This is a genomic window from Mesorhizobium sp. WSM4849, assembly GCF_055811385.1.
In genome coordinates this window covers 129,574-325,978 of the sequence record NZ_JBVVPW010000003.1, presented here as the reverse complement: position 1 = coordinate 325,978, position 196,405 = coordinate 129,574, and the positions used below count along the sequence as shown (strand labels likewise).

General features: G+C 62.8%; 191 protein-coding genes, 2 tRNA genes, 2 other RNA genes, 1 pseudogene and 2 riboswitches. Of the genes and pseudogenes, 72 read left to right on the top strand and 124 right to left on the bottom strand.

Annotation, left to right across the window (positions count from 1 at the left end):
* Positions 1-241: 241 nt before the first annotated feature.
* Genes cobO through AC0L3L_RS05005 form a run of 4 tightly spaced genes read right to left on the bottom strand, consistent with a single transcriptional unit; the run spans position 242 to position 2,364 of the window.
* Positions 242-880 carry a cob(I)yrinic acid a,c-diamide adenosyltransferase gene (cobO, locus tag AC0L3L_RS05020; protein WP_473636775.1) on the bottom strand — a complete coding sequence of 213 codons (639 nt, stop codon included), beginning with the start codon at positions 878-880 and terminating at the stop codon, positions 242-244.
* 1 nt (position 881) lies between these two features.
* The gene (cobU, locus tag AC0L3L_RS05015) at positions 882-1,379 is read right to left on the bottom strand and encodes a bifunctional adenosylcobinamide kinase/adenosylcobinamide-phosphate guanylyltransferase (RefSeq protein WP_473485397.1); all 498 of its coding nucleotides are present in this window, start codon (positions 1,377-1,379) and stop codon (positions 882-884) included.
* 22 nt (positions 1,380-1,401) lie between these two features.
* Positions 1,402-2,169, bottom strand: coding sequence for a CbtA family protein (locus AC0L3L_RS05010; protein WP_473636774.1), 768 nt, complete (start codon positions 2,167-2,169; stop codon positions 1,402-1,404).
* A gap of 15 nt (positions 2,170-2,184) precedes the next feature.
* Entirely contained in the window at positions 2,185-2,364 is a 180-nt protein-coding gene (locus tag AC0L3L_RS05005; protein WP_473485375.1) for a CbtB domain-containing protein, read from the bottom strand.
* Between the two features lie 37 nt (positions 2,365-2,401).
* Positions 2,402-2,612: riboswitch (cobalamin riboswitch) on the bottom strand.
* A 260-nt stretch (positions 2,613-2,872) separates the two neighbouring features.
* Here AC0L3L_RS05005 and AC0L3L_RS05000 point away from each other — a divergent pair.
* On the top strand, positions 2,873-3,865 hold the full coding sequence (locus AC0L3L_RS05000) for an acetyltransferase domain-containing protein (protein ID WP_473636773.1): 993 nt from the start codon (positions 2,873-2,875) through the stop codon (positions 3,863-3,865).
* Positions 3,862-4,368, top strand: a complete 507-nt coding sequence (locus tag AC0L3L_RS04995; RefSeq protein ID WP_473526666.1) for a methyltransferase family protein — start codon at positions 3,862-3,864, stop codon at positions 4,366-4,368. The genes AC0L3L_RS05000 and AC0L3L_RS04995 overlap by 4 nt, the downstream gene beginning before the upstream one ends.
* Before the next feature lie 87 nt (positions 4,369-4,455).
* Here the strand turns inward: AC0L3L_RS04995 and AC0L3L_RS04990 are convergent, their stop codons facing one another.
* Together AC0L3L_RS04990 and mgtE are read right to left on the bottom strand one after the other, a co-directional pair.
* Positions 4,456-4,842 carry a MerR family transcriptional regulator gene (locus AC0L3L_RS04990; RefSeq protein ID WP_023685221.1) on the bottom strand — a complete coding sequence of 129 codons (387 nt, stop codon included), beginning with the start codon at positions 4,840-4,842 and terminating at the stop codon, positions 4,456-4,458.
* A gap of 149 nt (positions 4,843-4,991) precedes the next feature.
* Positions 4,992-6,422: a magnesium transporter gene (gene mgtE, locus AC0L3L_RS04985; protein WP_473636772.1), complete on the bottom strand. Its 1,431-nt coding sequence runs from the start codon at positions 6,420-6,422 to the stop codon at positions 4,992-4,994.
* Positions 6,423-6,974: 552 nt separating this feature from the next.
* Here mgtE and AC0L3L_RS04980 point away from each other — a divergent pair.
* Both AC0L3L_RS04980 and AC0L3L_RS04975 read left to right on the top strand, forming a co-directional pair.
* Positions 6,975-8,312, top strand: a complete 1,338-nt coding sequence (locus AC0L3L_RS04980; protein WP_473636771.1) for a glycosyltransferase family 4 protein — start codon at positions 6,975-6,977, stop codon at positions 8,310-8,312.
* Entirely contained in the window at positions 8,309-9,082 is a 774-nt protein-coding gene (locus tag AC0L3L_RS04975; RefSeq protein WP_473636770.1) for an HAD-IIB family hydrolase, read from the top strand. The genes AC0L3L_RS04980 and AC0L3L_RS04975 overlap by 4 nt, the downstream gene beginning before the upstream one ends.
* 22 nt (positions 9,083-9,104) lie before the next feature.
* Here AC0L3L_RS04975 and AC0L3L_RS04970 read toward each other — a convergent pair whose 3' ends face one another.
* Complete coding sequence (locus AC0L3L_RS04970) at positions 9,105-10,820, bottom strand: GH32 C-terminal domain-containing protein (RefSeq protein WP_473636769.1); 1,716 nt, start codon at positions 10,818-10,820, stop codon at positions 9,105-9,107.
* Between the two features lie 329 nt (positions 10,821-11,149).
* A complete protein-coding gene (locus tag AC0L3L_RS04965) occupies positions 11,150-12,169 on the bottom strand; it encodes a phosphatase PAP2 family protein (RefSeq protein ID WP_473636768.1) in 1,020 nt (339 codons plus the stop codon).
* Here AC0L3L_RS04965 and AC0L3L_RS04960 point away from each other — a divergent pair.
* Complete coding sequence (locus AC0L3L_RS04960) at positions 12,168-12,521, top strand: cupin domain-containing protein (RefSeq protein ID WP_473636767.1); 354 nt, start codon at positions 12,168-12,170, stop codon at positions 12,519-12,521. The genes AC0L3L_RS04965 and AC0L3L_RS04960 overlap by 2 nt on opposite strands.
* 22 nt (positions 12,522-12,543) lie before the next feature.
* On the top strand, positions 12,544-13,455 hold the full coding sequence (locus tag AC0L3L_RS04955) for a dihydrodipicolinate synthase family protein (protein WP_473636766.1): 912 nt from the start codon (positions 12,544-12,546) through the stop codon (positions 13,453-13,455).
* Positions 13,456-13,869: 414 nt separating this feature from the next.
* On the opposite strand, the gene AC0L3L_RS04950 is transcribed toward AC0L3L_RS04955, so the two are convergent.
* Both AC0L3L_RS04950 and AC0L3L_RS04945 read right to left on the bottom strand, forming a co-directional pair.
* The gene (locus tag AC0L3L_RS04950) at positions 13,870-14,115 is read right to left on the bottom strand and encodes a hypothetical protein (RefSeq protein WP_473485365.1); all 246 of its coding nucleotides are present in this window, start codon (positions 14,113-14,115) and stop codon (positions 13,870-13,872) included.
* Positions 14,116-14,463: 348 nt separating this feature from the next.
* Positions 14,464-14,548: transfer RNA gene (locus AC0L3L_RS04945), tRNA-Leu, on the bottom strand.
* A gap of 179 nt (positions 14,549-14,727) precedes the next feature.
* Here AC0L3L_RS04945 and lipB point away from each other — a divergent pair.
* On the top strand, positions 14,728-15,471 hold the full coding sequence (gene lipB / locus AC0L3L_RS04940; protein ID WP_473636765.1) for a lipoyl(octanoyl) transferase LipB: 744 nt from the start codon (positions 14,728-14,730) through the stop codon (positions 15,469-15,471).
* Positions 15,472-15,843: 372 nt separating this feature from the next.
* On the opposite strand, the gene AC0L3L_RS04935 is transcribed toward lipB, so the two are convergent.
* The 27 genes from AC0L3L_RS04935 to AC0L3L_RS04805 all read right to left on the bottom strand — a co-directional run bounded on the left by AC0L3L_RS04935 (position 15,844) and on the right by AC0L3L_RS04805 (position 42,229).
* Complete coding sequence (locus AC0L3L_RS04935; protein ID WP_473636764.1) at positions 15,844-16,878, bottom strand: RNA polymerase subunit sigma-70; 1,035 nt, start codon at positions 16,876-16,878, stop codon at positions 15,844-15,846.
* Between the two features lie 41 nt (positions 16,879-16,919).
* On the bottom strand, positions 16,920-17,258 hold the full coding sequence (locus tag AC0L3L_RS04930; protein ID WP_473636763.1) for a hypothetical protein: 339 nt from the start codon (positions 17,256-17,258) through the stop codon (positions 16,920-16,922).
* A gap of 120 nt (positions 17,259-17,378) precedes the next feature.
* Entirely contained in the window at positions 17,379-17,666 is a 288-nt protein-coding gene (locus AC0L3L_RS04925; protein ID WP_473636762.1) for an SDR family NAD(P)-dependent oxidoreductase, read from the bottom strand.
* A 240-nt stretch (positions 17,667-17,906) separates the two neighbouring features.
* Positions 17,907-18,590: an ABC transporter ATP-binding protein gene (locus AC0L3L_RS04920; protein ID WP_473526659.1), complete on the bottom strand. Its 684-nt coding sequence runs from the start codon at positions 18,588-18,590 to the stop codon at positions 17,907-17,909.
* Positions 18,587-19,870: a lipoprotein-releasing ABC transporter permease subunit gene (locus AC0L3L_RS04915; protein WP_473636761.1), complete on the bottom strand. Its 1,284-nt coding sequence runs from the start codon at positions 19,868-19,870 to the stop codon at positions 18,587-18,589. The genes AC0L3L_RS04920 and AC0L3L_RS04915 overlap by 4 nt, the downstream gene beginning before the upstream one ends.
* On the bottom strand, positions 19,867-21,195 hold the full coding sequence (proS, locus tag AC0L3L_RS04910) for a proline--tRNA ligase (protein ID WP_473636760.1): 1,329 nt from the start codon (positions 21,193-21,195) through the stop codon (positions 19,867-19,869). Before proS ends, AC0L3L_RS04915 begins: the two co-directional genes overlap by 4 nt.
* A gap of 648 nt (positions 21,196-21,843) precedes the next feature.
* Complete coding sequence (locus AC0L3L_RS04905) at positions 21,844-22,128, bottom strand: DUF1467 family protein (RefSeq protein ID WP_473636759.1); 285 nt, start codon at positions 22,126-22,128, stop codon at positions 21,844-21,846.
* On the bottom strand, positions 22,125-22,529 hold the full coding sequence (mce, locus tag AC0L3L_RS04900) for a methylmalonyl-CoA epimerase (RefSeq protein WP_473526655.1): 405 nt from the start codon (positions 22,527-22,529) through the stop codon (positions 22,125-22,127). The genes AC0L3L_RS04905 and mce overlap by 4 nt, the downstream gene beginning before the upstream one ends.
* 133 nt (positions 22,530-22,662) lie before the next feature.
* A complete protein-coding gene (locus tag AC0L3L_RS04895) occupies positions 22,663-24,333 on the bottom strand; it encodes a ribonuclease J (protein WP_473636758.1) in 1,671 nt (556 codons plus the stop codon).
* A 79-nt stretch (positions 24,334-24,412) separates the two neighbouring features.
* A complete protein-coding gene (locus AC0L3L_RS04890) occupies positions 24,413-25,234 on the bottom strand; it encodes a biotin--[acetyl-CoA-carboxylase] ligase (RefSeq protein WP_473636757.1) in 822 nt (273 codons plus the stop codon).
* Between the two features lie 4 nt (positions 25,235-25,238).
* Positions 25,239-26,675 (bottom strand): NADH-quinone oxidoreductase subunit NuoN, encoded by a 1,437-nt coding sequence (nuoN, locus tag AC0L3L_RS04885; protein WP_473526652.1) that lies wholly within the window; start codon positions 26,673-26,675, stop codon positions 25,239-25,241.
* A 19-nt stretch (positions 26,676-26,694) separates the two neighbouring features.
* On the bottom strand, positions 26,695-28,200 hold the full coding sequence (locus tag AC0L3L_RS04880) for an NADH-quinone oxidoreductase subunit M (RefSeq protein WP_473636756.1): 1,506 nt from the start codon (positions 28,198-28,200) through the stop codon (positions 26,695-26,697).
* Complete coding sequence (gene nuoL / locus AC0L3L_RS04875; RefSeq protein WP_473636755.1) at positions 28,200-30,173, bottom strand: NADH-quinone oxidoreductase subunit L; 1,974 nt, start codon at positions 30,171-30,173, stop codon at positions 28,200-28,202. Before nuoL ends, AC0L3L_RS04880 begins: the two co-directional genes overlap by 1 nt.
* Before the next feature lie 11 nt (positions 30,174-30,184).
* On the bottom strand, positions 30,185-30,493 hold the full coding sequence (nuoK, locus tag AC0L3L_RS04870) for an NADH-quinone oxidoreductase subunit NuoK (protein WP_006335669.1): 309 nt from the start codon (positions 30,491-30,493) through the stop codon (positions 30,185-30,187).
* A gap of 1 nt (position 30,494) precedes the next feature.
* Positions 30,495-31,115 (bottom strand): NADH-quinone oxidoreductase subunit J, encoded by a 621-nt coding sequence (locus tag AC0L3L_RS04865; RefSeq protein ID WP_473636754.1) that lies wholly within the window; start codon positions 31,113-31,115, stop codon positions 30,495-30,497.
* A 232-nt stretch (positions 31,116-31,347) separates the two neighbouring features.
* On the bottom strand, positions 31,348-31,839 hold the full coding sequence (gene nuoI / locus AC0L3L_RS04860; protein WP_023798861.1) for an NADH-quinone oxidoreductase subunit NuoI: 492 nt from the start codon (positions 31,837-31,839) through the stop codon (positions 31,348-31,350).
* On the bottom strand, positions 31,839-32,882 hold the full coding sequence (nuoH, locus tag AC0L3L_RS04855; RefSeq protein ID WP_473636753.1) for an NADH-quinone oxidoreductase subunit NuoH: 1,044 nt from the start codon (positions 32,880-32,882) through the stop codon (positions 31,839-31,841). The genes nuoI and nuoH overlap by 1 nt, the downstream gene beginning before the upstream one ends.
* A 2-nt stretch (positions 32,883-32,884) precedes the next feature.
* Positions 32,885-34,966, bottom strand: a complete 2,082-nt coding sequence (nuoG, locus tag AC0L3L_RS04850; protein ID WP_473636752.1) for an NADH-quinone oxidoreductase subunit NuoG — start codon at positions 34,964-34,966, stop codon at positions 32,885-32,887.
* A gap of 74 nt (positions 34,967-35,040) precedes the next feature.
* Positions 35,041-35,736: an NADH-ubiquinone dehydrogenase gene (locus AC0L3L_RS04845; RefSeq protein ID WP_473636751.1), complete on the bottom strand. Its 696-nt coding sequence runs from the start codon at positions 35,734-35,736 to the stop codon at positions 35,041-35,043.
* Positions 35,737-35,864: 128 nt separating this feature from the next.
* The gene (gene nuoF, locus AC0L3L_RS04840; protein ID WP_473636750.1) at positions 35,865-37,169 is read right to left on the bottom strand and encodes an NADH-quinone oxidoreductase subunit NuoF; all 1,305 of its coding nucleotides are present in this window, start codon (positions 37,167-37,169) and stop codon (positions 35,865-35,867) included.
* Between the two features lie 10 nt (positions 37,170-37,179).
* Positions 37,180-38,511 carry an NADH-quinone oxidoreductase subunit E gene (locus tag AC0L3L_RS04835; RefSeq protein ID WP_473636749.1) on the bottom strand — a complete coding sequence of 444 codons (1,332 nt, stop codon included), beginning with the start codon at positions 38,509-38,511 and terminating at the stop codon, positions 37,180-37,182.
* Between the two features lie 19 nt (positions 38,512-38,530).
* Entirely contained in the window at positions 38,531-38,944 is a 414-nt protein-coding gene (locus AC0L3L_RS04830; protein ID WP_473636748.1) for a hypothetical protein, read from the bottom strand.
* Positions 38,944-40,134, bottom strand: coding sequence for an NADH-quinone oxidoreductase subunit D (locus AC0L3L_RS04825; RefSeq protein ID WP_473636747.1), 1,191 nt, complete (start codon positions 40,132-40,134; stop codon positions 38,944-38,946). Before AC0L3L_RS04825 ends, AC0L3L_RS04830 begins: the two co-directional genes overlap by 1 nt.
* 9 nt (positions 40,135-40,143) lie before the next feature.
* Entirely contained in the window at positions 40,144-40,749 is a 606-nt protein-coding gene (locus AC0L3L_RS04820) for an NADH-quinone oxidoreductase subunit C (RefSeq protein ID WP_473636746.1), read from the bottom strand.
* Positions 40,746-41,285 carry a hypothetical protein gene (locus tag AC0L3L_RS04815; RefSeq protein ID WP_473636745.1) on the bottom strand — a complete coding sequence of 180 codons (540 nt, stop codon included), beginning with the start codon at positions 41,283-41,285 and terminating at the stop codon, positions 40,746-40,748. Before AC0L3L_RS04815 ends, AC0L3L_RS04820 begins: the two co-directional genes overlap by 4 nt.
* 6 nt (positions 41,286-41,291) lie before the next feature.
* The gene (locus AC0L3L_RS04810) at positions 41,292-41,873 is read right to left on the bottom strand and encodes a NuoB/complex I 20 kDa subunit family protein (RefSeq protein ID WP_023798851.1); all 582 of its coding nucleotides are present in this window, start codon (positions 41,871-41,873) and stop codon (positions 41,292-41,294) included.
* Positions 41,864-42,229: an NADH-quinone oxidoreductase subunit A gene (locus AC0L3L_RS04805; RefSeq protein ID WP_023798850.1), complete on the bottom strand. Its 366-nt coding sequence runs from the start codon at positions 42,227-42,229 to the stop codon at positions 41,864-41,866. Before AC0L3L_RS04805 ends, AC0L3L_RS04810 begins: the two co-directional genes overlap by 10 nt.
* Positions 42,230-42,564: 335 nt before the next feature.
* Between AC0L3L_RS04805 and AC0L3L_RS04800 the strand changes: the two genes are divergently transcribed.
* The 8 genes from AC0L3L_RS04800 (at position 42,565) to AC0L3L_RS04765 (ending at position 52,796) form a co-directional block, all read left to right on the top strand.
* The gene (locus AC0L3L_RS04800; RefSeq protein ID WP_473636744.1) at positions 42,565-43,764 is read left to right on the top strand and encodes a winged helix-turn-helix domain-containing protein; all 1,200 of its coding nucleotides are present in this window, start codon (positions 42,565-42,567) and stop codon (positions 43,762-43,764) included.
* 29 nt (positions 43,765-43,793) lie between these two features.
* Positions 43,794-43,997: riboswitch (cobalamin riboswitch) on the top strand.
* A 38-nt stretch (positions 43,998-44,035) separates the two neighbouring features.
* Positions 44,036-44,470 (top strand): DUF1636 family protein, encoded by a 435-nt coding sequence (locus tag AC0L3L_RS04795; RefSeq protein WP_473636743.1) that lies wholly within the window; start codon positions 44,036-44,038, stop codon positions 44,468-44,470.
* Positions 44,467-45,504, top strand: coding sequence for a cobalamin biosynthesis protein CobW (gene cobW / locus AC0L3L_RS04790; protein WP_473636742.1), 1,038 nt, complete (start codon positions 44,467-44,469; stop codon positions 45,502-45,504). The genes AC0L3L_RS04795 and cobW overlap by 4 nt, the downstream gene beginning before the upstream one ends.
* An 18-nt stretch (positions 45,505-45,522) precedes the next feature.
* Entirely contained in the window at positions 45,523-49,158 is a 3,636-nt protein-coding gene (locus AC0L3L_RS04785) for a cobaltochelatase subunit CobN (RefSeq protein WP_473636741.1), read from the top strand.
* On the top strand, positions 49,155-50,636 hold the full coding sequence (cobG, locus tag AC0L3L_RS04780; protein ID WP_473636740.1) for a precorrin-3B synthase: 1,482 nt from the start codon (positions 49,155-49,157) through the stop codon (positions 50,634-50,636). The genes AC0L3L_RS04785 and cobG overlap by 4 nt, the downstream gene beginning before the upstream one ends.
* A 2-nt stretch (positions 50,637-50,638) precedes the next feature.
* Complete coding sequence (locus tag AC0L3L_RS04775) at positions 50,639-51,280, top strand: precorrin-8X methylmutase (protein WP_473636739.1); 642 nt, start codon at positions 50,639-50,641, stop codon at positions 51,278-51,280.
* Positions 51,277-52,035 (top strand): precorrin-2 C(20)-methyltransferase, encoded by a 759-nt coding sequence (locus AC0L3L_RS04770; protein ID WP_473636738.1) that lies wholly within the window; start codon positions 51,277-51,279, stop codon positions 52,033-52,035. Before AC0L3L_RS04775 ends, AC0L3L_RS04770 begins: the two co-directional genes overlap by 4 nt.
* Positions 52,032-52,796, top strand: coding sequence for a precorrin-3B C(17)-methyltransferase (locus AC0L3L_RS04765; RefSeq protein ID WP_473636737.1), 765 nt, complete (start codon positions 52,032-52,034; stop codon positions 52,794-52,796). The genes AC0L3L_RS04770 and AC0L3L_RS04765 overlap by 4 nt, the downstream gene beginning before the upstream one ends.
* On the opposite strand, the gene AC0L3L_RS04760 is transcribed toward AC0L3L_RS04765, so the two are convergent.
* Complete coding sequence (locus AC0L3L_RS04760; protein WP_473636736.1) at positions 52,760-53,542, bottom strand: cobalt-precorrin-6A reductase; 783 nt, start codon at positions 53,540-53,542, stop codon at positions 52,760-52,762. The genes AC0L3L_RS04765 and AC0L3L_RS04760 overlap by 37 nt on opposite strands.
* A gap of 1 nt (position 53,543) precedes the next feature.
* Here AC0L3L_RS04760 and cbiE point away from each other — a divergent pair, with 1 nt between their 5' ends.
* The 8 genes from cbiE to AC0L3L_RS04720 are packed head-to-tail and all read left to right on the top strand — an operon-like array spanning position 53,544 to position 60,736.
* Complete coding sequence (gene cbiE, locus AC0L3L_RS04755; protein ID WP_473636735.1) at positions 53,544-54,785, top strand: precorrin-6y C5,15-methyltransferase (decarboxylating) subunit CbiE; 1,242 nt, start codon at positions 53,544-53,546, stop codon at positions 54,783-54,785.
* Entirely contained in the window at positions 54,782-55,291 is a 510-nt protein-coding gene (locus tag AC0L3L_RS04750; RefSeq protein ID WP_473636734.1) for a cobalamin biosynthesis protein, read from the top strand. Before cbiE ends, AC0L3L_RS04750 begins: the two co-directional genes overlap by 4 nt.
* The gene (cobM, locus tag AC0L3L_RS04745; protein WP_473636733.1) at positions 55,288-56,052 is read left to right on the top strand and encodes a precorrin-4 C(11)-methyltransferase; all 765 of its coding nucleotides are present in this window, start codon (positions 55,288-55,290) and stop codon (positions 56,050-56,052) included. The genes AC0L3L_RS04750 and cobM overlap by 4 nt, the downstream gene beginning before the upstream one ends.
* A complete protein-coding gene (cobA, locus tag AC0L3L_RS04740) occupies positions 56,049-56,867 on the top strand; it encodes a uroporphyrinogen-III C-methyltransferase (protein WP_473636732.1) in 819 nt (272 codons plus the stop codon). Before cobM ends, cobA begins: the two co-directional genes overlap by 4 nt.
* The gene (locus AC0L3L_RS04735; protein WP_473636731.1) at positions 56,864-58,177 is read left to right on the top strand and encodes a cobyrinate a,c-diamide synthase; all 1,314 of its coding nucleotides are present in this window, start codon (positions 56,864-56,866) and stop codon (positions 58,175-58,177) included. The genes cobA and AC0L3L_RS04735 overlap by 4 nt, the downstream gene beginning before the upstream one ends.
* Positions 58,174-58,935, top strand: coding sequence for an adenosylcobinamide-GDP ribazoletransferase (locus tag AC0L3L_RS04730; RefSeq protein ID WP_473636730.1), 762 nt, complete (start codon positions 58,174-58,176; stop codon positions 58,933-58,935). The genes AC0L3L_RS04735 and AC0L3L_RS04730 overlap by 4 nt, the downstream gene beginning before the upstream one ends.
* Before the next feature lie 24 nt (positions 58,936-58,959).
* Positions 58,960-59,970 carry a nicotinate-nucleotide--dimethylbenzimidazole phosphoribosyltransferase gene (cobT, locus tag AC0L3L_RS04725; RefSeq protein WP_473636729.1) on the top strand — a complete coding sequence of 337 codons (1,011 nt, stop codon included), beginning with the start codon at positions 58,960-58,962 and terminating at the stop codon, positions 59,968-59,970.
* A 25-nt stretch (positions 59,971-59,995) separates the two neighbouring features.
* A complete protein-coding gene (locus AC0L3L_RS04720) occupies positions 59,996-60,736 on the top strand; it encodes a hypothetical protein (RefSeq protein WP_473636728.1) in 741 nt (246 codons plus the stop codon).
* 98 nt (positions 60,737-60,834) lie between these two features.
* On the opposite strand, the gene AC0L3L_RS04715 is transcribed toward AC0L3L_RS04720, so the two are convergent.
* Both AC0L3L_RS04715 and AC0L3L_RS04710 read right to left on the bottom strand, forming a co-directional pair.
* Positions 60,835-60,910: transfer RNA gene (locus AC0L3L_RS04715), tRNA-Lys, on the bottom strand.
* Between the two features lie 104 nt (positions 60,911-61,014).
* Positions 61,015-61,926, bottom strand: a complete 912-nt coding sequence (locus tag AC0L3L_RS04710; RefSeq protein ID WP_473636727.1) for a PhzF family phenazine biosynthesis protein — start codon at positions 61,924-61,926, stop codon at positions 61,015-61,017.
* Between the two features lie 112 nt (positions 61,927-62,038).
* Here AC0L3L_RS04710 and AC0L3L_RS04705 point away from each other — a divergent pair, with 112 nt between their 5' ends.
* The 4 genes from AC0L3L_RS04705 (at position 62,039) to AC0L3L_RS04690 (ending at position 65,711) form a co-directional block, all read left to right on the top strand.
* The gene (locus tag AC0L3L_RS04705; RefSeq protein ID WP_473636726.1) at positions 62,039-63,331 is read left to right on the top strand and encodes an efflux RND transporter periplasmic adaptor subunit; all 1,293 of its coding nucleotides are present in this window, start codon (positions 62,039-62,041) and stop codon (positions 63,329-63,331) included.
* Positions 63,332-63,335: 4 nt separating this feature from the next.
* Complete coding sequence (locus tag AC0L3L_RS04700) at positions 63,336-64,040, top strand: ABC transporter ATP-binding protein (RefSeq protein WP_473636725.1); 705 nt, start codon at positions 63,336-63,338, stop codon at positions 64,038-64,040.
* Positions 64,041-64,131: 91 nt separating this feature from the next.
* Entirely contained in the window at positions 64,132-65,349 is a 1,218-nt protein-coding gene (locus tag AC0L3L_RS04695) for an ABC transporter permease (protein ID WP_473636724.1), read from the top strand.
* A gap of 119 nt (positions 65,350-65,468) precedes the next feature.
* Entirely contained in the window at positions 65,469-65,711 is a 243-nt protein-coding gene (locus AC0L3L_RS04690; RefSeq protein WP_473636723.1) for a hypothetical protein, read from the top strand.
* A 99-nt stretch (positions 65,712-65,810) separates the two neighbouring features.
* Here the strand turns inward: AC0L3L_RS04690 and AC0L3L_RS04685 are convergent, their stop codons facing one another.
* Together AC0L3L_RS04685 and AC0L3L_RS04680 are read right to left on the bottom strand one after the other, a co-directional pair.
* Entirely contained in the window at positions 65,811-66,527 is a 717-nt protein-coding gene (locus tag AC0L3L_RS04685; protein ID WP_473636722.1) for a hypothetical protein, read from the bottom strand.
* Positions 66,528-66,539: 12 nt separating this feature from the next.
* Complete coding sequence (locus tag AC0L3L_RS04680) at positions 66,540-67,652, bottom strand: endonuclease/exonuclease/phosphatase family protein (RefSeq protein WP_473636721.1); 1,113 nt, start codon at positions 67,650-67,652, stop codon at positions 66,540-66,542.
* A 157-nt stretch (positions 67,653-67,809) separates the two neighbouring features.
* Between AC0L3L_RS04680 and AC0L3L_RS04675 the strand changes: the two genes are divergently transcribed.
* Together AC0L3L_RS04675 and AC0L3L_RS04670 are read left to right on the top strand one after the other, a co-directional pair.
* Positions 67,810-68,436, top strand: coding sequence for a BA14K family protein (locus AC0L3L_RS04675; protein ID WP_473636720.1), 627 nt, complete (start codon positions 67,810-67,812; stop codon positions 68,434-68,436).
* Between the two features lie 198 nt (positions 68,437-68,634).
* Complete coding sequence (locus AC0L3L_RS04670; protein WP_123151893.1) at positions 68,635-68,919, top strand: PilZ domain-containing protein; 285 nt, start codon at positions 68,635-68,637, stop codon at positions 68,917-68,919.
* 53 nt (positions 68,920-68,972) lie between these two features.
* Here the strand turns inward: AC0L3L_RS04670 and AC0L3L_RS04665 are convergent, their stop codons facing one another.
* The 3 genes from AC0L3L_RS04665 to AC0L3L_RS04655 all read right to left on the bottom strand — a co-directional run bounded on the left by AC0L3L_RS04665 (position 68,973) and on the right by AC0L3L_RS04655 (position 72,018).
* On the bottom strand, positions 68,973-69,956 hold the full coding sequence (locus AC0L3L_RS04665; RefSeq protein ID WP_473636719.1) for a DUF3592 domain-containing protein: 984 nt from the start codon (positions 69,954-69,956) through the stop codon (positions 68,973-68,975).
* Between the two features lie 252 nt (positions 69,957-70,208).
* Positions 70,209-71,228: a ketol-acid reductoisomerase gene (gene ilvC, locus AC0L3L_RS04660; protein WP_258123577.1), complete on the bottom strand. Its 1,020-nt coding sequence runs from the start codon at positions 71,226-71,228 to the stop codon at positions 70,209-70,211.
* Between the two features lie 100 nt (positions 71,229-71,328).
* The gene (locus AC0L3L_RS04655) at positions 71,329-72,018 is read right to left on the bottom strand and encodes a TetR/AcrR family transcriptional regulator (protein ID WP_473636718.1); all 690 of its coding nucleotides are present in this window, start codon (positions 72,016-72,018) and stop codon (positions 71,329-71,331) included.
* Positions 72,019-72,185: 167 nt separating this feature from the next.
* On the opposite strand from AC0L3L_RS04655, the gene AC0L3L_RS04650 reads away from it, so the two are divergent.
* Positions 72,186-72,614: an anthrone oxygenase family protein gene (locus AC0L3L_RS04650; protein ID WP_473636717.1), complete on the top strand. Its 429-nt coding sequence runs from the start codon at positions 72,186-72,188 to the stop codon at positions 72,612-72,614.
* Positions 72,615-72,643: 29 nt separating this feature from the next.
* Here AC0L3L_RS04650 and AC0L3L_RS04645 read toward each other — a convergent pair whose 3' ends face one another.
* A complete protein-coding gene (locus tag AC0L3L_RS04645) occupies positions 72,644-73,102 on the bottom strand; it encodes a MarR family winged helix-turn-helix transcriptional regulator (RefSeq protein WP_192360964.1) in 459 nt (152 codons plus the stop codon).
* Positions 73,103-73,201: 99 nt separating this feature from the next.
* On the opposite strand from AC0L3L_RS04645, the gene AC0L3L_RS04640 reads away from it, so the two are divergent.
* Both AC0L3L_RS04640 and AC0L3L_RS04635 read left to right on the top strand, forming a co-directional pair.
* Complete coding sequence (locus tag AC0L3L_RS04640) at positions 73,202-73,507, top strand: Rieske (2Fe-2S) protein (RefSeq protein ID WP_473485314.1); 306 nt, start codon at positions 73,202-73,204, stop codon at positions 73,505-73,507.
* Position 73,508: 1 nt separating this feature from the next.
* Positions 73,509-74,234: a glutathione S-transferase family protein gene (locus AC0L3L_RS04635; protein ID WP_473636716.1), complete on the top strand. Its 726-nt coding sequence runs from the start codon at positions 73,509-73,511 to the stop codon at positions 74,232-74,234.
* Between the two features lie 77 nt (positions 74,235-74,311).
* On the opposite strand, the gene AC0L3L_RS04630 is transcribed toward AC0L3L_RS04635, so the two are convergent.
* Positions 74,312-74,722, bottom strand: coding sequence for a winged helix-turn-helix transcriptional regulator (locus AC0L3L_RS04630; protein WP_473636715.1), 411 nt, complete (start codon positions 74,720-74,722; stop codon positions 74,312-74,314).
* Between the two features lie 136 nt (positions 74,723-74,858).
* Here AC0L3L_RS04630 and AC0L3L_RS04625 point away from each other — a divergent pair, with 136 nt between their 5' ends.
* A complete protein-coding gene (locus tag AC0L3L_RS04625) occupies positions 74,859-75,749 on the top strand; it encodes an SDR family oxidoreductase (protein ID WP_473636714.1) in 891 nt (296 codons plus the stop codon).
* A gap of 157 nt (positions 75,750-75,906) precedes the next feature.
* On the opposite strand, the gene AC0L3L_RS04620 is transcribed toward AC0L3L_RS04625, so the two are convergent.
* Both AC0L3L_RS04620 and AC0L3L_RS04615 read right to left on the bottom strand, forming a co-directional pair.
* A complete protein-coding gene (locus AC0L3L_RS04620) occupies positions 75,907-77,820 on the bottom strand; it encodes a potassium transporter Kup (protein WP_473636713.1) in 1,914 nt (637 codons plus the stop codon).
* 103 nt (positions 77,821-77,923) lie between these two features.
* Positions 77,924-78,664, bottom strand: a complete 741-nt coding sequence (locus tag AC0L3L_RS04615; protein ID WP_473636712.1) for a pyridoxine 5'-phosphate synthase — start codon at positions 78,662-78,664, stop codon at positions 77,924-77,926.
* A gap of 112 nt (positions 78,665-78,776) precedes the next feature.
* On the opposite strand from AC0L3L_RS04615, the gene AC0L3L_RS04610 reads away from it, so the two are divergent.
* Positions 78,777-79,181 carry a SpoIIAA family protein gene (locus tag AC0L3L_RS04610; RefSeq protein WP_473636711.1) on the top strand — a complete coding sequence of 135 codons (405 nt, stop codon included), beginning with the start codon at positions 78,777-78,779 and terminating at the stop codon, positions 79,179-79,181.
* Between the two features lie 25 nt (positions 79,182-79,206).
* Here AC0L3L_RS04610 and AC0L3L_RS04605 read toward each other — a convergent pair whose 3' ends face one another.
* The 7 genes from AC0L3L_RS04605 to AC0L3L_RS04575 form a co-directional block, all read right to left on the bottom strand.
* Positions 79,207-80,334, bottom strand: coding sequence for an ATP-dependent DNA helicase (locus AC0L3L_RS04605; RefSeq protein ID WP_292187936.1), 1,128 nt, complete (start codon positions 80,332-80,334; stop codon positions 79,207-79,209).
* Positions 80,335-80,477: 143 nt separating this feature from the next.
* Entirely contained in the window at positions 80,478-80,864 is a 387-nt protein-coding gene (locus AC0L3L_RS04600; protein WP_473636710.1) for a nitrile hydratase accessory protein, read from the bottom strand.
* Positions 80,851-81,510 (bottom strand): nitrile hydratase subunit beta, encoded by a 660-nt coding sequence (gene nthB / locus AC0L3L_RS04595; RefSeq protein WP_473636709.1) that lies wholly within the window; start codon positions 81,508-81,510, stop codon positions 80,851-80,853. Before nthB ends, AC0L3L_RS04600 begins: the two co-directional genes overlap by 14 nt.
* Positions 81,507-82,106, bottom strand: coding sequence for a nitrile hydratase subunit alpha (nthA, locus tag AC0L3L_RS04590; protein ID WP_473636708.1), 600 nt, complete (start codon positions 82,104-82,106; stop codon positions 81,507-81,509). Before nthA ends, nthB begins: the two co-directional genes overlap by 4 nt.
* Positions 82,107-82,351: 245 nt before the next feature.
* On the bottom strand, positions 82,352-82,948 hold the full coding sequence (locus AC0L3L_RS04585) for a LysE family translocator (RefSeq protein WP_473485304.1): 597 nt from the start codon (positions 82,946-82,948) through the stop codon (positions 82,352-82,354).
* 150 nt (positions 82,949-83,098) lie between these two features.
* Positions 83,099-83,671, bottom strand: a complete 573-nt coding sequence (gene ilvN / locus AC0L3L_RS04580; RefSeq protein ID WP_123151908.1) for an acetolactate synthase small subunit — start codon at positions 83,669-83,671, stop codon at positions 83,099-83,101.
* Between the two features lie 90 nt (positions 83,672-83,761).
* Complete coding sequence (locus AC0L3L_RS04575; protein WP_473636707.1) at positions 83,762-85,558, bottom strand: acetolactate synthase 3 large subunit; 1,797 nt, start codon at positions 85,556-85,558, stop codon at positions 83,762-83,764.
* Positions 85,559-86,049: 491 nt separating this feature from the next.
* On the opposite strand from AC0L3L_RS04575, the gene AC0L3L_RS04570 reads away from it, so the two are divergent.
* On the top strand, positions 86,050-87,852 hold the full coding sequence (locus AC0L3L_RS04570) for an NAD(P)-binding domain-containing protein (RefSeq protein WP_473636706.1): 1,803 nt from the start codon (positions 86,050-86,052) through the stop codon (positions 87,850-87,852).
* 12 nt (positions 87,853-87,864) lie between these two features.
* Here the strand turns inward: AC0L3L_RS04570 and AC0L3L_RS04565 are convergent, their stop codons facing one another.
* The 3 genes from AC0L3L_RS04565 to AC0L3L_RS04555 are packed head-to-tail and all read right to left on the bottom strand — an operon-like array spanning position 87,865 to position 89,330.
* Complete coding sequence (locus AC0L3L_RS04565) at positions 87,865-88,392, bottom strand: GNAT family N-acetyltransferase (protein WP_123151911.1); 528 nt, start codon at positions 88,390-88,392, stop codon at positions 87,865-87,867.
* A 58-nt stretch (positions 88,393-88,450) separates the two neighbouring features.
* Positions 88,451-88,759 (bottom strand): hypothetical protein, encoded by a 309-nt coding sequence (locus AC0L3L_RS04560; protein WP_473636705.1) that lies wholly within the window; start codon positions 88,757-88,759, stop codon positions 88,451-88,453.
* Between the two features lie 4 nt (positions 88,760-88,763).
* Positions 88,764-89,330 carry a helix-turn-helix domain-containing protein gene (locus AC0L3L_RS04555; RefSeq protein WP_123151913.1) on the bottom strand — a complete coding sequence of 189 codons (567 nt, stop codon included), beginning with the start codon at positions 89,328-89,330 and terminating at the stop codon, positions 88,764-88,766.
* A 154-nt stretch (positions 89,331-89,484) separates the two neighbouring features.
* Here AC0L3L_RS04555 and AC0L3L_RS04550 point away from each other — a divergent pair, with 154 nt between their 5' ends.
* A complete protein-coding gene (locus AC0L3L_RS04550) occupies positions 89,485-91,314 on the top strand; it encodes an ATP-binding protein (protein WP_473636704.1) in 1,830 nt (609 codons plus the stop codon).
* Positions 91,315-91,506: 192 nt separating this feature from the next.
* On the opposite strand, the gene AC0L3L_RS04545 is transcribed toward AC0L3L_RS04550, so the two are convergent.
* Both AC0L3L_RS04545 and miaA read right to left on the bottom strand, forming a co-directional pair.
* Positions 91,507-92,298: a GGDEF domain-containing protein gene (locus tag AC0L3L_RS04545; protein WP_095494699.1), complete on the bottom strand. Its 792-nt coding sequence runs from the start codon at positions 92,296-92,298 to the stop codon at positions 91,507-91,509.
* A gap of 104 nt (positions 92,299-92,402) precedes the next feature.
* On the bottom strand, positions 92,403-93,371 hold the full coding sequence (gene miaA, locus AC0L3L_RS04540) for a tRNA (adenosine(37)-N6)-dimethylallyltransferase MiaA (protein ID WP_473636786.1): 969 nt from the start codon (positions 93,369-93,371) through the stop codon (positions 92,403-92,405).
* On the opposite strand from miaA, the gene serB reads away from it, so the two are divergent.
* Complete coding sequence (serB, locus tag AC0L3L_RS04535; protein WP_473636703.1) at positions 93,361-94,248, top strand: phosphoserine phosphatase SerB; 888 nt, start codon at positions 93,361-93,363, stop codon at positions 94,246-94,248. The genes miaA and serB overlap by 11 nt on opposite strands.
* Positions 94,245-94,817, top strand: coding sequence for a GNAT family N-acetyltransferase (locus AC0L3L_RS04530; RefSeq protein ID WP_473636702.1), 573 nt, complete (start codon positions 94,245-94,247; stop codon positions 94,815-94,817). Before serB ends, AC0L3L_RS04530 begins: the two co-directional genes overlap by 4 nt.
* Positions 94,818-94,858: 41 nt before the next feature.
* Here AC0L3L_RS04530 and AC0L3L_RS04525 read toward each other — a convergent pair whose 3' ends face one another.
* From AC0L3L_RS04525 to AC0L3L_RS04500, 6 genes are all read right to left on the bottom strand, one after another.
* The gene (locus tag AC0L3L_RS04525; RefSeq protein WP_473636701.1) at positions 94,859-96,373 is read right to left on the bottom strand and encodes a DegQ family serine endoprotease; all 1,515 of its coding nucleotides are present in this window, start codon (positions 96,371-96,373) and stop codon (positions 94,859-94,861) included.
* 142 nt (positions 96,374-96,515) lie between these two features.
* Entirely contained in the window at positions 96,516-96,704 is a 189-nt protein-coding gene (locus tag AC0L3L_RS04520; protein WP_095494703.1) for a DUF2065 domain-containing protein, read from the bottom strand.
* Between the two features lie 6 nt (positions 96,705-96,710).
* Positions 96,711-97,652, bottom strand: a complete 942-nt coding sequence (hflC, locus tag AC0L3L_RS04515; RefSeq protein ID WP_473636700.1) for a protease modulator HflC — start codon at positions 97,650-97,652, stop codon at positions 96,711-96,713.
* On the bottom strand, positions 97,652-98,752 hold the full coding sequence (gene hflK / locus AC0L3L_RS04510; protein ID WP_473636699.1) for an FtsH protease activity modulator HflK: 1,101 nt from the start codon (positions 98,750-98,752) through the stop codon (positions 97,652-97,654). The genes hflC and hflK overlap by 1 nt, the downstream gene beginning before the upstream one ends.
* 147 nt (positions 98,753-98,899) lie before the next feature.
* A complete protein-coding gene (locus AC0L3L_RS04505) occupies positions 98,900-99,418 on the bottom strand; it encodes a dihydrofolate reductase (protein WP_473526608.1) in 519 nt (172 codons plus the stop codon).
* On the bottom strand, positions 99,418-100,431 hold the full coding sequence (locus tag AC0L3L_RS04500) for a DUF4424 domain-containing protein (RefSeq protein ID WP_473485292.1): 1,014 nt from the start codon (positions 100,429-100,431) through the stop codon (positions 99,418-99,420). Before AC0L3L_RS04500 ends, AC0L3L_RS04505 begins: the two co-directional genes overlap by 1 nt.
* Before the next feature lie 269 nt (positions 100,432-100,700).
* Here AC0L3L_RS04500 and cobF point away from each other — a divergent pair, with 269 nt between their 5' ends.
* Positions 100,701-101,474 carry a precorrin-6A synthase (deacetylating) gene (gene cobF, locus AC0L3L_RS04495; RefSeq protein WP_473485291.1) on the top strand — a complete coding sequence of 258 codons (774 nt, stop codon included), beginning with the start codon at positions 100,701-100,703 and terminating at the stop codon, positions 101,472-101,474.
* A gap of 129 nt (positions 101,475-101,603) precedes the next feature.
* Here cobF and AC0L3L_RS04490 read toward each other — a convergent pair whose 3' ends face one another.
* The 6 genes from AC0L3L_RS04490 to AC0L3L_RS04465 form a co-directional block, all read right to left on the bottom strand.
* Entirely contained in the window at positions 101,604-101,945 is a 342-nt protein-coding gene (locus AC0L3L_RS04490; RefSeq protein WP_095494709.1) for a winged helix-turn-helix domain-containing protein, read from the bottom strand.
* 89 nt (positions 101,946-102,034) lie between these two features.
* Positions 102,035-103,147 carry a molybdenum ABC transporter ATP-binding protein gene (gene modC / locus AC0L3L_RS04485; RefSeq protein ID WP_473526606.1) on the bottom strand — a complete coding sequence of 371 codons (1,113 nt, stop codon included), beginning with the start codon at positions 103,145-103,147 and terminating at the stop codon, positions 102,035-102,037.
* Positions 103,144-103,848: a molybdate ABC transporter permease subunit gene (gene modB / locus AC0L3L_RS04480; RefSeq protein WP_123151922.1), complete on the bottom strand. Its 705-nt coding sequence runs from the start codon at positions 103,846-103,848 to the stop codon at positions 103,144-103,146. The genes modC and modB overlap by 4 nt, the downstream gene beginning before the upstream one ends.
* 13 nt (positions 103,849-103,861) lie before the next feature.
* Positions 103,862-104,659 carry a molybdate ABC transporter substrate-binding protein gene (modA, locus tag AC0L3L_RS04475; protein ID WP_473485289.1) on the bottom strand — a complete coding sequence of 266 codons (798 nt, stop codon included), beginning with the start codon at positions 104,657-104,659 and terminating at the stop codon, positions 103,862-103,864.
* 295 nt (positions 104,660-104,954) lie between these two features.
* On the bottom strand, positions 104,955-105,749 hold the full coding sequence (locus AC0L3L_RS04470) for a thymidylate synthase (protein WP_128246442.1): 795 nt from the start codon (positions 105,747-105,749) through the stop codon (positions 104,955-104,957).
* Positions 105,750-105,921: 172 nt separating this feature from the next.
* The gene (locus tag AC0L3L_RS04465) at positions 105,922-106,233 is read right to left on the bottom strand and encodes a DUF2853 family protein (RefSeq protein ID WP_473485288.1); all 312 of its coding nucleotides are present in this window, start codon (positions 106,231-106,233) and stop codon (positions 105,922-105,924) included.
* Between the two features lie 169 nt (positions 106,234-106,402).
* Here AC0L3L_RS04465 and ssrA point away from each other — a divergent pair.
* Positions 106,403-106,760: a transfer-messenger RNA gene (ssrA, locus tag AC0L3L_RS04460) on the top strand.
* Between the two features lie 155 nt (positions 106,761-106,915).
* Positions 106,916-107,483, top strand: a pseudogene (locus AC0L3L_RS04455) (AAA family ATPase).
* A gap of 47 nt (positions 107,484-107,530) precedes the next feature.
* Here AC0L3L_RS04455 and AC0L3L_RS04450 read toward each other — a convergent pair.
* A complete protein-coding gene (locus AC0L3L_RS04450) occupies positions 107,531-108,736 on the bottom strand; it encodes a multidrug effflux MFS transporter (RefSeq protein ID WP_473636698.1) in 1,206 nt (401 codons plus the stop codon).
* Positions 108,737-108,899: 163 nt separating this feature from the next.
* On the opposite strand from AC0L3L_RS04450, the gene AC0L3L_RS04445 reads away from it, so the two are divergent.
* The 4 genes from AC0L3L_RS04445 (at position 108,900) to AC0L3L_RS04430 (ending at position 110,753) form a co-directional block, all read left to right on the top strand.
* Entirely contained in the window at positions 108,900-109,589 is a 690-nt protein-coding gene (locus tag AC0L3L_RS04445; protein WP_123151926.1) for a TetR/AcrR family transcriptional regulator, read from the top strand.
* 118 nt (positions 109,590-109,707) lie between these two features.
* Entirely contained in the window at positions 109,708-110,241 is a 534-nt protein-coding gene (locus AC0L3L_RS04440) for an SspB family protein (RefSeq protein WP_473636697.1), read from the top strand.
* Positions 110,242-110,259: 18 nt separating this feature from the next.
* The gene (locus tag AC0L3L_RS04435; protein ID WP_473485285.1) at positions 110,260-110,505 is read left to right on the top strand and encodes a DUF4169 family protein; all 246 of its coding nucleotides are present in this window, start codon (positions 110,260-110,262) and stop codon (positions 110,503-110,505) included.
* Positions 110,506-110,525: 20 nt separating this feature from the next.
* Positions 110,526-110,753 carry a ribbon-helix-helix domain-containing protein gene (locus AC0L3L_RS04430; RefSeq protein ID WP_473636696.1) on the top strand — a complete coding sequence of 76 codons (228 nt, stop codon included), beginning with the start codon at positions 110,526-110,528 and terminating at the stop codon, positions 110,751-110,753.
* Between the two features lie 6 nt (positions 110,754-110,759).
* Here the strand turns inward: AC0L3L_RS04430 and AC0L3L_RS04425 are convergent, their stop codons facing one another.
* Together AC0L3L_RS04425 and AC0L3L_RS04420 are read right to left on the bottom strand one after the other, a co-directional pair.
* Positions 110,760-114,794, bottom strand: coding sequence for an AsmA family protein (locus AC0L3L_RS04425; protein WP_473636695.1), 4,035 nt, complete (start codon positions 114,792-114,794; stop codon positions 110,760-110,762).
* Positions 114,795-114,888: 94 nt separating this feature from the next.
* On the bottom strand, positions 114,889-116,301 hold the full coding sequence (locus AC0L3L_RS04420; RefSeq protein ID WP_473636694.1) for an FAD-binding oxidoreductase: 1,413 nt from the start codon (positions 116,299-116,301) through the stop codon (positions 114,889-114,891).
* A gap of 98 nt (positions 116,302-116,399) precedes the next feature.
* On the opposite strand from AC0L3L_RS04420, the gene AC0L3L_RS04415 reads away from it, so the two are divergent.
* Together AC0L3L_RS04415 and AC0L3L_RS04410 are read left to right on the top strand one after the other, a co-directional pair.
* Positions 116,400-116,900, top strand: coding sequence for a thioesterase family protein (locus tag AC0L3L_RS04415; protein WP_473636693.1), 501 nt, complete (start codon positions 116,400-116,402; stop codon positions 116,898-116,900).
* A 112-nt stretch (positions 116,901-117,012) separates the two neighbouring features.
* Entirely contained in the window at positions 117,013-117,210 is a 198-nt protein-coding gene (locus AC0L3L_RS04410) for a hypothetical protein (RefSeq protein WP_023676715.1), read from the top strand.
* A gap of 25 nt (positions 117,211-117,235) precedes the next feature.
* Here the strand turns inward: AC0L3L_RS04410 and AC0L3L_RS04405 are convergent, their stop codons facing one another.
* Positions 117,236-117,715 carry an Lrp/AsnC family transcriptional regulator gene (locus AC0L3L_RS04405; RefSeq protein WP_473636785.1) on the bottom strand — a complete coding sequence of 160 codons (480 nt, stop codon included), beginning with the start codon at positions 117,713-117,715 and terminating at the stop codon, positions 117,236-117,238.
* Positions 117,716-117,804: 89 nt separating this feature from the next.
* Here AC0L3L_RS04405 and AC0L3L_RS04400 point away from each other — a divergent pair, with 89 nt between their 5' ends.
* The gene (locus AC0L3L_RS04400; protein WP_473636692.1) at positions 117,805-118,710 is read left to right on the top strand and encodes an EamA family transporter; all 906 of its coding nucleotides are present in this window, start codon (positions 117,805-117,807) and stop codon (positions 118,708-118,710) included.
* A gap of 97 nt (positions 118,711-118,807) precedes the next feature.
* On the opposite strand, the gene AC0L3L_RS04395 is transcribed toward AC0L3L_RS04400, so the two are convergent.
* On the bottom strand, positions 118,808-119,713 hold the full coding sequence (locus AC0L3L_RS04395; protein ID WP_473636691.1) for a dienelactone hydrolase family protein: 906 nt from the start codon (positions 119,711-119,713) through the stop codon (positions 118,808-118,810).
* A 364-nt stretch (positions 119,714-120,077) separates the two neighbouring features.
* On the opposite strand from AC0L3L_RS04395, the gene AC0L3L_RS04390 reads away from it, so the two are divergent.
* Positions 120,078-120,236 carry a hypothetical protein gene (locus AC0L3L_RS04390; protein WP_473636690.1) on the top strand — a complete coding sequence of 53 codons (159 nt, stop codon included), beginning with the start codon at positions 120,078-120,080 and terminating at the stop codon, positions 120,234-120,236.
* A gap of 5 nt (positions 120,237-120,241) precedes the next feature.
* On the opposite strand, the gene AC0L3L_RS04385 is transcribed toward AC0L3L_RS04390, so the two are convergent.
* The gene (locus AC0L3L_RS04385) at positions 120,242-122,554 is read right to left on the bottom strand and encodes a glucose/quinate/shikimate family membrane-bound PQQ-dependent dehydrogenase (protein WP_473636689.1); all 2,313 of its coding nucleotides are present in this window, start codon (positions 122,552-122,554) and stop codon (positions 120,242-120,244) included.
* Between the two features lie 251 nt (positions 122,555-122,805).
* Here AC0L3L_RS04385 and AC0L3L_RS04380 point away from each other — a divergent pair, with 251 nt between their 5' ends.
* Both AC0L3L_RS04380 and AC0L3L_RS04375 read left to right on the top strand, forming a co-directional pair.
* On the top strand, positions 122,806-125,487 hold the full coding sequence (locus AC0L3L_RS04380; protein ID WP_473636688.1) for an ATP-dependent helicase: 2,682 nt from the start codon (positions 122,806-122,808) through the stop codon (positions 125,485-125,487).
* 15 nt (positions 125,488-125,502) lie between these two features.
* On the top strand, positions 125,503-126,894 hold the full coding sequence (locus AC0L3L_RS04375) for a hypothetical protein (RefSeq protein ID WP_473636687.1): 1,392 nt from the start codon (positions 125,503-125,505) through the stop codon (positions 126,892-126,894).
* A 39-nt stretch (positions 126,895-126,933) separates the two neighbouring features.
* Here AC0L3L_RS04375 and AC0L3L_RS04370 read toward each other — a convergent pair whose 3' ends face one another.
* The 5 genes from AC0L3L_RS04370 to AC0L3L_RS04350 all read right to left on the bottom strand — a co-directional run bounded on the left by AC0L3L_RS04370 (position 126,934) and on the right by AC0L3L_RS04350 (position 131,889).
* Entirely contained in the window at positions 126,934-127,986 is a 1,053-nt protein-coding gene (locus tag AC0L3L_RS04370) for an ABC transporter permease (RefSeq protein WP_473636686.1), read from the bottom strand.
* The gene (locus AC0L3L_RS04365) at positions 127,983-128,780 is read right to left on the bottom strand and encodes an ATP-binding cassette domain-containing protein (RefSeq protein ID WP_473636685.1); all 798 of its coding nucleotides are present in this window, start codon (positions 128,778-128,780) and stop codon (positions 127,983-127,985) included. The genes AC0L3L_RS04370 and AC0L3L_RS04365 overlap by 4 nt, the downstream gene beginning before the upstream one ends.
* A gap of 63 nt (positions 128,781-128,843) precedes the next feature.
* A complete protein-coding gene (locus AC0L3L_RS04360; RefSeq protein WP_473636684.1) occupies positions 128,844-129,857 on the bottom strand; it encodes a substrate-binding domain-containing protein in 1,014 nt (337 codons plus the stop codon).
* A 92-nt stretch (positions 129,858-129,949) separates the two neighbouring features.
* A complete protein-coding gene (locus AC0L3L_RS04355) occupies positions 129,950-130,855 on the bottom strand; it encodes a sugar phosphate isomerase/epimerase family protein (protein WP_473636683.1) in 906 nt (301 codons plus the stop codon).
* A 2-nt stretch (positions 130,856-130,857) separates the two neighbouring features.
* Complete coding sequence (locus AC0L3L_RS04350) at positions 130,858-131,889, bottom strand: Gfo/Idh/MocA family protein (RefSeq protein ID WP_473636682.1); 1,032 nt, start codon at positions 131,887-131,889, stop codon at positions 130,858-130,860.
* Positions 131,890-132,086: 197 nt separating this feature from the next.
* On the opposite strand from AC0L3L_RS04350, the gene AC0L3L_RS04345 reads away from it, so the two are divergent.
* Both AC0L3L_RS04345 and AC0L3L_RS04340 read left to right on the top strand, forming a co-directional pair.
* A complete protein-coding gene (locus AC0L3L_RS04345) occupies positions 132,087-133,112 on the top strand; it encodes a LacI family DNA-binding transcriptional regulator (protein ID WP_473636681.1) in 1,026 nt (341 codons plus the stop codon).
* 272 nt (positions 133,113-133,384) lie between these two features.
* Positions 133,385-133,960: a TMEM175 family protein gene (locus AC0L3L_RS04340; protein ID WP_473636680.1), complete on the top strand. Its 576-nt coding sequence runs from the start codon at positions 133,385-133,387 to the stop codon at positions 133,958-133,960.
* A 6-nt stretch (positions 133,961-133,966) separates the two neighbouring features.
* Here the strand turns inward: AC0L3L_RS04340 and AC0L3L_RS04335 are convergent, their stop codons facing one another.
* Positions 133,967-134,248: a hypothetical protein gene (locus AC0L3L_RS04335; RefSeq protein WP_023798763.1), complete on the bottom strand. Its 282-nt coding sequence runs from the start codon at positions 134,246-134,248 to the stop codon at positions 133,967-133,969.
* 135 nt (positions 134,249-134,383) lie between these two features.
* Between AC0L3L_RS04335 and AC0L3L_RS04330 the strand changes: the two genes are divergently transcribed.
* The gene (locus tag AC0L3L_RS04330) at positions 134,384-135,250 is read left to right on the top strand and encodes an SDR family NAD(P)-dependent oxidoreductase (protein WP_473636679.1); all 867 of its coding nucleotides are present in this window, start codon (positions 134,384-134,386) and stop codon (positions 135,248-135,250) included.
* A 3-nt stretch (positions 135,251-135,253) separates the two neighbouring features.
* Here AC0L3L_RS04330 and AC0L3L_RS04325 read toward each other — a convergent pair whose 3' ends face one another.
* The 3 genes from AC0L3L_RS04325 to AC0L3L_RS04315 form a co-directional block, all read right to left on the bottom strand.
* The gene (locus tag AC0L3L_RS04325; RefSeq protein WP_473636784.1) at positions 135,254-135,682 is read right to left on the bottom strand and encodes a low affinity iron permease family protein; all 429 of its coding nucleotides are present in this window, start codon (positions 135,680-135,682) and stop codon (positions 135,254-135,256) included.
* 84 nt (positions 135,683-135,766) lie between these two features.
* A complete protein-coding gene (locus AC0L3L_RS04320) occupies positions 135,767-136,408 on the bottom strand; it encodes a DapH/DapD/GlmU-related protein (RefSeq protein WP_473636678.1) in 642 nt (213 codons plus the stop codon).
* Between the two features lie 70 nt (positions 136,409-136,478).
* The gene (locus AC0L3L_RS04315) at positions 136,479-136,973 is read right to left on the bottom strand and encodes a CreA family protein (RefSeq protein ID WP_473636783.1); all 495 of its coding nucleotides are present in this window, start codon (positions 136,971-136,973) and stop codon (positions 136,479-136,481) included.
* Positions 136,974-137,185: 212 nt separating this feature from the next.
* Here AC0L3L_RS04315 and AC0L3L_RS04310 point away from each other — a divergent pair, with 212 nt between their 5' ends.
* Both AC0L3L_RS04310 and AC0L3L_RS04305 read left to right on the top strand, forming a co-directional pair.
* Positions 137,186-137,761, top strand: coding sequence for an SCO family protein (locus AC0L3L_RS04310; RefSeq protein WP_473636677.1), 576 nt, complete (start codon positions 137,186-137,188; stop codon positions 137,759-137,761).
* Between the two features lie 85 nt (positions 137,762-137,846).
* A complete protein-coding gene (locus tag AC0L3L_RS04305; protein ID WP_473636676.1) occupies positions 137,847-138,719 on the top strand; it encodes a 50S ribosomal protein L11 methyltransferase in 873 nt (290 codons plus the stop codon).
* Between the two features lie 35 nt (positions 138,720-138,754).
* Here AC0L3L_RS04305 and AC0L3L_RS04300 read toward each other — a convergent pair whose 3' ends face one another.
* Positions 138,755-138,940 (bottom strand): hypothetical protein, encoded by a 186-nt coding sequence (locus AC0L3L_RS04300; RefSeq protein ID WP_029351430.1) that lies wholly within the window; start codon positions 138,938-138,940, stop codon positions 138,755-138,757.
* Between the two features lie 271 nt (positions 138,941-139,211).
* Between AC0L3L_RS04300 and AC0L3L_RS04295 the strand changes: the two genes are divergently transcribed.
* A complete protein-coding gene (locus AC0L3L_RS04295; RefSeq protein ID WP_473636675.1) occupies positions 139,212-141,056 on the top strand; it encodes an aminopeptidase P family protein in 1,845 nt (614 codons plus the stop codon).
* 31 nt (positions 141,057-141,087) lie between these two features.
* On the opposite strand, the gene AC0L3L_RS04290 is transcribed toward AC0L3L_RS04295, so the two are convergent.
* Positions 141,088-142,602, bottom strand: a complete 1,515-nt coding sequence (locus AC0L3L_RS04290) for a winged helix-turn-helix domain-containing tetratricopeptide repeat protein (protein ID WP_473636782.1) — start codon at positions 142,600-142,602, stop codon at positions 141,088-141,090.
* Positions 142,603-142,765: 163 nt separating this feature from the next.
* On the opposite strand from AC0L3L_RS04290, the gene AC0L3L_RS04285 reads away from it, so the two are divergent.
* From AC0L3L_RS04285 to AC0L3L_RS04260, 6 genes are all read left to right on the top strand, one after another.
* Positions 142,766-143,212, top strand: a complete 447-nt coding sequence (locus AC0L3L_RS04285; RefSeq protein ID WP_473526593.1) for a cupin domain-containing protein — start codon at positions 142,766-142,768, stop codon at positions 143,210-143,212.
* A 205-nt stretch (positions 143,213-143,417) separates the two neighbouring features.
* A complete protein-coding gene (locus AC0L3L_RS04280; protein WP_473636674.1) occupies positions 143,418-143,966 on the top strand; it encodes an RNA polymerase sigma factor in 549 nt (182 codons plus the stop codon).
* Positions 143,963-144,367: a hypothetical protein gene (locus tag AC0L3L_RS04275; RefSeq protein ID WP_473636673.1), complete on the top strand. Its 405-nt coding sequence runs from the start codon at positions 143,963-143,965 to the stop codon at positions 144,365-144,367. The genes AC0L3L_RS04280 and AC0L3L_RS04275 overlap by 4 nt, the downstream gene beginning before the upstream one ends.
* On the top strand, positions 144,364-144,831 hold the full coding sequence (locus tag AC0L3L_RS04270) for a periplasmic heavy metal sensor (RefSeq protein ID WP_473485260.1): 468 nt from the start codon (positions 144,364-144,366) through the stop codon (positions 144,829-144,831). The genes AC0L3L_RS04275 and AC0L3L_RS04270 overlap by 4 nt, the downstream gene beginning before the upstream one ends.
* Before the next feature lie 71 nt (positions 144,832-144,902).
* Positions 144,903-146,273: a DUF1800 domain-containing protein gene (locus tag AC0L3L_RS04265; protein ID WP_473636672.1), complete on the top strand. Its 1,371-nt coding sequence runs from the start codon at positions 144,903-144,905 to the stop codon at positions 146,271-146,273.
* A 5-nt stretch (positions 146,274-146,278) separates the two neighbouring features.
* Entirely contained in the window at positions 146,279-147,418 is a 1,140-nt protein-coding gene (locus AC0L3L_RS04260) for a DUF1501 domain-containing protein (protein ID WP_473636671.1), read from the top strand.
* Positions 147,419-147,442: 24 nt separating this feature from the next.
* On the opposite strand, the gene AC0L3L_RS04255 is transcribed toward AC0L3L_RS04260, so the two are convergent.
* From AC0L3L_RS04255 to mraZ, 23 genes are all read right to left on the bottom strand, one after another.
* Positions 147,443-147,739, bottom strand: a complete 297-nt coding sequence (locus tag AC0L3L_RS04255) for an AzlD family protein (protein ID WP_077383210.1) — start codon at positions 147,737-147,739, stop codon at positions 147,443-147,445.
* On the bottom strand, positions 147,736-148,464 hold the full coding sequence (locus tag AC0L3L_RS04250; RefSeq protein WP_473636670.1) for an AzlC family ABC transporter permease: 729 nt from the start codon (positions 148,462-148,464) through the stop codon (positions 147,736-147,738). Before AC0L3L_RS04250 ends, AC0L3L_RS04255 begins: the two co-directional genes overlap by 4 nt.
* Before the next feature lie 107 nt (positions 148,465-148,571).
* Positions 148,572-149,258 carry a DUF2461 domain-containing protein gene (locus tag AC0L3L_RS04245; RefSeq protein ID WP_473636669.1) on the bottom strand — a complete coding sequence of 229 codons (687 nt, stop codon included), beginning with the start codon at positions 149,256-149,258 and terminating at the stop codon, positions 148,572-148,574.
* A complete protein-coding gene (gene ligA / locus AC0L3L_RS04240; RefSeq protein WP_473485255.1) occupies positions 149,255-151,405 on the bottom strand; it encodes an NAD-dependent DNA ligase LigA in 2,151 nt (716 codons plus the stop codon). Before ligA ends, AC0L3L_RS04245 begins: the two co-directional genes overlap by 4 nt.
* A gap of 214 nt (positions 151,406-151,619) precedes the next feature.
* Positions 151,620-153,290: a DNA repair protein RecN gene (recN, locus tag AC0L3L_RS04235; protein WP_473636668.1), complete on the bottom strand. Its 1,671-nt coding sequence runs from the start codon at positions 153,288-153,290 to the stop codon at positions 151,620-151,622.
* Positions 153,291-153,303: 13 nt separating this feature from the next.
* A complete protein-coding gene (locus tag AC0L3L_RS04230; protein WP_123152109.1) occupies positions 153,304-154,173 on the bottom strand; it encodes an outer membrane protein assembly factor BamD in 870 nt (289 codons plus the stop codon).
* Between the two features lie 196 nt (positions 154,174-154,369).
* Complete coding sequence (lpxC, locus tag AC0L3L_RS04225; protein WP_473636667.1) at positions 154,370-155,317, bottom strand: UDP-3-O-acyl-N-acetylglucosamine deacetylase; 948 nt, start codon at positions 155,315-155,317, stop codon at positions 154,370-154,372.
* A 273-nt stretch (positions 155,318-155,590) separates the two neighbouring features.
* The gene (gene ftsZ, locus AC0L3L_RS04220; protein ID WP_473636666.1) at positions 155,591-157,243 is read right to left on the bottom strand and encodes a cell division protein FtsZ; all 1,653 of its coding nucleotides are present in this window, start codon (positions 157,241-157,243) and stop codon (positions 155,591-155,593) included.
* A 67-nt stretch (positions 157,244-157,310) separates the two neighbouring features.
* The gene (ftsA, locus tag AC0L3L_RS04215) at positions 157,311-158,618 is read right to left on the bottom strand and encodes a cell division protein FtsA (protein ID WP_473636665.1); all 1,308 of its coding nucleotides are present in this window, start codon (positions 158,616-158,618) and stop codon (positions 157,311-157,313) included.
* Positions 158,615-159,556, bottom strand: coding sequence for a cell division protein FtsQ/DivIB (locus AC0L3L_RS04210; RefSeq protein WP_473636664.1), 942 nt, complete (start codon positions 159,554-159,556; stop codon positions 158,615-158,617). Before AC0L3L_RS04210 ends, ftsA begins: the two co-directional genes overlap by 4 nt.
* Positions 159,544-160,470, bottom strand: coding sequence for a D-alanine--D-alanine ligase (locus AC0L3L_RS04205; RefSeq protein WP_473636663.1), 927 nt, complete (start codon positions 160,468-160,470; stop codon positions 159,544-159,546). The genes AC0L3L_RS04210 and AC0L3L_RS04205 overlap by 13 nt, the downstream gene beginning before the upstream one ends.
* A gap of 301 nt (positions 160,471-160,771) precedes the next feature.
* A complete protein-coding gene (gene murB, locus AC0L3L_RS04200) occupies positions 160,772-161,737 on the bottom strand; it encodes a UDP-N-acetylmuramate dehydrogenase (RefSeq protein ID WP_473636662.1) in 966 nt (321 codons plus the stop codon).
* A complete protein-coding gene (gene murC, locus AC0L3L_RS04195) occupies positions 161,734-163,140 on the bottom strand; it encodes a UDP-N-acetylmuramate--L-alanine ligase (protein ID WP_473526583.1) in 1,407 nt (468 codons plus the stop codon). The genes murB and murC overlap by 4 nt, the downstream gene beginning before the upstream one ends.
* On the bottom strand, positions 163,137-164,264 hold the full coding sequence (gene murG / locus AC0L3L_RS04190) for an undecaprenyldiphospho-muramoylpentapeptide beta-N-acetylglucosaminyltransferase (RefSeq protein WP_473636661.1): 1,128 nt from the start codon (positions 164,262-164,264) through the stop codon (positions 163,137-163,139). The genes murC and murG overlap by 4 nt, the downstream gene beginning before the upstream one ends.
* 1 nt (position 164,265) lies before the next feature.
* Positions 164,266-165,417, bottom strand: a complete 1,152-nt coding sequence (gene ftsW, locus AC0L3L_RS04185; protein ID WP_473636660.1) for a putative lipid II flippase FtsW — start codon at positions 165,415-165,417, stop codon at positions 164,266-164,268.
* Positions 165,417-166,820, bottom strand: coding sequence for a UDP-N-acetylmuramoyl-L-alanine--D-glutamate ligase (gene murD / locus AC0L3L_RS04180; protein ID WP_473636659.1), 1,404 nt, complete (start codon positions 166,818-166,820; stop codon positions 165,417-165,419). The genes ftsW and murD overlap by 1 nt, the downstream gene beginning before the upstream one ends.
* Before the next feature lie 8 nt (positions 166,821-166,828).
* Positions 166,829-167,911 carry a phospho-N-acetylmuramoyl-pentapeptide-transferase gene (mraY, locus tag AC0L3L_RS04175; RefSeq protein ID WP_473485246.1) on the bottom strand — a complete coding sequence of 361 codons (1,083 nt, stop codon included), beginning with the start codon at positions 167,909-167,911 and terminating at the stop codon, positions 166,829-166,831.
* A 24-nt stretch (positions 167,912-167,935) separates the two neighbouring features.
* A complete protein-coding gene (locus AC0L3L_RS04170) occupies positions 167,936-169,369 on the bottom strand; it encodes a UDP-N-acetylmuramoylalanyl-D-glutamyl-2,6-diaminopimelate--D-alanyl-D-alanine ligase (RefSeq protein ID WP_473636658.1) in 1,434 nt (477 codons plus the stop codon).
* Entirely contained in the window at positions 169,366-170,823 is a 1,458-nt protein-coding gene (locus tag AC0L3L_RS04165) for a UDP-N-acetylmuramoyl-L-alanyl-D-glutamate--2,6-diaminopimelate ligase (RefSeq protein WP_473636657.1), read from the bottom strand. The genes AC0L3L_RS04170 and AC0L3L_RS04165 overlap by 4 nt, the downstream gene beginning before the upstream one ends.
* Before the next feature lie 54 nt (positions 170,824-170,877).
* Positions 170,878-172,602, bottom strand: a complete 1,725-nt coding sequence (locus AC0L3L_RS04160; RefSeq protein ID WP_473485243.1) for a peptidoglycan D,D-transpeptidase FtsI family protein — start codon at positions 172,600-172,602, stop codon at positions 170,878-170,880.
* Positions 172,599-172,994 (bottom strand): cell division protein FtsL, encoded by a 396-nt coding sequence (gene ftsL, locus AC0L3L_RS04155; RefSeq protein ID WP_192365389.1) that lies wholly within the window; start codon positions 172,992-172,994, stop codon positions 172,599-172,601. Before ftsL ends, AC0L3L_RS04160 begins: the two co-directional genes overlap by 4 nt.
* A gap of 4 nt (positions 172,995-172,998) precedes the next feature.
* On the bottom strand, positions 172,999-174,030 hold the full coding sequence (gene rsmH / locus AC0L3L_RS04150) for a 16S rRNA (cytosine(1402)-N(4))-methyltransferase RsmH (protein WP_473485242.1): 1,032 nt from the start codon (positions 174,028-174,030) through the stop codon (positions 172,999-173,001).
* Positions 174,027-174,485: a division/cell wall cluster transcriptional repressor MraZ gene (gene mraZ / locus AC0L3L_RS04145; protein WP_123151963.1), complete on the bottom strand. Its 459-nt coding sequence runs from the start codon at positions 174,483-174,485 to the stop codon at positions 174,027-174,029. The genes rsmH and mraZ overlap by 4 nt, the downstream gene beginning before the upstream one ends.
* Before the next feature lie 403 nt (positions 174,486-174,888).
* Between mraZ and AC0L3L_RS04140 the strand changes: the two genes are divergently transcribed.
* The gene (locus AC0L3L_RS04140; protein WP_473485241.1) at positions 174,889-176,004 is read left to right on the top strand and encodes a cystathionine gamma-lyase; all 1,116 of its coding nucleotides are present in this window, start codon (positions 174,889-174,891) and stop codon (positions 176,002-176,004) included.
* Between the two features lie 9 nt (positions 176,005-176,013).
* On the opposite strand, the gene AC0L3L_RS04135 is transcribed toward AC0L3L_RS04140, so the two are convergent.
* From AC0L3L_RS04135 to AC0L3L_RS04110, 6 genes are all read right to left on the bottom strand, one after another.
* Positions 176,014-176,280 carry a type II toxin-antitoxin system RelE/ParE family toxin gene (locus AC0L3L_RS04135; RefSeq protein ID WP_473526576.1) on the bottom strand — a complete coding sequence of 89 codons (267 nt, stop codon included), beginning with the start codon at positions 176,278-176,280 and terminating at the stop codon, positions 176,014-176,016.
* Between the two features lie 2 nt (positions 176,281-176,282).
* Positions 176,283-176,558, bottom strand: coding sequence for a type II toxin-antitoxin system ParD family antitoxin (locus AC0L3L_RS04130; RefSeq protein ID WP_123151966.1), 276 nt, complete (start codon positions 176,556-176,558; stop codon positions 176,283-176,285).
* Positions 176,559-176,738: 180 nt separating this feature from the next.
* Positions 176,739-177,136: RNase P RNA component class A (rnpB, locus tag AC0L3L_RS04125), an RNA gene on the bottom strand.
* 60 nt (positions 177,137-177,196) lie between these two features.
* Positions 177,197-177,976: a lytic transglycosylase domain-containing protein gene (locus AC0L3L_RS04120; protein ID WP_473636656.1), complete on the bottom strand. Its 780-nt coding sequence runs from the start codon at positions 177,974-177,976 to the stop codon at positions 177,197-177,199.
* A 184-nt stretch (positions 177,977-178,160) separates the two neighbouring features.
* Positions 178,161-178,922, bottom strand: coding sequence for an N-acetylmuramoyl-L-alanine amidase (locus tag AC0L3L_RS04115; protein ID WP_473485238.1), 762 nt, complete (start codon positions 178,920-178,922; stop codon positions 178,161-178,163).
* Complete coding sequence (locus AC0L3L_RS04110) at positions 178,919-179,638, bottom strand: TerB family tellurite resistance protein (protein WP_473636781.1); 720 nt, start codon at positions 179,636-179,638, stop codon at positions 178,919-178,921. Before AC0L3L_RS04110 ends, AC0L3L_RS04115 begins: the two co-directional genes overlap by 4 nt.
* Before the next feature lie 91 nt (positions 179,639-179,729).
* Here AC0L3L_RS04110 and AC0L3L_RS04105 point away from each other — a divergent pair, with 91 nt between their 5' ends.
* Complete coding sequence (locus AC0L3L_RS04105; RefSeq protein WP_473526573.1) at positions 179,730-180,059, top strand: hypothetical protein; 330 nt, start codon at positions 179,730-179,732, stop codon at positions 180,057-180,059.
* A 59-nt stretch (positions 180,060-180,118) separates the two neighbouring features.
* On the opposite strand, the gene AC0L3L_RS04100 is transcribed toward AC0L3L_RS04105, so the two are convergent.
* Positions 180,119-180,322: a hypothetical protein gene (locus AC0L3L_RS04100; RefSeq protein ID WP_123151969.1), complete on the bottom strand. Its 204-nt coding sequence runs from the start codon at positions 180,320-180,322 to the stop codon at positions 180,119-180,121.
* Positions 180,323-180,501: 179 nt separating this feature from the next.
* Between AC0L3L_RS04100 and AC0L3L_RS04095 the strand changes: the two genes are divergently transcribed.
* The 5 genes from AC0L3L_RS04095 to AC0L3L_RS04075 all read left to right on the top strand — a co-directional run bounded on the left by AC0L3L_RS04095 (position 180,502) and on the right by AC0L3L_RS04075 (position 189,775).
* Positions 180,502-184,395, top strand: a complete 3,894-nt coding sequence (locus AC0L3L_RS04095) for a hydantoinase B/oxoprolinase family protein (RefSeq protein WP_473636655.1) — start codon at positions 180,502-180,504, stop codon at positions 184,393-184,395.
* Positions 184,396-184,426: 31 nt separating this feature from the next.
* Entirely contained in the window at positions 184,427-185,725 is a 1,299-nt protein-coding gene (locus AC0L3L_RS04090; RefSeq protein WP_473636654.1) for a BtaA family protein, read from the top strand.
* Entirely contained in the window at positions 185,722-186,387 is a 666-nt protein-coding gene (locus AC0L3L_RS04085; protein ID WP_473636653.1) for a class I SAM-dependent methyltransferase, read from the top strand. The genes AC0L3L_RS04090 and AC0L3L_RS04085 overlap by 4 nt, the downstream gene beginning before the upstream one ends.
* A 423-nt stretch (positions 186,388-186,810) precedes the next feature.
* Entirely contained in the window at positions 186,811-188,466 is a 1,656-nt protein-coding gene (locus AC0L3L_RS04080) for an alpha/beta hydrolase (RefSeq protein WP_473636652.1), read from the top strand.
* A gap of 103 nt (positions 188,467-188,569) precedes the next feature.
* Complete coding sequence (locus tag AC0L3L_RS04075) at positions 188,570-189,775, top strand: M14 family metallopeptidase (protein WP_473636651.1); 1,206 nt, start codon at positions 188,570-188,572, stop codon at positions 189,773-189,775.
* Between the two features lie 271 nt (positions 189,776-190,046).
* Here AC0L3L_RS04075 and AC0L3L_RS04070 read toward each other — a convergent pair whose 3' ends face one another.
* The gene (locus tag AC0L3L_RS04070; protein ID WP_473636650.1) at positions 190,047-191,426 is read right to left on the bottom strand and encodes a serine hydrolase domain-containing protein; all 1,380 of its coding nucleotides are present in this window, start codon (positions 191,424-191,426) and stop codon (positions 190,047-190,049) included.
* A 330-nt stretch (positions 191,427-191,756) separates the two neighbouring features.
* On the opposite strand from AC0L3L_RS04070, the gene AC0L3L_RS04065 reads away from it, so the two are divergent.
* Both AC0L3L_RS04065 and AC0L3L_RS04060 read left to right on the top strand, forming a co-directional pair.
* Entirely contained in the window at positions 191,757-192,548 is a 792-nt protein-coding gene (locus tag AC0L3L_RS04065) for a glycoside hydrolase family 25 protein (protein WP_473485229.1), read from the top strand.
* Between the two features lie 80 nt (positions 192,549-192,628).
* Complete coding sequence (locus AC0L3L_RS04060; RefSeq protein WP_473636649.1) at positions 192,629-193,819, top strand: lytic murein transglycosylase; 1,191 nt, start codon at positions 192,629-192,631, stop codon at positions 193,817-193,819.
* Positions 193,820-193,987: 168 nt separating this feature from the next.
* On the opposite strand, the gene AC0L3L_RS04055 is transcribed toward AC0L3L_RS04060, so the two are convergent.
* The 3 genes from AC0L3L_RS04055 to AC0L3L_RS04045 all read right to left on the bottom strand — a co-directional run bounded on the left by AC0L3L_RS04055 (position 193,988) and on the right by AC0L3L_RS04045 (position 196,323).
* On the bottom strand, positions 193,988-195,031 hold the full coding sequence (locus AC0L3L_RS04055; protein ID WP_473636648.1) for a tetratricopeptide repeat protein: 1,044 nt from the start codon (positions 195,029-195,031) through the stop codon (positions 193,988-193,990).
* Between the two features lie 60 nt (positions 195,032-195,091).
* Positions 195,092-195,730 carry an adenylate/guanylate cyclase domain-containing protein gene (locus AC0L3L_RS04050; protein ID WP_473636647.1) on the bottom strand — a complete coding sequence of 213 codons (639 nt, stop codon included), beginning with the start codon at positions 195,728-195,730 and terminating at the stop codon, positions 195,092-195,094.
* Positions 195,731-196,119: 389 nt separating this feature from the next.
* The gene (locus AC0L3L_RS04045; RefSeq protein WP_473636780.1) at positions 196,120-196,323 is read right to left on the bottom strand and encodes a LysR substrate-binding domain-containing protein; all 204 of its coding nucleotides are present in this window, start codon (positions 196,321-196,323) and stop codon (positions 196,120-196,122) included.
* Between the last annotated feature and the right edge of the window lie 82 nt (positions 196,324-196,405).

Sequence of the window (196,405 nt, the reverse complement as noted above, 5' to 3'; positions counted from 1 at the left end):
CCTCTCAACCCCCGTGGGGCCCCCCCCCCCCCCCCGGGGGGGTGGGGGGGGCGCCCCCCCCCCCCCCCGGAGCGGGCACCCGCACTGCACGCCGGACCCCTCCCGGCCGCTTCGCGGCCACCTCTCCCCCCGCTTCGCGGTGGGCGAGGAACCCAGGTCTTGAGACCCCCTCTGCCCTGCCGGCCATCTCCCCGCAAGGAGGAGATCGGCCGCTTCGCCGATGAAGCCTCCTTCGGAGTGTTCAAAACTCTATCCCTAGCTGCGCCTTCACGCCGGCGGAAAAGTGATGTTTGGTCACGCCCATCTCGGTGACCAGATCGGCGGCATCGACCAGCGCCGGCTTGGCATTGCGGCCGGTGACGACGACATGCAGGTTTTCGCGCCGCCCTTTCAGCGCCGCCACCACTTTGTCGAGATCGAGATAATTGTAGCGCAGCGCGATGTTCAGTTCGTCGAGCACCACAAGGCTGATCGACGGATCGGCCATCAGCTCGAGCGCCTTGGCCCAGGCAGCCTCGGCGGCGGCGATGTCGCGCTTCAGATCCTGCGTCTCCCAGGTGAAACCCTCGCCCATCGTGTGCCAGACGACCCGATCGCCGAAAGCGGCAAAGGCATCCTTCTCGCCGGTATGCCATTTGCCCTTGATGAACTGGACGACGCCGACGCGCTTGCCGTAGCCGAGCATCCTCAGCGCCAACCCGAAAGCAGCGGTGGTCTTGCCTTTGCCGGGCCCGGTGTTGACGATCAGCAGCGCCTTCTCGACCGTCTTTCCGGCGACCTCGGCGTCCTGCACCGCCTTGCGCTTGGCCATCTTGGCGCGGTGACGTTCCTCGTCCCTGTCGTTAATCGGCTTGTCTTCGATGTGTTTGTTATCAGCCATGTCATTTCACCTCGAGCGGCAATCCCGCCACCATCAGCAGCACGGTGCCGGCGACTGCCGCGACCTGCTGGTTGAGCCGGCCGGCGGCATCGCGAAACCGGCGAGCCAGCGCATTGTCGGGCACGATGCCCTGGCCAACCTCGTTGGAAACCACGAACCATGGCCCGCGCGGCCGCGACAGCACATCGGCCAGCCCTCGGCATTCGGCCTCAATGTCGCGTTCGGCCAGCATATGGTTGGTCAGCCACAGCGTCAGGCAATCGACGAGGACAGGCCGGCCGTCAGGCAACGCCTCAATCGCGCCGACGAGATCGAGTGGCGCGTCGATGGTCGTCCAACCCTCGCCGCGCCGCGACCGATGCAGCGCGATACGCTCGCGCATCTCGTCGTCATAGGCTTGCGCCGTAGCGATATAGGCCCACGGCGCCGGACAGGCCGTCACCAGTCTTTCGGCATGCGCGCTCTTGCCGGAGCGCGCACCGCCGATGACCAGGGTCAGCTTGCCGCCGGGAGCAGCGCGATCAGGCAAAGCTGTCGCGCAGGCCGGTCGTGCTGCCGGTCAAGCGGCCGCGCACCACGCCGACGACGGCGCCGAGCACCAGCCAGAACACCAGATTGGTCAGTGTCACCGCCACCACGAACTGGTGGTGCAGGGCTTCCGGGATCGGCGATTCAAAACTGTCGGGCTGCGGCGCGCCGACGATATGCGGCGCCACGATCCACGCCACGGCAAGCAGCGCCAGCGGCAGGGATTTGCGAAAGGCGAGCAGCCCAAGACCGGCCGCTGTCGCTACCACAGTTGCCGTCCACCAGATCTGGCGCTGGGCGAGATCGGCAGCCGGCATAGCCGGCAGTTCGGGAGGCAGGCCAAGGTTCGGAGCCAGCGTGAACACAGCAAAGCCGGCAAGGCCCCAGAACAGGCCCTGACGCCAATTGCCGATGCCGCCGGCGAACTCCGAAGCGGCGACCAGGATCAGCGCAAAGCCGATGCCGGTGACGACGTTGGCAACGACGTTGAAGGCGAAGCGCTCGAAACCGTCGGCCGGCGCCCAGCCTTCGTCTTCCGCAGCCGGAGCGGCCGGTTCGGCGCTACTCATGGCATTGGCGTCCGTGGCGTTCGCGGCCGGCGCCGCGGCGTGGTCATGCGTGTGGCCACCGCCGGCCTGCTCGTAGACTTCCGCCTTGAGAATGAGCGGCACGGTGGCGTAGGCCTGCATGCAGGCGAGAACGACGCCAGCCACAAGCCCTGCGATCGCCGCGATGAACACGACGTTGCGAAACAGTGTCATGATGTCGGCCCCTCGTCAGTGGCAGGGAAACGCCATCGAATGGCGATAGTCGTGGGCGGCATTGTGGACCGCATCGATATGCGAGAAGCCGACAAAGCCCATGACGAAAATGCCGAGAAATGCAGCAAGCGCCAGCTGCACGAAGCGCGACTGCGAGGAGACGGAAGCGACGAGCGAGACGGAAGCGGTATTCATGTCTTGTCCTTTCGCCCTCCACCCGAGGGCATAGAAATCAGTTCTCCTGTCGCCGGCAGGTCTCCTGGCTCGCGGATCAGCGCCCTTCCCCACCTTCCCGAAGAAGCTCTTCCCGAAAGAAACTCTTCAGTGGCATATGGAGAGGACTACCGCACACAGTTGCGGGGGCAGCCACGGCATTGGGCAAAGAATCGCCCTTACCGCATTCCCTCTTGGTTCCAAACGGAACCGACGACGGGTGCGACTATAGGCAGAATCGCCGTGCCCGGCAAACCAAATTCCGCCAGCTACCAGCGCGAATGCGCCGTCTCTGGAACCAGCCGGCCGGCGCCACGAGGCCGGAGTGCTGATGCCCGAGGAATATGGCCCGCATCGCTTCTAATGGGTGCGTCAGCGGCATACGGCGCTTTCACCGACGCCCTGAGCATCAACGGGATTTGGCCCTGTCTTCTTTTGTCTGGGGCAACCATGATAGTCGTCTTGCAGTGCTGAATCAGATTGCGAGACCATGAGCATTTCTACGCCGACCGTTCAGGACCGATCCAAGCGCATCATCGCCATCGACGTCGCCCGCGGCGTCGCTTTGCTTGCCATGGCGAGTTACCATTTCACCTGGGATCTCGAATTCTTTGGCTACACCGATCCCGGCCTGACCGCCTTCGGCTGGTGGAAATTCTACGCGCGCTGCATCGCTTCGACCTTTCTGTTCCTGGTCGGCGTCAGCCTGTTCCTCGCCCATGGCAAACTGATCCGCTGGGACGGCTTCTGGAAACGCTTCGCCATGGTCGCCGGGGCGGCGCTCGCCATATCGGCTGCCACGAGGCTTGCCACGCCGGACAGTTTCATCTTTTTCGGTATCCTGCATGAGATCGCGCTCGCCAGCCTGCTCGGCCTGGCGTTCCTGCGGCTGCCGGCGCTGCTGACGCTGGTTATGGCAGCTTTCGTCATAACCGCGCCGCTCTACCTCAGGTCCGAGACCTTTGACCATCCGGCCCTGTGGTGGGTCGGCCTGTCGGCAACCAACCCGCGCTCCAACGATTATGTCCCGCTGTTGCCATGGTTCGGCGCTGTGCTTGCGGGCATCGCGACGGCAAAACTCGCCTCCGCCTCCGGCCTGCTGACGCGGTTGGCAGGCCTGACGCCCGGCAGCTGGACAAATCCGCTGGTCTTTATCGGCCGGCACAGCCTCGCCTTCTATCTGATCCACCAGCCGGTGCTGATCGGCTCGATCTGGCTTTTTTCGCAAGTCATGCCGGCACCGGTCGAGACCAGGCAGGTCACCTTCCTGAAAGAATGCCAGACTTCGTGCGAGCAATCGCGCGACACGGAGTTCTGCTCCAGCTATTGTGTGTGCATGCTCGATACACTCGAGGGCGAGGCCACGCTTGATCAGCTCTACCGCAACGACCAGGCTGCGGAATGGAAGGCACATCTCGACGAGCTCGCCGGCGCCTGCACTGCCAAAGCCGACAGCACTTTGATGGAGGGAGGAGCACAATGACCGACCATCAACAGAAACCTGGGCAACAGAAACCGGGGCAGCCGAAACCGGGGTTTATACCGTGGCCGCCGCTGATCTATGTCGCGGCCATCGCCGTCAGCATCGCGCTTGGCTTGCTCTATCCGCTGCCATGGATCGGCGGCCTTCTGGGCGACATCCTGTTCGCGGCCGGCTGGGTGGCATTGTTCGGCGTCGTCGCACTCTGGTTCACGGCAATCCGCACCATGATCCGGGCAAAGACGACGCTCCACCCAAACGCCGTGCCGGATCACCTGGTCACATCTGGCCCCTTCGCCGTCAGCCGCAACCCGATATATCTGGCCAACACGCTGCTGATGATCGGCGTCGCCCTTATCTCGGGGATCGTATGGTTCCTGCCGCTGGCGATCATCGCCGCCTTCGCAACGCAGAAGATGGCGATCGAGGGCGAGGAAAGAGTTCTGACGGCGAAATTCGGCAAGAAATACCGGGATTACGCTAAAAAGGTGCGGCGCTGGATTTGAGGCGTGCGGCAAGGTCTTTTTAAGAATTCGCTCTGGCAGAAAACCACACTAGCTGGCCGCCAGAGTAGAATTGTCAAAAAAGGCCGCTCACGTGTTGACGCCGAGCTCCACCAATCGCTCGACGCAGGATTCCTCGGCCTGATCGAGTTCCGCCAGCGTCTCTTCGAGGTCGCGGCGCTTCTGGCGCAGATCCTCGCGCTTTTCCTCGATGCGTTTGATCATCAGGTTGAGCTGACCGACCTCCCCGGGCGGCTCCTTGTACATCTGGATGATTTCGCGGATTTCGTTGATCGAAAAGCCGAGCCTCTTGCCGCGCATGATCTGGCGGATGAGATGCCGGTCCGACGGGCGAAACAGCCGCGTGCGGCCGCGCCGCACCGGCTGCACCAGCCCTTCGTCCTCGTAGAAGCGCAGCGTCCGCGTCGAAACATCGAATTCGCGGGTCAGTTCGGTTATCGAATAATATTCCCGCATCGTCACTCCAAAAGCCCGGATAGCGGCGCGATCGCCCATTATGCGGCGATGCCCTTCATTCACAAAAGGGCTCGTCCCGCACCGGAATCGACCGGTAGCTCTCCATCGAAACCTCGCACGCAACTTACGTAAAAGTCAATTGAAGGGCCTTATCCGGCTCCCGCGCCCAGATGCAGCCACCAGGTGGCAAGGCTAAGGAAGGCGAGGAAACCGATAACGTCGGTAATCATCGTCGTGAAGATTGATGATGAAATCGCCGGATCGGCGCCGAGCCTGTCGAGGAACAGCGGAAGCAGAATGCCACCGAGTGCCGCAGCCAGCATGTTGACGATCATCGCCGCGGCAATGACGAAACCGAGATCGGGATTGTGAAACCAGAAGCCGGCGACCAGCCCGAGGATCGTTGCAATGACCATGCCATTCAGCAGGCCGACCACAACCTCGCGGCGAATGACGCGACCGGCATTGTAGATATCGAGGTCGCGTGTGGCGAGGGCGCGCACGGTCACTGTCATCGTCTGCGTACCGGCGTTGCCGCCCAGCGAGGCGACGATCGGCATCAGTGCGGCAAGTGCGACCATTTCCTCGATCGTTGCACCAAACATACTGATCACCGAGGCCGAGATGAAGGCCGTACCGAGATTGACGAGCAGCCACGGAACGCGCGAGCGCGAAGTCGAAAGAATGCTGTCCGACAGTTCTTCGTCGCCGACACCGCCCATGCGCAGCAGATCCTCCTCGGCCTCCTGCTGGATGACGTCGACCACGTCGTCGATGGTCAGCACGCCGACCAGCCGCTCGTTCTCGTCGACGACGGCGGCGGAGAGAAGGTCGTATTGTTCGAATTCGCGCGCTGCCTCTTCCTGGTCCATCGTGGCCGGAATGGCGTGCCTGGTCTCATGCATGACCTCTTCGACCTTGATCGAGCGCTTAGTGCGCAGGATCTGGTCGAGATCGATGGCGCCGAGCAGCTTGAAGCTCGGATCGATGACGAAAATCTGGCTGAAGCGGTCGGGAAGGTTATTGTCCTCGCGCATATAGTCGATGGTCTGGCCGATCGTCCAGAACGGCGGCACCGCGACGAACTCCGTCTGCATGCGGCGGCCGGCGGTCTCTTCGGGATAGTCGAGCGAGCGGCGCAGCCTGATCCGCTCGGTGAACGGCAGTTGCGACAGGATCTCGTCCTGGTCTTCCTTTTCGAGATCCTCAAGAATGTAGACCGCGTCGTCGGAATCGAGATCCTGCACCCCCTGGGCAATCTGCGCGTTGGGCAGACTGTCGACGATGTCGCGGCGGATCGCCTCGTCGACCTCGGTCAGCGCGGAAAAGTCGAAATCGGCGCCCAACAAGTCGACCAGCGCGCGGCGTTGTTCGGGATGAAGCGCCTCGAGCAGATCGCCGAGTTCCGATTGGTGCAGGTCGTCGACTTCACGCTTCAGCGTCAGCGTGTCGCGATCGGCGATCGCTGCGCCGATCTGGGCCAAGAACGACGACAGAATGGCGCCGTCCTCGCCATAAATGTCGGCATGGCTGCCCTCAGCGGCCCTGGCGCCGGTCGTCTGTTCGTCCTGGCTTTCCACCAGCGCCTCCCGCCATCAGAATTCCGGAAAAGGTGCCTGTCACGTCTAGAACATTGGACCCAGAAGTGGAAACCGGTTTTGGGAAAAATCCGATGCTCAAACACAAAGATAGTGCGGCGGCACGATTCGACCTGAGAGTCCGCCTCTATGGCGCAACGCGTGGGAATATCAAACGAAATACGCCCTTCCCCACCGTGGAGCGAAGGCTGGTGCAACCGGATCGCCCGACAGACGTTGATGCCGCACTCGGCCCTCTCCGCAAGGACGCGAAGGCTCAGGCGATGAGGTCAGAGACCAACGGGCGCAAGGGATGACAGACTGATCGAATTGGCAGCCGTTGGACACCGCAAATCCTCGAAGAACCGTCGAACGTCGATTCCAGGCAACTCGGTGACCGAAATATGCGACAGAGCCGGTTTGCCTTACCATCACGTCAAATGCGTTGACCTGAGCGCATGCTCGGAATTTGCGAATGGAGGGTGGAATCCTTATAGTTGTGAATTGGCGCACGCTTTCGACTGCGGGCGTGCAGAATCGTAGAGAAGGATACAGATGCCGGACGTCAACTCGGATGCGGCGACACCTCGAATTGCACTCATTTCAACCCACGGCTACGTAGCTGCCAACCCACCACTCGGCGCGGCCGATACCGGCGGACAGGTGGTCTACGTCCTGGAACTTGCAAAAAAGCTGGCCCAGTTGGGCTATGCCGTCGATATCTGGACGCGGCGATTTGAAGACCAGCCTCCTGTCGATGAAGTGGCAGACGGGGTTCGTGTCCTGCGTGTCGCCTGTGGCGGACGCGATTTTATTCCGAAGGAATATCTTCACCGCCACCTTCTCGAGTGGTGTGAAAACGCGCTGCGCCTGATTCGCAGGGAAAACCTCTCCTACGACTTCATCAACAGCCACTACTGGGATGCGGGCGTGGCGGGGCAGCGACTGTCGGAAGCGCTCACTATCCCGCACATCCATACGCCGCATTCCCTCGGCATATGGAAGCAGCGCCAGATGAAGACGGATTACCCGGACAAGGCCGATACATTCGAGGCCGAGTTCAATTTCACCGAGCGTATAAAGCACGAGACGATCATCTATCGAAGCTGCGCCATGGTGATTGCAACAACGCCGCCGCAGGTGGATATGCTGATCGAGGACTACAGTCTCGAGCGCGACCGCGTGCATATGATCCCGCCCGGTTACGACGACAACCGGTTCTTTCCCGTCAGCGAGGCGTCTCGCCGGCTGATCCGCCATCGGCTCGGCTTCGAGGGGCGAACGATCCTGGCGCTCGGCCGGCTCGCCACCAACAAGGGCTACGACCTGCTGATCGATGCGTTTTCCGTGGTGGCGCCGCGTGTGCCGGATGCGGTCCTGAGGCTCGCTGTCGGCGGCGAGAACATGGACGAGCAGGAACAGAAGATCCTGAACCAGCTCAAGGAACAGGTTGAACAGCTAGGCTTGCAGGATCGTGTCGTCTTTTCAGGCTATGTTGCCGACGAGGATCTGGCCGACACCTATCGGGCGGCGGACATGTTTGTCCTGTCGAGCCGCTACGAGCCGTTCGGCATGACCGCGATCGAGGCGATGGCCTGCGGAACGCCCACCGTGGTTACGATCCATGGCGGCCTCTATCGCGGGATCAGCTATGGCCGACATGCGCTCTTCGGTGATCCGTTCGACAAGGAGGATCTCGGCATCACGATCGTCAAGCCTATGAAGCACTCGCGCCTCTACGGTCGCCTGGGCCGCATGGGTGCGCACAAGGCGCGCAGCCTGTTCACCTGGACAGGTATCGCGCAGCAGTTGGTCAGCCTTGTCGAAGGACGTCCGGTGTTGAAGGCGGTCGACGACCATGATTGGGACGAACCTTGGAACGACGGCGATTGAAACCGATCGCGCTTCTATCGAGTGATCTCGACGGAACTCTGGCGGGCGATCCGCCGGCGACGTCACGCTTTCGGTCAAAATGGGAAGCGCTCGACCCCGAGCACCGACCGGTTCTCGTCTACAACAGCGGTCGTCTGGCCGACGATATTTTGAACTTCGTCGACGAAGTCTCCCTGCCAGCGCCGGACTATGTGATCGGCGGTGTCGGTACGATGCTCGCCGGTCCGCGGCACGCCTCGCGCCTCGCACATTTTACTGACTTGAGCCACTTTACGCAGAGGTTTTCGGAAGGTTGGTCTCTTGAAAAGATCGATGCCGTGCTCGGATCGCTCAAAGACACCGTCCGCCAACCCGACGGCTATCAACACGCCTTCAAATCGAGCTGGTACCTGCTCGACGCAAGTCCGGAAGCCCTTGCCAGCATCGAGCGTGCTCTGGCCGAGGCCGGCCTGTCGGTGACGATGGTTTATTCGAGCGGACGCGATCTCGACATCCTGCCGCGTTCAGCAGACAAGGGGCAGGCACTGGCCTGGCTCTGCAATGAACTCGGCATCGGTCTGGATGAGGTGGTGGTCGCCGGCGATACCAACAACGATCGCAGTATGTTCGACCTGCCGGGTGCGCGTGGGATTGTCGTTGCCAATGCCCTTCCCGAACTGCTTGACATGGCGCGGGACAACCCGCTGATCTACAGCGCGAAGAAACAGTTCGCCCTTGGCGTCGTCGAAGGCCTCGCTCATTGGTCGGTGTTTGCGGACGCCCAATCCTGAACCGGAAATATTGATCTCCTTGTCACGGTTTAAGCGCCCATACCGTCGCGTGTAGAACGGCGCCCGCTTCGGCGATGAGACGTGCGGATTGTACCGGCTCAAATCCGCTGATCCGCTTCGTGCCAGCCCAACGGCCGCGATCCGCGAAAACCTCGATCGATCCGTAGTCGAGGAATATCCGCAGCCGTTTTGGACGGGCTCCCTTGGCGATATAGTGAGGGGATTCCGCTGCGCCGCCGTCTTCATGACAAATGGCAAGTCCCTCGTCGTCAACCACAACTTCAAGTCGGACAGTTGGATGTTGGAGTTTCAGGCGGAAATGGGCACCCGGCCTTTCCAACTCGAACAGGATTTCGACCGCGCCATTGATAAAGCTTACCTGTTCTCCGGCTGCAAGGCGTGTTCGGTCCAGAATATGGCTCCGCAGGCTCTCGGCAGCACCGATGGGCGGGGTATGCAACTCGCCTGCAGACAGATGGATATTGCGAGGCAACGTCATGGCTGTGGGGAAATCGATCGCCGGTCCGGTATCGGCCCAGTTGGCAAGCCATCCTATACCGACAATGGCATCACCGTCGACGAAGGCCTGGAAGGCGTAATTATCCGTCCCGAAGTCCAGTTCCTGTTCGAATTCCTTGGCAAAGGTCTGACCATCGAACCAGCCGACAATGGCCATGGTCAGGTTCTTGCGCCGGGTGGACTGGTCCTCACTATTCATCAGCCCGAGAATTAGAACCCAGCGCGTCGCGGGATCGGTCGCGGGCCCGTCGAGCGGCAGCAAACAGGGACATTCGATCGCCGTCGTCCGATAGTGTTTCTCGACCAGAAGCTTGCCGATATATGTCCAGCCGGTTGCGGCCGTGTGGTCACGGGTTTCGTAGAGCAGGACAACGCCGCCTTCATCGCTCTGGCTGCCCAGCAGCATCTTCCAAAGGCCATCCGGTCCCCTGAAGACGTATGGGTCGCGAAAATCCGCTGTCAATCCCTCGTCAAGCGGGCGGAACGGCAGGATGACGTCGGCATTTCCCGCCATGATGAGGTCGCTGGAAGTGGCAGTGAGCTGGATTTGCTGTTCCGGGCTACGGTCCTGTACCTGCTCGGTGAAAAAGACGCGAATGCCCGGGCCATCGGCAAGCGGGACGGCTGAGCCGGAATATGCACCGCCCCGTTTGTCGGGCCTTGCGGTAAGATCTTCCGACGGGAACAGGAAGATGGGCATGTGACGCCACCGCAAATAGTCGGAAGAGACGGCGTGGCCCCAATGCATCGTATTCCACCGAAGTCCATGTGAATAATGCTGGTAAAAGAGATGTGGGCGACCTCCAAACCGACCGAATCCGTTTGGATCGTTCATCCAGCCGAACGGCGGGCGAAAATGATAGCTGTCAGGGATGTTCGGCGGCGCATTTCCGGGATTGGTGTGGAGAACTGTAATGCCTGTCTCCAGCACGTCGGCCAATGCGAACCAGTAGGCAACCGACACCGATGTTTGACCCGTGTCGTAGTCCAGTTCGACACTGCCGCCGCCGAAGACGTGAAAAATTCTGAATTCATACTCTTCGGCGTTGGTAACGCTCACTTCGCCGAACTTGCCACGGACATTGGAAAAAGATAGCGAGCCCGGAGCGTCCGGCTTGGTCGCCTTAATCCAGATATGGAACGTGGCGTTGACTGGCAGGTCGGCATGCAGGCTTCGAATGGTGTCCCCTCCTGCAATCCTCACCTGGATGTCATTCATAAGGATGGCTCCGTTCCATGCGGCTTTCCCGGACAGATCGAGTATCAAACCGGGTTCTCGACCTCGAAATGCGTTGCAGAAGGTTAAGGCTGGATTTTGACTTTGGCAAAGTCATTCCCCGGATCGACAGTTTCTTGACTTCAATCGCTGCGCGGATCACGCCTGATCTCGCGGCAGAAGAAGGATGATAGCCCGGAAAGCATGATATTGTCCGACAGCGCAAGACTTCTCTTTTCCGCGAGTTTCGACCTCGCGGATTTGTCGTCCCTTATGCAGAGGGCGACGCCCAGCTAACCAGCGCTGTTGCCTTGGCTGACATTGCCAGGCACCTAACCTTCTATGGGTTGGCGTATCGCAAACTGTGTCTCGATCTGCGCTGGCTGGCGTCCGGTAGCCCACCAGATCACCGACACCACGATAATGGAGACGTAGCCGTCAACAGCGTAGTGCCATCCGGTATATACCGAACCGTACATTATCAGGGCTGCGAACATCCAACCGAGAATACCGAGCCAGAGATTGAGGGAAGAAAGCAGATAGGCATTCAGTGTGGCAAAGGCGACGTGCATGCTTGGCATGGCCGAGATGCCACCGCCAAGGTCTGGCCGGCCGCTCTGGTAAGCCGTCAGAAGATATGCAGCGGGCTCCCGCACCATGTGGCTATAGTCGAGACCGTCCATGGCGGCTTTGAGTCCGCTGAAGCGGTCCTCGCCAACAAACTGGTGGTAGTAGATCGGCCCGACCGATGCCAGCGCCAAGGCCAGGATAGTGCCGAGGATGGATAACGTCAGCGCGGCTGCCCAGAGGTAGCGGACGCGGCCAATCTTGTCCGACCAGAGAGACACGAAAAGCATGGTGCCGAACCACTGGAAAAACCAAATGACCTCATAGCTGTTGAAGACGACGATCGACCAAATGTTGCTGTCGAGCTTGTGCGTGAGTTCCCACGGCGCTGCCCCGTGCAACCATTCATCTAGATCGGCTAACCAGTTGTCCGCATAGAAGGGAACGACGGACGGGATGGCCATCTTGTAGGTCGAGAACGCGGTCAAGCTGGCGAAGAAGAACAGCAGCACCAGCAAACAGCGACGCCAGCGCGCTCGGACCAAATCGACGGCGTAGCGAGTTGGTTTTCCTCGACCATAAATAAGCGCAGCGGAACAGACACCAGCAACAAACAAGATCGGAATACCGGCGGCGAACTTCTGGGCATAAACCAGCGTTAGGTGGAAGAAAGACTGTGGACTTATTGCAGACGCGCACATCACGTAGATTGCTAGAAAGAACGCAAGGCGCAATGACCATTTTGTCGATGGACTGTAGTCCCCTGCCTCCGCAATTGAGATCATGCTAATTTACCAAGGTTCAAACGCCGACATCGGTGGCATTATGAATGTGATAGCGAAGCAAGCTTACCATGCGGTTACTTCAATGCCTGGCTGTCACTCAAAAGATGGCTCCGTTCCGCACTGGCACAACAACGAGCAGATCCTTGTCACGGTATCGGGCATGTGTAAGCTCACCATTAACGGCAACATCTTCGACGCACATCCGGGCGACCTTCTTTTCTTTCCCGCCGGCCCGCGCCATGGCGCGATCGGCACGGGACCGGAAGGCTGCGTCCATTACAAAATCTTCGCGCCCGCCCGTCCGGACCAACGGCCGGGTTGGATCGGACCATCGGTCCTGCGCTACGACTGAAAGCTGAATTTAGGAGGATCTCATGGCCATTGGTCCTGACACCAAAGGTGTCTACACCATTGCCCCGACGCCGTTCGAGGCGGATGGCAAGATCGACTGGGAATCACTTGATTCGATGGTCGATTTCTACGAGCGCTGCGGCGTCGATGGGATGACAATCCTCGGCATTATGGGTGAGGCCCCGAAGCTCGACGCCGGCGAATCGCTCGAGATCGTCAAACGTATCGTGGCGCGCACTAAGCTGCCGGTCATCGTCGGCGTCTCTGCCCCTGGCTTCGCCGCCATGCGCAGCCTTGCGCGCGCCTCGATGGAGGTTGGCGCGCAGGGCGTGATGATTGCGCCGCCGCCGGCGCTGCGCACCGACGACCAGATCGTCACCTATTTCCGCAACGCATCCGAAGCGGTCGGCGAGGATGTTCCTTTCGTCCTGCAGGACTATCCGCTGACCCTCTCGGTCGTCATGACGCCGGCCGTCATCCGCCGCATCGTCACCGACAATCCGGCCTGCTTCATGCTCAAGCACGAGGACTGGCCGGGCCTGGAGAAGATCAGCGCGCTGCGCGGCTTTCAGAAGGACGGCTTGCTGCGGCCGCTGTCCATCCTCACCGGTAATGGCGGCCTCTTCCTCGACTTCGAGATGGAGCGCGGCGCCGATGGCGCGATGACCGGCTACGCCTTCCCCGATATGCTGGTCGACGTGGTGAAACTGTCTGCCGCCGGCGAGCGCGACAAAGCGCACGATCTTTTCGACGCCCACCTGCCCTATCTGCGCTATGAACAGCAACCCGGCGTGGGACTTGCGGTACGCAAATATGTGATGATGAAGCGGGGTGCCATCGCGTCCGACGCCCAGCGCAAGCCGGGCAGTGCGTTGTCGGCGGCGGCCAGACAAGAGGTCGACTACCTGCTCTCGCGGCTGGAAAGCCGCGTCTAGAGCGTTTGCGTCTCGATGGAACCAAAACCGCGCTCTAACTCTTTGTTTCAACGCATTTTGTCGAACGCCAGACGAAGACATTTTGGCTGCCTAATGCTCTAGCTTTCGTCTTCAGCTTTTTGACTTTTGGTCGCGGGCGTGAGCCTCGACCGAGGGCGCATTGACGCCAGGTCCGGTCGGCGAACGGGCCAAGGGGAGCGAATGGCACCACCGGACTGCGCTACGGGCCAGGATCCGCAGAGTGTCGGCTCGTGCCTGGCGCGCCCTATGCTCCAGCGCCAGCAGATCCAAAGGACCCTGCCGCTGCCGCCAGGTGAACAGAAGATCATCGGTTTCTCGGGTTTGCCGATCCTTGTTCGGACACATCGGTGTTGTCCCTCCCGGCTCGTTGGGAAAAAGCGATACCGAACCGAGTCAGCGGATGGATCGCTGATAGCCGGTGTGTTTTCGGCGCGAGCCGTAGCGCTTCTCGTAAAGCGGTCGCAGCAGCGACTGAATGTCAGGATCTGACACGCGCCTGTCTGCGGTTCTTGCCGAGCTCTTGATTCCCTTGATCTGTCCATCGAGGGTCCGGCGTACGTCGTGCGGAAAGATGCCGTTTCGATACATCGCGCTCTCCTGATTGACGAAAGTGTTGGGGCGATAGTCGGAGGGCAGCACTACGGAATGATTTCAAGGAGGAGGAATTTGATTACAGTTGTAGAACGAGGGCGGCCCGCACTACTGCGAGAAGGCATCCGCACGGCGCCAGCACCAATGCCGCGTGACCGCTTGCGTGAAAAGCGCACTTTTGCCTGAGGATTCCCGAGGACCCGCTTCGCGGCACAGTTCGGTCTTTGAAGCAGCTGGCATTTGATGACGGGGCAAACCACGCGGTCAGTGCGCGGCATTCCGCGCCCAAACCATCCGCAGATACGCACAGTGTTTCAGCTTGCACAAACAGGTCCAGGAGGGACTGCAGGGAAACGGAAATTTGCGCAACAAAAGTAGCGGCTTATCGGATAAAACTGGTGCGGTCGAGAAGACTCGAACTTCCACGGGTTGCCCCACAGCGACCTCAACGCTGCGCGTCTACCAATTCCGCCACGACCGCACGTGGTAGGAGCCGGAACGAACCGGCTCGCGGCGTGTAGCAAATCGTTTCCGGCGAAACAAGGGCGCGTCGCGCAATAATTGTCCGGGATTCGGCATAACCCTCCAAAGGTTGGAACGCGCTCGGAACTGGACGTTTCAACCGATTGCCGCCATATGAAGGGCGACACGAGATACACCATGACAGAACGCAGCCAGATCGCCACGTCGTTCCTGCCCCTGCCCGGTTCGGCGCCGGTCGAATGGCGAATCGAACCCGGCCTCACCGCCTATCCGGATGCGCTTGCCGTGATGGAGGCGCGTGCCGAAGCGATCCGAAGCGGCGCCGCCGGCGAGATGGTCTGGCTGGTCGAGCACCCGCCGCTCTACACCGCCGGCACCAGCGCCCGCATCGAGGATCTGATCGAGCCTGACCGTTTCCCGGTGTTCGCGGCCGGGCGCGGCGGCGAATACACCTATCATGGGCCAGGCCAGCGGGTCGCTTATGTGATGCTCGACCTGAAGCGTCGGCGCGAGGATGTCCGCGCCTTCGTCGCCGCGCTTGAACAATGGATCATCGGCACGCTCGCCGCCTTCAACGTGCGCGGCGAACGGCGCGAGGACCGCGTCGGCGTCTGGGTGGCGCGGGCGGATCGCCCGCCCCTGGCCGACGGATCGCTCGCCGAGGACAAGATCGCCGCCATCGGCATCAGGCTGAGGCGCTGGGTGAGCTTTCACGGTATCGCCATCAATGTCGAGCCGGATCTCGCCCACTTCAGCGGCATCGTGCCGTGCGGCGTACAGGATCACGGCATCACCAGTCTCGTCGATCTCGGTCTTCCCATAACGATGGCCGATCTCGACCTCGCGCTAAAATCCGCCTTCGAGGATGTCTTCGGACCCGCGGCACCTTTGCTTGTCGAGTTGGCCCGCAAGGCCGGCTGACAAAGCGGCGCTGAACCACCGAGCTCCGACGCAGCCCCTCACCCCGTGAAGAACAGGGCGCGCTGCCTCACATCGCTCCGATCCAGATCGCCATGGAAATGAGAAACGTGCTCATGCATACCAGTGACACGACATCCTGAACAAGACCGGTCATAACGCTCTCCTGTTTTCAGTATGTTCGTATTTTGTTCTAATTTTGTTCGAATGTCAACGACCGCAATCCGAGCGCGCCGCGAATTCCGGGCGCTCAGTTCGGCAGGGTTAAGAAAAGGTTGAGAGCCCGCCGTTCTCGCACTGACCGCCTCCCTGAAATGCAGCTCGCGGTCGGCCCGTTGGGGAATGTGAGGTCCAAGCCTTCTCAACATATAGACACTAGGCCGGCGGCAGGCCGAAGGCCGGAAACAATTTCGGGCCGAGCGGCGGCACATAGATCGTCAGAGCCGCGATTCCGCCGTCAGCGGGCTCGATCACATGCAGGGAATGGGCTCGCCACGCAGGGTCATTGTGGCTGCGGGAATAGACGCCGACTGCCGGCTGGGCATTGGCACCGGTTGCCATGGTGCGGAAGCCCGCAAAGTTACCCCAGATGGTCTCGAGGAACCCGCGGATCGCCGCGCGTCCTTGATACCATTCCCGCCAGGGCGGCATGCGATAGGTGGCTTCCTCCCGCAGCAACTCGATCAGGCTGTCGAGATTGGCGGCCTGCCAGGCCTGCATGTAACGTTCGAGCAGCAGGCCTTCTTCCCCGCCGGGCTTCGATCGCTGCATGGGACGTCCTTCAGGATATCGCGCCGCGAGGGTTGCGCGGGCCCGCTGCAATGCGCTGTTGATCGAAGCTGTCGATCCACCCAGCAATCCCGCCGTCTCGACAGCCGACCATCCCAGCACGTCGGAAAGCAGCAGGGCGGCGCGTTGCCTGGGTGGCAGGTCCTGGATCGCGGCGACGAAGGCGAGCTGGACGGCTTCGCGGGTCTCGTACCGCGCTTCCGGACCCGGCTCACCATCAGCGAGGCCTGGCAGTTCCGCATCCGGGTAAGGCTCCAACCAGGTGACCTCGGCTGCAGGCCCGTCTGTGGCCCGCCCGTGGGAGGCCGGCCGTCTGGGCTGCTGGAGAATGCGACGCGTCCTCGACCTGGCCTTGAGGGCGGTGAGGCAAGAGTTGGTCGCGATCGTGTAGAGCCAACCGCGAATCGAACCCCGCCTGTCGAACTCCGACCTTGCACGCCAGGCGCGCAGAAACGTGTCCTGGACGAGGTCGTCCGCCTCGTGCAGCAAACCCATCATGCGATAGCAATGGAGTTTGAGCTCCGCGCGATGGGCCGACGTGAACTGCTCGAAGGCCAGCCGATCGAGGATCGGCTGGCCCGGCTGGCGTATCGGCTTGAGAGGTGCCTGGGCGTCTGTCATGCGGATTGTGTAGTTCCGGTCTGGTTTGTATTACGCGCGCCTCACGCGGCCGGCGCAAGCCCGCTCCCGCTCACCATGAAGGAACTGCCTTGCGATTTTTCGGTGGCGAGTGCCACCACCGCCCGTCCCACGTCGGCTGGCGTCTGCATGTCGGTCAAACCGGCGATGAACTCCGCGGGCCGGATGCCCATATAGGCCGAAATGCTCTCGATGCCGGCGTTGCCCACGCCGGTCCCTGGCATGATGCGCATAGGCGCAAGCGCCACGAAGCGCAGGTCCAGGCCAAGCCGATCGGATTCCTTCTGGCTATGAGCGGCCAGGAACATCTGCATGCGTTTTGCGCCGGCATAGCCGCCGGAATTCGGTGGCCCCCCGGTCAAGGCTGCGCCACTGGAGATCAGAACAATCCGGGCGCCCGGTTTGAGCGGACGTCGGAGCGCGGCCTTGCAAAACAGGAACGATACCTTGACGTCCGTTTCCCAGTTTGCGGAGAACGCCTTCTAGTTCTGTTCATGTAGGGGCGCGGAGGGGGCAAGGGCGCCCGCGCAGATCACCAGGACGTCCGGCTCCAGCGCCGCGAAGACCTCGTCAGGGGCGGACTCCACAGTTGCATCGACCGCGAACGTCTTCACGCCCGAAGTTTCCCAGGCAAATTGCGCCAGCGCCGGCTCGCCGCGGGCGACAGCCATGACCGTCGCTGTCTCGCGCAGGGCGGCTTCTACGATTGAGCGGCCGACACCACGGCTGCCTCCAACGACGACGACATTCCGACCTTGTAACGATCCCATGGGGTCACCTCGCTATCCGGGCCGCTGGACCATCCAGGCGCGCCCATTGATCAGGACAACACAGACGGGCGGAAATCATCGGTCCGACGTCAGAAATCTTCTACGGCGATCGGCAGGGCCGGCGCTAAGCCCCGGTCGAGCACGGGCGGCGGACAGCGACGCGTCAGGCCCTGCCGCCAGCGCGGCGCACATTTGCGACCGCAGCGAAGCTGTCGACAAGTGGATCGCTGTGCGAGCTCCCTAAAGCGGAACAACCTTGCCGTCGGCGAGCGTGACTCGACGGTCCATGCGCGAGGCAAGCTCGTGATTGTGGGTGGCGATCAGCGCCGCCAGCCCCGATTGCCGGACCAGCGCTCCCAATGCCTCGAACACATAGGAGGCGGTGACCGGGTCGAGGTTGCCGGTCGGCTCATCGGCAAACAGCACCAGCGGCGCATTGGCGACGGCGCGCGCGATGGCGACGCGCTGCTGCTCGCCGCCGGACAATTCGGACGGCCGGTGCTGTGCGCGCTTGCCGATCTGCATGTAGTCGAGCAGTTGCGCCGACCGCTCGGCAGCCTCCTTGCGCGTCAGCCCTTTTATCAGTTGCGGCATCATGATGTTTTCCAGCGCCGTGAACTCCGGCAGCAGGTGATGGAACTGATAGACGAAGCCGATATCGTTGCGGCGGATCGCCGTGCGCTCGTCGTCGGAAAGCCGCCCGCAGGCGCGGCCTGCCAGAATCACGTCGCCGGCGTCGGGCCGCTCCAGCAGTCCGGCGGTGTGCAACAGCGTCGATTTGCCGGTACCCGAAGGCGCCACCAGCGCCACGATCTCGCCGCGCTTCAGCGAAAAATCGGCGCCGTTGAGGATGGTCAGCTTGCGCGGCCCCTGGACATAGTGCCGCTCGACGCTCTTCAGCTCGATAATGGCCTCGGCCATCATTCGTACCTCAGCGCTTCGACCGGATCGAGCCTGGCCGCGCGCCATGCCGGAAACAGCGTCGCCAGGAACGACAGCACCAGCGCCATCAGGATCACCGAGATCGTCTCGCTGGCGTCCATGCGGGCAGGCAGCTGGCTCAGGAAATAGAGCTCGGGATTGAACAGCCTCTCGCCGGCCAGCCAAGAGAAGAACTGGCGGATTCGCTCGACGTTCAGGCAGATGACAACGCCGAGCAGCACCCCGGCGATGGTGCCCACCACGCCGATCGCCGCGCCCGTCATCAGGAAGATGCGCAGGATTGCGCCGCGCGTGGCGCCCATGGTGCGCAGGATGGCGATGTCGTGGCCCTTGTCCTTCACCAGCATGATCAGGCCCGAGATGATGTTGAGCGCCGCCACCAGCACGATCAGCGTCAGGATCATGAACATGACGTTGCGCTCCACTTGCAGCGCATCGAAGAAAGTCCTGTTGCGTTCTCGCCAGTCGACCATGGTGATCGGCCGCTGCGACGCCTCCTCGACCTTCGCTTTCAGCGCATCGACATTGTCGGGATTGTCGACATAGATCTCGATCGCCTGAGCCCGGCCATCCATGTTGAAATAGAGCTGCGCTTCCGAGAACGGCATGTAGACGATGGAGCTGTCATATTCTGACATGCCGACCTCGAAGATCGCCGTGACCGGATAGCCTTTCATGCGCGGTGTCGTGCCGAGCGGCGTCACATCGCCGTCGGGCGCGATAAGCGTGATGGTGTCGCCGAGCACAAGACCGAGATTGTCGGCCATGCGGCTGCCGATGGCGACGCCCTCGCCTGTGTCGAAGCCGGCGATCGAGCCCTGCTTGATATTGCTGGCGACGATCGAAATCTTGCCCAGATCCTCCCCGCGTATGCCGCGCACCAGCGCCCCTGATCCGCCGCCGATATTGCCTTGCGCCAGGACCTGCCCGTCGATCAGCGGAATGGCGTATTGGACGCCGGGCACGCCGTTAATGCGGCCGGCAACCTGCGCATAGTCCTCTAGCGGCATGTCGAGCGGCTGCACGATCAGATGGCCGTTGACGCCGAGGATGCGCGTCAGGAGCTCGGCGCGAAACCCGTTCATGACAGCCATCACGACGATCAGCGTGGCGACGCCCAGCATGATGCCGAGGAAGGAGATCGACGCGATGACGGAGATCACCGTCTCCTTGCGGCGCGAGCGCAGATAGCGCCACGCGACCATGCGTTCGAACACGGAAAAAGCTCCGGCGGCCGGGGGTTTCGCTGCGGCTTCGCTCATCCGGCAAAACCGAAGCGTTTCTTCATCTCCACGATCGGCAGCGTCTCACGCTCGCCGGTCCTGCGATTCTTGATCTCGACCTCGCCGGCCGCCACGCCGCGTGGCCCGACGATGACCTGCCACGGCAGGCCGATCAGGTCGGCGGTGGCGAACTTGCCGCCTGGCCGCTGGTCGGTGTCGTCGTAGAGCACGTCCTTGCCGACGGCGACAAACGCCGCATGGAGTTCGTCGCAGACGCGGTCGCAGTCGGCGTCGCCGGCCTTCATGTTGATCAGGCCGATGTCGAAAGGCGCCACCGCCTCCGGCCAGATGATGCCGTTGTCGTCATGACTGGCCTCGATGATCGCCGCGACCAGCCGCGTCGGACCGATGCCGTAGGACCCCCCGGAGGCAAAATGATCCTTGCCGTCGGGCCCGGTCACCTTGGCGCCCATCGGCTTCGAATATTTGTCGCCGAAATGGAAGATGTGGCCGACCTCGATGCCGCGCGCCGAGACCCGGTCGCTTGTCGCAACCTTCTCCCACGCCGCCTCGTCGTGCATCTCGTCGGTCGCGGCATAGGGCGTCGTCCATATCTTGACGATATCGCCGATCGCGGCATCGTTGGAGAAGTCCGTGTCCGCCCCCGGCACATCAAGCGCGAGATAGTCGCGATGGCAATAGACCTGGCTCTCGCCGGTGTCGGCCAGGATGATGAATTCGTGGCTGAGGTCGCCGCCGATCGGCCCGGTGTCGGCACGCATCGGGATTGCCTGCAGCCCCATGCGCGTGAACGTCCTGAGATAGGACAAGAACATCCTGTTATAGGCCGCCTTGGCGCCTTCGAAATCGAGATCGAAGGAATAGGCGTCCTTCATCAGGAACTCGCGCGAACGCATGACGCCGAAGCGCGGCCGCACCTCGTCGCGGAATTTCCACTGGATGTGATAGAGATTGAGCGGCAGATCCTTATAGGACTTCACATAGGCGCGGAAAATCTCGGTGACCATCTCCTCGTTGGTCGGTCCATAGAGCATGTCCCGCTCCTGCCGGTCCTTGATGCGCAGCATCTCCTTGCCGTAGTCGTCATAGCGGCCGCTTTCGCGCCACAGCTCGGCGGACTGGATGGTCGGCATCAGGATCTCGAGCGCGCCGGCGCGGTCCTGCTCCTCGCGAATGATCCGGCAGACCTTGTCCAGCACCCTTTTGCCGAGCGGCAGCCAGGAAAAACTGCCTTGCCCCTGCTGGCGGATCATGCCGGCGCGCAGCATCAGCCGGTGCGAGACGATTTCGGCCTCGCGCGGATTTTCTTTGAGGATAGGCAGGAAATAGCGCGACAAACGCATGGACTGGTCCGTGAGAGAGAGGATTGCCGCACCGGAATCGGCGCAGCGCAGGCTTGCTTGCCCCGGCTTCATAGCCATTTCATGACGGAATGGAAACCCGCCCCTCGGGACGCCGCAAAGGGTCCGCAGTGCCTCATCCGCCTTGCTGGTCGTTTCGCAAGCAACGCCTGCCATACTATTGTGCACTGCAGCACGAGATTGCTTATTTCCGGGCAAAATTCTGCGTGACATTTTCACCCGCCTTGGTCTAATGTGCCCCGATAACCGAGAGGGCGGAAAGAAATCTGCCCTCCTACGCGGTCAAAGTCTTGGGAGGATGCGATCTAGGCGCGGTTACTCGCTGCCGCCGGACACCGGAAACAGATCGGACGCGTTTAAATTGCAAGGCCTCGTGCCTTGCATTTTTTTTGTGCAATCATTTGGTTAGCACGACGTATTGCCAAATCGCTTTACCCAGACATGTCGCTCGAAGGTGCGCGGCCGCTTTTGAGATAACGCCATGCATAAAACAAGAAATTGACGCGCGTAAATGTAAATCCCTTGGGGTGCGCGGCGCTCTCGCGGCAGCTGACAAATCCGGAAGCCGGCTTTGTTTTGCCCCCATCGGCGCTCGCGTTTAGGGCGACGAATAGTGCGTTGCCGGCTATGCTAACGCCTAGGGCTCTGGCTAAAATCCGGCACGATGTGCGGGATGTCGTCGATGCCGAGGCCGAGCCCCCTCGTAATACCATAGAAGATGCCAAGAAGAACCATCGTGACGATCGTCGTCCGCAGCACGGCGCGCAGCATATGCGGTCCGCGCGGCGCGCTGGGTACCGTGCCCAGCGTCACGTCCTCATCCTCGTCCTGCGTCCTCAGACTGAACGGCAGGATGGCGAACAGCACCACCCACCATGTGATGAAGAACAGGGCGAGAAACGAAACCCAGCTCATGCTTGCTCCAGTTCGACCAGCGTGCCGAAGAAATCCTTGGGATGCAGGAACAGCACCGGCTTGCCATGCGCGCCGATCTTCGGGGCGGCGTCGCCAAGGACGCGGGCGCCGCTGGCCTTGAGGTGATCACGCGCGGCAAGAATGTCGTCGACCTCGTAGCAGACATGATGCATGCCGCCCGAGGGGTTCTTCTCGAGGAATTTCGCGATCGGCGAATCCTCGCCGAGCGGCTCCAGCAATTCGATCTTGGTGTTGCCGACATCGACGAACACCACCGTCACGCCATGCTCCGGCAGCGCCTGCGGCGCGCTCACCCGAGCGCCGAGCGTATCGCGATAGGCCGCTGTCGCCGCGGCCAGATCCGGCACAGCAAGCGCGACATGGTTCAGGCGTCCGAGCATTGGAACTCCGTGGAAAGTTAAGGGAGTAGGGGAATAAGGCAGTAGGGGAATAAGGCAGTAGGGGAGTAGGGAAAGCAAATAGCTGCACCGCCTTGTTTTTCCCTACTCCCCTACTGCCCTACTCCCTTGTTCGTCACCGCGTGACGAACACTGTCACCAGCGGCTTCTTGCCCCAGGCTTCATTGGCGGCGCCGCGGACGGCGCGGCGCACTGCCTCCTGCACGAGGTCGAGATCTCTTCGACGCTGACGGGGGATGGAGTCCACGGCGCCGATTGCCGCATCGATCATCAGGTCTTCCAGGCTCTCGCCGCGGGCATCGGCCTCGGCGACGCCGATGGCGACCAGATCGGGATCGCCGGCGAGCTCATACCTGTCGTCGAGCACGACATTAACCGCGACATGGCCGGCAAAGGACAGCTTGCGCCGGTCGCGAATGCCCATCGCCTGGTCAGTGCCGATCAGCCTGCCGTCCTTGTAGATGCGGCCGAACGGCACCTGGTCGATGATCGTCGCCGCACCGGGATAGAGCCGCAGCATGTCGCCGTCGCGGACCTGCGCCACCTGGCTGATGCTGGACACCGACATCAGCGACCCCTGCGCCACCAGATGCGCCGCCTCGCCATGCACCGGCACGCCGATCTGCGGGCGCACCCATTGATACATCTTGCGCAATTCGCTGCGACGCGGATGTCCGGAGACATGCACCAGCGCATCGCCGTCCTCGATGATCTTGATGCCGAGATCGATCAGCCGGTTCTTGATCTCGAGGATGCCCTTCTCGTTGCCGGGGATGGTGCGCGAAGAAAACACCACCGTGTCGCCTGCCGTAAGCGACACCGATTTCATCTCGTCGCGCGACAGTTTTGCCAACGCCGCAAGCGGCTCGCCCTGGCTGCCGGTGCAGATGATGACGAGGTTTTCGCGCGGGATGAAGCCAAAGTCCTCCTCGGCGATGAATTCGGGCAGCCCGTCCATATAGCCGAGCTCGCCGGCAACATCGATGACGCGCTTCAGCGAGCGGCCGAGCACCAGGCACTGGCGGCCGGCGTCGCGTGCCGCCTTTGCAATGGAGACGATGCGCCCGACATTGGAGGAAAAAGTGGTGACCGCGACACGGCCGTTGGCGCTCTGGATGACGCCCTTGAGGCCCTCGCCCACCGCCACTTCCGACGGCGACTCCCCTTCCCGCAGCGCATTGGTGGAATCGCAGATCAGCGCCAGCACGCCGTTGTCGCCATAGGCGCGGAAGCGAGCCTCGTCGGTCATCGGCCCGATCGTCGGCGCCGGATCGATCTTCCAGTCGCCGGTATGGATGACGGTGCCGGCCGGCGAGGTGATCGCCAGCGACATCGGTTCGGGAATCGAATGCGCGACCGGAATGGCCTCGATCTCGAACGGACCGATGCTGAATTTTTCGCCGGCGCGGTAGATCGTCACCGGGATTTTCGGTGCACCTTGCACGCCCTGCCGCTTGGCTTCCAGCAATCCAGCGCCGAACGGCGTCATCCAGACCGGCGCCTTGAGCTTCGGCCATGTGTCGAGCAGCGCGCCGTAATGGTCCTCATGCGCGTGCGTGATGACGATGCCGCGCAGATTGGCGATGTTCTCCTCGATGAAGCGCGTGTCTGGCAGCACCAGGTCGACGCCGGGCAGGCTGGCATCGGGAAAGGTGACACCGACATCGACGACGATCCATTCGCGCGCATTGGCCGGGCCGTAGCCATAGAGGGCGAAGTTCATGCCGATCTCGCCGACGCCGCCGAGCGGCACGAAGACGAGTTCGGCGTTTTCCGCTGTCGCCATGATCTTTCCTTTCCTGGCCGGTCAAGCCAAGCCCTTCCAAACGGGCCCGTCAAAAACCGGTCCGTCAAATCTGAGCCCGTCAAACCTGGGCCGACGCGACCGCACCGAAATGCACATCGCCGGCGGCGATCGTCAGAACCGAACCCTCATCGTCGCGGATCACGAAACGGCAGTCCTCGTCAATGGTCTCGAACGTGCCGCGCACCACATTACCGTCAATTCTGACAGCAACCTGCCCGCCAAGCCCTGCCGCGCGCGCCAGCCAGCGCCGCCTGACGGCGGAAAGCCCGCGCCCATCATTCCACAGCCGCGCATTCTCGCTCCAGGCATCCGACAGCGCCAGAAACAACGTCTCGGCATCGCAAGCAGCGCCCAGCGCGCTGAGCGATGTCGCCGGATAAGGCAAATCTTTGGGATAAGCCACAACATTGACACCGATGCCCACCGCCACTGCGAAGCGATCGCCTTCGAGTATCGCCGATTCCAGCAGGATGCCGGCTAGCTTGGCGCCGGAGGCGAGCACATCGTTTGGCCATTTCAGCTCGAAACGGTTTCTTCCATCGCTGCCGCCGTCGAGGCCGATTGCGATCCGGCCCTTCGGCACGACGGCGTCGAGCGCATCGGCCAGCGCCAGGCCGGCGACGAAGCCGAGCGTCGCAGCCAGGCGAAGTTCGGCATTGGTGACCACCAGCAGCGTCGCCGCCAGATTGCCCTCGGGCGTCGCCCAGACCCGGCCTCGCCGGCCACGCCCGCTTTGCTGTTTTTTTGAAACGACCCAGAGCTTGCCCGGATCCCCCGCCCGCGCATGGTCCAGCGCCAGCGCATTGGTGGAACCGACCGTGTCATGTGCCTCGAGCCGGAACCCTTCCGAGGCCGCTGTTGGAGCCAGCCGAAATGCCATCCCGTCAGAAAAATGTCTTGGCGGCGGCTTCGGCATAGGTGCCGATCGGCCCGCCGATCAGCACATAGAACAGCACGAAGGCGCCGCAGACGCCGAGCACGACGCGAAGCTCGGTCGCCATCGGCACGAAGCCGCCGACCGGTTCATCGAACCACATGATCTTGATGATGCGCAGATAATAATAGGCGCCCACCACCGAGGCCAGCACGCCGATGATCGCCAGCGCGTAGAGGTTGGCGTTGATGGCGGCGAGGAACACGTACCACTTCCCCCAGAAGCCGGCCAGCGGCGGGATGCCGGCCAGCGAGAACATCAGGATGGTGAGGATCGTCGCCATGATCGGATTGGTCGACGACAGGCCGGCGAGATCGCTGATCTGCTCGACATTGCCTTCCTTGCGCCGCATGGCGAGGATGAAGGCGAAGGTGCCGAGCGTCATCACCAGATAGATCAGCATGTAGATAGCGACGCCGCGCACGCCGGCCTGGCTGTTGGCGGCGAGGCCGACCAGCGCGTAGCCCATATGGCCGATGGAGGAATAGGCCATCAGCCGCTTGATATTGGTCTGACCGATAGCCGCGAAGGCGCCGAGCACCATCGAGGCGATCGAGATGAAGACGATGATCTGCTGCCAGTCGGCGGCGATCGGCTTGAACGCGCCCATGGTGACGCGCACGATCAGCGCCATCGCCGCCATCTTCGGCGCCGCGGCGAGGAAGGCCGTCACCGGCGTCGGCGCGCCTTCATAGACGTCGGGCGTCCACATGTGGAACGGCACCGCCGATATCTTGAAGGCGAGACCGGCCAGCACGAAGACCAGGCCGAAGACGAGGCCAAGCTGCCGCTCGCCGCCGCCCAGCGCCGTGGCGATTTCCTGGAACCCGGTGTTGCCGGTGTAGCCGTAGACCAGGCTGATGCCGTAAAGCAGCATGCCCGACGACAGCGCGCCGAGGACGAAATATTTCAGTCCCGCCTCGGTCGAGCGCAGATTGTCCCGGTTGATCGCTGCCAGCACGTAGATCGCCAACGACTGCAATTCGAGGCCGAGATAAAGCCCGATCATGCCGTTGGCCGAGATCATCAGCATCATGCCGAGCGTGCACAGCAGGATCAGCACCGGATATTCGAACTTGTCGAAGTGCTCCGCCTTGGCGAAGCGCATCGACATGACCAGCGTCACCGCCGACCCGATCAGCGCCAGCACCTTCATGAAGCGGGCGAAGGGATCCTGGACGAAGGCTTCGCCGTAAGCGTTGCCCTGCCCGGTGGAAAAGATCGTCCAGACGCCGGCAACCACCAGGAAGGCGACGGCAAGGCCGCTCACCGTGGTGGTGGTGTTGGCGCGCGAATAGGCGCCGAGCATCAGCAGCGCCAGGGCGCCGGTGGCGAGGATCAGCTCTGGTGTCGACAACGACAGGCTGGAGAGAAGGTCCGGCGTCATGGTTCGCAAAACCTCTCAGTCAGTTCGCCGCCGCGGTCTGCGCGGTGTCGATGGATGCGGTGACATTGGTGACGAGCGCCTTGACCGATTCGGCCGTCGCGTCGAAGACCGGCGCCGGATAGACGCCGAAGAAGATGACCAGCGCGACCAGCGGATAGATGATCACCTTCTCGCGCGCCGACAGGTCGAGCAGGCCTTTCAGGCTGTCCTTGGTCAGCACGCCGAAGATCACCCTGCGATAGAGCCAGAGCGCATAGGCCGCCGACAGGATGACGCCGGTGGCGGCGAAGAACGCCACCCAGGTGTTGACCCGGAACACGCCGAGCATGGTCAGGAACTCGCCGACGAAGCCGCTGGTGCCTGGCAGGCCGACATTGGCCATGGTGAAGATCATGAACACGGTGGCGTATTTCGGCATGTTGTTGACCAGCCCGCCATAGGCGTCGATGTCGCGCGTGTGCATGCGGTCGTAGATGACGCCGACGCAGAGGAACAGCGCGCCGGAGACCAGGCCGTGCGACAGCATCTGGAAGATCGCGCCCTGGACGCCTTCCTGGTTCATCGCGAAGATGCCCATGGTGACGAAGCCCATATGGGCGACCGACGAATAGGCGATCAGTTTCTTCATGTCCTCCTGCATCAGCGCCACCAGCGAGGTGTAGATGATGGCGACGACGGACAGCGCGAAGACCAGCGGCGCGAACATCTCCGAGGCGATCGGAAACATCGGCAGCGAGAAGCGCAGGAAGCCGTATCCGCCCATTTTGAGCAGGATGGCGGCCAGGATCACCGACCCGGCCGTCGGCGCCTCGACATGGGCGTCCGGCAGCCAGGTGTGCACCGGCCACATCGGCATCTTCACGGCGAAGGAGGCGAAGAAGGCGAGCCACAGCCAGGTCTGCATGCTGGCCGGGAAATTGTGCGTCAGAAGCGTCGGGATGTCGGTAGTGCCGGACTGGAAGAACATCGCCATGACGGCGAGCAGCATCAGCACCGAGCCGGCCAGCGTATAGAGGAAGAACTTGAACGAGGCATAGACGCGCCGCTTGCCGCCCCACACGCCGATGATGATGAACATCGGGATCAGGCCGGCTTCGAAGAAGACGTAGAACAAAACGATGTCGAGCGCGCAGAACACGCCGATCATCAGCGTCTCCAGCAAGAGGAAGGCGATCATGTAGGCCTTGACGCTCTTCTCGATCGATTCCCACGAAGCCAGGATGCAGAGCGGCATCAGGAAGGTGGTCAGGATGACGAACAGCATGGAGATGCCGTCGACGCCCATATGGTAGGAGATGCCGGAATCCAGCCAGGCAAACTTCTCGACGAACTGGAAGCCAGGCTCCGAATTGTCGAAGCCGGTCCAGATGAACAGCGAAATCACGAAGGTGAATGTCGTCGTCAACAGCGCGATGGCGCGGATGTTGCGGCGCGCATTCTCGCTGTCGTCACGGACGAACAGGATGAGCAGCACACCAACCAGCGGCAGGAAGGTGACCAGCGAGAGGATCGGCCAGGCGGTCATCAGAGCATCATCCAGGTGACGAGTGCGGCAACGCCGATCAGCATGGCGAAGGCATAGTGATAGAGGTAGCCGGTCTGCAACTTGACGACGCGGTTGGTGACATCGACGACGCGCGCCGAAACGCCGTCCGGACCAAGCCCGTCGATGACGGTGCCGTCGCCAGTCTTCCACAGGAAGTGGCCGAGGCGTTTTGCCGGCCGCACGAACAGGAGGTCGTAGAGTTCGTCGAAATACCACTTGTTGAGGAGGAAGGCGTAGAGCCCGCGATGCCGCGCCGCCAAATTCTTCGGCATTTCCGGCGCGCGGATGTAGAATTGCCAGGCAATCGCAAAGCCGACCAGCATGGCGATGAACGGCGCCAGCTTCACCCAAAACGGTACTTCGTGGATGTCGTGCAGGATGTGGTTTTCCGGCAGCGTGAATAGCGACGCCTTCCAGAACTCGGCATAGCCCTCGCCGATGAAGGCGCCATGGAAGATCACGCCGGCGAACAGCGAGCCCGCCGCCAGAAAATACAGCGGCACCAGCATGACCGGCGGCGATTCATGGACATGATGCATGACCTCGTGGCTCGCCCGCGGCTGGCCGTGGAAGGTCATGAAGATCAGCCGCCAGGAATAAAAACTGGTGAAGCAGGCGGCGATGACCAGCAGCACGAAGGCAAGGCCGGCGACCGGATTATGCGCGGCAAAGGCGCTTTCGATGATCGCGTCCTTGGAGAAGAAGCCGGCGGTGCCGATGACTGTCACCGGGATACCGACGCCGGTCAGCGCCAGCGTACCGACCACCATCATCCAGTAGGTCTTCGGAATGAGCGTTCTGAGGCCACCCATCTTGCGCATGTCCTGCTCGTCGGAGACGGCGTGGATCACCGAGCCCGAGCCGAGGAACAGCAGCGCCTTGAAGAAGGCATGCGTGAACAGATGGAAGATCGCCGCGCCATAGGCGCCGACGCCGAGCGCCACGAACATGTAGCCGAGTTGCGAGCAGGTCGAATAGGCGATGACGCGCTTGATGTCGTTCTGAACGAGGCCGACGGTCGCCGCGAAGAAGGCGGTGAAGGCGCCGATGAAGGTGACCACGATCAGCGCCGAATGCGACAGTTCGAACAGCGGCGACAGCCGCGCCAGCATGAACACGCCGGCCGTCACCATGGTGGCGGCATGGATGAGCGCCGAAACCGGCGTCGGGCCTTCCATGGCGTCCGGCAGCCAAGTGTGCAGCGGCACCTGGGCCGACTTGCCCATGGCGCCCATGAACAAAAGCAGGCAGACGACGGTCATCGCAGCCTGCTTGTCGAGGGCATAGCCGAGGAAGGTCAATACGGCAGCGCCCTCGGGGGCGCCTTCGGCCGGAATGAACGTCGCCGCATTGGCGAAGATGGTGCCGAGATTGACCGAGCCGAACAGCACGAACACACCGAAGATGCCGAGCGCGAAGCCGAAATCGCCGACGCGGTTGACGATGAAGGCCTTGATCGCGGCGGCATTGGCCGACGGCTTCTTGTACCAGAAGCCGATCAGCAGGTAGGAGGCGAGGCCGACGCCTTCCCAGCCGAAGTACATCTGCACGAGGTTGTCGGCCGTCACCAGCATCAGCATGGCGAAGGTGAACAGCGACAGATAGGCGAAGAAGCGCGGCCGGTCCGGGTCGTGATGCATATAGCCGATCGAGTAAATATGGACCAGCGCCGACACCGTGTTGACGACAACCAGCATCACCACCGTCAGCGTGTCGATCCTGAGCGCCCATGCGGCCTCTAACCCGCCCGACTGGATCCAGCGCAACACCGGCACGGTGAACACTTCGCCCTCGCCGAAACCGACGGCGAAGAGAGCGACCCACGACAGCACGGCTGATATCACCAGAAAACCGGAGGTGAGGTATTCGGACGCCTTGGCGCCGAGCGACGTGCCGAACAGGCCGACGATCAGGAAGCCGAGCAGCGGAAGGAAGACGATGGCCTGGTACATGGTGGTTTCCGTCAACCCTTCATCATGTTCACGTCTTCGACCGCGATCGAACCGCGGTTGCGGAAGAAGACGACGAGAATGGCGAGGCCGATCGCCGCTTCAGCCGCCGCGACCGTCAGCACGAACAGCGCGAACACCTGGCCGACGAGATCGCCGAGTGCGGCCGAGAAGGCGACGAAATTGATGTTGACCGCGAGCAGGATCAGCTCGATCGACATCAGGATGACGATGATGTTCCTGCGGTTCAGGAAAATGCCGAACACGCCGAGCGTGAACAGGATCGCCGATACGGTGAGATAGTGCGCGATGCCGACGGTCATCTCAGATTCCTTCGCCCGTCTTGACCTTGCGGATTTCCATTCCCGTTGCCGGCGTGCGGCCGACCTGGGCTGATATCGACTGCCGCTTGACGCCCGGCTTGTGGCGCAGCGTCAGCACGATGGCGCCGATCATGGCGACCAGCAGCACAAGGCCTGCGATCTGGAAATAGTAGAGGTAGTCCGTATAGAGGATGTCGCCGAGCGCTGCCGTGTTCGAGCGCGCGGCAAGGTCCGGAATGGGTTTCGAAACCGTCGCGGCCAGTTGCGGCGCGAACGTATAGCCGCCGAGCACGACGATCAGTTCAGCCGCCAGGATCAGCCCGATCAGCGCGCCGATCGGCGCGTATTGCAGGGAGCCTTCCTTCATCTCGGCGAAATCGACGTCGAGCATCATGACGACGAACAGGAACAGCACCATGACCGCGCCGACATAGACGACGAGCAGGATCATCGCCAAGAACTCGGCGCCGGTCAGCATGAACAGGCCCGCGGCATTGAAGAAGGTCAGGATCAGGAACAGCACGGAATGCACGGGATTGCGCGCCGAAATGACCATGAACGCCGACGCCACCGCGACAAAGGCGAAGAGGTAGAAAAAAGCCGCCTCTAGTCCATTCAGCATGGGTTCCCCCGGGTTCCTGTTCGAGCACCACTCGCGCGCTGCTCGATATTTGCCACCGCCTCCGGTCGGCAAGTTTCGTGTTCCTATCGCATGTTTCGATCGGGTTCAAAGACCCGATCGAAAAGAAACATGCGACACTTTCAATTCCGGAGGATGATCTTGTCCGAAAAGTCTGCAACTTTTCGGGATCATCCTCTGAACGAGGCCCCTCGCCTCGTCCATGCGTCAAATGTCAGCGGTACGGCGCATCCAGCGAGATGTTGCGCGCCAGTTCGCGCTCCCAGCGGTCGCCATTGGCCAGCAGCTTGTCCTTGTCGTAATAAAGTTCCTCGCGCGTCTCGGTCGCGAATTCGAAATTCGGCCCCTCGACGATGGCGTCGACCGGGCAGGCCTCCTGACAGAAGCCGCAATAGATGCACTTCACCATATCGATATCGTAGCGCACGGTGCGGCGCGTGCCGTCGTTGCGGCGCGGGCCGGCCTCGATGGTGATGGCCTGCGCCGGGCAGATCGCCTCGCACAATTTGCAGGCGATGCAGCGTTCCTCGCCGTTCGGATAGCGGCGCAGCGCATGCTCGCCGCGGAAGCGCGGACTGGTCGGCCCCTTCTCATGCGGATAGTTGATCGTCTCCTTCGGCGCGAAGAACTGGCGCATCGACAGGAAGAAAGCGCTGACGAAGTCCTGCAGGAGCAGCGATTTTGCGGCTTGGGCTAGAGCAGACATCACGCAAACCCCGTGATCTTGAGGAACGCGGCGACAATCACCACCATCGCCAGCGAGATCGGCAGGAAGACCTTCCAGCCAAGCCGCATCAGCTGGTCGTAGCGGTAGCGCGGCACGAAGGCCTTCACCATCGAGATCATGAAGAACACCAGGCAGACCTTGAGCACGAACCAGATCAGGCCCGGCACCCAGGTGAAGGGAGCGAAGTCGAAGGGCGGCAGCCAGCCGCCGAGGAACAGGATGGTGGCCAGCGCGCACATCAGCACGATGGCGACATATTCGCCGAGGAAGAACAGCAGGAACGGCGTCGACGAATACTCGACCATATGGCCGGCGACGAGTTCCGATTCGGCTTCCACCAGGTCGAAAGGCGGGCGGTTCGTCTCGGCCAGCGCCGAGATGAAGAAGATGACGAACATCGGAAACAGCGACAGCCAATGCCAGTCGAGGAAGGTGTTGGGCAGGCCAACCCGCGTGCCCAGCCCATCCTGCTGCGACAGCACGATGTCGGAGAGGTTGAGCGAGCCGACGCAAAGCAGCACGGTAATGATGACGAAACCGATCGAGACTTCGTAGGACACCATTTGCGCCGCCGAGCGCAGCGCGCCGAGGAACGGATATTTCGAGTTGGACGCCCAGCCGCCCATGATCACGCCATAGACCTCGAGCGAGGAGATGGCGAAGACGTAGAGGATGCCGACATTGACGTTGGCGATCGCCCAGCCCTCATTGACCGGGATGACCGCCCAGGCCGAGATCGCCAGCACCGCTGACACCAGCGGAGCCAGCAGAAAAACGCCCTTGTTGGCGCCGGACGGAATCACCGGCTCCTTGAACACGAACTTCAGCAGGTCGGCGAAAGCCTGCAGCGTGCCCCATGGGCCGACGACGTTCGGACCGCGGCGCAATTGTACCGCCGCCCAGATCTTGCGGTCCGCGTACAGGATGTAGGCGACGAAGATCAACAGCACGACGATCAGCACGACCGACTTCAACAGGATGATCAGCGCCGGCAGCACGTAGAAGGAGAAGAAGGTGTCCATGCTTATTCCGCCGCCTGCCTGAAGCCGTTTTTCGCCAGCGCCGAGCATTCCGCCATCACCGCGGAAGCCCGCGCGATCGGGTTGGTCAGGTAGAAATCCTTGACCGGCGAGGTGAAAGCGCCCTTGTTCAGCCGCCCGCCGAGCTTCGCCACCTTGGCGACGTCGTCAGCATTGCCGGCCGCCACCTGGTCGATGCGGGCGAGATGCGGATATTCGCCATAGAGTTTTGCGCGAAGCTGCGGCAGTGAATCGAACGACAACCTCTTGCCCAGCACATCCGACAGCGCCCGCAGGATCGCCCAGTCCTCGCGCGCATCGCCCGGCGCGAAGCCGGCACGGTTGGTCTGCTGCACGCGGCCCTCGGTGTTGACGTAGGTGCCCGACTTTTCGGTATAGGCGGCGCCCGGCAGGATGACGTCGGCGCGGTGCGCACCGTGGTCGCCATGCGTGCCGATATAGACGACGAAGGCGGCGCCGGTCTTGGCCATGGCGATCTCGTCGGCGCCGAGCAGGAACAGCACGTCCATGTCGCCCAGCATGCCGGCGACGTTCTTGCCGCCCTCGCCCGGCACGAAGCCGACATCAAGACCGCCGACACGTCCCGCCGCAGTGTGCAGCACGGCAAAGCCGTTCCAGTCGGCTCTCGCGGCATTGACGGCCAGGCTAAGCTTCGCCGCCTGGCCGAGCACGGCCGCGCCATCCGAGCGTGCCAGCGCACCTTGGCCGACGATAACAAGCGGATGCGTCGCCTTCTTCAGCACCTGGAAGAACTTGCCATTGCCGTCGGCCAGATCCTTCAGCGATTCCGTTCCGGCGCCGAGCTGTTCATAGTCGTAGCGCGTATCGCCGACATCGCCGATGACGCCGACCGGCAGGTTGCCGACCCGCCAGCGCTTGCGGATGCGGGCGTTGAGCAAGGACGCCTCGAAGCGCGGGTTGGCGCCGATGATCAGCACCGCGTCCGCCTGCTCGATGCCCTCGATGGTCGGGTTGAAGATATAGCTTGCCCGGCCGAGCGACGGATCGAGCGCAGCGCCATCCTGGCGGCAGTCGGTGTTCTTCGAGCCGAGCGAAGCCATCAGCAGCTTCAGCGCATAGATCTCCTCGACGGCGGCAAGATCGCCTGATATGGCGCCGATCTTGTCGGGTGCGGTCCTCGACACCGCTTCCTTGATCGCGGAGAAAGCCTCGGCCCAGCTTGCCGGGGCCAGCTTGCCGTTCTTGCGTACGTATGGCCGGTCGAGGCGCTGGGTGCGCAAGCCGTCCCAGATGAAGCGGGTCTTGTCGGAAATCCACTCCTCGTTCACCGCCTCGTTGGTACGCGGCAGGATGCGCATCACCTCGCGGCCTCTGGAATCGACGCGGATCGCCGAGCCAACGGCGTCCATGACATCGATGGATTCGGTCTTGGTCAGTTCCCACGGCCGCGCCTGGAAGGCGTATGGTTTGGAGGTCAGCGCACCGACCGGGCAAAGGTCGATGACGTTGCCCTGCAGTTCCGAGGTCATCGCGCTTTCGAGATAGGTGGTGATCTCGGCGTCCTCGCCGCGGCCGATCAGGCCGAGCTCTGAAATGCCGGCGATTTCGGTGGTGAAGCGGACGCAGCGCGTGCAATGGATGCAGCGGTTCATGATCGTCTTGACCAGCGGCCCGATATATTTGTCTTCGACCGCCCGCTTGTTCTCGTGATAGCGCGAGGAATCGACGCCGAACGCCATCGCCTGGTCCTGCAGGTCGCATTCGCCGCCCTGGTCGCAGATCGGGCAATCGAGCGGATGGTTGATCAGCAGGAATTCCATCACGCCTTCTCGAGCCTTCTTGACCATCGGCGTGTTGGTGAAGATTTCCGGCGTTTCGCCATTCGGGCCGGGGCGCAGATCGCGCACGCCCATGGCACAGGATGCCTGCGGCTTGGGTGGCCCGCCTTTCACCTCGATCAGGCACATGCGGCAATTGCCGGCGATCGACAGCCGCTCATGGAAGCAGAAGCGCGGCACTTCCGCGCCGGCGTCCTCGGCTGCCTGCAGCAGCGTGTAGTGGTCGGGTACAGTAATCTCTTTCCCGTCGACCTTGAGCTTTGCCATGTCGTCTCAAACCCCTGCGGACATTCCGCAATCTTTCTTTCCGGGCGCAGCCGAAACCGCGCCCGGCATTGAATTCAATGTTTGGCCGCGGCCAGCACCGCCGCCTGGCCAAGCCAGTCGTCGCGACCGACGCGGCCCTTGAACGACAGATAATCGTCAACCCAGGCGATCTCTTCCGGCGTCCATGCCGCGATCTGGCCGTACGTCCAGATGCCCAAGCCGTTCAGCACCTCTTCCAGCTTCGGCCCGATGCCCGATATCGCCTTGAGGTCGGCCGGATTTGCCGGACGATCCATGGCCTGGGGCTGCTTGAAATCCTCGGGCATCAACCGGGCCGGAGCGGCGGCCGCATCCGAATCCGTTACATTTCGTGCACCATCCATGCTGTTCGCCGCCATGTCATTCACGTTCTTGGCGAAGGACTGTGCCTCGGCGATCAGAGTTTTCGTCGCCGCCCGCGCCTTGGTCGAGGAGCTTGTCCCTGCCGCCGAAAAGCGTTCGACCCTGGCATCGAAATCGTCGACCACCGGCTGGAAGAGCCGTTGCGAGGCCTCGGCGGCGCCCGAGAGCACGCCCATCCATACCCCAAAGGCATGATTTGCAAGCCCAATGCCGAACGCCGACATCGCTGCCGCCCCCGCGACAGGATGCGCCAGGAGATTGACGGCGCTCGCCATCTCCTTCGGCATCATCCTGGTCAGGTCCTGGTTCATCTTCTTGAATGGGTCCAAATCTGGCATCAAATGATCGAGTCTCGAATTCAGCGACATAGGTGGTCTCCTGGTCGTTTCTTCCGTATACCCCGGCCTATTTCCTCAAATCGGGCACTTGCCCGTATTTCAAATCGGGCACGTGCCCGCATTCCAATCGGGCACGTGCCCGTATTTCGAATTCGTCTCTATTCTGCCGCCACCATCACCGGCTCTGCGCGGTGCGCGTTGCGGGAAAACTCGTCGATACGCCGCTCCACCTCGCCACGGAAATGCCGCATCAGGCCTTGGATCGGCCATGCCGCCGCATCGCCCAGCGCGCAGATCGTGTGGCCTTCGACCTGTTTGGTCACGTCTAGCAGCATGTCGATCTCACGCTTCTGCGCCTCGCCGCGCACCAGCCGCTCCATCACCCGCCACATCCAGCCGGTGCCTTCGCGGCACGGCGTGCACTGGCCGCAACTCTCGTGCTTGTAGAAGTAGGAAAGCCGGGCAATCGCCTTCACGATATCGGTCGATTTGTCCATGACAATGACGGCCGCCGTACCGAGGCCCGATTTCAGGTCGCGTAGCGCATCGAAATCCATCGGCGCGTCGATGATCTGCTCCGCCGGCACCAGCGGCACCGAAGCGCCGCCCGGAATGACCGCCAGCAGATTGTCCCAGCCGCCGCGAATGCCGCCGCAATGCGTCTCGATCAGTTCGCGGAATGGGATCGACATCGCTTCTTCGACGGTGCACGGATTGTTGACGTGGCCGGAGATGCAGAACAGCTTGGTGCCGACATTGTTGGGCCGGCCGATGGACGAGAACCAGGCAGCGCCGCGGCGCAAAATGGTCGGCGTCACGGCGATGGACTCGACATTGTTGACCGTCGTCGGGCAGCCATAGAGGCCGACATTGGCCGGGAACGGCGGCTTCAGCCGCGGCTGGCCCTTCTTGCCTTCGAGGCTTTCGAGCAGCGCCGTTTCCTCGCCGCAGATATAGGCGCCGGCGCCATGGTGCATGTAGATGTCGAAATCGTAGCCGGACGTATTGTTCTTGCCGATCAGCTTGGCCTCATAGGCCTCGTCGATCGCGCGCTGCAGCGCCTCGCGCTCGCGGATGAACTCGCCGCGCACATAGATGTAGGCGGCGATCGCGCCCATGGCGAAGCCGGCGATCAGGCAGCCCTCGACCAGCGTATGCGGATCGTGGCGCAATATGTCGCGGTCCTTGCAGGTGCCGGGCTCGGATTCGTCGGCGTTGACGACGAGATAGCTCGGCCGGCCGTCGCTCTGCTTGGGCATGAACGACCATTTCAACCCGGTCGGAAAGCCGGCGCCGCCGCGGCCGCGCAAGCCTGATGCCTTCATCTCGTTGACGATCCAGTCGCGCCCCTTGGCGATGATGCCGGGCGTGTTGTCCCAGGCGCCGCGCGCCATCGCGCCGGCCAGCGACTTGTCGAAGCGGCCGTAGATGTTGTTGAAGATGCGGTCTCTGTCCTGAAGCATTGTTCTTCCCTCAGACCGGTTTCTTGCCAAAGACGCGGATGTATTCGGCGACCCCGTCCTTGGCGAGCGCCTTGGCCTGCTTGACCCAGCCTTCGCGCTCGATGCGGCCGTGGAAGCTGAGGTAGCCGTCTACCCATTCGCGCTCGGCTTTCTTCCAGGACGCGACTTGCGCGTAAGTGAAGATGCCCAGCGAATGCAGGATGCCCTCGATCTTCGGACCGACGCCTGAGATCAGCTTGAGATCGTCGACCAATGCCGGCCTTGCGATTCCGGCCGGCCGGTTCTTGTCCTCGAGCGAAGGCTTGGCAGGCTTGGCATTGGTCGTCTTCGAGGCGGCCGTCTTACCGGCAGCGCCGAGCTGCGTGCCCTTGGCTTCCGGCGCCTTGAAAGCGGCCGCTGGCTCAGCCTTGATTATGGGACCGCTGCGCTGTTTCAAAACCTTTTCGACTTCCGGCGCGGCCTTGTTGGCGTTGGCGGCCGAATGCCGCGGTGCTCTGACGCTCGCCGCCTTTTCCGTCTCTGGTGCCACCCTGACCGGCGAAGGCGACTTCAGCGCCGGGCTGGTTTCGGGCGCATCGGTCTTCGGCTTGCTGGCCTTCGACGGCGCAACGGGGCCGGCCGGTGCCTGGGCCGGAGCGGCTGGCGTTGCGACAATTGCCGCTGGCGCTGCCTCCCTGGCTGCCTTGGCGGCTGCCTTGGCTTCCCTGTCGCGGGTCGTCTTCAGGATCGCCTTTTCGTTCTTCAGCGTCGTCAGGCCGGTGATCGGCTCGGAGGTGATGCGGCCGTTCTGCGGCCCCGGCTTCACCGAAGCGCCCTTGCCGGCCTCATAGAGATCGATGATCTCGGCCAGCCGCTCCGGCGTCAAATCCTCGAACGTGTCCTTGAAAATCATCACCATCGGCGCGTTGACGCAGGCGCCAAGGCATTCGACCTCTTCCCACGACAGCGTGCCCTTGTCGTTGGTATGGAACTGGTCGTGATGGATCTTGGAGCGGCACACATCCATCAGCGCTTCCGAGCCGCGCAGCATGCAGGGCGTGGTGCCGCAGACCTGGATATGCGCGCGGGTGCCGACCGGATTGAGCTGGTATTGGGTGTAGAAGGTCGCAACTTCGAGCCCACGGATGTAAGGCATGTCGAGCATGTCGGAGATCGTCTCGATCGCCGCCTTGGTCACCCAGCCTTCCTGCTCCTGCGCCAGCATCAGCAAGGGGATGATCGCCGACTGCTCGCGGCCCTTGGGATACTTCTTGATCCATTGCTTCGCCGCTGCCGCATTCGCCCGGTTGAAGGCGAAGGCGGCTGGCTGGAGGCTGGCTTCTGCGAGACGGCGGACTGACATGATTTTCGCTTTTATGTTTCTAATGGCCAGAGCTGTAGGAGCGATAGCAATCCTCGGATCGTCCAAACACGCATACGAACTCTTCATTTCCACGCTTCAAGCGGATGTACTGATCGTGGTGGCTATACACCCAAGCTATTGGTTTGCAACGGTATTCTTCAGGCATCAATGATGCCACCAGGTTGTTGTAGGCCGCGCAGTTGGACGGTGTTGGCGACCGACCATGCACGAGAATACCCTCATCCATTGATGGGGCCTGGGTGCTCAAGCCGCGCACAGTGAGCAGGTCGCCTTCAGCGACAAGCTTGAATCCATCCTTGAGAAGATCGGTTGATGAAAGCTCCTCAGCGGAGCCGGCAAGGGTCGTTTCGGTGGAGGCGGCAAGACATCCCGCCGCTATGAACGCCTGTGAGAATCGGGCCACTCTCATCATCAGCGATCGACCTCCCCGAAAACGATGTCGAGGGAGCCGAGAACGGCAGTGACGTCGGCCAGCATGTGGCCGCGGCACAAAAAGTCCATGGCTTGCAGATGCGCGAAGCCGGGCGCGCGCAGCTTGCAGCGGTAGGGCTTGTTGGTCCCGTCCGAGACCAGATAGACGCCGAACTCGCCCTTCGGCGCTTCGACCGCCGCATAGACCTCGCCCGCCGGCACGCGATAGCCTTCGGTGTAGAGCTTGAAGTGATGGATCAGCGCTTCCATCGAACGCTTCATCGCCGCGCGCTTTGGCGGCACCACTTTGCCGTCGAGGTTTGACACCGGCCCCGTGCCTTCCTTGCCGAGCAGCAGGTCGACGCACTGGCGCATGATTTTCGCCGACTGGCGCATCTCTTCCATGCGTACGAGGTAACGGTCGAAGCAGTCGCCGTTCCTGCCGATTGGAATGTCGAAATCCATCTCGGCATAGCATTCGTAAGGTTGCGACTTGCGCAGATCCCAGGCGACGCCGGAGCCGCGCACCATGACGCCCGAAAAGCCCCAGGCCCAGGCATCGGCCAGCGAGACGGTGCCGATGTCGACATTGCGCTGCTTGAAGATGCGGTTGCCGGTCAGCAGTGCGTCGAGGTCGTCGAGCGATTTCAGGAACGGATCGATCCAGTTGCCGATATCCTCGACCAGTTGCTGCGGCAGGTCCTGGTGGACGCCGCCGGGCCGGAAATAGGCCGCATGCATGCGCGAGCCGCTGGCCCGCTCGTAGAACACCATGAGTTTTTCGCGCTCGACGAAGCCCCAGAGAGGCGGCGTCAGCGCGCCGACATCCATCGCCTGCGTCGTCACATTGAGGATGTGCGACATGATGCGGCCGATTTCGCAATAAAGCACGCGGATCAGCTGTCCGCGCTTCGGCACCTCGATGCCGAGCAGCCGCTCTGCGGCCAGCGCAAAGGCATGCTCCTGGTTCATCGGCGCGCAGTAATCGAGCCGGTCGAGATAAGGCACGGCCTGCAGATAGGTTTTGGCTTCGATCAGCTTTTCGGTGCCGCGATGCAACAGCCCGATATGCGGATCAACGCGATCGACGACTTCGCCATCGAGTTCTAGAACCAACCGCAAAACACCATGGGCAGCAGGGTGCTGAGGCCCAAAGTTGATATTGAAGTTGCGGACGGAAGTTTCAGCCATTTTGGCGTCTCAATTCGTCTTGGCTTTTTCGTCGCCTGGAAGCACGTAATCCGTACCTTCCCACGGCGACAGAAAATCGAAATTGCGGAATTCCTGCTTCAATTCCACCGGCTCGTAGATGACGCGCTTGGCCTCGTCGTCGTAGCGCACCTCGACGAAGCCGGTCAGCGGGAAATCCTTGCGCAGCGGATGCCCTTCGAAGCCGTAGTCCGTCAGGATCCGCCTGAGATCGGGATGGCCCGAAAACAGCACGCCATAGAGATCGTAGGTTTCGCGTTCGAACCAGTCGGCGCCGGGATAAACGCCGGTGATCGACGGCACCACCGTCTCTTCGTCGGCCTGGACCTTGAGCCGGATACGAACATTCTGCTTCGGCGACAGCAGGTGATAGACGACGTCGAAGCGCTTGGCCCGCGATGGATAATCAGCGCCGCAGACGTCGATGATCGAGATGAACTGGCATTTTGGATCGTCGCGCAGGAAGTTCACCACCTCGATCAGATCGTGCGGCTCGACCGAGATGGTGAGTTCGCCATAGGCAAACACCGCTTCGCCGATCCGGCCGCTCAGCTTCTCGCCGAGATAGGTCGAGAGTTCATTCAACGATAGGCTCATGACAACCTCGCCAACCAATCTAGGATCTTGCGCGAGTCTTCCGCATCTTTCTCACCAAACCAACCGCTCTCCCTAGCGGCGTCAATGGTCAAAAAAACCTGACATTCATTGTCGTCACCCGGCTCGCCAAAGAACAGCTTTCCGACAAACTGCCGGGTTTCCAGATTTGCGGGGTCACCGTTTAGGGCAACGCACTCCACAAACAACTTTTCGGTAGCTGTCCCCTGGCCTGACGAAGTAGAGGAAAGCCTGGCCGACATTTCAGCAATCAGGTTCTTGGTTCGATCGCCAAGCGAACGCAGTTTCAAGTCGCCATGATAAAAGACTATTCGTGGCTCGTCTGTCGGCTCGGGTTCCCAATCATTCAATAGGATGTCGATGCCCACACCAGCAGCACCAAATTTCGTGTCTATTGAAAGCGCCGAAGAATAAAACCTCGAACCAGAGTCAGTTTCCGCAAATCGCTGGTCAAGCGCTTTGAACATCAAACCCAGCCAAGGCTCAGGGTTGCCATAAATAATCTGAGCTCCATCCATTGTGATTTACCGCTCGATCGTGCCGGTGCGGCGGATCTTCTTTTGCAGCAGAAGGATGCCGTAGAGCAGCGCTTCCGCGCTCGGCGGACAGCCGGGCACGTAGATGTCGACCGGCACGACGCGGTCGCAGCCGCGCACCACCGAATAGGAATAGTGGTAATAGCCGCCGCCATTGGCGCAGGAGCCCATCGAGATGACGTAGCGCGGTTCCGGCATCTGGTCGTAGACCTTGCGCAGCGCCGGCGCCATCTTGTTGGTCAGCGTGCCGGCGACGATCATGATGTCGGACTGGCGCGGAGACGCGCGCGGCGCGACGCCGAACCTCTCCGAGTCGTAGCGCGGCATCGAGGTGTGGATCATCTCGACCGCGCAGCAGGCAAGACCGAAGGTCATGAACATCAGCGAGCCGCTGCGCGCCCAGGTGATCAGCGCCTCGGTCGAGGTGACGAGAAAGCCCTTGTCGGCAAGCTCGTCGTTGATCTCGAGGAAGAAGGGATCATTCGCCCCGACCGGCTTTCCGGTGCTGGGGTCGAGAATGCCTTTTGGCTTCGGCGCGACGAGCGTGCCGGAATTGTCGCTCAATCCCATTCCAGCGCTCCTTTTTTCCATTCATAGGCAAAGCCGATGGTCAGCACCGCCAAAAACACCATCATCGACCAGAAACCGAGCATGCCGATCTGGCTGAAAGACACTGCCCACGGAAACAGGAAGGCCACCTCCAGATCGAAGATGATGAACAGGATCGACACCAGATAGAAGCGGATGTCGAACTTCATGCGGGCGTCGTCGAACGAGTTGAAGCCGCACTCATAGGCGGAAAGCTTTTCCGGATCGGGGTTGCGGTAGGCCACCAGGAAGGGTGCGGCAAGCAGCGCCAGGCCGACGACCAGCGCCACGCCGATGAACAGGACGATGGGCAGGTACGAACTCAACAATGCGTTCATGCTGCAGCTTTCCGTTGGCGGCCAATCCACTCTGATTACAGCACCGGACCCACTTGCGGAAGCGTGACAGTTTAATCACTGAACCGTTTTAGGGGGCTCTATGCTGCAACGCGGCGAGGGTTAGCGCAGGGCTTTCGGCGAAGCAAGTCAAACCTTGTTCAAAACCCGGTGCTGGGCAGCATATCCGGATAAACTGGTCCGATCCGCTCCTGTTTGATTTCCTTCATTTTTTACTCCAGTTTTCTCTCCTGACATAGATGCCGACAAAACCCTGCTAGCATGACGCGGAATCATTCGCCCCAACCTTGGTCGAACGCCAACAGAGTGCCGTCTGCATGAAGGAAAAGGTCTCGCTCGCCATGGCCCGGCGCATCGCGCTTGCCGCACAGGGGTTTGCCGATCCTCGCCCTAACAGCACGCCCGATCGCCGCCATCTGGCCCGTGTGCTTGGCCGGACCGGCCTGCTGCAGATCGATTCCGTCAGCGCGGTGGTGCGTGCCCACTATATGCCGCTTTATTCGCGGCTTGGCCCCTACCCGCTTGCCCTGCTCGACAACGCCGCCGTGACGCGCAAGCGCTCGGTCTTCGAATATTGGGCGCATGAGGCCTCCTTTCTGCCGGTCGAAACCTATCCGCTGATGCGCTGGCGCATGGAGCGGGCCGAACGTGGCGAGGAAATGTATAACGGACTGGCCAAGTGGGGCCGCGAACGCGCCGCCTACATTGAAGACATTTATCGCGAGGTCGTCGAACGAGGGCCGGTCGCCGCATCCGCCCTCGAAGGCCAGAAGGGAAACGGCGGCTGGTGGGGTTGGAGCGATGCCAAGCACGCTTTCGAATGGCTGTTCTGGGCCGGCCGTATCACCACGGCGTCGCGTCGTGGCTTCGAGCGGCTCTATGATCTGCCGGAGCGCGTGCTGCCGCCGGCAGTACTTGCTTTGCCGGTGCCCTCCCCGGAGGATGCGCACCGCGAATTGCTGCGCATCTCCGCCCGCGCCCACGGCGTCGCGACAGCGGGCGACCTGCGCGACTATTTCCGCCTCTCTCCCGCCGACATCAAGGGCCGCATCGAGGAACTGGTCGAGGCAGGCGACCTTTTGCCGGTTCGCGTCGAAGGCTGGGACAAGCCTGCCTATCTTCATAAGGACGCCCGTTTTCCGCGCAAGATCGAGGCGCGCGCCTTGCTTGCTCCCTTCGATCCGGTCGTCTTCGAACGAGCGCGCACGGAAAGACTGTTCAACTTCCGCTATCGCATCGAGATCTACACCCCCGCCGAAAAGCGCCAATACGGCTATTACGTGCTGCCGTTCCTGCTCGGCGAAAGGATCGTGGCGCGCGTCGACCTCAAGGCCGACCGCCCCGCCGGCGTGCTGCGCGTCCATGCCGCCTATGCCGAGCCCGGCGCCCCGCCGCAAACCGCCGCCGAGCTTTTCGACGAGTTGAAGCTGATGCAGGGTTGGCTCGGCCTGGAACGCATCGAGGTGACGCCGGCCGGTGATCTGGGTTCGGCTCTCGCCGACATTACCGCGTCGTAGACGTGCGTTGACACGACTGCCTCCACAAGCCTAAATCCGGTTCAGACGGTCTCCTCTCGGCAAAGGGAGGAGCCAAGAGGGAATGCGGTGCGAAATCTCGATTTCAAATCCGCGGCTGTCCCCGCAACTGTAGGCGACGAGCCAAGGCCGATAACCACTGGGACGGTCCCGGGAAGGCGGCACCAAGGCGATGACCCGCGAGCCAGGAGACCTGCCGTCTAGGACATAAGAATCCGATCGCCTGGCGGGTTTTCCGGGCAAGGAGCCTGATTTGGAACGCGACAGCAGTTTTTCGGCTGAGACAGCGGGCGTATTGTCCGGCGATGATGATGCTCTGGCCGACGTCACCGTGATCGTCTGCGCCTCCTGCCGTGACGAGACCGGCTCCGACGGCCATCCTCGCGCCGGCGAATTGTTGGCCGAAGACACGCGCCGCGCTGTATCAGGCGAAAATATCCGTATCCGCACCGTCGAATGCCTTGGCAACTGCAAGCGCCGCCTCAGCGCCGCGATCCTGCGCGACGGCTGCTGGAGCTATGTCTTTGGCGACCTGACCGTGACAAGCGGCGCCGATCTGGTCGCCGGTGCAAAGCTCTTCGCCACCTCGACGGACGGCCTCATTCCATGGCGCGGCCGCCCCGATTGCCTGAAACGCGGCCTCGTCGCCCGCATTCCTCCCCTCGACCTTGTGAAGGATCAGATATGACCACTTCCGTCTCCCGCGTGCCCTGCACCGTCGTCACCGGCTTCCTCGGCGCCGGCAAGACGACGCTGATCCGCCACCTGCTCGAAAACGCCGGCGGCAAGCGGCTGGCCATCATCGTCAACGAGTTCGGCGATATCGGCATCGACGGCGAGATTCTGAAGGGATGCGGCATCGACACCTGCCCTGAGGAAAACATCGTCGAGTTGGCCAATGGCTGCATCTGCTGCACCGTTGCCGACGACTTCGTCCCGGCGCTCGACCAGATCCTGTCGCTGTCGCCGAGGGTCGACCATATCCTGATCGAAACCTCTGGGCTGGCTCTGCCCAAGCCGCTGGTCCAGGCCTTCCAGTGGCCGACGGTCAAGAGCCGGGTGACGGTCGACGGCGTCATTGCAGTCGTCGACGGACCGGCGCTGGCTGAAGGCCGCGTCGCCAACGACATGGACGCCCTGCAGGCGCAGCGCGCGCAGGACGAGACACTCGACCATGACGATCCGGTCGAGGAAGTGTTCGAGGACCAGCTCGCCTGCGCCGACCTGATCATATTGTCGAAGAGCGACCTGATGGACGCCGCCGGCTCGGCCCGGGCCAATGCGATCATCGGCGAGCACGCCGCGCGCGCCGTCACGATCGTGCCGACCTCGCAGGGTAAGGTCGATCCGTCCGTGCTGCTCGGCCTTGGCCTCGCCGTCGAGGACGACATCGAGAATCGCAAGACTCACCACGACGACGAACTCGATCACGAGCATGACGACTTCGACTCGTTCGTCATCGACATTCCGTCGATCGCCAATCCCGATGAGCTGGCGTTGCGCGTCACCACGGCGGCGGAGGAAGAAAACGTGCTGCGCGTCAAGGGTTTCGTCGACGTCGGCGGCAAGCCGATGCGGCTCCTGCTGCAGGCCGTCGGCCCACGCGTCAATCACTATTACGACCGCGCCTGGACCACTGAGGACGATCGCCGTTCGCGCCTCGTCGTCATCGGCCTGAAAGGGCTGAACCGCCCGGCCATCGAGCGTATTCTCGCGGGCTGACCTCAGGCACGAGCCGCGATGCACATCCTCACCACAACATCCGCCTCGCTCGACGATCTCGCCGAGCCTGTTGATCTCAGGCAGACGCCTGCGGATGTCGTGGCGCTGTCTTTCACCGACAGCGATCTGGCCGGGCTGGCGGTGGCGTGGAAAGCAGACGCGGATCGCCTGCCCTCGATGCGGCTGGCGGCTTTGCGCGATCTGCGCCATCCGATGTCCGTCGATCTCTGGATCGACAGCGTCGCCCGGCACGCCAGGGTTATTTTGGTTCGCATCCTCGGCGGTTACGACTGGTGGCGCTACGGCTGCGACCAGCTCGCCTCGACCGCCCGCGCACGCGGCATAAAACTGGCGCTGCTGCCCGGCGAATGCCGCGACGAGGATCTCCGGCTGATCGAATGCTCGACGCTGCCGCGCGAAGAGCTCAACGGCCTGCTCGATTATTTTCGCGAGGGCGGCCCGGAGAATATGACGGCGCTGGTGAATCAGCTGGCGCGGCTGGCGGGACAGGACGCGGCGGTCGTGGAGCCGGTTGTCGTGCCGAAGGCGGGCTATTATGAGCCGGCACTGGGGGTCGAGCGCGACGTCCCCCTCCCCCTCGAGGGGAGGGTCCGGCCGCAGGCCGGGGGTGGGGTCGCCTGTGAAGTGCGCCAACAGCAAAAAACGTCGAGCACTGCCGCAACGACCCCACCCGGCCCTGCGGGCCACCCTCCCCTCGAGGGGGAGGGGGACGTCGTGCCCATTCTCTTCTACCGTTCGATGCTGCTCGCCGCCGATGTCGCGCCGATCGACGCATTGTTCGAAGCGCTCGGGCAGCGCGGCATCATCCCCGTCCCCATCTTCGTGTCCAGCCTCAAGGACCCGGCATCGCTCACCTTTGTCGAGACCGCGCTTGCCACGCTGAAGCCTGCGGCCATCATCACCGCCACGGCCTTCGCCTCCGGTGCTGAGCCCGGCGTCGAAACCCTGTTCGACCGCGCCGGCGTTCCTGTCTTCCAGGTCATCGTCGCGACGACACGCCGCGACATCTGGCAAAACAATCAGCGCGGCCTGGCGCCTGCCGACCTGGCCATGCATGTCGTCCTGCCCGAACTCGACGGCCGCATTCTCGCCGGTGCCATTTCCTTCAAGGGAGAGAGCGAGGTCGATCCCGCATTGGCTTTCCGCGCGTTCGCCAACCGGCCGGAGCCGGACCGCGTCGCGCAGGTGGCGAACCGTGTCGAGGCGTTCGTGCGCCTGCAGCGCACGCCGCGCGAAAAACGCAAGCTCGCCATCCTGATCCCCGACTATCCGAGCGCCCCCGGCCGCACCGGCTACGCCGTCGGCCTCGACGTGCCGTCCAGCGTGCTGGCGATGCTGCACGACTTGAGCGAACAGGGCTACACCGTTGAAGGGATTCCGCAAACCCCGCGTGCGTTGCTGGATGAGCTGGAAAAGGGCGGCCAAGGGTTGGCATTGAAGGAGTATCTGACGTTCTCGAAGGAATTGCCGCCGGCGGCCATCGCTGCGGTAGAGGCCGCGTGGGGGAATGCGGCAGATGAGACAGGTTGGTGCGAGGCACCCCCCTCTGTCCTGCCGGACATCTCCCCCTCAAGGGGGGAGATTGCGCTGTCGTCGCTGCTTTCGCCAATTACCGAGGAGGAAGAGCCGTCGGTAGAACTGCCGATCTCCCCCCTTGAGGGGGAGATGTCCGGCAGGACAGAGGGGGGTGTTCAAGCGCCTACCGCGGCAAATTTCCCTTTCCGCGCCACCACCTTCGGCAACATCACCGTAGCACTCGCCCCCGATCGCGGGCGCACCGCCGACCGTCGCGCCGACTATCACGACCCGACGCTGCCGCCGCGCCATGCGCTGATCGCTTTCGGCCTGTGGCTGCGCAAGTCGCTCGGTGTCCACGCCCTCGTTCATGTCGGCGCCCATGGCACGCTGGAATGGCTGCCCGGCAAGACCGTGGCACTCAGCGAAACCTGTTTTCCCGAGATCGTCACCGGCCCGCTACCCGTCATCTACCCCTTCATCGTCTCCAACCCCGGCGAGGCAGCACAGGCCAAGCGGCGCATTGCCGCCGTCACCCTCGGCCATCTGCCGCCGCCGCTGACCGGCGCCGGTCTGGACGAAAACCAGCACCAGCTTGAGCGGCTGGTCGACGAATATGCCCAGGCCGACGGGCTCGACCGCCGTCGCCGCGATCGCCTGGCGAGGCTGATCGTCGAAACCGCGCAAAAGACCGGTCTCGCTTCCGAGGCCGGCGTCGCCGGAACCGACGCGCCCGACGAAGCGCTGCGCCGCATCGACGCCTGGCTCTGCGACCTCAAGGATTTCGCCATCAAGGACGGGCTCCATATCTATGGCCGCTCAGCCGAGGGCGAGGCCGATCCGCTGCGCCGGCAAAGTGCCGCGGCTGAGAAGGCAGCACTCATCGCCGCCCTCGACGGCCGCCATGTCGCCGCCGGTCCGGCCGGTGCGCCAGCGCGTGGCCGTCGCGATGTCCTGCCGACCGGCCGCAACCTGTTCACATCAGATCCACGCACCATGCCGACGCCGACATCCTTCGATCTCGGCAGGGCGGCCTCCGACGAGGTCTTGCGCAGCTACATGCAATCGCATGGCGACTGGCCGCGCTCGCTGGTCATCGACCTGTGGGGCTCGGCCTCGCTGCGCACCGGCGGCGAAGAGATCGCGCAAGGGCTGGCGCTGATGGGCTGCCGGCCGCAATGGGATTCTGCCACCGGCCGCGTCACCGGCATCGAGGTGCTGCCGCCGGCCACCCTTGGCCGCCCGCGCGTCGATGTCACCTGGCGCATTTCAGGCCTGTTCCGCGATATGTTCCCGACCCAGATCGCCCTGATCGATGCGGCCGGCAACGCCGTCGCCGCCCGCGACGAGGACGCGACGGAAAACCCGCTCGCGGCCAAGGCCCGCGCTGACGGTAAGATCAGCCCGCGCATTTTCGGCACCTCGCCCGGCACCTACGGCGCCGGCGTCGAGGATTTATTGTCGAGCGGCGACTGGGCCGCGCGCGAAGAGATCGGTCGCGCCTATCTCGACGCCACTTCGCATGCCTATGGCGGCGTCAACGGGGAAGGGATTTCGTCGCCAGGCGCTTTTGAGGACCGTATCGCCGAGGCCGACCTTCTCGTCCATACGGGAGACGATCCCGGCCGCGATATTTTGGAAGGCTCCGCCGATGTCGCCTTCATTGGCGGCTTTTCGGCGGCGCTTGCGACGCTCGGCAAGAACGCCGACGTCATCGTCCTCGACACCACGGACCCGCAAAAGCCGAAGCCGCGCTCGATCGGAGAAGCGGTGTCGCGCGTCGTGCGGGCGCGTGCCGTCAACCCGCGCTTCATTGCCGGCCAGATGCGGCACGGCCCGCGCGGCGCATCGGAATTCGCCGAGACGGTCGACCGGCTGGTCGGCTTTGCCGAGACCACTCATGCCATATCGGGCGCGCTGATCGAGGCCGTGCACGACGCCTATCTTAGCGATCCCACGGTTCGCGCCTTCATCCTGCGCGAGAACCCTTCGGCCGCGAAGGCGATTGCCGAGCGGTTTCTGTCGGCGCGGCGGCGCGGTCTCTGGCACCCGCTGCGCAATTCCGTCGACGACGACCTCGCCGCACTGATCGCCCAAGCCCAGGGGGTGGCGGCATGAACGCCTTCTCCCGCCGCGGCGCCTGCCCTGCTTTGTCCGCGCCGATGCAGACCGGCGACGGTCTTCTGGTGCGGCTCAATCCGGTCGCTGGAGGACTCTTGCCGAAATCCCTGATCGGACTCGGTGAATCCGCCTTGCGGCATGGCAACGGCATCATGGAAGTGACCGCACGTGGCAGCCTGCAGATACGCGGCCTGACGCCGGCCAGCGCCCGGCTTCTGGCCGTCGAGGTCGATGCGCTCGGCATCGCCGTGCGCACCGGCGTGCCGGTGGAGCACGGACCGCTGGCGGGGCTGGACCCGGAAGAGATTGCCGACCCACGCCCGCTGGCGGAGCAGATTCGGGCGGCAATTACTGAAGCTGGGCTGGCACAGCGCCTTGGCCCTAAGGTTTCGGTGATCGTCGATGGCGGCGGACAGTTGGCTATGGATGTGGTGACGGCCGATGTGCGGCTGGCTGCGGTGCGGGTGGACGCGGCAATTCAGTGGAAGATGTCCATTGCCGGAGACGGACAGAGTGCGAAATCCCTCGTCATGGTCGAGGAAGAAGCGGCGCGTGATATCGCCATCGCAATTCTAAGGATGGTTGCCGAAAAAGGCCGGGAAGCCCACGCAAGGGATTTGACCGAGAGGCAGCTAAGATCGCTCGCAAGTTGGCGCGTCTTACCCCCCTCTATCCTGCCGGACATCTCCCCCTCAAGGAGGGAGATCGGCGGTTTCGTCGTTGGCTCTTCCTCCGCAGCATCGGAGATCGGCGAAACCAGAGATCAGAGCGCAATCTCCCCCCTTGAGGGGGAGATGTCCGGCAGGACAGAGGGGGGCGCCGTGGAGCGCCTTCCTGTGCCGGCTCGCTTCCCCTTTGGCGTTTTTGATCTGACAGATGGCACCGCCCTCGGCATCGGCCTGCCCTTCGGCAGCATGCCAGCGCAAAAACTCATCGCTCTCACGCAACAAGCCCTCGCCCTTGGCGCAACCGAAATCCGCCTGGCGCCGGGCCGCGCGCTGCTTTTCCTCGGCCTGCCACCGGCCGCCTGCCCCCAGTTGCGGGACATCGCCACCACCCTCGGCTTCGTCACCGACGCAGCCGACCCGCGCACGAAAATCGCCGCTTGCCCCGGTACGCCGGCCTGCGCCTCCGGCCGGATCGCCACGCGCGACATCGCCGAGACCATCGCCGCAGAAAACCGCGACATCCTCGATTCCTCCGTCACCCTGCACATTTCCGGCTGCGCCAAGGGCTGTGCCCATCCCGGCCCGGCGGCGCTGACACTGGTCGGCGGCGAAAACGGGGCCGGACTTGTCGTGGACGGGACGGCAAAAATCCTTCCCGCCGGATACAGGCCTGGTTATGGCGCCGCGCGCGGCATTGGCCGCATTGCGGCAGCCATCCGCGGCACACGATTTCGAGGCGAGACCACCGCCGCCTGCCTGACAAGGCTTGGCGCGGCCGGTGTCACCGAACTCTACCGACAGGACTGAACATGCCCGCCCACACCGCCTACGACTACATCCATGAGGGCACGGCGATCTATGAGCGCTCCTTCGCCATCATTCGCGCCGAGGCCGACCTGTCGCGGTTTTCCGATGCCGAAGCCGATGTTGCCATCCGGATGATCCATGCCTGCGGCCAGGTCGAGGCTGCTAGGCATTTCGTTTTTTCGGAGGATTTTGTTGCCGCCGCGCGCACGGCGCTGGCAGCCGGCGCGCCGATCTTCTGCGACGCTCAGATGGTCTCGCACGGCGTCACACGCGCCCGGTTGCCAGCCGGCAACGAGGTGATCTGCACGCTGCGCGATCCGCGAACCTCCGACATCGCGAGAAGGATCGGCAACACCCGCTCCGCTGCAGCCATCGACCTGTGGGGCGAGCGGATGGCCGGTTCGGTCGTCGCCATCGGCAATGCGCCGACCGCACTTTTCTATCTGCTGGAAAGGCTGCGCGACGGCGCGCCAAAGCCTGCGGCGATCATCGGCATGCCGGTCGGTTTCGTCGGCGCTGCCGAATCGAAGGACGCGCTGGCCGACAATTCCTATGGCGTGCCCTACGCGATTGTGCGCGGCAGGCTGGGCGGCAGCGCCATGACCGCAGCAGCACTCAACGCATTGGCGAGGCCGGGCCTGTGAACGCGATTGCAAAAGGCAGGCTTGTTGGCGTCGGCACCGGCCCCGGCGACCCTGAGCTGCTGACGCTCAAAGCCGTGCGCGCGCTGGCCGAGGCCGACGTGGTCGCGCATTTCGCCAAGCGCGGCAACAACAGCAACGCGCGCGCCATCGTCGGCGCCCATTTTCGTCCTGATTTGATTGAATTGTCGCTGCTCTATCCCGTGACCACCGAAATCGACAAGGATAACAGCGATTACCAGTCGCAGATAACAGATTTCTACGAAGAGTCGGCCGAAAAGGTCGCCGAGCATCTCAGCGCCGGCAGGATGGTCGCGGTGCTTTCGGAAGGCGACCCGCTTTTCTACGGCTCCTATATGCATCTGCATGTCCGGCTGGCGCACCGCTTTCCAACAGAGGTCATTCCCGGCGTCACCGCCATGTCCGGCTGCTGGTCGGCGACCGGAACGCCGATCGTCCAGGGCGACGATGTATTGACAGTGCTGCCGGGCACAATGAGCGAATTCGAGCTGACGCGCCGCCTCGCCGATACCGATGCCGCCGTCATAATGAAGGTTGGCCGCAACCTGCCCAAGATCAGGCGCGCACTGGAAGCGACCGACAAGCTGGCGCGTGCCGTCTATGTCGAGCGCGGCACCATGCCGGGCGGCGTCTCGATGCGGCTGGCCGACAAGCAGGACGATAAGGCACCCTACTTCGCCATCGTCCTGGTGGCCGGTTGGTCACGCCGCCCCGCCGCATTGGGAGCCGAAACATGAGCGGCCGCCTGACCGTCATCGGGCTTGGGCCCGGCAATGCCGACCAGGTGACGCCGGAAGCAAGCCGCGCCGTCGCAGAGGCAAAATTCTTCTACGGCTACAAGCCGTATCTCGACCGGCTCGACCTGCGCCCCGACCAGACCCGCGTCGCCTCGGACAATCGCGAAGAGCTATCCCGCGCCAAGGACGCGCTGGTAAAGGCTGCGCAGGGCCATGATGTCGCCGTCGTCTCGGGCGGCGACCCCGGCGTCTTTGCCATGGCGGCAGCCGTCTGCGAGGCGATCGAGGCCGGCCCGGCCGAATGGCGTGCCGTTGACGTGGCGATGCTGCCGGGCATCACAGCAATGCTCGCGGTCGCTGCCCGCATCGGCGCACCGCTCGGCCATGATTTCTGCGCCATCTCGTTGTCCGACAATCTAAAACCCTGGGACCTGATCGAGCTGCGGCTGCTGGCGGCGGCGGGCGCCGGCTTCGTCATCGCGCTCTACAATCCGATCAGCAAGGCGCGCCCCTGGCAGCTTGGCCGCGCCTTCGAATGCCTCACAGCGATCCTGCCCGGCACCACGCCGGTCGTCTTCGGCCGTGCCGCCGGCCGTCCCGACGAGCGCATCGAGGTCGTTCTGCTGGCGGAAGCCGATGGGGAAAAGGCCGACATGGCGACCTGCATCATCATCGGCTCGTCGGAAACCAGGATCATCAAGCGCGGCGAAAAACCGGCGCTGGTCTACACGCCGCGTTCGGCGGCGGGCCCAAGAAAATGACTGACCAGAAAATGATCGACCATTGCGGCAAGAGCTTCGACAGTCTCAGCCGAGGCAACGTCCGGCAAAGCCGGCCTGCGGATCATGACCACCTCGATGCCGAGTGCCCGCGCAGCGGCGATCTTGCCGTAGGTCGCCTCGCCGCCGCTGTTCTTGGAAGCGACGACGTCGATGCGGTGTTCCAGAAGCAGTGCACGTTCGTCGGCTTCCCGGAACGGCCCGCGCGCCAAGAGATAGGTCGCATCGGGCACAGCGAGCCTTGGCTCGACCGGATCGACGCTGCGGATGAGATAGTGATGTTGGGGTGCGGCCTCAAAGGCGGCGACCTCCTGCCGTCCGAGCGCCAGGAAGACGCGGCGCGACACAGGGCCCAGCGCCGTCACCGCGCTGGAAACGCTGTCGACCAGCGTCCACCGGTCACCTTCGGCTGGCTCCCAACCTGGGCGCCTGAGCGCAACGATCGGCACACCGGCCCCATGCGCCGCTTCCGCGGCATTGGCGGAGATTTTCGCCGCATAGGGATGCGTGGCGTCGATCAGCAGGCCGACGTCGGTCTCGCGGAGATACGCCGCCAGTCCATAGGCGCCGCCGAAACCACCCACCCTCGTCGGCACACCCTGCGCCGCCGGGCTTTCAGTGCGGCCGGCCAGCGACAGCGTGAGCGAGACATCGGCGCGCGCGGCCAGCTTTCCCGCCAGTTGCCGCGCTTCGGTGGTTCCGCCGAGGATCAGAATTCGGTGGGTCATCATGCCTGCTGAAGGTCCGCGCGGCGCCAAGCTCAACTCAAGATGGCTCACAATCGTCGGCATCGGCGAGGACGGTGTAGCGGGTCTCGGCGAAGAGGCCAAGCGGCTGATCGCCGAGGCTGAATTCGTCTTCGGCGGCACGCGTCACCTTGCCCTTGTCGCGTCGCTCACCAAAGGTGAAGCACATCCTTGGCCGGCCCCTTTCGATCCCGAGATGCGCGACGTGCTGGCGCTTTCCGGCAGGCGAGTCTGCGTGCTGGCTTCAGGCGATCCGTTCTTCCATGGGGTCGGCGTCACCCTTGTTCGCAAGGTTCCTTCCCAGGAGATGCAGGTGATTCCCGCCCCTTCTGCCTTCTCGCTGGCCGCCGCCTGCCTCGGCTGGGCGCTGCAGGATATCGAGACCATTTCGCTGCTCGGCCGCTCGCTCGACCTTATCCGGCCACTGCTGCATCCGGGCACCCGCATCCTTGCGCTGACCTCGGACGGCGATGCACCAGCGGCGATTGCGCGCCTGCTGACCGAACTCGACTTCGGCGCCTCACGGCTGACGATCCTGGAGGCGCTGGGCGGCCCGAATGAAAGGCTGCGTTCGGCGCGTGCGGACGCCTTCGACCTCGAAAAGATCAATCCGCTCAACGTTCTGGCAATCGAAGTTGACTCAACTTCGGAAGCACGCATCCTGCCGCTGACATCGGGCCGTGCCGATCATTTGTTCGAGCACGACGGCCAGATCACCAAGCGCGAGGTGCGCGCCATCACCCTGTCCGCCCTCGCTCCCAGGCGTGGCGAATTGCTGTGGGATATCGGCGCCGGCTCGGGTTCGATCGGCATCGAATGGATGCTGGCCCATCCCTCGATGCGCGCCATTGCCATCGAGGCCGATCCAACCCGCGCCGCCCGCATCCACCGCAACGCTTCTCATTGCGGCGTGCCCGGTCTTGTCGTGGTCGAAGGCTCGGCACCGAAGGCGCTTGCCAAGCTAGGCACACCCGATGCGATCTTCATCGGCGGCGGCGGCAGCGATACCGGCGTGTTGGGCGCGGCCATCAAGGCCCTGCGTGTTGGCGGCCGGCTGGTCGCCAACGCGGTGACGCTGGAGATGGAGGCGCTGCTTCTCGCCCGTCACGCCGCGCTCGGCGGCGATCTCACCCACATCTCTATCTCCCGTGCTTCACCGGTTGGTTCGATGCAGGCATGGCGGCCGGCTATGCCGGTCACCCAATGGAGCTGGGTCAAGCCATGATGATCGCGGGCATCGGCAGCCGCAAAGGCGTGAGTGTGCAAGACGTTCTTGCGGCGATTGAAACCGCGCTGGAAGTGCATGGGCTGGCGATGACGGCGCTGTCTGCCTTGGCGACGACCGAATTCAAACGCAGCGAAGAGGCCATTTTTGCTGCCGGCCGTAAACTCGATCTCCCGGTCATAGTGGTGGATGTTGCTGGCTCTGAACCGTCGCTCCCCCTCACCCGGCCTCCGCTTCGCTCGGCCGACCTCTCCCCGAGGGGAGAGGAGATCACGCACGCTGGCGCCAGTCTCTTCTCCCCAGCGGGGAGAAGGTGGCCCGAAGGGCCGGATGAGGGGGCCGCTTTGCTCAGCCGTTCCGACCTGTCGCAGGAACATGCCGGCACGCCGTCGGTTTCCGAAGCCTCCGCGCTTGCCGCCGCCGGGAAAGGCGCGAAACTGCTTGGGCAGCGCATCGTGCTCGGCCCGGTCACCTGCGCCATCGCCATCAGCGGAGATGCGGCATGACCGTCCACTTCATCGGCGCCGGACCGGGCGCGGCCGACCTCATCACCTTGCGCGGCAGCCGGCTGCTGGCAAGCTGCCCGGTCTGCCTCTATGCCGGCTCGATCGTCGCGCCGGAACTGCTGCAGCACTGCGCCCCCGGCACCAAATTGATCGACACCGCGCCGATGTCGCTCGACGAGATCGAGGCGGCATATCTCGATGCCCACCAGGCCGGCCACGATGTCGCCCGCCTGCATTCCGGTGATCTCTCGGTGTGGAGCGCCGTCGCCGAGCAGATCCGCCGGCTGGAGACGCACGGCATCGCCTATACGCTGACGCCGGGCGTGCCCTCTTTCGCAGCCGCCGCGGCAGCGCTGCGCCGCGAACTGACCATTCCCGAGGTCGCGCAAAGCCTGGTGCTGACCCGCATCTCCGGCCGTGCTTCGAAAATGCCGCCTGGCGAAACGCTGGCCGGCTTCGGCCGCACCGGCGCCACGCTGGCCATCCACCTTGCCATCCACGCCATCGACCGGATCGTCGCCGAACTGACGCCGTTCTATGGCGCAGATTGCCCGGTGGCGGTCGTCTTCCGTGCTTCCTGGCCAGACGAGCGCGTGCTGACCGGCACGCTGGCAACGATCGAGGCGCAATTGGCCGCCGATCCGATGGAACGCACGGCGATCATCTTCATCGGCCGCTCGCTGGCAGCAGAAGGCTTTGGCGAGAGTTCACTCTACGACGCCCACTATCAGCGGCGTTTTCGCGGACGGGACGGACTGTGAACGACAGCACCGGAAACAGAGGTGGAGATACCACAATCGAACAGGCTTTGGCCCGGCTGAACTTCAAGCCGCGCCAGCTGGAGCCGGGCCATGTCTGGCTGGCCGGCGCCGGCCCCAGCGATCCCGGCTGCCTGACGCTCGAAGTGCTGGCGGCACTTGGGCAGTGCGATGCCCTCGTCTACGACGCGCTGGTCTCGCCCGATGTTGTCGCTGTCGCTGAGGCCGCGGAGCTGTTCTACGTCGGCAAGCGCGGCGGCCAGCCGTCGATGAAGCAGGACGACATCACCGCTCTGCTGGTTCGGCTGGCGCGAGAAGACCGCCGCGTCGTCAGGCTGAAGGGTGGCGACCCCTATATTTTCGGTCGCGGCGGCGAAGAGGCGCTGGCGCTGGCGCGCGAAAACATCCCGTTCCGCGTCCTGTCCGGCCTGACTTCGGGCCTCAGCGCGCTTGCCGGTGCCGGCATCCCGGCCACCATGCGCGGCATCAACAAGGCGGTGATCCTGGCCACCGGCCACGCCGCCGGCACCGATGACGACCTCGACTGGGCAGCAATCGCCCGCACCGGCCAGCCGGTCGTCGTTTATATGGGCATGGCCAATCTGCCGCTGATATCAGCCTCTCTTCTCGAGGGCGGGCTGGCGCCGTCGACGCCGGCGGCGGTGATCGTTGCCGCGACGACGCCGCAGGAGCGCATCGTCGTCGCCACGCTCGCCACCATCGCCGAGGAGGCGGCCGCCGCCGGGTTGACCGCGCCGGCGCTGATCGTCGTCGGCGGCATCGTCGCGATGCGCGCGGCATTGGCGGGCGAGCCATGACCCGCGCGATCATCATCGGCGCGCCGCGCTCAGGCTCGGGCAAGACCAGCGTCACCATCGGTATTTTGCGCGCGCTCGCCCGGCGCGGCCTCACAGTGCGCGGCGCCAAGTCCGGCCCCGACTATATCGACCCCGGCTTCCATACCGCCGCGACAGGCCTTTCCGGCGTCAATCTCGACAGCTGGGCGATGCCGCCTGATTTGCTCAACGCGCTGGCCGGCGACGCAACTGAAGACGCCGATTTCATCTTCCTCGAAAGTGCGATGGGCTTGTTCGACGGAATTCCTGCTGCTCCGGGCCGCACCGGCTCGGCCGCAGATCTTTCCCGGCTCTACGGCCTGCCGGTGCTGCTGGTGCTCGATGTTTCCGGGCAGTCGACCACGGCGGCGGCCGTCGCCAAGGGTTTTGCTACATATGACCCCGATGTGCGCATGGCCGGCGTCGTGCTCAACCGGCTGGGCAGCGAGCGTCACCGCCGGCTTTGCAGCGATGCGATCGAGGCGATCGGCCTGCCTGTCGTCGGCGCCATAGTGCGCGACCCAGCGCTCAACCTGCCGGAGCGCCATCTCGGCCTCGTTCAGGCCGGCGAATATGAAAATTTGATGGTCCATCTCGACCGGCTGGCCGACATGGTCGAACGCTCGCTCGACCTTGACGCCATCATGGCGCTGGCGGCGCCATTTGCGCCCGCTCCCGGCAGTTTCAGCGGCGCGCTGCCGCCGCCCGGACAGCGCATCGCACTGGCAGAGGATGCCGCCTTCACCTTCCTCTATCCGCATGTCGCGACGCATTGGCGCAAAGCCGGTGCGGAAATCGTCCCCTTTTCGCCGCTTGCCGACGAGGCGCCCAGCGACAATTGCGATGTCTGCTGGCTGCCCGGCGGCTATCCCGAGCTTCACGCCGGCCGCCTCGCAGCGGCTGCAAATTTCAGGGCCGGCATCGAGGCGTTTTCGGCAACGCGGCCGGTGCATGGCGAGTGCGGCGGCTTCATGGTGCTCGGCGAGGCGCTGGAGGACGCATCGGGCGAGACGCACGAGATGCTCGGCCTGCTCGGTCACTCGACCAGTTTTGCCAGGAGAAAGATGAATCTCGGCTACCGCGAGGCGCGTCTGCGCGCCGATTGCCCACTGGGGCCTCAGGGCACATTGATCCGCGGCCACGAATTCCACTACGCGCAGATGAGCGCGACTGGCAATGACGAGCCATTGGCCGACCTCGCTGACGGCCAAGGCAATCCGCTCGGCGCCTCCGGCTACCGCCGCGGCCATGTCAGCGGCACGTTCTTCCATGCCATTGCGAGGGGCGAATGACCCTCTCGACTCGGCAAACCCTCGATGACATCGCGCTCTGCTTCGTCTTCTTCACCCGGCTGCCGCTGCCGGTCATCGATTTCCGGGACCGCAGCCTTGCTGCCGCGATCTGGGCAGCGCCGGTTGCCGGCCTCGCCGTCGCTCTGATTGGCGCCTTGGTTTACGCGATCGGGACCTGGCTCGGCCTTGCATCTGGCCCGGTAGCGGCACTTGCCCTTGCCGCGACCTTGCTCGCCACCGGCTGCATGCATGAGGACGGATTTTCGGATGTCGCCGACGGTTTTGGCGGCGGCAAGACACGCGAGAAAAAACTGGAGATCATGCGCGACAGCCGCATCGGCGCCTATGGCGCCTGCGCGCTCGCTCTGTCGCTGCTGATCCGCTGGAGCGTGCTTTCGGAATTCGCCAGCCCGGCCCAAATGTTCTGGGCTCTCATTGCCGCGCATGCCGCTTCGCGCGGCTTGTTCGGCGCTTTCATGCATCTGTTGCCGGCGGCGCGCAGCGACGGCCTCTCGGCCGATGCCGGCCCCGTGTCGGCCGAAACGGCCATTGCCGGTGCCGTGCTCGGTGCCGTGGCGCTGCTGGCGCTAGGGTTCGGTGGAGCGGTCGCCGCATTCATCCTGCTCGGCCTGTTGTTTGCCGCCTTCCGCGTGCTGTGCCTCAGCCAGATCGGCGGCCAGACCGGCGATACGGTCGGCGCGCTGCAGCAGTTTGGCGAAATCGCAATCCTGCTCGTCGCTTCCGTTTGCCTTTCCTGACTCTGTTTCGGAGACTTTGCCCCCATGTCCTTCAAATCGCTTGACGTATTGCGCGCGGCCTGCCTCGACCTGCCTGCCGGCAGCGACGCCGCGGCAAATGCTGTCGCCCGCCGTCAGGTCACGCTGACCAAGCCGCAAGGCAGCCTCGGCCGGCTGGAAACCATAGCGGCTTGGCTTGCTCGCTGGCAGGGCCGCGACATGCCGCAGCTCGACCGCGTCAAGGTCTTCGTCTTTGCCGGCAACCACGGCATCACCGCGCAGGGCGTGTCGGCCTTCCCGTCAGAGGTCACCGTGCAGATGGTGGCGAATTTCGCCGGCGGTGGCGCCGCCATCAACCAGCTCGCCCGCATAGCCGGCGCCGAACTCGACGTCATTCCGCTCGACCTCGACCGTCCGACCGGCGACTTCACGCAAGAGCCGGCTATGGACGACGAGGCGTTCCTCGCCGCCGTCTCGGCCGGCTACGGCGCCGTGACGAAAGACCTCGACCTCGTCTGTTTCGGCGAAATGGGCATCGGCAACACCACGCCGGCGGCAGCCATTTCGGCCGCCCTTTTCGGTGGTGGTGCGGAAAAATGGACCGGGCGCGGCACCGGCGTCGACGATGCCGGCCTGGTGCGCAAGATCACAGCCATCGAGGCCGGTCTCAATCGCCACGCCGAGGCCCTTGCCGACCCGCTGACGGTCGCGGCAGCCCTTGGAGGGCGCGAACTCGCCGCCATTTTTGGTGCGACGCTGGCCGCACGCCATTTAGGCGTACCGGTGCTGCTCGACGGCTTTGTCTGCACCGCCGCCGCCGCACCGCTGGCAAGATTGCACCCCGCCGGCCTCGCCCACACGCTTGCCGCCCATGTCTCTGCCGAATCCGGCCATCGCCGGCTGCTCGAAGCCCTCGACCTGCCGCCGCTGCTCGATCTCGGCATGCGGCTCGGCGAAGGTTCCGGCGCATGCCTTGCCGTCAACATCGTCCGCTCGGCGCTCGAATGCCACGCCCGCATGGCAAGTTTTGCTGAGGCCGGTGTTTCGGAGAAGTAAACGCTCGCAAGGTTTGGCTGTGCCGATGAACCAACCGTCACAAATTTTCGGCGATCCAAAGCAGGGAATTCGAGAGGTTTTTGCGCGGATTGTCAGAGATTTCGATCGCAAGACCGGGGCCTTTGCCGGGCTGAACTATAGTTCGCCGTGGATGCTGGCCATAGAGGATTGGGCAGAACGATCAGGCCACACGGTCGAAGAACTGTGTGACATGATTTCTCAGCAGCGGATTTCGTACTTCTCAAAAGAACCGGTCGATCCTAGGATCACCCAGACCTTTGAAGATTTGCGTAGCGCCGCGGAAGAATGGAGAACGGAGACAGGCTACAGCGACCCGCCTACACATTTGACTCCCGAGATGACAAAATTCCCCAACTACAAGGAATTGAAAGCACACACCTGGAAGCTGTGGAATTCCATGGGTCTGAGGGAACCATCACACGATTATCTTGCCCGCGACCTCAGTTTCGATGGGGCGATGGAAGACGTTTTTGGTCATAGGGTTACAGTCAGAATGACCATCAAGCTTGGATATGGCGGGCCAATTTGGTTGTATTTTCGCTTTCCTTACTATGCAAACGACGAGCCAGCATTCTTTGACCATGCAATTCTTTCGGGTTGGGGACTGTGTCGCCAGCTTAGGCTGCCAAGGGCTCCTGAGCTCGAATGGATCGCCGGCAAAAGCAAGGCAATCTTCACGGAAGTGGATGGCGTGTTGGCTATAACGCGCGCAATTCTAACCTATCTGCGCCCCACCATCCAATAAAGTCAGGTAAACCGATTGCCGCTGGCGGGAGACGTGCAAATCAGCGCCTCACGTTCTCCCGGTATCCAGGGTCTTTTCCACCAAGCCTTTGAAATCTTTGGTGGGTGCGACAGGGATCGAACCTGTGACCCGCTGATTAAGAGTCAGCTGCTCTACCAACTGAGCTACGCACCCACTCGCTGGTAAAACCAGCGTCGGCGGGCATATAGCCGCCGCCATCCGCCATGTCCAGCCCTGCCGGATTCATTTCCCGACAAATCGCCTCGAGCCCATCGCGATCAGACGAACAGCTTGCCTTCCGCAACCTTGACCGCATGGCCGCCGATGCGGGCGGCGGCGAGTTTGCCGCCTTCGACATTCAGTTCGAGGCGAATGCGCGAAGGCCGGCCCATCTCCAAGCCTTGCTCGATCCAGAGTTGTGAAACACCCTCCCTCGGGCCATCGTAGTGCATGATCGCACCGGCGAAGGCGGCGGCCGCCGAACCGGTCGCCGGATCTTCATAGGAAGGATTGCCCGGCACGATCATGCGGACATGGAAGGCGCTGTGGTGGTTCACCGTCTCGCGGCAATAGACATACGGGCTGGCAAGGGCCCATTCGCTCTTGCGGGGTGCCAATTCCGACCACGCCTGGTTGTCCAGCCTTATCCGGGCCGCCGCCTCAAGGTCGGCGACTGGGATGGTCACATAAGGCACGCCGGCCGACCAGAACGAGACGCGGTGGTTTTCGAAACCGACTTCGTGTGGCCCCAGCCCAAGTGCTGCGCCGATCGCCTCTGGGTCAGCGACAAGTTCCAGTGGCTCCGGCAGTTTGGCCAAGTCGAACTCGGCAAAGGTGGCGCCATCGTGCTTGCTGACGGCGCAGCGCACCGGGCCGATATTCTCCTCCAGGACGAAGATGCCGGCGGTGTCGCCATCGCCAGCCATTTCGGCAAGCGCGATCGCGGAACCGACAGTCGGATGGCCAGCGAACGGCATCTCATAGTCGGGCGTGAAGATGCGGATGCGGGCGCGGTGCTTGGGATTGTCAGGCGGCAGCACGAAAACGGTTTCCGACAGGTTGAACTCGCGTGCGGTGGCCTGCATCGCGGCCGTGTCCAGCCCCTTGCTGTCAAGCACGACGGCCAGCGGATTGCCGGCCAGCCGCTCGGTGGTGAACACGTCGTAAAGTAAGTAATTCCGGGTCAGCATTGTAGAAAGCCTTCTGCCTCAATCCCAACATGGGCGAAATTTAATTTGATATTTGAACCATTAGGCCTGATCTGTGCACTGATGGGATCATCACTGTTTATAGGGGTCCGGCGTGGACCAGATTGTCAATCTGCCAAAGACGGAATCCACTTCCGACATAGAGACGGCACTCGGACTTGACCACCTGGGCCTGAAGAAGAAGCGCCGTCGCGGCTGGCTTTATGGCCTGCTTGTGCTGGTCGTCATCGCCGCAAGCCTCGCCGGCTACCAGTGGTATGCCGGGTCTCCAACCAAGATCGACTATACCACGGTGCCGGCCGCTGTCGCCGACCTCACCGTCGAGGTATCGGCCACCGGCACGCTGCAGCCGCTCACCCAAGTCGACATTTCGAGCGAACTCTCCGGCGTCGTTCGCTCGGTCGCGGTCAACGAGAACCAGCAGGTGAAGAAGGGCGATGTGCTGGCGGCGCTCGACACCGCCAAGCTGGAGGTGCAGATCGAGCGCGCCGAGGCTTCCGCCAAGGCGGCGGCCGCCAATGTCGAGACCGCCACCGTAACCCTCACCGAAAACGAAAAGGCGCTTGTGCGCGCGGCGGCGCTCACCAAACGCGGCATGGCGACGGACCAGTCGCTTGAAGCGGCGACAGCGACGCGCGACCGCTCCAAGGCAGCACTCGACAGCGCCAAAGCCAATCTTGCCATCGCCAATGCCGATCTCAAGGCGCAGCAGACGGACTTCGCCAAGAGCACCATCTATGCGCCCATCGACGGCATCGTTCTGACGCGCTCGGTCGATCCCGGCCAGACGGTTGCCTCCTCGCTGCAGGCGCCGGTGCTGTTCGTCATCGCCGCCGACCTCAGGAACATGGAGTTGAAGGCAGCGGTCGACGAGGCCGACATCGGCGCGGTCAAGCCCGGCCTGCATGCGCGCTTCACCGTCGACGCCTTTCCGGAACGGCCGTTCGATGCCGAGATCCGCGACATCTCCTACGCTTCGGTCACCACCGACGGCGTCGTCACCTACGACGCGCGGTTCGAGGTCGACAACAACGAGCTTCTGTTACGGCCTGGGATGACTGCCACCGTTTCGGTCGTCACCAGGCAGGCCAAGGGCGTGCTCACCGTGCCGGCCATCGCTTTTCGCTATCGGCCGGCGCAAACAGCCGCCCGCGCGTGGAGCCTGAGCGACCTGTTCACGGGCCGTATGGGCCGTCCAGGCGGCAACCGCCAGCGCCAAGCGACGGCGCAGCCCACCGATGGCTCGCGCACGCTCTACGTGCTGGAGAATGGCCGGCCCCGGCCGGTCAACGTCAAGATCGGCTCCACCGATGGCGAACTGACCGAGATCACCTCCGGTCTCGCAGAAGGTGCGCAAGTCATCACCACAGCGCAGCAGCGGAGCTGAAATCATGTCAGGCTCGCTGCTCATCACCTTCGACAAGGTCTGGAAAAGCTACGGCCAGGGCGAAGCCACGGTCCATGCGCTGGCTGGCGTCGACCTTGCTATCCGCCGCGGCGAATTCGTCGCCATCATGGGCCCGTCCGGTTCGGGCAAGTCGACGGCGATGAACATCATCGGCTGCCTCGACACGCCGACGGCCGGAACCTACAGCTTCATGGGCATCGACGCCGGTCGTCTCGACCGCAACCGCCGCGCCATGCTGCGCAATCTCTATGTCGGCTTCGTCTTCCAGGGCTACAATCTCCTGCCGCGCACCACCGCGGTGGAAAATGTCGAACTGCCGCTGATCTATCGCGGCGTCGCCGCCCGCGAGCGTCATCACCTCGCCATGAAAGCCCTGGCCGAGGTCGGCCTTGTCGGCCGCGAGCACCACACGCCGGCCGAGCTCTCCGGCGGCCAGCAGCAGCGCGTGGCGATCGCGCGCGCCATCGTCACCAGGCCAACCCTGCTCGTCGCCGATGAGCCGACCGGCAATCTCGATACCGCCCGCACGCACGAGATCATGGAACTCCTGACGCGGCTGAACACCGAGCTTGGCCTCACCATCGCCATGGTCACCCACGAGGCCGACGTCGCCGCCTATGCCGAGCGCACAATCCGCTTCCTCGACGGCCACGTCGCCTCCGACACCATGAATCTCGAGGTGGCCTAGCCATGATCCCGAACCGAAGGACCGCGTCAGCGAAAAGTGGAATCCGGTTTTCGGAAGAGATCATGGATCGGGATGGATCAGGCTGTAGGCCATGATCTGGGAAACCGTCCGCCTCTCGCTGCTTTCGGTCCGCCGCAACGTGCTGCGCTCGTTCCTGACGCTGCTCGGCATCGTCATCGGCGTCGCTGCCGTCATCGCCATGCTCACCATCGGATCGGGCACCACCGAAAAGGTAAAGGCCGACATTTCCAAGCTCGGCAGCAATTTGCTCGTTGTGCGTCCCGGCCGCCCAGCCGGACCCGGCGGACCGGGAGGACTCGACCAGGCCACACGTCCGCTCGGCAGCAAGGAACTTGCCGCGCTCGTCGCACACCTCAGCGGCGCCCGCGCCATCTCGCCCGCATCGCAAAAGCAGGTCCGCGTCATCTTCGGCACGGAAAGCCTGACGTCGGGTGTCACCGGCACCGACAGCGCCTATCTCGATGCGCGCAACTGGAAGTTGGTTTCGGGCCGCCCGTTCAGCGATTCGGAAATCCGCTCGGGTACCGGCGTCTGCCTGATCGGCGAAACCGTGCGCCAGCAGTTCTTCGGCGCCGGCGACCCCGAAGGCGAGATCATTCGCGTCAACCGCACCTCGTGCAAGATCATCGGCCTGCTCGAGCCGAAGGGCTATACCGGCTTCGGTCAGGACCAGGACAATGTCGTGCTGATGCCGCTCACCGCCTACCAGCGCCGCATCGCCGGCAACCGCGACATCGACTCGATCTACGTCGCCGCCGACGACAGGACGTCGACCACCGAGCTGCTGCCGCGCGTCGAGGACATTTTGCGCGACACGCGCCGCATCACGCCGGACCGCGACGACGATTTCTCGATCCGCGATATGACCCAGATCGCCGACGCCATGGCGAGCGCCACCACGACGATGACCGGCATGCTAGGTGCGGTCGCCGGCGTCAGCCTGTTGGTCGGCGGCATCGGCATCATGAACATCATGCTGGTGTCGGTCACCGAACGCACCCGCGAGATCGGCATCCGGCTGGCCATCGGCGCGCATGAAAAGCATATCCTCATCCAGTTCCTGGTCGAGGCGACCGTGCTGTCGCTGCTCGGCGGCATTATCGGCATCCTGATCGGCCTGGCGCTGGCCGGCCTCGCCTCGCTGACGCTGGCCATCCCGTTCGCGCCAAGTCCGGCGGTAATCCTGCTCGCCGTCGGCTTCTCGGCGCTGATCGGCATGGTGTTCGGTTTCTTCCCGGCGCTGCGCGGCGCACGGCTCGATCCGATCGACGCACTGAGGCATGAATAGCGCGGCGGAGCGTGCGCCGCTTTCAGACCCATAATTCTCGCGTCGCCCGTGCCCTGCCCTCTGTCGCCGTACAATCCGCGGTGATAGCAATTGCCTTGGGGGCGGTGGGGAACAGTGGAATGAGCAAGAAGGAACGAGTGATTTTGGTGACGGTGATCATCGAGGCCGCATTGGTGGGGCTTTGGTGGTACTTGGCCAGCTATGGCATGGCCAACCCCGATCATGTCACCGCCGATTTCCAGCAGGTTGTCGGTCAGACGATGGGAACGGCGATGGGTGCGCTGCTGGGTGTCGGCGTCGTGCTGTTTTTCGTCGCTGCCTGCAACGACCGCAAAACCATCGAAAACAAAATGCGTCGTTAGCGCGACGTGCGTCCACTTGGACGCACAAAGTACGCTCTAACACTTTGAAACTTTGCATCGTGCTTTTCGAAAATCGATTCCGATTTTCGGGCCGATGCGTCAGTCCTGGCCGGCAAAATGCCACTCGATCAGTGGCTTCATATGCGGCATCAGCCCATCCGGCAGGTCATCGGCATTGCGGATGATGACAGGTCCGTCGATTTCCGGCTCTGCCTCGGAGGCGACAAAGGCACTGATGCGCTGCGCGACCTCGTCGGAGGATGCCGTCTCGCGATAGCGGCGAAAGATCACCGTGCCGGTTGCCGTCGACAGGGCATAGTAGCGCCTGCCGCGTGTCGCGCCGGCAAGGTCGAGGCCGGTTTCTTCCCGCACCTCGCGGATCATGTTGAAGTCGACATCGACAAGGCCATCGCGGAAATCGGTCGGCTCGAACGAGCCGGCGGCGAAGTAGACGCGGCCAGCATTGACCGTGTGCCGCGCCATGCGGATCGCCACCAGCGCATTGTCGCCGGCGACCAGCATGGCATGGGCATAGGCGTGCTCGGCCCCAGCCACCTGCCGATTGCCGCGCCAAAGCATGAAGGTCGAGTAGCGCACCGCATGGCAGCGGCCGACGAGGCTGTTGTCGCGATAACTGAGCGCCGAAAGCAGCACCACGGTGCCGTCGAACAGCGCCGGGTTGGCCACGGTCTCACGCCGCCAATTCTCGGCGATCGCTTGCGCATTATCGCGTTCGAACGGATGCGGGCCGGGGTCGAGCCTGACGTCGACGGCGTCGACCGGCAGGATGATGTTGCGTGGCAGGTCGAAGCTCAACGAAAACGATCCTCAGGCTATTTCCAGGGTGATCGCCACCGGACAATGATCCGACGCCTTCGGCCGGTCCCAGCCGGCACGCGGAAAGCGGTCCACCTCCTGGCCCGCCGGAAAGATCGTGCGCCAGGGCTGGCCGTTGCGGATGATGTCGGGAACGGCGGTCGCATTCTTGGCTGCCAGTGCCTTCGACAACAGGATGTAGTCGAGCTGGCACAGATGCCGCTCTTGCGGTCCGCGCGTATGGTATAAGGTCCAACGGTCCATCTCCGGGCGCCGCTCGACCGCATTCTCGCAAAAGCCGCCGGCGGTGAGCACGTTGAGGCAGGATTGGCTCTCATCGATCACCTCGAAGCGGTAGCCTTCAAAGGCGTCGCCGGAGATCTTCACGCGCTGCCGATAGTCATTCATGTCGCCGCAGATCGCCCAGCTTTTGTCGGCGGCATGATCCCCACCGAAACGCTCCTCGATGATCCGGCGCACCGCTCGCGCCTCGGCGATGCGCAGCGGCATTGTCGCCTGGCGCCCGTCGAGACCGTTGCGGGGCGAGCCCATCGACTTGAAGTGCACCAGATAGAGCGTCAGCGGCACGCCACCGACTGTCAGGTCGATTTCCAGGCAGTCGCGCCGGAAGATGCGCTGGTTGGCCTGGTGCCCAAGCGCTGCCAGTTCCGGCGTGTGCAGGCCGAATTGTTCGAACGTGACATAGGCGTGGCTTGTCATGCGCACGAATTCGATCGGCTGGCCCTGCGCGGTCTCGTTGCGCATCATCACGGAGACGTCGATGCCGCGCGAATCATTGCCGGCGGTGGTGTATTTCTGGCGGTAGCCATGCCCGACCATCTTGAACAGATAGCCGTATTCGAAAGCCTTCAGCGCCTCGATATTGTCGACCTCCTGCATGCAGATGATGTCGGCGCGGGTGGCTGCGATGGCCAGTGCCGTCAGCTGGCGCGTGTCGTCGGATAGCGCGATCGCCCGCGCCTGTTCCAGCATTTTGTATTCGGCCTCGCTCTGGATATCGAAGAGCGCCAGCGTGCGATCTTCATGGAGCTGGTTGCGGTATCCGGAAAAATCGAACCTGTTCATCAGGTTTTCGACATTGAAGGTGGCGAGGCGCAGGGACATGGCGGTGACCTTTGCCCACAAGCGCAGCCGAAAACAAGGGGGCTGGGCGATGCCCATTCATGGTTAATGGAACCTTTCCGTTCATCTTCCGTTCAGACGCAAAGGTCCATGATTAGGGTTACTCTGAGCGTGGGGCCTGGAATCTTCGGAGAGTGAAATGAAACCGCTCTTTTTGACTACCATTCGATCGGGCATGTTGGCCTTGGGTCTTTTTTCCGGCCTCTCGGCGCCTTCCATGGCCGGGCCCATTCAGCCTGACGTCCCGCTCCCAACTGCTGCCGCGGCACGCGAAATCGTGCCGGTGCGCGATGGCTGGGCTGGCGGCAATAATGACATCTGGATGCGTGGCCGTAATTTCTCAGGAGCCCGGAACTGGAACCGTGGCAACTGGAACGGTGGGCGGCACTGGCGCCGCAACTGGAACGGTGGGCGGCACTGGCGCCATAATCGTGGCGGGTACTACGGTGGCGGCCATTACGGCCGGTACTACGGTGGCGGCTATTACGGCCGTTACTACGACGACGACGACGACGCCGCCGCCGCGCTTCTCGGTTTGGGCCTTGGGTTCGGCCTTGGCAGCCTGTACCAGGGCTACTACAACCAGGGCTACTACAACCGGGGCTACTACAACAACGGTTACTATGCGCCGCGCCGTTACTATGGCACGCTTTCGAGCGCCCATGTCCGCTGGTGCTACAATCGTTACCGGTCGTATCGCACCTGGGATAACACGTTCCAACCCTATAACGGCCCGCGCCAGCAATGCTGGTCGCCCTATAGCTGATCGACTGATGCATTCCAGACGGCGCCGCCCCTCGCGGCGCCGTTTCCGTCTGGCTCTTCTTCTGAACTGTTCTTTGTCCGGCCAGGGCACCGCGAAATCGTTTCGCCGCCGACGATAACGCTATGTTTATCCGGCAGGCCTAGTTATCTTGCCGATCGCACCACATGAAATGCGACGATCGCCGGGGATTGGCGCGCGATGGCTGAAGACGAACACCGGGACAAACGCAGGCAGCGCGTCTTCAAGGGCGCGACGATCCTGACCGGCATGACCAGGTCCGAGGTCACGTGCACGGTGCGCAACATGCATGACGGCGGCGCCGAACTGAAGGTCTCGATCGATGCTCGCGTACCCGACGAATTCCTGCTCTATGTGCCGACCGACGGCATCGCCTACAAGGCAGTGGTCCGCTGGCGCCGCGAGGACCGCATCGGCATCATGTTCACCGGCACCGAGCCAAAGCCCCACTGGCACTACGGCTAAATCCCCCGAACCGCGTCCTCTGAGCAGTCGACGAAGTTAGGAGAGAGAATCTCCTAGAATACCCCGACGAGCAGTGCGGCCCCGACAAGGAAGGCAGAGGCGGAGGCCCACAGCACCCAAAGTCCTCGCACCCTGCATTCGAGAACGGCCGCAGCGGGATTGGCGGGATCGTAGTGGACCTCGACCTTGTCGCCCTGGAGGTAGCGCTGCGATTGACCGCTGACGAGGCCTGGCAGCGAGGCCGTCAGGTTCGAGCCGAAAGCAACGCGGTCGGCGGCATAGCGCTGGCTGGCGACGCTATAGCTGTAGACGACGCGGGATTTGAAGACGGTTCGCCAAGGCGGGTATCCACCGCCGCCCTCGAAGCTGTCGCGGATCTGGAATTTCTGCAGGCCCGAAGCGTCGATGTGTCCCGTGGCGACAGGCCATCTGGCCGCCTGTTCCGCGAGCGACTTCTGGGCAAAGCCCATGCGCAGGGTAAACAGTCCCATGACAAGCAGCAGGGCCCCCGCGCCGAGGTTCTGCGGCTTGGGCAAATGCGGCCCGATCGCCTCGAGGACGCCGCCGACGGAGAACACCAACACCATGGCGCCAATCACCAGCCCGGCCGAAAGCTGGATCATGAACTTGAGGGCGCCGTCGGGCATGGTGCGCTCGATCACGGCCTTGGCCGGATCGGACGGGTCGTAGAAAACGGTTACGTCGGCTCCCTTGGGAAACCGCGCAAGGGTTTCGGAAACGGCAAAATTTCCGACATTCTCCTGCACGCTATATCGCGAACTGCGGAACATTTTCCCGCCCACCTTGTACTCGAAGGTGATCGCCGGGAAACTTCGCGTCTCGGTTGAACCTCTGCGTCCCGAGCCGGATCCCGGACTGGTCACCTCGCGGGCTTCCGCTCGTGACGAGACGATCTTTCCGGGTGCCGGAAGCCAGCGGCTGACCGCCCTCACCTCTCGCCACTTCAACAGCGTAGCAACGCTCAGCATGCCGGCGACCACGCAGGCGAACCCGACCAACAGAAGTTTGAGTTCCAAATCTGCCCCCTCGGCAACGCATGCCTGCGCATGCATACCACGACAGCGAGCATACCGCGTCTTTTCAAATACCGGCGAGATCACCAGCCATTGATGTGAAAAAAGCCGGCGGAACGCTCCGCCGGCTTTTCTGAGCATTGATAAAATCGTGAATTAATTCTTGGCCTTGTCGACCAGCCTGTTCTTCGAAATCTCCCGCGCGCCCACAGGGCGAAGCCCGAGGACGCGCAAGGAAACGAACGTGGATTTCGATCAGTTCTTGGCCTTGTCTACCAGCTTGTTCTTAGAAATCCACGGCATCATCGCGCGCAGCTTGGCGCCGACTTCCTCGATCTGGTGGCTGTCGTTGTTGCGGCGGATGCCCTTGAAGCGCGACATGCCGGCGCGGTATTCCTGCATCCATTCCGAGGTGAACTTTCCGGTCTGGATGTCCTTCAGCACGCGCTTCATCTCGGCCTTGGTGTCGGCGGTGATGATGCGCGGGCCCGAAACATATTCGCCCCATTCGGCGGTGTTCGAGATCGAGTAGTTCATGTTGGCGATGCCGCCCTCATAGATCAGGTCGACGATCAGCTTGACCTCGTGCAGGCACTCGAAATAGGCCATTTCCGGCGCGTAGCCGGCTTCCACCAGCGTCTCGAAACCGGCGCGGATCAGTTCGACCAGACCGCCGCACAGCACAACCTGCTCGCCAAATAGGTCGGTTTCGCATTCCTCGCGGAAATTGGTCTCGATGATGCCCGAACGGCCGCCGCCGACACCGCAAGCGTAGGACAGAGCGAGATCGAGCGCATTGCCCGAAGCGTCCTGGTTGACCGCGACCAGGCACGGCACGCCGCCGCCCTTCTGGTATTCGCCGCGCACCGTGTGGCCCGGCCCCTTCGGCGCAATCATGACGACGTCGACCGAGGCCTTCGGCTCGATCAGGCCAAAGTGCACGTTGAGGCCGTGGGCGAAGGCGATCGCCGCGCCGTCGCGGATGTTCGGCGCGATCTCGGATTTGTAGATGTCGGCCTGCAACTCGTCTGGCGTCGCCATCATCATCAGGTCGGCCCATTTGGCAGCCTCCGCCACGCTCATCACCTTGAGCCCGTCGGCCTCGACTTTTTGGGCGGTCGCCGATCCGGCCTTGAGGCCGATGGCGATATCCTTAACGCCGGAGTCCTTGAGGTTGAGCGCGTGCGCCCTGCCTTGGCTGCCATAGCCGATGATGGCGACCTTCTTGCCCTTGATCAGGTTGAGATCGGCGTCGCGATCATAATAGACACGCATTTTTCTTTCCTTCCCGTTTTGCATTCAGAGCATGATGCCGAAAAGTGTGGGGCGGTTTTCGGACGACATCATGCTCTATCTCTTTGATTTAGAGCCGGATTCAGATTTCAGGTCGACTTGACCTGAAGTCATCCGGCTCTAGGGGGCCTTGCGGCCCGGTTTTTGCTCCATAAAGAGCGAGAAACTGCTGCGTCGCCCGGACGGCATCGCCGCCGATCGCCGCATCAGTCAGTTCCAGCCGGTCGCCGAGCAGCAGGCGGACCTGCACGTCACGGGCGACCAGCCCGAAAAAGGTGCGGAATGCCGTTTCGGCATCTGAGAACTCGAGAAGCCCGGCCTGCCGGCCGGCCTCCAGCACCGGCTTCAGGCGCCGGGCCAGCGCGAAGCGGCCGTTCTCCAGCACGATGGCGCCAAGATCGTCGTTCCCCGAGCCAGCACGGCCAATGGCGACGCGGTTCAGCGCGATCGAGGTGTCGCTCGAAATCACCTTGAGCCAGTCCGAAGCGAAGCGTGCGAGGCTCACCGTCAGCGAAGCAAGGGTAAGCCCCTTGCCGTCGACCGGCGGCACTCGCACCTTGGAGGCCTGCCATTGCACCGTTGCCGTCAACAGCCCGTCGCGATCGCCGAACCATTTGTAGAGCGTCTCCTTGGAACAGCTCGCCCGCCGCGCCACGGCGGTCATGGTCAACTGATCGCCCTCCTCGACCAGCAGGCGAAGTGCGGCATCGAGCACGGCTTTCTGTCGCTCCGTCAGCGCTTCGCCGGTGTCGATGTCGACGCTTGCCTGCAACAAACTGTTTTCCTGCTCGATAACGGCGGCAGCCAGGGCCGTACCGTACGTTACGGTTCGGCTTGTCTATGGCGTATTGTCGGAGCCGGTGCAAGCCCTATCTCCGCCTTTTTGACGCATTCCAAGCCGGAACGACCTCCGCTGGAACGGCATGTCACGGAGGGAAGATGCTCGTCGGCCTGCTTGCATTGACCGTAACCGCCGCTTTCGCCGGCGCCGCCATTTATATCAGCGTCGCCGAGCAGCCGGCGCGGCTTCGTCTCGATGACAGGGCACTGCTGCAGGAATGGCAGCCTTCCTACAAGCGCGGCGCCGCCATGCAGGCGTCGATCGCCGTCGTCGCCTGTGTTCTTGGTGTCGTTGCCTGGTGGCAGACCGGCAGTCTTGCCTATCTGGTCGGGGCGGTGCTGATCATCCTGCCCTGGCCATGGACGCTGATCGCAATGATGCCGACAAACCGATTGCTGGAGGCGATGGACGCGGCCGCCGTCAATCCGCAAGCCCGGGCGTTGATCGTCAAATGGGGCAATCTGCATCTAGTTCGCGTCTTGCTTGGCGTGCTGGCAGCACTGGCATTCCTCTGGGGAAGTGTCTGACGTCGCGACGATCAGCGCCAAAGGCCACATCACTCGAGCGCAGCTGGATGGCGCAGCCGCCCAAGCAGAGCCGACAATGTGTCGAGGTCATCATCTGAAAGCCTGGCGCCGACCAACTCCGCGATCGATCGTCCGTAGACGGCCCACATGCGGCGGCGCGTCTCGCGGCCCTTGCCAGTGATGCGGATAGTCTGTCCTCGCCCGTCATCGGCAACCCTGAGCTTCTCGACCAGCCCGTCCGCTTCGAGCCGCGCCAGTAGCCGGGAGATGTTATATTGCGCAAACAGGGTGCGCTCGATCAGCTGGAATGGCCGCAAGCCGCCCTCGCCGGCTTCGGCAAGCTCATGCAGCACATCGTACCAGGCAAGCGGCGGTAAGCTGCTGTCCTTCAGCGCGTCTTCGGCTCTTTCCACCAGCTGGCGCGAAACGCGCATCAGGCGGGCCCAGGCCTTGATGGCCGCCGGCGAAGGGTTGGTTTGCTCCGTCATGGTTGCAGCATAGGCGATAGATGCAATTGCATCAAGCTTGACGATCAATGCAAATGCATCTATATAGATGCAACTGCATTCATATCGGAAGGCACTGCTATGAAACATGAAATCTGCAAGATCGCCGACATCCCGGAGACGGGCAGCCTGATCGCTCCATTCTTCGGCCGCGAAGTCCATGTCTACCGCAGCGGCGAGCGTATCCGCGCCGCCGCCAATGTCTGCCTGCATTTCGGTGGGCCGCTCGACTGCAAGGACGGCAAGCTGGTCTGCCAGTGGCATGGCGCCTCGTTCGACATGGCGAGCGGGGATCGGGTCGAAGGCCCGGCGTCCAAAGGCTCCCGTCTCATGTTCCTCTCCACCCGCGTCGAGGACGGCGCGTTGAACTATGTCTGGGGAGAATGAAATGACCGCCAAGCTGGTTCTCGTCAGCCATCACCTTTGTCCCTATGTGCAGCGCGCGGCGATCTCGCTCGCCGAAAAGAACGTGCGGTTCGAGCGGATCACAGTCGATCTCGCCAACAAGCCGGCCTGGTTCAAGACGATCTCGCCCCTCGGCAAGGTGCCGCTGCTGCGCGTGCAGCAGAATGGCGAGAAAACCGCGATCTTCGAATCGGCGGTCATCCTCGAATTTCTTGAGGAAACGCTTGCCAATCCGCTTCACCCTGCCGACCCGCTGGACCGCGCCCGGCATCGGGCTTGGATCGAGTTCGGCTCGGCCACCCTCAACGCAATCGGTCGACTCTATTCCGCTCCGACCGAGGCCGCCTTCCTTGCCGAAAGCGAAGGTCTGTCGGCAATGTTCGATCGTCTCGAAATAGAACTGACGGCTGGCCGAGCTGGGCCATGGTTTGCCGGCGAGCGCTTTTCACTGGTCGATGCTGTCTATGGACCAATCTTCCGCTATTTCGATACCTTCGATCGGATCGGCGCGTTCGGCATCCTGACCGGAAAGCCGCTTGTCGGGGCCTGGCGGAAGGGATTGCACGAACGCAAGTCGGTGATGGACGCTGTCGCCCCGGATTACCCGCAGCGCCTTCATGCATTCCTGCAAGCGAAGGGTTCGCACCTTTCGAAACTCATCCGCCGCAACGAGGCGGCCACCGTGCTTCCTTGCTACCGATTCGCCTGAACGGATCGACCATGGTTCCAGCCACCATCGATCCTTCAGCGGTATCGCCAAATCAAGCCGTCGCTCTTGGCGTTGGGTTAGGTCTCGGTAGCGTCGAAAGCGTTGCGCGCGGCGCGCACAGCGCCATGGTTGAGCTCGGCCCACTGGAGCAGCTGGTGCAGGGGTCCGAACATCGAGCGTCCGAGATCGGTCAGGCTGTATTCGACGCTCGGCGGCTTGGTCGGGAACACCTCGCGATGGACGTAGCCGTCGCGCTGCAAATCGTGCAGCGTCTGGGTGAGCATGCGCTGTGAAATGTCGGGTACCAGCCGCCGCAATTCGCCGAACCGGTACGGCTTTTCTGCGAGCGCCATCATCAGCAGCGAACTCCATTTGTTGCTGATGCCTTGGATCACATCGCGAACCGGACAGTCCGCAATGTTGCCCCCGCCGCTGCCCGCTTTGTAAATCTCGAGTTTCGATCTCAGATTGACGATTTTGCTGTCCATCGCTGGTTCCCTGCGCCTGCCTACCTCCCACAAAGCTGCCTTCTTTACGAAGGTCGGTCAATTCCTATTTTAGTGCTGGTCTCTTTTTGAGACCAATATAAGCACCCGCCGCTCCGGCGCAACGACAGGACTTCCCATGACCGAAACCCTTCTCGTCACCGGCGCCTCCGGCCAACTCGGCCGCGGCGTCATCCATCATCTGCTGGATACGTTCAAGGTTCCGCCCGCACGCATCATCGCCGCCACCCGTAATCCGGAAAACCTCGCCGACCTGGCGACGCGCGGCGTTACCATCAGGCAAGCCGATTTCGATGACACGGCGTCGCTCGTCGAGGCATTCAAGGGCGCCGGCAGGGTCCTGATCATCTCGACCGGCGAGATCGACCTTGGGGGCAAGCGCCTCAAGCAGCACGAGAATGCAGTCGCAGCCGCCAAGAAGGCTGATGTTTCGCATCTGCTTTACACTTCGATGCCCAATCCTGAGCCGGGATCGCCGGTGTTGTTTGCGGGCGATCACTACGGAACCGAGCAGGCGATCAAGGCGAGCGGCATCCCCTACACGATTTTCCGCAACGGCTGGTATCAGGAGAACCTGTTCATGTCGCTGCCGCACGCCATTGCCTCGGGATACTGGTATACATCGGCGGCCGACGGACGCATCGCCCATGGCGCTCGCGACGACATGGCCGCGGCGATCGCCGCCGGCCTTGCGTCGGGCGCTTCGGAAAGCACGACTTACACACTGACGGGTCCGCAGGCCCATACCGTCGCCGAGATCGCAGCCTTGGTGACCGACGTCACCGGCAAGCCCATCGAGGTCGTTCAGCTTTCGGATGAAGCCTTGACCGAGGGCCTGAAGGCATCAGGCGTTCCCGAAGTTTTTGCCCCCGTCGTCACCTCCTTCGACACCAACACGCGCTCCGGCCGCATCGGCATGGTCACCGACGCGATCGAGACACTTTCAGGCAAAAAGCCGAAATCGTTGAGGCATTTCCTCGAGGCGAACAAGGCAGCGCTGGCCGGCTGAAGTCGGCCGTGGTCAGGGCATGTCGAGATTCAGGGCAGGCCGAGTCGAGAATGGTGGGTTCCGAGAACCGGAGCGGGGCGTACTTTCGGGTACGTGAGCACCGGAAGCGCAGGAACCCGCCGTTCGCAGGCCGGCTTCACCTGAATATCGGCATGCCCTAGATAGCCACCTGCGTTCCGATCTCAACCACACGTCCGGTCGGGATCTGAAAATACTCCGTCGCATCCGCTGCCGTGCGCGCCAACCCGATGAACAGCTTGTCCTGCCACACCGGCATGCCGGAGTTGGGTGACGCCTTGAGCGAGCGCCGCGACAGGAAGAAGGAGGTCGTCATGATGTCGAACTTCCAGCCCTGCTTGCGGCAGATCGCCAGCGCGCGCGGGATGTTGGGCTGTTCCATGTAGCCGAAGGTCAGCGTCACCCGCATGAACAGCTCGTTGATCGTTTCCATCTTGACCCGCTCGCTATCGGGCACCATGGGCTGCTGCGCCGTCACCACCGAGAGGATGACGTTCTGTTCGTGCAGCACCTTATAATGCTTCAGGCTGTGCATCAGCGCGGTTGGCGCGCTGACGGGATCGCTGGTCAGGAACACGGCCGTACCGGACACCAACTGCGGTTTCTTCTTCAACAAATTGCCGGCAAGGAAATCGAGCGGAATCTCGTTCCTGCGCGTCTTGTCGAAGAGATAGCGACTCCCGCGTATCCAGGTCCCCATGATCAGCCCCATGATGCAGGCAACAGCGATTGAAACCCATCCGCCTTCGATGAATTTCGCAATATTTGCCAGGAAGAAGCCGGTGTCTATCGTGCCAAAGAGCAGCGCCAGCGCCGCAGCGAGCGTGGTCTGCCATTTCCATTGCCACCGCATCACCACGAACAGCAAAATAGTCGTCATCAGCATTTCGCCTGTCACCGAAATTCCATAGGCGGAAGCGAGCGAACTCGAACTGCCAAAGCCGACGACGAGCAGCATTACGCCGAGCGCGAGAATGAGATTCACGCGTGGCATGTAAATTTGGCCGAGTTGCATCTCGGAGGTATGCTGAACTTCAATTCTGGGCAGAAGATTGAGCTGCACCGCCTGCCTGGTCAGCGAAAACGCCCCGGAGATAACGGCTTGACTGGCAATGACCGTCGCTGCCGTTGCGAGCCCGACCATCGGTATCAGTGCCCAATCTGGCAGCATCTGGAAAAACGGATTGTCGGGCAGCCCCCCGTGAGCAAGAACGAATGCGCCTTGCCCAAAATAGCTGAGCAGCAGGCAGGGGAAGACGATCCAGAACCAGGCTAGCACGATTGGACGGCGACCGAAGTGCCCGAGATCGACGTAAAGCGCTTCAGCACCGGTAACCGCCAGAAAAACCGCGCCGACGGTGAGAAATGCACCCGCTTTGGCTTCGGCAAGGTAGACGACTGCATAATAGGGGTTGATTGCCAGGAGTACCGAGACATCGTCAAGAATGTGCACCAATCCGGCAATGCCGATCGCCAGAAACCAGAGCCCCGTCACCGGCCCGAAAACGGAGGCCACTCTACCGGTTCCGAAGCGCTGCACGGCAAACAAGACGGCAAGAATCACCAATGTAATGGGAACTACGTACGGATCGAACGCCGGGGTCACGACGCTCAGGCCTTCCACCGCCGAAAGCACCGAGATGGCCGGCGTTATGATCGCGTCGCCGAAAAACAGTGCGGCTCCGCAGAGACCAATGCCAAGAATGATGCTGGAACCAGCCGGATAAGCTTTCCGGGCCAGCGCCATAAGCGACAGGGTACCGCCTTCACCCTTGTTATCCGCCCGAAGCACGAAGGCGACATATTTGATTGTCACGATTATCGTCAGTGCCCAGACGATCAATGACAGAATGCCCAGAACGGCACTGCGCGGATCGGTGCCGGATGAAGCATGCAGGGCTTCGCGAAGCGCATAGATCGGGCTGGTGCCGATGTCGCCGTAGACAACGCCCAGCGCGCCCAGCATCAAAACCTTGGTGCTGTGCTTTTCGACCTCAGGATGGCTTGATTGTTCGACTGGTTCTGCCTCACTACCACTGTTGGTAAGGGCCATGGACGACACTCCGATAAGCGCGCGGTGCTCTACGCTTGCTGCGATGCGATATCAAGTGCCCCAACGTGATGGCTGCCATGTCCGCAAAGCGAGGCTTCCATCCCTACCACCCACAGGCCTTCAGAAATCTTTTGACCGTACCGGCCATGCCATACTCCAACGCATCGGCTGTCAACCCATGTCCGATCGACACTTCGGCCAATGCCGGGATGCGCTTTGCCAATGCCGGCAGGTTGTTCACCACCAGATCATGCCCGGCATTGACCTGAAGCCCGGCGGCAAGCGCGGCATCGGCGGTTTTTCCCAATCTTTCCAGCTCCTTCGCCGCTTTTGCCGAATCGGAATGATAGCTGCCATACGGCCCGGTGTAGAGCTCGATCCGGTCGGCGCCGGTGTCGCGCGCGGCCTTCATGCCTGCCGGATCCGGGTCGGAAAACAACGACACGCGAAAGCCCCCCTTTTTCAGGCGTTTGACGATCGGTGTCAGGAACGCCGCCTCGGCGGCGAAGTTCCAGCCATGGTCGGAGGTGGCCTGGGCAGGGTCGTCGGGCACCAGCGTCACCTGCTCCGGCTGGTGCTTTTCCACAAGCGCCAGGAAATCCTCGCTCGGATAGCCCTCGATGTTGAACTCCGCCTGGGGGAATTCGTCGTCGATCAGCGCCCTGATCTCCGGCAGGTCGGAATGCCTGGTGTGCCGCTCGTCGGGCCGCGGATGCACTGTCAGCCCATGCGCGCCCGCGGCAAGGGCGATGCGTCCGAGCCCGGTGACGCTTGGCCACGGCAGGTCGCGCCGGTTGCGCAGCATGGCGATGGCATTGAGATTGACGGAGAGTTTTGCAGGCATGGCTTCTCGGATCCGGATGTATTTGCGGCCCTCTATACCGCCTTTGGCGGGAACAGACAGGGGGTTTCCGGTGTTCCAGAGGGACGTATAATATCCAGCAAGAGGAAGACCTGTGAATTATCTTGAAGCCGTGCCGGCGGTTCGCCGCATCGACACCGACCGCGACGACCTGTTCGCCATCGACGTCGTCGGCCATGTCACGGCGGCCGATGCGGAAAACCTGTTCGGTTTGCTGGAGGCGGCTTACGCGCTGCACCCGAAAATCGACGTGTTGGTGCGCCTCGTCGACCATGATGGCGTCGATTGGGCCGATGTCTCGGACGAAACGCTTGAACAGGGCACGGCCCATGCCGTGGAGCATGTCGGCCGCTGTGCGGCGGTCGGCGAGCCGAATTGGGTACCCAGCGCGCAGAGCTTGCTGCCTGCTTCCTCGCCCGCCGACCTCAGGCATTTCGAGGCAGAGGACGAAGCATCCGCCTGGGAATGGCTCGGCGCCAGACCGCTCGCCCCACGCTGACGCAGTCCCGGGTTGCTCGATCGGCCTATCTGACAATCGTCAGCCGTTCGGCCGCGCGCGTGATTGCGGTGTACAGCCAGCGCTGGCGGGTTTCTTTGAACGCCCAGCTTTCGTCGAAAAGCACGATCTCGTTCCACTGCGAGCCTTGCGACTTGTGCACGGTCAGCGCGTAGCCGTAGTCGAAATCGTCGAAGCGCTTTTTCTGCTGCCAGGGAATGTCGGCGTCCGGATCCTCGAACGCCGCCTTGAGCAGCTTGATCTTGGCGACGCCGCGGTCCGGATCGTCCTCCTCCGGTGAGACCAGCAAATTGATGCCGGGTTTCACCGTCTCGCGCGACGAGGTCATTACCTTCCACAGCGAGCCGTTGAGCAATCCCTTGGCCGGGTCGTTACGCAGGCAGACGAGCTTGTCGCCAGCCTGAGGGTAGTCGGCATTGAATCCCTTCAGCTCGCGCAGCCGCTGATTATAGCGACGCCGCGTCCTGTTGGTGCCGACCAGCACCTGGTCCGCCTTCAGCACCAGTTCCTGGGTGACGTCTTCCTTGCCGATCACCTGCGCCGTGCCATAATCGCCGCGCATGAATTCGCGCCCCTCGCGCACGTCGAGCGCCAGCCGGATGATCGGGTTGTCGCGCGCCTGCCGGTGGATTTCGGTGAGCAGAATATCCGGCTCATGCTCGGTGAAGAAGCCGCCGCCCGAGATCGGCGGCAGCTGGCCGGGATCGCCGAGAACAAGGATCGGCGTGCCGAAACTCATCAGGTCGCGGCCAAGCTGCTCGTCGACCATCGAACATTCGTCGATGACGACGAGCTTGGCCCGCGAGATCGGGCTTTGCCGGTTGAGCGAAAAGGTCGGCGATATCGAGGTCTTGCCGGTCACCTCATCCGCTACCGATTCCTCGCCCTTCGGCCGGTAGATCAGCGAATGGATGGTGCGGGCATTGACTGCGCCCTTGGAACGGAGCACCTGCGCCGCCTTGCCGGTGAAGGCTGCGAATTGCACCTGGCCGTCGACATGTTCGGCGAAATAGCGCGCCAGCGTCGTCTTGCCGGTGCCGGCATAGCCGAACAGCCGGAAGAGCTGCGGTTTTCCGGCCTTGAGCCAGGTGGCGACCGCTTTCAGCGCATCGTCCTGTTGAGGAGAGAATTCCATCAGCGCGAGAGACCGGATTCGCGAGGGAAAGACAAGGCCGCTGGCCACTAACCAAGTTCGTCGACAGCGGGCCGCACCGCCAATGACGCAAACTATCAGGCAGAGGTCGGAACGTAAAGAGAACGAAGTCGAGCCGCCACGACCTAGCCGGTCGGGCTGCCACGACCTTCGGTCGGGCTGGGATCGTTCTCGAGCAGGATCGGCTTGCCATGCGGCGTTGCATGCGCGGCGCGTTCCCACGCGGCAGCGAGCGCATCGACGTCGTCCTTGCCGGCGACGCCTTTGGCCGACAGCAGATTTTCCAGCGCCGCCAGCCAGTGCTCGTAATAATCGTGGCCATCGCTGGCGGCACGCGGTTTCTTGACCTCCACGGACAAGGCGTCCGCCCATTCGCTCCAGGAAAACAGGCCCTTGTCGTGCAGGGCGACCGTCATGGCGAAGGCCTCCGCTTGCCATGGCTCGGCGAAGACCGGCGCATCGACGCCAGCAGGCAGCGTGGCAGCGCCCGATTTCGCCTCACGCCGGCTCAAGATAGCTCTCCCAGGCGTCAATCGACACGGTCAGCGTCGGGTCGGCGCCCTCGCCCCAGATCTCCGCGCCGTCAAAAACTATGGTATAGACCCATTGCGGGTTTTCGCCCTGGCCATGCGCATTGGTGTCGGGGAACACAAATCCATCGCGCACCGCCTCGACGGCGCCCTGCTTGCCGCGTGCGTAGCGCGGCAGCCTTGTGTGGCCGGCCGGATGGAAATTCTTCGTCCGCACGAGGTCGCCAGCCTTGAACCGCGCCGGTGTGGCAACCGGCCGGTCGCAGGGGCCGCCCTTAGCCAACACATCACGCACGTTTTCGGCCCTCAGCACCCGCTTTGGCGTCGCGGCAGGATCGACCGCCTTGCCCGCGGCCAGATCACGGTCGCTGACAAAACCATGCCGCTTCAGCAAGGTTTCGAGCGCCTTGATCCAGATCTCGTAGTAGCTGGAGCCATAATAGTCGGCGGGATGCAGCGATTCCCGCGCATGCCGGCTCTCGTCGATGGTCCAGGCGCCCATGGCGCCGGCGCACAAGGTCACGCCAAGCGCCCGCCTTTCCCAGGCGGCATGGAAATAGGGTTCGTCCTTTTCGGCTGCGACCGGCCCGAACCCCATCTGCCCGCCAAGATCCTGCGGCCCGTTCATGCCGGCTCCCGCGCCAGTCCGGTGCCGATCATCGCGTCGCGCGTCACCAGATCCGCCAGCAGCTCCTCGCTCCAGCCATCGGTGCCCTTCGGCCGCATCGGCACGACCAGGTAACGCAGCTCGGCGGTAGAATCCCACACCCGGATCTTTGTCGTTGCCGGCAAGATCAGCCCGAATTCCTCGAGCACGCCGCGCGGATCTATGACCGCGCGCGAACGATAGGGCGGCGCCTTGTACCAGACAGGCGGCAGGCCGAGCACCGACCACGGGTAGCAGGAGCACAGCGTGCAAACGACGAGGTTGTGCGTGTCCGCCGTGTTGAACACCGCCTGCATGTGCTCGCCTTGCCGGCCGGTGTAGCCGAGTGAACCGATCGCCGCCGTCGCGTCGCGTTTCAGCCAGGCGGCAAAGTCAGGCTCGACCCACGCCTTCGCCACCACCTTGGCGCCGTTGCGCGGACCGATTTTTGTCTCATAGGTGTCGACGATCACGTCGATCGCGGCCGGATCGATCAGCCCTTTCTGGGTGAGGATCGTCTCCAGCGCGCGCACCCGGGCGGCAAAAGGATCAAGTTCGTTGTCGTGGTTATGGGACATGGCCGTAAATTACGGCTGCAAGCATTCCACCGCAAGCGCCACGGCTTGGGCCAGCAGACATCGGGCGCACCGACGACCTTGCGGCTTCTATTCCGCTGCCGCCCTCTGCGGCTCGCCTTGCAACGTCAAGAAGCCTTCGACACGCCGTGGTTCGGTGGTCATATCTGGTGTAACTCGCAGCCTCGTGCCGCGGTTTCACCAAATAGAATAGAAGGCGCCGAAGGCAGTGCACAACAAAGCGACAACTACCGCAGCATCGGCCACAGTGTCGCTGCCAGCAGCACGCCCATGGCGATGTTGAACCATTTAAGCCGCACCGGGTCCGACAGAAAACCGCGCAGCGCCATGCCGAAGCCTGCCCACACCGAAACACTCGGCAAATTGACGACGGTGAAGGCTATCGAGATCAACGCCACCGAGAGAAACGGATGCTCCGGAATGGCATAGACGGCCATGCCGGTGATCGCCATCACCCACGCCTTGGGATTGACCCACTGGAACGCTGCCGCATCGATGAACCGCATCGGTCGCGACTTGGCCTCGCCCTTGCTGCTGAGCGAACGCGACACGGCGATCTTCGAGGCGAGATAGAGCAGGTAGACGCCGCCCGCGATCTTCAATCCGGTGTGCAGCACCGGAAACGCAGTCAGCACCGCGCCCAGCCCGAAGCCGACGGCAAGCAACAGCACGAGGAAGCCGATGCTGATGCCCAGCATGTGCGGAATGGTTTTGGCGAAACCGAAATTCACGCCGGAAGCCAGAAGCATGAAGTTGTTCGGACCAGGAGTGATCGAGGTCACGAAGGCATAGACCAGCAAGGCAAGGAACGCATCGAGGGTCATTGGCTTCTCCCAAGCAGGTCAGCAATATTGTCCTTTTACCTCAGACGCACAAAGGCCACCTCGCGGCGGCAGCCGGGCCAGAAGGTCAGGATCAAGCCGACAGAATAAATACGGGCGGTGCCAGAGCACTGGACCCAAAGCGCCGGATGATCACATCCCTTGCGGGCCGCGGTTCAACGCCGCCACGCCGGTGCGGCAGATTTCGACCAGGCCGAGCGGTTTCATGATGGCGATGAACTGGTCGATCTTGGAGCCTTTGCCGGTGATCTCGAAGATGAAATGCTCAGTGTTGGCGTCGATGACGCTGGCGCGGAAGGCATCGGCCAGCCTCAGCGCCTCGACGCGGCCTTCGCCGGTGCCGGCCACTTTCACCAGCGCGAGTTCTCGCTCCAGCGGCCGTTCCTGGCCGAGCTCGTGCGAGCGCACGGTGAGATCGACGACACGGTGCACCGGCACGATGCGCTCGAGCTGGTGCTTGATCTGCTCCAGCACATGCGGCGTGCCGCGCGTCACGATGGTGATGCGCGACAGATGCTTCTCATGTTCGGTTTCGGAGACCGTCAGGCTCTCGATATTGTAGCCGCGCCCGGAAAACAGGCCGATGACCCGGGCAAGCACGCCCGGCTCATTATCGACCAGCACGGACAGCGTGTGAGTCTCCGGCTTTTCAGTTTCCTTGGCGATGAAGTAGGCCGAGCCGGTCGGTTGAAGCTGTGCGTTCATGACATGAATCTCGATTTCAAACTTTTGAACTGTTTTTCTGTTTCCACACTGCTTCTTCCGACAGCCCTGCCTCGGTTTGAGCGTTAGGCGTTACACCAGTTCCCTGCCCTTGGCGTCGATGGCGTTGGCCACCGCCTCGTCCGTCGCCTCGTCAGGCAGAAGCATCTCGTTATGCGCCTTGCCCGACGGGATCATCGGGAAGCAGTTGGCAAGTGTCGCCACCCGGCAGTCGAAAATCACCGGCTTCTTCACCGAAATCATTTCCTTGATTGCGTCGTCCAGTTCGTCCGGCTTCTCGCAGCGAATGCCGTGGGCGCCATAGGCTTCGGCAAGCTTGACGAAATCCGGCATCGCTTCGGTGTAGGAATGCGACAGCCGGTTGCCGTGCAGAAGCTGCTGCCACTGCCGCACCATGCCCATATACTGGTTGTTGAGGATGAAGATCTTGATTGGCGCTTCGTGCTGCACCGCGGCACTCATCTCCTGCATCGTCATCTGCACAGAGGCGTCGCCGGCAATGTCTATGACCAGCGCATCCGGGTGCGCGATCTGCACACCGAGCGCCGCGGGCAGGCCGTAGCCCATCGTGCCGAGCCCGCCGGAGGTCATCCAGCGATTCGGCTTCTCGAAATGATAGTGCTGCGCCGCCCACATCTGGTGCTGGCCGACCTCGGTGGTGATGTAGGTGTCCATGTCCTTGGTCAGCGCGTAGAGCCGCTGGACGGCATATTGCGGCATGATCACATCGTGGTTCATCTTGTAGGCAAGCGAATCCCGAGCCCGCCATTTCGTGATCTGCTCCCACCACGGGTGCAGCGCCTTCTTGTCGGCCTTGGCGGTCGCACGCCACAGCCGCACCAGATCCTCCAGCACCCGGCCGACATCGCCGATAATAGGCACATCGGTATGGACGTTCTTGTTGATCGACGACGGATCGATATCGATATGGATCTTCTTCGAGTTCGGCGAGAACGCGGTGAGCCGGCCGGTGATGCGGTCGTCGAAGCGCGCGCCGATGCAGATCATGACGTCGCAATCATGCATCGCCATGTTGGCTTCATAGGTGCCGTGCATGCCGAGCATGCCCATCCAGTTCTTGCCCGAAGCCGGATAGGCGCCAAGGCCCATCAGCGTCGAGGTGATCGGGAAGCCGGTTAGGTCGACCAGCTCGCGCAGCAAATGGCTGGCTTCCGGGCCGGAATTGATGACACCGCCGCCGGTATAGAGGATCGGCCTTTTGGCGTTGGCCATCAGCTCGACCGCCGCCTTGATCTTTTCCAGATCGCCCTGGACCTTAGGCTGATAGCTCGTGCGCGGCGCCGTCTGTGGCGGCACATAGATGCCCTTGGCGAACTGCACGTCCTTCGGGATATCGACGACGACCGGACCGGGGCGTCCTGTCGTCGCGACGTGGAAGGCCTCGTGGATGATTGCCGCGAGCTCGTTGACATCCTTCACCAGCCAATTGTGTTTGGTGCAGGGGCGCGTGATGCCGATCGTGTCGCACTCCTGGAACGCGTCCGAGCCTATCAGCGAGGTCGGCACCTGACCGGTCAGGCAGACCAGCGGGATCGAATCCATCAGCGCATCCTGCAACGGCGTCACCGCGTTGGTGGCTCCCGGCCCCGATGTCACCAGCATGACGCCGGCCTGGCCGGTCGAGCGCGCATAGCCCTCCGCCGCATGACCCGCGCCTTGCTCGTGACGGACGAGGATGTGCTCGACCTCGTCCTGTTGGAAGATTTCATCATAGATCGGGAGAACCGCGCCGCCCGGATAGCCGAAAACATGCTTGACGCCATTGTCCTTCAGCGCCTGCACCACCATTTCGGCGCCAGTCATTTCGGTTCTTGGCATTTCGCGCCGTTCGTTCCGTCCACTGCTCATCGGTCTGGTCCCGTACTGTCCGCCATCGGGCGATTGCTGGTCGTTTAGTCGTGTTTCGGGCAATAAAAAAGGCCCCCGAGGGAGCCTGTGTCTGCGCATGGGAGGTTTTCGCCCGGCGGTTACACCGCCTTGCCCACGCGCTTTCCTACTACGAGAATGAGTGCCGTTTTCATGGTGGCGGACAATAGAATTGGTTTTGCGCCGCTGTCAACGGGGAATGTGCACGACGCCAAAAGGCTTTGAACCCGGCCGTATCAGACGCGCCGGTTGTCCATCATCGCATCGAGCCAGCTATTTTTGCCACAAGACACCGCTCCGGTACGATCGCCGGCAGTACAAAGCTCCGCGATCGGCCCGATAAGCCATTGAAACCACGCCAAACTATTTGACGACGTGACGCGGCGCACAGTTTGCCGCGATACTCCGGTCAACCGGGCTGGGAGGGTCCGGCAAGCCGCGATAACGACCAGGACTTCACGGGAGGAAATTTGATGCTCGACAAGGCCCCAGCCGAGAAACTGTCCGACCTGCTCGACCAATTCGGCGCAGCGCTTGCCGCCGGCAACGTCGACAAGGCGGTCGGGTGCTTTCAGGAAGACTGCTATTGGCGCGACCTGGTGACCTTCACCTGGAACATCGAGACCATGGAAGGTCGCGACCAGGTGCACGACATGCTGACGAGCCAGCTGGCGAAGACAAGACCTTCGAACTGGGCGATCGCCAAGGGCGAAGACGCCACCGAGAGCGACGGGCTGCTCGAAGGTTGGATCAGTTTCGAAACGGAAGTTGCGCGCGGCTTCGGCCATATCAGGCTGAAGAACGGCAAGATATGGACACTGCTCACCACCATGGTCGAGCTGAAGGGTCATGAGGAACCCGCCGGCTTCGCCCGGCCGTTGGGCGCCAAGCATGGTCACGGAAAAAACCGGCCGACCTGGAAAGAGGAGCGTGAGAAAGAAGCCGCCGAACTTGGCTTTGTCAGTCAGCCCTACACGCTTGTCATCGGCGGCGGCCAGGGCGGCATCGCACTCGGTGCCCGGCTGAGGCAACTCGGCGTGCCGACCATCATCGTCGAGAAGAACGAGCGTGCCGGCGATTCATGGCGCAGGCGCTACAAGTCGCTCTGCCTGCACGACCCGGTCTGGTACGATCATCTGCCCTATATCGACTTCCCGAGGAACTGGCCGGTCTTCTCGCCCAAGGACAAGATCGGCGACTGGCTGGAAATGTACACCAAGGTCATGGAGCTGAACTACTGGTCCTCCACCGAGGCCAAGAGCGCCGCCTATGACGACGAGAAAAAGGAATGGACGGTCGTCGTCCATCGCGATGGCAAGGACATAACGCTGAAGCCGAAGCAGCTGGTGCTGGCCACCGGCATGTCTGGCCGGCCCAACATCCCGAGGTTCAAGGGCATGGAGAATTTCAAAGGTGATCAGCACCATTCTGCCAAACATCCCGGTCCGGACGGCTACGTTGGCAAGAAGGTCGTCGTCGTCGGTTCGAACAATTCCGCGCACGATATCTGCGCCGCACTCTGGGAAGCCGGCATCGAGGTCACCATGGTGCAGCGCTCGACCACGCATATCGTCAAATCCGACACGCTGATGGATATCGGGCTCGGCGCGCTCTATTCGGAGCAGGCCGTGCAAAACGGCATGACCACGGCCAAGGCCGATCTCATCTTCGCCTCCCTGCCCTACAAGATCCTGCACGAATTCCAGATTCCGCTCTACGAAAAGATGAAGGAGCGCGATGCTGCCTTCTACGAGGGCCTGGAAAGGGCTGGCTTCATGCTCGACTGGGGCGAAGACGGCTCCGGCCTGTTCATGAAATATCTCAGGCGTGGTTCCGGCTACTATATCGATATCGGCGCCTCACAGCTCATCATCGACGGCGCCATCAAGCTGAAGAGCGGCGTCGGCGTGACCGAGATCAGGGAACATTCGGTCCTGCTCAGCGACGGCACCGAACTGCCGGCCGATGTCGTCGTCTATGCCACCGGCTACGGTTCGATGAACGGCTGGGCGGCGGAGCTGATCTCGAAAGAGGTCGCCGACAAGGTCGGGAAGTGCTGGGGTCTCGGCTCGAACACCACCAAGGATCCCGGTCCTTGGGAGGGCGAACAGCGCAACATGTGGAAGCCGACGCAACAGGAAGCACTCTGGTTCCATGGCGGCAATCTGCACCAGTCACGCCACTATTCGCAGTTCCTGTCGCTGCAGTTGAAAGCACGGCACGAGGGCATCGCGACGCCGGTCTACGGGCTGCAGGAGGTCCACCACACGGGATAGAAATTCGGGCTGTCACCGGCACTGGCCGATGCGCTTCCAGTAGATAAGGGTACCGGTAAGTCCACCATGCGGCTTCAATGCATAGTCCGGTATCTCACCGGCAAGCGTGAAGCCCAACCTGTCATAGAGACCGGAAGCGCCCTCCTCTGTCGCTGTATCCAGGACCAGCAGTGTGCGGCCCTTCTCGACGGCGAGGCTTTCGGCCGCCCGCATCAGGCGGGTGGCCACGCCTTTGCCGCGATGGTCGACGCGGGTCATCAGCTTGGCGATCTCGGCCCGGTGCGGCTGGTTGGGGGGACAGTCGAGCAGCAAGGTAACGGTGCCGACCAGAGCCTCGCCGTCCCAGGCGCCGAGCACAGCTCTTTCGCCCCTTGCAGCCGCAATAAGCGACTTCCTCCAGAAGGCACCTGCCGCGCCCGGCGCCAGCGGATGCATGAAACTGACCGATCCACCGGCCGCAACCGTCTCGATCAGCATATCGACCAGCATTGCGTGCGTTTCCGCAGTTTGTGTCAGAGCCTTGATTTCGATGGAACTCATGCGTGCGCTGATCCTTGAACAAGATGAAACGTCTGTGAAGTCGCGATCGTCGCTGCCGTCAGTCGGAAAGGTTGACACGCCTTCGCCTCCTGGCCCGACGAATTTCTGCGATGCGCTCCGCATCTTCTTCCTGCAGATGCCGCCCGCGCTCCAGCAGTTCGAGCGTGTATTCCTCATAGGTCAGGCCCAGCCGCTCGGCCTTGTCCAGCCGCATCAACATGACGTCACGGCCGGGCGCTTTCCAGGCTTTGGCGTGGGCTGCCTGCCAGGCAAGGAAGATGTAGGCGTCGCCCTTGCCCCATGGCGGCCCCTCATAGTCGTCAAGAGGCGGCCCGCCATTGTCGATGCGTTTCGGGCGACGCGTCATTGCCTCAGCCTCTGGCCAGCGCGACCAGATAGTCGGCGGCGGCCGGTCCCGGAGCATGGAAGGTGCAATCCGATGGCGCGCCAAGGGCCAGGCAGTCACCCGGTTCGAGGCCGTGGACGATGTCGCCCTCGGTGAATTCCAGCCGTCCGGAAATCAGCCATATCTGCTGCCTGATGAAGGCATAGGACGCTGCCGGAAAGCTCACCTTGGCCCCCGCCGGCAATTGGACCCGGATCAGTTCGAGCGGCATGTCCGAAACCGGCGAAAGATGCCGCCGGACGTAGCCGGTTGCGGGATCGCGCCAAAGCGGCTGATCGTTTTCGCGAAGCAGCCCGCCGCCTTGCAGCTCGGCCCGCGCGATGAGGGTGGAAAGCGTCATGCCGAAGGCCGCGGCGATGCGCACGAGAAGTGCCGCGGTCGGGCTCGTCTTGCCGCGCTCTATCGTGCTGAGCATGGCTTTCGAAACGTCGGACCGGTCCGCGAGCTCCGCCAGCGACCAGTCCCTCAAGGCTCTTTCGGAGCGTATTCTCTTGCCGATGGTCGAGGAGATATCGTTCGCTATATCAGCCATTCATCCGGTATATCGAAATTTTGGAGTCGAGCAAGGGGCCGATCGGTCCAATTTTTGCGAATGGTTTAATGTCCCCTACACCATCCGACCTCATCCCCCCTTAACCCCGTCGGTGTAAGGTCGATTGCCTGGGGAAATGGGAAACAGCCTGTCCATGTTCGTCGACCGCGAAGCCTCCGTCGGAGAGCCGACTTTGCAGGAGCGCCGCAAGGCGGAGCAGAACGACAAGCGCGTTCTGGGCAATGTCGTCCAGTGCGACGGCGCGCGCGCCACCATCAGCGCCCATGCCGCCGATGTCGAAGGCACGGTCACCGGCCATTGGAGCGTCGGCAAGATGATCTCCATCAACCTTGGCGCCACGCGAACCGTCGGGCTGGTCTACGAGGTCGGCAAATCGGATCGCGCCTGGCACAATGCGGGCCAGAACCCGATCGAGGTCAGTATCGAGCTCATCGGCGAGGTGCGCGACGGCGCGGAGCCCGGCGCCAAACCGATTTTCGACCGCGGTATCACCACCTATCCGCATATCGGCGCCATCGCCCACCGCATCCGCAGCCGCGACTTGCAGGCGGTCTATGACCTCGCCGGGCGTCATTCGATCACCATCGGCACGCTGTCACAGGATGAGGCGATCGACGCCAACATCGCCATCGACGACACGCTGGCGCGCCATTTCGCCATTGTCGGCACCACAGGCGTCGGCAAATCCACTGCTGTCTCGCTGCTTTTGCGCAAATCGATCGCCGCTCGACCCGACCTGCGCGTCCTCATCCTCGATCCGCACAACGAGTTCGCCGCGTCCCTGCCCGAGCACTGCGTCAGGCTCGATTCGACGACGCTGGACCTGCCCTTCTGGATGTTCAAACTCGAGGAATTTGCCGAAGTGCTGTTTCGCGGGCGCGAGACCGTGCCGGAAGAGGTCGATGCCTTGCGCGATCTCATTCCCGCGGCCAAGAACCTGTATCGCAACCCGAATTCGGGCACGTATCTAAAGCGCGGCACTGATGCACTGACCGCGGACACCCCGGTGCCTTATCGCGTTGTCGATCTTATCAAGCAGATCGACGAGCGCATGGGACTGCTGGAAAGCAAGAACGACCGCCCCACCCTCAAGTCGCTGAAGACGCGCATCGAATCGGCAGCCTCGGATCCGCGCTACCGCTTCATGTTCAATTCGCGGCTGATCGAAGATACGATCCACGAGACGATCGGCAATATTTTCCGCGTGCCGCACCACGGGCGCCCGGTGACCTGCTTCGAGATGGCCGGCATGCCGTCGGAAGTGGTCAATTCCGTCTGTTCGGTGCTGGCGCGCCTGGCCTTCGACCTTGCACTGTGGAGCGAAGGCCGGCTGCGGCTGCTTTTGCTGTGCGAGGAGGCACACCGCTACATGCCGGCCGATCCGCGCCTTGGTTTTGCGCCGACCCGACACGCCCTGTCGCGCATCGCCAAGGAAGGCCGCAAATATGGCTGTTATCTCGGTATCGTCACGCAGCGCCCGGGCGAGCTCGATCCCACCATCCTGTCGCAGTGCTCGACCTTTTTCGCCATGCGGCTTGCCAATGAGCAGGACCAGGCGATCATCCGCTCGGCGATCGCCGATTCCTCGGCCTCGACGCTGGCATTCCTGTCTTCGATGGGCCAGCGCGAAGCCATCGCCTTCGGTGAGGGCGTGGCGACGACCATGCGGCTGAAGTTCGAAAAAATGTCCGATGAGCTGATTCCCGGCACGGCCAAGCGCGAGGAAGCGTTGCCGTCCGAAATCGGCAATGATGTCGACCTGGTGGCGATCGTCGAAAGGCTGCGCAACGTGCCGAAACCGCAGCAGGCGATGGCCTTCGCCGAAGTCGTGGATTCCGCGCGTCAGGCCGGCGATCCCGACTACCGCAAGCCGCCCGTCCCGCGCGTCCAACCCGACGACGATTTCGACATGCGTTATGGCCTGAAACCCGCAACCTTCGGCCTACGCCCGCAAAACGATTGAGCCCAGCGGCCGATGAATTCTGAAGACTTTGTCAGTCTCTAGACGAGGCAAATCCCGGAAGGGAATTCATCAGGCCGGATCGAATGACGTGGCTTTCGAGAACCCGGAGCGGAGTGGACATTTGAGTCCATGAGCACCGGAAGTCGAGAAAGCTGCGTCAGTCGGCCGGCCTCATGAATTCTCTCCGGGATTTCAGGCACAGACGCGGTTGCGGCCTTGCCTCTTGGCCTCGTACAGCTGGCGGTCGGCGCGGCGATAAAACTCTTCGGCGGTTTCCTTACGGTCCCAGACGGCAAGGCCGACGCTCGTGGTGATCTTCAGCCGGACATTGCCTGACAGTATCGACATGTTGGCGATCGCCTTGCGGATGCGCTCGGCGAATTTGGACAGAAGTTCGGCGTCCATGTTGGGCGTGACCACTGCGAACTCCTCGCCACCCAGGCGCGCCACCACGTCGTGATAGCGTGTCATGTCCTTGAGACAGCTGGCGACCGCGCGTAACACCTGGTCGCCGACATCATGTCCGTGGGTGTCGTTGACCTGCTTGAAATGGTCGAGATCAAGGATCATCAGCCCGACCGGCTTCTCGATGCGGCGGAATTCCTCGAGATATTCCTTCAGTGCATCGTCGAAATAGCGCCGGTTCTGCATGCCGGTCAGGCCGTCGGTCAGCGCCGCGTGCTCCAGCGTTTCCGAACGGGCGCTGAGCGAAACCGTCATGGCGCGCAGCTTGCCTTCTTCTGTCGCCTGCTTGCGGATCAGCGGGTAGATGAAGAAAATCCCGAAGAACAAGGCAGTCGCCAAAAGGACGCCGGTCCCAAACAACAGCTTGTTGAGATAAATGATCTCATCGACCCTGGCGGGTGTATGAACCTCTTCGGCGAAGGCTTGCAGAAGCCCATAGGCGTGAAGCGTCACCAGGCCGGCGGCCAGGATCACGAAGATGAAGACGAAAAAGGCTGATTCCGCCTTGTGAAAACGCATCTGCTCCCCGTTGGAAAATTTCCAAAGACGTTATGGCATGGACGGGCTTACGGAGGGTTAATTAGGACAACTTCAACGGGAAGCCTCCCCTCAAAGTCAACTTTTCAGGTTGCACTGGAAAGGATATCCGAGATCGTGGATCCCGCACGATCATCGGGGCGCAATCGCAGCCATTCCGGACCCAACTGATGCCTGAACCAGGTCGCCTGGCGCTTGGCGTATTGTCGCGTCGCGATCTTCGCGCGTTCGATCGCTTCGGCAAAACTCAACTCGCCGGCCATTGCGGCCTGCAGTTCGCGAACGCCGATCGCTTTCATCGCCGGCAAGTCGGGATCGAGGCCAAGATCGGTCAGCCGCCTGACCTCGTCGAGAGCACCCTTCTCCAGCATGCGGTCGAACCGCGCCTCGATCCGCTCCACCAGTGCCGCTCGGTCCGGTTCGATCACAAAGAAGCGCGTGCTCGCCCTGTCGATCAGTGGGCGGCCGCGCGCCGCCTGCCATTCCAAGATGGAACGGCCCGATGCGTCGAGCACCTCCAGCGCCCGCACGATGCGCTGGCCGTCGGTCGGCTTCAGCATCATGCCGGCTGCGGAATCCTCGCGCAGCAGGATGCGGTGCAGCTTGGCCGCCCCCTGCTCCTGGAGTTCGTAGCGCCAGCGATCACGGATTGACTGCGGAATGTCGGGCATTTCCGAAATGCCTTCCGCAAGCGCCCGGAAATAAAGCCCGGTACCACCGACGAAAATCACCGGCGGTTCGAACAACGTACCGTCGTCGATGAGCTTCATCACGTCGCGCAGCCAGGCGCCGGTGGAATAGGCGGTGGAGGGATGGACATGTCCGTAGAGGGAATGCGGGACGCGGGCGAGTTCGGCAGCAGTCGGCCGCGCCGTCAGCACGTCGAGCACCGAATAGCCTTGCATGGAATCGGTGTTGACGATGACGCCGCCATTGCGCTCCGCGAGGTCGACCGCAAGGGCGGACTTGCCGCTGGCGGTCGGCCCGGCTATCAGGATCGCGTTGTTAACGCGGCCCTCGCCCGCCTGCCCGCCGGAATTTTCGATGCCGCTGATCGCCACGCTTGTGTCCCATCCCGCCGGCCGCGCATTGTCACCGGCGCTTGCGAATATGGTGTCACGGTCGGTCGGCGCAAGCACCGTTCGCTGGCTGGCCGAAGGCATCGCCTGCGAGTTCGCTTTGCCCGAGGCGGCCGAAGCGGCTGAAACGACCGCCAGCCTGCGCGCCGTGCTCGCACCCGAACCGGTCGACGTGATTGTCCAACAGGCCGAGGGAAGGCGGAAGAAAATCCTCATCGCCGATATGGATTCGACTGTTATCGACCAGGAGTGCATCGACGAGCTTGCCGACGAGATCGGGGTCAAGGACTACGTGGCCGCCATCACGGCGCGATCGATGAATGGCGAGATCGCTTTCGAGCCGGCCTTGCGCGAGCGGGTGGCGCTGCTGAAAGGCCTCGACACCACCGTGGTCGACCGCGTCATCGCCAACCGCTTGACGCTGGCTTCCGGTGGCCGCGCGCTTGTCCAGACCATGCGGGCCAACGGCGCCTGGACTGCACTCGTGTCGGGTGGCTTCAACGTCTTCACCTCCCGCATCGCAGCCATGCTCGGCTTTCAGGAGAACCGCGCCAACCGCCTCATCGAGCAGGACGGCCGCTTCACCGGGCTGGTGGCCGAGCCGATCCTGGGGCGTGCCGCCAAGGCCGATGCGCTGCTCGAGATTTCGGCGCGCCTCGGGCTGACGACCGCCGACGCCATTGCTGTCGGCGACGGCGCCAACGACCTCGACATGATCCGCCTTGCCGGCGCCGGTGTGGCACTTCATGCCAAGCAGGTCGTGGCGGCGGAAGCAAAATTCCGCATTGACCACTGCGACCTGACCGCGCTGCTCTACCTGCAGGGCTACCAGCGGGAAGAGTTTGTGGAGTGAAGCCGATCCGTACCGAACGCCTGATCCTGCGCAACTGGGAGGATCGCGACCGCGATCTCTTCTACCGCATCAATTCCGACGAACGCGTCATGGAATTCTTTCCATTTCGCCGCGACCGCGCCCAAGCCGACGCGAAGATGGATGGATTGCGCGCCATCATCGACCGCGACGGTTTCGGCTTCGCAGCCGCCGAGATCGCCGTCACCGGCCAATGCATCGGCTTCGCCGGTATAACCCGAACCGACTATTTGCCCTTCTTACCCGCCGGCACCGTCGAGATCGGCTGGCGGCTGGCGCCCGAATTCTGGGGCCATGGCTATGTCACCGAGGCAGCCGAGGCCTGGCTCGCCTATGGCTTCGAAACACTTGGCCTCGACGAAATCGTGTCCTTCGCCGTCAGGGATAACAGCCGGTCCACCGCCGTCATGGAACGCCTAGGCATGGTCGCCGACCCGGCCAGCGATTTCGATCACCCCGGCATTCCGGACAGCCACGCCAGGCTCAAGCGGCATGTTTTCTACAGGCTGACAGGCAAGGATTGGCAGGCAAGAAAAAAGGCGGCTCGCTAGCCGCCCTTTCTCAAAATCAAAGTGTTGCGCCTTTACCGGACTCAATCCATCCGGATCGTAACAAACCGCAATTCGCCGGTCTTTGAAGCAAGCATCAGCAGCGCGTTCTTGCGTCCCTGCTCCTTCAACGCAGCAATCCGGTCCGTGACATCCTTGGGCGTGGCGACCGATTCCTGCGCGATTTCGGTGATCACCTCGCCGGCCTGGATGCCGCGTTCGGCGGCGGCCGAATCCTTGGCGACTTCGGTGATGACAACGCCGGAGACTTCGGCGGCGATGCCGAATTTCGTCCGCGTCTCATCGTTGAGCTCGCCAACGGTCATGCCGAGCACGGAAGCCGTCGAAACGGCAGGCGCCTCGTCGCCATTGTCCTTTTCGGTGTTGCCGTTCTCGCCGCTGGCAAGCTTTTCGCCATCTTCGAGCCGGCCAAGCGTCACCTTCACGGTTTGCTCGACGCCCTTGCGCACGATGACCACGTCGACAGCCTTGCCGACCGTGCTCTCCGCGACAACGCGCGGCAGGTCGCGCATTTCATTGACGTCCCTGCCGTCGAACTTGATGATGACGTCGCCCGCCAGGATGGTGCCGTTGTCGACAGGCCCGCCCTTGATGACGCCGGCGACCAGCGCGCCCTTGGCGGTGGCCATGCCGAGGCTTTCGGCAATGTCGTCCGTCACCGGCTGGATGCGCACGCCGAGCCAGCCGCGCCGCGTCTCGCCGAACTGGCGGAGCTGGTCGACGACGCCCAACGCAAGCTGCGAGGGAATGGAAAAGCCGATGCCGATCGAGCCGCCGGACGGCGAGATGATCGCCGTGTTGATGCCGATCACCTCGCCGTCGCTGTTGAACAGCGGCCCGCCGGAATTGCCGCGGTTGATTGCGGCATCGGTCTGGATGAAGTCGTCATAGGGACCGGAATTGATGTCGCGGTTGCGGGCCGAGACGATGCCGACCGTCACGGTGCCGCCGAGGCCGAACGGATTGCCGATCGCCATCACCCAGTCACCGACGCGCATCTTGCTGGAATCGCCGAATTTCACCGCCGTCAGTTTGTGCCCTTTTGGATCGACCTTCAGCACCGCCACGTCGGTCTTGGTGTCGGTGCCGACCAGCGTCGCCTTCAGCGTCACGCCGTCAGAGAAATTCACCTCGATGTCGTCGGCATCGGCGATCACGTGATTATTCGTCACCACGATGCCCTGCTCGGCGTCGACCACGAAGCCGGAGCCCAGCGACTGCACATTTTGCGAGGGGTTGCCCTGTTCGCCGGGACGGTTCTTGAAGAAATCGTCGAAGAAATCCTGGAAGGGCGAGCCCTCCGGAAGCTGCGGCATCGGTACCGCGCCCGGGCCTTCGGTGCCCTTCACCCTCTGCGAGGTCGATATGTTGACCACGGCGCCGAGCAGGCCCTGCGCGAGATCGGCGACCGAAGCCGGGCCGTCGGCGGCGGCCGCAGGCGTCACCAGCGACGGGACGGTAGCGGCGCCGATAAGAAGTGCTGCAGCACCCGCGGTGAACGTCCGCCTCGCCGCGCGCAAAAACCTGTTGGATGTCATCGAGAAGTCTCCCGGTGTCTCTGAGAAGAAAAGCGCTCGCCGAAAACGCTGCGTCGAACCATGTTGGCAAGAAATACGGCACGTTTGCGGCTATGGCTATCGGCGGAGGATAAAACCTCCGTTATCCCGAAATCATAAACCGTCATCCACCCCGCACCAGCCAGACGAGGCCGACGCCAACGGCGATGGCAATCAGCCCGGCGACCCGCAGCGCATTCTCCGGCATCGACAGAACTTCGCCGGCAAGTTTCTTGGCGAGGCCGGGAAAGCCGCCATAGACCAGGCCCTCCACGACGAGAACCAAGCCTATTGCCGCCAGAAAATCCTGCACCGGCCGTTACTGGCCGGTGCCTGGCTGCGCTGCCGGTGCAGCAGGTGCTGCGGGCGGCGCTGCCGGCGCCGCGCCGGCGGGATTGCGGAAGAAACGGAAGAATTCCGAATTCGGCGACAGCACCATCGTCGTCCCGGTACTGTCCAGCGCCGTGCCGTAGGCATTCATCGACCGGTAAAAGTCGAAGAAGGCTGGATCGCGCTGGTAGGCATTCGCGAAGGTGGCGCTGCGTTGAGCTTCGCCTTCACCACGCAGGATTTCAGACTCCCTCCGTGCCTCGGCGACGATCTCCACCACTTCGCGGTCGGCGCGAGCCCTGATGCGCTGCGCCGCCTCGTTGCCGCGCGCCCTCAGCCGCTCGGCTTCGGCCAGGCGCTCAGCCTTCATGCGGTCATATGTCTGTTGCGAGACTTCCGCCGTCAAATCGGTTCGGCGAATGCGGACATCGTCGATCTGCAGGCCGAGCGACGTGGCGTGGGGCCTCAGCTGGTCGCGCACTTCACGCATCATCACGGCTCGCTCTTCCGAGAGCGCCGCCTCGAAGTCGCGCAAACCGTAAACCCGACGCAAGGCGGCGTCGAGACGCGTCCTCAACCGTGCCTCGGCTAGTTCGATCTGGCCGGATACCGCGGAGCGGAACACGCGCGGATCGGAGATCCGATAAGCGATGAAGGCGTCGACCTCATAGAACTTGCCGCCTGAAACCTGGACGCGGATGTTGTCGAGGTCGAAGCGCAGCACCCTGTTTTCGATCAACTGCACGCTGTCGGCGTCGAAGAAGGCGAACGGCGCCTTGAAATAGATGCCCGGCTGGCTCTTGACGTCGACGATTTCGCCGAACCTGAGCACCAGCGCCTGCTGGCGCGCATTGACGACGAAGACCGATGAATAGAGCAGGAACAGGATAACCGCGGCGATGACGGCGATGATGGGAAGACGGTTGGCCATCACTGGGTTCCTCCGAGGACCGGCGCCGGCGCCTTCTGCTGCAGTGCAGGCAGCGGCAGATAGGGAACGACCCCTGGTCCGCCGCCTTGCTCGATAATGACCTTGCTGGAATCCTTCAGAACCCTCTCCATCGTTTCCAGATAAAGCCGCTGGCGCGTCACATCCGGCGCCTTGGCGTATTCGTCATAGACCGAGATGAAGCGCTGCGCCTCGCCTTCGGCCTCCTGCACGACCCGGTTCTTGTAGCCGGCCGCCTCCTCGCGGATCTGTGCGGCCTCGCCGCGCGCCTGGCCGAGCTTCTGGTTGGAATACTGGTTGGCCTGCTCGACGAACTTGTCCTCGTCCTGTTCGGCGCGCTGCACCTCGTCGAACGCGTCGGCCACTTCGCGCGGCGGTGCGGCATCCTCGATCGAAATCGCGTTGACGTTCAGGCCGGCCTTATAGCCGTCCAGCGTCGTCTGGATGATTTCGCGTACGGACGCCGCAATGCCCTCGCGATCATCGCGGAAGATGTCCTGCGCCGGCCGCCGACCGACCGCTTCGCGCATGGCGCTTTCGGCGACCTGCCGCAGCATGCCGTCGGGATCGGACACGTCGAACAGATAGGCCCTTGGATCGGAGACCTGATAGGCCACGGAGAACTGGACGTTGACGATGTTCTGGTCGCCCGAAAGCATCAGCCCTGAACCGTTGCCGGAGGCCGTGCCGCCGCCGATGTTGACGAGTTGTTCGGCAATGTTGGCCGTCTCGACCGTCTCGATGGGCCACCAATGGAAATGCAGGCCTGGCTGCGAGAACTCCGCCTTTGGCACGCCGAACCTGAGTTCGACCGCAACCTCATCGGGCTGCACGGTATAGACCGCCTTGAACGCCCACAGCACGACAAGCGCCGCCGCGATCAGCCCGAACACGGCTGGGCTGGCGCCACCGCCACCTGGCAACGCGCGCCGCAACCTGTCCTGGCCGCGCCGGATGATATCTTCGAGATCGGGAGGCGAGCCCTGCGGACCGCCAGGCCCCTTCGGTCCCTGCCCCCAGGGTCCTGGATTGTTGCCGCCGCCCCATGGACCGCCACCGCCGCTTTTGTCATTCCAGGGCATGAATGTCCTTTCGCTTGGAATTCCCTCAAGCGCCGTTTCAACAGCGCAAAATCCAATGTGTCTTCTATAGGGATGCGAGGGCACGCTTTCAACGTAATCGGTCGTCGTCACCGCCCGTTTTGGACCGCCGCGATCCTTTATCGCCTCTCAATGCACGTCGCGGCGTCGCTCGTAAACTGAATAGCGTGTCGCATGACTATCCTTTTCACCGGCCGGAACGTCCTGCGTGCGGACAATGTGCCACAAATCCGGGTCGATCGGCGGGAAATGCGCGTCGCCGTCGACCGCGGCAAGGATATGGGTGACATGCAAGCGGTCGGCCAGCGGCAGCGCCTGGGCATAGATCTCACCGCCGCCGATGATGCAGATTTCGTCGGCGCCGGCCATGCAGCGCCCGCGCACCTTCGCCAGACTGATCGCCTCGTCGAGCGAATGCACGATTTCGACGCCCTCGGCGCGCCAGGCCTTGTTGCGGGTCACCACGATGTTGAGCCTGCCCGGCAGCGGCCGGCCGATGCCTTCATAGGTCTTGCGACCCATGATGATAGGTTTGCCCATCGTGTCGGCCTTGAACCGCTTGAGATCGCTGGAAAGCCGCCACGGCAAGCCGCCATCGCGCCCGATCACGCCGTTTTCGGCGATGGCGACATAGATCGCGACGTCCATCAGCCGCCGCTCCCGCCATCGCCCGAAGGCGCCAGCAGCAATATGTCGATGTCGTGCTCAGGGTAGAAATTTTCTGCCGTCATCTCGAAACGCGTCGGCCCGACTTTCCTGACGTTTTCGCCACAGAACGAGACCAGGTTTTTCGGATGGCCCTTGTCGACGGTCAGCTTGAACTTGCCGATGGAGCCCGTCGCCCAGTTGCCGCCAGTGGTCAGGATATAGGCGATGCGGTTTTCGAAGTATCTCGGGGTGCCGTCGGGATTGCCCTTCGCCGCCTTGCGGATCGCATTCTCGAACGTGCCGTCCATGCAGTAACGGGTCTTGTAGGCGGCGTATTGGCCCTGGAACTGGCCGTCATAGAAGAAGCTGACCGAGGACGTGCCGCCGACGCTCGGCTTGTAGCTGTGGGCGACGTGGACTGCGCTGTTGGCTGGAAACGTCGCGCGCCACCAGTAGGTCGAGCGCAATTGCCAAAACGGCACATAGACGGTCTTCATGCCTGAACCGTCGTCGGCGGTGTCCTCGATGATGAGGCCGCGATCGATCCAGTCGTCGGCAACCGCTTGCGGCAGCTTTGCCAATGCCGCCCTGGCAGCGTCGCCGAACGGGTAGAACGGCACGTTTTGCGCCTTCAAATCGGCGCTGATGTCGATGCCGAGCGCAAACGCCTTCTGCTCGAGCTGCGGTTTTGCCGCCACGCCGTCGATCGTCACCTCGAAGCCGAGGAAATTGTCGCTCTGGCCGTCGGGGATCGCCGGCATCTCGTTCGGATCGCCTTCGATGTCGGGCATCGGAAAGGCGACGATCGCGTCGACATCCTTGTCGGTGTTGTTTCGGAAAACGTAGTCGACCATCACCTTTTCCGGCGAGATGTAGAGGTCCTCACTCTCCATGGCGACCGCGTCGCTGCGCGACAGGATCAGACCGCCCGTTCCCAATTCGGCGATCGAATCATTGGCGAATACGGGCGTGGCCGAGAGTGCCAGCACGGCGGTCAAAACATAACGGAACATGGAAGCTCCTTTGGCGAGATGCCGGTATGACTCTATCGCACCAGCCCGACAATCGGAATCGATTTTCGAAAAGCACGATGCTGGGATTAAAGGTGTTAGAGCGTACTTTGTGCGTCCGATTGGCCGCACGTCGCTCTAGCCGTTTCAACGTGGCATTTCAAAGCCCTTCCGTGCACTCGTCGGCGCTTGCGCACAAGCCATGACCACCGTGCCATCACCGTGCCAGGCTTGTCTGGACAGCGACGTTCCGATCGGGCAGGAGTTCGCCCATGCGCAAGCTTCTCGTCATCGGCATCGGCGCCGGCAATCCCGACCACATGACCGTGCAGGCCATCGGCGGCTTGAACCGCGCCGACGTGCTGTTCATTCCCGACAAGGGCGCGAAAAAGAACGATCTTGCAGAACTGCGCCGCCAGATCTGCGACCGCTTCGTCACCAATCCAGGCTCGCGCCTTGTCGAATTCGACGTGCCGGTGCGGGCCGAGCCGGCGCCCTCCTACCGCTCGACCGTCGATGACTGGCACGAGGCGATCGCCGCGATCTATGAAAGCCTGATCCGCGACGAGCTTTCGCAAGATGGCTGCGGCGCCTTCCTGATCTGGGGCGATCCCTCGCTCTACGACAGCGCGCTGCGCATCCTGGAGCTTGTGCGCATGAGAGGCAATGTCGAGTTCGAGCTCGAGGTGATCCCCGGCATCACTGCCGTCCAGGCGCTCGCCGCCGGCCATAAGATGGCGCTGAACCGCATCGGCGACGCAATTCAGATCACCACCGGCCGCCGGCTTACCGAGGAAGGTTTGCCCGACAATGCCGGCAGCACCGTCGTCATGCTGGACGGTAAATGCGCATTCAACAGGCTGGACGACAAGGACCTCGTCATCCACTGGGGCGCCTATCTCGGCACGCCCGACGAGATTCTCATTTCCGGTCGCCTCGGCGATGTCGGCGACGAGATCGTAAAGACCCGCGACGAAGCCCGGCGGAAAAAGGGCTGGATCATGGACACTTATCTGCTGCGCAAGCCCGGCGAGCCAGAGGAGTAATGCATGTCGCGCTAAAGTGCGCAGCGGTTTTGCGATAACGACATGCATAAAAAAGAACCTAAAGCGCGTCGCATGAATCCGTTCAAATGCGACGCGCTTTAGGCTCGGCCGGTACAGATTCCACCGACCTCACCCAGCATCGATCTCCGCCTGCAATGCTTCCATGTGCGTCGCAGCCGCGGAAGCCGCGGCCCGTTCGATGGCGCGAAAGCGGCTGACCACTGCAAGCCCCACCGGAGTCAACTGGGCGCCGCCGCCCTTTTTCCCTCCGGTCTGCGCCGCGACCAGCGGCTTGCCGAACACCCGGTTCATGTCCTCGACGAGATCCCAGGCGTGTTTGTAGGACATTTCCATGCCGCGCGCCGCAGCCGAGATCGAACCGAAGGCGGCGATCTGCTCCAGAAGCTCGATCTTGCCCGGCCCGATGCGCCCTTCTGGATCGAGGTTTATCCGCAAGCTCAGCGACGGCATTTGCTCCTCCGCAGTCACGCCACATCCATCCTAGAAGCTCTCCGGCGATACCGCTATTCTAAAATAATATAGCGACAATCATCCGCCGGTCATCCATCCGCCTCGACAGGCAGGCCGGCGCTCGTGTTCGCCCGGTCGAAGCTTACCGTCTTGACCACCGCGTAGACGTTTCGGCCGGGCCGGAGTTTCAGCGTCTGTCGCGATTGCTTGGTGACCCGGGCAAGCACGGTTGCGCCATTGCAGTCTATGCCGATCTCGACCGTAGGCCCTTCACCCGGCTCTATCGCCACGATCGTGCCCGGCAGGATGTTGAGCGCGCTGAGACCCGTCGGCTTGTCGGTGGCGATCATCACATCGCGGGCACGGATGCGGATGCGCACCGGCGCACCGACCGGCATTGCCAGAAGCGGCACGCGGATCTCGCCCGCCGCCGAGCCAAGCACGGTCATGCCAAAGACTTCGTCGTGGCGCAGCACCGCGGTGTCCAGCACCGCGCCACCCTCCCCGCGCTCTTCCGCCGGCAACAGGTCGAGCCGCTGCATGATCGCCCCGGTCGGGCCGCAAGCGGCGACTTTGCCTTGCGCCAGCACAACGACGTCGCTTGCCAGCCGCGCCACTTCCGAGATCGAATGACTGACATAGACGATCGGGATTTTCGTCTCGTCGCGCAGCCGCTCGATGTAAGGCAGGATTTCTGCCTTGCGGGCGTCGTCGAGCGAAGCCAGCGGCTCGTCCATCAGCAACAATCTTGGACTGGCGAGCAGCGCCCGGCCGATCGCCACGCGCTGTTTCTCGCCGCCGGAAAGCTTTGCCGGCCGCCGGTCGAGCAAAGGACCGATGCCGAGCAGGTCGACCACGGCATTGATGTCGGCGTAGCGTTCCGCCGTCGGCGTGAACCAGCGGCCGTAGCGCAGATTGCTGGCCACGCTCATATGCGGAAACAGCCGCGCGTCCTGAAATACCATGCCGATGCGGCGCTTGTGCTTCGGCACGAACAGGCCCGCATCTGTATCGACCAGCACGCGGCCGTCGGCCTCGATCCGCCCCTTCTCGGGCCGGATCAATCCGGCAATCATGTTGATCAGCGTCGTCTTGCCGGAGCCCGAGGGCCCGAACAGCGCGGTCAGCCGCCCAGCGCTCCCGAAGCGGACGTCGAGCCCCAAATCTCCAAGCCGATGGCTGATATCGATTACGACCGTCATTCGATGTCCATCCGCTTGCCGACGCGCCGCGCCAGCACCTCCGACGCGACAAGTGCTGCCATCGAGATGACGATCGAGATCAGCGTCAGCCTGAGCGCTTCGGCATCGCCGCCCGGCACCTGCGTGAACGTGTAGACCGCCGACGGCAGCGTCTGCGTCTCGTTTGGGATGTTGGAAACGAAGGTGATCGTTGCGCCGAATTCGCCCATCGCCTTGGCGAAAGACAAGATCGCGCCGGTAATCAGGCCGGGCAGGATCAGCGGCAGCGTGATTGTCCCGAACACCCACAGCGGATTGGCGCCAAGCGTCCCGGCCGCCGCCTCGAATCTGCGATCGACCGCCTCGATCGACAGCCGGATCGCCCGCACCATCAAGGGAAAGCCCATGACAGCGCAGGCCAATGCGGCACCCGTCCAGCGAAAGGAGAAGACAATGCCGAAATGCTCGGCCAGAAAGGCTCCGGCCGGGCCGCGCCTGCCGAAGGAGAGCAGCAGCAGATAGCCGACAACCACCGGCGGCAGGATCAACGGCAGATGCACCAGCCCGTTGAGCAGCGTTTTGCCCCAGAATTGGCCACGGGCCAGCACAAGCGCGATCAATATGCCGGGCGGCAGGCTGGCGATCATCGCCACGGTCGCCACCTTGACGGACAGCCGGACCGCATTCCATTCGTCGGGAGTGAGGTCCAGCAACCAATTCATCTTTTGGTGTGCCTCAGTTGCTCGGCGTAAGGACCGTAAAACCTTGCGCCTTGAAGACCTCGTCTGCCTTGGCGGATTGCAGGCATTCCAGGAATGCCGGCGCATCCTTGTCCTTGGAATCCGCCATCTCGGCAACCGGGTAGACGATCGACGGGTGCGAATCCTCCGGGAAGGTGCCGATCACTTTGACGCCGGGCTCGGCGTGCGCGTCGGTGGCGTAGACGATGCCGAGCGCTGCTTCGCCTGATGAAACCAGCTTGAGCGCTGCACGCACGTTCTCGGCCTGTGCCACCTTGCCTTCGATCGAGGACCACACGCCGAGCGATTCAAGTGCGGCCTTGCCATATTTGCCGGCCGGCACCGCTTTGAAATCGCCCATGGCAAGCCTGCCATCGCCGATCAGCCCAGCAAGATCAAAACCCTTTTCGATCCTGGTTTCGACCGACGAATCCTTCGGCGCCACCAGCACGATCTGGTTGCCGAGCAACTTCGCTTCGGTATCCGGCTTGGTCAGCTTCTTGTCGGACAGATATTTCATCCAGTCGAGGTCGGCTGAGATGAAGACATCGGCTGGCGCGCCGCCCTCGAGTTGCTTGGCCAATGCAGAGCTTGCCGCATAGGAAATGATCGCCGCCTCGCCGACATCGGCCTCGCAGGCGGTGTTCACGGCATCCAGTGCGTTCTTCATGCTTGCCGCGGCGAAGACGATCAACCTGTCATCCGCGTGGGCAGCCGGCACAGCAGCGATCAACATCGTCGCGAGACCGCCAATGGCGGCCGCTTTCAATCCGAAACGCTTGCGCACCAGCATGACGCTCTCCAGGGGCTTGAAAATCCGATCGGCGCGACCCTGCTAGTCGATATATCCGCCTGAATATAACAAAGGAAGGCTTTTTGCCAGACTCAGCCCGAACAATGGCCCAGCCAATGGTCCGCTAATGGCATGCGTGTTGCCGCCACCGCTCACGATAAATAGCAGTGCATACAGCGCAACGTTGCAAGCCGAAATGGATCTAAGCATCGGATACGGTACTCGCGGCGGACGACCCAGCACCGCCACCGAGCGATTTCGAGAAAGGGTAAAGTAGAAGCGCGATGTTTGCGGCTCACACCGCGATGGGCGCCTTGATCGTCGCATCGGCGAGGTAGTTTTCCAGCCGGAAATCTTCGAACCGGAAGGCAAAGAGGTCCTTCACCTCCGGATTGATCCATAGCGTCGGCAGCGCCTTGGGCGTGCGCCGCAACTGTTCGCGCGCCTGCTCGAAATGGTTCGCGTAAAGATGCGCATCGCCCAGCGTATGGACGAAATCGCCGGGCTTCAACCCCGTCACCTGCGCCACCATCAAGGTGAGCAGCGCATAGGAAGCGATGTTGAACGGCACGCCGAGAAAGATATCGGCGGAACGCTGGTAAAGCTGGCAGGAAAGCCTGCCCTCCGAGACATAGAACTGGAACAGGCAATGACAGGGTGGCAGCGCCATGGCTTCCACTTCGGCCGGGTTCCACGCCGAAACGATCAGCCGTCGGGAATTAGGATTCTTGCGTATCTCCTTCAAGAGATTGGCAATCTGGTCGATGGCGCCGCCATGGCCGTCCGGCCAAGAGCGCCATTGCTTGCCATAGACCGGGCCGAGGTCGCCATTCTCGTCGGCCCATTCGTCCCAGATCGAGACGCCGTGATCGTTGAGATATTTGATATTAGTGTCGCCGGCCAGGAACCACAGAAGTTCATGCACGATCGACTTCAGGTGAAGCTTCTTGGTGGTGGTGACCGGAAAGCCGCGCGCCAGGTCGAAGCGCATCTGGTAGCCGAACACCGAGCGCGTTCCGGTGCCGGTGCGGTCGCCGCGATCGGCGCCGTTTTCCAGCACATGCTTTAAGAGGTCGAGATACTGGCGCATCGGCTTCTGCTCGATTCGGGGGCTCGATTCGGGTTACCGGCCATCATAACCGACTGGCTGCCGGCCGAACATGTCAAAGTGCAGAATGTTCCCACAGGCGACTACATTGTGGGCCGGCGCGGAAATCGTGCCAGCGTTCCGCTGATGCAGGATGCCTGATCCAGGACGATTGTCAGAGGCTGGCGAGCTTACCCAGATCCTTGGCGACCAGGTAATAGAACGTCACGCGGCTCTTGGTGTTGTCGGCTTCCATCGCCTTACAAGTCTTTTCGATGGCCGCGTCCGCCTTGCTGCCGTCGTCGATGCCGAGCTTTTTGGCAACCCAGTTGGTTTTGACGCGATCGAGTTCCTTGGGGTCCGTGCAGGACACCAGCGAGGAATCTCGATTCCTGAGCGCAATGCCCAAATGTTTCACGATCTTGGCGACCGCGTCGGCATCTGCCGCGGCGTCGTATTTCTTCACGTCTGCGAGATAGTCGGCCATCAAAATTCCCCTCGTCGGCGCCACGGGATCGGGTCGATGAGGGTCGTGGCGCGCTGCCGCAAAATGTACGCTAAGTCGGTAACTCCTCACCGCCGCAAGCTTCGGTTGAGACCGTTGACAAGTCAAGCCTTCCCGAGGCTGTTTGACACAACGACAAGGCATCAATTGAGGCCTTTCATTTTCCACGATCGGTCCCTATATCTGTTTCGTCGGCTCGACCGACTATGGCGATAAACAGGCGATGAAATAAGCCGTTCGGACCCGGGGGCGGTACCCGGCGCCTCCACCAAAAACCGCTTTATCGAAGAGCGGCTTTTGCTGGGGGCGAAATAGGATCGACGAAGGTGTAAAGATCGTACTTTTGCCCGGCATTGTACCACCGTTATCGGGCTAAACTTATAGTTGCCAACGACAACTATGCGGAAGCACGTCTCGCCGCGTAAGCGGTGCGATAGCTTCAATTCAAGCCCTAGTGGTTCGCACTTCTAGGCGGGGTTCGGAGGTACCTGGCAACAGAAACCTCCACTTCTTCACTTCGATTCTTACTTCCCCTCCGATCCCCATCTCCCCTCGATATTGTGACGGCAGCAGGCTTGCTGGTCGCGCTTCTTGGGCTGCGCTCTGTCGCGACGCTGTCTTGCTGGCAGATGCGGGCGGCCGGATTCGTCCAAAGGACTGAAAAATGCAAAACGATTCCGATCGATTTTTCGTGCTGACCGGCGGTCCGGGTTCCGGCAAGACCACATTGATCGAAGCCTTGCGGTCGGCCGGCCTTGCCACCTCGCCCGAAGCCGGACGCGGCATCATCCGCGATCAGTTTGGCGATAGGAGGACCGGCCCTGCCCTGGCACGATCCGGCGCAGTTCGCCGAACTGATGATGTCCTGGGAGTTGCGCTCCTATCGAGCCGCCCTCGAACAGAACGGCCCCGTCTTCTTCGATCGCGGCGTGCCGGACACTCTTGGTTATCTGCGCCTCACTGGCCTGCCGGTGCCCGACCACGTCAGCAATGCCGCCGAACGCTTCCGCTACGCCAGTCAAGTCTTCATCGCACCGCCTTGGCCGGAGATTTTTCGGCAGGACAGCGAACGAAAGCAGACCCTTGACGAGGCCGAACGCACCTATCATGCGCTGACCAGCATCTACACGGAATTGGGCTATGAACTGGTCCCGTTACCCTTGGCGCCGGTCGAGGCGCGATTGCGATTTATCTTCACCGAGGCAGGCTTGCGGCTTGAGCCCAGACGTTAAAAAGGCCGGGACTGACCCGGCCTTTTCATGCTCTCGCTGGAAAGCATCTACTCTGCAGGCGCTTCGACAACCTCCCGCCGACGGCCGAGCGTCACCTTGGCCAGCGTGAAGGAGATCACCGCGCAAAGCATGATGCCGGCCACCATAGGCAGCGGCGTGCCGTCGAAGAACACCCCGGCGATGCCCATGGCGACCGCGCCGATGGCGAAGTGCAGCGTGCCCATCAGCGCCGAGGCCGTGCCGGCGATCGCGCCATGCGCCTCCATGGCCAGCACCGAAGTCGTCGGGATCACCAGGCCGAGGAACCCGTAGCCGACGAACAGCAGCGCCGCCATGACATCGAGCCGGTCGACGCCGGACGCCATCACCGCGAACAGCACCACCATCGTCGTCGCATAGCCGACCACCGCGACCCGCACCACCGGCCTCAGCCCAAACCGTTCGGACAGCATCCCCGTCAGTTGCGACATGCCGATGAAGGCGACCGCGTTGATCGAGAAGAACATGCTGTAGACCGACGGCGACAGCCCGTAGTGATCTATCAGGATGAAGGAGGAACTCGACAGGTAGACGAAGAAGCTCGCCAGCCCGAAGCCGCCGATGGCCGCCAGGCCAAGGAAGTTGCGGTCGCCCATCAGGAAGCGGTAGGCCGAGAGCGCGGTGCCGAACGAACTGCCTGCACGCGTCTCGACCGGCCGCGTCTCCTTGAGCGAGGTCGCCAGCAGGATGGTGGCGAGCACCGCCCCACTCGTCACCGTCCAGAACACCGCACGCCAGCCGAAATTCTCGATGATGACGCTACCGGTCAGCGGCGCCAGGATCGGCGACACCGAAAACACCAGCATCAAGAGCGACATCAGCTTGGCAGCCTCGGTGCCGGTGTGCAGGTCACGCACGATGGCGCGCGGCACCGCCATGCCTGCGCTGGCGCCGAGTCCTTGCAGGAAACGGAAGGCGATCAGCCATTCGACCGAGGGTGCCAGCGCCGAGCCGATGCCGCCGACCATGAACAGTGCGAGGCCGCCATAGAGCGGCAGCTTGCGCCCGACCATGTCGGAGATCGGTCCGACGACGATCTGGCCAAAACCCATGGACAGAAAGAAGATCAGCAAACTCATCTGCACGGCAGCGGTGCTGGCCTGCAGATCCGCGCCGATCGAAGGCAGCGCCGGAAGATACATGTCGATGGCGAACGGGCCGATGGCGGACAACAGGCCGAGCACGACCGCGATGCGGAGGAATTGGGGACTCATGATAGCGGGTTTCTTTCAAATCTGGTTTGCCGACCGGGCGTGTGTAATCCTAGGACGTACCGTCCCGTGAAATTCCGACTTCCTGCGGAGGAAATTCCTTTAAGCTAAGTCCATAAATTTAGACACTCTTGTCTAATTCGTCAATCACCTCTATATAGTTTTCATGAAGCACGACGTTTCTCCTGACACCATCCCGCCACGCGGCCATGAGGCCAAGCGCGCCTCCATCATGGACGCTGCCGGCGAGGTGTTCTGCCGCGAAAGCTTCGCCGGCGCCAATATCGACATGATTGCCGCCGAGGCCGGCGTTTCGCGCCAGACGATCTACAACCACCATGGCGATAAGGAGAAACTCTTCGTCGCCATCGTCCGCGACCTTACCGAGCGCTGCAATGCCGGCATCTTCGCCACCATTTCCACCTTTCCGGACCAGCCGAAGGACCTTGAAGCCGATCTGATCGCCTTCGCTGTGCGCATGAACCGCAACTGTATCTGCAACCGCGATGGAAAATTCCTGCGCAAGCTGATCCAGACCGAGGGCGAGCGCTATCCCGAGCTGTTTGCCGAATGGCGCGAACAGGGACCGGGCAGGACATGGCCGGCTATCGCCGCCCGTTTCGCCCGCCTCGCCCATGCCGGTTTCCTCGACATCGAGGACCCCGACGTCGCGGCCCGCCAGTTCCTGGCCCTTGCCAATGCCGAATTGCAGACGACCTTCATGCTTGGCGGCACGCCGACCGATGATGAGGTGCTGCAATCGGCGACACATGGCGTGCGCACATTCCTGCGCGCCTTCGGCAAGCGGCAGCCGGCGGCCGACGCGCAAAAGCACAGCGCGCTCGCTGGCGCCTGAGCGATCAAATCTGAGGCATGCCCTCTCGCATCTGCGCTGCCGGCGTCTATATCCGGTTTACGCCGCGCTCAAGCTTGATTACAGCTATGCGGACGATTCAACGGAACCCGACAGCCACATGGCCGACGACCACATTCGCTACGACATTCTGGCCCAGGAGGCATTGCGCGGCGTCATGCGCAAAGTCCTGGCCGAGGTCGCGCGCACCGGCCTTCCCGGCAACCATCATTTCTTCATCACTTTCCTGACCGGCGCCCCGGGCGTGCGCGTATCTTCCCGCTTGCGCGAGCGCTATCCCGAACAGATGACCATCGTCATCCAGTTCCAGTATTGGGACCTGAAGGTGACCGACACCGGCTTCGAGGTCGGGCTGTCTTTCTCCGACGTGCCGGAAAAGCTGGAAATCCCGTTCTCGGCCGTGCGCGGCTTTTACGACCCGTCCGTCAATTTCGAGCTCGAATTCGACGTGAAGACGGAGACCTCGGCAGCAGAGGAGTTGGCCGGCCAGCCCGCTTCCGAACCGCTGGCCGCCGTCGCCGAGAAAAAGCCGGAAAAGAAGAAGACCGCTGAGGCCGAAAAGAAGCCTGCCGCGGCCGACGCCGCCGCCAAGGGCGCCGAAGTGGTGTCGCTCGACGCCTTCCGCAAGAAGTGATCCGACGGGCCGCGCGACATGGCCGACATCGTCAATCTCCGCCAGGCCCGCAAGCAAAAGGCACGAGCTGAGAAGGGGCGCCTGGCCGAACAGAACCGGACGCTGCACGGCCGTTCCAGGGCCGACCGGGAGCGTGACCGTCTGATCGCCGAGAAAGCAGAAACGTTTGTCGCCGGCCATCGCCGCGAAGCCTCGGGCGATCCGGATTCCCCGAGCATCGGACCGAAAAGTGCGCCGCGGTTTTCGGATAAATCCGATGCTTGAAGTGAAATGAGTCACGTCCGGTGAGCCCGGTCGAGAAACGCTCGGTGACCATTCGCGGCCATCGCACCAGCTATTCGCTCGAAAAGCCGTTTTTCGACGATCTCGTCGCCATCGCGGCCGTGCGCAAACTGACGCTCGCCGCCCTCGTCGCCGAAATCGACGAGGCCCGGCCGCGCGATGCCAACCTGTCCTCGGCGCTCAGGCTCTACGTCCTGGATTGGGCAAAGCGAGGGATGAAACCGGTCTAGGTGGAGCTATCCGCCGCCCAGCGACTTCAGCAGATTGTCGATCGACGAAGGTTCAAGCGTGGGTTTTGGCGCGGATCCTGATGGCGGCGGGTTGTCATTGGCCGGCGGCTGAGGCGCGCGCTCGATTTTCTGCGCCTGCTCAGCCGCCGCCCTGCGCTGGGCGTCGAGCTTTGCCTTTTGTTCCGCAGCGATCCGCCTCGCCTCTTCCGTCCGCCTCGCCTCTTCCGCTTTCCGGCGTTGCTGTTCCTCGGCTTTCGCCGCCTCGTCCGCCGCTTTTTGCGCCGCTCTGGCTCTCGCTTCGGCATCCGCCCTGGCCCTTGCCTCCGCCTCGACCTTGGCTTTGGCCTCGGCTTCAGCCTTCGCCTGTGCATCCGCCTTGGCTTTGGCCACGGCTTCAGACCTCGCCTGCGCATCCGCTTTGGCCTTCGCCTCCGCTTCGGCTCGAGCCTTTGCCTCGGCTTCAGCCTTCGCCCTCGCATCTGCCTCGGCTTGCAGCCGCGCCGCCTCCTGCTGCTTGCGCAATTCCTCGGCTGCCCTCTCACGCTCGGCTTGCAGGGCCGCGTAGTAACGCACCTCGCGCCGCAGCCGCTGTTTTTCAAGCAGTGCCGCCTGCATGGCCTCGACCCGCTGCTGTTCCTTTTCAAGCGCGCGCTGGGTCAGGAACTGCGCCAGCGGCTCACTGTCGAATTGCCGCTTCGCGGCGCCGAACGGCCCGTCGACGCTGAAATTCACAGTCGGATCGGAGCCGACCAGCGCTTCGTCGCCGGGCCGATAAGTGATCGAACCACCGGTCGCGACCGTGCTGGCGTTCAGGTCCGCCGTAATGTCGGCGGACAGCTTCGCCGCCGGATTTTCAAGATTGACCGGCGGTGCCCTCAGCGTGCCGCCGGCAATTGTGAAGGCGATGTCCGTATCCCCGGCCGGAAAACTGCCGTCTGCGGCGATCTGCGGCGCGAAGCCGGCGGTCTTGGCCGCATCGATATCGCGCCCGATCGCATCGGCCCTGGCGATGAAGGCGCCAAAGGCGTCGGGATTGACGCCGGCAATGGTCAAGCCCTTCAGCGCCGCCGTGCCGGAACCGGACAGCGCCGCTACCATCGCATCGACCGATTTGCCGCTGGTCGAAAGCGCTGCCGAGAAATCGCCGCTTCCGCTGATGCCGGCCTGTGGCATCACGGTTGCCAGATCGGCGCCGGCAAGTTTCATCTGGCCGGAGAAAAGCCCGGTGCCGTCATTGTTCTTCAGCTCGAACAGCCCGGAAAGCGCGCCGCCTGAGAACTTTGCCTTGAGGTCCGAAACGCGGATGCCTTCCTGGTCGAGCTTCAGCGAAAGCGCCGCGTCATAGGCCGTGGCAAGCGGGCCGGCGACCAGCGATGCCGTGGTCAGGTCGAGTTCGGCTGTGAAAGGCAGGCTGGGCTTCTGGCTGAACGGGGCGGTCGGCCAAGCCCCGCCGGCGCCCAGGAAGGCCTGATCACCAAACAGCGCCACCGCCATCGGGTCGAGATCCAGTTCATCGAGTACCAGCGCGCCGGCAAGATGCGGCACCCCGTCCTTGACGTCAACATTGACGTCACCGGAAACCGCCGCCTCGTTGATGGCGCCGCTGAGGCCGGACAGCACCAGAAGGCCGTTGCCGAAATCGGCGTCGGCCGCAAACCACGTCGACATGCCTGTCCCCATGCCCGGCAAGCCGACGCCTGTCGTCATCAGCCACGGCTCGATGTCGGCAGCTTCCAGGCTGACCTTGCCCTTGGCGGTGGCGCCTTGTGGCGTGCCGGCGAATGTCCCGTCGAAACCAGCCTTGAAATCGTTGCCGGTGAGGTTGAAGCTCGTCGCCATGCCGCCGCCAAGCGTGCCTTTCGCCGAGACATCGGTGGTCGCCTCGCCAAGCATGCCGAGCGGCAGCGCCGGCAGGCCGTAAAGCGCCAGAAGTGCGGTGGCGTCGGCATTCCTGGCGTTGAAGGTCAGTGACACCGGCGCATCTAGAAGCCGCTCGGCCATCCCTTTGCCGGACAGCGATGCTGAAAACGCCGAGCCACCTGCCCTGCCTTGCGCGCTGACCGCCAGTCCCGTCGTGCCGTCGCCATTGGCGGCGGCACTCGTCACCAGATCGATGCGCGCGTCCTGGAACAGCTCGGGATAGGCCGCCACGCGTCCCGCCAGTCCCTTCAGCACGGCATTGTCCGGATAGTGCTTCGCCGCCACATCGACCAATGGCTTGAGGTCGACGGCGACCACGGAGGCATCAAGCTTGCCGGTCGGGCTCACCGGGAAATCCTTGATCCGTCCGGTGGCGCTGATCGACGCGCCGGCAAGCCCATTGAGCGAAAGCCGGTCGATTTCGAGCAGCCCATCGCGTAGCCTGAGCGCCGTATCGACCGTATCGGCGGTCAGCCCGCCGGCACTGACCGGCCCGGCCTTGATCTGGAAATCGAGGTCGCGGTCGGAAAAACGGTTGGCGCCCTTGTCGCTGATGAAGATCGAGGCGAAGGCGGCGAGGCCGTCGACATCGAGCTCGCCACCTTCGAGCCGCATCAGCACCGACGGCCTGGCGTCGTCGGGCTGGCTGGAATCGATGCGACCGGAAAATTTCGCCTTGCCGAGAACGAGTTCGAGGTCGCTGAAGGCCTGCCGCTTCCCGGTCAGGTCGACCTTGGCCTTGAAGCCGGCGGCCGGCAGCCGGCGGATCGCCTCGTCGACATCTTTCGACAGCCAGGCGGCAAAGCCGGAAGGCTGACCCACCGCCAGAAGCAGCGAACCGGTGAAGCCGAAATGATCCTCGACGCTGAGCATACCATTTGCCTCCAGCCTGGCACGGCCGGGCAGTGTCGCAGCGAGCGACTTCACCGACCAGCCGGCATCGGCCGGCTCGGCGGAAAGGCGCACGTCGCGAACTGTCGTGTCGCCGGCCACCACCGCCGGCAGCTTCACCTCGACGGTGCCCGGTATGGTCGGCTTGGGCAGGTCGAGCAGCGCCTGCTCCAGCGCCGCGACACGCGCCGACAGCGTCAGTCCGGCGTCGGCCGCGGCGCCGACGGCTTCATCGAACTGCACCTGTGCGCCATCGGCCTCGATCGAAAAGCTTGGGTTCGGCCCAAGCTCGACGGCAGCCTTGCCGTCGGCGGTGTAGGGATTGTCGAGCGGCCCGGTCTCGAAGCGGAATTCGTCGACACCAAGCTTCCGGTGGTCGAGCGAAAATTTGCCGTTCAGCCTGAACCCCGGCTCCGGCTTGCCGGCGCTGGCCTTCATCGTCCCACCGTCCGTGCCGTCAAGCTGCGTCGAACTCTTGTCGACACCATTCGTGTCAGAACTTGCGACCTTGAACTGACCCGTATAGGTCGCGGCGCCATTGACGATGCCGGCATTGCCATCCGCTTCGATGACCAGCGGATAGGCGTCTGGATCGAGCTTGAGCCGAACGCGCATCTGCCCGTCACTGCCGGCCTTGCCGGTGGAGGCGATGACCGTGCTGCGCAAGCCGTCGAGCCAGAGCGAACCACCCATCCGCCAAGGTCCGGCCAGCGATTTGGCAGAGATCGTCGAGTTGATCTCGGAAAGCAGGTGGCTGCGCCCGCCGGCGGCATGGCGCAGCGCGATCTCTCCCTCCGTCACCGTCAGCTTCTCGATCGAGATCTGGCCGGGATCGAAGGGTGACGACGGGCGTATCGCCCAGTCGACCGTACCATCGGCGGCAATGTCGATCGTCGCCTTCGGCCGCACCAGCCGCATGTCGAAGATCAGCACTTCGCCGCTCAGGAAGGGCGCCAGTTCCGCATCCATCGAAAAAGTCTCGACGGTCATTGCCGGCTGGCCGCCGGGGCCACCGGCAACGGTGACGTTCGAAAAGGTCACGGAGGGAAACGGCAGCAGTCTCGCCGTCGCATCGCCCTGAACGGTTACCTTACGGCCCAGAATGGCGCTTGCCTCACGCTCGAAATCGGCACGGTAGCTTGTCCAGTCGATAAAATACGGCACCACCAGCGCCGCACACAGCACCAGCACGAAAAGGCCACCGAAGATCACGAACAGGCGTGCGAGCATCAACTCCCAAGCAGTTGATTGAAAATCAGCCGCACTCTACCCGCATCAGCGTGTTGATAAAGAGGCAAATCGATCGCTCCAAGAGCAAAAAGCTCTAGTCGGCCGGCAGTATCTTCCCAGGGTTCATGATGTTCAGCGGGTCGAGCGCCTGCTTGATCGTGCGCATGATATCAACGCTGTGGCCGAGTTCATGGCGCAGGAAGCCGACCTTGCCTTGTCCGATGCCGTGCTCGCCGGTACAGGTTCCATCCATGCCGATCGCCCGTATGTTCAGCCGCGCGACAAACTCTTCCGTCTGCGCGATTTCCTTCGGATCGTCCGTGTCCATCAGCACCAGCACATGGAAATTGCCGTCGCCGGCATGGCCGACGATCGGCGCGATCAGCCCCATCTCGGCGATGTCGGCTTCGGTTTGCGTGACGCATTCGGCAAAGCGTGAGATCGGCACGCAGACATCGGTCGACAGCCCCTTGGCGCCCGGCCGCAGCGTCAGCGACGACCAATAGGCGTCGTGCCTGGCCTTCCATAGCTTCGTCCGCTCTTCGGCGACGCTGGTCCACAGGAACGGGCCGCCGCCATATTCCTCGGCGATCATGCCGAAGGTCTCGGCCTGCTCGGCAACGCCGGCGTCGCTGCCATGGAACTCGACGAACAGGCACGGGCTTTCGGGATAATCGAGTTTCGAATAGCTCTTCATCGCCCGCATCTGCAGCGCATTCACCAGTTCGATGCGTGCCACCGGAATGCCCATCTGGATTGTCGCGATCACCGCGTTGCAGGCCGCCTCGACGCTGGGAAACGGGCAGACGCCACCGGAAATCGCCTGCGGAATGCCCTGCAGCTTCAGGGTCAGCTGGGTGATGATGCCGAGCGTGCCTTCAGAGCCGATCAGGAGCCGCGTCAGATCGTAGCCGGCCGAGCTCTTCTTTGCGCGCTTGCCGGTCGTCACCGTCTCGCCGTCGGCCATCACCGCCGTCAGCGACAACACATTCTCGCGCATCGTGCCGTAGCGCACGGCATTGGTGCCCGACGCCCGCGTCGCCGCCATGCCGCCGAGCGATGCATTCGCGCCCGGATCGATCGGAAAGAACAGGCCGGTGTCGCGCAGGTGCCGGTTGAGATCCTCGCGCGTCACACCGGGCTCGACCGTGCAGTCGAGATCCTGCGGGTTGACCGCGACGATGCGGTTCATCCGCGACGTATCCAGCGAGATGCCGCCGCCCGGCGCGTTGGTGTGGCCCTCCAGCGAGGAGCCGACGCCGAAGGCGATCACCGGCACCCGGTGCGCGACGCAGGCCGACACGATCTCCTGGACCTCCGCCGTCGTCTCCGGAAACGCCACGCCATCCGGCGCCTGGGTTGGTATGTAGGTGGTGGTATGCGCGTGCTGGGCGCGGATCGCCTCGCCGGTCTGGAACCGCTCGCCGAGCCGCTGCTTGAGGATGCCGAGCACAGCGGCGATGCCTTCTTCGTTGCGCTCGACCGGATTGAGGTCGCTCAGAGCCATCTATTCCTCCGCGAATGGACCAGTGTCCACCCTTGTTATGGACTTATGGATGGGTAGTCTCACCAACCACGTCCTGTCCAGCGAGAAGGAAGTTTTCGATGTCCACCCCTGCCCCCTTCGTCTCTCGTGCCATGGACATCGAGAAGGACTGGATCGACTACAACGGCCATCTCAACATGGCTTATTACAACGTGCTGTTCGACCGCTGCTCCGACGAAGCGTTCGAAATGATGGGGATGGGGCTGGATTATGTGAAGCGGCGGCGGCTGACCATCTACACGGCGGAAGTCCATGTCTGCTATATCAGGGAGTTGCATCTCGACCACAAGGTCAATGTCTCCTTCCAACTCCTCGATCACGACGACAAGCGGCTGAGAGCCTACCAGGAAATCCGCCATGTCGACGGTTGGCTCGCTGCCACTTCCGAATCACTTTCACTGCACGTCGACATGTCCGGACCGAAGGTGGCGCCCTTCCCCGCCGATGTCCTGGCCAAGGTGGAAGCGATGCGCGCCGCCCATGCGGCGCTGCCGATGCCTGAGCGTGCCGGCCGTTCGATCGGTATTCGTCGCAAGACGCTTGAACCGCAGTCCCGTTAACCTTACCAAGGTTTTAACGTGAACAAGCCGAATTGAGGCGTTGAACGACTCAGCGTGGCGTTCGAAAACCGTCCGCACGGGCGGCGGGGCTGAAGCGGTTCGGGGAACGTGCATGAAAACCGACATCAAGGTCGAGGCGGACAGGCTGGCGGCCGACCCACGCATCACCGACTATGATTTCTGGCGCTCGCTGAAGAACCTCAACAACGAGATCTTCCACATCGCCAACAATAACGAGCCGATCCCTTTCGCCATGATCCGCTGGCGCGCCATCCTGAAGCAGGCGCGGATGAAGCGCGGCCATGCCTGACGGGCAGCGCTTAATTCCTTAACCGTCAGGGCTGCCGCTTCACTACCGCCAGCGGCGAACGCGCCACCACCGGTGACGACTGGATGATCGCGGTGTTGGTCATCGCAAACGGAATGATGCGGTCGATCACCCGTTCGAGTTCGGCCACCGAGCCGACATGCGCCAGCGCGATGAAACAGTCCTCGCCGGTCACCCGGTCGCATTGGGCGATCTCCGGCAAGTCGCGGATGATCTCGGCCACCACAGCCAGTTGCCCGGGCACGGGCCTGATGCGCAGCCATGCCGACAGTTTCATGCCGAGCGCGGCCGGATTGATCCGCACCGTGTAGGCCTCGATCACGCCGCTCTCCTGCAGCCGCCGAATGCGCTCGGCCACGCTCGGCGCCGACAGGCCGACCGAGCGCGCCAGTTCAGCGGTGCTGGTGCGCGCATCCTTTTCCAGCAGGCGCAGGATTTTCAGATCAGCCGCATCCAGGTCGGTATTTTCGTTTCGAAGGCGTTTCAGGGAAAACTCCTCGGTTTTGTAAAATCAATGATCTCTTTGGCTGGTCATTATTCATATAAACCGGAAAGATTGCCTGCGATAATGATCCTATGGATGATCAAGCGCAAGCCCCAGGCGCAGTCCCTGCGCTCGCTGGCCCTGTTTTTGGCAAGCTGGCGGCCTCGCTGCCGCCGCATGTCTGGTTCGGCGTCAGCGCCGTGTTCCATTATCTCGGGCCGGCATTCGCCGTGCTGCTTTTCCCGCATGTCGGCGTGCTCGGCATGGCCTGGCTGCGGATCGTCACGGCCGCCCTGGTCTTCGCGCCGCTGACCCGGCCCTGGACGGTCTTCGGCCGCGCCGACCGGCCGACACGACTGCTGCTTTTCGCTTTTGGCGCTTGCCTCGGCGTGATGAATTGCGCCTTCTACCTGGCGCTCGACCGTTTGCCGATCTCGCTGGTCGCGGCGATCGAATTCGTCGGCACCATCGGCGTCGCGCTGGTAGGCGTCAGAAGCCCGCGCAATCTCGCAGCCCTTGCCGTCGCCGTCATCGGCACCCTGCTGCTGATCGATGTCAAATGGTCAAGCGACCCGATCGGCCTGTTCTGGGCCTTCCTGAACGGCGCGCTGTTCGTCGGCTACATCGTGCTTGGCCATCGCGTTGCCCGCGCCGGCGCTGGCGACGGCATCGCCGGCCTGGGTGCCGCCATGGCGGTCGCCTGCCTCATCGTGCTGCCGATCGGCTTCACCGATGCGCTGCCGGCCTTCTCGGCGCCGCCACTGCTCATCGCCGCCATCGGCGTCGGCATATGCTCCTCGGTCATCCCTTATATCTGCGACCAGCTTGCCATGTCGCGGCTGCCGCGATCGAGCTTCGCGCTGATGCTGTCGTTGCTGCCGGTCACCGCCACGCTGATCGGCGTCATTGTGCTCCGCCAGATACCCAGCCCCACCGATTGCCTCGGCATCGCGCTGGTGGTGGCCGGTGTCGCTTTCCACAAACCGGCGCGTGACTAGAGCATCGGACCCAAAAGTGGCAGCCGGTTTTGGGAAAATCCGATGCTCAAACCAAAACATGGAGCGGCGGCACGGTTCGACCTGAGATTCCGCCGCTCTATGCCAGCTTCTCCCTGAGGAAGGCGCTTGTCCGGCCCCAGGCGAGGTCCGCCGCGTTCTTGTCGTAGCGGGCCGCGGACGTGTCATTGTTGAAGGCATGATTGGCACCTTCATAGACATAGATCGTATACTCGACCTCGGCTGCATCGAGCTCCTTCCTGAAAGCGTCGATGCCGGCATTGATGCGGGTGTCAAGCCCCGCATAATGCAGCAGCAACGCCGCCTTGATCTTCGGCACATCCTCGGCCTTCGGCTGCAGGCCGTAATAGGCGACAGCGGCAGCCAGATCCGGCGCGTTGGCAGCCAGTGTGTTCACCGTGCCGCCGCCCCAGCAGAAGCCGACCGCGCCGACCTTGCCGTTGCCATCCGCGTATCCCTTGAGGAAAGCGACCGTTGCGACCGCATTGGCGATGGTCTGCGCCGGATCGAGTTTGGAAAACTGCTCACGCGCCTTGTCTTCGTCGGCCGGCAAGCCGCCGAGCGGTGACAGGAAGTCCGGGGCAAGCGCCACAAATCCTTCCAGCGCCACGCGCCGCGCCACATCGCGTATATGCGGGTTGAGCCCCCTGTTCTCATGCACGACGATGACGGTGCCGAGCTTGCCGGACTGGCCGGCCGGCTTGACCAGATAGCCCTTCATCTCGCCACCGCTGCCGGGATAGCTGATGTCCTCGCCCGTCACGCGTGAATCGTCCTCGGCAATGATCGCTGCCCGGGCCGAATTCGCAGCCAGCAGCGGCGCGATTGCGGCCGCCGCCGCACCTGATCCGGCAAGCCTGGTCAACTGTTCCATGAAGCGCCGCCGGTCGAGCGTCAGATGCGTGTATTCGTCATAGGCGTCGATCATCGCCTGGGTAATGGCGGGTGTCGTGACGGTTGGGCTGGCAGGGCTAGGGTTCGTCATGGCGCTCTCCTCGGCTTCGGGAAGTACTTCCGCCGCGCAACATAGGGTGGAAGCCCGCATGGTCCAGTCACGGATCAGTGAGGCCCTAGCATGCACTCCACAACGCCGGTCGGCCTGCATTGGCTATGGACCGTCGAAGCGATTTCCTTAGCTAGGATATTCAAGGCGACAGCCTTCTTCGGCGTCGTCGCCAAGGCCTGTCAGCTGGTCTCGGCCCGAAAGGCCATGACGCGAATGCGCCGCATCTTCATCAAATTTTGGTCATCTCCGACAATCTTGGCGGTGCTGCCGCAGTATGAACGAAAGCCGCCGGTGGTGATCCTGCCTACCCCGTGGCTGGCTCTGACAAGAAGGAACAACGCCCATGACCTTCCCGACCCCGATCCTCGTAAGCGCATTCGTGCTTGCCGGCGCCGCGATGCTGGCGCTGCGGTCCGCCGCCTTGGCTGCCAGGCGATCGACGGTCAAGGTCCGCAGCAACCGGCGCCGGCCTGCCGGCAGCCGCTCGAAAACCAACGACTGAACGCCTTATTTCGGCAGCGTATAGGCCATCACGTAATCCCCCGGCTTGGTACCGACCGAGCCATGGCCGCCGGCGACGATGACCACGAACTGACGACCGTCGGCGATCGTGTAGGTCATCGGCGTCGACTGCCCGCCAGCCGGCAGCCGGGTCTGCCATAGCTGCCTGCCGGTCGTCAGATCATAAGCGCGGAAAAAGTCGTCGACCGCAGCACCAAGGAAGGCGACGCCGCCGGCGGTGATCATCGGCCCGCCAATGCCCGGCACGCCGACCTTGAACGGCAGTGGCAGCGGCGTCATGTCGTAGACGGTGCCGTTGCGGTGTTTGTAGACGATCTTGCCGGTCCTGAGATCGACGCCCGCCACATAGCCCCAGGGCGGCGCCTGGCAGGGAATGCCGAGCGGCGACAGAAACGGCTTCAATATCACTGCGTAAGGCGCACCGTCATTGCGATTTAGGCCCTGCTCGCTGCCCTTGGTATCGCCCGGCGGCGGCACGTCCGCGCGCGGGACCAGCCTGGAGATGAACGCCAGGTATGTCGGCATGCCGAACATCACCTGCCGGACCGGATCGACGGCGACGCCGCCCCAGTTGAATGTGCCGAAATTGCCGGGATAGATCAGCGAGCCTTGCAGCGACGGCGGCGTATAGCGGCCCTCGTAGCGCAGTTTCAGGAATTCGATCCGGCAGGCCAGCTGGTCAAACATGGTGATGCCCCACATGTCGGCCCCGGTCAGCGGCTCCGGATTGAAACTCAGGTCCGAAGCCGGCTGCGTCGGCGAGGTGTGGTCGCCCTCGATCGCGCCGCCCGGCGCCGGTACTTCGTTGACCGGGACGATCGGCTCGCCGCTGCGCCGGTCGAGTACATAGAGGTCGCCCTGCTTGGTCGGCCCGACCAGCCCCGGCACCACGCCGCCAGCTGTGGTGATGTCGACCAGCGTCGGCTGCGCAGGCACGTCCATGTCCCACAGATCGTGATGCACGGTCTGCCGCACCCAGCGCAATTGGCCGGTGTTGAGATCGAGCGCGGTGATCGAGGAGGAGAATTTCTCGACATTGGCGCTGCGCCCCATACCGAGCTGGTCCGGCGTCTGATTGCCGAGCGGCACATAGAGCAAGCCGAGCTTCTCGTCGGCGCTCGCTGTCGACCACATGTTGGGAGAGTTGTGGGTATAGGTCTGACCCGGCGCCAGTGGCGTCGTCTGGTCCGGATTGCCGGAATCCCAGTTCCAAATCAGGGCGCCAGTGTCGACGTCGAAGGCACGGATGACGCCGGACGGCTCCTGCGTTGAATAATTGTCGTTGACCGCGCCGCCGACGATGATCTTGTTGGCGACGATCAGCGGCGCCGAGGTCGAATAATAATAGCCCGGCTTCGGGTATGGCATGTTGGCAAGCAGGTTCAGCGTGCCGCCTTCGGCAAATGTGGGACAGACCTGGCCATTCGCGGCGTCGAGCGCGATCAGCCTAGCGTCGGATGTCGGCAGATAAATGCGTGCCGCACAGGGCTGGCCGGCGGCGATTTTGGCATCGACATAATAGGACACGCCGCGGCAGGTCTGGTGCTGGCGGTCCTTGTCCAACTTGATCTTGGGATCGAAGCGCCATTTCTCCTTGCCGCTGGCGGCATCGATCGCAATGGCGAAATTGTGCGGCGTGCAAATGTAGAGCGTGTCGGCAACCTTCAGCGGCGTCACCTGATAGGTCGTCTCACTGATATCGTCGGGCCCTTTCACATCGCCGGTGCGATAGGTCCAGGCCGGCTGCAGATTGGCAACGTTTTCGGGGGTGATCTGGTCGAGCGGCGAATAGCGCTGGCCATACGTCGTGCGACCGTAATAGTGCCATTCGCCGGCTGGCACATTGCCGCCGAGATCGGCGGTCGGCGTCACCTTGTCGGTGTTGAGTTCGCCGGCAATATCCTTTGGATCTGTCGTCATCGAATAGCCGGCGACGCCGATCGACGCCAGCACGGCGAGGATTAGCGGCGCGCGTCCATCGGGACCGGTGAGACCGCCCCGCGCCCACGGTGTCAGCAGCCACAACGCGATAAGCACGATAATGCCGCCGCGCGGACCGAGCTCCCACCAGTCGAAGCCGGTTTCCCAGACCGCCCAGCAAAGCGTGCCGATGACGATCGCCGCGTACAGCCACAGCGCCATGGATTTGCGCCTGTAGAGCAGCCAGGCAGCGACGAGGAAGGCTATGCCGGCAATGATGTAATACCAACTGCCGCCTAGCGAAGCTAACCAGATGCCGCTGCCGCCGAGTACCAGGCCGATGAGGAAAAGGATGAGGGAGGTGATGACGACAGCCAAAACGATGCTCCTTCGACTGGTGAGCGCTTCGCACGCGTCAATGGGCAACCCGGCATTGCGTTCCTGCCCCGAGCACAACTTTCTCCGGCCCGCCATGGCTGTCAAGCGAGCTCGGCGTTTTAGGCGTGGACCCACAGCAAGCTCGCGTTTTGGGTCGCAGGACTATCGAATTGTCGAGTCTACGGCCTGGATCGAGAACAAAACGGAGACACTTCTGGCCTTTCGCTGCCGAATCACTACATTCGGGGCAGATGTCCGGCTTTTCGGAAGATATGCCTTTTTTTGATGAACCGAACGCGCGGCCCACTGCCCCGTCGGGCATTGTTGCGCGCGCCATGGCTGCCCGCAGCGGCCATAACAATGCGCCCGACTATCTGAACGGCCTCAACCAAGAACAGCGGCTGGCTGTGGAAACCACTGAAGGCCCGGTTCTGGTGCTGGCCGGCGCCGGCACCGGCAAGACGCGCGTGCTCACCACCCGCATTGCTCACATCCTCGCCACCCATAGGGCTTACCCCAGGGAAATCCTCGCCGTCACCTTCACCAACAAGGCCGCGCGCGAAATGAAGCAGCGGATCGGCCTGCTGATCGGCGACGGCAATGTCGAAGGCATGCCGTGGCTCGGCACCTTCCACTCGATTGGAGTGAAGCTGCTCCGCAGGCACGCCGAGCTGGCCGGGCTCAAATCCGATTTCACCATTCTTGACACCGATGATGTCGTGCGCCTGATCAAGCAGCTGATCCAGGCCGAAGGGCTGGACGACAAGCGCTGGCCGGCCAAGCAGTTCGCCCAGATGATCGACGGCTGGAAGAACAAGGGGCTTGGCCCTGCCGACATTGCCGAGGGCGACGCCCGCGCCTTCGCCAACGGCAAGGGCCGTGAGCTCTACAAGGCCTATCAGGAGCGGCTGAAGACGCTGAACGCTTGCGACTTCGGCGACCTTCTGTGCCACCCGATCCGCATCTTCCGCGACAATCCGGACGTGCTGAAGGAGTACCACAAGCGCTTCAAATACATCCTCGTCGACGAATACCAGGACACCAACACCGCCCAATACATGTGGCTGCGCCTGCTGGCCCAGCGGCCGGACGCCGGACGCACTTCTACGTCGACAGGTTTGCGAACGGCCGAAGGCCGCAAGCCCGACCGGGCGTCCGAGCCGTTGCGAGGCCCCCGCGGAGGGCCCGCGCCGGCAGGCGCGGAACAGCCCGTGAGCGAAAGCAAAGTCAACATCTGCTGCGTCGGCGACGACGATCAATCCATCTATGGCTGGCGCGGGGCCGAGGTCGACAACATCCTGCGCTTCGACAAGGATTTCCCCGGCGCCACGATCATCCGGCTGGAGCGCAACTACCGCTCCACCGCGCACATCCTCGGCACCGCCTCCCATCTCATCGCTCACAATGAAGGCCGCTTCGGCAAGACGCTGTTCACCGAAAAGGTCGCCGAGGACGACGAGAAGGTCCATGTTCATGCCGCCTGGGATTCCGAGGAAGAGGCCCGCGCCGTCGGCGAAACCATCGAGGCCTACCAGCGGCAAAAGCACAATCTCAACGACATGGCCATTCTTGTCCGCGCGTCCTTCCAGATGCGCGAGTTCGAGGACCGCTTCGTCACGCTCGGCCTCAACTATCGCGTCATTGGCGGCCCGCGCTTCTACGAGCGTCTCGAAATCCGCGATGCGCTGGCCTTCTTCCGCGTCGTCGCGCAAGGCGCCGACGACCTCGCCTTCGAGCGCATCGTCAACGTGCCGAAGCGCGGGTTGGGCGAAACCACCATCCGCCAGATCCACGACACCGCCAGGGCGCTCCGTATCCCGATGCTGGAGGCTGCGGAAAAACTCGCTGAGAGCGACGAGCTGAAGCCGAAGCCGCGCGCCGCGCTGCGCGAAGTCGCCGCAAATTTCGAGCGCTGGCAGAAGGCGCTGGAGACCACGCCGCACACCGAGCTCGCCGAGACCATCCTGGAGGAGAGCGGCTACACCGACATGTGGAAGAACGACCGCTCGGCGGAAGCTCCCGGCCGGCTGGAAAACCTGAAAGAGCTGATCCGCTCCATGGAGGAGTACGAATCGCTGCGCTCGTTCCTCGAACATGTCGCGCTGGTGATGGAGGCCGAGAAAAGCGAGTCTCTCGACGCCGTCAACATCATGACGCTGCATTCGGCCAAGGGCCTCGAATTCGAGACCGTTTTCCTGCCCGGTTGGGAGGAGGGTCTTTTTCCACACCAGCGCGCGCTCGACGAGGGCGGCCGCTCCGGGCTGGAGGAAGAACGGAGGCTGGCCTATGTCGGGCTGACCCGTGCCAAGAAGAACCTGCATTTGTGGTTCGTCTCCAACCGCCGCATCCACGGCCTGTGGCAATCGACCATCCCGTCGCGCTTCCTCTATGAATTGCCGGAAGCCCATGTCGAGGCCGCTGAGAGCGGCAACTCCTATGGCGGTTATGGCAATGCCTACGGCGGCGGCTCCTTCGCCTCCGGACGGGGCGGCCAAGGGGCAGGAAGGCAGAATCCCTATGGCGCTTCGCGCTTCGACAATGTTGGCGGCAATACCGGCGGCACCGAGAAATCCGGTGCCTTCTCCAGCACCTATGCGACGCCGGGCTGGCAGCGCGCGCAACAGAACCGCACTGAAGCGACCGACCGCAACTGGGGCTCGCGTTCCGGCCACCAGGTCGAGCGCATCGGCTATGGCGAAACCGACTCTGGCTATGGCGCCGGCCGGACCTCGATCAAGGGCCGCACCATCGACGGCGAACTGGTCGCCAAATCCGTCGCCGACACGCCATCCCGCTTCAATGTCGGCGACCGCGTCTTCCACCAGAAATTCGGCAACGGCAACATTGCCGCCATCGACGGCAACAAGCTGACCATCGACTTCGACAAGGCCGGCCAGAAACGCGTGCTGGACGGGTTTGTCACCGGCGTGTGAGGAGAGAAAAGTAGAATGATTGGATCCGGGAAAAATGAGCGGGAGAACGAAGATCCTTTATCAAGCGATACAGTAGAAAGTAATTTAGAGATCGTCGACGATGCATACTTGGAAGACGATTTGATCGTCGAAGCCAATAATTCTCAGGAGATTGAGAGCGCTCGAGAAACCCTCATTCAAAGATGCTTGAAGGCAAACATTCCGGCAGAGCTTAAGACATACCAGGAAGAGACTTTGGGAGTAGAGAGATATGTGCTGGTCTCTTTTCCGAACGGCCGCGAAAAGAGGAAGAAATCGTTCTCTTCAATTGATTCTATCAAAACAATACTTGGAATTGATTTTGAAAAATACTCATACCTCGGGAACTACGCTGCGATTTGTTCATATGAGTTGGGCACGATCGAGGCTCTCGTAAAAAGTTTGCATCCCGTTGGAACGGCGGGCCTGTACAGACGTCTATTTGGTATCGATTACTTCTCGGAGGCGGCACGAAGTGGCCAGATAAATGAGATCGTTGTAGATAGCGGAAATGGGATTACGCTGGGTTTTGGACCAATATCCGAAAATTTCAGAGTAATGAATCGCGGACCCGGTCGAGATCGCAGACTTAGCCTGAAACTAAGTAATACCGGAATAAAAACACACGATAAGGGCGTTGAATTAATTGAAAGAGTTGCCAACTCTTTCTTTTTCGAAATAGACATGATCCACTCAATACCTATTTCATTAGAAAAGGAGAGGCCAAGGCCGTTTCCAGTACGGCGACCAAATCCCTCTGCGAAACTGCAGTCCTTCAATTTTCCAAATCACGAGTACGATAGCGCCCCAATGTCTTTATATTGGTACGCCAGAAGTGCGCGTGGTATGCCGCTTTTGCAATTCTTAGCTTTTTACCAGATTCTTGAATATTACTTTCCAACTTATTCACAAAGGGAAGCGGCCCGAAGATTGTCTGCCGTTCTCAAGAATCCTACATTTAGAGCCGACAGAGATGCAGATATTGGAAAATTACTTTCAACGATAAAAATGACAAGAAGCGGCTCATTTGGCGATGAAAGAGGGCAATTGCGAGCGACTCTACAGGAATGCCTTGACCCAAATGCCTTGCGAGAATTCGTTTGCGAAACTGAAGAAAAAAGAGAGTTCTTTTCGTCGAAGCAGCCAAGTCTGACATCGCACAAGCTCGGATTGGCAAATAAGGATTCCGACTTGAGAACTGAAGTGGCCGACTTAATATACGATATAAGATGCAAAATTGTTCATACAAAAAACGAATTCAATGAAGATGAGAGGAATATACTTCTACCATTTTCGAAGGAAGCAGACCTTCTATATAACTATATTGAATTGGTTGAATTCGTTTCGCAGAACGTACTTATATCTGCGAGCACAAAAATGACTTTATAATGTGCAGATATTCAAAGACCCGACCGAAAACGAAATCGCTCACCGATACCGCGCCTGGTTCCATTTGTGGCCGAGCAGCGACAGGATGATGATCAGCCCGTTGAAGAACTGGACGTAGAAGCCGCTCAAGCCCGCCGCGACGACGCCGGTCTGGATGAACGACACCGTGACAGCACCGATGGCGCCGCCGACGACGGTGCCGATGCCGCCCCAGGTCGGCGTGCCGCCGACGAACACCGATGCCAGCACCGGCAGCAGATAGCCGTCGCCGGCCGTCGGCCACCAGGTGAAGTTGATCATCACCGAAAAGGTGCCGGCGATCGCCGCGCCGATGCCGACGAAGACGAACACTTTCACCCGCACGCGCTTGACGTCGATGCCCATCTGCTGGGCGCTGTCGGGATTGTCGCCGACCACCTTCACCTGCGCGCCGAAGCGATGCCTGTTGTAGAGCAGCGCCGACAGCACGACGAAGCCGATGGCCCAGAAGATCTGCACCGGGATGCCGTAGAGTTGGCTGGAGAAGATCTTGTAGGCCCAACTGTCGGCAAGGCTGGTCAGCGCCGTCGACTTGCCTTCGTTGATAATCTGGATCAGGCCGCGCAGCAGGAAATTCATGCCGAGCGTGGCGATCAGCGACGACAGCCCGCCATAGACGACCAGCGACCCGACCAGGAAGCCGAGCAGCGTGCCCGTTGCAATGGCGGCGGCGATGCCGAGGAACGGATCGTAGCCGGCCTGCACGACCAGCGCGAAGACCCATGAAGCAAACCCCATCGTCGCCGGAAAAGACAGGTCGATCTCGCCGCAGGTGACGACGAAGACCAGCGGCACCACCACGAACAGCGCCACAGGCAGCGTGGTGAGCACGGAGCTGTAGAGATACCAGGTGGTGAAGACGGTCGGGTTGGCGATTATGAACACTGTCATCATCACCACGAACACGGCAAGCGTGCCGAGTGCGGCGCGGTTGTCGAGGATGAAGCCGCGCACCCAATGATCGGATGGGTGTTTCCACTCTTTCCGCGGATTGCCCGGGCGGGAGATGCCGGCGGACGGCTCGTGCAGATCGGGCTCCATTGTCTTGCTCATCGTGCTCTCTGCTCCGGGTCGCCGGCGTCGTGCAGGCCCGGCAAACCGCCCGGATGCGCCACGTCTTCCATGAAGTTGATGAGGTCTTCGGCCGACTTGACGTCACGCCGGTCGGCGGTGAGCGCGACCTTGCCGCGATCGAGCACGACGAAGCGGTCGGCAATATCGAAGACGTGGTGGATGTTGTGGCCGATGAACAGGATCGACCGTCCGCTCGCCCGCACCTGGCGCACGAAATGGAAGACTTTGGCGGTCTCGGTCAGCGACAGCGCCGTCGTCGGCTCGTCGAGGATGATCAGGTCGGCCTGCTTGTAGATGGCGCGGGCGATCGCCACGCCCTGGCGTTCACCGCCGGAGAGCTGGCCGACGATCGATTGCGGCGTGAACACTTTCGAGGTGAAGCCGATCTCGCGCATCAGCCGGCTCGCCTCCTCGATTTCCTTGTTGACCTTCAGCCAGCCGAGAAAGCCGGTGAGCTCGCGGCCCATGAAGATGTTGCGCACGATCGTCTGCTGCACGGCCAGCGCCCGGTCCTGGAATACCGTCTCGATGCCGGCGTCGCGCGAGCGCGCGGCGCTCCAGCCGGTCACCGGCTGGCCGCGGATGAGGATCTCGCCGCTGGTCGGCTTGACCACGCCGGAGAGGATCTTGATCAGCGTCGACTTGCCGGCGCCGTTGTCGCCGATCAGGCCGACCACCTCGCCGCGGTCGACGCTAAGATTGACCCCGCCCAGCGCATAGACCTGGCCATAGGACTTGCTGATGTCGCGCAGTTCGATAAGGCGTTCGGCCATTGCGATCCTCGCTTGGTTCCGGCTGCCGGTCGGCCTGTCCGACCGGCATGCCGTGTTAGAAAGTCAGCGCAGCGCCTGCTTGGCGAGCTCGGCGACGATCTCGTAATTGTCAGGCGTGACGAAGCCAGCGCCGGTGTCGACATTCATCGGCGCGAGGCCCAGCACCACCTGCTGGCAGAGGCTGAGGATCGGCAGATAACCTTGCAGGAATGGTTGCTGGTCGGCCGTCAGCTGCACCCAGCCGCCCTTGAAGCCCTCGACGATCTGCGGGCTGGTGTCGAAGCCGAAGTTGAAGATATCGCCCGCCTTCCTGCCCGCCGCCTGCATGTAAGTCGGGACGTTGCCCAGCATCTGTCCGCCGGGATAGCCAACCGCCTTGACGTCGGGATTGTTGAGCAGTGCCGCGGTAATCACCGGAATGGCCAGATTGGGATCGGAAGCCCATTCGCCGCTTGGCGGCGAGGAGAGCTGTATGACCTCGACGCCCGCCTCTTTCAGGGCGGCGACCGTACCGCGCTCGCGCGCGCCGCGGTTCTCGTTCTCGAACGGCCCGATCATGATCGCCTTGTCGCCGGCCTTGAGCCCGGCCAGCTTGAACGCCTCGGCGCCGAGCGCGCGGCCCTGCTGCTCCTGCTGGGCGCCGACATAGCCGCCGCCGAACGCTGCCGTGACCTTCGGCACCGGCACGTTCTGGTACATCATCCTGATGCCGTCCTTGTGCGCCTGTTCGGCCAGCGGCATGATCGAAGCATCGCCCGGGTGGCCCATCATGGCGATGCCGCCGGGCTTGACCGCGACGGCCTCGCGCAATTGCTGCACCATCTTCTCGACGTCCCACTGGGAAAAGATGTAGTCGACCTTCGGCCCAAGATCGGCCTCGGCCTGCTTGGCGCCATTGTAGACGATGGTGCCGAAGGCGTCGCCCTCGGCGCCGCCGACGAAGAAGCGGATGTGGACGTCCTTGCACCACTGGGCATCGAGCGCCTGGGCAGGCAAGGTGGAGATTGCGGCGGCGAGCGCCGTGGCGGCCGCCAGGACGGTCGAGCGCAGAACTGTCCTTCTCATCGTGATGCTCATGCACGTTCCTCCCTTTGTTCCCTCGCAAGCCGAGGGTTTTCGACGAATGCTTCGGCTTCTCGCCGCAATGCTCCGCTCCCGCCTGCCGATCCTCAGGCCGGGTTCGCCAGATACGCGGCACCTCCCCGGCATTGCTTGAGGTAATCCAGCGCCCGCACCTGCCCTGTAATCTCGAGGTCGCCGCGATAGACCGGGTCGTGCCAGCCCTCGATGTCGATGGCGCCCTTGTAGCCGGCCAGCCGCAACTCGCCGATCACTCGCGTCCAGTCGCTGTCGCCGAAGCCAGGCGTGCGCATTTGCACGAACGGCAGCCGGCCGAACACGCCATGCTCGCGGATCACGTCCCAGCGCACCGTCGCGTCCTTGCCGTGGACATGGAAGATGCGCGGCGCCCATTTGCGGATCTGCGGGATCGGATCGATCAGATAGACGAGCTGGTGGCAGGGCTCCCATTCCAGGCCGAGATTGTCATCGGGCAATTCGTTGAACATCAGCTCCCAGGCGTCCGGATTGTGGGCGATGTTCCAGTCTCCATCAGCCCAGTTGCCGTCCATCGCGCAATTCTCGAAGGCGATGCGCACGCCCTTGTCGGCGGCGCGCCGAGCCAGTGGTCCCCAGACCTCGCGGAAGCGCGGCAGGCTGTCGGGCAGCGGCTTGCCGCGGAGGCGGCCGGTGAAGCCGCTGACCATCGAGGTGCCGAACAGATGCGCATGGTCGATGATTGTTTCCCAAGCCTCGAGCACGCCGCGATCGGATTCGCCGCTTTCCAGCGGATTGCCGAAGACGCCGAGCGAGGAGACGACGACGTCGGCGTCGCCGATCGCCTCGCGGATCTGGCCGGCCAGCCGTGGAAGATCCTTGCCGCCCAGCGTCTGCCAGAAGAAGGGCTGGATGCTCTCGAAGCCGAGCGGCAGGATCGCCTTGATATAGGCGGCCGGGTCATCGAGATTGGCCCGCACCATGGTACCGATCCTGATGTCGAGAAGCGGGTTTGGCATTGTCACCCTTCCTGTGCGATCGCGACCCGGCGCCCGGTTTCGGCGCTTTCGATCGCGCCGAAGACCATGGCCAGGCTTTTGATGTTGTCGGCGCCGCGCGTCTCCGGCTCGGTGCCGGTTTCGACGGCGCGCACAAAATCCTGGATGATGCCGAGATGGCCGCCGATGCGATCTCTCGGATCGAGCGGCGGCACGGCGAACGGCTCTGTGCGATCGAACAGGCCTTCACGGATAGGCCGCGCGACTTCCGCCCTCAGCCCATCATCCTCACCGTCCCAGACCAGGCTGCCGTACTCGGCGACAATGCGCCATGTGCTCTCCCAACTGGTGCGGAACCCGTCAGCGCACCAGGAGCCGGAATAGGTGAACAGCTTGCCGCCGCCGAGCTCGAAGATTGCGGAGGCCGACGATCCCTGCCGGTACCAGGAATTGACCGGCTCCCATTCCTGGCAATAGACGCTGGCCGGCTCGCCACCGACCATGTAGCGGGCGGCGTCGAAAGTGTGGATCGCCATGTCGAGCAGCAGGACATGGCGCATCTCCTCGCGAAACCCGCCGAAATGCGGCGCGACGAAGAATTCGGCGTGGATGCTGGTTGGCGCACCGATGGCGCCGGATTCGAGAAAACGCCTGATGCGCCTGACGCTGGCGACATAGCGGCGGTTCTGGACGACGGCGTGCACGCGCTTGGCGCGTCGGGCAGCCTCGACGATGGCACGCGCGTTGTCCGGGCTGTCAGCCAGCGGCTTCTCCGTCAGGAGGTGGCAATGATGGGCAAACGCGGAGAGCGCAACCTCGCGCCGGGCCACCGGAACCACGACGTCGAACACTGCGTCGGGTTTGGTCTGGTCGAGGACAGCGTCAAGATTGGTTCCGACGATGACGCCGGCAAGGTCATATTCGCGCGCCCTTACCTTCGCCCTGTCGGCGTCGAGGTCGACAAGGCCGACAATAGCCAACCCGTCGATCTGCCTCGCCGCATCGAGCCAGTGCTTGCTCATCGCTCCGCAGCCGACCAGGACGACATTCATCATCCAGCGCTCCTCCTCCGCTCGGCCCCTCCAGACCGATCGTCACGGCATTCACGGCGTGACCGTAAACGTTTTTCCGTAAACGTTTACGAGAACACACCCGAAGGCGTAGAATGTCAATTGGCCGCTCGCGAAAATCACCTTGATCACCTTGGCCTGAAGAGCGGCCGGTGATAGCCAAGAAAGGGGAGAACTGTCCTTTGGCGTCCAGCATTCACGACCTTGCGCGTCACCTGAACATTTCGATCGGCACCGTGTCGCGCGCGCTCAACGGGCGCGCCGACGTCAATGCCGACACGCGCCAGCGCGTGCTCGATGCCGCGGCAAAGCTGAACTATTCGCCGAACCAGTCCGGCCGCAGCCTGCGGCGCGGCGCCACCCACTCGATCGCCTTCATGCTGCAGCCGCACCCGGGCGACGAGCAATATGGCGAGCCGTTCTTCATTCCGTTCCTGACCGGGCTGCAGGCGAAACTCGCCGAAAGCGGGCTCGACCTGATCGTGGTGATGGGCGCGCCGGGCGACTACCAGCAGGAGCGCCTGCGCCGGGTGGTCGAGACGCGCCGGGCCGATGCGGTGGTGCTGGCCTGGACGCGGCGCGAGGACGAGCGCATCGATTACCTGACCAGGGTCGGATTCCCGTTCGCGACGCTCGGCCGCAGCCGATCCGGCGGCAACTCCTATCCGTCGCTCGACCTCGATTTCGAAAAAGCCGGGGCCGACGCGGTCGACCGCCTGGTGGCGCGCGGCCATCGCCGCATCGCCGCCATCCGCCCGTCTCTTAACCTCAATTTCGGCTATCTGTTCCTGGCCGGCTATCGCAAGGCCTTACGGCGGCACGATATCGAGGTCGACCCCGGGCTGATCGCGGACGGCTTCATCAACGAGGCCGGCGGATACGAAGTGACGCCTGAGGTGATGCGCTCCAAGGACCCGCCGACCGCGATCATCTTCAATAATGACGCGATGGCACTCGGCGGCTGCAAGGCGCTGGCCGAGATGGGCATCAAGCCCGGTCACGACATTGCGGTGATCGTCATCGTCGACACGCCGCTGTGCCGCTATTTTTCACCGGCGCTGACCGGCTTCCGCCCTCCCCTGGAGCCGATGGGACGGCGGCTGGCCGAAATGTTGCTGGCGTCGATCCCGGCCTTTGCCGGCACCGAAGGCGCGCGGATCATCCGTGAGGTCTGGCCGCTGGAGCTGATCGCACGCGACAGCGATTGATGATGGCCGCACTCACCTTCCCCTCTTGTTGTTGATCGGCCGCTCTTCTTGTTATCGGCGAGGAAGCGTTATGGTGGAGCTTTCCAGTCGGCTCGATCACCTCGGTCGCGCTGGCAGCTGCCTATCACCGCTTCGGCCGCTGGCCCACCCTGCACATGATCGAAGACAGACCGGCCACCGGCGAGACGCCGAACGGCTGAACGACAGCGCCCAGGCCTTCCCTCCAGCCACTTCGATCGCCTAGGATGAGCCAGGCGCAGTGGAGGAAATCCATGGGCAAGGGACGAGTCGAGGCATTTACCGATGGCGTTATCGCCATCATCATCACCATCATGGTGCTCGAGTTGAAGGTGCCGCATGGCGCGGATTTTTCCGTGCTGGCACCGCTATGGCCCACGTTTTTCAGCTACGTGCTGTCCTTCATCTATGTCGGCATCTACTGGAACAATTTGCACCACATGTTCCACACCGTGCAGCGGGTGGATGGCCGCGTGCTGTGGGCGAATTTGCATCTGCTGTTCTGGCTGTCGCTGATGCCCGTCACCACCGCCTTCATGGGCGAAAACCATTTCGCGCCGGTGCCTGTCGCCGTTTACGGTGTTGTCCTGGCGCTTTGCGCGGCCGCCTACTTCATTCTAGTCGTCATGCTGCACCGGCTGCATGGCAACGACACTATCTTCGCCAGAGCGGCGGGCACCGACCGCAAGGAAAAGATCTCGGTGGTCCTCTACATCGCCGCCATTCCGCTGGCCTTCATCAATCAATGGATCAGCGTCGCGCTCTATGTGCTGGTTGCCATGATCTGGTTCGTACCGGACAGGCGGTTCGAGAGGCTGGTCGAAAAATAGGTGTGCCTATTCCCGCATCGCTTTCAGCTTTTCCGCCACCGAGGCCGCAAGGTCGGCATAGCGCTCCTCCAGCCGCTCGGCCGCCTTGATCACCGAAAAATCATGACCGAATTTTTCCAGCGCCATGCGCAGCTTCTCGACGAACTCCGCTTGTTTTTCGAGCGCCGAAAACAGCGTTCTCACTTGCGCTTCGCTGATATCGGGATTGGCAAGCATTTGCGGCACCTCGCGGCTCATCTGGTCGCCAGTGGCGGTCTGTTCTTTCAGGATCTCGATCCAGTCGGTCAATCGGTAATCTCCTTCTTACGCGGACAGCATGCGCAGCGCCTGCCGATGTGGTCAACCCAAGGACGCCAAAGCGGGCTTGCGCGAGCCCCTCGGCGCGTTAAGTTCGGCGCAGCTTGAACGAGGACACTATCACCCATGACCGCCGACGCCGAAATCCAGACCGCTTTGCCTGCCCTTGCCTCCGGCAACGTTGCCGTTATCACCGGCGGCGCCAGCGGCATCGGCCTTGCCGCGGCCAAGCGGCTGGCGGCGATGGGCCTGAAAATCGCGCTGGCCGATATCGGCGGCGCGCGGCTCGATGAGGCTGCCCGCGCCGTTGCAACGATTGCCGGCGACAGTGCCGTGCTCGCTGTTGCGACCGACGTCTCGAAAGCCGAGGAACTCGACCGGCTAGCCGAAAGGGTGTTCGGTGCCTTCGGCGACGTGTCGCTGTTGATGAACAATGCCGGCGTCGGCAACAATCCCGGCAAACCCTGGGAGAACCGCGACGCCTGGAAGCGGCTGCTGGACATCAACTTCTGGGGTGTCGTCCATGGCGTCGCGGCCTTCGTGCCGCGCATGCTGGCGGCCGGCAGGCCGGGCCTGATCGTAAACACCGGCTCCAAGCAAGGCATCACCACGCCGCCCGGCAATCTTGCCTACAACGTCTCCAAATCAGGCGTGAAGACCTTCACCGAAGGCCTGGCACATGCGTTGCGCAACGAGCCCAGTGCCAACATCGCCGCGCATCTGCTCATCCCGGGGTTCACTTTTACCGGCCTGACCGAAGGTGCAACCGAAACGCCCGCCGGCGCCTGGACAGGCGAGCAGGTGATCGACTTCATGCTGTCCTCGCTGGTGCGTGGCGACTTCTACATCCTGTGCCCCGACAACGAGGCGACACGGCCTATGGACGAAAAGCGCATGGCCTGGGCGATCGGCGACATCATCGAGAACCGCCCTGCTTTGTCGCGCTGGCATCCGGATTACAAGGAGCCTTTCGCGGCGTTCATGGAAAGCTGACGCTCACGCCGCATGTGTCTTCGAGCCGCGCTTTTGCGCAGCGGCTTTCTTGACCGCCGCATCGGCGATCTTCTGGTCATGCCGTTTCGCCGCCTGTTCACATTTTTTGCGGATCTCCTCGACCTCGGATTCGGTCAGGTGCTCGATGCCGATAAAAGTATTGTGGGCTTTGCCGACCCGGATCAACTCGTCGAGTTTCGTCTGAATCGCCGTGCCATCGCGGTTCTGGGTGTTCTGGATGAGGAACACCATCAGGAAGGTGACGATCGTCGTGCCGGTATTGATGACGAGTTGCCACGTATCGGAAAAGCCGAATATCGGCCCGCTTGCCGCCCAGACAACGATGACCAGAAAACAGAGGGCGAATGTCGTCGGCAGACCGGCAAGATGGGCAACGTAGGTGGCGATCCTGGTGAAAAGCTTCTCGATCATAGCGAAGAGAAACAACCGGCAACCGCTCCGGGTTCCCTTGCAAGGAGGGATTTCACGGGCATAACCGTGCACGCGCCCGCAAGATCAGGGTATTTCGTTTTCCCAGCGATCGAGAAAGGCCTCGATGGACAGCGCCTGCATGTCGGGGATGGCCTTGGCCAATTTTTCAACCGGCCAGTCCCACCAGGCGAGGCTTTCGATCCGCGCGGCGATGTCCGCCGCAAAACGTTGGCGCAATTGCCTGGCCGGAACACCGGCGACAATCGAATAGGCAGCTACGTCGCGCGTCACCACAGCGTTGGCGCCGACGATCGCGCCATTGCCAATGGTCACATCAGGCATGATCACCGCGCCATGGCCGATCCAGACGTCGTGGCCGATACTGACGGCCTTTGCCCGCCGTCGCTCCCGAAATCCGGCGTCGACGCCCAGCCAGCGAAAATACTCGTTCGGCCGGTAGCTGAGCTTGTGCTGGGTCAGCCGCTCGATCGGATGCTCCAGCGCGTTGATGCGGCTGTTGGCGGCGATCGAACAGAACTTGCCGATGGTCGTGTAGATCGCCTCGGCGTGGCGCTCGAAATAGGAGAAATCACCCACTATGACTTCACGCAAGATGACCCGCTCGCCGATCGAGGCGTATCGTCCAAGCTTGCACGCCTTCAATTCCGCGGTCGGGTGGATACGCGGCTCGGGATCTTTCAGGACAAGATTTTCGGGGCGATCCATGCCGGCGGCTTTACGCCCGAGCGATTGGTCCCGCAAGCGGGACCAATCGTCCGTCACCTGTTACCAGAGCCTATTTCGGCTTGCCGTTGCTCCACACCACGTTCTGGCCGTAGAGCGGCACGGTGGTGACCGACATTTTCGCCGAACCGTCCTGCACCTGGCGCGAGTGCGACAGATAGATCAGGGTCTCATTGGTCCTGTCGTAGATGCGGTTCACCACCTGCTTCTTCCAGATCAGGCTGATGCCCTGCTTGAATACCTCCTCGCCGGCCTCGCTCATGTCGATGTCGCTGATGGTGATCGGCCCGGTCTGGCGGCACGAGATCGAGGAATCGGACGGGTCCTCGAACCAGTTGCCCTTTTGCAGGCGATCGATCACGCCGCGGTCGAAATAGGAGACGTGGCAGGTCACGCCTTCGACCTTCGGGTCCTTGATCGCCTCGACGATGATGTCGTTGCCGAGCCAGTCGACGCCGACCTTGCCGACCTCCTGGGCGACAGCCGCACCAGCACCGATGACAAGGCATGCGGCGAAAGCGCCGCCGATCAGTTTTCGCCCAATCAGTCCTTGCAAGGAAGCCTCCTGCGGTTCGAGTTTTGCCGACCTCAGGTGGGACGGGCGGCAGCGCTTTGCAAGCGGATCATTTTTTGACAGGAATGCCGGTTGCGGCAACGCGACATCTTTGCGCGCGCGAGATCTAACCGTTAAGAGTGTTCGCCCAACAAGCTCCAGGGCGCCGATACGGCGCCAATGAAAATCGCAATGGACACCAATTGATGATGCGTTCAATTCTGGTCGGCATTCTCGTCCTGATGGCGGCGGGCATCGGCTGGCTCACCTTCGACTGGTACCGCGGGCATTATGGCGGCGAGCCGTTCGGCGCGCCGTTCACGCTGGTCGACCAGAAGGGCGCCCCGATCACCGAGGCTGAGTTTCGCGGCCACCCCAGCGTCGTCTTCTTCGGCTTCACCCATTGCCCGGAAGTCTGCCCGACCACGCTGTTCGAACTGGCCGGCTGGCTGAAGACGATGGGTGACGACGGCAAGAATCTGCGCGCCTATTTCGTGACGGTCGACCCGGAGCGCGACACGCCCGAAATCATGAACGCCTATATCAGCAACTTCTCCGACCGCATCCTCGGCATAACAGGCGAACCGGACAAGGTCCGTGCCATGGCCAAATCCTTCGGCATCTATTCGAAAAAGGTCGATACCGGCAACGGCGACTACACGATGGACCACACCGCTTCGGTGTTGCTGCTCAACGCCAGGGGCGATTTCGCCGGCACCATCGCCTATGGCGAAAACCCGGACGCCGCCATCGCCAAGCTCAAGCGGCTGGCGGCAGGCTAGTGCCTGATCCCGAACCGAAGGTCCGCGCCAGCGAAAGTGGGAACCGGTTTTCGGATAAGATCATGCTCACAAAGAAAATCGTTTGATGACCCAAACGCGACTTTATTTCAGCACTGGAAAGATCGAGGCCGACCGTATCTTCGCGGCGTTCGGAGCGGCATTCGAAGATGAGGGCCTGCCGATTGGCTTGGTCGAAGTCGACGAGGACCGCGACATCCACGAAGTGTCGCTCTATGCCGACGGCGATGTCGATGCCGTCGAGGCGCGCGTGGAAGAGATCCTTGCTGGGCTTGCCTTGTCGAGGCCGATTGCGCGCGAGCCCGTGCCAGATATCGACTGGGTGTCGCGTTCGCTGGAGGGACTGAAGCCGGTGCGCGCCGGCCGTTTCTTTGTTCACGGCGCGCATGACCGCGGGAAGCGCCACAGCGGCGAACTCGCCATCGAGATCGAGGCGGGCCTCGCCTTCGGCACCGGCCATCACGGCACCACCGCCGGCTGTCTTGAAATGCTGGAACAGGTCGTGCGGCGCGAGCGCCCGCGCAACGCGCTCGACCTCGGCACCGGCAGTGCGGTTCTGGCCATCGCGCTGGCCAAGCTCGCCCATATCCCGGTGCTGGCGACCGATATCGATCCGGTCGCCATAAAAGTCGCCGCCGCCAATGCGCGGCTCAACCACGTCAAGGCGCTCGTCGAAACGGTGACGGCGCCGGGCTTTCACCATCCGATCTTTGCAGCCCGCGGGCCCTTCGACCTCATCGTTGCCAACATACTGGCGCGGCCGCTTATGCGGCTGGCGCCCGAAATGGCCAAGCATATCGGTTTGGGCGGCTCGATCGTGCTGTCAGGCATCCTCGACCGGCAGCGCGACGCGGTGGTCTCGGCCTATGTCGGCCAGCAGTTCCGCCATGTCAGGACGTTGCATCGCGAAGGCTGGGTGACAATCCACCTCAAGCGGTGACGCGCAGCGCCTTCAAACGCAAGCCGTAAATTCGCTCAGACGTAGCGCGACCTTGCCGCCTTCTTCAGTTCTTCGCGATCGTAGCCGTTCGCTTTCAGCGTTTCGTCGTCAAAGCCAAGCAGAACGCCGCTCACATAGCGGCTCGCTTCGCGCTGTCGCGCTTCGATGAGAGCATTCACAGCGCTTCTGAAAAATCCGCGTCTGGCTGAAATCGTGGACATGATGGTCTCCTTTGCAGGGCAATAAGACTCTTTCCTCCACGTCAAAAAGGTAAGCTCTGCTGACCTGTTTGAAAATCGCTGATTCTGCATGGCGTCCATGCGAAAATGCGATGCTGCTGGACCAAATCCCGCCGATTGTCAGGCGGCGGACGCTGTAGCACTTTGATCTTGCGCTGATTTTCTCCGAACCGAAGATCCGCCCAGCAAAAGTCGATTCCGATTTTCGGGGTCATGCGCTACGGTCGCGCCAACATCCGAGGAGAGGCCCGTCATGTTCCAGACCTTTGATCCCGCCGGCGACCCCGCTGTCGCCAAGCCGCGTGTGGCGTTGCTGCGTCAATGGCTGGCGGCCAACGGGCTGGATGGCTTCATCGTGCCTCGTGCCGACGAGCATCAGGGCGAATATGTCGCCGACCGCTCGGCGCGGCTGAAATGGCTGACCGGCTTCAGCGGCTCGGCCGGCGTCGCCATCGTGCTCGGCGACCGTGCTTTCATGTTTGTAGACGGGCGCTACACGCTGCAGGTGCGCCAGGAGGTCGATCTCGACATCTTCTCGATCGAAAGCCTGGTCGACAATCCGCCTCCCACCTGGATCAAGGACAATCTCGGCAAGGGCGTGCGGCTTGGCTTCGATCCGTGGCTGCAGACGATCGGCGACGTGAAAGCGCTGAAAGCTTCGGCCGAAAAATCGGGAGCGACATTGGTGCCGCTCGAGAAGAATCCAATCGACGTCATCTGGAAGGACCAGCCCGAACCACCGCTGGCGCCGGTCGAGCTCCATCCGATCGCCTTTGCTGGCGAACTGGCCAAGGACAAGCTGGCACGGCTGGCCGAGGCCATCGGCAAGGACGGCGCCACCCATGCCGTGCTGACCGACCCGTCCTCCATCGCCTGGGCCTTCGACATCCGCGGCGGCGACGTGCCGCACACGCCGCTGGCACTCGGCTTCGCCGTGCTCGCCGCCGATGGGTCGCATCTCCTTTTCATGGACCAACGCAAGTTTTCGCGCACCGTCGCGGCCTATCTGACGCAGCTCGCCGAATTGCACGAACCCAGTGAATTCGAAGCGGCGATCGCAGGATTGGCCAAGCGCGGCGCAAGAATCGCGCTGGATCCGGTGCTGGCGGCGGAGAAACTGAGAATGCTGGTCGAGGACAATGGCGGCACCGTCATCACTGCACCCGATCCTGCCCGCATTCCACGCGCGACGAAAAACCAGGCCGAGATCAACGGCGCCCGCGCCGCGCATCGCCGCGATGGCGCCGCGGTGGCCAAGCTGCTTTGCTGGCTCGACCGCCAGGAACCCGGCAAGCTCGACGAGATCGCGGTCGTCACCAAGCTTGAGGAGTGCCGCCGCAGCACCGGCGAGGAAACGCAAATGCCGCTGCGCGATGTGTCCTTCGACACAATCGCGGGCGCCGGTCCGAACGGCGCCATCATGCACTACCGCGTTTCCCGCGCCACCAGCCGAAAACTTCAGCCTGGCGAGTTGTTCCTGCTCGATTCGGGCGGACAGTATCAGGACGGCACCACCGACATTACCCGCACCGTGCCGATCGGCACACCGACCGAGGAAATGCGCGAACGCTTCACGCTGGTGCTGAAGGGCATGATCGGTATTTCCATGCTGCGCTTTCCCCCGGGCACGCGCGGTTCCGAGATCGATGCCGTGGCGCGCCTCGCTCTGTGGAAACATGGCTGCGATTTCGCCCATGGCACCGGCCACGGCGTCGGTTCCTATCTGGCCGTGCACGAGGGCCCGCAGCGCATCGCAAGGACCGGCACCGAAAAGCTGCTGGCAGGCATGATCGTCTCCAACGAGCCGGGCTACTACAAGGAAGGCTCTTACGGCATCCGCATCGAGAACCTCATTCTGGTGACACCAGCCGAGCAGATAGAGGGCGGCGACATCGCCATGCACAGCTTCGAGACACTGACGCTGGCGCCGATCGACACCAGGCTGGTGCGATCCGACCTTTTGACGCGCGACGAGCTGCATTGGCTCGACACATACCACGCGCGTGTGATGGCCGAGATCGGACCGATGCTCGACGGCGAGACGCTGGCCTGGCTTGAAAAGGCAACCGCACCACTGCCGCACGACCAGAAATCCTGATTTTCGGCAAGGCCGGAAATGGCATGTAGCGTTATCGCTGCCAACCGGCTTTCTTCAACAGATGCGCCATCTCATCTGCCCAATGTGGATTGCGCAGCCTGAGCGGCGCCAAGGCATCGCCTGAAGGGTTTTCCATTTCCCGCATCAGCTCGACGCAAGATCCGGCCTCCGGCAAGCGGCCGAGCGAAACGTAGCAGCAGGCGAGAGTTTCGTGAGTGGGCCGCCATGCGGGAGCGATCTTGCGCGCCTTGATGGCTGCGGCAAGAGCCTCGTTTGCCTGTCCTGCAAACAAGTAGGCGAGCGCCAGAACATTGAACCAGACGAAGTTCTGAGGATCGTAAGGATTCAACATAAGGCCTTGTTCGAGCGGCGCTATCGCTTCGGATGCGCTGCCACGAAAAAACTGTCCCATCCCCAACACCAGATGACCAAGGGCGAAGCTTGGGCTGATTTCGATCGCCTTTTCCGCGGCAAGAACGGCCTGTTCCGGTGCATTGGCGTAGATGCTGCAGATGGCCAGCGCGTAGTGCGAATAGGGATTCTTCTCGTCGAGCGGAACCGCCTTCAAGGCTGCATCCAGGCCCTCCCGGATATCCTGTTCCGGTTTGTCGCTCCAGCCGTAAGCGACGATGCCGGCGCTCACCCGGCCGAGCCAGAGATGGGCCTCTGCGAGTTCAGGATCGAGCCTGCATGCCTCCCGGAACAGCTTGCGGGCACTCAAGTGAGTTTGACGGCCGACGTGGTGGAAATGCCAGGTACCTTGCCGCACCAGGTCCCAGGCCGTCGCATTTCCGCTGCTGCGTGCAGTGGCTGGAAGCGATTCCGTCTTGAGAAGTTCGGGCTCGATCGCGCCGGCCACCCGCTCGGCTATGGCATCCTGGACGGCGAATGCCTCCGTCATTTCCATCTCGTATCGTTCGGCCCAGATCTGATTGGCCGAGGCCGCATCGACCAATTGCGTCGAGACCCGAATATGCTGGCCGGACCGGCGCACGCTGCCTTCCAGCACATAACGGACGCCAAGCTCGCGGGCCACCTGTTTGGAGTCGACTGGCTTGTCCTTGTAGACGAAGCTGGAATTGCGGCCGATCACCCGGAACCAGCGGAACCTCGTCAGCGCTGTGATGATGTCCTCCGTGATGCCGTCAGCCAGATAGGCCTGTTCCCCGTCGCCGCTGACATTGGCGAACGGCAAGACCGCGATGGACGGTCTTTCGGAGAGTCCCGCCGGCTGGCCGGAACTTGGCAGCGCGCCGTCTGCAGCGGCGTCCAGCACACGGACGCTGCCGGCGAAACGATATCCGGTGCGGGGAACCGTGGCGATCCACTCGCTGCCGTCTGGCTGTGGCCCGAGCAGCTTGCGCAGGGCTGCAATCTGCACAGAGAGATTGCTTTCTTCGACAACGGCATCGGGCCAAGCCGCTTCCATAAGCGCCGTCTTGCTCAGCACTTGAGCCGGTGTCTCCAGCAGGGCTTGAAGCAACGACAAGCCTTTGTGCCCGAGCGCAACCGGCCGGCCCTCGCGGACAAGCCCCCCGCGCAGCATGTCGAGCACGAACGGGCCGAACGCTAAGCATCGCGGCGCTGCGACATTCCGCTTACCGGCTTCGGAAGAATTCGGAACTTTTCGCCTCCCCTTTTAGGACTCCGGCCGGACGTGCGGTCATCTTGGCCGTTCTTCGTATAGACTAACACAAATGGAGGTCGAAATGACGATGTTGAAGCAACCGTCAGGAGCGGACAGTGTGGCGCCCAGCGACAGAAAAGCTGTAATCGTCGGGGCTGGCGAGGCTTATCGGGCCGAACAGGGGTCGGACTATCTGCCGGGAATAAGTGCTGAGACCGTCGGCGCGAAGGCGCTTTGGCTGGGCGTCGTCACGATGCCTCCGGGGAAGCGGACCAAGGCCCACGTCCACGCACGTCACGAAACAGCATTTTATATGCTGAGCGGAGACGAGCTGGAGATGTGGAGCGGGGACGAACTGCAATTTCGGGACGTCGTGCATCCCGGCGACTATCTCTATATTCCCGCCAACGTGCTCCACGTCGCCGTGAACCGGGCAAGCGCGCCGGCCATTTTTATTGGCGCCCGCAACGAACCGACCGCTCAGGAAAGCGTCGTCCTGTTCCCGGAGATGGACGGGAGGATACCGTAGAGGCGACCTTCCAGGAATCATTGGTGGGGCGCCCTTCAACCGAACATTCCGCCAATGGTGTGCCGCCAGACCGGAGCCATGTCTATCACGCCAAGCACGGGTCGCCGACGGATTTCGCGTTGAAACTCGTTGAAGGCACATAGCGGGTGCAGGATGACGGTTGTGTCGGCAGAAGGTCTGGCGTGGTGGAACGAGAAGGCAGAGCGTGGGCGAGAGCGACGAGCGGCTTCTGGCGCTGATCGCGCAAAACAATGCGGCTGCGGTGGAAGCCATGGTCGAGCGCAAGCTGCCGCGGCTGATCCGTCTCGCCACCCGAATGCTGGGCGACCGCGGCGAGGCGGAGGACGTCGCGCAGGAGACCTTCTTGCGCATCTGGCAGGCGGCTCCGGGCTGGCGCGCCGGCGAGGCGAAGTTCGACACGTGGCTGCATCGCGTCGCACTCAATCTCTGCTACGACCGGCTGCGCAGGCGGCGGGAGACGCCGGTGGCGGAGCTTCCCGATCGCCCCGACGAACGCCCGGGCGCGGAAGCGGATATGCTCGCGGCCGACGATCAGCACCAGGTGCAGCGCGCGCTGGCCGAGCTGCCGGAGCGCCAGCGCGAGGCGATCGTGCTGCAGTATTATCAGGAGCTTTCGAACAGCGATGCGGCAGAGGTCATGGGGATCAGCATCGCGGCATTGGAAAGCCTCTTGTCGCGGGCGCGGCGGCAGTTGCGCTCCAGGCTCGGACGAGACAGGGACGAAATGACATGACTCCAGAGAGGTATTCCGAGCTCGTTGCCGCCTATGGCGGGTCGCCGCAGCGATGGCCTGAAAACGAGCGGGCGGCGGCGCTGGACTTCATCGCCGCCAATCCGACTCAAGCCGAAGTCGCACTTGCACCAGCGGCGGAGCTCGACGATCTGCTGTCGTGCCATCGCGTCGCAGCTCCGGACGGCGCGCTCGCGCGAAGGATCATCGCCACGGCGCCGCCTGCGCTGTGGCGCCGCACACGGCTCATCTGGCAGTGTGCCGGATTGGCCGGCATCGGACTGGCGGGCGCGCTGGCCGGTGTGCTGACAGTCGCCGTGCTGTTGTCGCTCAACAGCGCCCCTGACGATGGCGGCGCCTATGCGCTGACCGCATTCGGCGACATGCAGGGGGACGTGCAATGAGCGAACGCAGCATCAGGATCCTGCTTGCCGTCTCGCTGGCGCTGAACATCTTCGTGCTCGGCGCCACTGCCGGCGCTGGCTATATGTGGCAGACGCGCGAGGGGCAGCGCGACGGGGTGGGCGACCAGCGCGGCCTGCGCTTCGCCGCGGCCGGCCTGTCGCCCGAGCAGCGCAAGGCGTTCCGCCAAGCGCTCGCCGAGGCGCGGCGCCAGTCGGCTGCCGACATCGAAGCGGCTCGGACCGGCCGCGAGCAGGTCGCGCGCCTGATCAAGGCCGAGCCGATCGACGCAGCGGCTGTCAGTGAGACGCTCGCCTCGGTCCGGCAAGCCGATATGGCGCTGCGCGGCCGGCTCGAACAGGCAATCGTGAGCTTCGCGACGACACTGACGCCAGCCGACAGGGCGCGGCTTGTCGACGGCCTGCGCGGCCGCAGCAACATGCTGCGCCGAGCGGACGAAAAATAGAGCTGGAAAGAGCGACGGATTCCGGTCACTGCCGCATTGAAGCCTCTGAAGCAATGCTGACGGAGGCACGATTGGCACGTCCGAGCGAGGTCGCGGTTGCGCTCAACCGCTTCGGCCTGGGCGCCCGGCCCGAAGACGAGACACCGGCCGACCCGAAATCCTGGTTGATAGCGCAGTTCGAAGACTACGATGCAAACCCAGCCGTCTTTTTCGGCGCGCAGGACTCGGCCACACTCGGTGACGGCTACGTCGAGGCGATGCTCGAGGCCAAGGACGCCGAGGGGGCCGCAAAGATGGCCGCCCGCAAGGCGGCGCGCCAGGAGGCTCAAGCGCTCTATCGCGACGAGGTCGACATGCGGGCACGCGCGGCGCTCGAAACGTCGACGCCCTTCATCGAGCGGCTCGTGCATTTCTGGTCGAACCATTTCGCCATCTCGGCGGAGAAACCGCAGGTGACCCTGATCGCCGGCGCCTTCGAGCGCGAGGCGATCCGCCCGCATGTGCTCGGCCGCTTCGAAGATATGCTACTCGCCGCCGAGCGCCACCCGGCGATGCTGTTCTATCTCGACCAGGTGCGCTCGATCGGTCCCAACTCGAGATTTGCCAACCGCGCAGCAAAACGCAACACCAAGCGCAAACCCGGCATCAACGAGAACCTGGCCCGCGAAATCATGGAACTGCACACACTCGGTGCACGCTCCGGCTACAGCCAGGCCGACGTGACCGAATTCGCGCTGGCGCTGACCGGTTTCAGCACCGGACGCGCCAGAGGGCGGGGCCAGGCCGGCACCTTCACCTTTCGACCCGGGCTGCACGAGCCAGGCCAACGCACGATCATGGGCAAGACCTACGACCAGGGCGGGGACAAACAGGCGCTCGCCGTGATCGGCGACTTCGCGGCGGTCGAGGCGACCGCAACGCATATCGCCGCTAAGCTGGCGCGCCACTTCATCGCCGACGAGCCGCCGGCAGCGGTCGTGACACGGCTCGCCGAAGCCTTTCGCCGGTCCAACGGCGATCTCGTCGCCGTCTACCGCGCGCTCATCGACAGTCCAGAGGCCTGGCAACCGGCGGCGGCGAAGTTCAAGACGCCGTGGGAATGGACGATCTCGGCGCTGCGCGGCCTGGGCCGCAGCGACATCGGCAAGCCGCGCCTGGCGCAGCTGCTCAACCAGCTCGGCCAACCGGTATGGCGGCCGCGTTCGCCGGCCGGCTATGACGACGTTGGCGGGAGCTGGGCGGCACCCGACGCACTGGTCCGCCGGGTCGAGGCGGCGCAGCGCCTCGCCGCACAGAGTGGCGACATCGATCCGCGAGATCTCGCGCAAAAACTCTTTGCCGGCTCACTCAGCGAGCTGACGATGGCCGAAGTCGACCGCGCCGAGAGCCGGCGCACCGGCATCGCGCTGCTGCTCGTGTCGCCCGATTTCCAGAGGAGATGACCAAGATGAAACGCCGTCAATTCCTCACTCTCGCCGGCGTCGGCCTCGGCTCGATGCTGATCGCGCCGCACATCGTCTTCGCCACTGTGGAAACCGACCGCCGCTTCGTTTTCATCATCCAGCGCGGCGCCGCGGACGGGCTGAACACGATCATTCCCTATGCCGACCCCGCCTACCGCACACTGCGCGGCTCATTGGCAATCGACAATCCGACAAAGCTCGACGGTACGTTTGGCCTGCATCCTTCGCTCACCCGGCTCCGCAAGCTGCATCAGGACAAGCAGGCACTGTTCGTCCAGGCGGTCGCTTCGCCCTATCGCGAGCGCTCGCATTTCGACGGTCAAAATGTGCTCGAAAGCGGCGGCACCTCGCCCTATGAGCGCCAGGACGGTTGGCTGAACCGGCTGGTCGGCATGCTGCCGAAGTCTCGCAGCGAAGCGATCGCTTTTGCACCGACCATCCCGCTAGCGCTGCGAGGCCAGGCGGACGTCACCTCCTATGCGCCAACCGCCCTGCCAGAGGCGCCGGACGACCTGATGATGCGCGTCGGCAAGCTCTATGACGCCGACGAACAGCTGCATACGCTGTGGAGCAGCGCGATTGAGACACGGGCGCTGGGCGCGGTGAACTCGCAGCGCAAGGACGCAGCGAGCGTCGGCCGCACCGCTGCGGGCTTCCTCTCCAAGGCCGACGGACCGCGCGTGGCCATGATCGAAACCAGCGGCTGGGACACGCATAGCGGCCAGCAAGGCAGGCTGGCCAACCAGCTCAGAACGCTCGACGCGCTCATCGATGCGTTGCACGTTGGGCTCGGCGATATCTGGAAGGATACGACCGTGCTGGTCGCCACTGAGTTTGGCCGCACTGTCGCCGTCAACGGCACTGGCGGCACCGACCACGGTACGGCATCGGCCGCGATGATCGCTGGCGGAGCGGTGAATGGCGGGCGGGTGCTGGCCGACTGGCCGGGACTGTCTACCGGTGCGCTCTACCAAGGACGCGACCTCGCACCGACGCTCGACCTCGACGCGCTGATTGCGGTGACGGCCGCCGAAATGTTTGGTCTCGATCCGGAAGAGACGATGCGCACGCTCTTTGCAGGAGGTCGATTCGACCCCGCGATCTCCGACATCGTGCGCAAGTAGGACTGGCGTACTCAGCCGGTCCGGTTACCCGACGAACTGGCGGGCGAGGACCAGCACAGCGGCGCCGGCCAAAAACATCGCCATAAGCCCGCCGCGCAGCGAGACCAGCCCGGCGACGATCAATGCCGCCCATTCCGCCGGCCCGGCGCCAAGCGCCGCGGGCGCCACCAGCGTCGTCAGCACCGCGGCAGGCACGGCGTTCAGCCCGGCCTCGACGCGCGGATGGATGTTTTCGAAGCGCGAGATCACCAGATGGCCGCCGATGCGGGTCAGATAGGTCGCAATCGCACCGGCGATGATGATCCACAAGGTTGTGCTCATGGCCGCGCCTCCACACCGCTGTGGTGCGGCGGCAGGATGACCGCGAGCAGCACGCCGGCCACGGCGCCAATGGAGACGTGCCAGGGCGAGCCCACCGTCTTGTAGGCGATGATGGAGGCAGCTGCACTGGCGACGACCACCGGCAGCCACAGCGGCCGTTTGCGAAAGCTCATGACCAGTCCGAGAAAATAGATCGGCAGCAGGAAGTCGATGCCCAGCGCATGCGTATCGGGAATGAGCTTGCCGAACACCGCGCCGAGCGCGCTTTCGGTCACCCAGAACACATAGACCGGCAGGCCAAGCCCCATATACCAGGCGAAGCCGACCGTCTCGCCGGCCTCCGCCTTGCGCTCAGCCACCGCAAACTGCGGATCGGTCAGAATGAAATAGCCAACGGCCTGCTGCATCACTGGCCAGTGCGCGATGCGCCGGCCTATGCCTGCCGAGTAGAGCACATGGCGGAAATTTACGGCGAAGATCGACAGCACGATCAGCCATGGCGCGACATGCTGCCCGAACAATTCGATGCCGACCATCTGGCTGGCGCCGCCGAAAACCATGGCGCTCATCAGGAAGGCTTCAAGCACCGAAAAACCGTTGTCGACGGCAATCGCCCCGAACAGCAGTCCAAACGGCGCCGCCGCCACGACGACGGGCATGCTGAGCCGCACGCCTTGCCAGAAATCGCTTTTTGCGCGGTTTTCGGAGATTGCTTCCGCCGACATCAGCCACTCCTTAGGGAAAGCCCGTATGTAGGGAGCGCCGCCAGCCTTGTCACACCAATTCGCTTGAGCCAATGATCAGCGGAAATGATCGCTAGAACGCAGCCAGTCTACTCGACCTGGCCTTCGATCGCCCTGCCCCAGTCAAGCAGCGGTTTTGCCCGCAAGGCGAAATCGACAAGCTCGTCGACCAATGCCGGCCCATGGATTCCCGCAGGGTCGATCCCGTGCCGGACGGCGAAATGCCGGTTGCGGATGGCCGCCGCGAGATCGGCCTCCGTAACATGCTCGAAGCCGCGTGGCGCGCGCTTCATGCAGCCTTCCGCGTCGAGTTCGAGACGGTTTTGCTTCAGCGCCTTGATCAGCGCCCGGAATTCGTCCGGCCGCGTCGCGATGGCATTGCGCATCGCCAGCAACAGCTCCGGACCCGGCTGCCACCAGGCAACGCCTGCAAAGCAGCGCTCAAGCCCGATATGGACGAAGAACACGCCCTGTTCCATCTTGGTGCCGTCAGGCGAAAGGATTGCCGACAGATGCCGGTTGTAGGGCCGTTTGTCCTTGGCGAAACGCACGTCGCGATTGATCCGGAACAGCGACTTCTTGCGATCGCCGCGCAAACCCAGCCCCGCTGCCGCGAAACGCTCGGACAGCGTTTCGACCAGATCGCCGAAGGGGTCGCGCAACTCGCCTTCGAAGAGGTCGCGGTTTTCCAGAAACCACTCCCGGCTCTGATGAAAATCGAGTGCCTTGAGGAAAGGAATGGCCTTTTGGCCGAACCCGTTAAATGCCACCGTCACGACTTGCCGATCCGCGCCAACCACGCATCCTCATCGATCACTTCGATGCCGAGCTCGTTGGCGAGCTTGAGCTTGGAGCCGGCACCTGGTCCGGCAACGACGAGATCGGTCTTCTTCGACACCGAGCCGGCGACCTTGGCGCCGAGCTTTTCGGCCATCGCCTTGGCCTCGTCGCGCGACATCTTCTCCAGCGCACCGGTGAAGACCACCGTCTTGCCGGAGACCGGCGACGACACGCCACCGACCGGCTCCTCGTCGAGCACTGTGACTTCCGCCAGCAATGCATCGAGCGCCTGCCGGTTATGGTCTTCGGCGAAGAAATCGACCACCGCTTCGGCAACGATCGAGCCGATGCCGTTGATGCCGTTCAACTCCTGCCAGGCAGCGTTTCCAGGGTCACCCTTGCCGGCCGGCATGACGGCGTTTTGCCCGGCTTCGCGGAAAGCGGCAAAGGAAAGGAAATGGCGGGCCAGCCGCTTGGCATTGGTCTCGCCGATGTGGCGGATGCCGAGCGCATGGAGGAAGCGCGAGAACTCGACCTGCCGCCGATCGTCGATTGCCGCGAACAGCTTGCGTACCGAGGTCGCGCCGAAACCGTCGACATTCTCGAGCTTGGTCAATGATGCTGCCTGCCGTGCCTTCAGGGTGAAGATGTCGGCCGGCGAATAGATGCGCAGCGACGGATCCTCGGCATGGAAGAAGAACTCAATCTGCTTCTCACCGAGCCCCTCGATATCAAAAGCACCTCGAGACACGAAATGACGCAGACGCTCCACTGCTTGCGCAGGGCATATCAATCCGCCGGTGCAGCGCCTGACGGCTTCACCCTCCTCGCGCACGGCGTGGCTGCCGCAGGCCGGGCAAAGCACTGGGAAAGCATATGGCATACTGTCGGGCGGCCGCTTCTCCAAGACCACGTCGATGACCTGCGGGATGACATCGCCGGCACGCTGGATGCTCACCGTGTCGCCGATGCGAATGTCGCGGCCTTCGCGGATCGGCTGGCCGTTATTGCCGATGCCTTTGATGTAGTCCTCATTGTGCAGCGTTGCGTTGGTCACCACGACGCCGCCGACCGTCACCGGCACCAGCCGCGCCACCGGGGTCAGCGCGCCGGTGCGGCCGACCTGGATGTCGATGCCGGTCAGGATCGTCGTCGCCTTCTCGGCCGGGAATTTGTGCGCGATCGCCCAGCGCGGCGAGCGTGAGACGAAGCCCAGCCGCTGCTGCAGCTCGAGGCTGTTCACCTTGTAGACGACGCCGTCGATGTCGTAGCCGAGCGTCGCCCGGTTGGATTCGATCAGCCGGTATTGTTCGAGCAGCCCCTCGACGCTGTCGAACAGCTTCATCAGCGGATTGACCCTGAAGCCGAAACGCTCGAACGCCGCCACCATGCCCATCTGCGTGTCGGCGGGCATGGCACTCACCGCGCCCCAGGTATAGGCAAAAAACCGCAGCGGCCGGCTGGCGGTGATCGACGTGTCGAGTTGGCGCAAGGAGCCTGCTGCCGAGTTGCGCGGATTGGCAAAAACCTGCTTTCCGGCCTCGGCATTGCGGCGATTGAGTTCGGCGAAATCGGTGAGGCGCATATAGACCTCGCCCCGCACTTCCAATACTTCGGGGAAATCCCCCGAAAGCACATTGGGAATCTCGGCGATGGTGCGGGCGTTGGCCGTCACATCCTCGCCGACCTGACCGTTGCCACGCGTTGCTGCCGTCACCAGCCGTCCGGCCTCGTAGCGCAGCGACAGCGACAGGCCGTCGATCTTCGGCTCGGCCGTCATGGCCAGCGGCGCGTCGGCGCCGAGCCTGAGGAAGCGGCGAATGCGGCCGACGAAATCGATCACATCCGCATCGGCAAAGGCGTTGTCGAGCGACAGCATCGGGATGGCATGGACGATCTTGCGGAATTTTTCCGAGACCGCCGCGCCGACTTTCCGAGACGGCGAATCCTCGCGCACAAGGGCGGGAAACCGCTGCTCGATGGCGAGGTTGCGCCGCCGCAGCGCGTCGTAGGCCGCGTCCGAAATCGTCGGCGCGTCCTCGGCATGGTAACGCTGGTCGTGAGCGGCGATGTCCTCGGCCAGCCGCTTCAGCTCGCTGGCTGCTTCACTTTCACTGAGCGAATCGACTGGTTTATCGGACATGCACGGCTCCTCGACGCATGACCCCGAAGACCGGAACGATTTTCGGGGTCATGCGCAAAATCAAATTGCTTCAGCGTCCCTTGCGCGTCCGAGAGACCGCGCGGCGCTTCAGCGGTGGCGCGCCACAATAGATCAGGATTTTGGGAAAATCATACCTGAACAGCAGGATGGAGCCACATCCTGACTCGATCCACAACGCCAAGCATAAGCTCTGCTATGCTGCGGTATTTTCGCGAAGCAGTCGCTCGGCCGCCGCACGCGCCTCGTCGGTGATGGTCGCCCCGGCCAGCATCCGCGCGATCTCTTCCTGGCGTGCCGCGCGGTCCATCTCGGCGATGCCGGTGGCAACACGATCGGCGCCGCCGGATTTGGAGATCAGGAAATGCGTCGCCGCGCGTGCCGCCACTTGCGGCGCGTGCGTAACCGAAAGCACCTGCACGCGCTTCGACAGCCGCGCCAGCCTTTGGCCGATGGCGTCCGCCACCGCGCCGCCAACGCCGGTGTCGATTTCATCGAAGACCAAGGTCGGCGCCGAGCCGCGGTCGGCCAGCGCCACCTTCAGCGCCAGCAGGAACCGCGAAAGTTCGCCACCGGAGGCGACTTTCATCATCGGGCCCGGTCTTGTGCCGGGATTGGTGCGCACCCAGAACTCGACCTGGTCGATGCCGTCTTCCATGCGGCTCTCGGCCTCACTTGCCATCTCGACGATGAAGGCGGCCCGTTCGAGCTTTAGCGCCGGCAGTTCGGCCATCACCGCCCTGGTCAATCCGATCGCCGCCGCATGGCGAAGCGACGAAAGCTGTGCCGCGGCAATGTCATAGGTTTCGCGCGCGGCGGCGGTTTGCTTCTCCAGCCCGTGCAGGCGCTCCTCGCCGGCGTCGAGATCCGCGAGATCGGCGGCCATCGTGTCGCGCAGTTGCGCCAGATCGTCGACCGCCACACTGTGCTTGCGTGAGGCGGCGCGCAGCGAAAACAGCCGCTCCTCGGCCTGTTCCAGCCGCCGCGGATCGTATTCGGTGGCGCGAAGTGCCGCTTCCACGCCCGATTGCGCCGCGTCGAGCGACAGCATCGCTTCGTCGAGCGATTTGACCACGTCGTCGAGCAGGCCGGGCACTTCGGTCACCTTGCGCTGCAGCCGCCGCAACAGGCTGGCGAGTTGCGGCAGGGGCGACGACGGGCCCGAGAGCACATCTTGCGCGTCATGGATTTCCGAGGCGATCTTTTCCGCCCGCATCATCGAGGCGCGCAATTCGGCAAGGTCGGCTTCCTCGCCCGGCTGGGGGTCGAGCTTCGTCAATTCGGCGACCGCGGCGCGCAGATAGTCGGCCTCGCGGGCGGCCGCCTCCACCTTGGCGCGGTGCCGCAAAAATTCCTGCTCGCAGGCCCGCCAGTACCGCCATGCCTCGCCGGTCGCCCGCACAGCGCCGAGATGACCGCCAAAACTGTCCAGCAATTCGCGATGGGCGCCGGGATCGACCAGGGCACGCTCGTCATGCTGGCCGTGGATCTCAACCAGCGCATGACCGACGTCGCGCATCAGCGTCACGCTGGAAGGCTGGTCGTTGACGAAGACGCGGGTGCGGCCGTCCGCCGTCTGCACGCGCCGCAGGATGATGTCGCCATCGTCCTCGATGGCGTTGTCGGCAAGCAGTATGCGGGCAGGATGGTTGCGCGGCACGTCGAACACCGCGATGACCTGGCCCTGTGCCGCGCCATGCCGCACCAGCGAGGCGTCACCGCGGGCGCCAAGCGCCAGCGACAGCGCGTCGAGCAGGATGGATTTTCCGGCGCCGGTTTCGCCGGTCAGCACTGAAAGACCGGACGAGAAATCGATGTCCAGCTTCTCGATCAGAACGATATCGCGGATCGACAGTCTGGAAAGCATGGTGGCGCGCCGCTCAGGCGCCGGTGATCAGCTTCCCGGCCTTGGCGATCCACGAGCCGGCATTCTCGCGCGGCTCGAGTCCACCAGTCTGCAGGAGCTTGTAGGAATCCTTATACCACACGCTGTCGGGATAGTTGGTGCCGAGCACAGCCGCGGCAGTCTGCGCTTCCGATGTCAGCCCCATCGCATAATAGGTTTCGGTAAGGCGCGCGAGCGCTTCCTCGACATGACGCGTGTTGGAATAGGTCTCCACCACGAGGCGGAACCGCTTGACGGCGGCGATATATTCACGGCGCTCGAGATAGTAGCGGCCGATCTGCATCTCCTTGCCGGCGAGTTGGTCGTTGGCGAAGCGGATCTTTTCCTTGGCGTCATCGACATATTCGGAATCGGGCCAGCGCGTCACCAGCTCCTGCATCGTCTGCACGGTCTGACGCGCTTCCTTCTGGTCCTGGGTGACGTCCCTGATTTGCCGGTAGTAGCTCAGCCCGATGATGTACTGGGCATAGGCCGCGTCGTCGGTCGACGGATAGAGCGTGAGATAGCGCTTGGCCGAACCGATCGCCTCGGTATAATTGCCCTGGCGATAGTCGGCAAAGGCGCCCATCACCATCGATTTGCGGGCGTATTCGGAATAGGGATGCTGGCGGTCGACCGCACTGAATTTGCGGCTCGCCTCCTGCAGCCGCCCGGCATTCAGATTGGCGAGGCCCTGATTGTAGAGAACGTCGGCCGGCTCGGTCTGCTCGACATAGGTCGACAGGTCGACATCCTTCTCGGACGACATGCAGGCCGACAGGAACAGCGATGGAACAACCACCGAAAGCGCCAGGAAAACAGCCCGATGCGGCGCTTTCGATTGACCAATTCGCTTGAAGAACATGATTGGATTCCGCCCTTTCGGCGTCATTTCAGTCGTCGGCATAACCATAATCGCCGTGCCCGGCAACGCTATCTCCGGCCAATCGCACATTTTTGTGGCGGCCTGGCGCAGCCTGCACACTTGCGTGATTTCGCCGGCCAATGATGCATTCATGCAACACCGGCCGGCAGCCATAAAACCCGAAAGACGTTAAGAATCAGATCATCCAGGGCGCGTAGACAGGCGCATAGACGGCGCTCATCTCGGCGGTACGACCGCGCTCGCGGCGTGTCGTCTCGACGATCTCGAACGCCGAACGGTCCGACAAAAGGCGGCGCAGCGCTGCTGCATTCAGCCTGTGGCCGCCGCGATAGGAACGGAAGCAGCCAATGAACCGGGCGCCGGCCAGCGCCAAATCGCCCATGGCGTCCATCGTCTTGTGGCGCACGAACTCGTTGGGATAGCGCAAGCCTCCCATATTGATCACGCGGTTGTCGTCGCCGATCACCAGGGAGTTTTCCAGCGAGGCGCCAAGCGCATAGCCGGCTGCCCACAGCCGCTCGACGTCCTTCATGAAACCAAAGGTACGGGCCCGCGCGATATCGCGGCGGAAAATGTCGGCGTTCATGTCGGATGCGAACAGCTGACGGCCGATCGCTGGGCTTTCGAAATCGATCTCGATCTCGAAGCGCGTGCCGTCATAGGGCCTGAACTCCGCCCAGGAGGCACCGTTCTCGATGCGAACCGGCTTGACCACACGGATATAGCGGCGCTTGACCGGCAGCGTATCGATGCCCGCCTGGTCGATGGCCTCGACGAACGCCATGGCGCTGCCGTCAAGGATCGGAACCTCATGGCCGTCGATCTCGATGACGACATTGTCGATGCCGAGCCCGAAAAGGGTGGCCATCAGGTGTTCGACGGTGGCGATATGCTCGCCTGCCGGATCGCCGAGCATGGTGCAGAGATCGGTGGCGCCGACTTCGGAAACAAGCGCACGGAACTCCCGGTCTTCACTTCCAATCGAAAGCTGGAACACGACACCCGTATCAGCGTCTGCCGGCAGGAAATGAACGGTAACGGGATTGCCGCTGTGAACGCCGGTGCCGGTCAGCGTCGCACGCGATCTAAGTGTCGTCTGATAGTCGTGCAAAACAAACCCCATAGCCCATACTGCCTACGTCCGCTTCATTAGCCCAAGGGCGCGGCTCTTTGATCGGCAGGCAGGGCCACTTCCCCGAATCCCAGCAAACCGAAATTGATCGGGGCGAAGATAGTGGTCCAGCAGGAAGTCTCCAAATCACGGTTTCTTACTCTCTGTAACTGCAATCCGAAGCGGATACGGTCGAGTAACTCCCTGTTTTACAAGCACTTTTAACATTAACAGGCAAACAATTTCTTGTCTGCCTGTTAACAACTGTTACGGACCGTTAACAGGTCAGTTGGCCTGGCGGCGCAGGAATGCCGGAATCTCCAGCTGATCGTCTTCCTGGACAGCCCTGCTCTGCGGCGTCAGCCGGCCCTGGTCGTCCAACTGGCCGCGGCGTGGCGCGTAAAGCTGCGGATCCTGGCTGGCAAGGCGGCGCACTTCGGGTGCCGCCTGGCGCAGTTTCGGCTCGCGCGGCTGCGCCGGCTGCAGCCGTGCAGGCTCTTCTTCGCGGCGGGTAAGGCCGTTGGTCAGGCGCTTGAGCAGTCCCATCGGGCCGCTGTTCTCATGGTCGGCCGGGCGGCCCTTGGCTTCCACTTCGGCTTTCACCACCGGCGGGAAATCCTCGACGCGCGGCATGCGCTGGGGCGCTGCGGCTACCGGCTGAAGCACCTCGCGCTGTGGCGCAGGCTGCATCACCTGCTGAACCATCGGCTGCGGCTGCGCCGGCGGCGCCTGGAAGATCTTGCTCTGCGGACGGAAATCTTCCGCCTGGGCAGCCGGCGCGGGACGCGCCATCGCCGCGGCATTCGCCTCGGCAAGCTGGATCGCCTCGGCTACAGGATCGGCGGCGCGTGGCTCGTAGCCGCCGTGCTGGACAGGCGCCGGACGGCTTTCCGTGACCGGAACGGCCGGGCGATTGACCGGCTTTGGCGGAGCCGTGCGGATGGCGATCGGCGCGGCGGCGATTTCAGCCGCCGATTTGTCGATGCCGGTGGCGACCACCGAGACGCGAATGACGCCTTCAAGATCCTCGTCGAACGTCGCACCCAGAATGATGTTGGCTTCCTGGTCGACCTCCTCGCGAATGCGGGTCGCGGCCTCGTCGACTTCGAACAGGGTCAGGTCGCGGCCGCCGGTGATCGAGATCAACAGGCCCTTGGCGCCCTTCATCGAGGTCTCGTCGAGCAGCGGGTTGGCGATCGCGGCTTCGGCGGCGGCCATGGCGCGGCCCTCGCCGGAAGCTTCGCCCGTCCCCATCATCGCCTTGCCCATCTCGCGCATGACCGAGCGGACGTCGGCGAAGTCGAGGTTGATCAACCCTTCCTTGACCATCAGGTCGGTGATGCAGGCGACGCCGGAATAGAGCACCTGGTCGGCCATGGCGAAAGCGTCGGCGAAGGTCGTCTTGTCATTGGCCAGCCGGAACAGGTTCTGGTTGGGGATGACGATGAGGGTGTCGACGCATTTCTGCAATTCCTCGATGCCCAGATCCGCCGTCTTCATGCGGCGCTGGCCTTCGAAATGGAACGGCTTGGTGACGACGCCGACGGTGAGGATCCCCTTTTCGCGGGCTGCACGTGCAACGACCGGCGCGGCCCCCGTGCCGGTGCCGCCGCCCATGCCGGCAGTGACGAAGCACATATGGGTGTTGGAGAGATGATCGACGATCTCGTCGATGCATTCCTCCGCCGCCGCGCGCCCGACCTCCGGCTGCGATCCCGCACCCAGGCCCTCGGTGACATGCGCGCCGAGCTGGATCAGGCGGTCCGCCTTGGACATGGTCAGCGCCTGCGCGTCGGTATTGGCGACCACGAACTCGACGCCGCGCAAGCCGGCGGTGATCATGTTGTTGACGGCATTGCCGCCGCCGCCGCCGACACCGAACACGGTGATACGCGGCTTGAGCTCGGTGATATCCGGCTTCTGCAGATTGATGGTCATTGTCTCCGTCCTTTGCCTTTCCCGCCGCTTCGCCGCTGCGGCCGCCTATGGGGCTGTCCCCGTCAATTTAAAAACTGTCTCTCAACCACTGACTCATTCGATGCAGTTTTCCGCCCGTTCCGGTCATCCTGAGACCAGAAATTCCTTTCGCCGGATGGCTCTCGAAATTCGCCATCTGCGGGTAGATCAGAAGCCCGACCGGCGTCGAGAAAGCCGGCCCCTTGGCCGCCTCGGGCAAGCCCGCCACACCGAGCGGACGCCCGATGCGCACATTGCGTCCGAGAATGCGGCGGGCTGCCTCGGGCAGGCCGGAAAGCTGGCTGGCGCCGCCGGTCAGCACGACGCGCTTGCCGACGGCGTTGCCGTAGCCGGACCTGTTCAGCCGGTCGCGCAACAGTTCGAGCGTCTCGTCGATGCGTGCGCGGATAATGCGCGTCATCACCGAACGCGGTATCTGCAGCGGCACCTCGCCATCCTCGCCGATCGGCTGTATCGAGACCAGGTCGCGGTCGTCCGCACTGCCGGGCAGCGCCGAGCCATGCATCACTTTCAGCCTCTCGGCGGCGTCGAGCGAGGTCGACAGGCCCTTGGCCATGTCCAGCGTGGCGTGGTTGCCGCCGATGGCGATGGCGTCGCCATGGACGAACTTGCCTTCCGAAAATACCGAGATCGTCGTGGTGCCGCCACCCATGTCGATGCAGGCTGCACCCATTTCGAGTTCGTCGTCGACCAATGCGGCAAGCCCGCTGGCATAGGGCGTCGCCACCATGCGCTCGACCGACAGGTGCGAACGGTTGATGCAGAGCTCCAGATTGCGCAAGGGCGCCGCGTCACCCGTCAGCACATGCATGTCGACGCCGAGCTGGTCGCCGACCATGCCGCGCGGATCACGCACGCCGCGCTCGGCATCCAGCGAAAAGCCGACGGGAAGCGAATGGATCACCTCGCGCTCGGCCCGCAGCGCCTGCTTGGCGCCGGCGGCAAGCACGCGCTTGATGTCGGCCTCGTCGGCCTCATGGCCACCGAGATTGATGGTTGCCGAGAAGCTTTCGCTCTTCAGCCGGCCGGCCGTCATGTTGACGATCAGTGAGTCGACGGTCAGGCCAGCCATGCGCTCGGCGGCATCGACGGCCAGACGGATGGCGTGCTCGGCCCTGTCGAGATCGATGACGACACCCGATTTCACGCCTTGCGATTTCTGGTGGCCGATGCCGATCACCTGGATGCGATGCGAACGTCCGCGCAGCAGCATGCCGTCCTCGCGCGGCTTAAGCTTGGCCACGACGCAGCAGACCTTGCTCGAACCGACATCGAGCACTGTCATGATGCCGGACCGGCGCGACGAGGCATCGCTGTTGCCGCCAAGCCAGCTCATATCTTCGTCTCCGCCTTGCGCTTCGGCATTTTCGGCTTTTCATTCAACGCAGCCTCGCGCTGTGTCGCCGCTTCCGGCGTCAACTGGACGACGAGGCGATCGGAAAGGCGCATGTCGACAGCGACTATGTCGCGCGTCAGCAGCCCGTTCTCGCGGTCCATCCTGACCAGATCGGCGATCGCCTGGTCCTCGCCATCCTCGGGCAGCTTGATGGTAATGCCGTTCTCCAGCTTCAGGTCCCAACGCCGTTCGCCGATGCGGATATAGCCTTTGACCCGCGCGGCAAATTCTGGGTATTTTTTGATCCTGGCCAGGAAATCGGGCGCTTTGGCCGGCGCGCCGGTGCCGATGATCAACGGCAGCAGCGACTGCCTGCCGCCGGAGAATGGCGCGATCACGGCGCCGGACCGTTCGATGACGGAAAGCTCGCTGCCCTGCTGCCAGAGCGCAAAGGGCTGACGCTCCTCGATGCGCACCTCCAGCGTGTGCGGATAGACCTTGCGTACCGCCGCAACCTCGACCCAGGGCAGCGTGGCTATGCGTTCCCGCGCGGCTTCGGCGTCGAAGCCGATCAGCGACGTCCAGCCATCGAGCTGCATCCTGTCGAGAATGTCGATCTCGGAGGTTGCGCGGTTGCCGACGACCTTGATCTGGTCGACGGCGAAGCCGGTGCGGGCGGTGATGCCCTGGACGATGCCGTCGACATGTCCGCCGAGATAGGCGCCATAGGCACTGCTCGATAGGAGCAACGCCGCCGACAACATGGCTGCGGAAAAAGGCGGCGCCTCGAAGTCGTCCTCGCCCAGACGCGCCAGCACGCGCGCCGGCCGGCGAAGCAGACGCGGCAGCACGAAATGGTCGAACGACAACGAAAAACCGAACAGCGTCGGCCCGGCCGCGCCCTTCCCCTTGCCCTGCCCCCACTTCAACGCAGACACGAAGCGTCCTCCACCATCCAACTCAACAAATCGCCGAACGAGTGTCCCGCCTGCGCGGCGATTTCAGGCACCAAGGATGTCGGCGTCATGCCCGGCTGAGTGTTGATCTCGAGCCAGACAATTTCGCCGTTCTCGGAGTGTCGATCATCATAACGGAAGTCCGACCGGGAAACGCCCCGGCAGCCGATAGCTTGGTGAGCCTTAAGCGTCAGTGTCTGTATTTTTTGGTAAATATTCGGTGAAATTTTTGCAGGGCATTCGTGTTTTGATCCGCCCGCGACGTATTTTGAATCATAGTCGTAGAAGGAATGGCCGGTCGGGATGATCTCGCAGACGCCGAGCGCCACATCGCCCATCACCGCGCAGGTCAACTCCCGCCCGTGCACGTAGCGCTCCACCATGACGGTATCGCCATACTTCCAATCGGACGAACCGATGACCTGCGGCGGATGCGACTGACCTTCGTGCACGATGACGACGCCGAAGCTCGACCCCTCGTTGACCGGCTTGACGACATAGGGCGGCTTCATCGGGTGCTTGTTCTGGATGGCGAAGCGATTGACCACCTTCGATTCGGCAACCGGGATGCCGACAGACTTGGCGATCTTCTTGGCTTGTTCCTTGTTCATGGCAAGCGCCGAGGCGAGCACGCCGGAATGGGTGTAGGGGATGGCAAGATATTCGAGGATGCCCTGTATGGTGCCGTCCTCGCCGAAAGGGCCATGCAGCGCATTGAAGGCAACATCAGGCTTGAGCTCAGCCAGCACCGATCCGACATCGCGCGAGACGTCGACGCGACTGACCTGGTAGCCTTCCTTCTCGAGCACATCAGCACAGGCATTCCCCGAGGACAAAGACACGGGCCGCTCGGACGAGAATCCCCCCAGAAGGACGGCCACGTGCTTGCTTTTCATTTCCCGTCATTCCCTCTCACGGCGGGCCCTTTCACGGCGGGTCTGCATCTTACATGCCCCGGAAAAGGCCACACACTCAAACGCTCGGAGCAGTCCCTGCTCTCATGGTTCCGCAACATCGAGTCCCCGAGCCTCCCGGCAGGCTGCCCCTGACGGAAAAACGCTGGCAACGCGTCGAAACGACTCAAATCAGGAAACGCTTCAGGGCAGAGAATCAGAGAGTTGATTCACTGGCAAGTCCTTACGATTCCGAGAGATTCACTTTCGGCAAAAACGGCCGCGAAAACTGTGTTGTGAGTCTTTAGAGCAACTGTCCGAGGAACTCCTGGACCTCGTGCCCCGGCCGGAAATTGCCGATGCGTTTGATTTCCCAATGCAGCCGGATGCCCGACTTTTCGAGCACACGCGTGCGCACCGTCTCGCCGAGATATTCGAGGTCGTAGCCGGTCGCGGTTCCCGTGTTGATCATGAAGTTGCAATGCATCGGCGACATCTGCGCGCCGCCGATCATCAGCCCCCGACAGCCCGCTCTGTCGATCTCCTTCCAGGCCGAGGTGCCCTCCGGATTCTTGAAGGTCGAGCCGCCGGTCTTTTCCCGGATCGGCTGTACGGTCTCGCGATGATGCTGGACGGCGTCCATCGCCGCCTGGATCGCGGCCTTGTCTGCCAAAACCCCTTCGAACACAGCCGATGTGAAGATCAGCCCGGCAGGTGCTGCCGAATGGCGATAGGCGTAGCCCATATCGGCGTTGCTCAGCGTATGCACATTGCCCTTGCGGTCGAGCGCCCGCACCTCGACGACGCGCTCGCGCGTCTCGACGCCATTGGCGCCGGCGTTCATCCTCAGCGCACCACCGATGGCACCCGGAATGCCGTGGTAAAATTCGAAGCCGCCTATACCAGCCTGATAGGCGACAGCGGCAAGGCGCTTGTCGGGCGTGGCGGCACCCGCCTTGATTGTGGTCGGCGCAATCACTTCGGCCTCGCCAAAGCCCTTGGCCGAAAGCCGGATGACGAAGCCCGCAATACCGCCGTCGCGGACAAGCAGATTCGAGCCGATGCCGACGATGGTCAGCGGTATCTCTTCGGGCACTGCTCTCAGAAATGTGGCGAGATCGTCCTCGTCGGCCGGCTGGAACAGCGCGTCGGCCAGTCCCCCGGCGCGAAACCAGGTGATCTTGTCCATCTCGGCATTGGGCGTGATGCGGCCGCGCAGGCCGGCAAGCCGGCCGCCAAGCTTGTCGATCAACGCCTGGCCGCGCATCATGAGGCAGTACCGCCGAGTTCCTTGGGCAGCGCGTAGGCCCATTGCGTGATGTTGCCGGCACCAAGGAAGACGATGAAATCGCCTGGTTTCGCCAGATCGCGGATAACCGGCGCAATCGCCGTGGGGCCTTCGATGTAGCGCGCGTCGCGATGGCCGCCGGAGCGGATGCGCGACACCAATGCTTCGGACGTCACCCCGTCGATCGGCTCTTCGCCTGCCGCATAGACCGGCGCCACCATCACCGTGTCGGCATCGTTGAAGCAGACGGAAAACTCGTCGAACAGGTCGTGCAGCCGGGTGAAGCGGTGTGGCTGGGCAATGGCGATGACGCGGCCCTTGGTGGCATCGCGCGCCGCCTTCAGAACCGCCGTGATCTCGACCGGATGGTGGCCGTAATCATCGAACACATCGACGCCGTTCCACGAACCCGTACGGGTGAAGCGCCGCTTGACGCCGGCGAAGGACGACAGGCCCTTCCTGATCGCCTCGGCTGAAAGGCCGAGCTCATGCGCCACAGCGATCGCCGCCGTCGCATTGGCGACGTTGTGACGGCCGGGCATCGGCAGGCGCAGGCCTGAGATCGTCGACTGGCCGCGGCTCTTGCGGTCGCGGATCACCACGTCGAATTCCGAGATCGGGCCGTTCATGCGGTGATTGGTGAAACGCACGTCGGCCTGCGCGTTCTCGCCATAGGTGATAACGCGCCGGTCCTCGATGCGGCTGACCAGCGCCTGAACCTCCGGATGGTCGGTGCACATGACGCCGAAGCCGTAGAACGGCACGTTCTCGACGAACTGGCGAAAGGCCTCGCGCACCTTGTCGAAGGAGCCGTAATGGTCGAGATGCTCGGGATCGATGTTGGTGACGACGGCAATCTCGGCCGGCAGCTTCAGGAAGGTGCCGTCGCTCTCATCGGCTTCGACCACCATCCATTCGCCATCGCCCATGCGGGCGTTGGTGCCGTAGGCATTGATGATGCCGCCATTGATCACGGTCGGATCGAGACCGCCGGCTTCGAGCAGCGTCGCCACCATCGAGGTCGTCGTCGTCTTGCCATGCGTGCCGCCGATGGCCACAGCCTGCCGGAAGCGCATCAGTTCGGCCAGCATCTCGGCGCGACGGACGATGGGAAGCAGTTTCTCGCGTGCGGCCTTCAACTCCGGATTGGATTTCTTGATCGCCGTCGAGACGACCACCACTTCGGCATCGCCGATATTATCGGCGTGATGACCGACAAAGCACTCGATGCCCTTGTCGCGCAGCCGCTGCACATTGGCGCTGTCGGCCTGGTCGGACCCTTGCACCTTGTAGCCGAGATTGTGCAGCACCTCGGCGATGCCGCTCATGCCGATACCGCCGATGCCGATGAAATGCACGAGGCCGATCGTCTGCGGCATCTTCATGCGTGCGTCTCCTTCCTGAAGTCCGATACGCTTTTCTTCGACGCAATAGCCTCTGTCAGATCGGCGAGCAACCGTGCAGCGTCCGGTTTTCCGGCCGATTTCGCCGCCGCTGCCATTGTGGTCAGCCGCTCCGGATCGTCCATCAGCGCCCCGACGAGCGCAGCGATGCGCTCGGGCGAGAGCGAGGATTGCGGATGCACTTCGGCGGCATCTGCCGCTGCCAATGCCGCGGCATTGGCTGCCTGGTCGTGGTCGAGCGCGTGCGGATAGGGCACCAGCAGCGCTGGTCGGCCGATCACCGCGATTTCCGATACGGTCGATGCGCCGGATCGTGACATCACCAGATGCGCCGCAGCCATGCGCGCCGCCATGCCGGTGAAGAAGGGCGACACCTCAGCCTCGACGCCAAGGGCGGCATAAGCCGCCTTCACCCGCTCGACATCGTCGGCACGGGCCTGCTGCGTGATATCAAGCCGCTTGCGTTGTGCGTCGGAAAGCTGTGCTACCGCCGCTGGCATTGCGTCGGAAAAGAACTGTGCGCCCTGGCTGCCGCCGAACACCAGAAGGCGGAACGGCTGCTCCCCGGTCGACGCCGCATAGGGCGTCTTTGCCGCCTCCAGCACTTGCGGCCTGACCGGATTGCCTGTCGTCACCGTCTTGGCGCCCGCAGCGCTTGAATCTTCCGGCAAGAACCCGCCGGCGATGGCATCGACGCGGCCGGCAAGCGCCCGGTTGGCGCGCCCCATCACCGCGTTCTGCTCGTGGATCAGCGTCGGCACCTTGCGCCGCGTCGCCGCATAGAGCGGCGGCAGCGTCGGATAGCCGCCGAAACCGACCACGACGGCTGGCTTGATCCGGCCGATCACGGCGGATGCCTGCCGCACGCCACCCCAGATTTTCCAGAAGGCGGCGAGCACGGCAAAAGGATTTTTCGAACTCATTGTCGCCGACTGGATCGGATGGATGCCTGCGGCCGGAAACTGGCCGGCAAAACGCTCGGCACGATCATCGGTGGCGAGATGCACCGCCCAGCCGCGCCTGATCAGCTCGTGCGCCAGCGCCTCGGCCGGGAAGAGGTGCCCGCCCGTGCCGCCGGCCGCCAGAAGGATCGCGCCCCTCGACATTTCATTCCGCCGGCATGGCGCGCTGCGACGGTGCGAAGCCCAACTGCTTGCGCTTTTCCGGCCGCTTGCGCGTCAGCGCCAGCACCATGCCCATCGAGATGGCGATGGCGATCTGCGAGGAGCCGCCATAGGAGATGAATGGCAAGGTCATGCCCTTGGCAGGCATCAGCTGCAGATTGACCGCCATGTTGATGACCGACTGCAGACCGAAGACCGTGACCAGGCCGCCAACCGCATAGCGTGTGAAATCGTCCTGCTCCTTGAGCGCGGTGCTGAGGCCGCGCAGCACGATGAAGGCGAAGATGGTCATGATGAAGAAGCACATGATCAGTCCGAACTCCTCGCCGGCCACCGAGTAGACGAAATCGGCATGGCTGTCGGGGATCACCCGCTTGACGGTGCCCTCGCCCGGCCCGACGCCGAACCATCCGCCGTTGATCAGCGCATCGCGGCCCATGTCGACCTGGAACGTATCGCCCTCGCCGGTCATGAAGCGATCGATGCGGCCGGCGACATGCGGGAACACCGTGTAGGCGGCGAACACGCCGCCGATGCCGGCAGCGCCCAGCGAGATGATCCACAGCCATGGCAGTCCGGCCATGAAGAACATCACCCCCCACGTGCCGAGCACCAGCATGGTCTGGCCGAAATCAGGCTGCGCCACCAGCAGCGAGATGACGAGGGCCAGCAGCAGCATGGCGAACAGATTGCCCGGGATGTCGGGCTGGCGCTTGTGTTCGGCAAACAGCCAGGCACAGATGACGACGAAGGCCGGCTTCAGGAATTCCGACGGCTGGATCGACACGCCGGCGAGCGACACCCAGCGCCGCGCGCCCTTCACCTCGACGCCGATATAGAGCACCGCCACCATCAGCACCAGCATCATGCACAGCATCGCCAGGGCCATGCGTCTGATCTGCCGGGATTCCAGGAAGGAGACCGCCAGCATCACGCCAAGTGCGGGAATGGTGAAGATGATCTGCCGTGTGGCGAAGTGGAAACTGTCCAGGCCGATGCGCTGGGCCACCGCCGGGCTTGCCGCGAAGGACAGCACGATGCCGAGCCCCATCAGCGACAGGAACGCAGCCAGGAACCAGCGATCGATCGTCCACCACCAGGTGGCAACCGGGCTTTTGTCGAGACGACTTTGCATTACCGTGTCCCTCCGATGAGCTTCACGCCATCAATACTGCTCGCAGCTTGCCTGAAGGCTTCGCCGCGCACTTCGAAATTCTTGAACTGGTCGAAACTGGCGCAGGCCGGCGAAAGCAGCACCACCACCTCGCCGTTGCCATCATCCCTGGCCGCGTCGCTTGCGGCGTGCTCGACTGCTGCCGCCAGCGTGCCGGAGATCTCGTAAGGCACCGCCTCGCCGAGCGTCGCCGAGAAGGCTGGTGCGGCCTCACCGATCAGATAGGCTTTGGCGACGCGCGGAAAGAGGCCGCGCAACGGCTCGATGCCACCCTCTTTCGGGAGCCCGCCGGCGATCCAGTAGATGCGCGGAAAGCTGGACAGTGCGGGCGCTGCCGCATCGGCATTGGTCGCCTTGGAATCGTTGATGAACAGCACATGGCCCTTGCGGCCGACCTGCTCCATACGGTGCGCCAGCCCGGGAAAGCTCTCCAGGCCCGACTGGATCTCGCCCAGCTCGAGCCCGACCTTGAGGCAGGCGGCGATAGCGGCCAACGCATTCTGCGCATTGTGCTGGCCGCGCAGCGAGCCGATGCCTTCGAGAAAGGCGATCCGGCTATAACGGCCATGCACCGCCTCCATCAGGTCGGTGCCATCGGCGAAATAGCCGTCGGTCAATGGCAGGCGCTTGGAAATGCGGATGACGTGCTGGCCTGCCCGTTCCAGCCGGTCGGCGAGCTGGGCGCACCAGGAATCGTCGACACCGACGATTGCCGTCTCGCTGCCGGCCGCCAGCCGTTCCTTGATCGCGGCGTAGTGCTGCATCGTGCCATGACGGTCGAGGTGATCGGGCGTCAGGTTGAGCAGGACGCCGGCGGTCGGATTGATCGAGGGCGCCAGGTCAATCTGGTAGGACGAGCATTCCACGACATAGTGCCGCCCGGGTTCCGGCGGATCGAGCGTCATCACCGCGCGGCCGATATTGCCGCCCATCTGCGTGTCGCGTCCGGCCGATTTCAGGATATGCGCCGTCAGCGCCGTCGTCGTCGATTTGCCGTTGGTGCCGGTTATGGCGATGAAGGGTGCTGCCGGCGCCAGCAAGCTCCGTTGCCGGCAGAACAGCTCGATGTCGCCAATGATCTCGACGCCTGAAGCGCGCGCCAGCTCCACCGTCCAGTGCGGCTTCGGATGCGTCAGTGGCACGCCGGGCGACAGCACCAAGGCCGAGAACTTCGCCCAGTCTGCGCCGCGCAGATCGCCGGTCGCGATACCGACGGCCGCGGCATTGGCGACACTGCCGGGATTGTCGTCCCAGGCGAGCACGTCCGTCCCGCCCTCGATCAACGCGCGCGCAGTGGCGATCCCCGAGCCGCCGAGCCCGAAGAGCGAAACGCGCTTGCCTGCGAAGGATGCGGCGGGGATCAAGCGACCTCCTATCGGAGCTTGAGGGTCGACAGGCCGACCAGCGCCAGGATGACGGCGATGATCCAGAAGCGGATCACCACCTGGCTTTCGGTCCAGCCCAGCTTTTCGAAATGATGGTGGATCGGCGCCATCAGGAACACTCGCCTGCCGGTCATCTTGAAGTAGCCGACCTGGATGATGACCGATAGGATCTCGACGACGAACAGGCCGCCGACGATGACCAGCACGATCTCGTGCTTGGTGGCAACCGCGACCGTGCCGATCAGGCCGCCCAACGCCAGCGAGCCGGTATCGCCCATGAAGATCGCCGCCGGCGGTGCGTTGAACCACAGGAAGCCGAGGCCGGCGCCGATCACCGCGCCGAGGACCACCGCCAATTCACCGGTGCCGGGCACAAAATGGATCTGCAGATATTCTGCGAACACCGCATTGCCGGAGAGATAGGCAATGACGCCGAAGGACGCCGCCGCGATCATGATCGGCACGATCGCCAGCCCGTCGAGGCCATCGGTCAGGTTCACGGCATTGCCGGCGCCGACGATGACGAAGCACGAGAACGGGATGAAGAACCAGCCGAGATTGACGAGGAACTCCTTGGCGAAAGGAAAAGTCAGCGATGACGAGAACGGCGCCTGGCCGTTGTGCATGATCACCCAGGCGGCGATGCCGGCTATCACGAATTCAAGCGCCAGCCGCGCCTTGCCGGAAAAGCCGAGATGCGATTGCTTCGTCACCTTGAGATAATCGTCGTAGAAGCCGATCGAGCCGAAACCCAGGGTCACCAGCAGCACCACCCAGACATAGATGCTGGACAGGTTCGCCCACAAAAGCGACGAGCCGATGATGCCGCACAGGATCATCAGCCCGCCCATGGTCGGCGTGCCGGCTTTCTTGAAATGCGTCTGCGGCCCGTCGGCGCGGATCGGCTGGCCCTTGCCTTGCCGCAGCCTCAGCGAATTGATGATAGCCGGTCCGAAGATGAAAACGATCAGCGCCGCGGTGATCAGCGCGCCGCCGGTACGGAAGGTTATGTAGCGAAAGACGTTGAAGACCGAGATCTTGTCCGCGAATTCGACGAGCAGTGTGAACATGCGATTCGGTCCCCGGACCTGGCTCTAGGTCTGTTTGGCGGTTGTGGCTACCGCCGGAAATTTGCCGAGCAGTGCGTCGACCAACTTGGAAAACCCGATGCCTTTCGACGATTTGATCATCACCACGTCGCCGGGCTTCAGCGCCGACAGAAGCACCAGTTTCAGATCCTCTGCGCCGGCGCGATACTCCGTCTCGATCTCATCAGGCAGGATGTCGGCCAGCGCCCGCATTTCCGGGCCGGCGAGAAAGACCGTGCGCGTTTCTGTGCCGACGATGAGATCGGCAAGGGCCGCATGCAGCTTCGCCGAGTGGTCGCCGAGTTCGAGCATGTCGCCGAGCACCGCGATGCGCCTGCCTTCGCCCGACACCGGCGTCGCGTTGAGCAGCGCCATTGCTGCGCTCATCGACGCCGGATTGGCATTGTAGCTCTCGTCGATCAGCGTGATCGGACCCCTGGGGTGGCGCAGCACATGGCGCTTGCCGCGTCCGCGTTCGGCCGAAAGATCGGCCAGCGCCAGCGCTACCCTGGCGATGTCGGCCCCGACCAGATGCGCGGCGCCCAGCACGGCCAGCACATTCTGCACCATGTGGCGGCCCGGTGCGCCTACCCTGGCGGTGATCTCCTGTCCGCCGATCTTGGCGGTGATGACAGAATGATCGGCATGCAGCGCGCATTTGAGCAGTTTGAAGGTCGCACGGGCATTCTCGCCAAACCCGTAAATGTACTCGACGCCGGCGGCTCTCGCCAACTTGTCCAGAAGCTTCCAGCGCGGATCGTCGCGGTTGAGAAGGGCGGCACCGTCCGGTTCCAGCCCCTCGAAAATCTCGGCCTTGGCCTTGGCGATCTCGTCCAGATTGCGGAAGAAGCCTAGATGTGCCGCGGCGATCAGCGTGACGATGGCGACATGCGGCCGGACCATCTTGACCAGCGGCCGGATCTCGTCTGGATGGTTCATGCCGATCTCGAACACGGCATAGTCGCAATCCACCGGCATCCGCGCCAGCGTCAGCGGAACGCCCCAGTGGTTGTTGAAAGACTGCGGCGACGCATGCACTTTGCCGACCGCGGACAGCACATGGCGCAGCGCTTCCTTGGTGGTGGTCTTGCCCGCCGAACCGGTCACCGCAATGACCTTGGCATTCGAGCGCGCGCGTGCGGCCAGCCCCAGCTTTTCCAGTGCGGCCAGCACGTCCTGCACGACGATCATCGGCGCCGTCAGCCGCCCGAGCGACGGCAGCTTGCCCTCGGCGACGACCAGCACACCGGCGCCGGCCTTGATGGCAGCGGTCGCGAAATCATGGCCGTCCATCGCCTCGCCCTTGATGGCGAAGAAAGCATCGCCCGGCTCAAGGCTGCGGCTGTCGATCGAGATGCCGCTGATCCCTTCCGGCATCGGACCGAGCGGTCGTCCCCCCATGGCGGCGACGAGATCCTCGGAGGTCCACAGGAAGTTCATGCGACGCGCTCCTGGAGCGCGGCGCGGACTTCCTCATGGTCGGAAAAATGCAGCGTCTCGGCGCCGATGGTCTGGCCTTCCTCATGCCCCTTGCCGGCCACGATCAGCGTGTCGCCGGCATGGAGCATGGCGACCGCCTCGTGGATCGCCTTGCGCCGGTCGCCGATCTCGATGGCGCCGGGCGCAGCGGCAAGGATCGCGGAGCGGATCGTTTCGGGCACTTCCGAACGCGGATTGTCGTCGGTGACGATGACGACATCGGCGAGCCGCGTGGCGATCTCGCCCATGATCGGCCGCTTGCCCCGGTCGCGGTCGCCGCCGCAGCCGAACACGACGATGACGCGACCGGTGGTGAACGGCCGCACCGAGGCCAACACGTTTTCCAGCGCGTCCGGCTTGTGCGCGTAATCGACATAGACCGGCGCACCGTTGGCAGTGGTGCCAACAAGGTCCAGCCGGCCCGGTGCGCCCTTCAATTTCTCCAACGCCATCAAGGCTTTGGCGGCAGGTGTTCCAGTGGAGATGGCGAGGCCCGCCGAAACCAGGGCATTGGCGATCTGGAAATCGCCGGCCAGCGGCAGGTCGATCTCGTGGAGAACGCCATCGACTTCCACCTCGGCACGCTGGCGGTGGCGCTCGTGCTCGACCCGCTTCAGTGTCAGGAACTCGCCGTGACGGCCGACCGTCAGCACATCCAGTCCCGCCGCCCTCGCCGCCCGGATCGTCGGCTCCGACCATGGATCGTCGGCAAAGATGACGGCCGGTGCACCCTTCGGCAGCAGCGTGTCGAACAGGCGCAGCTTGGCGCGATGATAGTCCTCGACTGTCGGATGATAGTCCATGTGGTCGCGGCCGAGATTGGTGAAGCCGCCGGCTGCAAGCTTCACGCCATCGAGCCGGCGCTGGTCGAGACCGTGGCTGGAGGCCTCCATCGATGCGTGAGTGACGCCGGCATCCGTCAGTTCCCGCAGCAGCCTGTGCAGATCTACCGGGTCGGGGGTGGTCAGCGAGCCATATTCGTTGCGGCCCGGCGCCACCACGCCGGTCGTGCCGATCGAGGCGGCGGCAAAACCTGACTGCTCCCAGATCTGCCTGGTGAAGGCCGCAACCGATGTCTTGCCGCTGGTCCCGGTCACCGCGACCATGGTTTGCGGCTGGCTGCCGAAGTAGCGGGCGGCACTCAGCGCCAGCGCAAGGCGCGGATCGTCGACGGCGAGAACGGGCACCGGCAGCAGTCCGGCGACCGCACTGCCGTTGCCGGCCACGATCGCCACTGCGCCGCGCTTGGCGGCATCGGCGGCATAGGCCACGCCATCGGCCTTGGTACCGATGAGCGCGAAGAAGACCACGCCCGGTCCTACTTGGCGGGAATCCGACGAAATCCCGGTAACCTCCGTATCGAAGGAAGCTGTCCCCTCGACAGGCAGGATACCGGCTAGATCTTTCAGCTTCATCGAACCCCGTTCATCGCAACAAAATAGCGCGCTGTTGCCGGCGCGCCCTAAGAATCACTGATAGGAAACCAGCGTTGCGCCATTTTCATGGCTGAAATCTGGCTTAACGCCAAGCATGGAAGCCGAACGTCGGACAATGTTCGCAGCCATGACGCCAGCATTCGAGGCGGCCGTTGCACCCATGCCGGGTTTTTCCGGCCTCGGTTCGTCGGCGATCGTAAGCACGATGTATTGCGGATCGTCCATCGGGAAAGCCGCGACGAAGGCGTTGAAATTCTTGTCCTTTGAATAGCGGCCGTTGACAACCTTCTCGGCCGTTCCGGTCTTGCCGCCGACGCGGTAACCTGGAACCCTGGCGTTCCTGCCTGACCCTTTCTCGGCGTTCAGTGCGTAGAGATAGCGCATGCCCTCGACCGTCTTGTCGCTGACCACTTTCTTGGCCACCGACATCGCCTGTTCCTGTGCGCGCCTCAGGAATGTCGGCTGGATCAGATAGCCGCCGTTCAGCAGCGCGGCGCAGCCGACCGCCGTCTGCAGCGGCGTTGTCGACACACCGTGACCGAAGGCGATGGTGATCGAATGGACCTGTTTCCAGACTTTGGGCTCGGTCGGGCGGGCGACCTCCGGCAGTTCCGTCTGCATCTTCTCGAGGATCCCCAGGCGATGCAGGAATTCGCGGTGCCCCTCGATGCCAACCGCTTCGGCTTCCTTGGCCGAACCGATGTTGGACGAGTAGATGAACACTTCGGGCACCGACAGCACCCGAGCCTTGCCGTGAAAATCATGGATGGTCTGACGGCCGATCCTGATCGGGCGCGAAGCGTCGAAACGGCTTTCCAGCGTCACTTTGCCGGAATCGAGCGCCATGGCGGTGGTGAAGCTCTTCAACGTCGAACCCATTTCGTAAAGGCCGGCCGACATGCGGTTCAAGCGGTCCTTGTCCTGCGCATTGTAGGGGTTGTTCGGGTCGAAATCCGGAACCGATGCCATCGCCATCACTTCGCCGGTCTTGATGTTGAGAACGACGGCGCCCGCCGCGATTGCGCGGTATTTCTCCATGCCGGTGGCGACCTCGTCCCGCACGATATGCTGGACGCGCAGGTCAATCGAGAGCTGCACCGGCTTCAGATCCTTGGCCATCGCCAGGCCCGACGCCTGAAGATCGCTCAGCCCCTGTTCGTCGATGTATTTCTCCATGCCGGAGATGCCTTGGTTGTCGATGTTGGTGAGCCCGACAATGTAGGACGAAGTTTCGCCAGCCGGATAGAAGCGGCGCTTTTCGGTGCGGAAGCCGAAGCCGGGAACACCGAGCTGCATGATATCCGATTGTTGCTTGGGCGTCAGTTGCCGCTGCAGCCAGACGAAGCCGGCGCCGCTCTTGAGCTTGTGGTAGGTCTGCTCGTAGTCGATCTCGGGAAGCACCGTCGCCAGCTTTTCGATCGCCTCGTCGGCGTCGACAATGCGGCGCGGTTCGGCAAACAGCGATGCCGTCTTGATGTCCGTCGCCAGCACTTCGCCGTTGCGGTCGACGATGTCGGGCCGTGACGCCGTCACCCGGCTCTGCGGACCGCCGGACAGGTCGGGGTTCTGAAAACCCAGATAGACCAGCCGCCCGGTGATGGTTGAATAGATGCCGAAGAACACCGCCATCGTCATCACGATGCGGGTCCTGCCCTTACCGCCGGTCGCCTTGCGGGCGCCTTCGACCACAATCGATCCATCTTCCGACTTGGCGCGACGCTTCAGCAGTCCGGCGATCGACGGAAATCTGGCGATCATTGGACGATGCCTCCGGTCACCACGGGGTCTTTGTCGCCCAAGGGTCCTTTGCCAGAATTGTCGGCCATGCCGCCCAGCCGCTGCGACGAAAGGTCTTCTATGGTGAGGGGTTTTGCCGGCAGGTCGTCCAGCCCAATGATCTGGCGGGCGCTGACCGGCTCGAGTTCGAGTTGCGACTTGTAGATCTCGGCCAGCTTTTGCAGGCGCGACGGCTGGGTCAGCAGGCTCCAGTCCGCCTTCAGGAGATCGATCGTATCCTCCTCGTAGCGGATCTGCGCCTGGATCTTGTGCACCGCCGCCAATTGTTCTTCGGCCTCGCGCTTGGTCTTGTAGGTCAAGGCCGCAGCCGAAACCATGACGGCGATAAGGACTATGTCGCTGGTACGAAACACGTGCTCACCTCTCTCCCGGGCGGTCGGCACCGGGAAGTTTTGGGTCAGGAAGTTTTGGAAGCCCGAAAATCGAAAAGTCGCCGGCGCGCGGCGGTGCTTCGGTGCGGATCGCAGCGCGCAGCCTTGCCGAGCGTGCGCGCGGATTGGCTGATATCTCGGCCTCATCAGGCGTCACGCCGCTACCCGCCTTTTTGAAGGTGGCGGTGCGCGCTTGCGCCTCGGGCAGGTGCCGCGATCCGGTGGCCGCATCGGCGCGATCGGCGATGAAGCGCTTGACGATGCGGTCTTCCAGAGAGTGGAACGTCACCACGGCCAGCCGTCCGCCCGGTTTCAGCACGCGTTCAGCCGCAAACAGCGCTTTGGCCAGTTCGCCGAGTTCGTCATTGACGAAGATGCGCAGTGCCTGGAAGACGCGGGTCGCCGGATGGATCTTGTCCTTCGGTGCGCGGCCGACATGCGTCTCGATGGCGTCGGCAAGGTCGAGCGTGCGCTCGAACGGATGTTTTTCGCGACGGCTCTCGATCATGCGGGCGATGCGGCCGGCGTGACGCTCTTCGCCAAGAAACCCGAAGATGCGGGCAAGGTCGCCCACTTTGAAGCTGTTGACGACATCAGCGGCGCTGAGGCCAGCCTGCGCCATACGCATATCGAGTGGTCCGTCGGCGCGGAACGAAAAACCGCGCTCCGGCTGGTCGATCTGCATTGAGGAGATGCCGATGTCGAGCACGACGCCGTCAGCACTTTCGACATGCTCGTCCAATGTCGAGAACGGCGCCTGAACCAGCCTGAGCTTGCCGCCTGATAGTTGTTCGAGGACACGACCCGCAGCGATCGCATCCGGATCGCGGTCCATGGCGACGACCGAGGCGCCGCTTGCCAGAATGGCTTTGGTGTAGCCGCCGGCGCCGAAGGTGCCGTCGACGATCAGCTCGCCCGCCTTAGGGGAAAGTGCCTCCATCACTTCGGCAAGGAGGACCGGAATATGGCGAGCCGGTCCGCCTGCGGCGTGAGGGTCATCGCCGTAGCCCGCCATCATTCCGGTCGCTCCCCAGGCTTCGTCCCCTGCCGAAGCTGCAAAAGCCGGGCGCGCGCTTCCGCCCCATAGGCGGTGAGCCGTCCAGGTTCCCAGATCTGAAAGAAATTGCCGCGACCGACAAACGCCGCTTCCGCGGAAATGCCGGTGTGCTCGCGGATGAAATCGGTCATCGAGATGCGGCCGTCCTGATCGAGCTTGAGAAATGTCCCATCGCCATGGCAGAAGAACGACATGTCGTCCGCCGTCTGCAGGAAGGGGTCTTCCTGCGCGATGCGCTGCTCGTAGCGGTCGAGCAGGTCGAGCCCGCCGACATCCATCGCCGGGCGATCCAGGCAGCGCAGCGCATAGAGTTCCGAATAGCCGCGTTTCTGGACAACGGCACGGAAATGCGCTGGAACGGACACCCGTCCCTTCGCATCGATCCTGTTCACCGCGCTTGACAGAAACCGGTCCATTACGCGTTACGGCCGCTTGCGCCGCCGCACCCCTCTGCATCTTCCCGCCCGCGCCGCCCCGGCGCGGTCCCTGCCCAAAACTCACTTCGTTCCAGGCGAAAACAAGCAAACGCTCAGCCGCCGCGGCTGCCCGATTGGCGTACGCTTCACCCTGACGCGGAACGAAGGCTTGAATATCGAAATGGGATATCATGGGGCGCTATGGGCGTCAACGGGAATAGGCTTCACAAACGCGCGCCACAACCGATGAGAGCAGCTTTGACGGCACTCCCGTCTTTATGCTCCATTAAGCCTAACGAAGCGTTTAGAGCGGTTTGCCGGCACGGTTCGGCGCTTGCCTGCCGGTGTGACCCGGCATAGCGTCTGCGCGTTCTTCTCCTCAAAGTCAGGGTTCGAAAAACCGATGTCCGAAACAGCGAAGTCGCGCGCCGCCACCCTTGCCCATTTGCGTGGCGTCAAGCTCGCCAAGGGCGACCCGGTCTCACTACCGCTGATAGTGACGACAACTTTCCATCTACCCGGCAACCCGGCCGGCGTCAGCCAGTACGGGCGCTACGACAACCCGACATGGAACGCGGTGGAAGACATGCTCGGCCACCTTGAGGACGCGCCGTCCGTAGCGTTCCCGTCGGGCATGGCCGCGATCTCGGCGGTCTTCTTCGCGCTGCTCAAGGCAGGCGATCGCATCCTGTTGCCGTCCGATGGTTACTACACGCCGCGCCTGCTTGCCGAGCGCTTCCTCAAACCTTTCGACGTCTCGTTCGACACAAGACCGACCAAGTCCTTTCTGGACGGCGGTTTTTCCGGCTACCGGCTGGTGTTCGTCGAGACCCCATCCAATCCCTGCCTAGACATTTGCGACCTGGCCGGCGTGGCGCGCCTTGCGCACGAGGCCGGCGCGCTGGTCGTCGCCGACAACACCACGATGACGCCTTACGGTCAGCGCCCGCTCGATCTCGGCGCCGATATCGTCGTTGCTGCTGACACTAAGGCGCCCAATGGCCATTCCGACGCGCTGTTCGGCCATGTCGCCAGCCGTGACACCGGGGTCATCACCGCCATCCGCGACTGGCGCAAACTGTCGGGCTCCATCCCCGGACCATTCGAAGCCTGGCTGGTCCATCGAGGCCTCGAGACGCTGGAAGTCCGCTTCGACCGCATGTGCACGTCGGCCGAACTGATCGCCCGACGCCTGACAAATCATCGGAGCGTGAAATCCGTCCGCTTTCCTGGGCTGGAGAATGACCCTTCGCACAATCTGGCGACCACCCAAATGGAGCGTTTCGGCTTCCTTATCGGTCTCGACCTGGGGAGTGAAGCCAAGGCCGAAGCGTTCATCGGCGCCTGCGCCCTGATCCAGCCCGCGACCTCTTTCGGCGGCGTCCACTCTTCGGCCGAGCGGCGCGCCCGCTGGGGTGATGCAGTGCCGCCCGGCTTTGTTCGCCTGTCGGTCGGCTGCGAGCCGGTGGAGGAGCTTTGGCAGGCGATCGAGGCGTCACTGGACGGCGCGGGCGGCTGAACGAACCGATCAGGAAGCCAGATCGTCGGCTTCAATATTGCGCCGGCCATGCAGCACACGCAGGATTTCGATGGCATCTCCGCCGACACGGGTACAAGGTGAGATATTCGCCGACGACCAGGTGGCGAATGCCGGGCGCAATGTCTTCGCGCGGCGCCAGCGGGCTTCGATCCGGTCGAGCAGCCGGTCTGCTGCAGCCTCGTCGTCTCGCGCGATATGAAGCCAGATCGCGATCAAATCCTCTTCTGCATTTGCAGTTCGGATGATGGGCAGCAAATTCATGCCGCGTTATCGGATTTCAATCGCCTGCGCGCTTCGGCCTTGATTTCGTCGATCGACGCAAACCGTCCCGGCCCGCTGTCGATCCCCTCCTGCACCAGCTTGCGCAGCTCCTCGACCGTGTAGCCATGCAAGTCGCGGCGGTCCTTCCATTGCCTGAGTGCGTCGCGGATCACCTCGCTCGCCGAAGCATATTCGCCTGCGGCGACCACATCGTCGACCGCAGCCGCCAGTTCCGGCGAAAGCGTGATGCTGCGTTTGTCGACCTGGCCCATGATGCGCTCCTGATATTGCCCGGCCTATGGTACGATTTAATCGTACCAATTTCAAGAAACGCTCGCTCCATGCACAGCCCAGTGAAAGCTGATTCAGTCAATGAGGCGCCTGAACCAGCAGGCGCGCCCGAAGGCGCAACCTGCTGATATCAGGGAATTTCCTTGTAGAATCTGGAAGAAATTGCCAGCTGGCCTGTAAGCCGGGTTCTGTATGGCCCTCGCCCCTTGCGGCGCGAGAACGTGGCGGCCATTCATCTTGGGCGCATGTTGCCATGCACCTCACGCAACCTACCCGGACGGTGAGCCGGAAACAGCCCTCGAGGGTTTCCCCTCGCACCGCCCCTATTCGGTCTTGCTCCCGGTGAGGTTTACCGTGCCGCTCCTGTTGCCAGTCGCGCGGTGGGCTCTTACCCCACCCTTTCACCCTTACCACGACGGATCGTGGCGGTTTGCTTTCTGTGGCACTTTCCCTAGGGTCACCCCCGCCGGCCATTAACCGGCACCGTGTCTCCATGGAGCCCGGACTTTCCTCACCCGCAGCCTTTCGGCTTCGCGGGTGCGGCCGCCCGGCCAGCTGGCAAGGCGTATAAAGGGATTCGCGCCCGAAAACGCAAACAAAAAAGCAGGTTCCGGCTTATTTACGCCGGCGCTCCAAGCGCGGCCAGCTGCACCTTGACCTTGCCGCAATAGGCCGCGGATATCGGGTTCATACGCTTGGCGCCATGGCCGGCATTGTACTTCAGGATCGTGCCGCATGTCGTGCCGTCGCCGAGGTTCCGCGCCATGGCGAGGTATTTCATGCCGTATTTGATGTTGGTCTCGGGATCGTAGAGACCTTTGATCGAGCCGCTGTAACCCATCATCCGCGCCGTCGACGGCTTGATCTGCATCAGCCCGATCTCACCGGCGCTGCCGACCTGGTTCGGCTGGAAACTGCTCTCGATCATGATGACGGCCTTGGCGAGCGACACCGGCACACCATTGCTGGCGGCATGACGCTCGATGATCGTCGAATACTGGCCGCTGCCGCCAGCGACCGCCGCCTTCGGCGCCGCCGCGCTGCTTTTCCGGCCGATCGACGCCGTCGTCGCCTGGTCGATGCGGGTCCTGTTGCGCTTCACATGCCGCTTGGAGACTGCCTTGTTTGCAGAGACTGGCTTTTTCACTTTTACCCCAGCTTTTTCCGCCATTGCGGATGCTGGCTTTTTCACCTTTACCGCAGCAGCTTTTTCCGCCTTTGCGGAGGCTGTGCTTTTTTCCTTTGCGCCCTGGCCGGCTTTCGGCGTGGCGGTTTTGTCGGACGCGGTAATGAAACCCTGGTCGGCTCGCTGGCTCAGTGGCGCGCCATTCGCCGCACCGATGGCAAAAGTAATTACGCCGGCAGCAACAGCTGCCGTTAAAACGGTCAATTTCTGCATGGGATCCTGTTCTGTTTGAACCGCGCGAAGAACTTCACGCAGCTACGCTAATCAACATCGGAACATCTGGGGGGCTGTAGGTCCGACAACTTGCACGGATCGCCTTTGACGACCGAATTGGCGGCAAAAAAGGCGGGGCAAGTCACTTTAAGTGACAGGCTGTAACTTAATAGCTAAGAAAAGACTACTTGGACGGAACTGCCCTCACGGAGGCAAGCAGCCTTTCCAGCGTGCGGATGGTCGATCCGTCGGCCACACCATCCACTTTGCGTTGGCGGAAGTGCCGTTGAAAAGCCTCGACCACGATTTCGGTATGCCGGTCAAAATTGCCTGATATCTCCACGCCATAACCGTAGCGCGCCAGCATCGATTGCAGCGCCTCGACCTCGGCATCCGCATCGCCGGCCTTCAGCACCGCGCCACGCCTGACGGGTGCCGCTTCGACGAGATGGCCGACACCGGCCTCGAACAGGGCCTTCCAAGGGAATTTCTCGCCCGGGTCGATCTTGCGTCCCGGCGCCACGTCGGAGTGGGCGAGCACCCGTTGGGCTGGAATGGAATGGCGCTGGACAATCCCCTTGCACAGGCCGATGACGGCATCGATCTGCCGTTTCGGAAAATTCCGATAGCCCAGCAAATGCCCCGGATTGACGATCTCGACGCCGACTGAACAGGAGTTGATGTCGCTGCGCCCGAACCACGAACTCTTGCCGGCATGCCAGGCACGGTCGCTTTCCCTGACCATCTGGACGATGCGGCCGTCCTCATGGACGAGATAGTGCGACGAAACCTCGCTGGCCGGATCGCACAGCCATGCTTCGGCGCCGGCGCCGGTCTCCATGCCGGTGTAGTGCAGCACGACCATATCGGCGGTCCCGGGTCGTGGACCGAAATTCGGCGATACACTTACCTCGGCGCTCGGCTCGTCGGGCAGGAAGCCGCTCATGCGTGCCGCAGGCCTCGTTCGATCATCTCATAGGCCGCGTTGATTGCCGCTATCCTGCTGGTTGCAATCTTGATGAATTCCTGCGGCAGGCCGCGTGCGATCAGCCGGTCGGGATGGTTGTCCGAAACCAGCTTGCGATAACGCTTCCTGACCTCCTCGAACGTTCTTCCCCGCTCGATGCCAAGCACGACATAGGGATCGGCCGCACCCAGGTCGACGTGCCGGGCCAGAATGCTCTGGTAATGCGCCTCCTCGATCCGGAATATCTCGGCGATACGATGCAGGAACTGGCCTTCGCGCTCGTGGACCAGCCCGTCGGCCTTGGCGATATGGAACAGCCCGTCGAGAATGTCCTCCAGCATGACACAGTTTGAATGGCCAGAGCCGCAAAGCTGCGCCATGCGTTCGGCATAGGTCTCGAATCCGGCAATGTCGCGCTTGGCAAGATCGTAGAGCCGCGCGACATTGCGCGTCTGCTTCTTCGGCACTTCGAATATCTGCTGGAAGGCGCGCACCTCGTCCTGCGTGACGATGCCGTCGGCCTTGGCCATCTTGGCCGACAGCGCGATCATCGCCACCGAGAAGGCGACGCGCCGGCGCAGATCGGGATCGCCGGAGAAAACCGTACGCACGGCCTCGACGACGTCGGCGATACCCGACGAGGTTGAGGACGAAACGCGGGTGATGAAGTCGCCGAGGCGATCCCAAATCGACATGAGCATCTATTAGGGCTAACCGGCCACCGCTATCAAGCGAAGACAATGCCGCAGGGCCGGCCCAGCCGATTTCGTGGGATGCCTGAAGTAGGTGGCGCTAACCATCGATCATGGAAAACAAGCAGACGGCAGCCGCGACAGCGGCCATATCGCGAGAAAACCGCAGGCCTTGCGACATCTTGCCGTTCGTTGCCGCCCTGGCGGCGAGGTTCGGCTACGTCGTCTCGGGGAAACTGGCGCGGGAAATGCCGGGCAGGCAGGTGGTCTGCCGGGCGCTATCGCCCGCGTCAGCCAGGCACAATTGCTGCAAACCTTGGTTACCATTGCCATTTCGGCCCTTCTGCTGGGCGAAAAAGTGACGGGCGAAACCATACCATTCGCGCTTGCGGTGATGGCCATCGCCGCAAGGCGCGTGTCTTGAACCAGATGCTGGGAAGGCCGGCATCATGCCGGCCTTCCCTCAATCTTCAGTCAGATAAACTACTGCGCCGGCGCAGGAGCAGGCTCTGTCGGAGCCGGCTCGGCCGGCTTCGTGGCATCAGGAGCCGGCTGCATCGGCTGTTCAGCCGCCGGCGGATTGGTGCTCTGCGTGGTGGTGGCATCCCCGCCCGTGCCGCTGTCGCTGCAAGCCGCAACGCCAAGCAGGGCAAGCGCCGAAACCGACGCAAGAATGAGTTTCTTCATGACATCTCTCCTCTAATCACGCCCCCGCTACCGGTGACGATCGAGGGCAGAATGCACCAAGTGCCCTATGAGTTTCATAACGTTGCATTTCCGCGTGTAACATCATCTGCTTTTGCCGTTGCCGGTGAGGCTACTGCGAATTAACACATTGAATCAATAAAATGCCTGGGAGAGCTGCCGTGACTGCCAAATGGGATTTCTGGATCGACCGCGGCGGCACCTTCACCGATGTCATCGGCCGTGACCCGGAAGGCGGGCTGCACCCGCGCAAGCTGCTGTCCGAGAATCCTGAAGCCTATGCCGACGCCGCTATCCACGGCATTCGCGAGCTGCTGGACCTGAAATCCGGCGCTCCGATCCCGTCCGGCCTGATCGGCGACATCAAGATGGGCACCACCGTTGCCACCAACGCGCTTCTGGAGCGCAAGGGCGACCGTGTTCTGCTGCTCATCACCAGGGGATTTCGCGACGCGCTGAGGATCGCCTACCAGGCACGACCCGACATCTTCGCCAAGGAGATCATTCTTCCCGAGCAGCTCTACGAACGCGTCATCGAAGTCGACGAACGCGTGCGCGCCGACGGGAATGTCGAACGGCTGCTCGACATTGCCGCCTGCCGGCCGGCGATCGAACAAGCCAGGGCGGACGGCATCGACGCCGTGGCGATCGTCTTCATCCATGCCTGGAAATATCCCGATCACGAAAAGGCGGTTGCAAAGGTCTGCAGAAAACTAGGGTTTCGCCAAGTCTCGGTCAGCCACGAGGTCTCACCGCTCGTCAAGCTGGTCGGCCGCGGCGACACCACCGTGGTCGACGCCTATTTGTCACCGATTCTGGCAAGGTATGTGCAAAAAGTGGCGGGTGAACTGGGCGTTCTCTCCCCCCTCGAGGGGGAGATGGCCGCGCAGCGGCCAGAGGGGGTCGCCCAAGGCAGCGCGAGGCGTCAAGGAACGTCGAGCACTGCCGCAACGACCCCACCCGGCGGCTTCGCCGGCACCCTCCCCGCAAGGGGGAGGGAATCCCCCCGGCTCATGTTCATGATGTCGTCGGGCGGCCTCACCGCCGCCGACATGTTCCAGGGCAAGGACGCGTTGTTGTCCGGCCCGGCCGGCGGCGTCGTCGGCATGGTCGAGACCGCAAAACTTGCCGGTTTCGACAAGGTCATCGGCTTCGACATGGGCGGCACCTCGACCGATGTCGCTCACTATGACGGCGACTATGAGCGTGCCTTCGACACCGAGGTTGCCGGCGTGCGCATCCGCGCACCGATGATGCGCATCCACACCGTCGCCGCCGGCGGCGGCTCGATCCTGCATTATGAGGCCGGGCGCTTCCGCGCCGGGCCGGATTCGGCCGGCGCCAATCCCGGGCCGGCCGCGTACCGGCGAGGCGGCCCGCTGGCCGTCACCGACGCCAATGTCATGCTGGGCAAGCTGCAGCCCGACTTCTTCCCGGCCATTTTCGGACCCGGCCAGAACGAGCCGCTCGACGTGCAGGCCGTGCGCGAGAAATTCGCTGCATTTGCTGCCGAAATCGGCGATGGCCGCACACCGGAGGCGGTGGCCGAAGGGTTCGTCACCATCGCCGTGGAAAACATGGCCAACGCCATCAAGAAGATTTCCGTGCAGCGCGGCTACGACGTCACCGAATATCTCCTGAACTGTTTTGGTGGCGCCGGCGGCCAGCACGCCTGCCTCGTTGCCGACGCACTCGGCATGGAAGCAGTGCTGATCCATCCCTTCTCCGGCCTGCTGTCGGCCTACGGCATCGGCTTGTCCTCTGTTTTTGCCTCGCGCCAGCAGGCGCTGCTGAAACCACTGGCGGCAGATTCCGGACCGGCAATCGACGACCTCATCGCGACATTGCGAAAAGCCGTCATCAATGAGCTTGCCACACAAGGCATTTCCGAGGACGCCGTCGCCTCGAAACCGGTGCTGCAGATCCGCTACGACGGCACCGACACCGCGCTGCCGGTGAATTTCGAGCACGGCTCGATTGAGCGGGCCAAGCGCGATTTCGAAACGGCCCACAAGGCGCAGTTCGGTTTCGTCTATGACGACAAGCCGATGATCGTGGAATCGGTCGGCGTCGAAGGCATCGACACCGGCGGCACCGGCCGCGAGGAAAGTGATTCAGCCCTTGAGGACATCGCCGCAAACCCCGCGGAGAATAGGAAGATCTTCGCCGAGGGCGCCTGGCGCGACGCCGGTATTTTTCCTCGCGAGACATTGAAACCGGGCAACAAGACCGCCGGCCCTGCTTTGATCATCGAGCCGAACCAGACCATCGTCGTCGAACCGGGCTGGCAGGCCGGGATCACCGCCAAGAACCACGTGCTCTTGCGCCGCATCGAGAAAAAGCGCCGGCAGGCGGCGCTCGGCACCGGTCTCTCCGGGATGATGGGGGCCGATCCGGTGATGCTGGAGGTGTTCAACAACCTGTTCATGTCGATCGCCGAACAGATGGGCGTGACGCTGCAAAACACCGCCTATTCCGTCAACATCAAGGAACGGCTGGATTTCTCCTGCGCCGTCTTCGACCGGAATGGCGCGCTGGTCGCCAATGCGCCGCACATGCCGGTGCATCTCGGCTCCATGGACCGCTCCGTGGAAACCATCATCCGGCTGAACTCGGGCGACATTCACCCCGGCGACGTCTTTGCCCTCAACGCGCCCTACAATGGCGGCACGCATCTGCCCGACATTACGGTGGTGACGCCGGTCTTTTCCCTCCCCCTTGAGGGGAGGGTGGCCGCAGAGCGGCCGGGTGGGGTCCTCTCAGGAGGCACCACAACAACGTCGAGCACTGCCGCAGCGACCCCCTCCGGCGGCTTCGCCGCCACCTCCCCCTCAAGGGGGGAGGAAATCCTCTTCTACGTCGCCTCGCGCGGCCATCATGCAGACATCGGCGGCACCGCGCCCGGCTCGATGACGCCGCTCGCCACCACCGTCGACGAGGAAGGCGTGCTGTTCGACAATTTCCGCATTGTCGATCGCGGCAGGTTTCGCGAGAAGGAACTGGAGACCCTGCTCACCGACCACCCCTACCCGGCACGCAATCCGCACCAGAACATCGCCGACCTCAAGGCGCAGATTGCCGCCAACGAAAAGGGCGTTGCCGAACTGCGCAAGATGGTCGCCCATTTCGGCCTTGGCGTGGTCGAGGCCTATATGGGCCATGTCCAGGACAACGCGGCCGAAAGTGTGCGCCGCGTGCTGGAGCGGCTGCCCGACAATTCCGTATACGAGTATCCGACCGACACCGGCCAGGTGATCAAAGTGAAGATCTCGGTCGACCGGCAGAAGCGTGAGGCGACCGTCGACTTCACCGGCACGTCGCCGGTCATGAAGAACAATTTCAACGCTCCCGAGCCGGTCGCCCGCGCAGCCGTGCTCTATGTCTTCCGCGTCATGGTCGAGGACATGATCCCGATGAATGCCGGATGTCTGAGACCCATCAACATCATCATCCCCGATGGCTCGATGCTGAAGCCCGCCTACCCTGCCGCGGTCGTCGCCGGCAATGTCGAGACCTCCCAGCATGTCACCAATGCGCTGTTCGGCGCCATGGGCGCGATGGCCAACGCGCAAGGCACGATGAACAACCTCACCTTCGGCAACAAGCAGTACCAGTATTATGAGACGATCTGCTCCGGCTCGCCGGCAGGCCGGATGAATTCCGGCCGCGGCTTTGCCGGCACCTCCGGCGTCCACACCCACATGACCAATTCGCGCCTCACCGACCCGGAAGTGCTGGAATTGCGCTTCCCCGTCCTGCTTGAGGATTTCCACATCCGAGAAGGCTCCGGCGGCAAGGGCAAATGGAGTGCCGGCGACGGCACCAAGCGCACCATCCGCTTTCTCGAAAAGATGGAATGCGCCATCCTGTCCTCGCATCGCAACCGCCCGCCGCAAGGCCTGGACGGCGGCGGCGATGGCGAGGCCGGCTCGACCAAGGTCCGCCGCAAGGATGGCCGCGTCGAAGTCCTGAAGGCTTGCGACCAGACGGTGCTGGAGGCCGGTGAAGCCGTCATCGTGACGACGCCGACGCCGGGTGGGTTTGGCAAGGCCTGAGCTCGCCTCAACAGGTTGTCACCGGCCTGTCATGACGCTGCGCTACCCGCTTGCGCCAGAGCAAACGGGGAATCGCCTTGCCATGACCGACATTTCCGGAGAACTGGTTTTTCGCCGCGGCAAGGAAGTTGGCAAGGCCGTCTATCAGAATCGCCCGCTGTCGAAGGCCGGGGTTTCCGAACGGCTCTTCGCCTTCCTGTTTTCCGGCCTCGTCTATCCGCAGATATGGGAGGACCCCGATGTCGACATGGACGCGATGCAGCTTGGCCAGGGCCACCGCGTCGTCACCATCGCCTCTGGCGGCTGCAACATCCTCGCCTATCTCACCCGGTCGCCGGAACGGATCGACGCCGTCGATCTCAACACCGCCCATATCGCGCTGAACCGCATGAAGCTCGAGGCGGTGCGTCATCTGCCCTCGCAGGGCGACCTGTTCCGTTTCTTCGGCGCTGCCGAGAGCCGTCACAATTCGCAGGCCTACGACCGCTTCATCGCGCCGCATCTCGATCCGATCAGCCGCCATTACTGGGAGCGTCGCACCTGGCGCGGCCGTCGCCGCATCGCCGTCTTCGACCGCAATTTCTACCAGACCGGTCTGCTCGGCCTGTTCATCGCCATGGGTCACCGCACCGCCAAATTCTTCGGCGTCGATCCGGCCGGTATCATGCAAGCCAAAAGCCTTGCCGACCAGCGCCGCTTCTTCAACGAGGAGCTGGCGCCGGTCTTCGAGAGGCCGTTGCTGAAATGGGCCACCTCGCGAAAAGCCTCGCTGTTCGGGCTCGGCATTCCGCCGGCACAGTACGATTCGCTGATCACCTCTGGCGACGGCACCATGGCCAGCGTGCTGAAGGCCCGGCTGGAAAAGCTCGCTTGCGATTTTCCGTTGAAGAACAACTATTTCGCCTGGCAGGCTTTTGCCCGTCGCTATCCCAATCCCGGCGAGGCGGCGCTGCCTGCCTATCTCGAAAAGCGCAACTACACGACGATCCGCAACAATGTCGACCGCGTTGCCATCCACCATGCCAATCTGATCGAATTCCTCGCCGGCAAGGATGCCGGTTCGGTCGACCGCTTCGTCCTGCTCGACGCGCAGGACTGGATGACCGACGACCAGCTCAATGCGCTGTGGGCCGAGATCACCCGCACCGCGTCCACTCATGCCCGCGTCATCTTCCGCACCGCGGCTGAACCCAGCCTGTTGCCCGGCCGGGTCTCGAATTCGTTGCTCGACCAGTGGAGCTATGCGGACGAGGCGTCCAGCGAATTCTCGGCCCGCGACCGTTCGGCCATCTATGGAGGCTTCCACCTTTATGTGAAGCTGTCCGCATGAGCACGACCGAACTGCCGGCCAGCCATGCCGAACTGATGGACGGCGTCTATCGCTGGCAGCGCCATTTCTACGACCTGACCCGCAAATATTACCTGCTCGGCCGCGACCGGCTGATCTCAGGGCTGGATGTGCCGGCCGGCGGCTCGGTGCTCGAACTCGGCTGCGGCACCGGCCGCAACATCATCCTCGCCGCCCGCCGCTATCCCGACGCCCGCTTCTTCGGTCTCGATATTTCGGCCGAAATGCTGGAAACGGCCACGGCTGCCATTGCCCGCGAAGGCCTGTCCGGCCGCGTCAAGCTGGCGCGCGGCGACGCCACTGATTTCGACGCGAAAGCGCTATTCTCCACTGAAAGTTTCGACCGCATTTTTGTCTCGTATTCGCTGTCGATGATCCCCGGTTGGGAGAAGACGGTTTCCGCCGCACTTGCAGCCCTGTCGCCTGGCGGCTCGCTGCACGTCGTCGATTTCGGCCAGCAGGAGGCCCTGCCCCGCTGGTTTCGCACACTGCTGCGCGGCTGGCTGGCCAAATTTCACGTCGAGCCGCGTCAATCCCTGCGTGATGTCCTGGAATCGGAATCTGCAAAAGTCGGCGCAAGCCTTAGATTCAGAACACTTTATCGCGGCTATGCATGGCTCGCCGTGGTCGGGCAGCGCAGCTAGTCAGGGTGTGTTGAAATTCAGGTCAGGCCGAGCCGGAGTCGAAGACGGGCAACTTCGCGCGTCAGGAGCGGACATTGCCATCCACCTCGCCACGCTCTTCACGAGAACGAACTCTGAATCGGATTAGACTGGACCTGGCGAACGGCGCTTGTGTCTTCCGGCGCGAAAAGCCCAACGCTCAACCGAGTATCCTCTTGACTCGTCCGGGCTTCCCGGTGCGGTCGCGCCATTTGCAAACATCGGCTCTCTAACAGCAACGGGGATTTTGGCGATCGCAAAGCAACTCAACCAGATATTGCGACTTGCCACACGGAGCAGCTGGAAATTTATCCTACCCTCCTTCTACAAAACGCGAGAGCAAGCCATGATGGGCTAGTCGTATTCATCGCGAGACCGCTATCCTAGGAGAAGCGAAGCGGCCAAATGCGCAACTGGGTGACAAAGTTCTGGCGCTCGCTTTCTGCAGGCGGCCTCGTCGTGGGCACGCTGTTCTTCGTAGCTTCTCTTACGCCGACCCTTGTTCCTCGAACCTATCTGACCCAGGGCCTGCTCTCCGGGGCATGTTTCGCCGCCGGATACGGCATCGGAGTCGCGTGGCGCTGGCTGTGGGCCTATATGGAGCTTCCGGAACCGCGTGAGCGGTTCCTGCTTGCTCTCAAGATCGCCGTCGCGGCCATTTGCGCAGCAATCGCCATCTTGTTTTTATGGTGGGCAGCGGAATGGCAAAATTCAATCCGTCAACTGATGCACCTCGAACCCGTGACGAGCGCGCATCCGCTTGAAGTCTGCGTCATCGCGATCGTCACGTTCCTGATGCTCATCGCGCTGGCCCGGCTCTTCAAACGCATCTCCCGTTTGATATCAGAAAGGTCGGGCCGCTTCGTCCCCCGCAGGGTTTCGAATGTGATCGGTTTCACTGTCGCGATACTGTTGTTCTGGGCGGTCGCAAATGGCGTGCTCGTCCGCTACGCGCTCTACGTCGCCGATTCGTCCTTCGCAACGTTTGATGCCCTCGTCGAACCGGATCGAGCGCAGCCGACACCTCCGCTCAAGACCGGCAGTGCCGCTTCCCTCGTCAGCTGGAAAGAACTTGGACGGGCAGGACGAGAGTTCATCGCGACGGGACCTACCGCTAGCGAGATAAGCACGTTCACGCAAAAGGATGCGCGCGAACCCATCCGGGTCTATGTGGGGCTTCGGGCGGCCGACACTGCCGAAGAGAGGGCGCAACTTGCCCTTGAGGAATCAAAGCGCGTCGGGGCCTTCGAACGCTCCGTACTGGTCGTCATCACGCCTACCGGAAGTGGCTGGATCGATCCCGCCTCGATGGATACGGTTGTTGAATACCTCCACAATGGCGACGTGGCGAGTGTTGCCCAGCAGTACTCCTATCTGTCGAGCCCGCTATCGTTGCTGGTCGAGCCGGAATACGGCTCGGAAGCAGCAAGGGCTTTGTTTGCCGCAGTCTATGAATACTGGACGACGCTTCCCCACGACAGGCGACCCAAACTCTATCTGCATGGCCTGAGCCTCGGAGCGATGAACTCCGAGAGATCGGTGGAGCTTTTCGAGATCCTTGGTGACCCTGTCCAAGGGGCGCTGTGGAGCGGTCCGCCCTTTGAGAGCAGAATTTGGCGCAGCATAACGGAGCATCGCAATGCCGGTACGCCCGCTTGGTTGCCGCGGTTCCGGAACGGTTCGTTCGTCCGCTTCATGAACCAGAATGGCGAGACCGGTCCGGCGGACGCGCCTTGGGGTCCCATGCGCATTGTCTACCTCCAATATGCCAGCGATGCGATTACGTTTTTCGATTATCGCGACTTCTATCGTCGTCCCGAGTGGATGGACGCTCCACGCGGCCCGGACGTCTCGCCGGAACTGCGGTGGTATCCGGTGGTATCGATGCTACAGTTGGCCCTTGACATGGCCGTCGCGACCAATACGCCGATGGGCTATGGTCATGTCTTTGCGCCCGAACACTACGTCGACGCGTGGCTCGCGGTGACTGATCCGCAGGGCTGGTCTGCCGACCAGATCGCGCGATTGAAGCAGTATCTTGCCGCTCGCGGGAGGATGTGATCGCTGCCTGCGACGAGTGCGTTATGCGAGCGGTTTGCTTACGAAAGTCTACACATTTGGCATTCGACTTTGGCTTTCCACACGACATAGGGAGATCCTCATCATGTCGGACAAACCTAAAAAGGGCCTCGATCGCCGGAATCTAATTGTAGCATCCATTGCCTCGGTAGGCGCGGCGGCCGTCTTCGCGGCCAATGCCGGTTCTGCGAACGCCCAGGACTCAGCGGCTTCATCTATTAGCCCGACACCGGGTGCGCCATCAGCAACGGTCTATACCGGCGATGTGATCCAGGGGAAAAAAGCCGTCAGCGTGCTCGACGTCAAGGACCTGGAGCCCGGCAAGAAGCATTTTTTATATTTTCAGGGCGTGCAGATGCCCACCGGACAGCACTGGTATGTGTCTGTGACGGTCGCTAGGGGGGCAAAGCCGGGCAAGCGCGCTGTCCTGGTCAGTGGTGTGCATGGTGACGAGATGAGTTCTGTGCATACGGTCCAGACCGTGATGAACCAACTTGATCCGGCGGAGATGTCGGGCACAGTGATGGCGGTCACGGACGTGTCCCGTCCAGCCATGGAAAGCATGCAGCGCAGATGGCCCAATTCTGGCAGGGGCATTGACCTGATCGACATGAATAGGGAATGGCCCGGCAACGAGAACGGTGCCAGTGCGGCCAGCCGCCACGCCGGTCTCCTGTTCAACCGGCTCCTTCGGCCGAACGCTGACGTCGCAATCGACTTCCATACCGGGACGACCGGATTCGATGCCTCCGCATTCAATATTGGCGACATGGATGTGCCCGAGATCAAGGCGATGCTGGAACTTTATCCAGTGGGCCAGATCTTCGACAATCCTGTGTATCCAAGCGTCCTTCATAACGCGTTTGTCGCCGCGGGTATCCCATCCTTTTGTCCGGAGGTTGGTGCTGCGCGTATCCTCGACCTTGAGATGATTCCCCTATTCGTTGAAGGCACGATGAACGTCCTCAAGCATCATGGCATCCTTGCCGGGCCAATGGGACGCACAGGCAAGGATGTGAATGTTTTTGTCGGCAACAGTGCGTTCCCGATCCTGGCAACCCAGGCCGGGTTCGTCGAGCATCTGGTCAAGCTGAACGACAAGGTCGGACCCGGACAGAAAGTGGCCATTCAGCGTAACAGCTTCGGCGAGGTGGTTGCGGAGTACACCAGCAGCGTGGCTGGAGAGGTGGCGGGGCTGCGCGGCGATACGACGGCCGAGGCCGGCAATACGTTGGTATTTGTCCTTTTCCACAGGGCGGCGCCGGAGGGCGTCGAGACTTATCCCGAGTAGTTCACACCCTGCCGAGGCGGCTTAGGTGAACTGACGAGCGATCGAGGCAATCCAAACGCGTCGCCGAAGTGGTGCTCTATGGTGAAATTCGATATCGCCGGACTGGAGGCGCCGCCGACAGATTGAGCCTGACCGTGCTCGTTGGATCCGTACTCCAAAAACGACTAGCGATGGAGCGTCCGCTTCCACCCAACTTGCGTCGTCCCGGCTCTCGGCGTCAAATGTCCGAGAAGGGTCCGAACTCGGTCGTTCAGGTGATTGGGTTTTGACCCTAATGCAGCGCCTTCACCAGCGCTGCCACCATCGTCTGCGGCCGGTAGCCGAGCTTGGCGGGCGTCAGGCCGAGCCGCACCACCACCAGCTGCTCCGAGGGGATGATGGCGACCGTCTGCCCGTCATGGCCTTCCAGCCAATAGGTATCCCGAGGCAGGCCCGCAGCGATGCCGGCGCCGGGGTTCTCCTCGTCGCCCGGCCCCTCGATCCACACCTGGCCCCTGCCGTAGACTTTCGAGGCGGGTGCAGCTTCCCGCATCCAGCCGACGAAACCGGCAGGCAGGATCTCCTTGCCGTTCCAGACGCCGTCCTGCAGCAGGAATTGGCCGAAGCGCGCCCAGTCGCGCGCGGTGGCGTAGAGATAGGACGAGCCGACGAAGGTGCCGTGCTCGTCGGCCTCCAGCACCGCGCTCTGCATGCCGAGCGGGTCGAACAGTGCGACCCGTGGCCACGCCAGCGCCTCGTCCTTATCTCCGATCGTATCCTGCCAGAGCCGCGACAGCATCACTGCCGTGCCGCTCGAATAGGAAAATACCTTGCCCACCTCGCCGGTCAGCGACTTGGATCCGGCAAAGCCCGCCATATCAGGCTCGAGGTAGAGCATCCGCGTCACGTCGGTAACGTCGCCATAATCCTCGTTGAACTCCAGCCCGCTCGACATCGCCATCATATCGGCGAGACTGATTGCAGCGCGGCCGTCGGCTTTCCAGGGTCCAAACAGGCCCTGGTTCGTCATCACCATCTTGCCGTCCTTCACCACCGTGCCGACGATCGCGGCATTTACCGTTTTGGTCATCGACCAGCCAAGCAGCGGCGTCTTCTCGGAAAAGCCGTTTCCATAGCGCTCGGCGATGAGGCGGCCGTTCTTGACCACTATCACCGCCCGCATACCGGCGCCGGTCATTGCAGGATCGTCGAGGATGTTCGCGATTTCGGGGTTCTGCGAGGCATCGACCTTGTCGCCCTCCGGCCAGAGTGCATCGAGCGGCGGCGCCGGTGTCAGCGCCGGCCCGGCGACTGCTTTGGCCGTGGCGATGTCGCCATCCGGAACCGAAGCACAGCCGAGCCCGTCTCGAATGACCGCGACGCTCTTGCCGAACACGCCGAACAGCCCCGCCCAAACCGTGCCCTGCTCCTTGTCGACGGAGACCCTCATCAGCCTGAGCAACGGATGGCCCGGCGCCTGCACGTCGACGGCGAGCACCTGGTCGGCATCGCGTCCGGCGAGAAAGACATTCGAGCAGACGATCTTGGCCGTATAACCCGAGCCGACGCGGATCAGTTCCGGCGGCGCGATGTAAAGCCAGGCGGCGAGTGCTGCGACCGCCAGCACGGCCAGCCCGAGCAGCCATTTCACTAGCCTCAGAACAATCCGCATTTTTCCAACTCCCCGCACGCTCATCTATGTCATCGATTTGCCGCCATTGCTTCGGCAAAATCGCGGTTCTGGTCGAGCGCTGTCAACGGAATATCAACCATGATCGGCGATCACTGATGCATGTCACCCAAAAGCATGCCCCCGGGCCCGAACCGGGGGTGCGCAGCGGTTTTGGGATTACGACATGCATAACAAAGATTAAGGCGCGCCGAAGCGGCGCACTTTAAAAGATAGAGCGGTCCTGTGGGGCGATCGCTTGGGGGCACGGTCGAGGGACCACCTGCAGCAACAACCCATCAGCGGCCGGCTGAAACCGGTTCAGGAGTAGCGATGCGCCGTCTCGCGGCTTTCATCTTGCTGACGCTGCTGGGCGCTTGCTCGACCGTCGACGATCTTGCACCGTCGCTGCCGGGCGCCCCGACCGTTGCGGTGCGCGCACCCCGTTTTGACGACTCCGACCCGCATGAATGGGACAGCGGCGCGCCGTGGAGCTATGCCGTTCACGGCACCGACGTCTCCAAATACCAGACCTCGGTCGATTGGCCGGCGGCCAGGGCCAGCGGCATTTCCTTCGTTTTCATCAAGGCGACGGAAGGCGGCGATCGCTTCGACGCGTATTTCAACGAGCATTGGAGCCGCACGAAAGCCTCAGGAATCCCGCGCGCGGCCTATCATTTCTACTATTTTTGCACCCCGGCCGCCACGCAGGCGCGCTGGTTCATCCAGAACGTGCCCAAAGACCGCTCGGCGATGCCGCCGGTTCTCGACATGGAATGGAACCCGCAATCGCCGACCTGCAAGCTGCGCCCCAATGCGGCCACGGTGCGCAGCGAGATGAGCACATTCCTCGAAATCGTCGAAACCCACTACGGCAAGAAGCCGATCATCTACACTTCGATCGATTTCTTCGACGACAACGGCCTGTCGGTTTTCCGCGGCTATCCCTATTGGCTGCGTTCGGTGGCCGGCCACCCGCGCAAGAAATACGGCAGCCACCCCTTCACCTTCTGGCAGTACACCGGAACCGGTATTGTGCCGGGCATCCCAGGCCAGGCCGATATCAACGTTTTCAACGGCTCGGAAACAGCCTGGAACAAGTGGCTGCGGCAGAACACCCGTTGACACCGGGCCTGCCGCCTGCTTTTCGACACAGCCAAATGAAGGATGCTTGCAACCGCTGGTGATCTTCTTGGGGGATGGCGATGCGATTGCGCTTGGAAATTCTCGCGGCGCTGCTTCTGGCCGCTACGGCGGCGCCGGCGGTGGCACAGCAATGCGGCGGCGATTTCGAGGCATGGAAGCAGGGCGTAGCGGCGGAGGCCAGGAACGCCGGCGTCGGCACTGCCGGCCTTGAGGCGCTGGAAAAGGCCACCGCCGACAAAAAGGTGCTGGCGCGCGACCGCGCCCAGGGCGTCTTTACCCAGACCTTCATCGAGTTCTCGAACCGGATGATCTCGGCCTATCGGCTAAAGCAGGGCGTCGCCAATCTGAAAAAATACGCCGACGTCTTTGCCCGCGCCGACCAGGAATTCGGCGTCCAGCCGCCGATCATCGCCGCGTTCTGGGCGCTGGAAACGGATTTCGGCGCCGTGCAGGGCGATTTCCACACGCTGAACGCACTGGTCACGCTCTCGCATGACTGCCGCCGCCCGCAACTCTTTCGCCCGCAGATCACGCCGCTGCTGACCCTCATCGATCGCGGCGTCGTGCCGGCCGATGTCACCGGCGCCTGGGCGGGGGAAATCGGCCAGACACAGATGCTGCCGTCCGACTATCTCGGCCGCGGCGTCGACGGCGACGGCGACGGTCTGATCGACCTGCGCAGCAGCGCGCCGGATGTGATCATGACCACGGCCAACAAGATCATGTCGCGCGGCTGGAAACGTGACCAGCCCTGGATCGAGGAAGTCCGCGTGCCCGACGACATGCCATGGGACCAGACTGGCCGCACCAACAGGCTGCCGCTGACGCAGTGGGCTCAGTGGGGTGTCACCAACCCCAACGGCACGCCGCTTGTCGACAACGGCCTGAAGGCAGGTCTCGCGCTGCCCATGGGCCGCAAGGGTCCGGCCTTCCTCGTCTACGACAATTTCGACGTCTACCTCGAATGGAACCAGTCTTTCACCTATGCGCTGACCGCTGCAAATCTCGCCGCGCGGCTGGCGGGTGCGCCGCACTTCGACCCGCGCAATCCCGAACCCGGCCTCAACGGCGCCCAGATGAGGGCATTGCAGACAAAGCTCGAGGCCAAAGGCTATGACGTCGGAACGGTCGACGGCATCCTGGGCACCAACACCCGCGAGGCGATCCGCAAGGAGCAGATGCGGCTTGGCCTGCCGGTCGACGGCTGGCCGACGCCGGAGCTTTTGGCGAAGCTGCAGGTTAGTGAGTAGTGAGTGGTACTAGTGGTGAAAGCCTGACGCTTGGTACCCGACGCGCAGGGCAGTTCAGGGTGGAGAGTTCGCGTTGACGGTCTGAACGGGCAAGAAGCGACAGTTGCGGACGATCGGAAAGTCACGTCGTTTGTTGCGATGGTGATTTACCTACGAATGCCCATCGTTTCATTCCGGCAGGCCAGCGAGCCGCAACCCTTCGACGTATCGGGCAAGGAGAGCCTTATCCCGATATGGCGCGCGGGAGCTGTATCGCTCGATCGAGAATTCCGGATTGAGCTTGAGAAGTTCGCTAGCGGCGCGACGGGCGTCCTCCAAGCGACCAAGTTGGGCATATGTTGCCGCCAGCAAGCGGTAGGCGGAACCAAGGTCCGCCATCTTTTCCAAAAGGGACAGGGCTTCGAGGTAGTTTCCGGAAAGGTATTTGCTGGCCGCAATGTTCCAAAGGTACCAGTCGGGTCGGCTGGGATTGAGCCGTAAAGCCAGTTCTCCGATTCTGGTCGCGTCCTCGAGACGCCCGAGATAGCCCAAGGCATCGCAATATTCGGCGAGGAGATCGCAATTGTTGGGCGCAAGCTCGCGGCCGCGTTCGTAACAGCCTATTGCTCTTTCAGCTTCCCCCCGCCAGAGGTAAACGACGCCCAGCGCCCAGTGGACGTTGGCGTCGTAGGGACTGAGTTCAAGGGCTTTGCTCGCCGAAGCGAATGCACTTGCCAGCGTGGTTTCCAGATCGACGCGCTCATTCCATTTCAGCCTGAGTATCTCGAGCCAGGCGAGTCCCAGGTATCCGCGCGCGTAGCCCGGATCGTCGTTGATCGCGGCGACGAACATCTCTCTGGCAAGTCTGAGGTCATCCGGATTCAAGCTCATCTCAAGATGCCTGCCGCGCAGGTAAAAGTCGTATGCCCTCAGTGCGGTTAGCGGTTTGCCGAGAACACGGTGGCGCTCGGCCTCCTCGATCTTGATGTTAAGGGCGGCCGGAATGGATTGGGACAGCTCGTCTTGGATGTAGAACACATCGACAAGGTCGAAATCGTATTTCTCCGCCCAGATGTGTTCGTGTAACGCATTGGTCAGATTGGCATTGACCCGGACGCGATTGCCGAGCCGCCTCACGCTGCCCTCAAGAGTGTAATGCGTGGCCGGAGCATTCTGTTGCGGCTCTGAACGAGGCAAGCGAACGATCACGTTTAACCCGGAGAAGCGCGACAATGCGGCAACGATATCCTCGGTTATGCCGGCGGCGAAATACTCCTGGTCGGGATCGCCGCTCTAATTCACAAACCTCGAGACATAGAGAAGCGTTCTGTTCGACGCGATAGCAGGATTATTATCCTGAACGTTGAGCGACGGCGGTGCCATGAGGGCGGTGGGCGTGTGCTTGGATGGCGTGTCATCATCGATGATGACATTGAAAATCCGGAGCGGACGTTCAATGTTCTTCAACGCCTGCTCGCCCGCATCTTCGAAGCTGATATACAGGCGGTTGCCCACAGTATCGCGCACCGATGCCGAGACCGCGACGCCCCCAGGCCTGGCGATGCTCTCGATGCGCGCCGCCACGTTTACGCCGTCACCATAGACGTCTTCGTCTTCGAACAGGATGTCGCCGATATTAATGCCGATGCGAAATTCTATTTGCCGATCGCGACGGACGTTCGTGTTCCTCGTCCGCATCTCCAGTTGGATTTCGACCGCGCAGAGAACCGCTTCCTCGACGGCGCGGAACTCCACCAACATGCCATCGCCCATGAGCTTGATGATGCGGCCATGATGCAATGCGACCTTGACGTCCAATAGTTCCTGACGATGCTTCTTCAGGGCCGACAAAGTACTTTTCTCGTCAATTTCCATCAGCCGGCTGTAGCCGACTACGTCAGTGGCCATGATGACGGAGAGTTTCTGTTCCATCAGCGCTCCCCACTCCTACAAGCAACTTGATAACACATCCGCACCGCCGAAGCATCGAACTTGCGCGGCCGGAAATGGGAAGATGATTACACGATAGGTTCCTGAGGGCTGCGGAAATTTCGGCTGCCGGCATGGACAACTTATTGAAAGGCAATTCCGTTTTTGATTGTCGGCTTCGGGCTCAATCACGACCTTCCAGCAGAAGCATTTAAGGGCAGCACAGGGTCGGATCTTGCCGTTCATTGCGGGCACCAAGCGTTAGGCTTTCACCACTAGGTACTCACTGCTGACTACTGACTTATTCACTATTCACTATTCACTATTCACTAATCCGCCATCATCTCCAGGGCTGGCAAATCCCTGCGGCGCGTCACGTTCATCGAACAGCGTCACCGCCTGGCAAGCAGGAAGTCGATAAACACACGCAAGGCCGGCGGAACCTGCCGGGAGCTCGTATGATATAGATGAAAGCCCGGAAATCTGGGCGACCAGGCTTCGAGAAAACGGATGAGCTTGCCGGTTTCGATCCACGGCCGAACCTGGTAATCCAGCACGTAAGCCACGCCGATCCCATCCAGGGCCGCCCTGATCATCAGTTCCACTAGGTACTCACTGCTGACTACTGACTTATTCACTATTCACTATTCACTATTCACTAATCCGCCATCATCTCCA

Bases quoted from the DNA above. Each gene is read 5' to 3' on its own strand.
- cobO (WP_473636775.1), bottom strand. From the start codon at position 880: ATGGCTGATAACAAACACATCGAAGACAAGCCGATTAACGACAGGGAC.
- AC0L3L_RS05010 (WP_473636774.1), bottom strand. From the start codon at position 2,169: ATGACACTGTTTCGCAACGTCGTGTTCATCGCGGCGATCGCAGGGCTT.
- AC0L3L_RS05005 (WP_473485375.1), bottom strand. From the start codon at position 2,364: ATGAATACCGCTTCCGTCTCGCTCGTCGCTTCCGTCTCCTCGCAGTCG.
- AC0L3L_RS05000 (WP_473636773.1), top strand. From the start codon at position 2,873: ATGAGCATTTCTACGCCGACCGTTCAGGACCGATCCAAGCGCATCATC.
- AC0L3L_RS04995 (WP_473526666.1), top strand. From the start codon at position 3,862: ATGACCGACCATCAACAGAAACCTGGGCAACAGAAACCGGGGCAGCCG.
- AC0L3L_RS04990 (WP_023685221.1), bottom strand. From the start codon at position 4,842: ATGCGGGAATATTATTCGATAACCGAACTGACCCGCGAATTCGATGTT.
- AC0L3L_RS04980 (WP_473636771.1), top strand. From the start codon at position 6,975: ATGCCGGACGTCAACTCGGATGCGGCGACACCTCGAATTGCACTCATT.
- AC0L3L_RS04970 (WP_473636769.1), bottom strand. From the start codon at position 10,820: ATGAATGACATCCAGGTGAGGATTGCAGGAGGGGACACCATTCGAAGC.
- AC0L3L_RS04960 (WP_473636767.1), top strand. From the start codon at position 12,168: ATGCTAATTTACCAAGGTTCAAACGCCGACATCGGTGGCATTATGAAT.
- AC0L3L_RS04965 (WP_473636768.1), bottom strand. From the start codon at position 12,169: ATGATCTCAATTGCGGAGGCAGGGGACTACAGTCCATCGACAAAATGG.
- AC0L3L_RS04955 (WP_473636766.1), top strand. From the start codon at position 12,544: ATGGCCATTGGTCCTGACACCAAAGGTGTCTACACCATTGCCCCGACG.
- lipB (WP_473636765.1), top strand. From the start codon at position 14,728: ATGACAGAACGCAGCCAGATCGCCACGTCGTTCCTGCCCCTGCCCGGT.
- AC0L3L_RS04935 (WP_473636764.1), bottom strand. From the start codon at position 16,878: ATGACAGACGCCCAGGCACCTCTCAAGCCGATACGCCAGCCGGGCCAG.
- AC0L3L_RS04925 (WP_473636762.1), bottom strand. From the start codon at position 17,666: ATGGGATCGTTACAAGGTCGGAATGTCGTCGTCGTTGGAGGCAGCCGT.
- AC0L3L_RS04920 (WP_473526659.1), bottom strand. From the start codon at position 18,590: ATGATGGCCGAGGCCATTATCGAGCTGAAGAGCGTCGAGCGGCACTAT.
- AC0L3L_RS04915 (WP_473636761.1), bottom strand. From the start codon at position 19,870: ATGAGCGAAGCCGCAGCGAAACCCCCGGCCGCCGGAGCTTTTTCCGTG.
- proS (WP_473636760.1), bottom strand. From the start codon at position 21,195: ATGCGTTTGTCGCGCTATTTCCTGCCTATCCTCAAAGAAAATCCGCGC.
- AC0L3L_RS04905 (WP_473636759.1), bottom strand. From the start codon at position 22,128: ATGAGCTGGGTTTCGTTTCTCGCCCTGTTCTTCATCACATGGTGGGTG.
- mce (WP_473526655.1), bottom strand. From the start codon at position 22,529: ATGCTCGGACGCCTGAACCATGTCGCGCTTGCTGTGCCGGATCTGGCC.
- AC0L3L_RS04895 (WP_473636758.1), bottom strand. From the start codon at position 24,333: ATGGCGACAGCGGAAAACGCCGAACTCGTCTTCGTGCCGCTCGGCGGC.
- AC0L3L_RS04890 (WP_473636757.1), bottom strand. From the start codon at position 25,234: ATGGCATTTCGGCTGGCTCCAACAGCGGCCTCGGAAGGGTTCCGGCTC.
- nuoN (WP_473526652.1), bottom strand. From the start codon at position 26,675: ATGACGCCGGACCTTCTCTCCAGCCTGTCGTTGTCGACACCAGAGCTG.
- AC0L3L_RS04880 (WP_473636756.1), bottom strand. From the start codon at position 28,200: ATGACCGCCTGGCCGATCCTCTCGCTGGTCACCTTCCTGCCGCTGGTT.
- nuoL (WP_473636755.1), bottom strand. From the start codon at position 30,173: ATGTACCAGGCCATCGTCTTCCTTCCGCTGCTCGGCTTCCTGATCGTC.
- nuoK (WP_006335669.1), bottom strand. From the start codon at position 30,493: ATGACCGTCGGCATCGCGCACTATCTCACCGTATCGGCGATCCTGTTC.
- AC0L3L_RS04865 (WP_473636754.1), bottom strand. From the start codon at position 31,115: ATGCTGAATGGACTAGAGGCGGCTTTTTTCTACCTCTTCGCCTTTGTC.
- nuoI (WP_023798861.1), bottom strand. From the start codon at position 31,839: ATGTCTGCTCTAGCCCAAGCCGCAAAATCGCTGCTCCTGCAGGACTTC.
- nuoH (WP_473636753.1), bottom strand. From the start codon at position 32,882: ATGGACACCTTCTTCTCCTTCTACGTGCTGCCGGCGCTGATCATCCTG.
- nuoG (WP_473636752.1), bottom strand. From the start codon at position 34,966: ATGGCAAAGCTCAAGGTCGACGGGAAAGAGATTACTGTACCCGACCAC.
- AC0L3L_RS04845 (WP_473636751.1), bottom strand. From the start codon at position 35,736: ATGTCGCTGAATTCGAGACTCGATCATTTGATGCCAGATTTGGACCCA.
- nuoF (WP_473636750.1), bottom strand. From the start codon at position 37,169: ATGCTTCAGGACAGAGACCGCATCTTCAACAACATCTACGGCCGCTTC.
- AC0L3L_RS04835 (WP_473636749.1), bottom strand. From the start codon at position 38,511: ATGTCAGTCCGCCGTCTCGCAGAAGCCAGCCTCCAGCCAGCCGCCTTC.
- AC0L3L_RS04830 (WP_473636748.1), bottom strand. From the start codon at position 38,944: ATGATGAGAGTGGCCCGATTCTCACAGGCGTTCATAGCGGCGGGATGT.
- AC0L3L_RS04825 (WP_473636747.1), bottom strand. From the start codon at position 40,134: ATGGCTGAAACTTCCGTCCGCAACTTCAATATCAACTTTGGGCCTCAG.
- AC0L3L_RS04820 (WP_473636746.1), bottom strand. From the start codon at position 40,749: ATGAGCCTATCGTTGAATGAACTCTCGACCTATCTCGGCGAGAAGCTG.
- AC0L3L_RS04815 (WP_473636745.1), bottom strand. From the start codon at position 41,285: ATGGATGGAGCTCAGATTATTTATGGCAACCCTGAGCCTTGGCTGGGT.
- AC0L3L_RS04810 (WP_023798851.1), bottom strand. From the start codon at position 41,873: ATGGGATTGAGCGACAATTCCGGCACGCTCGTCGCGCCGAAGCCAAAA.
- AC0L3L_RS04805 (WP_023798850.1), bottom strand. From the start codon at position 42,229: ATGAACGCATTGTTGAGTTCGTACCTGCCCATCGTCCTGTTCATCGGC.
- AC0L3L_RS04800 (WP_473636744.1), top strand. From the start codon at position 42,565: ATGAAGGAAAAGGTCTCGCTCGCCATGGCCCGGCGCATCGCGCTTGCC.
- cobW (WP_473636742.1), top strand. From the start codon at position 44,467: ATGACCACTTCCGTCTCCCGCGTGCCCTGCACCGTCGTCACCGGCTTC.
- AC0L3L_RS04785 (WP_473636741.1), top strand. From the start codon at position 45,523: ATGCACATCCTCACCACAACATCCGCCTCGCTCGACGATCTCGCCGAG.
- cobG (WP_473636740.1), top strand. From the start codon at position 49,155: ATGAACGCCTTCTCCCGCCGCGGCGCCTGCCCTGCTTTGTCCGCGCCG.
- AC0L3L_RS04775 (WP_473636739.1), top strand. From the start codon at position 50,639: ATGCCCGCCCACACCGCCTACGACTACATCCATGAGGGCACGGCGATC.
- AC0L3L_RS04765 (WP_473636737.1), top strand. From the start codon at position 52,032: ATGAGCGGCCGCCTGACCGTCATCGGGCTTGGGCCCGGCAATGCCGAC.
- AC0L3L_RS04760 (WP_473636736.1), bottom strand. From the start codon at position 53,542: ATGACCCACCGAATTCTGATCCTCGGCGGAACCACCGAAGCGCGGCAA.
- cbiE (WP_473636735.1), top strand. From the start codon at position 53,544: ATGCCTGCTGAAGGTCCGCGCGGCGCCAAGCTCAACTCAAGATGGCTC.
- AC0L3L_RS04750 (WP_473636734.1), top strand. From the start codon at position 54,782: ATGATGATCGCGGGCATCGGCAGCCGCAAAGGCGTGAGTGTGCAAGAC.
- cobM (WP_473636733.1), top strand. From the start codon at position 55,288: ATGACCGTCCACTTCATCGGCGCCGGACCGGGCGCGGCCGACCTCATC.
- AC0L3L_RS04735 (WP_473636731.1), top strand. From the start codon at position 56,864: ATGACCCGCGCGATCATCATCGGCGCGCCGCGCTCAGGCTCGGGCAAG.
- AC0L3L_RS04730 (WP_473636730.1), top strand. From the start codon at position 58,174: ATGACCCTCTCGACTCGGCAAACCCTCGATGACATCGCGCTCTGCTTC.
- cobT (WP_473636729.1), top strand. From the start codon at position 58,960: ATGTCCTTCAAATCGCTTGACGTATTGCGCGCGGCCTGCCTCGACCTG.
- AC0L3L_RS04720 (WP_473636728.1), top strand. From the start codon at position 59,996: ATGAACCAACCGTCACAAATTTTCGGCGATCCAAAGCAGGGAATTCGA.
- AC0L3L_RS04710 (WP_473636727.1), bottom strand. From the start codon at position 61,926: ATGCTGACCCGGAATTACTTACTTTACGACGTGTTCACCACCGAGCGG.
- AC0L3L_RS04700 (WP_473636725.1), top strand. From the start codon at position 63,336: ATGTCAGGCTCGCTGCTCATCACCTTCGACAAGGTCTGGAAAAGCTAC.
- AC0L3L_RS04695 (WP_473636724.1), top strand. From the start codon at position 64,132: ATGATCTGGGAAACCGTCCGCCTCTCGCTGCTTTCGGTCCGCCGCAAC.
- AC0L3L_RS04690 (WP_473636723.1), top strand. From the start codon at position 65,469: ATGAGCAAGAAGGAACGAGTGATTTTGGTGACGGTGATCATCGAGGCC.
- AC0L3L_RS04680 (WP_473636721.1), bottom strand. From the start codon at position 67,652: ATGTCCCTGCGCCTCGCCACCTTCAATGTCGAAAACCTGATGAACAGG.
- AC0L3L_RS04675 (WP_473636720.1), top strand. From the start codon at position 67,810: ATGAAACCGCTCTTTTTGACTACCATTCGATCGGGCATGTTGGCCTTG.
- AC0L3L_RS04670 (WP_123151893.1), top strand. From the start codon at position 68,635: ATGGCTGAAGACGAACACCGGGACAAACGCAGGCAGCGCGTCTTCAAG.
- ilvC (WP_258123577.1), bottom strand. From the start codon at position 71,228: ATGCGTGTCTATTATGATCGCGACGCCGATCTCAACCTGATCAAGGGC.
- AC0L3L_RS04650 (WP_473636717.1), top strand. From the start codon at position 72,186: ATGCTCGTCGGCCTGCTTGCATTGACCGTAACCGCCGCTTTCGCCGGC.
- AC0L3L_RS04645 (WP_192360964.1), bottom strand. From the start codon at position 73,102: ATGACGGAGCAAACCAACCCTTCGCCGGCGGCCATCAAGGCCTGGGCC.
- AC0L3L_RS04640 (WP_473485314.1), top strand. From the start codon at position 73,202: ATGAAACATGAAATCTGCAAGATCGCCGACATCCCGGAGACGGGCAGC.
- AC0L3L_RS04635 (WP_473636716.1), top strand. From the start codon at position 73,509: ATGACCGCCAAGCTGGTTCTCGTCAGCCATCACCTTTGTCCCTATGTG.
- AC0L3L_RS04630 (WP_473636715.1), bottom strand. From the start codon at position 74,722: ATGGACAGCAAAATCGTCAATCTGAGATCGAAACTCGAGATTTACAAA.
- AC0L3L_RS04625 (WP_473636714.1), top strand. From the start codon at position 74,859: ATGACCGAAACCCTTCTCGTCACCGGCGCCTCCGGCCAACTCGGCCGC.
- AC0L3L_RS04620 (WP_473636713.1), bottom strand. From the start codon at position 77,820: ATGGCCCTTACCAACAGTGGTAGTGAGGCAGAACCAGTCGAACAATCA.
- AC0L3L_RS04615 (WP_473636712.1), bottom strand. From the start codon at position 78,664: ATGCCTGCAAAACTCTCCGTCAATCTCAATGCCATCGCCATGCTGCGC.
- AC0L3L_RS04605 (WP_292187936.1), bottom strand. From the start codon at position 80,334: ATGGAATTCTCTCCTCAACAGGACGATGCGCTGAAAGCGGTCGCCACC.
- nthB (WP_473636709.1), bottom strand. From the start codon at position 81,510: ATGAACGGGCCGCAGGATCTTGGCGGGCAGATGGGGTTCGGGCCGGTC.
- nthA (WP_473636708.1), bottom strand. From the start codon at position 82,106: ATGTCCCATAACCACGACAACGAACTTGATCCTTTTGCCGCCCGGGTG.
- AC0L3L_RS04585 (WP_473485304.1), bottom strand. From the start codon at position 82,948: ATGACCCTCGATGCGTTCCTTGCCTTGCTGGTCTATGCCTTCGTGACC.
- ilvN (WP_123151908.1), bottom strand. From the start codon at position 83,671: ATGAACGCACAGCTTCAACCGACCGGCTCGGCCTACTTCATCGCCAAG.
- AC0L3L_RS04575 (WP_473636707.1), bottom strand. From the start codon at position 85,558: ATGAGCAGTGGACGGAACGAACGGCGCGAAATGCCAAGAACCGAAATG.
- AC0L3L_RS04570 (WP_473636706.1), top strand. From the start codon at position 86,050: ATGCTCGACAAGGCCCCAGCCGAGAAACTGTCCGACCTGCTCGACCAA.
- AC0L3L_RS04565 (WP_123151911.1), bottom strand. From the start codon at position 88,392: ATGAGTTCCATCGAAATCAAGGCTCTGACACAAACTGCGGAAACGCAC.
- AC0L3L_RS04560 (WP_473636705.1), bottom strand. From the start codon at position 88,759: ATGACGCGTCGCCCGAAACGCATCGACAATGGCGGGCCGCCTCTTGAC.
- AC0L3L_RS04555 (WP_123151913.1), bottom strand. From the start codon at position 89,330: ATGGCTGATATAGCGAACGATATCTCCTCGACCATCGGCAAGAGAATA.
- AC0L3L_RS04550 (WP_473636704.1), top strand. From the start codon at position 89,485: ATGTTCGTCGACCGCGAAGCCTCCGTCGGAGAGCCGACTTTGCAGGAG.
- AC0L3L_RS04545 (WP_095494699.1), bottom strand. From the start codon at position 92,298: ATGCGTTTTCACAAGGCGGAATCAGCCTTTTTCGTCTTCATCTTCGTG.
- serB (WP_473636703.1), top strand. From the start codon at position 93,361: ATGCCGCTGATCGCCACGCTTGTGTCCCATCCCGCCGGCCGCGCATTG.
- AC0L3L_RS04525 (WP_473636701.1), bottom strand. From the start codon at position 96,373: ATGACATCCAACAGGTTTTTGCGCGCGGCGAGGCGGACGTTCACCGCG.
- hflC (WP_473636700.1), bottom strand. From the start codon at position 97,652: ATGGCCAACCGTCTTCCCATCATCGCCGTCATCGCCGCGGTTATCCTG.
- hflK (WP_473636699.1), bottom strand. From the start codon at position 98,752: ATGCCCTGGAATGACAAAAGCGGCGGTGGCGGTCCATGGGGCGGCGGC.
- AC0L3L_RS04505 (WP_473526608.1), bottom strand. From the start codon at position 99,418: ATGGACGTCGCGATCTATGTCGCCATCGCCGAAAACGGCGTGATCGGG.
- AC0L3L_RS04500 (WP_473485292.1), bottom strand. From the start codon at position 100,431: ATGTTCCGTTATGTTTTGACCGCCGTGCTGGCACTCTCGGCCACGCCC.
- cobF (WP_473485291.1), top strand. From the start codon at position 100,701: ATGCGCAAGCTTCTCGTCATCGGCATCGGCGCCGGCAATCCCGACCAC.
- AC0L3L_RS04490 (WP_095494709.1), bottom strand. From the start codon at position 101,945: ATGCCGTCGCTGAGCTTGCGGATAAACCTCGATCCAGAAGGGCGCATC.
- modC (WP_473526606.1), bottom strand. From the start codon at position 103,147: ATGACGGTCGTAATCGATATCAGCCATCGGCTTGGAGATTTGGGGCTC.
- modB (WP_123151922.1), bottom strand. From the start codon at position 103,848: ATGAATTGGTTGCTGGACCTCACTCCCGACGAATGGAATGCGGTCCGG.
- modA (WP_473485289.1), bottom strand. From the start codon at position 104,659: ATGCTGGTGCGCAAGCGTTTCGGATTGAAAGCGGCCGCCATTGGCGGT.
- AC0L3L_RS04470 (WP_128246442.1), bottom strand. From the start codon at position 105,749: ATGCGCCAGTATCTCGACCTCTTAAAGCATGTGCTGGAAAACGGCGCC.
- AC0L3L_RS04465 (WP_473485288.1), bottom strand. From the start codon at position 106,233: ATGGCCGACTATCTCGCAGACGTGAAGAAATACGACGCCGCGGCAGAT.
- AC0L3L_RS04450 (WP_473636698.1), bottom strand. From the start codon at position 108,736: ATGAGTCCCCAATTCCTCCGCATCGCGGTCGTGCTCGGCCTGTTGTCC.
- AC0L3L_RS04445 (WP_123151926.1), top strand. From the start codon at position 108,900: ATGAAGCACGACGTTTCTCCTGACACCATCCCGCCACGCGGCCATGAG.
- AC0L3L_RS04440 (WP_473636697.1), top strand. From the start codon at position 109,708: ATGGCCGACGACCACATTCGCTACGACATTCTGGCCCAGGAGGCATTG.
- AC0L3L_RS04435 (WP_473485285.1), top strand. From the start codon at position 110,260: ATGGCCGACATCGTCAATCTCCGCCAGGCCCGCAAGCAAAAGGCACGA.
- AC0L3L_RS04425 (WP_473636695.1), bottom strand. From the start codon at position 114,794: ATGCTCGCACGCCTGTTCGTGATCTTCGGTGGCCTTTTCGTGCTGGTG.
- AC0L3L_RS04420 (WP_473636694.1), bottom strand. From the start codon at position 116,301: ATGGCTCTGAGCGACCTCAATCCGGTCGAGCGCAACGAAGAAGGCATC.
- AC0L3L_RS04415 (WP_473636693.1), top strand. From the start codon at position 116,400: ATGTCCACCCCTGCCCCCTTCGTCTCTCGTGCCATGGACATCGAGAAG.
- AC0L3L_RS04410 (WP_023676715.1), top strand. From the start codon at position 117,013: ATGAAAACCGACATCAAGGTCGAGGCGGACAGGCTGGCGGCCGACCCA.
- AC0L3L_RS04400 (WP_473636692.1), top strand. From the start codon at position 117,805: ATGGATGATCAAGCGCAAGCCCCAGGCGCAGTCCCTGCGCTCGCTGGC.
- AC0L3L_RS04395 (WP_473636691.1), bottom strand. From the start codon at position 119,713: ATGACGAACCCTAGCCCTGCCAGCCCAACCGTCACGACACCCGCCATT.
- AC0L3L_RS04390 (WP_473636690.1), top strand. From the start codon at position 120,078: ATGACCTTCCCGACCCCGATCCTCGTAAGCGCATTCGTGCTTGCCGGC.
- AC0L3L_RS04380 (WP_473636688.1), top strand. From the start codon at position 122,806: ATGTCCGGCTTTTCGGAAGATATGCCTTTTTTTGATGAACCGAACGCG.
- AC0L3L_RS04375 (WP_473636687.1), top strand. From the start codon at position 125,503: ATGATTGGATCCGGGAAAAATGAGCGGGAGAACGAAGATCCTTTATCA.
- AC0L3L_RS04370 (WP_473636686.1), bottom strand. From the start codon at position 127,986: ATGAGCAAGACAATGGAGCCCGATCTGCACGAGCCGTCCGCCGGCATC.
- AC0L3L_RS04365 (WP_473636685.1), bottom strand. From the start codon at position 128,780: ATGGCCGAACGCCTTATCGAACTGCGCGACATCAGCAAGTCCTATGGC.
- AC0L3L_RS04360 (WP_473636684.1), bottom strand. From the start codon at position 129,857: ATGAGCATCACGATGAGAAGGACAGTTCTGCGCTCGACCGTCCTGGCG.
- AC0L3L_RS04355 (WP_473636683.1), bottom strand. From the start codon at position 130,855: ATGCCAAACCCGCTTCTCGACATCAGGATCGGTACCATGGTGCGGGCC.
- AC0L3L_RS04350 (WP_473636682.1), bottom strand. From the start codon at position 131,889: ATGATGAATGTCGTCCTGGTCGGCTGCGGAGCGATGAGCAAGCACTGG.
- AC0L3L_RS04340 (WP_473636680.1), top strand. From the start codon at position 133,385: ATGGGCAAGGGACGAGTCGAGGCATTTACCGATGGCGTTATCGCCATC.
- AC0L3L_RS04330 (WP_473636679.1), top strand. From the start codon at position 134,384: ATGACCGCCGACGCCGAAATCCAGACCGCTTTGCCTGCCCTTGCCTCC.
- AC0L3L_RS04325 (WP_473636784.1), bottom strand. From the start codon at position 135,682: ATGATCGAGAAGCTTTTCACCAGGATCGCCACCTACGTTGCCCATCTT.
- AC0L3L_RS04320 (WP_473636678.1), bottom strand. From the start codon at position 136,408: ATGGATCGCCCCGAAAATCTTGTCCTGAAAGATCCCGAGCCGCGTATC.
- AC0L3L_RS04310 (WP_473636677.1), top strand. From the start codon at position 137,186: ATGATGCGTTCAATTCTGGTCGGCATTCTCGTCCTGATGGCGGCGGGC.
- AC0L3L_RS04305 (WP_473636676.1), top strand. From the start codon at position 137,847: ATGACCCAAACGCGACTTTATTTCAGCACTGGAAAGATCGAGGCCGAC.
- AC0L3L_RS04300 (WP_029351430.1), bottom strand. From the start codon at position 138,940: ATGTCCACGATTTCAGCCAGACGCGGATTTTTCAGAAGCGCTGTGAAT.
- AC0L3L_RS04295 (WP_473636675.1), top strand. From the start codon at position 139,212: ATGTTCCAGACCTTTGATCCCGCCGGCGACCCCGCTGTCGCCAAGCCG.
- AC0L3L_RS04290 (WP_473636782.1), bottom strand. From the start codon at position 142,602: ATGCTGCGCGGGGGGCTTGTCCGCGAGGGCCGGCCGGTTGCGCTCGGG.
- AC0L3L_RS04285 (WP_473526593.1), top strand. From the start codon at position 142,766: ATGACGATGTTGAAGCAACCGTCAGGAGCGGACAGTGTGGCGCCCAGC.
- AC0L3L_RS04275 (WP_473636673.1), top strand. From the start codon at position 143,963: ATGACTCCAGAGAGGTATTCCGAGCTCGTTGCCGCCTATGGCGGGTCG.
- AC0L3L_RS04270 (WP_473485260.1), top strand. From the start codon at position 144,364: ATGAGCGAACGCAGCATCAGGATCCTGCTTGCCGTCTCGCTGGCGCTG.
- AC0L3L_RS04260 (WP_473636671.1), top strand. From the start codon at position 146,279: ATGAAACGCCGTCAATTCCTCACTCTCGCCGGCGTCGGCCTCGGCTCG.
- AC0L3L_RS04255 (WP_077383210.1), bottom strand. From the start codon at position 147,739: ATGAGCACAACCTTGTGGATCATCATCGCCGGTGCGATTGCGACCTAT.
- AC0L3L_RS04250 (WP_473636670.1), bottom strand. From the start codon at position 148,464: ATGTCGGCGGAAGCAATCTCCGAAAACCGCGCAAAAAGCGATTTCTGG.
- ligA (WP_473485255.1), bottom strand. From the start codon at position 151,405: ATGTCCGATAAACCAGTCGATTCGCTCAGTGAAAGTGAAGCAGCCAGC.
- recN (WP_473636668.1), bottom strand. From the start codon at position 153,290: ATGCTTTCCAGACTGTCGATCCGCGATATCGTTCTGATCGAGAAGCTG.
- AC0L3L_RS04230 (WP_123152109.1), bottom strand. From the start codon at position 154,173: ATGTTCTTCAAGCGAATTGGTCAATCGAAAGCGCCGCATCGGGCTGTT.
- lpxC (WP_473636667.1), bottom strand. From the start codon at position 155,317: ATGGGGTTTGTTTTGCACGACTATCAGACGACACTTAGATCGCGTGCG.
- ftsZ (WP_473636666.1), bottom strand. From the start codon at position 157,243: ATGACCATCAATCTGCAGAAGCCGGATATCACCGAGCTCAAGCCGCGT.
- ftsA (WP_473636665.1), bottom strand. From the start codon at position 158,618: ATGAGCTGGCTTGGCGGCAACAGCGATGCCTCGTCGCGCCGGTCCGGC.
- AC0L3L_RS04205 (WP_473636663.1), bottom strand. From the start codon at position 160,470: ATGAAAAGCAAGCACGTGGCCGTCCTTCTGGGGGGATTCTCGTCCGAG.
- murB (WP_473636662.1), bottom strand. From the start codon at position 161,737: ATGATGCGCGGCCAGGCGTTGATCGACAAGCTTGGCGGCCGGCTTGCC.
- murC (WP_473526583.1), bottom strand. From the start codon at position 163,140: ATGAAGATGCCGCAGACGATCGGCCTCGTGCATTTCATCGGCATCGGC.
- murG (WP_473636661.1), bottom strand. From the start codon at position 164,264: ATGTCGAGGGGCGCGATCCTTCTGGCGGCCGGCGGCACGGGCGGGCAC.
- ftsW (WP_473636660.1), bottom strand. From the start codon at position 165,417: ATGCAAAGTCGTCTCGACAAAAGCCCGGTTGCCACCTGGTGGTGGACG.
- mraY (WP_473485246.1), bottom strand. From the start codon at position 167,911: ATGTTCACACTGCTCGTCGAATTCGCGGACAAGATCTCGGTCTTCAAC.
- AC0L3L_RS04170 (WP_473636658.1), bottom strand. From the start codon at position 169,369: ATGAACTTCCTGTGGACCTCCGAGGATCTCGTCGCCGCCATGGGGGGA.
- AC0L3L_RS04165 (WP_473636657.1), bottom strand. From the start codon at position 170,823: ATGAAGCTGAAAGATCTAGCCGGTATCCTGCCTGTCGAGGGGACAGCT.
- AC0L3L_RS04160 (WP_473485243.1), bottom strand. From the start codon at position 172,602: ATGATCGCCAGATTTCCGTCGATCGCCGGACTGCTGAAGCGTCGCGCC.
- rsmH (WP_473485242.1), bottom strand. From the start codon at position 174,030: ATGATGGCGGGCTACGGCGATGACCCTCACGCCGCAGGCGGACCGGCT.
- mraZ (WP_123151963.1), bottom strand. From the start codon at position 174,485: ATGGACCGGTTTCTGTCAAGCGCGGTGAACAGGATCGATGCGAAGGGA.
- AC0L3L_RS04140 (WP_473485241.1), top strand. From the start codon at position 174,889: ATGTCCGAAACAGCGAAGTCGCGCGCCGCCACCCTTGCCCATTTGCGT.
- AC0L3L_RS04130 (WP_123151966.1), bottom strand. From the start codon at position 176,558: ATGGGCCAGGTCGACAAACGCAGCATCACGCTTTCGCCGGAACTGGCG.
- AC0L3L_RS04120 (WP_473636656.1), bottom strand. From the start codon at position 177,976: ATGCAGAAATTGACCGTTTTAACGGCAGCTGTTGCTGCCGGCGTAATT.
- AC0L3L_RS04115 (WP_473485238.1), bottom strand. From the start codon at position 178,922: ATGAGCGGCTTCCTGCCCGACGAGCCGAGCGCCGAGGTAAGTGTATCG.
- AC0L3L_RS04110 (WP_473636781.1), bottom strand. From the start codon at position 179,638: ATGTCGATTTGGGATCGCCTCGGCGACTTCATCACCCGCGTTTCGTCC.
- AC0L3L_RS04100 (WP_123151969.1), bottom strand. From the start codon at position 180,322: ATGAAGAAACTCATTCTTGCGTCGGTTTCGGCGCTTGCCCTGCTTGGC.
- AC0L3L_RS04090 (WP_473636654.1), top strand. From the start codon at position 184,427: ATGACGCTGCGCTACCCGCTTGCGCCAGAGCAAACGGGGAATCGCCTT.
- AC0L3L_RS04085 (WP_473636653.1), top strand. From the start codon at position 185,722: ATGAGCACGACCGAACTGCCGGCCAGCCATGCCGAACTGATGGACGGC.
- AC0L3L_RS04080 (WP_473636652.1), top strand. From the start codon at position 186,811: ATGCGCAACTGGGTGACAAAGTTCTGGCGCTCGCTTTCTGCAGGCGGC.
- AC0L3L_RS04075 (WP_473636651.1), top strand. From the start codon at position 188,570: ATGTCGGACAAACCTAAAAAGGGCCTCGATCGCCGGAATCTAATTGTA.
- AC0L3L_RS04070 (WP_473636650.1), bottom strand. From the start codon at position 191,426: ATGCGGATTGTTCTGAGGCTAGTGAAATGGCTGCTCGGGCTGGCCGTG.
- AC0L3L_RS04065 (WP_473485229.1), top strand. From the start codon at position 191,757: ATGCGCCGTCTCGCGGCTTTCATCTTGCTGACGCTGCTGGGCGCTTGC.
- AC0L3L_RS04060 (WP_473636649.1), top strand. From the start codon at position 192,629: ATGCGATTGCGCTTGGAAATTCTCGCGGCGCTGCTTCTGGCCGCTACG.
- AC0L3L_RS04050 (WP_473636647.1), bottom strand. From the start codon at position 195,730: ATGGAACAGAAACTCTCCGTCATCATGGCCACTGACGTAGTCGGCTAC.
- AC0L3L_RS04045 (WP_473636780.1), bottom strand. From the start codon at position 196,323: ATGATCAGGGCGGCCCTGGATGGGATCGGCGTGGCTTACGTGCTGGAT.